At 73.0% G+C, this 227,395-nt stretch carries 198 protein-coding genes, 1 other RNA gene, 4 pseudogenes and 2 riboswitches (2 of these 205 only partly in view); of the genes and pseudogenes, 113 read left to right on the top strand and 90 right to left on the bottom strand.

The annotated features are described in order from the left end of the window. From AB6L24_RS08890 to AB6L24_RS08860, 7 genes are all read left to right on the top strand, one after another. Positions 1-126, top strand: the 3' end of a protein-coding gene (locus tag AB6L24_RS08890; RefSeq protein ID WP_405653940.1) for a rhomboid family intramembrane serine protease. Its footprint begins 606 nt before the window's first position; only the last 126 of its 732 coding nucleotides appear in the window; the start codon falls outside the window, past its left edge; its stop codon occupies positions 124-126. After that, positions 123-404, top strand: coding sequence for an Lrp/AsnC family transcriptional regulator (locus AB6L24_RS08885; RefSeq protein ID WP_030679502.1), 282 nt, complete (start codon positions 123-125; stop codon positions 402-404). Before AB6L24_RS08890 ends, AB6L24_RS08885 begins: the two co-directional genes overlap by 4 nt. 109 nt (positions 405-513) lie before the next feature. Next, positions 514-882: a hypothetical protein gene (locus tag AB6L24_RS08880; protein ID WP_030360890.1), complete on the top strand. Its 369-nt coding sequence runs from the start codon at positions 514-516 to the stop codon at positions 880-882. A 121-nt stretch (positions 883-1,003) separates the two neighbouring features. Continuing rightward, complete coding sequence (locus tag AB6L24_RS08875) at positions 1,004-2,365, top strand: ATP-binding protein (RefSeq protein WP_405657101.1); 1,362 nt, start codon at positions 1,004-1,006, stop codon at positions 2,363-2,365. A 28-nt stretch (positions 2,366-2,393) separates the two neighbouring features. Continuing rightward, positions 2,394-3,056: a response regulator transcription factor gene (locus AB6L24_RS08870; protein ID WP_087883754.1), complete on the top strand. Its 663-nt coding sequence runs from the start codon at positions 2,394-2,396 to the stop codon at positions 3,054-3,056. Positions 3,057-3,147: 91 nt separating this feature from the next. After that, positions 3,148-4,563, top strand: coding sequence for an SLC13 family permease (locus AB6L24_RS08865; RefSeq protein WP_087883755.1), 1,416 nt, complete (start codon positions 3,148-3,150; stop codon positions 4,561-4,563). 45 nt (positions 4,564-4,608) lie between these two features. Beyond that, positions 4,609-5,832 (top strand): glycerate kinase, encoded by a 1,224-nt coding sequence (locus AB6L24_RS08860; protein ID WP_405653937.1) that lies wholly within the window; start codon positions 4,609-4,611, stop codon positions 5,830-5,832. On the opposite strand, the gene AB6L24_RS08855 is transcribed toward AB6L24_RS08860, so the two are convergent. The 6 genes from AB6L24_RS08855 to AB6L24_RS08830 all read right to left on the bottom strand — a co-directional run bounded on the left by AB6L24_RS08855 (position 5,760) and on the right by AB6L24_RS08830 (position 13,126). Continuing rightward, positions 5,760-7,154 (bottom strand): aminotransferase class V-fold PLP-dependent enzyme, encoded by a 1,395-nt coding sequence (locus tag AB6L24_RS08855; RefSeq protein ID WP_405653935.1) that lies wholly within the window; start codon positions 7,152-7,154, stop codon positions 5,760-5,762. The genes AB6L24_RS08860 and AB6L24_RS08855 overlap by 73 nt on opposite strands. Positions 7,155-7,342: 188 nt before the next feature. Continuing rightward, a riboswitch (SAM riboswitch) is annotated at positions 7,343-7,460 on the bottom strand. Between the two features lie 210 nt (positions 7,461-7,670). Further along, on the bottom strand, positions 7,671-8,735 hold the full coding sequence (gene trpD, locus AB6L24_RS08850; protein WP_405653933.1) for an anthranilate phosphoribosyltransferase: 1,065 nt from the start codon (positions 8,733-8,735) through the stop codon (positions 7,671-7,673). A gap of 153 nt (positions 8,736-8,888) precedes the next feature. Next, positions 8,889-10,541: a cytochrome bc complex cytochrome b subunit gene (locus AB6L24_RS08845; RefSeq protein WP_405653931.1), complete on the bottom strand. Its 1,653-nt coding sequence runs from the start codon at positions 10,539-10,541 to the stop codon at positions 8,889-8,891. Further along, a complete protein-coding gene (locus tag AB6L24_RS08840; RefSeq protein WP_380852001.1) occupies positions 10,538-11,596 on the bottom strand; it encodes a Rieske 2Fe-2S domain-containing protein in 1,059 nt (352 codons plus the stop codon). Before AB6L24_RS08840 ends, AB6L24_RS08845 begins: the two co-directional genes overlap by 4 nt. Then, positions 11,593-12,402 carry a c-type cytochrome gene (locus AB6L24_RS08835; protein WP_030360899.1) on the bottom strand — a complete coding sequence of 270 codons (810 nt, stop codon included), beginning with the start codon at positions 12,400-12,402 and terminating at the stop codon, positions 11,593-11,595. The genes AB6L24_RS08840 and AB6L24_RS08835 overlap by 4 nt, the downstream gene beginning before the upstream one ends. Positions 12,403-12,505: 103 nt before the next feature. Continuing rightward, the gene (locus AB6L24_RS08830) at positions 12,506-13,126 is read right to left on the bottom strand and encodes a heme-copper oxidase subunit III (RefSeq protein ID WP_030360900.1); all 621 of its coding nucleotides are present in this window, start codon (positions 13,124-13,126) and stop codon (positions 12,506-12,508) included. A gap of 165 nt (positions 13,127-13,291) precedes the next feature. On the opposite strand from AB6L24_RS08830, the gene AB6L24_RS08825 reads away from it, so the two are divergent. Further along, complete coding sequence (locus AB6L24_RS08825; RefSeq protein WP_030360901.1) at positions 13,292-13,693, top strand: hypothetical protein; 402 nt, start codon at positions 13,292-13,294, stop codon at positions 13,691-13,693. Between the two features lie 25 nt (positions 13,694-13,718). Here AB6L24_RS08825 and AB6L24_RS08820 read toward each other — a convergent pair whose 3' ends face one another. From AB6L24_RS08820 to coxB, 4 genes are all read right to left on the bottom strand, one after another. After that, positions 13,719-14,966 carry an Ig-like domain-containing protein gene (locus tag AB6L24_RS08820; protein WP_405653928.1) on the bottom strand — a complete coding sequence of 416 codons (1,248 nt, stop codon included), beginning with the start codon at positions 14,964-14,966 and terminating at the stop codon, positions 13,719-13,721. Between the two features lie 146 nt (positions 14,967-15,112). Further along, complete coding sequence (locus AB6L24_RS08815) at positions 15,113-15,511, bottom strand: cytochrome c oxidase subunit 4 (protein WP_405653926.1); 399 nt, start codon at positions 15,509-15,511, stop codon at positions 15,113-15,115. Continuing rightward, positions 15,508-17,244: a cytochrome c oxidase subunit I gene (gene ctaD / locus AB6L24_RS08810; protein ID WP_087883761.1), complete on the bottom strand. Its 1,737-nt coding sequence runs from the start codon at positions 17,242-17,244 to the stop codon at positions 15,508-15,510. The genes AB6L24_RS08815 and ctaD overlap by 4 nt, the downstream gene beginning before the upstream one ends. Beyond that, entirely contained in the window at positions 17,241-18,203 is a 963-nt protein-coding gene (gene coxB, locus AB6L24_RS08805; protein WP_030360905.1) for a cytochrome c oxidase subunit II, read from the bottom strand. The genes ctaD and coxB overlap by 4 nt, the downstream gene beginning before the upstream one ends. A gap of 334 nt (positions 18,204-18,537) precedes the next feature. Between coxB and AB6L24_RS08800 the strand changes: the two genes are divergently transcribed. Then, positions 18,538-19,917 carry a cysteine desulfurase/sulfurtransferase TusA family protein gene (locus AB6L24_RS08800; protein WP_405653923.1) on the top strand — a complete coding sequence of 460 codons (1,380 nt, stop codon included), beginning with the start codon at positions 18,538-18,540 and terminating at the stop codon, positions 19,915-19,917. An 83-nt stretch (positions 19,918-20,000) separates the two neighbouring features. Here the strand turns inward: AB6L24_RS08800 and AB6L24_RS08795 are convergent, their stop codons facing one another. After that, positions 20,001-20,975 carry a carbohydrate kinase family protein gene (locus AB6L24_RS08795; protein ID WP_380852011.1) on the bottom strand — a complete coding sequence of 325 codons (975 nt, stop codon included), beginning with the start codon at positions 20,973-20,975 and terminating at the stop codon, positions 20,001-20,003. 133 nt (positions 20,976-21,108) lie between these two features. On the opposite strand from AB6L24_RS08795, the gene AB6L24_RS08790 reads away from it, so the two are divergent. Then, positions 21,109-21,336, top strand: coding sequence for a hypothetical protein (locus tag AB6L24_RS08790; protein WP_405653921.1), 228 nt, complete (start codon positions 21,109-21,111; stop codon positions 21,334-21,336). 175 nt (positions 21,337-21,511) lie between these two features. Beyond that, positions 21,512-23,152, top strand: a complete 1,641-nt coding sequence (locus AB6L24_RS08785) for a hypothetical protein (RefSeq protein WP_405653919.1) — start codon at positions 21,512-21,514, stop codon at positions 23,150-23,152. A gap of 119 nt (positions 23,153-23,271) precedes the next feature. Here the strand turns inward: AB6L24_RS08785 and AB6L24_RS08780 are convergent, their stop codons facing one another. Continuing rightward, positions 23,272-23,628, bottom strand: a complete 357-nt coding sequence (locus tag AB6L24_RS08780; RefSeq protein WP_030360910.1) for an iron-sulfur cluster assembly accessory protein — start codon at positions 23,626-23,628, stop codon at positions 23,272-23,274. 253 nt (positions 23,629-23,881) lie between these two features. Here AB6L24_RS08780 and nadA point away from each other — a divergent pair, with 253 nt between their 5' ends. Next, complete coding sequence (gene nadA, locus AB6L24_RS08775) at positions 23,882-25,078, top strand: quinolinate synthase NadA (protein ID WP_087883764.1); 1,197 nt, start codon at positions 23,882-23,884, stop codon at positions 25,076-25,078. Positions 25,079-25,104: 26 nt separating this feature from the next. Here nadA and AB6L24_RS08770 read toward each other — a convergent pair whose 3' ends face one another. The 4 genes from AB6L24_RS08770 to AB6L24_RS08755 all read right to left on the bottom strand — a co-directional run bounded on the left by AB6L24_RS08770 (position 25,105) and on the right by AB6L24_RS08755 (position 28,292). Next, positions 25,105-25,785 (bottom strand): response regulator transcription factor, encoded by a 681-nt coding sequence (locus tag AB6L24_RS08770; RefSeq protein WP_289951812.1) that lies wholly within the window; start codon positions 25,783-25,785, stop codon positions 25,105-25,107. After that, positions 25,782-27,038, bottom strand: coding sequence for a sensor histidine kinase (locus AB6L24_RS08765; protein WP_405653916.1), 1,257 nt, complete (start codon positions 27,036-27,038; stop codon positions 25,782-25,784). Before AB6L24_RS08765 ends, AB6L24_RS08770 begins: the two co-directional genes overlap by 4 nt. Positions 27,039-27,174: 136 nt before the next feature. Further along, complete coding sequence (locus AB6L24_RS08760) at positions 27,175-27,453, bottom strand: PspA-associated protein PspAA (protein ID WP_030360914.1); 279 nt, start codon at positions 27,451-27,453, stop codon at positions 27,175-27,177. A 44-nt stretch (positions 27,454-27,497) separates the two neighbouring features. Next, on the bottom strand, positions 27,498-28,292 hold the full coding sequence (locus tag AB6L24_RS08755) for a PspA/IM30 family protein (protein WP_405653914.1): 795 nt from the start codon (positions 28,290-28,292) through the stop codon (positions 27,498-27,500). Positions 28,293-28,539: 247 nt separating this feature from the next. Between AB6L24_RS08755 and AB6L24_RS08750 the strand changes: the two genes are divergently transcribed. The 3 genes from AB6L24_RS08750 (at position 28,540) to AB6L24_RS08740 (ending at position 31,142) form a co-directional block, all read left to right on the top strand. Continuing rightward, positions 28,540-29,169, top strand: coding sequence for a DUF3043 domain-containing protein (locus AB6L24_RS08750; RefSeq protein WP_405657100.1), 630 nt, complete (start codon positions 28,540-28,542; stop codon positions 29,167-29,169). 80 nt (positions 29,170-29,249) lie between these two features. Further along, positions 29,250-29,921, top strand: coding sequence for a class I SAM-dependent methyltransferase (locus tag AB6L24_RS08745; RefSeq protein WP_405653912.1), 672 nt, complete (start codon positions 29,250-29,252; stop codon positions 29,919-29,921). Positions 29,922-30,062: 141 nt separating this feature from the next. Continuing rightward, entirely contained in the window at positions 30,063-31,142 is a 1,080-nt protein-coding gene (locus AB6L24_RS08740) for a S1C family serine protease (RefSeq protein WP_405653910.1), read from the top strand. Positions 31,143-31,217: 75 nt separating this feature from the next. Here AB6L24_RS08740 and AB6L24_RS08735 read toward each other — a convergent pair whose 3' ends face one another. Continuing rightward, on the bottom strand, positions 31,218-31,448 hold the full coding sequence (locus AB6L24_RS08735; protein ID WP_030360919.1) for a hypothetical protein: 231 nt from the start codon (positions 31,446-31,448) through the stop codon (positions 31,218-31,220). A gap of 113 nt (positions 31,449-31,561) precedes the next feature. Here AB6L24_RS08735 and AB6L24_RS08730 point away from each other — a divergent pair, with 113 nt between their 5' ends. Further along, on the top strand, positions 31,562-32,761 hold the full coding sequence (locus AB6L24_RS08730; protein ID WP_405653907.1) for a bifunctional adenosylcobinamide kinase/adenosylcobinamide-phosphate guanylyltransferase: 1,200 nt from the start codon (positions 31,562-31,564) through the stop codon (positions 32,759-32,761). 37 nt (positions 32,762-32,798) lie between these two features. On the opposite strand, the gene AB6L24_RS08725 is transcribed toward AB6L24_RS08730, so the two are convergent. Then, positions 32,799-34,001 (bottom strand): class I SAM-dependent methyltransferase, encoded by a 1,203-nt coding sequence (locus AB6L24_RS08725; protein ID WP_405653905.1) that lies wholly within the window; start codon positions 33,999-34,001, stop codon positions 32,799-32,801. 285 nt (positions 34,002-34,286) lie between these two features. Between AB6L24_RS08725 and cobT the strand changes: the two genes are divergently transcribed. The 3 genes from cobT (at position 34,287) to AB6L24_RS08710 (ending at position 38,072) form a co-directional block, all read left to right on the top strand. After that, entirely contained in the window at positions 34,287-35,456 is a 1,170-nt protein-coding gene (gene cobT / locus AB6L24_RS08720) for a nicotinate-nucleotide--dimethylbenzimidazole phosphoribosyltransferase (protein ID WP_405653903.1), read from the top strand. A gap of 124 nt (positions 35,457-35,580) precedes the next feature. After that, on the top strand, positions 35,581-37,377 hold the full coding sequence (locus AB6L24_RS08715) for a phosphatidylglycerol lysyltransferase domain-containing protein (RefSeq protein ID WP_405653901.1): 1,797 nt from the start codon (positions 35,581-35,583) through the stop codon (positions 37,375-37,377). Further along, complete coding sequence (locus AB6L24_RS08710) at positions 37,374-38,072, top strand: hypothetical protein (protein WP_405653898.1); 699 nt, start codon at positions 37,374-37,376, stop codon at positions 38,070-38,072. Before AB6L24_RS08715 ends, AB6L24_RS08710 begins: the two co-directional genes overlap by 4 nt. Here AB6L24_RS08710 and AB6L24_RS08705 read toward each other — a convergent pair. Beyond that, positions 38,024-38,776 (bottom strand): hypothetical protein, encoded by a 753-nt coding sequence (locus tag AB6L24_RS08705; protein ID WP_405653896.1) that lies wholly within the window; start codon positions 38,774-38,776, stop codon positions 38,024-38,026. The two genes, AB6L24_RS08710 and AB6L24_RS08705, sit on opposite strands and share 49 nt — an antisense overlap. A gap of 116 nt (positions 38,777-38,892) precedes the next feature. On the opposite strand from AB6L24_RS08705, the gene AB6L24_RS08700 reads away from it, so the two are divergent. From AB6L24_RS08700 to AB6L24_RS08670, 7 genes are all read left to right on the top strand, one after another. Then, positions 38,893-39,687: an adenosylcobinamide-GDP ribazoletransferase gene (locus AB6L24_RS08700; protein WP_405653894.1), complete on the top strand. Its 795-nt coding sequence runs from the start codon at positions 38,893-38,895 to the stop codon at positions 39,685-39,687. 102 nt (positions 39,688-39,789) lie between these two features. Further along, entirely contained in the window at positions 39,790-41,346 is a 1,557-nt protein-coding gene (locus AB6L24_RS08695; protein WP_405653892.1) for a leucyl aminopeptidase, read from the top strand. 339 nt (positions 41,347-41,685) lie between these two features. Continuing rightward, positions 41,686-43,074, top strand: a complete 1,389-nt coding sequence (lpdA, locus tag AB6L24_RS08690; protein ID WP_405653889.1) for a dihydrolipoyl dehydrogenase — start codon at positions 41,686-41,688, stop codon at positions 43,072-43,074. 101 nt (positions 43,075-43,175) lie between these two features. Next, positions 43,176-44,966 carry a 2-oxoglutarate dehydrogenase, E2 component, dihydrolipoamide succinyltransferase gene (gene sucB / locus AB6L24_RS08685; protein WP_405653887.1) on the top strand — a complete coding sequence of 597 codons (1,791 nt, stop codon included), beginning with the start codon at positions 43,176-43,178 and terminating at the stop codon, positions 44,964-44,966. A gap of 119 nt (positions 44,967-45,085) precedes the next feature. Continuing rightward, a complete protein-coding gene (locus AB6L24_RS08680) occupies positions 45,086-45,709 on the top strand; it encodes a GntR family transcriptional regulator (RefSeq protein WP_087883774.1) in 624 nt (207 codons plus the stop codon). 294 nt (positions 45,710-46,003) lie between these two features. Further along, a complete protein-coding gene (gene aceE, locus AB6L24_RS08675) occupies positions 46,004-48,706 on the top strand; it encodes a pyruvate dehydrogenase (acetyl-transferring), homodimeric type (RefSeq protein WP_405653884.1) in 2,703 nt (900 codons plus the stop codon). 233 nt (positions 48,707-48,939) lie between these two features. Next, positions 48,940-49,941 (top strand): helix-turn-helix transcriptional regulator, encoded by a 1,002-nt coding sequence (locus AB6L24_RS08670; RefSeq protein WP_405653882.1) that lies wholly within the window; start codon positions 48,940-48,942, stop codon positions 49,939-49,941. On the opposite strand, the gene AB6L24_RS08665 is transcribed toward AB6L24_RS08670, so the two are convergent. Then, positions 49,932-50,927, bottom strand: a complete 996-nt coding sequence (locus tag AB6L24_RS08665; RefSeq protein ID WP_405653880.1) for an SDR family oxidoreductase — start codon at positions 50,925-50,927, stop codon at positions 49,932-49,934. The genes AB6L24_RS08670 and AB6L24_RS08665 overlap by 10 nt on opposite strands. A gap of 184 nt (positions 50,928-51,111) precedes the next feature. On the opposite strand from AB6L24_RS08665, the gene AB6L24_RS08660 reads away from it, so the two are divergent. Beyond that, a complete protein-coding gene (locus AB6L24_RS08660; protein WP_087883778.1) occupies positions 51,112-51,633 on the top strand; it encodes a DUF4240 domain-containing protein in 522 nt (173 codons plus the stop codon). A 40-nt stretch (positions 51,634-51,673) separates the two neighbouring features. Here AB6L24_RS08660 and AB6L24_RS08655 read toward each other — a convergent pair whose 3' ends face one another. After that, positions 51,674-52,465: an SDR family NAD(P)-dependent oxidoreductase gene (locus tag AB6L24_RS08655; RefSeq protein WP_405653878.1), complete on the bottom strand. Its 792-nt coding sequence runs from the start codon at positions 52,463-52,465 to the stop codon at positions 51,674-51,676. Between the two features lie 144 nt (positions 52,466-52,609). Here AB6L24_RS08655 and AB6L24_RS08650 point away from each other — a divergent pair, with 144 nt between their 5' ends. Continuing rightward, positions 52,610-53,266: a TetR family transcriptional regulator gene (locus tag AB6L24_RS08650; protein WP_405653876.1), complete on the top strand. Its 657-nt coding sequence runs from the start codon at positions 52,610-52,612 to the stop codon at positions 53,264-53,266. A gap of 84 nt (positions 53,267-53,350) precedes the next feature. On the opposite strand, the gene AB6L24_RS08645 is transcribed toward AB6L24_RS08650, so the two are convergent. Continuing rightward, positions 53,351-54,484, bottom strand: a complete 1,134-nt coding sequence (locus tag AB6L24_RS08645) for a PP2C family protein-serine/threonine phosphatase (protein ID WP_405653874.1) — start codon at positions 54,482-54,484, stop codon at positions 53,351-53,353. A 163-nt stretch (positions 54,485-54,647) separates the two neighbouring features. Beyond that, on the bottom strand, positions 54,648-55,136 hold the full coding sequence (locus AB6L24_RS08640) for a GNAT family N-acetyltransferase (protein ID WP_405653872.1): 489 nt from the start codon (positions 55,134-55,136) through the stop codon (positions 54,648-54,650). 62 nt (positions 55,137-55,198) lie between these two features. Between AB6L24_RS08640 and AB6L24_RS08635 the strand changes: the two genes are divergently transcribed. The 3 genes from AB6L24_RS08635 (at position 55,199) to AB6L24_RS08625 (ending at position 60,263) form a co-directional block, all read left to right on the top strand. Further along, positions 55,199-56,221, top strand: a complete 1,023-nt coding sequence (locus AB6L24_RS08635; protein WP_405653870.1) for a TIGR01777 family oxidoreductase — start codon at positions 55,199-55,201, stop codon at positions 56,219-56,221. Between the two features lie 179 nt (positions 56,222-56,400). Continuing rightward, positions 56,401-57,804 carry an NAD(P)/FAD-dependent oxidoreductase gene (locus AB6L24_RS08630; RefSeq protein WP_405653868.1) on the top strand — a complete coding sequence of 468 codons (1,404 nt, stop codon included), beginning with the start codon at positions 56,401-56,403 and terminating at the stop codon, positions 57,802-57,804. Between the two features lie 224 nt (positions 57,805-58,028). Further along, entirely contained in the window at positions 58,029-60,263 is a 2,235-nt protein-coding gene (locus AB6L24_RS08625; protein ID WP_405653866.1) for a family 20 glycosylhydrolase, read from the top strand. Between the two features lie 195 nt (positions 60,264-60,458). Here the strand turns inward: AB6L24_RS08625 and AB6L24_RS08620 are convergent, their stop codons facing one another. Beyond that, the gene (locus tag AB6L24_RS08620) at positions 60,459-61,901 is read right to left on the bottom strand and encodes a regulator (protein ID WP_087883783.1); all 1,443 of its coding nucleotides are present in this window, start codon (positions 61,899-61,901) and stop codon (positions 60,459-60,461) included. Positions 61,902-62,156: 255 nt separating this feature from the next. Here AB6L24_RS08620 and lipB point away from each other — a divergent pair, with 255 nt between their 5' ends. The 4 genes from lipB to AB6L24_RS08600 all read left to right on the top strand — a co-directional run bounded on the left by lipB (position 62,157) and on the right by AB6L24_RS08600 (position 65,506). Then, a complete protein-coding gene (gene lipB / locus AB6L24_RS08615) occupies positions 62,157-63,029 on the top strand; it encodes a lipoyl(octanoyl) transferase LipB (RefSeq protein WP_405653864.1) in 873 nt (290 codons plus the stop codon). 154 nt (positions 63,030-63,183) lie between these two features. Further along, on the top strand, positions 63,184-64,149 hold the full coding sequence (locus tag AB6L24_RS08610) for a lipoyl synthase (RefSeq protein WP_030360944.1): 966 nt from the start codon (positions 63,184-63,186) through the stop codon (positions 64,147-64,149). 415 nt (positions 64,150-64,564) lie between these two features. Continuing rightward, entirely contained in the window at positions 64,565-64,768 is a 204-nt protein-coding gene (locus AB6L24_RS08605) for a hypothetical protein (RefSeq protein WP_030360945.1), read from the top strand. Positions 64,769-64,798: 30 nt separating this feature from the next. Next, positions 64,799-65,506, top strand: a complete 708-nt coding sequence (locus AB6L24_RS08600) for a DUF4191 domain-containing protein (protein ID WP_030360946.1) — start codon at positions 64,799-64,801, stop codon at positions 65,504-65,506. 99 nt (positions 65,507-65,605) lie between these two features. Here the strand turns inward: AB6L24_RS08600 and AB6L24_RS08595 are convergent, their stop codons facing one another. Then, positions 65,606-66,073 (bottom strand): RDD family protein, encoded by a 468-nt coding sequence (locus AB6L24_RS08595; protein ID WP_087883785.1) that lies wholly within the window; start codon positions 66,071-66,073, stop codon positions 65,606-65,608. A 200-nt stretch (positions 66,074-66,273) separates the two neighbouring features. Between AB6L24_RS08595 and glnA the strand changes: the two genes are divergently transcribed. The 4 genes from glnA to AB6L24_RS08575 all read left to right on the top strand — a co-directional run bounded on the left by glnA (position 66,274) and on the right by AB6L24_RS08575 (position 70,355). Further along, positions 66,274-67,683, top strand: a complete 1,410-nt coding sequence (gene glnA / locus AB6L24_RS08590; RefSeq protein ID WP_030360948.1) for a type I glutamate--ammonia ligase — start codon at positions 66,274-66,276, stop codon at positions 67,681-67,683. Positions 67,684-67,833: 150 nt separating this feature from the next. Continuing rightward, positions 67,834-69,015 (top strand): chromate efflux transporter, encoded by a 1,182-nt coding sequence (gene chrA / locus AB6L24_RS08585; protein ID WP_405653860.1) that lies wholly within the window; start codon positions 67,834-67,836, stop codon positions 69,013-69,015. Between the two features lie 134 nt (positions 69,016-69,149). Beyond that, positions 69,150-70,097: an arsenic resistance protein gene (locus tag AB6L24_RS08580; protein WP_405653858.1), complete on the top strand. Its 948-nt coding sequence runs from the start codon at positions 69,150-69,152 to the stop codon at positions 70,095-70,097. A gap of 90 nt (positions 70,098-70,187) precedes the next feature. Further along, positions 70,188-70,355 (top strand): hypothetical protein, encoded by a 168-nt coding sequence (locus AB6L24_RS08575; protein WP_405653856.1) that lies wholly within the window; start codon positions 70,188-70,190, stop codon positions 70,353-70,355. A gap of 18 nt (positions 70,356-70,373) precedes the next feature. Here AB6L24_RS08575 and AB6L24_RS08570 read toward each other — a convergent pair whose 3' ends face one another. The 8 genes from AB6L24_RS08570 to AB6L24_RS08535 all read right to left on the bottom strand — a co-directional run bounded on the left by AB6L24_RS08570 (position 70,374) and on the right by AB6L24_RS08535 (position 76,811). Then, positions 70,374-70,973, bottom strand: coding sequence for a hypothetical protein (locus AB6L24_RS08570; RefSeq protein WP_405653854.1), 600 nt, complete (start codon positions 70,971-70,973; stop codon positions 70,374-70,376). Positions 70,974-71,194: 221 nt separating this feature from the next. Next, a complete protein-coding gene (locus tag AB6L24_RS08565) occupies positions 71,195-71,485 on the bottom strand; it encodes a DUF6355 family natural product biosynthesis protein (protein ID WP_380859092.1) in 291 nt (96 codons plus the stop codon). 192 nt (positions 71,486-71,677) lie between these two features. Continuing rightward, entirely contained in the window at positions 71,678-72,127 is a 450-nt protein-coding gene (locus tag AB6L24_RS08560) for an MmcQ/YjbR family DNA-binding protein (protein ID WP_405653852.1), read from the bottom strand. A 79-nt stretch (positions 72,128-72,206) separates the two neighbouring features. After that, positions 72,207-73,019 carry an ABC transporter ATP-binding protein gene (locus tag AB6L24_RS08555; protein WP_405657098.1) on the bottom strand — a complete coding sequence of 271 codons (813 nt, stop codon included), beginning with the start codon at positions 73,017-73,019 and terminating at the stop codon, positions 72,207-72,209. Positions 73,020-73,087: 68 nt separating this feature from the next. Next, positions 73,088-74,131: a FecCD family ABC transporter permease gene (locus AB6L24_RS08550; RefSeq protein ID WP_405653850.1), complete on the bottom strand. Its 1,044-nt coding sequence runs from the start codon at positions 74,129-74,131 to the stop codon at positions 73,088-73,090. Beyond that, positions 74,128-75,171, bottom strand: coding sequence for an ABC transporter substrate-binding protein (locus AB6L24_RS08545; RefSeq protein WP_405653848.1), 1,044 nt, complete (start codon positions 75,169-75,171; stop codon positions 74,128-74,130). The genes AB6L24_RS08550 and AB6L24_RS08545 overlap by 4 nt, the downstream gene beginning before the upstream one ends. Positions 75,172-75,228: 57 nt before the next feature. Then, positions 75,229-75,416, bottom strand: a riboswitch (cobalamin riboswitch). A gap of 13 nt (positions 75,417-75,429) precedes the next feature. Then, complete coding sequence (locus tag AB6L24_RS08540; RefSeq protein WP_405653846.1) at positions 75,430-75,903, bottom strand: VOC family protein; 474 nt, start codon at positions 75,901-75,903, stop codon at positions 75,430-75,432. Next, on the bottom strand, positions 75,900-76,811 hold the full coding sequence (locus AB6L24_RS08535; RefSeq protein WP_405653844.1) for a helix-turn-helix domain-containing protein: 912 nt from the start codon (positions 76,809-76,811) through the stop codon (positions 75,900-75,902). The genes AB6L24_RS08540 and AB6L24_RS08535 overlap by 4 nt, the downstream gene beginning before the upstream one ends. Before the next feature lie 175 nt (positions 76,812-76,986). Here AB6L24_RS08535 and AB6L24_RS08530 point away from each other — a divergent pair, with 175 nt between their 5' ends. Beyond that, positions 76,987-78,141, top strand: coding sequence for a haloacid dehalogenase-like hydrolase (locus AB6L24_RS08530; protein WP_405653842.1), 1,155 nt, complete (start codon positions 76,987-76,989; stop codon positions 78,139-78,141). A gap of 93 nt (positions 78,142-78,234) precedes the next feature. Here the strand turns inward: AB6L24_RS08530 and AB6L24_RS08525 are convergent, their stop codons facing one another. Together AB6L24_RS08525 and AB6L24_RS08520 are read right to left on the bottom strand one after the other, a co-directional pair. After that, complete coding sequence (locus tag AB6L24_RS08525) at positions 78,235-79,203, bottom strand: asparaginase (RefSeq protein ID WP_405653840.1); 969 nt, start codon at positions 79,201-79,203, stop codon at positions 78,235-78,237. A 140-nt stretch (positions 79,204-79,343) separates the two neighbouring features. Next, on the bottom strand, positions 79,344-79,703 hold the full coding sequence (locus tag AB6L24_RS08520) for a hypothetical protein (RefSeq protein ID WP_405653837.1): 360 nt from the start codon (positions 79,701-79,703) through the stop codon (positions 79,344-79,346). A gap of 221 nt (positions 79,704-79,924) precedes the next feature. Here AB6L24_RS08520 and AB6L24_RS08515 point away from each other — a divergent pair, with 221 nt between their 5' ends. The 5 genes from AB6L24_RS08515 to AB6L24_RS08495 all read left to right on the top strand — a co-directional run bounded on the left by AB6L24_RS08515 (position 79,925) and on the right by AB6L24_RS08495 (position 84,247). Next, positions 79,925-80,293 carry an arsenate reductase family protein gene (locus AB6L24_RS08515; RefSeq protein ID WP_405653835.1) on the top strand — a complete coding sequence of 123 codons (369 nt, stop codon included), beginning with the start codon at positions 79,925-79,927 and terminating at the stop codon, positions 80,291-80,293. A 150-nt stretch (positions 80,294-80,443) separates the two neighbouring features. Beyond that, complete coding sequence (locus AB6L24_RS08510; protein ID WP_405653833.1) at positions 80,444-80,914, top strand: hypothetical protein; 471 nt, start codon at positions 80,444-80,446, stop codon at positions 80,912-80,914. A gap of 178 nt (positions 80,915-81,092) precedes the next feature. Next, positions 81,093-82,130, top strand: coding sequence for a glutamine synthetase (gene glnII, locus AB6L24_RS08505; RefSeq protein WP_030360983.1), 1,038 nt, complete (start codon positions 81,093-81,095; stop codon positions 82,128-82,130). A 385-nt stretch (positions 82,131-82,515) separates the two neighbouring features. Next, the gene (locus AB6L24_RS08500; protein ID WP_405653831.1) at positions 82,516-83,127 is read left to right on the top strand and encodes a winged helix-turn-helix domain-containing protein; all 612 of its coding nucleotides are present in this window, start codon (positions 82,516-82,518) and stop codon (positions 83,125-83,127) included. A 124-nt stretch (positions 83,128-83,251) separates the two neighbouring features. After that, positions 83,252-84,247 carry an NAD-dependent epimerase/dehydratase family protein gene (locus AB6L24_RS08495; protein WP_405653829.1) on the top strand — a complete coding sequence of 332 codons (996 nt, stop codon included), beginning with the start codon at positions 83,252-83,254 and terminating at the stop codon, positions 84,245-84,247. Positions 84,248-84,836: 589 nt separating this feature from the next. On the opposite strand, the gene AB6L24_RS08490 is transcribed toward AB6L24_RS08495, so the two are convergent. Next, positions 84,837-87,023, bottom strand: a complete 2,187-nt coding sequence (locus AB6L24_RS08490) for an MMPL family transporter (RefSeq protein ID WP_405653827.1) — start codon at positions 87,021-87,023, stop codon at positions 84,837-84,839. A 248-nt stretch (positions 87,024-87,271) separates the two neighbouring features. Here AB6L24_RS08490 and AB6L24_RS08485 point away from each other — a divergent pair, with 248 nt between their 5' ends. The 3 genes from AB6L24_RS08485 (at position 87,272) to AB6L24_RS08475 (ending at position 90,789) form a co-directional block, all read left to right on the top strand. Further along, a complete protein-coding gene (locus AB6L24_RS08485) occupies positions 87,272-88,549 on the top strand; it encodes a sensor histidine kinase (protein WP_405653825.1) in 1,278 nt (425 codons plus the stop codon). After that, complete coding sequence (locus AB6L24_RS08480) at positions 88,534-89,184, top strand: response regulator transcription factor (protein ID WP_030360988.1); 651 nt, start codon at positions 88,534-88,536, stop codon at positions 89,182-89,184. The genes AB6L24_RS08485 and AB6L24_RS08480 overlap by 16 nt, the downstream gene beginning before the upstream one ends. Positions 89,185-89,259: 75 nt before the next feature. Further along, entirely contained in the window at positions 89,260-90,789 is a 1,530-nt protein-coding gene (locus AB6L24_RS08475) for a DUF1996 domain-containing protein (protein WP_405653823.1), read from the top strand. A gap of 85 nt (positions 90,790-90,874) precedes the next feature. Here AB6L24_RS08475 and AB6L24_RS08470 read toward each other — a convergent pair. After that, positions 90,875-91,320: pseudogene (locus AB6L24_RS08470) on the bottom strand (hypothetical protein); the annotation flags it as partial. A gap of 112 nt (positions 91,321-91,432) precedes the next feature. On the opposite strand from AB6L24_RS08470, the gene AB6L24_RS08465 reads away from it, so the two are divergent. From AB6L24_RS08465 to AB6L24_RS08440, 6 genes are all read left to right on the top strand, one after another. After that, positions 91,433-94,570 carry an alpha-N-acetylglucosaminidase gene (locus tag AB6L24_RS08465; RefSeq protein ID WP_405653821.1) on the top strand — a complete coding sequence of 1,046 codons (3,138 nt, stop codon included), beginning with the start codon at positions 91,433-91,435 and terminating at the stop codon, positions 94,568-94,570. A gap of 700 nt (positions 94,571-95,270) precedes the next feature. Beyond that, a complete protein-coding gene (locus AB6L24_RS08460) occupies positions 95,271-95,768 on the top strand; it encodes a tetratricopeptide repeat protein (protein WP_405653818.1) in 498 nt (165 codons plus the stop codon). A 69-nt stretch (positions 95,769-95,837) separates the two neighbouring features. Beyond that, the gene (locus AB6L24_RS08455) at positions 95,838-97,802 is read left to right on the top strand and encodes a hypothetical protein (RefSeq protein WP_405657097.1); all 1,965 of its coding nucleotides are present in this window, start codon (positions 95,838-95,840) and stop codon (positions 97,800-97,802) included. A 425-nt stretch (positions 97,803-98,227) separates the two neighbouring features. Then, positions 98,228-99,142 (top strand): metal-dependent hydrolase, encoded by a 915-nt coding sequence (locus AB6L24_RS08450; RefSeq protein ID WP_405653816.1) that lies wholly within the window; start codon positions 98,228-98,230, stop codon positions 99,140-99,142. A gap of 1 nt (position 99,143) precedes the next feature. After that, a complete protein-coding gene (locus tag AB6L24_RS08445; protein ID WP_405653814.1) occupies positions 99,144-100,235 on the top strand; it encodes a PDR/VanB family oxidoreductase in 1,092 nt (363 codons plus the stop codon). 92 nt (positions 100,236-100,327) lie between these two features. Then, complete coding sequence (locus AB6L24_RS08440) at positions 100,328-101,032, top strand: TetR/AcrR family transcriptional regulator (protein WP_405653811.1); 705 nt, start codon at positions 100,328-100,330, stop codon at positions 101,030-101,032. A 37-nt stretch (positions 101,033-101,069) separates the two neighbouring features. On the opposite strand, the gene AB6L24_RS08435 is transcribed toward AB6L24_RS08440, so the two are convergent. Both AB6L24_RS08435 and AB6L24_RS08430 read right to left on the bottom strand, forming a co-directional pair. Continuing rightward, a complete protein-coding gene (locus AB6L24_RS08435) occupies positions 101,070-101,429 on the bottom strand; it encodes a 5-carboxymethyl-2-hydroxymuconate Delta-isomerase (protein ID WP_405653809.1) in 360 nt (119 codons plus the stop codon). A 106-nt stretch (positions 101,430-101,535) separates the two neighbouring features. Continuing rightward, complete coding sequence (locus tag AB6L24_RS08430) at positions 101,536-103,296, bottom strand: SpoIIE family protein phosphatase (RefSeq protein ID WP_405653807.1); 1,761 nt, start codon at positions 103,294-103,296, stop codon at positions 101,536-101,538. A gap of 297 nt (positions 103,297-103,593) precedes the next feature. Here AB6L24_RS08430 and AB6L24_RS08425 point away from each other — a divergent pair, with 297 nt between their 5' ends. The 3 genes from AB6L24_RS08425 (at position 103,594) to AB6L24_RS08415 (ending at position 107,395) form a co-directional block, all read left to right on the top strand. Further along, positions 103,594-105,312: a glycoside hydrolase family 13 protein gene (locus tag AB6L24_RS08425; protein WP_405653805.1), complete on the top strand. Its 1,719-nt coding sequence runs from the start codon at positions 103,594-103,596 to the stop codon at positions 105,310-105,312. 48 nt (positions 105,313-105,360) lie between these two features. After that, the gene (locus AB6L24_RS08420; protein ID WP_405653803.1) at positions 105,361-106,407 is read left to right on the top strand and encodes a LacI family DNA-binding transcriptional regulator; all 1,047 of its coding nucleotides are present in this window, start codon (positions 105,361-105,363) and stop codon (positions 106,405-106,407) included. Between the two features lie 118 nt (positions 106,408-106,525). Further along, positions 106,526-107,395: a phosphatase PAP2 family protein gene (locus tag AB6L24_RS08415; protein WP_405653800.1), complete on the top strand. Its 870-nt coding sequence runs from the start codon at positions 106,526-106,528 to the stop codon at positions 107,393-107,395. Between the two features lie 13 nt (positions 107,396-107,408). Here the strand turns inward: AB6L24_RS08415 and AB6L24_RS08410 are convergent, their stop codons facing one another. Next, complete coding sequence (locus AB6L24_RS08410; protein WP_405653798.1) at positions 107,409-110,402, bottom strand: bifunctional [glutamine synthetase] adenylyltransferase/[glutamine synthetase]-adenylyl-L-tyrosine phosphorylase; 2,994 nt, start codon at positions 110,400-110,402, stop codon at positions 107,409-107,411. A 119-nt stretch (positions 110,403-110,521) separates the two neighbouring features. Here AB6L24_RS08410 and AB6L24_RS08405 point away from each other — a divergent pair, with 119 nt between their 5' ends. Both AB6L24_RS08405 and AB6L24_RS08400 read left to right on the top strand, forming a co-directional pair. Next, the gene (locus tag AB6L24_RS08405) at positions 110,522-111,034 is read left to right on the top strand and encodes a pyridoxamine 5'-phosphate oxidase family protein (protein ID WP_405653796.1); all 513 of its coding nucleotides are present in this window, start codon (positions 110,522-110,524) and stop codon (positions 111,032-111,034) included. 53 nt (positions 111,035-111,087) lie between these two features. Continuing rightward, on the top strand, positions 111,088-111,522 hold the full coding sequence (locus tag AB6L24_RS08400; protein ID WP_405653794.1) for a VOC family protein: 435 nt from the start codon (positions 111,088-111,090) through the stop codon (positions 111,520-111,522). A gap of 117 nt (positions 111,523-111,639) precedes the next feature. Here AB6L24_RS08400 and AB6L24_RS08395 read toward each other — a convergent pair whose 3' ends face one another. Next, a complete protein-coding gene (locus AB6L24_RS08395; RefSeq protein ID WP_030563849.1) occupies positions 111,640-113,001 on the bottom strand; it encodes a glutamine synthetase family protein in 1,362 nt (453 codons plus the stop codon). 435 nt (positions 113,002-113,436) lie between these two features. On the opposite strand from AB6L24_RS08395, the gene AB6L24_RS08390 reads away from it, so the two are divergent. Then, the gene (locus AB6L24_RS08390; protein WP_380858998.1) at positions 113,437-114,108 is read left to right on the top strand and encodes a DUF3105 domain-containing protein; all 672 of its coding nucleotides are present in this window, start codon (positions 113,437-113,439) and stop codon (positions 114,106-114,108) included. A 7-nt stretch (positions 114,109-114,115) separates the two neighbouring features. Continuing rightward, complete coding sequence (locus AB6L24_RS08385; protein WP_405653792.1) at positions 114,116-114,748, top strand: DUF305 domain-containing protein; 633 nt, start codon at positions 114,116-114,118, stop codon at positions 114,746-114,748. 174 nt (positions 114,749-114,922) lie between these two features. Here the strand turns inward: AB6L24_RS08385 and AB6L24_RS08380 are convergent, their stop codons facing one another. Both AB6L24_RS08380 and AB6L24_RS08375 read right to left on the bottom strand, forming a co-directional pair. After that, entirely contained in the window at positions 114,923-115,345 is a 423-nt protein-coding gene (locus AB6L24_RS08380) for a DUF5990 family protein (RefSeq protein ID WP_405653790.1), read from the bottom strand. Between the two features lie 78 nt (positions 115,346-115,423). Continuing rightward, on the bottom strand, positions 115,424-116,395 hold the full coding sequence (locus AB6L24_RS08375; RefSeq protein WP_405657096.1) for a hydroxyacid dehydrogenase: 972 nt from the start codon (positions 116,393-116,395) through the stop codon (positions 115,424-115,426). 473 nt (positions 116,396-116,868) lie between these two features. Between AB6L24_RS08375 and AB6L24_RS08370 the strand changes: the two genes are divergently transcribed. The 4 genes from AB6L24_RS08370 to AB6L24_RS08355 all read left to right on the top strand — a co-directional run bounded on the left by AB6L24_RS08370 (position 116,869) and on the right by AB6L24_RS08355 (position 121,523). After that, a complete protein-coding gene (locus tag AB6L24_RS08370; RefSeq protein ID WP_030363255.1) occupies positions 116,869-117,723 on the top strand; it encodes a sugar ABC transporter permease in 855 nt (284 codons plus the stop codon). 29 nt (positions 117,724-117,752) lie between these two features. Then, entirely contained in the window at positions 117,753-118,616 is an 864-nt protein-coding gene (locus AB6L24_RS08365) for a carbohydrate ABC transporter permease (RefSeq protein ID WP_405657094.1), read from the top strand. A 34-nt stretch (positions 118,617-118,650) separates the two neighbouring features. After that, positions 118,651-120,327, top strand: a complete 1,677-nt coding sequence (locus AB6L24_RS08360) for an extracellular solute-binding protein (protein WP_405653788.1) — start codon at positions 118,651-118,653, stop codon at positions 120,325-120,327. A gap of 131 nt (positions 120,328-120,458) precedes the next feature. Then, the gene (locus tag AB6L24_RS08355; RefSeq protein ID WP_405653786.1) at positions 120,459-121,523 is read left to right on the top strand and encodes a LacI family DNA-binding transcriptional regulator; all 1,065 of its coding nucleotides are present in this window, start codon (positions 120,459-120,461) and stop codon (positions 121,521-121,523) included. A gap of 338 nt (positions 121,524-121,861) precedes the next feature. Here AB6L24_RS08355 and AB6L24_RS08350 read toward each other — a convergent pair whose 3' ends face one another. From AB6L24_RS08350 to AB6L24_RS08340, 3 genes are read right to left on the bottom strand one after another with little or no spacing between them, the layout of a single operon-like run. Further along, positions 121,862-122,731 carry an alpha/beta fold hydrolase gene (locus tag AB6L24_RS08350; RefSeq protein ID WP_405653784.1) on the bottom strand — a complete coding sequence of 290 codons (870 nt, stop codon included), beginning with the start codon at positions 122,729-122,731 and terminating at the stop codon, positions 121,862-121,864. Next, complete coding sequence (locus tag AB6L24_RS08345) at positions 122,698-123,429, bottom strand: DUF998 domain-containing protein (RefSeq protein ID WP_405653781.1); 732 nt, start codon at positions 123,427-123,429, stop codon at positions 122,698-122,700. Before AB6L24_RS08345 ends, AB6L24_RS08350 begins: the two co-directional genes overlap by 34 nt. A gap of 13 nt (positions 123,430-123,442) precedes the next feature. Further along, complete coding sequence (locus AB6L24_RS08340) at positions 123,443-124,948, bottom strand: APC family permease (protein WP_405653779.1); 1,506 nt, start codon at positions 124,946-124,948, stop codon at positions 123,443-123,445. 70 nt (positions 124,949-125,018) lie between these two features. Between AB6L24_RS08340 and AB6L24_RS08335 the strand changes: the two genes are divergently transcribed. The 3 genes from AB6L24_RS08335 (at position 125,019) to AB6L24_RS08325 (ending at position 129,382) form a co-directional block, all read left to right on the top strand. Then, a complete protein-coding gene (locus AB6L24_RS08335) occupies positions 125,019-125,567 on the top strand; it encodes a hypothetical protein (protein ID WP_405653777.1) in 549 nt (182 codons plus the stop codon). A 135-nt stretch (positions 125,568-125,702) separates the two neighbouring features. Continuing rightward, positions 125,703-127,376: a multicopper oxidase family protein gene (locus tag AB6L24_RS08330; RefSeq protein WP_405653775.1), complete on the top strand. Its 1,674-nt coding sequence runs from the start codon at positions 125,703-125,705 to the stop codon at positions 127,374-127,376. Positions 127,377-127,630: 254 nt separating this feature from the next. Next, the gene (locus AB6L24_RS08325; protein WP_405653773.1) at positions 127,631-129,382 is read left to right on the top strand and encodes an NAD+ synthase; all 1,752 of its coding nucleotides are present in this window, start codon (positions 127,631-127,633) and stop codon (positions 129,380-129,382) included. 198 nt (positions 129,383-129,580) lie between these two features. Here AB6L24_RS08325 and AB6L24_RS08320 read toward each other — a convergent pair whose 3' ends face one another. From AB6L24_RS08320 to AB6L24_RS08305, 4 genes are all read right to left on the bottom strand, one after another. After that, positions 129,581-130,798, bottom strand: coding sequence for an MFS transporter (locus AB6L24_RS08320; protein WP_405653771.1), 1,218 nt, complete (start codon positions 130,796-130,798; stop codon positions 129,581-129,583). A 178-nt stretch (positions 130,799-130,976) separates the two neighbouring features. Beyond that, the gene (locus AB6L24_RS08315) at positions 130,977-131,999 is read right to left on the bottom strand and encodes an endonuclease/exonuclease/phosphatase family protein (RefSeq protein ID WP_405653769.1); all 1,023 of its coding nucleotides are present in this window, start codon (positions 131,997-131,999) and stop codon (positions 130,977-130,979) included. Positions 132,000-132,269: 270 nt separating this feature from the next. Further along, on the bottom strand, positions 132,270-132,938 hold the full coding sequence (locus AB6L24_RS08310; protein WP_405653767.1) for a TetR/AcrR family transcriptional regulator: 669 nt from the start codon (positions 132,936-132,938) through the stop codon (positions 132,270-132,272). A gap of 25 nt (positions 132,939-132,963) precedes the next feature. Beyond that, entirely contained in the window at positions 132,964-134,565 is a 1,602-nt protein-coding gene (locus AB6L24_RS08305; RefSeq protein ID WP_405653765.1) for an MFS transporter, read from the bottom strand. A gap of 320 nt (positions 134,566-134,885) precedes the next feature. Here AB6L24_RS08305 and panB point away from each other — a divergent pair, with 320 nt between their 5' ends. The 3 genes from panB (at position 134,886) to AB6L24_RS08290 (ending at position 137,964) form a co-directional block, all read left to right on the top strand. Next, positions 134,886-135,767 (top strand): 3-methyl-2-oxobutanoate hydroxymethyltransferase, encoded by an 882-nt coding sequence (gene panB, locus AB6L24_RS08300; protein ID WP_405653763.1) that lies wholly within the window; start codon positions 134,886-134,888, stop codon positions 135,765-135,767. 299 nt (positions 135,768-136,066) lie between these two features. Next, complete coding sequence (locus AB6L24_RS08295) at positions 136,067-137,110, top strand: ATP-binding cassette domain-containing protein (protein WP_405653761.1); 1,044 nt, start codon at positions 136,067-136,069, stop codon at positions 137,108-137,110. Then, positions 137,107-137,964, top strand: coding sequence for an ABC transporter permease (locus AB6L24_RS08290; protein ID WP_405653759.1), 858 nt, complete (start codon positions 137,107-137,109; stop codon positions 137,962-137,964). Before AB6L24_RS08295 ends, AB6L24_RS08290 begins: the two co-directional genes overlap by 4 nt. 31 nt (positions 137,965-137,995) lie before the next feature. Here the strand turns inward: AB6L24_RS08290 and AB6L24_RS08285 are convergent, their stop codons facing one another. Beyond that, positions 137,996-141,472 (bottom strand): AfsR/SARP family transcriptional regulator, encoded by a 3,477-nt coding sequence (locus AB6L24_RS08285; protein ID WP_405653757.1) that lies wholly within the window; start codon positions 141,470-141,472, stop codon positions 137,996-137,998. A 533-nt stretch (positions 141,473-142,005) separates the two neighbouring features. Here AB6L24_RS08285 and AB6L24_RS08280 point away from each other — a divergent pair. After that, positions 142,006-142,803, top strand: coding sequence for a site-2 protease family protein (locus tag AB6L24_RS08280; RefSeq protein ID WP_405653755.1), 798 nt, complete (start codon positions 142,006-142,008; stop codon positions 142,801-142,803). Here the strand turns inward: AB6L24_RS08280 and AB6L24_RS08275 are convergent. The 3 genes from AB6L24_RS08275 to AB6L24_RS08265 all read right to left on the bottom strand — a co-directional run bounded on the left by AB6L24_RS08275 (position 142,793) and on the right by AB6L24_RS08265 (position 144,966). Then, entirely contained in the window at positions 142,793-142,993 is a 201-nt protein-coding gene (locus tag AB6L24_RS08275) for a hypothetical protein (protein ID WP_405653753.1), read from the bottom strand. The two genes, AB6L24_RS08280 and AB6L24_RS08275, sit on opposite strands and share 11 nt — an antisense overlap. Before the next feature lie 91 nt (positions 142,994-143,084). Continuing rightward, on the bottom strand, positions 143,085-143,798 hold the full coding sequence (gene npdG / locus AB6L24_RS08270; protein WP_405653751.1) for an NADPH-dependent F420 reductase: 714 nt from the start codon (positions 143,796-143,798) through the stop codon (positions 143,085-143,087). Between the two features lie 64 nt (positions 143,799-143,862). Next, the gene (locus tag AB6L24_RS08265; RefSeq protein WP_405653749.1) at positions 143,863-144,966 is read right to left on the bottom strand and encodes an exo-alpha-sialidase; all 1,104 of its coding nucleotides are present in this window, start codon (positions 144,964-144,966) and stop codon (positions 143,863-143,865) included. 79 nt (positions 144,967-145,045) lie between these two features. Here AB6L24_RS08265 and AB6L24_RS08260 point away from each other — a divergent pair, with 79 nt between their 5' ends. Further along, positions 145,046-145,648: a hypothetical protein gene (locus tag AB6L24_RS08260; RefSeq protein ID WP_405653747.1), complete on the top strand. Its 603-nt coding sequence runs from the start codon at positions 145,046-145,048 to the stop codon at positions 145,646-145,648. Positions 145,649-145,964: 316 nt separating this feature from the next. Beyond that, positions 145,965-147,236: an MFS transporter gene (locus tag AB6L24_RS08255; protein ID WP_405653745.1), complete on the top strand. Its 1,272-nt coding sequence runs from the start codon at positions 145,965-145,967 to the stop codon at positions 147,234-147,236. A gap of 326 nt (positions 147,237-147,562) precedes the next feature. Here the strand turns inward: AB6L24_RS08255 and AB6L24_RS08250 are convergent, their stop codons facing one another. Next, on the bottom strand, positions 147,563-147,790 hold the full coding sequence (locus tag AB6L24_RS08250; RefSeq protein ID WP_405653743.1) for a hypothetical protein: 228 nt from the start codon (positions 147,788-147,790) through the stop codon (positions 147,563-147,565). Positions 147,791-147,848: 58 nt separating this feature from the next. Between AB6L24_RS08250 and map the strand changes: the two genes are divergently transcribed. Beyond that, positions 147,849-148,706: a type I methionyl aminopeptidase gene (gene map / locus AB6L24_RS08245; protein WP_405653741.1), complete on the top strand. Its 858-nt coding sequence runs from the start codon at positions 147,849-147,851 to the stop codon at positions 148,704-148,706. Between the two features lie 265 nt (positions 148,707-148,971). Next, positions 148,972-149,649 carry a heme oxygenase (biliverdin-producing) gene (locus AB6L24_RS08240; RefSeq protein WP_405653739.1) on the top strand — a complete coding sequence of 226 codons (678 nt, stop codon included), beginning with the start codon at positions 148,972-148,974 and terminating at the stop codon, positions 149,647-149,649. Between the two features lie 117 nt (positions 149,650-149,766). Here the strand turns inward: AB6L24_RS08240 and AB6L24_RS08235 are convergent, their stop codons facing one another. The 3 genes from AB6L24_RS08235 to AB6L24_RS08225 form a co-directional block, all read right to left on the bottom strand. Continuing rightward, the gene (locus AB6L24_RS08235) at positions 149,767-150,417 is read right to left on the bottom strand and encodes a PhzF family phenazine biosynthesis protein (protein WP_405657092.1); all 651 of its coding nucleotides are present in this window, start codon (positions 150,415-150,417) and stop codon (positions 149,767-149,769) included. 361 nt (positions 150,418-150,778) lie between these two features. Continuing rightward, positions 150,779-152,329, bottom strand: coding sequence for an HtaA domain-containing protein (locus tag AB6L24_RS08230; RefSeq protein WP_405653737.1), 1,551 nt, complete (start codon positions 152,327-152,329; stop codon positions 150,779-150,781). Between the two features lie 143 nt (positions 152,330-152,472). After that, positions 152,473-154,005: an HtaA domain-containing protein gene (locus tag AB6L24_RS08225; protein WP_405653735.1), complete on the bottom strand. Its 1,533-nt coding sequence runs from the start codon at positions 154,003-154,005 to the stop codon at positions 152,473-152,475. Positions 154,006-154,150: 145 nt separating this feature from the next. Between AB6L24_RS08225 and AB6L24_RS08220 the strand changes: the two genes are divergently transcribed. The 4 genes from AB6L24_RS08220 to AB6L24_RS08205 all read left to right on the top strand — a co-directional run bounded on the left by AB6L24_RS08220 (position 154,151) and on the right by AB6L24_RS08205 (position 158,341). Continuing rightward, a complete protein-coding gene (locus tag AB6L24_RS08220) occupies positions 154,151-155,176 on the top strand; it encodes a hemin ABC transporter substrate-binding protein (protein WP_405653733.1) in 1,026 nt (341 codons plus the stop codon). Continuing rightward, entirely contained in the window at positions 155,173-156,366 is a 1,194-nt protein-coding gene (locus tag AB6L24_RS08215; RefSeq protein ID WP_405653731.1) for a FecCD family ABC transporter permease, read from the top strand. The genes AB6L24_RS08220 and AB6L24_RS08215 overlap by 4 nt, the downstream gene beginning before the upstream one ends. Next, positions 156,363-157,211, top strand: a complete 849-nt coding sequence (locus tag AB6L24_RS08210; RefSeq protein ID WP_405653728.1) for a heme ABC transporter ATP-binding protein — start codon at positions 156,363-156,365, stop codon at positions 157,209-157,211. Before AB6L24_RS08215 ends, AB6L24_RS08210 begins: the two co-directional genes overlap by 4 nt. Positions 157,212-157,366: 155 nt before the next feature. Next, positions 157,367-158,341, top strand: a complete 975-nt coding sequence (locus AB6L24_RS08205; protein ID WP_405653726.1) for a hypothetical protein — start codon at positions 157,367-157,369, stop codon at positions 158,339-158,341. A 70-nt stretch (positions 158,342-158,411) separates the two neighbouring features. On the opposite strand, the gene AB6L24_RS08200 is transcribed toward AB6L24_RS08205, so the two are convergent. Beyond that, positions 158,412-159,191: a bifunctional DNA primase/polymerase gene (locus tag AB6L24_RS08200; protein ID WP_405653723.1), complete on the bottom strand. Its 780-nt coding sequence runs from the start codon at positions 159,189-159,191 to the stop codon at positions 158,412-158,414. 170 nt (positions 159,192-159,361) lie between these two features. Here AB6L24_RS08200 and AB6L24_RS08195 point away from each other — a divergent pair, with 170 nt between their 5' ends. Beyond that, positions 159,362-160,291, top strand: coding sequence for a glycerophosphodiester phosphodiesterase (locus tag AB6L24_RS08195; RefSeq protein ID WP_405653721.1), 930 nt, complete (start codon positions 159,362-159,364; stop codon positions 160,289-160,291). Here AB6L24_RS08195 and AB6L24_RS08190 read toward each other — a convergent pair. After that, positions 160,234-160,866 (bottom strand): TetR/AcrR family transcriptional regulator, encoded by a 633-nt coding sequence (locus AB6L24_RS08190; RefSeq protein WP_405653719.1) that lies wholly within the window; start codon positions 160,864-160,866, stop codon positions 160,234-160,236. The genes AB6L24_RS08195 and AB6L24_RS08190 overlap by 58 nt on opposite strands. A 155-nt stretch (positions 160,867-161,021) precedes the next feature. On the opposite strand from AB6L24_RS08190, the gene AB6L24_RS08185 reads away from it, so the two are divergent. Both AB6L24_RS08185 and ddaH read left to right on the top strand, forming a co-directional pair. Then, complete coding sequence (locus AB6L24_RS08185) at positions 161,022-161,201, top strand: DUF6243 family protein (RefSeq protein ID WP_125264063.1); 180 nt, start codon at positions 161,022-161,024, stop codon at positions 161,199-161,201. 196 nt (positions 161,202-161,397) lie between these two features. Continuing rightward, complete coding sequence (gene ddaH, locus AB6L24_RS08180; RefSeq protein WP_380858885.1) at positions 161,398-162,225, top strand: dimethylargininase; 828 nt, start codon at positions 161,398-161,400, stop codon at positions 162,223-162,225. Between the two features lie 88 nt (positions 162,226-162,313). On the opposite strand, the gene AB6L24_RS08175 is transcribed toward ddaH, so the two are convergent. Further along, a complete protein-coding gene (locus tag AB6L24_RS08175; protein WP_405653716.1) occupies positions 162,314-164,257 on the bottom strand; it encodes a glycoside hydrolase in 1,944 nt (647 codons plus the stop codon). Between the two features lie 587 nt (positions 164,258-164,844). Between AB6L24_RS08175 and AB6L24_RS08170 the strand changes: the two genes are divergently transcribed. The 3 genes from AB6L24_RS08170 to AB6L24_RS08160 are packed head-to-tail and all read left to right on the top strand — an operon-like array spanning position 164,845 to position 168,614. Next, entirely contained in the window at positions 164,845-166,245 is a 1,401-nt protein-coding gene (locus AB6L24_RS08170) for a multidrug effflux MFS transporter (protein ID WP_405653715.1), read from the top strand. Between the two features lie 59 nt (positions 166,246-166,304). Continuing rightward, the gene (locus AB6L24_RS08165) at positions 166,305-167,600 is read left to right on the top strand and encodes a serine hydrolase domain-containing protein (RefSeq protein ID WP_405657091.1); all 1,296 of its coding nucleotides are present in this window, start codon (positions 166,305-166,307) and stop codon (positions 167,598-167,600) included. Positions 167,601-167,609: 9 nt separating this feature from the next. Beyond that, a complete protein-coding gene (locus tag AB6L24_RS08160) occupies positions 167,610-168,614 on the top strand; it encodes a small ribosomal subunit Rsm22 family protein (RefSeq protein ID WP_405653713.1) in 1,005 nt (334 codons plus the stop codon). 31 nt (positions 168,615-168,645) lie between these two features. On the opposite strand, the gene AB6L24_RS08155 is transcribed toward AB6L24_RS08160, so the two are convergent. Next, entirely contained in the window at positions 168,646-170,274 is a 1,629-nt protein-coding gene (locus tag AB6L24_RS08155) for an alkaline phosphatase D family protein (RefSeq protein ID WP_405653711.1), read from the bottom strand. Between the two features lie 133 nt (positions 170,275-170,407). Between AB6L24_RS08155 and AB6L24_RS08150 the strand changes: the two genes are divergently transcribed. From AB6L24_RS08150 to AB6L24_RS08140, 3 genes are all read left to right on the top strand, one after another. Further along, entirely contained in the window at positions 170,408-171,184 is a 777-nt protein-coding gene (locus AB6L24_RS08150) for an SDR family oxidoreductase (protein WP_405653709.1), read from the top strand. 170 nt (positions 171,185-171,354) lie between these two features. Continuing rightward, complete coding sequence (locus AB6L24_RS08145; RefSeq protein WP_380858868.1) at positions 171,355-171,819, top strand: lamin tail domain-containing protein; 465 nt, start codon at positions 171,355-171,357, stop codon at positions 171,817-171,819. A 67-nt stretch (positions 171,820-171,886) separates the two neighbouring features. Beyond that, positions 171,887-172,771 (top strand): PhzF family phenazine biosynthesis protein, encoded by an 885-nt coding sequence (locus tag AB6L24_RS08140; protein WP_405653706.1) that lies wholly within the window; start codon positions 171,887-171,889, stop codon positions 172,769-172,771. Positions 172,772-172,837: 66 nt separating this feature from the next. Here AB6L24_RS08140 and AB6L24_RS08135 read toward each other — a convergent pair whose 3' ends face one another. Further along, positions 172,838-173,161 (bottom strand): nuclear transport factor 2 family protein, encoded by a 324-nt coding sequence (locus AB6L24_RS08135; RefSeq protein ID WP_380858862.1) that lies wholly within the window; start codon positions 173,159-173,161, stop codon positions 172,838-172,840. 76 nt (positions 173,162-173,237) lie between these two features. Between AB6L24_RS08135 and AB6L24_RS08130 the strand changes: the two are divergent. Both AB6L24_RS08130 and AB6L24_RS08125 read left to right on the top strand, forming a co-directional pair. Next, a pseudogene (locus AB6L24_RS08130) lies at positions 173,238-173,588 on the top strand (MazG-like family protein); the annotation flags it as partial. Positions 173,589-173,745: 157 nt separating this feature from the next. Continuing rightward, positions 173,746-174,645: an SAM-dependent methyltransferase gene (locus AB6L24_RS08125; protein WP_405653703.1), complete on the top strand. Its 900-nt coding sequence runs from the start codon at positions 173,746-173,748 to the stop codon at positions 174,643-174,645. Positions 174,646-174,694: 49 nt separating this feature from the next. Here AB6L24_RS08125 and AB6L24_RS08120 read toward each other — a convergent pair whose 3' ends face one another. Further along, entirely contained in the window at positions 174,695-175,618 is a 924-nt protein-coding gene (locus tag AB6L24_RS08120; RefSeq protein WP_405653700.1) for a phosphotransferase family protein, read from the bottom strand. Positions 175,619-175,793: 175 nt separating this feature from the next. Next, positions 175,794-176,261 (bottom strand): hypothetical protein, encoded by a 468-nt coding sequence (locus AB6L24_RS08115; RefSeq protein WP_405653698.1) that lies wholly within the window; start codon positions 176,259-176,261, stop codon positions 175,794-175,796. Between the two features lie 453 nt (positions 176,262-176,714). Between AB6L24_RS08115 and AB6L24_RS08110 the strand changes: the two genes are divergently transcribed. Then, on the top strand, positions 176,715-177,638 hold the full coding sequence (locus AB6L24_RS08110) for a glycosyltransferase family 2 protein (RefSeq protein ID WP_380858850.1): 924 nt from the start codon (positions 176,715-176,717) through the stop codon (positions 177,636-177,638). A gap of 100 nt (positions 177,639-177,738) precedes the next feature. Here the strand turns inward: AB6L24_RS08110 and AB6L24_RS08105 are convergent, their stop codons facing one another. Together AB6L24_RS08105 and AB6L24_RS08100 are read right to left on the bottom strand one after the other, a co-directional pair. Next, a complete protein-coding gene (locus AB6L24_RS08105) occupies positions 177,739-178,488 on the bottom strand; it encodes an SAVMC3_10250 family protein (RefSeq protein WP_405653695.1) in 750 nt (249 codons plus the stop codon). Between the two features lie 354 nt (positions 178,489-178,842). Next, positions 178,843-179,040, bottom strand: a pseudogene (locus tag AB6L24_RS08100) (methyltransferase domain-containing protein); the annotation flags it as partial. A 234-nt stretch (positions 179,041-179,274) separates the two neighbouring features. Here AB6L24_RS08100 and AB6L24_RS08095 point away from each other — a divergent pair. After that, on the top strand, positions 179,275-179,694 hold the full coding sequence (locus AB6L24_RS08095; protein WP_405657089.1) for a molybdopterin-binding protein: 420 nt from the start codon (positions 179,275-179,277) through the stop codon (positions 179,692-179,694). Positions 179,695-179,744: 50 nt separating this feature from the next. Here the strand turns inward: AB6L24_RS08095 and rnpB are convergent. The 3 genes and pseudogenes from rnpB to AB6L24_RS08080 all read right to left on the bottom strand — a co-directional run bounded on the left by rnpB (position 179,745) and on the right by AB6L24_RS08080 (position 182,021). Then, positions 179,745-180,146, bottom strand: an RNA gene (rnpB, locus tag AB6L24_RS08090) — RNase P RNA component class A. A gap of 70 nt (positions 180,147-180,216) precedes the next feature. Beyond that, positions 180,217-181,047: pseudogene (locus AB6L24_RS08085) on the bottom strand (DMT family transporter); the annotation flags it as partial. Positions 181,048-181,112: 65 nt separating this feature from the next. Beyond that, a complete protein-coding gene (locus AB6L24_RS08080) occupies positions 181,113-182,021 on the bottom strand; it encodes an AraC family ligand binding domain-containing protein (RefSeq protein WP_405653693.1) in 909 nt (302 codons plus the stop codon). Between the two features lie 219 nt (positions 182,022-182,240). Between AB6L24_RS08080 and AB6L24_RS08075 the strand changes: the two genes are divergently transcribed. Together AB6L24_RS08075 and AB6L24_RS08070 are read left to right on the top strand one after the other, a co-directional pair. Further along, the gene (locus AB6L24_RS08075; RefSeq protein ID WP_405653690.1) at positions 182,241-183,047 is read left to right on the top strand and encodes a MerR family transcriptional regulator; all 807 of its coding nucleotides are present in this window, start codon (positions 182,241-182,243) and stop codon (positions 183,045-183,047) included. Continuing rightward, positions 183,044-183,706, top strand: coding sequence for a hypothetical protein (locus AB6L24_RS08070; RefSeq protein ID WP_405653688.1), 663 nt, complete (start codon positions 183,044-183,046; stop codon positions 183,704-183,706). Before AB6L24_RS08075 ends, AB6L24_RS08070 begins: the two co-directional genes overlap by 4 nt. On the opposite strand, the gene AB6L24_RS08065 is transcribed toward AB6L24_RS08070, so the two are convergent. Continuing rightward, on the bottom strand, positions 183,657-185,099 hold the full coding sequence (locus AB6L24_RS08065) for an RNB domain-containing ribonuclease (RefSeq protein ID WP_405653686.1): 1,443 nt from the start codon (positions 185,097-185,099) through the stop codon (positions 183,657-183,659). The two genes, AB6L24_RS08070 and AB6L24_RS08065, sit on opposite strands and share 50 nt — an antisense overlap. Before the next feature lie 124 nt (positions 185,100-185,223). Here AB6L24_RS08065 and yaaA point away from each other — a divergent pair, with 124 nt between their 5' ends. Both yaaA and eda read left to right on the top strand, forming a co-directional pair. Then, entirely contained in the window at positions 185,224-186,024 is an 801-nt protein-coding gene (gene yaaA, locus AB6L24_RS08060; protein WP_405653684.1) for a peroxide stress protein YaaA, read from the top strand. A gap of 657 nt (positions 186,025-186,681) precedes the next feature. Next, positions 186,682-187,317, top strand: a complete 636-nt coding sequence (gene eda, locus AB6L24_RS08055) for a bifunctional 4-hydroxy-2-oxoglutarate aldolase/2-dehydro-3-deoxy-phosphogluconate aldolase (RefSeq protein WP_405653682.1) — start codon at positions 186,682-186,684, stop codon at positions 187,315-187,317. Positions 187,318-187,418: 101 nt separating this feature from the next. Here the strand turns inward: eda and AB6L24_RS08050 are convergent, their stop codons facing one another. The 4 genes from AB6L24_RS08050 to AB6L24_RS08035 all read right to left on the bottom strand — a co-directional run bounded on the left by AB6L24_RS08050 (position 187,419) and on the right by AB6L24_RS08035 (position 191,667). Further along, on the bottom strand, positions 187,419-188,861 hold the full coding sequence (locus AB6L24_RS08050) for a bifunctional RNase H/acid phosphatase (RefSeq protein WP_405653679.1): 1,443 nt from the start codon (positions 188,859-188,861) through the stop codon (positions 187,419-187,421). Between the two features lie 12 nt (positions 188,862-188,873). Beyond that, positions 188,874-189,617: a zinc ribbon domain-containing protein gene (locus AB6L24_RS08045; protein ID WP_405657088.1), complete on the bottom strand. Its 744-nt coding sequence runs from the start codon at positions 189,615-189,617 to the stop codon at positions 188,874-188,876. Beyond that, complete coding sequence (locus tag AB6L24_RS08040) at positions 189,614-190,507, bottom strand: Nif3-like dinuclear metal center hexameric protein (protein WP_405653677.1); 894 nt, start codon at positions 190,505-190,507, stop codon at positions 189,614-189,616. Before AB6L24_RS08040 ends, AB6L24_RS08045 begins: the two co-directional genes overlap by 4 nt. 119 nt (positions 190,508-190,626) lie before the next feature. Further along, on the bottom strand, positions 190,627-191,667 hold the full coding sequence (locus AB6L24_RS08035) for an ABC transporter substrate-binding protein (protein WP_405653674.1): 1,041 nt from the start codon (positions 191,665-191,667) through the stop codon (positions 190,627-190,629). A gap of 1,008 nt (positions 191,668-192,675) precedes the next feature. Here AB6L24_RS08035 and AB6L24_RS08030 point away from each other — a divergent pair. Next, a complete protein-coding gene (locus AB6L24_RS08030) occupies positions 192,676-193,755 on the top strand; it encodes a hypothetical protein (RefSeq protein ID WP_405657086.1) in 1,080 nt (359 codons plus the stop codon). A gap of 425 nt (positions 193,756-194,180) precedes the next feature. Here the strand turns inward: AB6L24_RS08030 and AB6L24_RS08025 are convergent, their stop codons facing one another. From AB6L24_RS08025 to AB6L24_RS08015, 3 genes are all read right to left on the bottom strand, one after another. Continuing rightward, a complete protein-coding gene (locus tag AB6L24_RS08025; RefSeq protein WP_405653671.1) occupies positions 194,181-195,122 on the bottom strand; it encodes a 3-oxoacyl-ACP reductase in 942 nt (313 codons plus the stop codon). A 49-nt stretch (positions 195,123-195,171) separates the two neighbouring features. After that, complete coding sequence (locus AB6L24_RS08020) at positions 195,172-196,254, bottom strand: Zn-dependent alcohol dehydrogenase (RefSeq protein WP_405653668.1); 1,083 nt, start codon at positions 196,252-196,254, stop codon at positions 195,172-195,174. Between the two features lie 104 nt (positions 196,255-196,358). Beyond that, positions 196,359-197,231, bottom strand: coding sequence for a MaoC/PaaZ C-terminal domain-containing protein (locus tag AB6L24_RS08015; RefSeq protein WP_405653665.1), 873 nt, complete (start codon positions 197,229-197,231; stop codon positions 196,359-196,361). A 442-nt stretch (positions 197,232-197,673) separates the two neighbouring features. Between AB6L24_RS08015 and AB6L24_RS08010 the strand changes: the two genes are divergently transcribed. After that, positions 197,674-198,966 (top strand): sensor histidine kinase, encoded by a 1,293-nt coding sequence (locus AB6L24_RS08010; RefSeq protein WP_405653662.1) that lies wholly within the window; start codon positions 197,674-197,676, stop codon positions 198,964-198,966. Continuing rightward, a complete protein-coding gene (locus tag AB6L24_RS08005; RefSeq protein ID WP_405653659.1) occupies positions 198,963-199,568 on the top strand; it encodes a response regulator in 606 nt (201 codons plus the stop codon). Before AB6L24_RS08010 ends, AB6L24_RS08005 begins: the two co-directional genes overlap by 4 nt. A gap of 81 nt (positions 199,569-199,649) precedes the next feature. Here the strand turns inward: AB6L24_RS08005 and AB6L24_RS08000 are convergent, their stop codons facing one another. Then, positions 199,650-201,086 carry an MFS transporter gene (locus AB6L24_RS08000; RefSeq protein WP_405653657.1) on the bottom strand — a complete coding sequence of 479 codons (1,437 nt, stop codon included), beginning with the start codon at positions 201,084-201,086 and terminating at the stop codon, positions 199,650-199,652. A gap of 154 nt (positions 201,087-201,240) precedes the next feature. Beyond that, positions 201,241-202,434: a lipid-transfer protein gene (locus AB6L24_RS07995; protein ID WP_405653655.1), complete on the bottom strand. Its 1,194-nt coding sequence runs from the start codon at positions 202,432-202,434 to the stop codon at positions 201,241-201,243. A 220-nt stretch (positions 202,435-202,654) separates the two neighbouring features. Between AB6L24_RS07995 and AB6L24_RS07990 the strand changes: the two genes are divergently transcribed. The 5 genes from AB6L24_RS07990 to AB6L24_RS07970 all read left to right on the top strand — a co-directional run bounded on the left by AB6L24_RS07990 (position 202,655) and on the right by AB6L24_RS07970 (position 208,576). After that, positions 202,655-204,415 carry an MFS transporter gene (locus AB6L24_RS07990; protein WP_405653653.1) on the top strand — a complete coding sequence of 587 codons (1,761 nt, stop codon included), beginning with the start codon at positions 202,655-202,657 and terminating at the stop codon, positions 204,413-204,415. 175 nt (positions 204,416-204,590) lie between these two features. Next, on the top strand, positions 204,591-205,253 hold the full coding sequence (locus AB6L24_RS07985) for a class I SAM-dependent methyltransferase (RefSeq protein ID WP_405653651.1): 663 nt from the start codon (positions 204,591-204,593) through the stop codon (positions 205,251-205,253). A gap of 10 nt (positions 205,254-205,263) precedes the next feature. After that, entirely contained in the window at positions 205,264-206,277 is a 1,014-nt protein-coding gene (locus AB6L24_RS07980) for an N-acetylmuramoyl-L-alanine amidase (protein WP_405653649.1), read from the top strand. Positions 206,278-206,557: 280 nt separating this feature from the next. After that, entirely contained in the window at positions 206,558-207,430 is an 873-nt protein-coding gene (locus AB6L24_RS07975) for a hypothetical protein (RefSeq protein ID WP_405653646.1), read from the top strand. A 126-nt stretch (positions 207,431-207,556) separates the two neighbouring features. Continuing rightward, positions 207,557-208,576: an LLM class F420-dependent oxidoreductase gene (locus AB6L24_RS07970; protein WP_405653643.1), complete on the top strand. Its 1,020-nt coding sequence runs from the start codon at positions 207,557-207,559 to the stop codon at positions 208,574-208,576. A gap of 17 nt (positions 208,577-208,593) precedes the next feature. On the opposite strand, the gene AB6L24_RS07965 is transcribed toward AB6L24_RS07970, so the two are convergent. The 4 genes from AB6L24_RS07965 to AB6L24_RS07950 all read right to left on the bottom strand — a co-directional run bounded on the left by AB6L24_RS07965 (position 208,594) and on the right by AB6L24_RS07950 (position 212,934). After that, positions 208,594-209,376, bottom strand: a complete 783-nt coding sequence (locus AB6L24_RS07965; protein WP_405653641.1) for a hypothetical protein — start codon at positions 209,374-209,376, stop codon at positions 208,594-208,596. After that, complete coding sequence (locus AB6L24_RS07960) at positions 209,363-210,979, bottom strand: substrate-binding domain-containing protein (RefSeq protein WP_405653638.1); 1,617 nt, start codon at positions 210,977-210,979, stop codon at positions 209,363-209,365. The genes AB6L24_RS07965 and AB6L24_RS07960 overlap by 14 nt, the downstream gene beginning before the upstream one ends. Further along, positions 210,976-212,145, bottom strand: a complete 1,170-nt coding sequence (locus AB6L24_RS07955) for a hypothetical protein (protein WP_405653636.1) — start codon at positions 212,143-212,145, stop codon at positions 210,976-210,978. The genes AB6L24_RS07960 and AB6L24_RS07955 overlap by 4 nt, the downstream gene beginning before the upstream one ends. 255 nt (positions 212,146-212,400) lie before the next feature. Beyond that, the gene (locus AB6L24_RS07950; protein WP_405653634.1) at positions 212,401-212,934 is read right to left on the bottom strand and encodes a hypothetical protein; all 534 of its coding nucleotides are present in this window, start codon (positions 212,932-212,934) and stop codon (positions 212,401-212,403) included. A 200-nt stretch (positions 212,935-213,134) separates the two neighbouring features. On the opposite strand from AB6L24_RS07950, the gene AB6L24_RS07945 reads away from it, so the two are divergent. Further along, on the top strand, positions 213,135-213,428 hold the full coding sequence (locus AB6L24_RS07945) for a hypothetical protein (protein WP_405653632.1): 294 nt from the start codon (positions 213,135-213,137) through the stop codon (positions 213,426-213,428). A gap of 34 nt (positions 213,429-213,462) precedes the next feature. Here AB6L24_RS07945 and AB6L24_RS07940 read toward each other — a convergent pair whose 3' ends face one another. From AB6L24_RS07940 to AB6L24_RS07930, 3 genes are read right to left on the bottom strand one after another with little or no spacing between them, the layout of a single operon-like run. After that, on the bottom strand, positions 213,463-214,536 hold the full coding sequence (locus tag AB6L24_RS07940) for a prenyltransferase (protein ID WP_405653630.1): 1,074 nt from the start codon (positions 214,534-214,536) through the stop codon (positions 213,463-213,465). Next, positions 214,533-215,297: a class I SAM-dependent methyltransferase gene (locus AB6L24_RS07935; RefSeq protein WP_405653627.1), complete on the bottom strand. Its 765-nt coding sequence runs from the start codon at positions 215,295-215,297 to the stop codon at positions 214,533-214,535. Before AB6L24_RS07935 ends, AB6L24_RS07940 begins: the two co-directional genes overlap by 4 nt. Next, positions 215,291-216,745 (bottom strand): glycosyltransferase family 4 protein, encoded by a 1,455-nt coding sequence (locus tag AB6L24_RS07930; RefSeq protein WP_405653625.1) that lies wholly within the window; start codon positions 216,743-216,745, stop codon positions 215,291-215,293. Before AB6L24_RS07930 ends, AB6L24_RS07935 begins: the two co-directional genes overlap by 7 nt. A gap of 280 nt (positions 216,746-217,025) precedes the next feature. Here AB6L24_RS07930 and AB6L24_RS07925 point away from each other — a divergent pair, with 280 nt between their 5' ends. Beyond that, positions 217,026-217,661, top strand: a complete 636-nt coding sequence (locus tag AB6L24_RS07925) for a TetR family transcriptional regulator (protein ID WP_405653623.1) — start codon at positions 217,026-217,028, stop codon at positions 217,659-217,661. A gap of 35 nt (positions 217,662-217,696) precedes the next feature. On the opposite strand, the gene AB6L24_RS07920 is transcribed toward AB6L24_RS07925, so the two are convergent. Both AB6L24_RS07920 and AB6L24_RS07915 read right to left on the bottom strand, forming a co-directional pair. After that, positions 217,697-217,930, bottom strand: a complete 234-nt coding sequence (locus AB6L24_RS07920; RefSeq protein ID WP_030358469.1) for a ferredoxin — start codon at positions 217,928-217,930, stop codon at positions 217,697-217,699. After that, positions 217,930-219,408 carry an aldehyde dehydrogenase gene (locus tag AB6L24_RS07915; RefSeq protein ID WP_405653621.1) on the bottom strand — a complete coding sequence of 493 codons (1,479 nt, stop codon included), beginning with the start codon at positions 219,406-219,408 and terminating at the stop codon, positions 217,930-217,932. The genes AB6L24_RS07920 and AB6L24_RS07915 overlap by 1 nt, the downstream gene beginning before the upstream one ends. A gap of 193 nt (positions 219,409-219,601) precedes the next feature. Here AB6L24_RS07915 and AB6L24_RS07910 point away from each other — a divergent pair, with 193 nt between their 5' ends. Then, on the top strand, positions 219,602-220,660 hold the full coding sequence (locus AB6L24_RS07910) for an MBL fold metallo-hydrolase (protein ID WP_405653619.1): 1,059 nt from the start codon (positions 219,602-219,604) through the stop codon (positions 220,658-220,660). Positions 220,661-220,673: 13 nt separating this feature from the next. Here the strand turns inward: AB6L24_RS07910 and AB6L24_RS07905 are convergent, their stop codons facing one another. Then, positions 220,674-221,504, bottom strand: a complete 831-nt coding sequence (locus AB6L24_RS07905; protein WP_405653617.1) for an SDR family oxidoreductase — start codon at positions 221,502-221,504, stop codon at positions 220,674-220,676. Between the two features lie 454 nt (positions 221,505-221,958). On the opposite strand from AB6L24_RS07905, the gene AB6L24_RS07900 reads away from it, so the two are divergent. The 5 genes in view from AB6L24_RS07900 to AB6L24_RS07880 are tightly spaced (at most 2 nt apart) and all read left to right on the top strand, a layout consistent with a single transcriptional unit that may run on beyond the window. After that, positions 221,959-223,194, top strand: coding sequence for a prenyltransferase/squalene oxidase repeat-containing protein (locus AB6L24_RS07900; protein WP_405653615.1), 1,236 nt, complete (start codon positions 221,959-221,961; stop codon positions 223,192-223,194). Then, positions 223,191-223,907 carry an SCO2322 family protein gene (locus AB6L24_RS07895; RefSeq protein WP_405653613.1) on the top strand — a complete coding sequence of 239 codons (717 nt, stop codon included), beginning with the start codon at positions 223,191-223,193 and terminating at the stop codon, positions 223,905-223,907. Before AB6L24_RS07900 ends, AB6L24_RS07895 begins: the two co-directional genes overlap by 4 nt. Then, positions 223,900-225,087 (top strand): energy-coupling factor transporter transmembrane component T, encoded by a 1,188-nt coding sequence (locus AB6L24_RS07890; RefSeq protein ID WP_405653611.1) that lies wholly within the window; start codon positions 223,900-223,902, stop codon positions 225,085-225,087. Before AB6L24_RS07895 ends, AB6L24_RS07890 begins: the two co-directional genes overlap by 8 nt. A gap of 2 nt (positions 225,088-225,089) precedes the next feature. Beyond that, on the top strand, positions 225,090-226,814 hold the full coding sequence (locus AB6L24_RS07885) for an ABC transporter ATP-binding protein (RefSeq protein WP_405657085.1): 1,725 nt from the start codon (positions 225,090-225,092) through the stop codon (positions 226,812-226,814). Continuing rightward, positions 226,807-227,395, top strand: the 5' portion of a protein-coding gene (locus AB6L24_RS07880; RefSeq protein WP_405653609.1) for an ECF transporter S component. The gene runs 305 nt beyond the window's last position; only the first 589 of its 894 coding nucleotides appear in the window; its start codon is at positions 226,807-226,809; its stop codon lies beyond the right edge, outside the window. The genes AB6L24_RS07885 and AB6L24_RS07880 overlap by 8 nt, the downstream gene beginning before the upstream one ends.

Genomic DNA, 227,395 nt, shown 5'->3' with positions numbered 1-227,395 from the left:
GGGGTGGCGTATCTGGCGCACCTGGTGGGCTTTTCGTTGGGGTTTGTCTACGCCTGGGGGCGGCGGCAGGGGCCAAGTAGAGTGAAAGCCTCTGGAACGGCCACCGAGGGAGACAGTCAGCCGTGATCACCGCGATCGTGCTCATCAAGACCAGCGTGGACCGGATCCCCGAGATCGCCGAGTCGATCGCCGCCCTCGACTGCGTCAGCGAGGTCTTCTCCGTCACCGGTACGTACGACCTGATCGCCATGGTCCGGGTGTCCCGCCACGACGACCTCGCGGACGTCATCCCCGGCCGGATCAGCAAGATCCCCGGCGTGGAGGGCACGGACACGCACGTGGCGTTCCGCACGTACTCGCAGCACGACCTGGAAGCGGCGTTCGCGATCGGCCTGGACTCCTAGCCCCGTCCGGACCGGCCGGAGAACAGGTGTGCCCGGCCGCTCCCCGGATGAGGGATTCTTCATCTGCGGCTCATGCTGATGACGCGGTACGCCACGCACCATCGCCGCCATGGTCTTCTCCCATCGCATCGCGGCCCTCGCGGCCGTCGTGGCGATTCCGCTGGGCATCGCCGTGACGAGCTACGCCCTCACCGACAGCCCCACGTCGCCCAAGGTGCCGCCCAAGGTCGAACTGGAAAGCGGCTCTCCGTCCACCGCGCCGACGAAGCCCCAGCCCACCCCCAGCGACCAGGTGGTCTCGCCGCCCCCGGTCGGCGAGAACTCCACGGACGGCAGGGGCAACCAGGACGATCAGGGCGACGATGACGACGACGGCAGCACCGGATCCCACTCCCCCGGAGCGACCGGCAAGCCCGGTTCCTCCGGCGACGACGACGCGGACGACGGGCCCGGCGACGACGGACCCGGGGACGACTGAGCCGACGGCCGACCCGGCGACCGACCCGGCGACCGGCCCCGCGGCGGCCCCCGAGCCGTCCGGCGCCGCGCACCGCCGCATCTCCGCGCGCGTCCGCATCCTGCTCTGGCTGCTCCTGGTGATGGCGGTCGCGCTCGCCGCGGTGGCCGCGACCACCCGCTCGATCCTGCTGCGCGACGTCGACCACCGCGTCGACCGGCTGCTCACCCAGGAGACCGGCGAGTTCACCAACTTCGTGGACCGGGGCGTCGACCCGGACACCGGCGAGCGCTTCACCGACCCGCGCAAGCTGCTCACGGTGTTCCTGGTGCGGCAGTACGCGGACCCCGACGAGGAGCTGATCGGCCTCGTGCGCCGCGAGGGCTCGGACCCGGCGGCGTTCACCCAGCGCCGGGAGCTGTCGGTGAGCCACCCGCTGCACCGTGACCGGGCCGCCCTGCGCGCGATCTTCGAGGCGGACGGGTCCACGGGCACCCTCGACCGCCGCTCCGGCGAGCTGCGCTGGGCGAAGGTCGAGGTGGCCCGGCACGGCGACGAGCCGGAGGCGGCGTTCGTCGTCGCCTTCCACCCGGCCGCCGAACAGGCCAAGGCGGACGACGTGTTCCGCATCCTGCTCGCCATCTCCGGCGTCGCCCTCGTCCTGACGACGGGCATCGCCTGGGCCGTCGCCGGGCGCATCCTCAAACCCGTGCGCCTGGTGCGCACCGCCGCCGCCCAGCTCACCGAGCAGGACCTGACCCGGCGCATCCCCGTGCACGGCAAGGACGACATCGCCACGCTCGCCGACACGTTCAACGGCATGCTGGACCGCCTGGAGCGGGCGTTCGCCGCGCAGCGCGAGTTCGTCGACGACGCCGGGCACGAGCTGCGCACCCCCATCACCATCGTCCGCGGCCACCTGGAGCTGATGGGCGACGACCCGACGGAGCGCGAGGAGACCGTCCGCCTCGTCACCGACGAGCTGGACCGGATGAGCCGCATCGTCGAGGACCTGCTGCTCCTCGCCAAGGCCGAGCGCCCGGACTTCATCCGACCGGAGCCGGTGCAGCTCGCCGAGCTGACCGCCGACGTCTTCGTGAAGGCCCGCGCCCTCGGCGAGCGCCGCTGGGAACTGGCCGAGACCGCCGACCGCGAGGCCCGGCTCGATCCGCAGCGCATCACCCAGGCGATGGTCCAGCTCGCCCAGAACGCCGTGCAGCACACGGTGCCCGGCGGCCTGATCCGCGTCGGCTCGCGCCTGGTGTCCGGGCGGATCGAGCTGTACGTCGCCGACAGCGGCCCCGGCGTCCAGGCGCAGGACGCCGAGGTCATCTTCGAGCGCTTCCGGCGCGGCACGTCCCGGCGCGGGGCCAGGACCAGCGGCGCGGGGCTCGGGCTCTCGATCGTCCGCGCGATCGCCCGCGGCCACCGGGGCGAGGTCGGGCTCCGCCCCACCGAGGGCGGCGGCGCCACATTCGTACTCGTACTGGAGGACCAGACATGAGCCGCGCTGCGGGAACCGGAGGCCGGACGTGAGCCGGGTGCTGATCGTGGAGGACGAGGAGCGCATCGCCTCCTTCGTCGACAAGGGACTGCGGGCCAACGGCTTCACGACGACGATCGTGGGCGACGGCGACGCGGCGTACGACTACGCCCTCACCGGCGGCTTCGACCTGATCCTGCTCGACATCGGGCTGCCGGGCCGGGACGGCTTCACCGTGCTCCGGGAGCTGCGCGAGGCGCGGGTGTCGGCGCCGGTGATCGTGCTGACCGCGCGCGACTCCGTGCGGGACACGGTCGCCGGGCTCGAAGGCGGCGCCGACGACTGGATGACGAAGCCGTTCCGGTTCGAGGAGCTGCTCGCGCGGGTGCGGCTCCGGCTGCGCACGGCGGCGCGGGCGCCCGAGGTGACCGTGTTGCGGAGCGGCGAGGTCACGCTCGACCTGCGCACGCGCAGGGCCCGTTCGGGCGAGCGCACGGTGGACCTGACGGCACGTGAGTTCGTGCTCCTGGAGCTGTTCCTGCGCCACCCCGGGCAGGTGCTCTCACGGGAGCAGATCCTGTCCCACGTGTGGGGCTACGACTTCGACCCGGGGTCGAACATCGTGGACGTGTACGTACGGGCGCTGCGCAAGAAGCTGGGGGCGGAGCGGGTGGAGACGGTGCGGGGCATGGGGTACCGGCTGCCCGGGTGACCTCGGGCGGACCCGGGTGCGGGCCCGCCGGTGAAGTTCCTTTCATCTTCGGCTCATTGGGGACTCACGGCGCACCCGGACGCTGAATGCCGTGACCCTGACCCTGCGGCAAACGATCCTGCTCTGCCTGGCCCTCAGCCTGTGCGCGCTCCTCGTCGTCCCCGGCAACTTCCCCGGCCTGAGCGGTGACGCCCGCCTCACCCTCGCCGTCTTCGCCCTGGCCACCTGCGCCTGGATCGGCACGCCGATCGACGACACGTACATCGCGCTCGGCGCGGGCCTCGCCCTCACCGCCACCGGCGTGATCAGCAGCGACACCCTCTTCGGAACCCTCGGCGACGAGACGGTGTGGCTGCTGATCTGCGCGTTCGTGCTCGCCGCCGCCGTGGCGCGCAGCGGGCTCGCGGGGCGGGCCGCGGCGTTCCTGGTCAGCGGGGCCCGCAGCGTGCGGCAGTTGACGCATCTGACGACCGCCGCGCTCGTCGTCACGGCCTTCGCGGTGCCCGCCACCTCCGGGCGGGCCGCGCTCGCGCTGCCCGTCTTCCTCGCGCTCGCCAAGGTCCTCGCCGACCGCAAGCGGCTCGTGGTGATGCTGGCGCTGCTGTTCCCCACCGTGATCCTGCTGTCCGCCGTCGCGACCCTGATCGGCGCGGGCGCGCACCTGATCACCGTGTCGGTCCTGTGGGAGGCCACCGGCGAACGCGTCGGCTTCACCCAGTGGCTGCTGCTCGGCCTGCCCCTCGCCATAGCGTCCTCGCACCTGGCGGCCGAGGCCGTGCTGTGGACGACGACCCGCCGCGCCGACCGCACCGGCCCCGTCCACATCACCGCCGAGCAGATCCAGGAGCACAGCGAACACCCCGTCACCGGCCCCTGGGAGCCCGCCGAGACGCGCTGCGCCCTGCTCCTCGCCACCGTCGTCGCCCTGTGGTGCAGCGAGCCCCTGCACCAGGTGCCGCCCGCCGTGGTCGCGCTGATCGGCGCGGTCGTCGCGTCCTCGCCCGCGCTCGGCACCGTACGCCTGAAGGACGCCCTGAAGACCGTGCCGTGGGCGCTGCTGCTGTTCATGGCGGCGACGATGGCGATGGGTGTGGCGCTCGCCGACTCGGGGGCGGCGAAGTGGCTGGTGTCGGGGCTTCCCGTCGATCTGCCGCCCGGCCTGTTCCTGGCCGCCGTCATCGTCATCAGCACGGCGGCGCACCTGGTGCTCCAGTCCCGCTCGGCCCGCTCGTCCGTCCTGGTGCCGCTGGTGGTCGCGGCGGCCGTGGGCGCGGGCGTGAACCCGGTCGCGGCGGCGCTCGCGTCCACGGCGGCCGCCGGCTTCTGCCACACGCTGCCCGCGTCCGCGAAGCCGGTGACGCTCTTCGCCGAGATACCCGGCACACCCACCTACACCCCGCGCGACCTGCTGCGCCTGTCCGCCGTCCTGGCGCCCCTGACGGCCGCGCTCGTCCTGCTCTTCGCCCTCGCGGTGTGGCCGCTGCTCGGCGTGCCCGTCGTCCGCTGAGCCCCCTTCGCCTTCCCCCGTCCACGCCACTCAAGGAGTACGTCCATGCCCCTCACCCGTTTCGCCGTCGCGCCCAGCGGCTTCAAGGAGTCCCTGTCCGCCCAGTCCGTGGCGGAGGCCATCGCCGCCGGGGTGCGGCGCGTCGTGCCGGACGCGGAGATCGACCTGATCCCGCTGGTCGACGGCGGCGAGGGCACCGCGCAGGCGCTGGCCGCCGCGACCGGGGGCCGACTGGTGGCGCTGCCCGCGACGGGCCCCGTGGGCGAGCGCATCGGCACCCACTTCGCGCTCCTCGGCTCCGGCACCGCCGTCGTCGAGATGGCCGCGGCGGCCGGCCTCAGCCTGGTCCCGCGGGACCTGCGCGACCCGGGCGCCACCACCACGTACGGCGTGGGCGAGCTGATCCGCGCCGCCCTCGACGCCGGTGCCCGGCGCATCCTGGTGGGCTGCGGCGACTCGGGCACGTCGGACGGGGGCGCGGGGGCGTTGCAGGCCCTCGGCGCCCGGCTCCTGGACGAGGACGGCTGGGAACTGCCGCGCGGCGGCCGTGAGCTGATGCGGCTGCACCACATCGACAGCAGCGGCCTCGACCCGCGCCTCGCGGACACCGAGCTGCTCGTCGCCTGCAACCCGCACAACGTCCTGTGCGGCGAGCGCGGCGTGGCCCGCGTCTTCGGCCCGCAGAAGGGCGCGACCCCCGCCCAGGTCGAGCAGCTCGCGGCGGGCCTCGAACACTGGGCGTACGTCCTGACCCGCGACCTGAAGGTCACGACCGACCTCTACAACGGCGTCGGGACCGGCGCCTCCGGAGGCCTCGGCGCGGGGCTCGCCGCGCTCGGCGCCGAGCTCCTGCCCCGCTTCGACGTGCTCCTGGACCATCTGGACCTGGACGCCCGCCTCGCCCGCGCCGACCTGGTCGTCACCGCGGAGGGCGCCCTCGACCACCAGACTCCGCGCGGCAAGGTCCCGGCCGAGGTGGCCCGGCGCGCCAAGCGGTTCGGGCGGCCCGTCCTGGTGCTCGCGGGCACCATCGGGGACGGGGCGCACGCGGTGCGCGATCTTGGTGTGGACGCCTACAGCGCGATCCTGCCCGCCCCGGTGTCGCTCCCGGAGGCCCTGAGCCGGGGCGGCGAGTTCCTGACGGACGCGACGGAGCGCGCCCTGCGCATGATCGTCCTGGGGTCCCGGCTGCGCCGTCAGGCGGCCGTGGCCTCGGCGGCGGCATCGGTACCGGTGTCCGGCACGCAACGCCCGTCCTCCGTGCGGTAGTTCCAGCGCGCCCCGTCGGCCACCAGTTCGCGGACGGCGCGCACGAAGCGCTCCACGTGCTCGTCGGGGGTGCCCGCGCCGAAGCTCACCCGGATCGCGTTCAGGGACCGCTCGCCCGGCGCGGCCTCGGGGGCGCCGCACTCGCCGGGCTCGTCGGGGGCGCCGCCGAGCAGGGTGCGCACGAGGGGGTGGGCGCAGAAGAGGCCGTCGCGCACCCCGATGCCGTACTCGGCGGACAGGGCGGCCGCGAAGTGCGAGCTGTTCCAGCCGTCGACGACGAAGGAGATGACGCCCACGCGCGGCGCGTCGTCCCCGAACAGGGAGAGCACCCGCACCTGCGGCACCGCGGCGAGCCCCTCGGTGACCGTCGCGATCAGCTGCCGCTCCCGCGCCACCAGCGCGTCGAACCCGGCCTCCTGAAGGGCCTTGCAGGCGGAGGCGATGGAGTAGGCGCCGATGACGTTGGGCGATCCTGCCTCGTGCCGGGCGGCCGTGTCGTGCCACTCGACGTCCACTCCCCCGTCGGCGCGCCGCGCGACCTTCCGCGAGGCGCCGCCGCCGGCGAGGTACGGCTCGGCCGCCTGGAGCCAGTCGGCCCGCCCGGCGAGCACTCCGGAGCCGAAGGGCGCGTACAGCTTGTGCCCGGAGAAGGCGATCCAGTCGACGTCCAGCTCCCGTACGTCCACGGGGTGGTGGGGCGCCAGCTGGGCGGCGTCGAGGACGATGCGGGCGCCGTGCGCGTGCGCGGCGGCGGCCAGCTCGCGCACCGGCCACAGCTCGCCGGTGACGTTCGAGGCGCCGGTGACGCACACCAGGGCGGGCCCGTAGGGGTCGCGGTCGGCGAGGGCGCGCTCCAGGGTGTGGACGGCCTCGTCGTGGGTGCGCGGGGCGTCGAGGTAGGTGACGCGGGCGTCGCGCCAGGGCAGCAGCGAGGCGTGGTGCTCGGTCTCGAAGACGAAGACCTGGCAGTCGGCGGGCAGGGCGGCGGCGAGCAGGTTCAGGGAGTCGGTGGTCGACCGCGTGAACACCACCTGGTCGCCCTCGCGGCAGCCCAGGAACTCGGCGACGGTCTTCCGCGCGTTCTCGAACAGGTCGGTCGACAGCTGCGACAGGTATCCGGCGCCGCGGTGCACGCTCCCGTAGTACGGCGCGTACGCGGCCACGTCGTCCCAGACCCGCTGCAGGGCCGGGGCGCTGGCGGCGTAGTCGAGCGCGGCGTAGGTCACCTCGCCGCCGGTGACGAGGGGGACGGTGACGTCGCGGCCGAGGACGGGCAGCGGGGCACAGACGGAGGGGTCGGCGGCGACAGTGGTGGCAGACATGGCGAACTCCCGTGACAGGTAAGCGAATTCGCTGCGCGACGCGCGTACGGGGGTACGGCGGCGACCGGCTCAGCGATGAAGGAGGAGAGGTGCGAAAAGGTGCGCGGAAGAGGGGCGTCGACGCCCTATCGCATTCGCTTGCTCACGAGACTGCTCCCTTGAGGACCAGGACCCCAGGGTTCAAGAGGGGTCCGCGCTTGCGGCGAACCTTGCTGTCCACCGCCTGGTCTTCACCCGGGGCACCCCGCCACGGACGGAGGGTTGCCGGACAGCGGGCCGGGGCCGTAGTCGCTGTCACTCATGACCTGCCCAGCATCCTGCCACACGATCTTGGACCCGCAACACAGCAGTCCAGAATCCGGACTGCGACGTACACCACACAGCCCCTGGAAGGGGCGCGGGGAACTGCGCGCTCAGCGCGAGAAAAGCCGCAGACGCGTCTGCTCAGTACTCGGCAGACGCGTCTGCGGCTTCGCTGTGGCTGGTCGCGCAGTTCCCCGCGCCCCTTCCAGGAGCTCAGCTGTTGCTCGCCGCCACCCAGCGCGCCAGCGCACCCTTCGCCGCCCCGGAGTCGATGGCCTCGGCCGCCTTGGCCATCCCCGTCCTGATCTGCCCCGCCAGGGCCCCCTCGCCCGGCGACAGGGCGACCAGCGCCGCCGCGGCGTTGAGCAGCACAGCGTCCCGCACGGGCCCCGTCTCCCCGTCCAGAAGCCGCCGCGCGACCTCCGCGTTGTACGAGGCGTCGGCGCCCCGCAGGGCCTCGACCGGGACCAGGTCGATGCCGACGTCCCGGGGGTCGAAGGCCTCCTCGTGGACGCCCCCGTCCCGGACCACCCACACCCGCGAGGTGGCCGTGGTCGTCAGCTCGTCGAGCCCGTCGTCCCCGCGGAAGACGAGCGCCGACGAGCCGCGCTCGGCGAGGACGCCGGCGAGGATCGGCGCCATCCGCGCGTCGGCGACGCCGGTGGCCTGGGCCCGCACCTTGGCCGGGTTGGTGAGCGGGCCGAGGAAGTTGAACGTGGTCCGGATGCCCAGCTCGCGCCGCGCGGGCGCCACGTGCCGCAGCGCGGGGTGGAACTTCACCGCGAAGCAGAAGGTGATCCCGGCCTCCTCGGCTACCTCCCGCACCCGTCTGGGGGTCAGCTCCAGGTTCACGCCGAGCTTCTCCAGGACGTCGGAGGCGCCGCTCGCGGAGGACGCCGCGCGGTTGCCGTGCTTGACGACCTTCGCACCGGTCCCGGCGACGACGATCGCCGACATGGTGGAGATGTTCACGGTCTTGGCGCCGTCGCCGCCGGTGCCGACGATGTCGACGCTCGGCCCGGGCACGTCGATGGTGTGGGCGTGCTCGTACATCGTGCGGACCAGGCCGGAGATCTCCTCGACGGTCTCGCCCTTGGCGCGCAGCGCCACCGCGAAGCCCGCGATCTGCGCGTCCGTGGCCTCGCCGCTCATGATGCGGTCCATGGCCCAGGCCGTGTCGTCCGCGCTCTGGTCGCGCCCGTCGAGCAGCCCGTTCAGTACGTCGGGCCAGGAACGGGCCGCCGCGGTGTCGCCTCCTGCGGGGGTCACAGCGCTCATGGCCGCTCCTGGGTTCGTAGACGAAGACATCCCAAGCTCTTGGGGTGGGTCCACCCTATCCAGCCCACAGGACGGCAAAGAGCCCCGTCCATGCACTGGACGGGGCTCCTGCCGTGGCGACCTTCGGGTCAGCGCCTGGTGGCGCTCAGGTGATCAGTGGTGGCCGTGGCCGCTCGTGATCTCCTTGTACTCCTCCGCGGTGGGCTTCGGGATCTGGCTGTCCTCGCCGTAGTAGCTCTTGGAGAGCTTCGCCCGCAGCTTCTGCGGACCCTTGACCTTGCGCTCCACGCCGTTCTCGTCGACCGTCGGGCCGAGTTCGAGCGGCTGGTACTGCTCGTGCGCGGTCAGGGTGTGCAGCTGCTCCTTGTTGAGCGGCTCGTGCACCTCGATGAACTCACCGTGCGGCAGGCGCTTGATGATGCCGGACTCGCGTCCGTGCAGCACCTTGTCCTTGTCGCGGCGCTGGAGGCCGAGGCAGATCCGCTTGGTGACGATGAACGCGATGACCGGTCCGGCGAAGAAGAAGATCCGGACGAACCAGGTGATCGAGTTGATCGACAGGTGGAAGTGCGTGGCCCACAGGTCGTTTCCACCACCGACGAGCAGGACGAAGTACCAGGTCATCCAGGCCACACCGAAGGCGGTGCGGGTCGGGGCGTTGCGCGGGCGGTCCAGGATGTGGTGCTCGCGCTTGTCCCCGGTGATCCAGGCCTCGATGAACGGGTACACCGCGATGGCCACCAGGACCAGCGGGAAGATGATCAACGGGATGAACACACCCAGGACGAGCGTGTGACCCCAGAGGTTGATCTCCCAGCCCGGCATGACACGGATCAGGCCTTCGGAGAAGCCCATGTACCAGTCGGGCTGGGCGCCGGTGGACACCTGGTCCGGCCGGTACGGGCCGAGAGCCCAGATCGGGTTGATCGTGGCGATCGCCGAGACGGCCGCGATGACACCGAAGACCAGGAAGAAGAAGCCTCCGGCCTTGGCCATGTAGACCGGGAGCAGCGGCATGCCGACGACGTTCTTGTTGGTCTTGCCGGGGCCCGCGAACTGCGTGTGCTTGTGGTAGAAGACCAGGATCAGGTGCGCCACCACGAGCCCGAGCATGATGCCCGGCAACAGCAGGATGTGGACCGAGTAGAACCGCGCCACGAAGTCGCCGCCGGGGAACTCCCCGCCGAACAGGAACATCGAGAGGTACGTTCCGACGATCGGCACCGACAGGACGGCGCCCTGCATGAAGCGGACACCTGTTCCCGACAACAGGTCGTCCGGCAGCGAGTATCCGGTGAAGCCGGTGAACATGCCGAGGACGAACAGCAGGAAGCCGAACAGCCAGTTGACCTCGCGCGGCTTGCGGAAGGCGCCCGTGAAGAAGACGCGCATCATGTGCACGAACATCGCCGCGAGGAAGATCAGCGCCGCCCAGTGGTGGATCTGCCGGATCAGCAGACCACCGCGCACATCGAAGGAGATGTGCATGGTCGAGTTGAACGCCTCGGACATCAGCTGGCCCTGCAGGGGCACGTAGCTGCCGTGGTACTCCACCTCGTTCATCGACGGGTGGAAGAACAGCGTCAGGTACACACCCGTGAGGATGATGATGATGAAGCTGTAGAGGCAGATCTCACCGAGCATGAAGGACCAGTGGTCCGGGAAGATCTTGCGCATGTTGGCCTTGGCCAGGGAGTAGATCCCCAGCCGGCCGTCGGCCCAGTCGGCGACCCGCTCACCCGCGGGCGCCTTCTTGCGTGAGTCGGCGGCAGGGGCCTCTGTCGCCGTGGTGTTCTCGGTGCTCATCCGCGCTCCCAGAAGGCAGGACCGACGGGCTCTTCGAAGTCGCCGTGCGCCTCGAGGTAGCCCTCCTCGTTCACGCCGATCTTCAACTGCGGAAGGGCGTGACCGGCGGGGCCGAAGATGACTCGGGCGCCGTCGGAGAGGTCGAAGGTGGACTGGTGGCACGGGCAGAGAGCGTGGTGCGTCTGCTGCTCGTACAGGGAGATCGGGCAGCCCACGTGGGTGCAGATCTTGGAATACGCGACGACGCCCTCGTGCGACCACTCCAGCTCGCGCTTGTCCTTGATGTTGTCCGGCTGGATCCGGACGATCATCAGGGCCGCCTTGGCGATCTGGGTCTGGAAGTCGTGGTCGTGCTCCTCCAGGCCCTCGGGCTTGGCGAAGGTGAGCGAACCGACCTGGACGTCCGAGGGGCGCAGCGGCTCGTTCGTGTTCATGTTCACGAGCAGCTTGCCCTTGGACCACAGGGTGTGCCGGAGCTTGTCCTCCGGCAGCGGACCGAGGTCACGCAGCAGGACGACACCGGACAGCGGGACCATGGCGAGGGCGCCGAACATGGTGTTGCGGATCAGCTTGCGCCGCCCGAGCTGGGACTCCTTCGCGCCCGCCGCGAAGTCGGCCATGACCTTGGCCTTGACCTCGGGCTCGGCCTCGATGGGGTGCCGGTCGTCGGCGACCTCCACGTCGGACATCAGGGTGCGGGCCCAGTGGACCGCGCCCGCGCCGATGCAGAAGAGGGCCACGCCGAGGGTCATGCCCAGGGAGAAGTTGAGCGCGCTGATGTGGCCGATGGGCCAGATGTAGACGCTCTTGTCGACCGGGAAGGCCACGAACGAGGCGATGAAGGCCACGGTGGCCAGCATCGAGATCGTGAACAGGAGCGCGACCGTGCGCTCGGAGCGCCGGGCGGCCTGCTCGTCGATGTCCTGGACGCGGTGCTCGTGGGGCGGCAGCCCCGGGTCCGCGAACGGGTCGGCCTCGTCGGCCACGGCTACCGCGCCGTGGGCGGATTCCTGCTCGCTGGGCAGGTTCTCTTCTGGATTCTCTTGGCTACTCATGACTTCTTGGCCTTTGCGGTCCGGGCGGCGACCCACACGGCGACCGCGATCAGCGCGCCGAGGCCGAAGATCCAGGCGAACAGGCCTTCACTGACCGGTCCGAGACCGCCCAGCTTGAGGCCGCCGGGGCTCTCGGTCTTCTCACCGTTGACCGCGTCGAGGTACGCGATGATGTCCTTCTTGGCCTTCTCCGGCATCGTCGTGTCGGGGAAGGACGGCATGTTCTGCGGGCCCGTCTGCATGGCCTCGTAGATGTGCTTGGGGCTGACGCCCTCAAGGCTCGGTGCGTACTTGCCGTGCGTCAACGCGCCGCCTTCACCAGTGAAGTTGTGGCACTGGGCGCAGTTGGTACGGAACAGTTCGCCGCCCTTGGCGATGTCGGCGCCCTCGGGGCTGACCTGCTTCTCGGTGGGGATGTTCGGTCCCGCGCCGAGCGAGGCGATGTACGCGGCGAGCTGGTCGATCTGAGCCTGGCTGTAGATGACCTTCTTCTTGGGCGCCTGGGCGCCCTGCTGCTGGAGCGGCATCCGGCCGGTGCCGACCTGGAAGTCGACAGCGGCGGCGCCCACGCCCACCAGGCTCGGGCCGTCGGAACTGCCCTGACCGCCGGTTCCGTGGCAGCTGGAGCAGCCAACGGCATAGAGCTTCTTGCCCTCGTCGATGGCGAGGGACTGAGCGGTTTCGTCGGCCTGCGCCTTGTCCGCCGGCGCGAACGCGGCGTACAGCCCCCCGGTGGCCGCCAGCGCGAGGAGTAGGACGACGACCGCCGCCAGCGGATGGCGTCGTCGTGCGGAGAGCTTTTTCACGGATTACCCCGGTGTCAGGATCTTCTGCGTCGATGCTTCTGGAATGTGTCGGTACGTCGGGTGCGTCAGCGCGGCCGAGGGCCGCCGCGGTCCCCGCTACCGTCTACTTGATCATGTAGATCGTGGCGAAGAGGCCGATCCAGACGACATCGACGAAGTGCCAGTAGTAGGACACGACGATGGCGGCGGTCGCCTGCTCGTGGGTGAACCTCCTGGCCGCGTAGGTGCGGCCCAGGACCAGCAGGAAGGCGATCAGGCCGCCTGTCACATGCAGTCCGTGGAAGCCGGTGGTCAGGTAGAACACCGAGCCGTACGGGTCGGACGAGAGCGAGAGGCCCTCGTGCTTGACCAGCTCCGTGTACTCGAAGACCTGACCGCCGATGAAGATCGCACCCATGATGAAGGTGACGATGAACCACATCCGGAGCTTCTTCACATCACCGCGCTCGGCGGCGAAAACGCCGAGCTGGCAGGTGAGGGAGGAGAGCACCAGGATCGTGGTGTTCGTCGCCGAGAACGGGAAGTTCAGGCTCGACGCCATTTCCTTCCAGTGATCGGGACCCGTAACCGATCGCAGGGTGAAGTACATCGCGAAGAGGGCCGCGAAGAACATCAGCTCGGAACTCAGCCAGATGATGGTTCCGACGCTGGTGAGGTTCGGTCGATTGACCGGCGGGTGCGCGTGCCCGGTATCTACTGTCGTTGCTGTCGCCACGACCGACATTATGTCGGTCGCTTATCCCGCCCTCACCCCGGGGGGTGCCGTTCGGAGTGTCTGTGGGGTGTGTCCTGCCCGGATGGCCCATCGGAGCGGCGTCCGAAGCGCTGTTGACGGGGTGTCGGGAGGAGTAGCATCCGCGCGAGATGCCCTCGACCAAGCGGAGGAACCATGCAGCCGACCGCCACGGTGCTGGTCTACAGCGACAACGCGAACACCCGTGAGCAGGTCCGCCTGGCCACCGGACGCCGGCCGGCCAGCGATGTCCCAGAAGTCCGCTTCATCGAGTGCGCGACGCTGCCCGCGGTCCTCGCCGAGCTCGAACGGGGCGGGATCGACGCCTGCGTCCTTGACGGCGAGGCCGTTCCGGCGGGCGGCATGGGCGTGTGCAGGCAGATCAAGGACGAGATCTTCCAGGCCCCGCCGGTGCTCCTGCTCATCGGGCGCCCGCAGGACGCCTGGCTGGCCACCTGGAGCCGCGCGGAGGCCGCGGTGACCCTTCCGGTCGACCCGGTCGAGTTCGCGGCCTCACTGGCCGCCCTGCTGCGTGACAGGACAGCGCTGAGCGCCTGACGGGGCCCTGCGGGGCCGGCGGGACTCAGACCGACTGAGGGCGCAGTCTCGCCACGTCCGCGGGCTCGGGGCCCTCCTTGGCGCCGCCGAGGAGGGCACTGCCCTCGACCCACTTCTTCCAGCTCACGTTCCAGTCGCCGAATCCGTTCCCGAACGGGTCCATGTCGGCGCCGTAACTGTTGACGACCTTCACGATGTCACCCTGACGGACGGTCTCGTAGAACCACGCGGCGTTGCCGGTGCTCATGCCGGTGCAGCCGTGGCTGGTGTTCGCGTTGCCCTGGGAGCCCACCGACCAGGGGGCGGCGTGCACGTACTCGCCGCTGTCGGTGACCCTGGTCGCGTAGTAGACCATCTTGTCGTAGAAGTCCGACGCGCCGATGCTGGCGCTGGTCATGCGGACCGCGTACTCCTTGCCCAGGACCACCTTGATGCCGTTGCGGGTGGCATAACCGGGCTTGCCGGTGGTGACCGGCATGGAGTTGATCTCCTCGCCGTTGCGGTAGACGGTCATCCAGTGCGAGCCCGCGTCCGTCACGGCCACGATCTTGTCGCCGGTGGTGAACCGCAGCGGCTTGGTCCCCGCGCCCCAGAGTCTGTCGGTGACCTTGATGCCTTCGAGGTTGCTGGTGACGTCGACGGTGGCGTCGGTGGGCCAGTAGTCCTTGGGGCGGTAGTGCAGCGTCTGGCTGTCCACCCAGTGCCAGGCGCCCTCCGTGGCGGGCTGCGAGCGCACCTTCAGGGCGCGTTCGACGATGCCCCTGGCCTCCTTGCCCTTGACCTTGGCGCTGAGCTTGGCGGTGACGGGCTGGCCGACGCCGTACTTGCCCGCCACGGGGCCGAGGGTGACCTTCAGCTGCTTCTTCTTGGCGGCCTTGTCGGTGGCGAAGTTCAGGACCTTGCGGCCCGGTGAGCCCTCGTCGTCCTCGGTGCTCACCCGCACGGTGTAGTCGGCGCCCGCCGCGAGGGGCGCGGTGCTGTGCCACCGGGAGCCGTCGGCGGTCAGCTCGCCCGCCACGTACCTGCCCATGGCGTCGGTGGCCGTCACGTCGGTGATGCGGCCCTCGTCGCCCTCCGCGGTGATCTCCAGCGGCTTGTCGGGGTCGGCCTTCTGGCTGCCCGCGGGGCCGTTGAACGCGATCTGGCTCGCCGCGTCGTACGGCTTGGCCGAGAGCGGATGGCCGTCGCTGCCGCAGGCCGTGGCCCCCGCACCGAGGGCGACCACCAGCATCGTGCAGCTCAGTACCGTGCGGATTCGCGGTGAGTGTCTCATGAGCACACGCTATGAAGATTCGTCAGCACCGGCGCGCCGAGTGACCCGTACGAGTTCCGCCGAAAGACCGAGTGGGCGAACGGCCGAGGGGCCCGGACCCTCCTGAGGGAGGGTCCGGGCCCCTCGGGACCGCTGGTGCGGGAGAACTACTGGTTCTGGTTCTCGCCGCGGTAGTACTCGAAGACCCAGCCCCACAGTCCGATGAGGAGCAGCGGAGCGGAGAAGTACAGCAGCCACCAGCCGAAGACGACGCCCATGAAGGCGAGCGCGCCACCGACGGCCAGGGAGAGCGGCTGCCAGCTGTGCGGGCTGAAGAAGCCCACTTCGCCGGCCTCGTCCGCGACGTCGGCCTCGGTGTTGTCCTGTGCGGAGGCGTCGACACGCCGGGCCGTGAAGGCCAGGTAGTAGCCGATCATGATGCACAGGCCGAAGGCCAGGAAGAGCGCGGTGGTACCGGCGGGCTCCTTCGACCACCAGCCATAGACGATCGCCATGGCCAGTACGAAGACGCTCAGCCAGATGAACATCTTGCCTTGGACCTTCACTTGCCGGCCTCCTTGCCGCCAGCGAGAGCCTTCTCGCCGTGACCGGCGTTCTCGAGCTGGTCGAGAGCGGCGATCTCCGGGTGGTGCAGGTCGAACGCCGGGGATTCGCTACGAATACGCGGCAACGTGAGGAAGTTGTGCCGCGGCGGCGGGCAGGACGTGGCCCACTCCAGCGAGCGGCCGTAGCCCCACGGGTCGTCGACCTCGATCTTCTTGCCGTACTTGGCCGTCTTCCAGATGTTGTAGAAGAACGGCAGGATCGACAGGCCGAGCAGGAACGAGGCGATCGTCGAGATCGTGTTCAGGGCGGTGAAGCCGTCCGCGTCCAGGTAGTCCGCGTACCGGCGCGGCATGCCCTCGGCACCCAGCCAGTGCTGGACGAGGAACGTGCCGTGGAAGCCGATGAACAGCGTCCAGAACGTGATCTTGCCGAGCCGCTCGTCGAGCATCTTGCCGGTGAACTTGGGCCACCAGAAGTGGAATCCGGCGAACATCGCGAACACCACGGTGCCGAAGACGACGTAGTGGAAGTGCGCGACCACGAAGTACGAGTCCGACACGTGGAAGTCCATCGGCGGCGAGGCCAGGATGACACCCGTCAGACCACCGAAGGTGAAGGTGATCAGGAAGCCGATCGCCCAGAGCATCGGGGTCTCGAAGGACAAGGACCCCTTCCACATCGTTCCGATCCAGTTGAAGAACTTCACGCCTGTTGGCACGGCGATCAAGAACGTCATGAAGGAGAAGAACGGTAGGAGTACGCCGCCTGTGACGTACATGTGGTGCGCCCACACCGTCACCGAAAGACCGGCGATGGCGATGGTCGCGCCGATGAGACCCATGTAGCCGAACATCGGCTTGCGCGAGAACACCGGGATGACTTCGGAAATGATTCCGAAGAATGGTAGGGCGATGATGTACACCTCTGGATGGCCGAAGAACCAGAAGAGGTGTTGCCACAGCAAGGCCCCGCCATTGGCGGCGTCGAAGATATGGGCACCGAATTTGCGGTCCGCCTCCAGGGCGAACAGCGCGGCGGCCAGAACCGGGAAGGCGAGCAGCACCAGCACGGCGGTGAGGAGCACGTTCCACACGAAGATCGGCATGCGGAACATCGTCATGCCGGGGGCGCGCATGCAGATGATGGTGGTGATGAAGTTGACCGAGCCGAGGATCGTGCCGAAGCCGGAGAAGGCCAGACCCATGATCCACATGTCGGCGCCGATGCCGGGCGACCGGACCGCGTCCGAGAGCGGCGAGTAAGCGAACCAACCGAAGTCTGCGGCGCCGTTCGGGGTGAGGAAGCCGCCGACGGCGATCAGCGAGCCGAACAGGTACAGCCAGTAGGCGAACATGTTCAGGCGCGGGAACGCGACGTCGGGCGCGCCGATCTGGAGCGGCATGATCCAGTTCGCGAAGCCCGCGAACAGCGGCGTCGCGAACATCAGCAGCATGATCGTGCCGTGCATCGTGAACGCCTGGTTGAACTGCTCGTTCGACATGATCTGCGTACCCGGGCGGGCGAGCTCGGCGCGCATGAAGAGCGCCATGACGCCGCCGATGCAGAAGAACGCGAACGACGTGACCAGATAGAGCGTGCCGATCGTCTTGTGGTCAGTGGTGGTCAGCCACTTGATGACGACGTTTCCCGGCTGCTTGCGCCTGACCGGCAGCTCGTCCTCGTACGAGTCGGCTGCTGCCGCGGCACCCTGGGGTTCGTTGAGGATGCTCACAGGTTGTTCGTCTCCCGGTTCTTCTCGTGGCCCGTCTGCTCGATGCCGGCCGGGATGTAACCGGTCTGGTTCTTCTTCGCGAGGTCCTCGAGGTGCTTCTGGTAGCGCTCGGGAGAGACGACCTTGACGTTGAAGAGCATCCGGGAGTGGTCGACGCCGCAGAGCTCGGCGCACTTGCCCATGAAGGTGCCCTCCTTGTTCGGAGTGACCTCGAAGGCATTGGTGTGACCCGGGATGACGTCCTGCTTCATCAGGAACGGAACCACCCAGAAGGAGTGGATGACGTCACGCGAAGTCAGTACGAAGCGGACCTTCTCGCCCTTGGGGAGCCAGAGGGTCGGGCCGGGGTTGCCGTTCTGCGGGTTCCGCTCGCCGGGCGTACCGACCTGGTAGACGCCGCCGGCGTTGGCCGGGAAGTCCTTGCGGAACCGGTCCGGAATGGCGTCCAGTTCCTTGGCGGTCCTGGCGTTGTCCTTGTTGGAGCCCTTCACGTTCTCGATGTAGTTGAAGCCCCAGCTCCACTGGAAGCCGACCACGTTGATGGTGTGGGCGGGCTTGTCGTCGAGCTTGAGGAGCTTGGACTCATCGCGAGCCGTGAAGTAGAAGAGCACCGAGACGATGATGAGCGGGACCACCGTGTACAGCGCCTCGATGGGCATGTTGTAACGCGTCTGCGGAGGGACCTCCACCTTGGTGCGGCTGCGCCGGTGGAAGATGATGCTCCACACGATCAGGCCCCAGACCAGCACGCCCGTGGCGAGCGCAGCCGCCCACGAGCCCTGCCAGAGGGAGAGGATCCGCGGAGCCTCCTCCGTGACCGGGGTCGGCATACCAAGGCGGGGAAAGTCCTTGTATGTGCAACCGGTGGCGGTTACCAGGACCAGGCCCGCAGTCAATGCCTGCAGCAGCTTCCGCCGCATCGGGCGCCGCGGCGAGCGGTCGGAGCCGTTGGGACTCACGTAGCGCCTTCCCGAGAGTCTCGCCCGCGCTGTTGGCTGCGGCCTTCTCGGTGGTCGGTCGCCGCCCTGCGTCGGGCAGGGGTTTGGATGTTTATGCGGACCAAACCCTACTGGACGCTATTTGGGGTCGCGCGGGGAGGGTGCCTAACGCGCCGCGGGTCACCCTGAAGAGGTGGGATGGCCCGCCGTCGGCCGGTATCTGACGGAGGGTTGGGGCGCCTCTCAGCTCGGGGCTGAGCCTTTGTTCGGCGGCTGCGGGTCCGCTGTGGCCGGTCGCGCAGTTCCCCGCGCCCCTTGAGGCGGGCCCGCTCACCGCAGGCCTTAGCGTGACCGTGTGGCCTACTTCGACGCTGCTTCCGCTGCCCCGCTCCATCCCATCGCCCGCCAGGCGCTGATGGCCTCTCTCGACGAGGGGTGGGCCGATCCGGCGCGGTTGTACCGGGAGGGGCGGCGGGCCCGGATGCTGCTCGACGCGGCGCGGGAGGCCGCCGCCGAGGCCGTGGGGTGCCGGGCGGACGAGCTGGTGTTCACTCCATCGGGGACCCGGGCGCTGCACGACGGCGTCGCGGGGGCCCTCGCCGGACGGCGTCGGGTGGGACGGCATCTGGTGGTGTCCGCCGTCGAACACTCGGCCGTACTCCATTCGGCCGCGGCGCACGAGGCGGCGGGCGGGGCGGTGACCGAGGTCGGCGTGGACCGGGCGGGCGCGGTGACGGCGGCGGCGTACGCGGAGGCGCTGCGCGAGGACACGGCGCTGGCGTGTCTGCAGTCCGCCAACCACGAGGTCGGCACCGAGCAGCCGGTGGCCGAGGTCGCCGAGGTCTGCCGGGCGGCCGGGGTGCCGCTGCTCGTGGACGCCGCGCAGTCGCTGCCGTGGGGCGCGGTGGACGGCGGCTGGTCGCTGCTCGCCGCCAGTGCGCACAAGTGGGGCGGGCCCGCCGGAGTGGGGCTGCTCGTGGTGCGCAAGGGGGTGCGGTTCGCGCCGCGGGGGCCGGTGGACGAGCGGGAGTCGGGGCGCTCCCCCGGCTTCGAGAACATTCCGGCGATCGTGGCGGCCGCGGCGGCGCTGCGGGCGGTGCGCGCCGAGGCCGCCGCGGAGGCGGCGCGGCTGCGGGAGCTGACGGAGCGGATCCGGGCGCGGGTGCCGGCCCTGGTACCGGATGTGGAGGTCGTGGGCGATCCGGTGCGGCGCCTGCCCCACCTCGTCACCTTCTCCTGTCTCTATGTCGACGGGGAGAGCCTGCTGCACGAGCTGGACCGGGCCGGCTTCTCGGTGTCGTCCGGCTCGTCCTGTACGAGCAGCACGCTGACGCCGAGCCATGTGCTCACGGCCATGGGGGTGGTGAGCGAGGGCAATGTGCGGGTGTCGCTGCCGCCGGGCACCGAGGACGCCGAGGTCGAGCGGTTCCTTGAGGTGCTGCCGGGCGCCGTGGCCGGGGTGCGCGAGAAGCTGGGCGCGCCGGTCGGTGTCACCGCGGCGGGCACCCTGGACGAGCTGACCGTCGACGCGCTGGGCGAGCGCTGCCCGCTGCCCGTGATCGAGCTGGCGAAGGCGCTGCCCCGGGTCCGGGTCGGCGGCACGGTCACCGTTCTGTCGGACGACGAGGTCGCGGCCGTGGACATCCCGGCGTGGTGCTGGACGCAGGAGCAGGAGTACGTCGGGGCGCGGGAGCGGGCGGACGGGGTGGCCTACGAGGTGCGGCGGCTGGTGTGAGCCGGGGCTTCGGGCGCGGCCCGATGGGGGTCCGCGGTGCGGCCGGGTGCGGGGCCGGTCGGCGCCCGCACCCGGCGGCACGGTCACGGCAGGTGGACCTTGACCTCGGCGGCGGCCTCGTCGCCGTACTGCTTGGTGAAGCGCTCCATGAACTGGACGCGCTGCAGCTCGTACTCCTGGGTGCCGGTGGTCTCGATCACCAGGGTGGCGAGCATGCAGCCGACCTGGGCGGCGCGCTCGTGCGAGACGCCCCAGGCCAGGCCGGAGAGGAAGCCGGCGCGGAAGGCGTCGCCGACGCCCGTCGGGTCGGCCTTGGCCTTCTCCTCGGGCACGCCGACCTCGATCGGGTCCTCGCCGACGGCCTCGATGCGCACGCCGTTCGCGCCGAGGGTGGTCACGCGGTGGCCGACCTTGGCGAGGATCTCGGCGTCGGTCCAGCCGGTCTTGGACTCGATGAGCCCCTTCTCGTACTCGTTGGAGAAGAGGTAGGTCGCGCCCTCCAGGAGGGTGCTGATGTCGTCGCCGCTCATGCGGGCGATCTGCTGGGAGAAGTCCGCGGCGAACGGGATCTGGCGGGTGCGGCACTCCTCGGTGTGGCGGAGCATCGCCTCCGGGTCGTCGGCGCCGATCAGGACCAGGTCGAGGCCGCCGACGCGGTCGGCGACCGTCTTCAGCTCGATGAGGCGGGCCTCGCTCATCGCGCCGGTGTAGAAGGAGCCGATCTGGTTGTGGTCGGCGTCCGTGGTGCACACGAAGCGGGCGGTGTGCAGGGTCTCGGAGATACGGACCGAGGCGGTGTCCACCCCGTGCCGGTCGAGCCAGGCGCGGTACTCGTCGAAGTCGGCGCCGGCGGCGCCGACGATGACGGGGCCGGTGCCGAGCTGGCCCATGCCGAAGCAGATGTTCGCGGCGACGCCGCCGCGGCGGACGTCTAGGGCATCGACCAGGAAGGAGAGGGAGACCGTGTGCAGCTGGTCGGCGACCAGCTGGTCGGCGAAACGGCCGGGGAAGGTCATGAGGTGGTCGGTGGCGATGGAGCCGGTGACTGCGATTCGCACGGCGAGAAGCTCCTGCGGCGAGGCGAGGGGTTGACGGTTAACGCTATCCGGTCGAACACCCAACATAGAACTGGCCAAAAATACCCAATAGTAGGTCTTTCTTCTTCGCCGTAGCGGTGCATACGGTTCCGTTATGGCCGTCATCCCGAAGCACAGCGTTCCGCAGCACTCCGCCGAAGCCGTGGAGGTGTCGCGCGCCGAGACCCTGGAGACGCTGCGCGGCGACTGCGCCCGTATGGCCCCGCACTGGGTGGTGCCCGCCGTGGCGGCCGCGCCGGTGTCGGCGTCGCTGATCCACGGGGTCACGGTCCCGGCCGCGTCCGCCCGCGTCATCGACCGGATGCCGGAGTACGGCAACTGAGACCGGGGCCGGGGCCCCGACACCGGCCGCGCCGCCCGGCGCGCGCTGAGGGAACCGTGCGCTCCCCCGCCGCGTCCCACCGCTGTCCCCTTCAGAGGGGATGCGTTGTACGCCGAAACCTCATGGGTGGGGTTTCTGCGACCAGGGACGGCTTGGCGTTCTAAGGAGCGATGCGGTGAGCAGCGAGCAGACGCAGGACGGACAACGGCGGCGGTCCCCGCTGATGGTCGCCTCGGTCGCGGCCGCGGTGCTGCTCGCGGGCGGCGGCGGGGCGTATCTGGCGACGGTGTCGTCCGACGGCGACGAGGGCCGCGACGCGGCCACGGGTGACGGTGGCGCGCCGCCGCCGCTCACCCTCGACGCGTACACGGGCGACCGCGACGGCCGGAGCAGCCAGGGCCCCGACGGCAGCACCGAAGGCATCGCGCCGGGCGAGCCCGACCCGAACGGCGCGACGTACAAGGCCGTGGGCGAGCTGCCCGACGGGCCGGACTCGGCGGCCGTGCACCAGGTGCGCGGCGACGTCCCGCGCGACCGGGTGGACCGGCTCGCCAAGGCCCTCGGCGTCTCCGGCTCCCCGGTCACGCGCGACGGCGCCTGGTGGATCGGCCCCTCGAACGACGGCGCGGGCCCCTCGCTGCGGGTGAGCAAGGCGGCGCCCGGCGCCTGGACGTACACCCGGCACGCGACCCCTGGCGGCGACAACTGCCTGAAGGGCAAGCGGTGTCCGGGCACGGGCACCGGCCCGGATTCGAGCACCGGCACCGGGCCCGCCGACCGTCCCGCCGACGACTCCGGCGGCGCCGTCGGCGAGGCCGCCGCGAAGAAGGCGGCTGCCCCCGTCCTGAAGGCCGTCGGCCTGGACGACGCGAAGCTCGACGCGCGCCAGCTCATGGGGGCGGTGCGGGTGGTGAACGCCGACCCGAAGGTGGGCGGCCTGCCGACGTACGGCTGGTCGACGGGCGTCCAGGTCGGCGCCGACGGCCAAGTGGTCGGCGGCAGCGGGCACTTGACCGAGCCGGAGAAGGGGGCGACGTACCCCGTCGTGGGCGCGGACAAGGCGCTCGACCTGCTGAACAAGTCCGGCCGGGGCGACGGGCGCGGGGGCATCGGCGGCTGTGCGCGGCCGGTTCCGCACGGGGACGGCGACGACGCGTCCAAGGACAAGGGGGACAAGGACAAGGGCGCCGACGCACCCAAGGACCAGGGCGCCGACGGCGTGGCGCCTGGCGAGCCCGCCCCCGGCAAGAACGCCCCGTGCCCGCCCTCCCCCAAGCCGCCGACACCGCAGCCGATCACGGTCGAGGACGCCGAGTTCGGGCTCGCGGCGCAGTTCGTGGACGGGCGGACCGCGCTCGTGCCGTCGTGGCTGTTCGCGGTGAAGCCCGCGGGCGCGCCGGAGGCCTACACGGTGACGCACCCCGCGGTGGACCCCAAGTACCTGCGGGCGCCGGGCGATTCCGGCACCGTCGGCCCTCCTGAGGGGCCGACCGTCCGGCCCGGCGACCCGGACACCCGTACCGAGGACGTGAAGGTCGAGGGCTACAGCACGGCGGGCCGGACCCTGACGCTGCACTTCACGGACGGGGTGTGCAGCACGTTCGCGGCCTCGGCGCAGGAGCGCGGCGGGCAGGTCGAGGTGGAGGTCACCTCGACCACGAAGGAGGGCACGGTGTGCGTCGCGATGGCGCGGTCCTACGTCCTGTCGGTGAAGCTGGACGCGCCGCTCGGCGACCGGAAGGTCGTGTCCGAGGACGGCAAGGCGGTGCCCCGCGACGACGGCACGCGCAAGGGCACTCCGGCACCCCAGAAGTAGCGCCCGCGCCGGGCAGGACGAAGTCCGGGCACGACGAAGGCGGCGGCTCCCGTGGAGGGGGCCGCCGCCTTCGTACGCTCTGCCTGGTCACCGCCCGCACGAGGCGGACGCGGACCGGCCTAGCTGAACGAGTCGCCGCAGGCGCAGGAGCCGGTGGCGTTCGGGTTGTCGATCGTGAAGCCCTGCTTCTCGATGGTGTCGACGAAGTCGATGGAGGCACCGCCCAGGTACGGAGCGCTCATGCGGTCGGTGACGACCTTCACGCTGCCGAACTCCTTGACGACGTCGCCGTCCAGCGAGCGCTCGTCGAAGAAGAGCTGGTACCGCAGGCCCGAGCAGCCACCGGGCTGAACGGCCACGCGCAGCGCCAGGTCGTCCCGGCCTTCCTGGTCAAGGAGGGCCTTGACCTTCTCCGCGGCGGCGTCGGACAGGAGGATGCCGTCGCTCACGGTGGTGGTCTCGTCCGATACGGACATCTGCTTCTCTCCCGGGTTGTACGGAGACTGCTTGCCGACGGTTGCAACCGGCGGAGCGGCGTGTTCATTCCCATGCTCGCACACGGGGCCGCACGGGGGATGCGTCACATCGACACTATGGCCATCGTCAAACTGACGTGAAGCAGTTATGATAGATAGCGTCAATTCGACGAAAAGGATCCGTGGTGCCGACCTCCGGCCCACTTCGGTCCCGGCCCCGGCCGCGACCATCACAGAAGAAAGGGTGTGTGTCGTGACCACCGCCCAGACCACCGTGGACCGCTCCGAGCTCGACGTACAGCCGACCCCGCTCGCCCTGCTGCTGCTCGGCCGCGAGGCCGACCCCCGGAGCGAGCGCGGCGTGGAGTGCCCCGGCGATCTGCCCTCGCCCTCGGACCCCGGCCTGGTGGAGCGCGCCCGCGCCGCCAAGGAGCGGCTCGGCGACAAGGTCTTCGTGCTCGGCCACCACTACCAGCGCGACGAGGTCATCCAGTTCGCCGACGTCACCGGCGACTCCTTCAAGCTGGCCAAGGACGCGGCCGCCCGCCCGGAGGCCGAGTACATCGTCTTCTGCGGTGTGCACTTCATGGCCGAGTCCGCGGACATCCTGACCGGCGACGAGCAGAAGGTCGTGCTCCCCGACCTGGCCGCGGGCTGTTCGATGGCCGACATGGCGACGGCCGAGCAGGTCGCCGAGTGCTGGGACGCGCTGACCGAGGCCGGCATCGCCGAGCGGGTCGTGCCCGTCTCGTACATGAACTCCTCGGCCGACATCAAGGCGTTCACGGGCAAGCACGGCGGCACGATCTGTACGTCGTCGAACGCCAAGCGCGCCCTGGAGTGGGCCTTCGAGCAGGGCGAGCAGGTGCTCTTCCTGCCCGACCAGCACCTCGGCCGCAACACCGCCGTGCGCGACATGGGCATGTCCCTGGAGGACTGCGTCGTCTACAACCCTCACAAGCCGAACGGCGGCCTGACCGCCGAGCAGCTGCGGAACGCGAAGATGATCCTGTGGCGCGGGCACTGCTCGGTGCACGGGCGCTTCTCGCTGGAGTCGGTCGAGGACGTGCGGGCCCGCATCCCCGGCGTGAACGTGCTCGTCCACCCGGAGTGCAAGCACGAGGTCGTGGCCGCCGCGGACTACGTGGGCTCGACCGAGCACATCATCAAGACCCTGGAGGCGGCCCCGGCGGGGTCGAAGTGGGCGATAGGCACCGAGCTGAACCTCGTGCGGCGGCTCGCGAACCGCTTCGCCGCCGAGGACAAGGAGATCGTCTTCCTCGACAAGACGGTCTGCTTCTGCTCGACCATGAACCGCATCGACCTGCCGCACCTGGTGTGGACCCTGGAGTCCCTCGCCGACGGCAAGCTCGTCAACCGCATCGAGGTCGACCGCGAGACCGAGCAGTTCGCGAAGCTCGCCCTGGAGCGGATGCTGGCGCTGCCGTAGCCCTCTCCCCGCACACCGGTGAGGGACTACTCGCCCCGCGGCCGGACCAGGCCCGACTCGTAGGCGATGACGACGAGTTGGGCCCGGTCGCGGGCGCCGAGCTTGGCCATCGCGCGGTTCACATGGGTCTTCACCGTGAGCGGGCTGACCTCCAGGCGTTCGGCGATCTCGTCGTTCGAGTGGCCGCCCGCGACCTGCACCAGGACCTCGCGCTCCCGTCCGGTGAGCGCGTCCAGGCGCTCGCTGCGGGCGGGCGCGTCCCCGTCGGAGCCCTCGCCCTGCGCGAGGAACCGGGCGATCAGGCCCTTCGTCGCCGTGGGCGAGAGCAGCGCCTCGCCCGCCGCCGCGATCCGGATGGCGCCGAGCAGTTCGTCCGGCTCCGCGCCCTTGCCCAGGAAGCCCGACGCCCCCGCCCGCAGCGACTGCACGACGTACTCGTCGACCTCGAAGGTGGTCAGCATCACCACACGTACGTGGGACATCGCCGGGTCGTCGCTGATCATCCGGGTCGCGGCCAGGCCGTCGGTGCCGGGCATGCGGATGTCCATCAGAACGACGTCGGCCGACTCGGACTTCGCGAGCCGCACCGCCTGCGCGCCGTCGGACGCCTCGCCGACGACCTCCATGTCGGGCTCGGAGTCGACGAGGACCTTGAACGCGCTGCGCAACAGCGCCTGGTCATCGGCGAGCAGCACCCGGATCGTCACGCGGTAGTCCCTCCCTTGACCGGGGTCTGACCCCGGTCGCCCTGTTTCGCGGTCGTGACGGGCAGGATCGCATGTACCCGGAAACCACCTCCGTAGCGGGGCCCCGCGCTGCACCTCCCGCCGAGGGCACTCACGCGCTCACGCATGCCGAGGAGGCCGTGCCCGCCGCCGCGGTCCGGGTCGTCGGCGGCCTGGGCGTCCTCACCGGCGCCGTCGTCCAGGACGGTGACCTCCAGGTTCGGCCCCACGCGCACGACGCTGACCTCCGCCTTGGCGTGCTCCCCCGCGTGCTTCTGCACATTGGTGAGGGCTTCCTGGATGATCCGGTACGCGGCCAGGTCGACGGCGGCCGGGGGCGACAGGTCGGCGTCGCCGCGGGCCACGTCCACGGGCAGGCCCGCGTTGCGGAAGGTGTCGACGAGGTCGTCGAGGCGGCCGAGGCCCGGCGCCGGTTCGGTGGGGGCCTCCGGGTCGCCGGTCTGGCGCAACAGGCCGACGGTGGCACGCAGTTCGCCGAGCGCGGAGCGGCTGGCGTCGCGGACGTGCGCGAGGGCCTCCTTGGCCTGGTCGGGCCGCTTGTCCATGACGTGGGCTGCGACCCCGGCCTGCACGTTGACCAGGGCGATGTGGTGGGCGACCACATCGTGCAGATCGCGGGCGATGCGCAGCCGCTCCTCCGCGACCCGGCGCCTGGCCTCCTCCTCGCGGGTGCGTTCGGCGCGCTCGGCCCGCTCCCTGATGGCGTCGATGAAGGCGCGGCGGCTGCGGACGGCGTCACCGGCGGCCGCGGCCATGCCGGTCCAGGCGAAGATGCCGAGGTTCTCCTGGGCGTACCAGGGCAGCGGGCCCGCCAGCATGGCGACGCCGGTGAGGCCCGTCATGGTGACCAGGCCGATGCGCCAGGTGGTGGGGCGGTTGGTGGTGGCGGCGACCGTGTACAGGGCGATGACGGCGCACATCACGACGGGGGCGCGCGGGCCGCTGGTCACCAGTTCCACGATGGAGAAGCCGCAGCTGGCCGCGAGCACCGTCCAGGGGGCGCGGCGGCGGAAGACCAGCGTTGCGGCGCCCGCTCCCATGAGGGTGAGGCTCAGATTGCCCGGGGCGTGGACGTTCCAGGTGGAGCCGTGCTCTCCATAGGGCTCGGCGAAGGAGCCGATGACCATGCAGACGAGGGCGACGGCGGCAAGGATCGCGTCGACGGCCAACGGGTGCGTTCTGGCCCAGCCGCGGCACCGCTCAAAGTTGGTCACGTACTAAACGGTACGGCGCCGCTCAGACGGAGGGAACGGAAAGGGGGTTCCCTGGACGGGCGTTGACGCATCCCCTTGACGCGCCCGACCGGGCTCGGCCACGACCGGCCGCGCCCGCCCTCCGGCCACCCCGGGGCTAGCCCGGGATGAGTCCGTCGTCGGAGAGCATGGCGCGGACCTCGTCCAGGGTCGCGTCGGGCGCGGGGAGGATCAGCTCGGACGGCTCCAGGGCATCGTCGGGCAGCGGCTCGCCCAGCTCACGCACCTTGTCCAGGAGCGCGTGCAGCGTCCTGCGGAAGCCGGACTCGTCGCCGCTCTCCATCTCCTCGAGCAGCTCGTCGTCCAGCTTGTTCAACTCGGTGAAGTGGCTGTCGGCCAGCTTCACCTGTCCCTCCCCCATGATCCGTACGATCATGACGCCCTCCTCGGACGTGCGCGGTTCGGCCCTTGCCGGAGCGACTACTGCTTGTCGAAGCGCGGGGTGTCCCGCGGCTGCACCTGCTGGCTCTGGCCCTGACCGCCCTCGATGGCCTGCTGCGACGTGCTGGAGCCGCCGGCCAGCTCGGCCTTCATGCGCTGCAGCTCCAGCTCTACATCCGTACCACCGGAGAGCCGGTCCAGCTCGGACTGGATGTCGTCCTTGGCCAGGCCGGAGGAGTCGTCGAGGGCGCCGGAAGCGAGAAGTTCGTCGATCGCGCCGGCCCGCGCCTGGAGCGTCGCGGTCTTGTCCTCGGCGCGCTGGATCGCCATGCCCACATCGCCCATCTCCTCGGAGATGCCGGAGAAGGCCTCGCCGATCCGGGTCTGGGCCTCGGCGGCGGTGTAGGTCGCCTTGATGGTCTCCTTCTTCGTGCGGAAGGCGTCCACCTTGGCCTGCAGGCGCTGGGCCGCGAGAGTGAGCTTCTCCTCCTCGCCCTGCAGCGTCTGGTGCTGCACCTCCAGGTCGCTGACCTGCTGCTGGAGGGCGGCCCTGCGGGACAGGGCCTCGCGGGCCAGGTCCTCACGGCCGAGCGCGAGGGCCTTGCGGCCCTGGTCCTCCAGGGTGGAGGACTGCTTCTGGAGCTGGTTCAGCTGCAGCTCGAGACGCTTGCGGGAGGTCGCCACGTCGGCGACGCCGCGGCGCACCTTCTGCAGCAGCTCCAACTGCTTCTGGTACGAGTAATCGAGGGTTTCGCGCGGGTCCTCGGCCCGGTCAAGGGCTTTGTTCGCCTTCGCGCGGAAGATCATCCCCATACGCTTCATGACACCGCTCATGGGCTTCGCGCGCCCCCTTCTGACGGACTTCCAGCTCCAGCTACTGCAACAGAACCCACGGTACGGGGTCTGTATCCATTACCGCACTGTTCGCGGGCGGATGCGCTCATCCCCAAGGACGACTGCACCGTCCGGCTCTCCGGCGCAAGGAGTAGGTGCGCCCCTGGGAAACCGCCCCGCAAGGCCCCTTAGCCACATAATCAAGACGTCCGGTGTTGCGGGATCGTTCCCCATGCGACTGCGGTCCATGCCCCGGAACCCCGTACCCTTGGGCTTTGTGTTCCGTAGCCGATCCAAGGACGAGAAGGCCCCGGCAGCCAAGGCCCCGGTGACCGACTCTTCGTCCGAGCCCCGTGACCCGCAGGCCCCCAAGGGCCGCCCCACCCCCAAGCGTGCCCTGGCCCAGTCCCAGCGCCGCAGCGTGATGAACACGCCGACGACGCGCAAGGAGGCAGCCAAGCGCCAGCGCGACGAGCGCCGCGCCGCGATGGCCAAGCAGCGCGAGGCGCTGGCCAGCGGCGACGAGCGGTATCTGCCCGCGCGTGACAAGGGTCCGGTGCGCAAGTACGCACGTGAGTTCGTGGACTCGCGGTTCTGCGTCGCCGAGTTCTTCCTGCCGATGGCCGTGATCATCCTCGTCCTGAGCATGGTCCGCATCCCGCAGCTGCAGAACATCGCGCTGCTCCTGTGGCTCTTCGTGATCGTCCTGATCGTGGTCGACTCCGTCGCCACGGTGATCCGGCTGAAGAAGCGCCTGAACGAGCGCTTCCCGGACGAGAACAAGAAGGGCGCCGTCGCGTACGCCCTGATGCGCAGCCTCCAGATGCGCCGACTGCGGCTGCCGAAGCCGCAGGGCAAGCGCGGAGGCCGGTCCTGAGCGAGGACCGGGGCGCGAGCCCTGGCCCGGGCGAGGCCGTCCGGCACGAACTGGTCGGCCGCCAGCTCGACGAGCGGATAGTGGCGCGCTTCCCGCTGGGCAAGCGGCTGCGTGTGCTCGACGTCGGGATGGGCCGCGGGGCGCAGGCGCTGCGTCTCGCCCGCGGCGGGCACGAGGTGACGGGCGTCGAGCAGGACGCGGACGCGCTGGCCGCCGTGCGCGCGGTGGTGGCCGCGGAACCGGAGGGCATCCGGTCGCGGATGCGGGTCGTCGAGGGCGACGCGCGGGACACCGGCGTGCACTTCCTGCCCGGCAGCTTCGACGTCGTGCTGTGCCACGGCGGCCTGATGCACGTCGACGAGCCGGACGCGCTGCTCGCCGGGCTCGGCCGGGTGCTCGCGCCCGGTGGCCTGCTGTCCCTGGTGGTGCGCAACGCCGACGCCCTGGCCATGCGCCCCGGGCTGCGGGCGGACTGGGCCGGCGCGCTCGCCGCCTTCGGGTCCGACACCTACCGCGACGAGAGCGGCGCGGAGGTCCGGGCGCACCGCCTGGACGCCGTCGGGCAGTCCCTCGCGGGCATCGCGGCACCGCTGGTCGCCTGGTACGGCGTGCGGGTGTTCTCCGAGGCCACCGACATACCGGCCGCCGGTCCCGAGCTGGAGGCCCTGCTGTCCGCCGAGACCCGGGCCGGGCGCACGGACCCCTACCGGCGGGTGGCGACGATGCTGCACCTGTGCGGCGGGCGGGACTGACGCCTCGTAGCGAGGTACGTGCCCCGGGGCGTCGCGGTCCGCGCGGTGCCCCTGACGGCGGCTCCCGCCCCCGGTCGGACGGCCCCCCTGTTCGGACGCTTCCCGCAGGACGGGGCGCGGGGCGGCGCCGAGACTCGGGCTATGAGACTGCCGCGTACCCGCGTCCCGTTGTTCCCGGCCCTTCCCGCCGCCGCCGTCCTGGTCGTCCTCGTCGCCGGGTGTTCCGGCGGTGGTGGCGGGGACGGCGACCGGGCGGACCGGTCGGACCGGGCGACCACGCAGGCGGCGCCCGCCGCCGCGAGCGACCTGCAGGACGACTACCAGAAGGTGATCAAGGACGTGCTGCCGTCGGTCGTGCAGATCGACGCGTCCGACAGCCTCGGCTCCGGGGTGGTCTACGACGACAAGGGGCACATCGTCACCAACGCCCACGTCGTGGGCGAGGAGAAGACGTTCCGGGTGACCACGGCCACCGGTGAGCAGCCGCTCGCGGCGAAGCTGGTGTCGGCGTACCCGGAGCAGGACCTCGCCGTGATCAAGCTGGACAAGGCGCCGAGCGGGCTGAAGGCCGCGAGGTTCGGGGACTCCACGAAGATCGAGGTCGGCACGATCGTGCTGGCGATGGGCTCGCCGCTCGGCCTGTCGTCGAGCGTCACCCAGGGCATCGTCTCGGCGACCGGGCGTACGGTCAGCGAGGGCCGGGACGGCGGCGGGACCGGCGCGACCATCGGCAACATGGTGCAGACGTCGGCCGCGATCAACCCGGGCAACAGCGGCGGCGCCCTCGTCGACCTCGACGGCTCGGTCATCGGCATCCCGACGCTCGCCGCGACCGACCCGGACATGGGCGACGGGGCGGCCCCCGGCATCGGCTTCGCGATCCCCTCGTCCATGGTCAAGACCGTGGCGGACCAGATCGTGAAGAACGGCCGGGTCACCGACTCGGGCCGGGCCGCGCTCGGCATCACCGCCCGCACCGTGCTCGGCGACGACTACCGTCCGGCGGGCGTCGCGATCGTCGAGGTGCAGGACGGCGGCGCCGCGGCGGAGGCGGGCCTGGAGCCCGGTGACATCATCACCGACCTCGGCGGCACCCCCATCACCACGATCACCTCGCTGTCCGAGTCCCTGGCGGCGGTCGAGCCGGGCGCCAAGGAGCGGGTGACGTACGTGCGCGACGGTGCCGAGCGGACGGCCGAGGTCACGCTCGGCGAGATGTAGCAGCCGTACGGCGGACGGGGGCGGCGCACTCGCACCGCCCCCGCCGAAGTGGCAAAAGCCCAGGAACGCCGCGGTTCAGGAACCCTGGGCGCTGCCCGCGTCCTGGGCGTGCAGGCTCATCGGCCCGTAGATCTCCGAGGTGTCCTCGAACAGAGTCACCTGGTCCGCCCCGCCCTCGCTCAGCTCTTTCCAGTGCTCACCGAGCCAGGTCTCCGCGTCTCCCTGGGTGGTGAACTCCTCGGGCTGCACGGCAGGCTGGACCTCCGTCCCGTCCGCCTTCTCGAACCGCCACGTCCATGCCGCCATGTCAGCCTCCCGAGGTCCAGTGGGTGTCCCGGCAGCCGCCAGGAGCGGGAGCCGGAGCCGCTTGAAGCCTAGCCGGGCGCGCGGCGCCGGGGGCGACGCGGGAGGATCTTCCTGTGGAACTGACACTGCTCGGCACCGGAGCCCCCGAAGGGCTGCCGTGTCCCGGCTGCCCCTGCGCCGTGTGCGCGACCGCCCTCGGCGACGCGGCCCGGGCCGCCACGGCGCTGCTCGTCGACGGCGTCCTGCTGCTCGACCTCACGCCCGGCGCCGCCTTCGCGGCCGCCCGCGCGGGGCGCTCCCTCGGCGGGGTGCGCCAGGTGCTGCTCTCGCACCCGCACGAAGGGCCCGCCGTGGAGGTGCCCGCCGGGCTTCCGCAGCCGGGGCGGGTGCCGGACGGCCGTGAGCTCGCGCTGCTCACCGGGCACCGGGTGCGGGCCGTGGCGACGGACGCGCCCGGCACCGGCTACGAGGTGACCGGGCCCGACGGCGACCGGCTCCTTTACCTGCCGCCGGGCGCCGCGCCCGCCGGTTTCCCCGCGGAGCAGGTCGCGTACGAGATGGTCGTCGCGGACATCGTCGGCCGCCCGGACGTCCTGGCCCGGCTGCGCGCGGCCGGGGGCGTCACCCCGACGACGGACGTCGTGGCCGTCCACATCGGGCACGGGGCGCCCGCCGGGGCGGAGCTGACGCGGCGGCTCGCGGCGGCCGGGGCGCGGGCCGTGCCCGACGGCACGACGCTGACCGTCGGCGCCTACGAGGACGTGCCCGACCTGCCGCGCCGCACCCTGATCCTGGGCGGGGCCCGCTCGGGCAAGTCCGTCGAGGCGGAGCGGCGCCTGGAGGCCTTTCCCGACGTGCTGTACGTCGCCACGGGCGGCACCCGGGGCGGGGACGGCGAGTGGGCGGAGCGGGTGCGGGCGCACCGCGAGCGGCGTCCCGGTTCCTGGCGGACCACGGAGACCTGCGATCTCGTACCGCTGCTCACGGAGCCGGGGCCACCCCTCCTCGTCGACTGCCTCTCGCTGTGGCTCACGCACGCGATGGACGAGGTCAGCGCCTGGGACGACGCCGAGTGGGCGAGCGGCGGCGAGCGGTCGCTGCGCAAGCGGGTCACGGAACTCACGGACGCGGTGCGCGCCACGCGCCGGGTCGTCGTCGCGGTCTCCAACGAGGTCGGCTCGGGCATCGTGCCCGCGACGGCATCGGGCCGCCGCTACCGCGACGAACTGGGCCGCCTCAACGCCGCGTTCGCGTCCGAGTGCGAGCATGTGCTGCTGGTGGTGGCGGGGCAGGCGGTGACGCTGCGGGGGTGAGCGGGGGGCAGGGGGCAGGCGCCGGGCGCCCGCATCCTCACCCGTCCGCCTCCCTGCGCGCGATCACCCGGTACGCGTTCCCGCCCCCCGTGCGCGTCAGGACGGGGGCCAGCAGCAGGTCGGCCGCGTAGGCGAGGGCCAGCAGGGGGGTGGCCGCCTGCCAGGCGGTGCGGCGCAGGCGTTGGCGCAGAGGGCTCGGGGGGCGGGGGTGCCAGGGGGCGTCCGCCTCGGGCAGCAGGCGGTTGAGGGCGAGTGCGCAGGCCGTGGTCAGGTCGGACGGGACATGCGGGGTGCGGCGGTCGACGTCGACGACGGTGAAGCCGAGCTCGTCCAGTTCCCGGCAGAGGTTGGCGAGGGGCACGAAGTGCGGGTGGCGCGGCTGGCGGTAGGAGGCCCACCACTTGCCGAGCAGCCGGGCCGAGCGGCACTCGGGGTCCGGGGCCTCGATCAGCAGGTGCCCGCCGGGGCGCAACACCGTGCGGGCCGCGGCGAGTTCCGCGCGGGGGTCGGGGCGGCGTTGCAGGTAGTGGACCATGCTGAGCACGTCGTAGCGTCCGGCGAGGTCCTCCGCCAGGTCGGTGAGGCGGCCGTGGTGGGCCTCCTCGATGCGGCCGCGCCGGACGCCCTGCGCGAGGCCCGGGTCGGTGTCGAGGCCGTCGAAGGCCGTGTACGGCAGCACGTCCCTGGCGGCGCCCGGGAAGCGGGCCCGGCCCGTGCCCACGTCGAGCCAGCTCTCGGGCTCGTCGATGCGGCTCAGCGCGCGGACCCCGGCGAGCCGCCGGGCGCGGCCCGACCCGGCCCGGGCGAGCAGCGCCGGGGCGCCGCCGTCGAGCCCGTGGCACAGGTCCTGGCGCCAGAAGTCCCGGTGGCCGAGGTCGTGGCGGGCCGAACCCAGGCGGTAGAAGTCCAGGCCCTCGGCGGTGAGGCGGGGGTTCTGGAAGGTGTGGGCGCAGTCGTCGCAGCGCTCCAGGGTGAAGCCGCCCGGCTTGCGCTGGATCAGGTCGGCGGTGCGCAGCCGCACGCGCAGGCGGGTCGAGCCGCACCAGGGACAGTCGTCGCGGCGTGGTTCGTGGAAACGGGCGGTGCCTTCGGCGAGGCGGGCGAGGCAGGCGGAGCGGCCTTCGGCGGGCTGCTGGGCGAGGTCCATGACGTACTCCCGGATGCTTCCGGCCCGCGGGACGCTCGCGCGGGGCGGCAGCGCGCCGGAGGGGACGGCCGGCGGTACGACCATGCGATACATGCGGGACATTCGGAATGTAAGGGACACGTTGTGGGGGTTCAACGATGCTGGGGCGCGCTTGCGTCGCATGGCGTAACCGGGGGGGGAGGACGGGGGCCGGGGGACGGCTGACGGGGCGGGAACCGGGCAGGCGCCCCGGGGCCACCCCACAGAGCGCCCCCGGGGACCGGCCCACGGAGCAAGCACCCCAGATTCGCTGACGGAGCGTCACGCGCGCGTCGGCCGTGGTCCGGGCGGCCGGGCCCGTCCGCGCGCGCGTCACGCCCCGCCGGTACTGTTCGCCGAATGAGCTCGCTGATTCTCGACGACTTCACCGACCTGATCGAGCGGCCCGACGGCGGGGTGCGCCGGGACGCCGAAGAGCGCAGGGAGCGCCAGGCCCTGCCGCCCGGTGCGCTGGGCCGCCTGGACGACCTCGCCGAGTGGCTGTCGGCGGCGCAGGGCGCGGTGCCGGTCAAGCCGATCGAGCGGCCCCGCGCGGTGCTGTTCGCGGGCGATCACGGAGTGGCCGAGCTCGGCGTCTCCGCGCGGGCGGCGGGCGGCGCGGCCGACCTCGTCCGCGCCGTCCTCTCCGGCGCGAGCCCCGCGGCCGTGCTCGCGCGGCAGCTCGACGTACCCGTGCGGGTCGTCGACATGGCCCTGGACTGCGACCCCGCGACGCTGCCCGCCGAAGTCGCCGGGCACCGGGTGCGCCGCGGCTCCGGACGCGTCGACATCGAGGACGCCCTCACGCGGGAGGAGGCCGAGCGGGCCGTCGCGGCGGGCATCGCGCTGGCCGACGAGGAGGCCGACTCCGGCACGGACCTGATCGTGCTCGGCGACATCAGCGTCGGCGGCACCACGCCCGCGGCCACGCTGATCGCCGCGCTCTGCGGCACGGACGCCTCCGTCGTCACCGGCCGGGGCGGGGCGCCGATCGACGACCTCGCGTGGATGCGCAAGTGCGCCGCCGTTCGGGACGCGCTGCGGCGGGCCCGACCCGTCCTCGGCGACCAGCTGGAACTGCTCGCGACGGTGGGCGGGGCCGACGTGGCCGCGATGACGGGGTTCCTGTTGCAGTGCGCGGTGCGGCGCACCCCGGTGATCCTCGACGGGGTCGTGTCGGCGGCGGCGGCCCTGGTGGCCCAGCGGGTGGCGTTCCGGGCGCCGGACTGGTGGCTCGCGGCGCACGACAGCGGGGAGCCCGCGCAGGCCAAGGCCCTGGACCGGATGGCACTCGAACCGCTGCTCTCCCACGGCGTGAAGGTCGGCGAGGGCGTGGGCGCCCTGCTCGCCGTGCCGGTGGTCCGGGCCGCGGCGGCGCTGTCGGCGGAACTGCCCGTGGCGGAGGCCGAGTCAGAGGAATCCGACAAGACCGGCGAGGTCGGCGCGTCCGACACCTCCGGCGAGCAGTCCGCCGGGACCGACGCATCCACCGACCCCACCGCCAAGTCCGCGGACACACCCACCGAGTAGCCGCGACAGCACCCGTCGACCAGCCCCGACACCGCCCGACAGCCCCCAGCAGCGCCCCGACAGCCGCAGCAGCCCGTCGTGCTGACCGCATATCACACCACAACGCCCCATAAGATCCCGTTTCATGGGAGATGCACGGGCAGGGGAAGAACGGGCGGGCGAGGAGCGGCTCCGGACGTCCACGGTGGCCTCGCGGCGGGGGGCCGCCGTGGCCGTCTGGTATCTGCGGGCCGTGACGTTCCTGAACTTCCTCAGCGCCGTGTGGGTCTCCCTCGGCCAGGACCTGCGGCGCCACAACACCGAGAACTACTTCACCCCGTACCTGCTCACCGCGGGCTTCGCCTCCGGCGTCTTCACGATGTTCCTGGCGATCACCATGCGGCGCAGGAAGCGGGCCGCCTGGATCCTCAACCTCGTCCTGAGCGGCCTGTTCCTGCTCCTGTTCGCCTTCGCGATGTGCTTCCCGGAGATCAGGCAGTACGCGCAGAACTGGATCTCGCTCGGCCTCACCGCGCTGTTCGTCGCCGCGCTCCTCGTCGGCCGCCGCGAGTTCTACGCCGTCGGCGACCGCTCGAACCCCAGGCTCGCGGCGGCCGTGGCGGTCGGCGGGCTCCTGGTGACCTCCCTGCTCGCCGCGTTCCTGGTGACCGTCACCAACCACGCCCACGACGAGTACCGCTCGACGTTCGTCGACCGCTGGCGCTACGGCACGATGCGCCTGGTGTCGCTGGCCGCCGACGACACCCGGTTCGCCGGGATCACCACGCCGGGCTGGGTCAACGTCACCATCAACGTCCTGAGCACGGTGCTCCTGTGCGCCGTCCTGTACGCCGCGTTCCGCTCCCGCCGGGCCGTCGACCCGCTGTCGGAGGGCGACGAGGAGCGGCTGCGGGCCCTGCTCGACCGGCACGGCGAGCGCGACTCGCTCGGCTACTTCGCGCTGCGCCGCGAGAAGAGCGTGGTGTGGTCGCCGACGGGCAAGGCGGCGGTCGCGTACCGGGTCGTCAGCGGCGTCTCGCTGGCCTCCGGCGACCCCATCGGCGACCCCGAGGCCTGGCCCGGCGCCATCGAGCCCTGGCTCGCCGAGGCCCGCGAGCACGGCTGGACCCCGGCGGTGATGGGCGCGAGCGAGGAGGCGGGCACCATCTACGCCCGGCACGGCCTGGACGCCCTGGAGCTGGGTGACGAGGCGATCGTGGAGATCCAGGAGTTCACCCTGGAGGGCCGGGCCATGCGGACCGTCAGGCAGGCCTACAACCGCGTGAAGCGCGCCGGGTACGAGGTCCGCGTCCGGCGCCACCGCGACATCCCCGCCGACGAGATGGCGTACCTCCTGAAGCGGGCCGACGACTGGCGCGACGGCGCCACCGAGCGGGGCTTCTCCATGGCGCTCGGGCGGCTCGGCGACCCGGCGGACGGCGAGTGCGTGATGCTGGAGTGCTGGTCCGGCCACGCCGGGGACGGTGCGGGCGAGCTGCGGGCGGTGCTCTCCTTCGTGCCGTGGGGGCCGCAAGGACTCTCGCTCGACCTGATGCGGCGGGACCGTGACTCCGAGAACGGCCTGATGGAGTTCATGGTCATCGAGCTGCTCCAGCGCGCGGCGGAGATCCAGATCACGCAGGTCTCACTGAACTTCGCGATGTTCAGGTCGGTCTTCGAGCGTGGCTCACGGCTTGGCGCGGGCCCGGTGCTCCGGCTGTGGCGCTCGCTGCTCAGCTTCTTCTCCCGGTGGTGGCAGATCGAGTCGCTGTACCGCGCCAACGCCAAGTACCGGCCCATCTGGGAACCCCGCTTCCTCCTCTTCGAGAAGAGCGGCGACCTGCTGCGCATCGGCGTCGCCGCCGCCCGCGCGGAAGGTTTCCTGGAGGCGCCGGGACTGCCGAAATGGCTGCACCGCACACATCTGGAGTCCCGACGATGAGCACCCTGTCCCGGCTGGCCCGCGCCGAGTGGGGCCCGCTGTACAGCACGGTCCGGGACAGACTCGTGGCCCGGCGCTGGCGGGCGATCCCCCTGACGCTGGCCGCCGTCTGTCTGACGGCGGCGTTCCAGTACGTCCAGAACCAGTCCTGGGGCTACCAGTTCGTCCAGAACATCGGCTGTGTCCGCGCCGAGGACCCGCTGTGGCTGTCCCTGCTGCGCACCCCGCTCTCCCTCTTCGTGCCCGCCCTCGACCTGCCGGTGTGGGGCGCGCTCGCGCAGATCCTGCTGGTCTTCGGCATCGCGGAGTGCTGCCTCGGCGCGTGGCGCACGCTCCTCATCGGGTACGCGGCGACGCTCGGCGGCACCCTGTACGCGCGCCTCGGCATCGAGCTGGGCCCGGACAACTGGATCGGCCTGCCCGCGTCCGACGCGCAGGTGGTCGACACCGGTCCGTCGGCCGCGGTCGTGGGGCTCGCGGTGTACGTGTGCTGGCGCTACCGGGCGTACGTCACGGGGGCCCTGGTGATCGTCCTGATGGTCGTCGAGGTGCTCATCAAGAACAACCTCGCGGGCAAGGAGCACCTGGCGGCCATCGCCGGGGTCCTGGTGGCGACCGTGGTCGTCGAGGTGGTGGCGCGGGTGCGTCAGCGGGAGCGGGGCTCGGGGTCCGGCTTGCCACCGACGATGTCCTGAAAGCGGCGCCTCGGGCCCGTCCAGCGGCGGTCGTGGCGGAACGCGCGCAGGCCCGCGCGGGCCCGGGCGCGCGGGCGGTTGCGGTAGAACCGCCGCGCCCACGCCGAGCCGGGGCGGGCGAGCCGGACCGCGCCGACCAGCGCGACGAACGGCACCACCATGCCGATCAGGGCCGTGCGCAGCTTGCCCTTGGCCAGCGCGATCACGGCGAAGCCGCAGTTCAGGGTGATGTTCAGGGCGAACGCGACCCGGTCGCCCCGCTCGTCGGCGGACAGCTCGTTCACGCCGAGCGGGCTGAAGCCGGTCAGGATGAGGACGACCAGGGCCGTCGTCAGGACCACGACCTCCACGCTCTTGCGGCCCTGCTCGCTCCAGTACACGTCGTCCAGGTGCAGGATCAGCGCGAACTCGTCGAGGACCAGGCCCGCGCCCACGCCGAAGATGACGGCGGCACACATCGACCCGAAGCTGTGCCGCCCGGCGGCGACCGCCCAGAAGCCGCCCACCAGCATCAGGAAGATGCCCGGGACGACGTGGTGGACGTGCACGTCGCCGGTGCTGATGTTGCGGAACGGTCCCTTCCCGGCGCGGATGAGGCGCGTGATGGTCCTGGTGACGAGGAACGAGCCCACGAAGGCGAGCAGCGCGAGCAGCAGCGGCAGCTTCCCCGGCTCCACGATGTTCCGGTACCACCAGTCGTCCATGGGCCCATCTTCCGGTTCGCCTCCCGCTTCCGCAGGCGGGGCGGGCGGTCGGCGGTGTCCCGGGGCGCTCCGGTCCCGCCCCCGTCGGGCCGGCCCGCCCCGGGTAACCTCGCCGAATGCCCAGACCCACCCCCGCCGACGGCCTCCGGTTCGCCTTCGGGACGCTCACCGTGATCCCCGTCCACGTCCGCAGGTGGGACCGGGACGCCGCCCGCGCGGGCATGCTGTGCGCCCCGCTCGCGGGCCTGGTCGTGGGGCTCGGCGCGGCCGCGGCGGGGTCGGCCCTGCTCGCCCTCGGCGCGAGCCCGCTGCTGGCGGCCGTCGCCGCCGTCGCCGTGCCCGCGGCGGCCACCCGGGGGCTGCACCTGGACGGCCTCGCCGACACCGCCGACGGGCTCGGCAGCGGCAAGGCGGCCGACGACGCGCTGCGGATCATGAAGCAGTCCGACATCGGCCCGTTCGGCGTCATCACGCTCGTCCTGACGCTCCTCGCCCAGGTCGCGGCCCTCGCCGAGCTGTACGACGAGAGCTGGACGCACGGCGCGACCGCCACCGTCGTCGCCGCCACCGCGGCCCGCCTCGCCCTCACCCTGGCCGCCCGCACCGGCGTCCCCGCGGCCCGGCCCGAGGGACTCGGCGCCGCCGTCGCCGGGACCGTGCCCACGCCCGCGGCGGTGGCCGTCCTCGCCGCCGTCACGGCCGCGGCGGGTGCGGCGGGAGTGCCCGGCGGGGCGCCCGTGATCGCGCACGACGCGGCCGCCGTCGTGCTCGGCTGCGCCGCCGCCGGACTGCTCCTGCGGCACTGCGTGCGGCGCTTCGGGGGCGTCACCGGCGACGTCTTCGGAGGACTCGCCGAGACCGCCGCCACCACGGTCCTCCTTGTGCTCGCCCTCGGCCAGCACGCACAGTGAGGCGCACCGCAACACTTACGGGCGTAGGCTCGCGACGGGCTTACCACCCAAAAGCCCGCAAGACTTCATTGAAACCTCCTATGAAAGAGGGACTTCAGCACCGTGACTGCTCTGACTCTCAGCACCGCCGCCGCGTCCGGCCTGCGCGCCGACGCGATCGTCGTCGGTGTCGCGAAGGGCGCCAAGGGGCCGGTCGTGGCCCTTGGCGCCGAGTCCGTGGACAAGGCGTACGACGGCAAGCTCGCGTCCGTCCTGGAGACCCTCGGCGCCTCGGGCGGCGAGGGCGAGGTGACGAAGCTGCCCGCGCCGTCCGGCTTCAAGGCGCCGGTCGTCCTGGCAGTCGGCCTCGGCGCGGTCCCCGAGAAGGACTCGGCGTACGACGCGGACACCCTGCGCCGCGCGGCCGGTGCCGCCGCCCGTGCCCTCGCCGGCACCAAGAAGGCGGGCTTCGCCCTGCCGATCACCGACGCGGCCGACGCGGGCGCCGTCGCGGAGGGCGCGCTGCTCGGCGCGTACTCCTTCGACGCCTACAAGGGCAACGGCAAGGACACCAAGGCCGCCAAGGGCAAGGGCAAGGCCGAGAAGGCCGAGGGCGGCAAGGCGCCGCTCGCCGAGGTCGCCCTGCTCGGCGCCAAGCCGCGCGACAAGGCCCACAAGGCCGCCGTCGAGCGCGCGACCGCCGTCACCGAGGAGCTCAACCGCGCCCGTGACCTGATCAACACCCCGCCGAACGACCTCAACCCGGAGGCCTTCGCCGCGGTCGCCGGCGCCGCCGCCAAGGAGCACGGCGTCAAGGTCCAGGTCCTGGACGAGAAGGCGCTCGCCAAGGGCGGCTTCGGCGGCATCCTCGGCGTCGGCGTGGGCTCGGACGCCCCGCCGCGCCTCGTGAAGCTGTCGTACACCTCGTCGAAGGCCAAGAAGCACCTCGCCTTCGTCGGCAAGGGCATCACGTACGACTCGGGCGGCATCTCGCTGAAGCCCGCCGGGCACAACGAGACCATGAAGTGCGACATGAGCGGCGCCGCCGCCGTGTTCGCCGCCGTGATCTCCGCCGCCCGCCTGGGTCTGGAGGTCAACGTCACCGGCTGGCTCGCGCTCGCCGAGAACATGCCGTCCGGCTCCGCCACCCGCCCCGGCGACGTCCTGCGGATGTACAGCGGCAAGACCGTCGAGGTCCTGAACACCGACGCCGAGGGCCGTCTGGTCCTGGCCGACGCGATCACCAAGGCCTCCGAGGACAAGCCCGACGCCATCGTCGACGTGGCGACCCTGACCGGCGCCATGATGATGGCCCTGGGCGGCCGCACCTTCGGCATCATGGCCAACGACGACGCCTTCCGGACCTCGGTGCACGAGATCGCGGAGGAGGTCGGCGAGCCGTCCTGGCCGATGCCGCTGCCGGAGCACCTGCTCAAGGGCATGGACTCCCCCACCGCGGACATCGCCAACATGGGCGAGCGCATGGGCGGCGGCCTGGTCGCGGGCCTCTTCCTGCGCGAGTTCGTCGGCGAGGGCATCACCTGGGCCCACCTGGACATCGCGGGCCCCGCCTACAACGAGGCCGCCCCCTTCGGCTACACCCCGAAGGGCGGCACCGGCTCCGCGGTCCGCACCCTGGTGCGCCTCGCCGAGCGCACCGCCGCGGGCGACCTCGGCTGATTTCGTACGCTGGGTACGGCCCCGGAAGCCTCGGCTCCGGGGCCGTACCCATGGGTGTACGCGGGCGGCAGCACGGTGCGCGTACGCAAGGACGTACGGATTTCGCTGTGAATGAAATCCGCATGTCCACACGTGGTCCTGACCCTGTCGACGGGCGATCGGCCGTCCCATCGCCCGGCCCGGCGTCCCGCGTGTCGCCGACAAGTGCGAAGATGGGTTCTCGGCAGGACAGGGCCCCCACCACAGGGCCGAAGAAGAGCGGCCGTATACCAGCCGACCGACCGGTCGTCCCCGGTAAGAGGGGTCCGGCGCACGGCGCACATGCATGGAGGACGTGACGTGGCGAACGACGCCAGCACCGTTTTCGACCTAGTGATCCTCGGCGGTGGAAGTGGCGGTTACGCCGCGGCCCTGCGCGCCTCGCAGCTGGGTCTCGACGTCGCACTGATCGAGAAGAACAAGCTCGGCGGCACCTGCCTGCACAACGGCTGCATCCCCACGAAGGCGCTGCTGCACGCCGGCGAGATCGCCGACCAGGCGCGCGAGGCCGACCAGTTCGGCGTCAAGGCCACCTTCGAGGGCATCGACATCAAGGGCGTCCACAAGTACAAGGACGATGTGATCGCCGGCCTGTACAAGGGCCTGCAGGGCCTGGTCGCCTCGCGCAAGGTCACCTACATCGAGGGCGAGGGCCGCCTGTCCTCCCCGACCTCCGTGGACGTGAACGGCCAGCGCGTCCAGGGCCGCCACATCCTCCTCGCGACCGGCTCCGTGCCGAAGTCGCTGCCGGGCCTGACGATCGACGGCAACCGCATCCTCTCCTCCGACCACGCGCTGGTCCTTGACCGCGTGCCGGAGTCGGCGATCGTCCTCGGCGGCGGCGTCATCGGCGTCGAGTTCGCCTCCGCCTGGAAGTCCTTCGGCACCGACGTGACCGTCGTCGAGGGCCTGAAGCACCTCGTGCCCGTCGAGGACGAGAACAGCTCCAAGCTCCTCGAGCGCGCCTTCCGCAAGCGCGGCATCAAGTTCAACCTCGGCACGTTCTTCGACAAGGCCGAGTACACCGAGAACGGCGTCCGCGTCACCCTCGCCGACGGCAAGACCTTCGAGGCCGAGGTGCTGCTCGTCGCCATCGGCCGCGGCCCGGTCTCGCAGGGCCTCGGGTACGAGGAGCAGGGCGTCGCGATGGACCGCGGCTACGTCCTGGTCGACGAGTACATGCAGACGAACGTGCCCACGATCTCGGCCGTCGGCGACCTGGTCCCGACGCTCCAGCTCGCGCACGTCGGCTTCGCCGAGGGCATCCTGGTGGCGGAGCGCCTGGCCGGTCTCAAGACCGTCCCGATCGACTACGACGGCGTGCCCCGGGTGACGTACTGCCACCCCGAGGTCGCCTCCGTGGGCATCACCGAGGCCAAGGCCAAGGAGGTCTACGGCGCGGACAAGGTCGTCGCCCTCAAGTACAACCTCGCGGGCAACGGCAAGAGCAAGATCCTGAAGACCGCGGGCGAGATCAAGCTCGTCCAGGTCAAGGACGGTGCCGTGGTCGGCGTCCACATGGTCGGCGACCGCATGGGTGAGCAGGTCGGCGAGGCCCAGCTGGTCTACAACTGGGAAGCGCTGCCCGCCGAGGTGGCCCAGCTCATCCACGCCCACCCGACGCAGAACGAGGCGCTCGGCGAGGCCCACCTCGCCCTCGCCGGCAAGCCCCTGCACTCCCACGACTGACCCGTCAGTCACACGGGCGCGACGACCACAGACTTCCTTCCCCGGGCTCTCGACTAACCTCGAGCAGGGGAGGCCCCATTGCGTAAGGAGCAACAGAAACCATGTCGGTTTCCGTAACCCTTCCGGCGCTCGGCGAGAGCGTCACCGAAGGCACTGTCACCCGCTGGCTGAAGGCCGAGGGCGAGCGCGTCGAGGCCGACGAGCCGCTGCTCGAGGTGTCGACCGACAAGGTCGACACCGAGATCCCCTCCCCCGCCGCCGGCGTCCTGGCCTCCATCAAGGTCGCTGAGGACGAGACCGTCGAGGTCGGCGCCGAGCTGGCCGTCATCGACGACGGCTCGGGCGCGCCCGCCGAGGCCCCGGCCCCGGCTGCCGAGCCCGCTCCGGCCGCCGAGCCCGCCCCGGCGCCGGCCGCCGAGGCCCCGGCCGCTCCGGCCGCCCCCGCCGAGGCGCCCGCCGCCCCGGCCGGTGGCGCCGCCGAGGGCACCGAGGTCACCCTGCCCGCGCTCGGCGAGTCCGTCACCGAGGGCACCGTCACCCGCTGGCTGAAGGAGGTCGGCGAGGAGGTCTCGGCCGACGAGCCCCTCCTCGAGGTCTCCACGGACAAGGTCGACACCGAGATTCCGTCGCCGGTCGCGGGCGTGCTGCTCGAGATCGTCGTCGGTGAGGACGAGACCGCCGAGGTCGGCGCCAAGCTCGCCGTCATCGGCGCGCCGGGTGCCGCGCCCGCCGCCGCTCCGGCTGCCGCCCCGGCCGCCCCCGCCGCGGCTCCGGCTCCGGCCGCCCCTGCGGCTCCCGCGGCTCCGGCTGCCCCCGCCGCTCCGGCGGCTCCGGCCGCCCCGGCGCAGCCCGCCGCTGCCGCCCCGGCTCCGGTGCAGCCCGCGGCCCCGGCCGCTCCGGCTGCCGCCCCGGCCGCCCCCGCCGCCCCGGCCCCGGTCACCCCGGCCGACGACGGCGCGTACGTCACCCCGCTGGTGCGCAAGCTCGCCTCGGAGAACGGCGTCGACCTGGGCTCGGTCAAGGGCACCGGCGTCGGTGGCCGCATCCGCAAGCAGGACGTGCTCGCCGCCGCCGAGGCCGCGAAGGCCGCGGCTCCGGCCGCTGCCGCCGCCCCCGCCGCCGCGGCTCCGGCGGCCGCGTCGAAGGCCCCGGTCATCGAGGCGTCCCCGCTGCGCGGCCAGACGGTCAAGATGACCCGCATGCGCAAGGTCATCGGCGACAACATGATGAAGGCGCTGCACGGCCAGGCGCAGCTCTCCAGCGTGGTCGAGGTCGACATCACGAAGCTGATGAAGCTCCGTGCCAAGGCCAAGGACTCCTTCGCCGCCCGCGAGGGCGTCAAGCTGTCCCCGATGCCGTTCTTCGTCAAGGCGGCGGCGCAGGCGCTGAAGGCCCACCCGGTCGTCAACGCCCGCATCAACGAGGACGAGGGCACCATCACGTACTTCGACTCGGAGAACATCGGCATCGCCGTGGACTCCGAGAAGGGTCTGATGACGCCGGTCATCAAGGGTGCCGGTGACCTGAACCTGGCCGGCATCGCCAAGGCGACCGCCGACCTGGCCAACAAGGTCCGGGCCAGCAAGATCACGCCGGACGAGCTGTCCGGTGCGACCTTCACCATCTCCAACACCGGCTCGCGCGGCGCCCTGTTCGACACGATCATCGTGCCCCCGAACCAGGTCGGCATCCTGGGCATCGGCGCCACCGTCAAGCGCCCGGTCGTCATCAACCACCCCGACCTCGGCGAGACCATCGCGGTGCGGGACATGACGTACGTGACGCTCTCCTACGACCACCGTCTGGTGGACGGCGCCGACGCCGCCCGCTACCTGACGACGGTCAAGGCGATCCTGGAGGCCGGCGAGTTCGAGGTCGAGCTCGGCCTGTAGTCGCCCGCATACGGCTGTAACACTCGTCTCATCAGCGAGTACGCCCCCGTCCGGAGGTTTCCGGGCGGGGGCGCGGCCGTATTGTCTAGTGGTCGTTGTCCTGTCTCTAGGGAGCCTCCATGACCGCGCCCGTCGTCCATTCGCTGCGCGAACAGATCCGCGAGCACATCGTGGAAGGCATCGTGAGCGGGCGCTGGAAGCCGGGCGAGCGGATCGTGGAGCGGCGGATCGCCGTCGAGCTGGAGGTCAGCCAGACCCCGGTGCGGGAGGCCCTGCGGGAGCTGGAGTCCCTGCGGCTCATCGAGTCCGCGCCCAACAAGGGCGTGCGGGTACGGAACTTGACCGCCGCCGACCTGGAGGAGAGCTACCCCGTCCGGGCCGGTCTCGAGGCCATCGCCGCCGAACTGGCCGCCGAGCGGCTCGCCGACGACTGCTCGGCCCTGGAGCCGCACGTGGCGGCCCTGTACGAGGCCGACCGGGCCTCCGACGGCACCGGGCAGGTGCGGCACACCGTCGGCTTCCACCGGGAGCTGGTGCGGGCCGCGCACAACTCCGTGCTCCTGCACACCTGGGAGGGGCTCGGCATCGAGGTCTTCACCGCGCTGTCCATCCGGTGGCTGGGCACGGTCCAGCAGTCGTACGCGGAGGAGCACGAGGCGCTCGTCTCGGCATTCCGTCGGCGTGATCCCGCGATCGCGGAGCTGGTGAAGGCGCATGTGCTGGGGTGCGCGCCGCGGGCCTGACGCTCATTCTCCGGCGAGGCTGCTCATACGTCGCCCCACCTGCGTAGATCCTTCGTTTTGAAGGCACTCCGTGCCTTCCGGTGCGGCACCCTGTGCCCACTTTTGTCGATCTGAGGAAGTTTTCCCTTCAAGACTTTGATCGATCATCGATCGCGGGCTTACAGTCGACGACGGGCCCTCACCAGGGCCCTCGCCCTGTCCTGCCAAAGACCAAGGGCACCCCCGACCCTTTCCGTTTAGGGACCCCGCCCGACTCGGGCACGGGCACCCCGTCCGACTCAGGAAGGCGGCGTCATGACCGACCCCCGCATCCAGCCGAGCGAGCTCGACCAGCTCCCGGACCGCGACCCGGAGGAGACCGCCGAATGGCAGGCCTCCCTGGACGCCGTGACCAAGGCGGCCGGGCCGCACCGTGCCGCGTACCTGATGCGCCGCACGCTGGAGCGCGCCGAGGGCGCGGGCCTGGCCCTGCCCAAGCTTCTTGAGACGGACTACGTCAACAGCATCCCGACCGCCACCGAGCCCGTCATCGACGGCGACGAGGCGATGGAGTCCCGCATCACCGCGTGGAACCGCTGGAACGCGGCCGCGATGGTCACCCGCGGCTCCAAATACGGCGTCGGCGGCCACATCGCCACCTTCGCCTCCGCGGCCTGGCTGTACGAGACCGGCTTCAACCACTTCTTCCACGGGAAGGAGGGCGACGGCTCCGGCGACCAGCTGTACATCCAGGGCCACGCGTCCCCCGGCATCTACGCCCGCGCCTTCCTCGACGGCCGCCTCGGCGAGCAGCAGCTCGACAACTTCCGCCAGGAGGCGGGCGGCGACGGCCTGCCGTCCTACCCGCACCCGCGGCGCCTGCCCTGGCTGTGGGAGTTCCCGACCGTCTCCATGGGCCTCGGCCCGCTGTCGGCGATCTACCAGGCCCGCTTCAACCGGTACCTGACGAACCGCGGCATCAAGGACGTCTCGTCCTCGCACGTGTGGGCGTTCCTCGGCGACGGCGAGATGGACGAGCCGGAGTCGACGGCGGCCCTCGCACTCGCCGCGCGTGAGGAGCTCGACAACCTCACCTTCGTCATCAACTGCAACCTGCAGCGCCTCGACGGCCCGGTGCGCGCCAACTTCAAGATCGTGCAGGAGCTGGAGGCCCAGTTCCGCGGCGCCGGCTGGAACGTCGTGAAGTCGCTGTGGGGCAACGCCTGGGACGAGCTGTTCGCGCTCGACACCACGGGTGCCCTGGTCCGCCGCCTGCGCGAGGTCCCGGACGCGCAGGTCCAGACGTACCAGACGCGTGACGCCGCCTATATCCGCCAGGACTTCTTCGGCTCGGACCCGGCGCTCGTCGAGATGGCGAAGCTGCTCTCCGACGACAAGATCCTGGAGTGTTTCCACCTCTCCCGCGGTGGCCACGAGCCGCGCAAGGTCTACGCCGCGTACAAGGCCGCGCTGTCCCACAAGGGCGCGCCGACCGTCATCCTGGCGCAGACCGTCAAGGGCTTCACCCTCGGTGAGGGCTTCGCGTCCAAGAACGCGAACCACCAGATGAAGAAGCTGTCGACGGACGAGTTCAAGAACATGCGTGACCTTCTTGAGCTGCCCATCTCCGACAGCCAGTTCGTCGACGGGCAGGTGCCCTACGGCCACCCCGGCGCCGACTCCCCCGAGGTCCGCTACCTCCAGGAGCGCCGCGCGGCCCTCGGCGGCCCGGCCCCGGCCCGTCGCACGCACGCGCTCGCCCCGCTGCCCGCGCCCGCCGACAATGCCTTCGCGGCCTTCGACAAGGGCTCCGGCTCGCAGTCGGTCGCCACCACCATGGCGCTCGTCCGGCTGGTCAAGGACCTGGTCCGCGACAAGGAGACCGGCAAGCGCTGGGTGCCGATCGTCCCGGACGAGGCCCGCACCTTCGGCATGGAGTCGCTGTTCCCCTCGCTCGGCATCTACTCGCCGAAGGGCCAGACGTACGAGCCGGTCGACCGCGACCAGCTCATGTACTACAAGGAAGCCAAGAACGGCCAGATCCTCAACGAGGGCATCACCGAGGCCGGTTCGATGGCGGACTTCATCGCCGCTTCGTCGTCGTACGCGACGCACGGCGAGGCGATGATCCCCTTCTACATCTTCTACTCGATGTTCGGCTGGCAGCGGACCGCCGACCAGATGTGGCAGCTCGGCGACCAGCTCGGCCGCGGCTTCCTCATCGGCGCCACCGCCGGGCGCACGACGCTGACCGGTGAGGGTCTGCAGCACGCCGACGGCCACTCGCCGGTGATCGCCGCGACGAACCCCGCCGCGCTCTCGTACGACCCCGCGTTCGCCTACGAGATCGGCGCCATCGTCAAGGAAGGCCTCCGCCGCATGTACGGCGAGAGCGCCCCCGGCGAGGCCTCCGAGGACAAGGACGTCTTCTACTACCTGACCGTCTACAACGAGCCCATGCCGCAGCCCGCGAAGCCCGCGGGTGTCGACGAGGGCATCGTGAAGGGTCTCTACCGCTTCAACACGGCGGAGACGGCCGGTCTTTCGCCCGCCGCCAACGCCGCGCGGATCCAGCTGCTCGGCTCCGGCACGGCCATCCACTGGGTGCTCAAGGCCCAGCGGATGCTCGCCGAGGAGTGGGGCGTGGCCGCCGACGTGTGGTCCGCGACCTCCTGGACCGAGCTGCGGCGCGACGCCCTGGAGGCGGACGCGGCGCTGCTGCGCGGCGAGGAGCGGGTGCCGTACGTGCGGCAGGCGCTGCAGGGAGCCGAGGGGCCCGTCCTCGCGGTCTCCGACTACATGCGCCAGGTCCCCGACCAGATCGCCCAGTGGGTCGAGCAGGACTACTCCTCGCTCGGCGCCGACGGGTTCGGCCTGTCCGACACGCGTGACGCGGCCCGCCGCCACTTCGGTGTCGACGCGGAGTCGATCGTCGTCGCGGCGTTGGCCCGGCTCGCCGCGCAGGGGGTCGTACCCGCTGCGGCGGTGAAGGAGGCTCGGGCCAAGTACGGGCTGTAGGCCTCCGGCTCGGTACGCAGGGTGGGGTCCCGTCGGGGTGACGGGGCCCCACCCTTTGCGTTGCCGCCGGGCGGCAACCGTTCCCCGCCGCTCCGCGGCGGGTGTCCCCCACCCACCCGCCCGTTGCTCTCGGACCCGAGGCCGCCCCTCCGGGCTGCGCCCTTGCTCCGCCCCGTCCTGCGGACATCCGGCCTGCCCCGGCCCCGGTGCCCGGCACCCGGCATCATGGGGGCATGCGCGCTGCCCGGCTCATCAAGATGGTGCTTCTGCTGCAGGCTCGGGCCTCCATGACCGCCGCCGAGCTCGCGGAGGAGCTCGAGGTCTCGGAACGCACCATCACACGGGACGCCCAGGCCCTGTCCGAGGCGGGCGTGCCGGTGTACGCGGACCGGGGCCGGACCGGCGGCTACCGGCTCATCGGGGGGTACCGGACCCGTCTGACGGGTCTTGCCCGCAGCGAGGCGGAGGCGCTGTTCCTGTCCGGGGTCCCGGGCGCGCTGCGCGAGATGGGCCTGGAGGACGCCGCGTCCGCCGCCCGCCTGAAGGTCTCCGCCGCCCTGCTCCCCTCCTTGCGCGACGCCTCCCAGAGCGCCGCCCAGCGCTTCCACCTGGACGCCCCGGGCTGGTTCAAGGAGACCCCGGCCCCGGCCCTGCTGCCCGCCGTCGCCGACGCCGTCTGGGACGACCGCCGCCTGCTCGCCCGCTACCGCCGCCAGGACTCCGAGGTCGGCCGCGAACTGGAGCCCTACGGCCTCGTCCTGAAGGCCGGCGTCTGGTACCTGTGCGCCCGCGTCCCGGACTCCGGCTCCGGCTCCGGCTCCGGCTCCGGCTCCGGCTCCTACCGGGTCTACCGCATCGATCGCTTCATCTCCGTCGAACCCCAGGGCGAGAACCGCTTCGTGCGCGACGAGGACTTCGACCTCCCCGGCTTCTGGGAGGAGCGCGCCGCCCAGTTCGCCCGCGCCATCCTGCGCGAGAGCGTCGTCCTGCGGCTGTCCCCCGACGGTGCCCGGCAACTTCCCTACGTCACCGACCGCACCGCCGCCCACGAGGCCCTCGCGGACGCCGAACCCGACGAGCGGGGCCGGGTCACCATCACCCTGCCCGTCGAGTCCACCGTGGTCGCCTACTCCCAACTGCTCATGCTGGGCCCGGAGGCCGAGGTCCTCGGGCCGCCGGAGCTGCGGGACCGCCTCGCGGCGACGGCGGCCCGCATGGCCGCGCTCTACCGATAGCCCGTCACGTCCGCCTCCTTGCTCTCCTGGTCCACCTCCGTGATGTACCGCCAGGCGTCGGGGGCCGATCCGTCCACGTCCGTGAAGCCGTACTCCTTGGCGAGGCCGCCGCTGGACAGGGACGCGCCGTTCCACCGCGCCACCTCGGGGTCGGTGGCGAGGGCGACCAGGGCCCGGCCCACGAACGTCGGTGTCTCGGAGATCGCGAAGTGCGGGTTCTGCTTGGTGCCCGCCATCCAGTCGTCCTCGGTGACCTTGAAGTACGTGTCGAGCATCGCCTCCGAGCGCAGCCAGCCCGGCGTCAGGCACAGCGCCGTGCAGTCGTACTCCTTCACCTCCTCCGCGAGCGCGCGGGACATGCGCAGCGGGGCCGCCTTCGCGAGGTCGTAGTAGAACGGCTTGCGGTACCGCTGGTTGTACTCCTCGGTGCCGTCGGTCACCTCGACGACGAGGCCGCCGGGGTTCCTGACGAGGAGCGGCAGCGCGAAGCGGCTGGTGACGATGTGCGTCTCCATGCCGAGCCGGAGGATCCTGAGGCCCTTCTCCAGGTCGTGCTCCCACATCTTCTTGTCCCACTCGACATGGACGTCCCCTCCCCAGATGTCGTTGACGAGGATGTCGAGTCGGCCCTGCTCCCGCTCGATCCGCTCGACGAGGGCGCGCACCTGCTCGGGGTCGAGGTGGTCCGTCGGCACCGCGATCCCCGTGCCGCCCGTGCCCGCCTCGGCGCCCGCCGCGCCGACCAGTTCCGCCGTGCCCTCGATGGTCTCCTGGGTGCGGCCGACCTCGCTCGTGTGCTGCCGCGTCGTCCGCCCCGTCACGTACACGGTCGCCCCCGCGCGGCCCAGCTCCACCGCCATGGCCCGCCCGGCCCCGCGCGTGGCCCCCGCCACCAGCGCGATCTTCCCGGCCAGACCGCCGCCGGAACCCGCCGCCCCGGCTGCCCCCGTCGTCCCGGTCCCCTCGGACCCCGGCTTCGTCGTCACTGCGCTCTCCGCTCCGCTCGCCCGGCCTGCCGACCGCTGTGTGTTCTCCATGGGTGGAGCCTCGCAGCGAATGCCGACACCTCCTGTCGGTCTTTCCACGGGCATGTGCACACATAACGACACAGCCGCATTCCGGCGCACTCCGCGTGCGCCCCCACCCCCCAGGACCGATGCTTGACCCGTGATGGACGAGACGGAGTTCTGGGAGATCGTGGACAGCACCCGCGAGGCCGCCGAGGGCGACCCCGAGGACCAGGCCGAGCTGGTCATCGACAAGCTGCTCGAATACGACCCGGACGCCGTTCTGGACTTCGCGCGGCACTTCGAGGCCCGCTACAACCGCGCCTACCGCTGGGATCTGTGGGGCGCCGCCTGGATCGTCCTCGACGGGGCGAGCGACGACGCCTTCGACTACTTCCGGTGCTGGCTGATCGGGCAGGGGCGGGAGGTCTTCGAGGGCGCCGTGCACGACCCGGACTCGCTGGCCGAGCTCCTGGACGACTTCGACGAGGAGATCGACGGCGACGGCGAGGAGCTGGGCTACGCCGCCGACGAGGCCTACGAGCGGATGACCGGCGTCGTCGCTCCCGACCTCGGCATCGCGCCCGCCCCGCCGGAGCCGGAGGGCACCCCGATCGACTTCGAGGACGACCGCGTGCTCGCGGAGCGCTACCCCAAGCTGTGGGAGCGGTTCGCGGCCCGCTGACGCCGGCCCCGCGCGCCCGTGGGCCGTCCGGGCCGCGCCCTCAGAAGTGCGTGCCCCCGTCCACCCGTATCTCCGTGCCCGTGATGAACGCGCCGTCCTCGGACGCGAGCATCGCGACGACGGACGCCACCGTCTCCGGGCCCGCGAAGCCCTGACCGATCGCCGGGGCCAGCTTCGCGAACAGGCTGAGGTCCGCGTCCTCGGGCAGGCCGGGCCCGTGGCTCTGCCCGCTGGCGCCGCTGCCGTCGGTCATGCCGCTGGAGATCGATCCGGGCTGGACGGCGGTGAAGCGGATGCCCCGCTTCGCGTACTCGCTCGCCAGGGCGTGGGTCATGGACTGGATGCCGCCCTTGCTGGCCGCGTACGCCGCCATGTACGGATGGGCGAACGCCGCCGAGGTGGAGCTGAAGTTGACCACGGCCGCGTCCTCGCCCTCCAGGAGAGCCGGGATCGCCTCGCGGATCATCAGGAACGTGCCGGTCAGGTTGATCCGGAGCACCTGCTCGAAGGAGTCGAGGCTGGTCTCGTGCGTGTGTGAGGAGCGCAGCACGCCCGCCGCGTTGACCAGCACGTCCAGGCCGCCGAGCGCGGCGACCGCGGCGGCCACGCCCGCGCGCACCGACGCCTCGTCCGCGACGTCGACCACCAGCGTCGTCAGCCGGCCCGCGGCGGCGCCCGCCTTCTGCTCCGTGTCCTTCAGGCCCGCCTCGCTGATGTCGGCGGCCACCACGCTGCCGCCCTCCGCGAGCAGGCGGAGCACGGTGGCCTGGCCGATGCCCGAGCCGCCGCCGGTGACGAGGGCGCGGCGGTCCGCGTAACGCGTCAGGTTCATGGGTCTCTCTCCGATCAGCCTCCGACAGCCGGGCCCGTCTGCGGGTCCGGCACGCTTCATCTGATTTCAATGTACGCCCTCGTGGCACGTTTTGCCATAGCGTCATTTCGTGAATTCCTGCCCGGTCCCGCGTAGGCTTCGAACGTGAGCACCCAACCGCCGCAGCCCACGCGAGCACCGCAGCAGGCCCGCCCCTCGCTGACCGAGCGCCGCAAAGCGGCCACGCAGCTCGACATCGCCCGCGCCGCCGCCGAACTCTTCGCCGAGCGGGGCCCGGACGGCACCACCGCCGAGGAGATCGCGCACCGTGCGGGCGTGGCGCTGCGCACCTTCTACCGCTACTTCCGCAACAAGCAGGACGCGGTCGCGCCGCTCCTCGCCGGGGGCGCCGCCCAGTGGCGGGCCCGCCTCGCGGAGCTGGACGCGGGGGTGCCGACGGCGCTCGAACGCTCCATCGCCGAGGCCCTCACCCCCGTGGACACGCGGACCGACGAGGCCCTGGAGTGGACCCGCGGCCTGCTCCGCGCCGCCCAGGACGACCCGGCCCTGCGCGCGGTCTGGTACCGGGTGAACCAGGAGTCCGAGGAGCAGCTGGTCCCGGTGCTCGCCCGGCTCGCGGGCGAGGGCGCCGACGAGCTGGAGGTCCGGCTCGCCGCCGCGGCCGCCACCGACGCCATCCGCATCGCCCTGGAGACCTGGGCCGCCACGGACGACCCGCCGCGCGGCCCCCGCTCGCCCGCGGACCTCGCGGTCCGCTGCCTGCGCGAACTCGCGGGCGGCCTCAGGCTCCTGGAGCGGTGAGGCGACCGGTCCTCTGCCGTAGCCCCCGGCACAGAAGCCTCCGCCGTCCGGCTGCGCCCCGCCACAGCCCTCGCCGCTCCCCCGCTACACCCCCGCCCCTTCCCCTGCCCCCTCCTCCACCACGAACACCAACAGCGCCACGTCGTCCCGCACCCCGCCGGAGAACCGGACCAGATCGTTCCAGATCGCGTCCGTGAAGGCGGCCGGATCGTGTCGCTCCGCCGCGAAGATCGCGGGCAGCCGCTCCTCCAGCGGGTAGAAGGCCCCGGACGCGTCCCTCGCCTCGGTCACGCCGTCCGTGACGGTCAGCAGCCAGTCGCCGGGTTCGAGGCCGACGACGACCGGCTCCGGCGGCGCCACCCCGGCGATGCCGAGGCCGAGGGGCGGTCCCGGCGTGACGTCGAGTTCGGTGACCGCGCCGGCGCGCAGCAGCAGGGGCGGCGGGTGGCCGCAGGAGACGAGGCGCAGTTCGCCGGCCGTGGCGCCGAACTCCAGGAGGACGGCGGTGGCGAAGAGTTCGCCGGGCTCACCGTGTTCGGCGTCCTCGGAGTCGATGATCAGGCGCCGGTCGAGGCGCGCGGCGACCCCCTCCAGGTCGCCCTGGTCGAGGACCGCCTCCCGGAAGGCGCCGAGCAGCGCCGCGACGGTCCCGACGGCCGCGAGCCCGTGCCCCTGCACGTCCCCGACCAGGGCCCGCACCCCGCACGGCCCCCGGCGCACGTCGAAGAGGTCACCGCCGACCAGGGTGCCGCGCTGCGCCGCCCGGTACAGGCCCGCGCAGCGCACCGGACCCACGCGTTCCGGCAGCGGGGGCAGGACCGCGAACTGGGCCGCCTCGGCGACCGTGCGGACCGTGACGAGCTGGGCGTCGCGGCGGCTGCGCACCCAGGAGAAGAGCACGCTGAGCACCGCCACGAAGGCGACGGTCGCGGTGTCGCTCGTCCCGGGGTGCCCCAGGTCGAAGTGCGGCAGGGAGAGCAGCAGCAGGACGGTGCCGCCGAGGAGCGCGGTGGCCGCGGGCCCGTAGGCGAGGGCGGCGAGCGGCGGCACGGCGGCGAGCAGGAAGCTGAGGTCGAGCGTCTTGGGGGTCGCGACCTGGATGACGCAGGTCAGGACCAGGAGCACCGGTGCGGGCCAGCGCGCCCAGGGAGGCGTCGGCGCGCCGCGGTGCCAGCCCGGGTCGCGCGCGCCACGCCGCCTGGCCTCCGCCCTGAACATCGGTGCTCCTTCCCGGCGGGCCCGAGGACGTGCCCACGTCCGCACAGGAGGCGTCCTCGCGCGCGGCACACGTGTCCGCGCTGAGCCGTCCACGCTCAGCAAAGGACAGGTCCACGCTCCTACGCGCGCGTGGCGGGCGCACGCCGGGCCGGTCCGTCAGGTGTCAGAGCGGGCGGCCCATCAGGACGTCGTCCACGTACCGGCCGTCCAGGAGGAACTCGCCGGGCAGCACGCCCTCGGTCACGAACCCCTCGGACTCGTAGAGCGTGCGCGCCGCGGTGTTGTGGCCGAGCACCCGCAGCGTGATGCGGCGCGCGCCCTGGCGGCGCGCCTCCGCCATCACGGCCTGGAGCAGTCCGCGCCCCACGCCCTTGCCGCGCGCCTCGTCGGCGACGACGAATCCGAGGATCTGGCGCACGTGCGCGTTCACGGCGAGCGGGGTGGGGAAGCCGAGCCTTATGTAGCCGACGACGTGCCCGTCGAGCTCGGCGACCAAGTGGTCGCGGGGGCCGAAGCGTTCGGAGAAGAACGGCTCGTAGGGTGGCTGCGGACGCGGCTGCACGGAGTGCACGGTGGACCAGTTCGCACGGTCCATGCGGGCCAGGGCGGCATCGTCGTCGGCCCGCGCGGTGCGTATGTACGTCTGCTGCATGAGCGCCACTGTACGGCGGGCGTACGACGGCACAACCGTCCCTTTCACGGCAGGATGGCCCCATGGATCAGCACGCGTCACCCCCGGAGTCGACGGATCCGGCGCCCCGGACGGACCCGGGGAACCGGACGGACCCAGGGAACCGGACGGACCCAGGGAACCAGGTGGACCCGGCGGAGCCCCCGCACGGGCCGCGCCGCGTCGCGGTGTCCGGCGCCTCGGGCCTCATCGGCTCCGCGCTCACGCGCGCGCTGACCGACGACGGCCACGAGGTGGTGCGGCTGGCGCGCCGGGCCCCGCGCGCGAAGGACGAGGTGCGCTGGGACCCCAAGGAGGGGTACGTGGACGCCGCCGGGCTCGCGGGCTGCGACGCCGTCGTGAACCTGGCGGGCGCGGGGATCGGCGACCGGCGCTGGAACGACGCGTACAAGCGCGAGCTGCGCGACAGCAGGGTGCTCGGCACCAGGACGCTCGCGACCGCCGTCGCGGCCCTCGACGAGCCGCCGCGGGTGTTCCTGAACGGCAGCGCGATCGGCTACTACGGAGACACCGGTCAGCGCGCGGTGGACGAGACGGCCCCTCCGGGAGAGGGGTTCCTGCCGTCGATGTGCGTGGCGTGGGAGCAGGCGGCCGCCGCGGCCCAGGAGGCGGGCGTGCGCACGGTGTTCACGCGCACCGGCCTGGTCGTCGCGCGCGGGGGCGGCGCCTGGGGGCGGATGTTCCCGCTCTTCAGGGCGGGGCTCGGCGGGCGGCTCGGCAGCGGGCGGCAGTACTGGAGCTTCATCGCGCTCTACGACGAGGTGGCGGCGCTGCGGCATCTGCTCGCGCGGGACGACCTGTCGGGGCCGTTCAACCTGACGGCCCCCGAGCCCGTCACCAACCGCGAGGTGACGGCCACGATGGGCCGGGTCCTGCACCGGCCGACCGTGTTCACCGCGCCCGCGCCCGCGCTGCGGGTGGCCCTCGGCGAGATGGCGGGGGACGTCCTCGGCAGCCAGCGCGTCCTGCCCACCCGGCTCACGGAGTCCGGGTTCGCGTTCACCCACCCCGGCATCGAGGACGCCGTCAGGGCCGCCCTGGCCTGACGCCCGTACCGCCCCCGCCCGGCCGTGCGACCGCCGTGCGACCATGCCCGGTCCATGCGCGACTCCCAGGGGCCGTCCGCGCTCCTACCCTCGACCGGAACTCGGGGATTCCACCGCCCTCGTGAGGGCATAAGGCTCCCCAGCAGTCGAGCGAGCCGCGCAACCTCCGGGAGGAGCACGTGCCAGAGCCTGCGCACCATGTGGATGTCGTCATCGTGGGAGCCGGGGTCGCGGGACTGTCGGCCGCCCACCAGCTGACCAGTGCCGGTGTAACGACCGTTGTCCTGGAGGCCGCCCCTTACGTCGGCGGCCGGATGTCCACCGAGAAGGTGGACGGCTTCCGGCTCGACCGGATCGGGCAACTGCTGACCACGTCGTATCCGGAACTGCGTCACACGCCCGGTCTCGACGCACTCGTTCTGCGTCCCTTCGCCCCCGGTCTGCTGGTGCACAGCGCCGGCAGGCACCACCGCATGGCGGAGCCGAGCGGTGGACGGAGCGCGAGGGGCGCACTCACAGCGGCGCGCGCCCTCGCGAGCGCCCCCCGGGTGCCGCGGCCCGTCCGCACGGCCCCGGGCGCCCCGCCCCGGCCCCCGTCCAGGACCGCGCCACGGCCCTCCAGGCCACCGTCCCGCACGGCACCGCTGGGCGGCGCACTCGACCAGGCCCGCCTCGGCGCGGCGTTCGCCCGGATCGCGGCGACGCCCGTGCGACGGCTCCTCGCGCGCCCCGAACTGCCCGCGGGCCAGGCCCTGTCCGCGCGCGGGCTGCCCGCGCGCACCGTCGAGGGGTTCCTGCGCCCGCTGCTCTCGGCGCTGCTGTGCGACCCGGACCTGACGACGTCGAGCCGGTGCGCCGACCTCGCCCTGCACGCCTTCGCGCGTGGCCGCCTGTGCCTGCCCGAGGGCGGCGCCGACGCCCTGCCCGAACTGCTCGCGGGCGCGCTGCCGCCCGGGACCGTACGGACCGGCGTACGCGTCACCTCGGTGTCCGCGAACCGCGTCACCACCGCCGAGCACGGCGAGCTGACCTGCGCCGGCGTCCTGCTCGCCACCGACGCCCGCGCCGCCGCCGAGCTGCTCCCGGGCCTGCGCGTACCGCCGTTCCACCCGGTCACCGTGGTGCACCACGCGGCCCCCGAGCCGCCGCTCGACGGGCCCGCGCTCCTCCTGGACGCCGACCGCGAGGGTCCGGTCGCCCACACGGCCGTCGTCAGCCACGTCGACCCCACGCGCGCGCCCGCGGGCCGGACCCTGGTGTCCTCGACCGTCCTCGGCGCACCCCCGGACGACCTGGAGCGGTCCGTGCGCGACCACCTCGCGACGCTGTACGGCGCCCCGACCGACCGCTGGGAGCTGCTGGCCGTGCACCGCACGCGCGAGGCGGTGCCCGCGATGCCGCCGCCGCACGATCTGCGCCGTCCCGTACGGCTGTTGGCGGGGCTCTACGTGTGCGGCGACCACCGGGACACCAGCACGGTGCAGGGCGCGCTGCACTCCGGACGCAGGGCGGCGCACGCCGCGCTCGCCGACCTCGGCATCCGGCCCGCCTGCACGGAGGAGTCACTACCGGCGGCCGCCTGAGGCCACTCTCCAGGGCCCACTCATCGGACCTGTCCGACCCCGTCGGGCCGGCTCCCCCTGAGCCCCCGCGCCCCCCACGCGGGGGCTTCAACCGTCCCGCGGTCTTGTCACCGACCCCGCACAGCACTACCGTCCCAGCGGATCCGGGCACCGGACCACCGAGCCGCGGGAGGGCTGACGTGCGTCGTACCTTGCCGGTGATCACTCTCATCCTGGGCCTATTCATGGGATCTCTGTCGGCGCCGACCGCCCATGCCGAGGACCGGGACTCGCCTCGCCCGGGCGACCGGACAGGCGCTCCCCGGCCGGACGACGACGTGCCGTCCGTCGTCCCCCGCCCCACCGACTGGGCCGCGCTCCCCGGGCGCACCGAACTCACCCGCCGCACCCGCGTCCTGATCGACCCGCGGCAGGCGTCGGCCACCGCGCTGCCGTCCGGCCGCGCCGAGTTCCCGGGCCCCGCACGCCAGTCCGTCCGCGCCCTCGCGGGTCAGCTGCGTACGGAGATCGAGCAGATCACCGGCATCGCCCCGCGCGTCGTCGCGGGCGGGCGGCCGGACCGGGACGACGTCGTCCTCACCCTCGCCGCCGACCGGGGCGCCCCCGCCGAGGCGCGGGCCGAGGGCCACCGCTTCGACAGCGCCGGCCCCGTCCGCGTCACCGCCGCCTCCACGCACGGCCTGTACTACGGCACCCGCACCCTCCTCCAACTCCTGCGCGCCACCGCGCCCGACCACCGCGCCGTCCCGCGCGCCCGCTCGGTCGACCGGCCCGCGCAGGCGGTCCGCATGGTGCATCTGGACGCGGGGCGCAAGTACTGGCGGATCCCGTACCTGAAGAACCTGATCCGCAGGATGGGCGACCAGAAGCTGAACACCCTGTTCCTGCACCTGTCGGAGTCCGAGGGCTTCCGCCTGTACAGCCCGAGGTTCCCCGGGCTCGCCGACCCCGACCACAGCTACAGCCGCGCCGACATCGAGGACCTCAAGGCCTTCGCCGCGCGTCATCACGTGCAGCTGATGCCGGGGCTCGAACTGCCCGGCCACGCCACGGTGATCAGCGAGGCGTTCGGCATCGGCTTCGGCTCGGGCCCCGGCGCGTGCACGGGCGGCCATACGCACTCCCATCTCACGCCGGACTGGATCATCGACATGACCAGCGAGAAGGCGGTCGCCAAGAGCAAGGAGATCGTCGACGAGTTCGCGGGCTGGTTCGACGCGCCGCTGTTCTCGATCGGCGCGGAGGAGGTCCCGGGGCAGCTCGCCGAGTGCCCGCGCGTGCAGGAGCACCTGGCGGCCGCGCCCGACGTCTCGACCCTCGGTGACCTGCTCAACCGGTACATCAACACCCTGGACGACGTGGTCACTTCGCACGGCAAGCGCACGGCGGTCTACAACGGCTCCGAGCACCTGGCCGCGCCGCAGCAGCGCGTGCGCGCCCCGGTCGTCTTCCTCACCTGGGAGGGCACCGGCGCGGAGCCCGCCATTCCGGGCCATGACGAGATCGCCATCGGCCCCTTCTACAACACGCCGAACAACTACCACCACAAGTACCCCGACGAGCCCTGGATGTACGACACCTGGGCTCCGGGCACCGACCCCGACATGCTCGGCTCCGGCGTCGCGAACTGGGCGGACTACAACTTCTGGGCCGACGACGAGTACTTCGAGCGGCACATGGCGGGTGCCCGCGCGATCCTCGCCGACCGCGCCTGGAACGGCTCCCCGACGCCGGACACGCTCGCCGACTTCCGGGCCCGTACCGCCCGCGTCGGCGATCCTTCCCCAAGCTCTCAACTCCGTTCGAGCAGGGGAGACCCCATCGGCACCACGCCCGCGTGGACCCGGCCCCGGGTGCGGAACCGGCCGAGCCATCACTGGACCTTCGACGACGCCGCGTACCCGAAGGGCTGGACGTACGCGGGCAGCCCCGGCAACACGCTCTTCGCCGAGGACGTCGCGGGCGACCTGCCCGGCACCTCGTACATCGTCGACAACCCCACGCCCGTGCCCGGTGTGCGCGGGCAGGCCTGGCGGTTCGACTCGGACCGGGACGGGGTGGGCTTCGGCGGGGTGGACGTGGCGGAGCCCTGGACCGTGTCGGTGCGGGTCCGTGCTTCCTCCCGCACCGGCGAACAGGTGCTGCTGAGCTCCAAGGCCGGGGCCTTGAAGCTCATGCAGCACGGCACGGGACGTGTGGGCTTCACCCGGTACGGAAAGGCCGACTTCAGCTTTCCGTACGTCCTGCCGCTCGACCGGTGGGTCCGGCTGACGTGGGTCGCCTCGCCCGGTCGCACGGTCCTGTACGCGGACGGGGAGCGGGTCGGGGCCGTCCCCGCGTCGGTTCCGCTGCCGATGCGGTCCATCGGCACGGAACGATCCGCTCTGCGCGGGGACCTGGACGACCTCGCCACGTGGGACGTGGCGTTGGGGACGTCGGCTGTCGCCCGCTTGCGGTGAGTCCGGCACCGCCGGAGGGGTTCGTTGTGGTTGTTCGCCGTCGCGGCGGGATTCAACTGCCGTCCGGCAGAGGGCGGCACTGGCGTGGCCGACAGGCAGGCGGACGGATCTGGCCTGGCAGGCCGGCAGGGGGCGGACCTGGCCTGGCAGGCCGGCAGGGGGCGGACCTGGCGTGGCCGCCCCCCCTCGACCCCACTAGCCCAGTGCCGCGACCCGGTCGCGATAGCCCCGCACGGGTGCCGCGTCCCGGTACGGCTCCAGGCGGCGCTCGAAGTCGCGTACGTACTCCACCGCCCGCACCGACCTCATCTCGCCCGCCGCCTGGGCCGCCTCCGCGCCCAGTTGGCAGGCCTGTTCCAGCTCGCCGAGGCCGAGGCGCGCGGAGGCGAGGACGACGCGGCAGAAGAGCCTGCTGCGGGCGTAGCCGGGTGCGCGCAGTTGCAGGGAGCGCTCGGCGTGCTGGGCGGCCGCGCGGTACTGCTGGAGGTCGCGGTTGCAGTGCGCGAACTCGTCGGCGAGCTGGGCCTCGTCGAAGAACCGCGCCCAGTACGGGACCTCGTCGCCGGGCCTGGCCGTCTCCAGGGCACGCTCGGCGCGCACCATGGACGCCGAGCAGGCCCGCACCTCGCCGAGCACCCCGTGCCCGCGCGCCTCGACGGCGTGCAGCAGGGCCTGCACGACGGGCGGCGCCGAGGAGCCGACGCCCTGCTGGGCGACGCGGGCGAGCTGCACGGCCTCGCGGCCGTGGCCCAGATAGACGGCCTGACGGCTCATGGTGACCAGGACGTAGCTGCCGTACGCGCGGTCGCCCGCGGCCTGCGACAGGCGCAGCGCCTGCACGAAGTACCGCTGGGCGAGGCCGTGCGCCGCGATGTCGTACGACGTCCAGCCCGCGAGCCGGGTCAGGTCGGCGGCGGCCGCGAACAGGCGGCGCCCGGCCTGCTCGCCGTAGGTGCCGCGGAGCATGGGCTCGGCCTCGTGCTCCAGGTAGCGCACCAGGGCCTGGCGGGCGTGCCCGCCGCCGTAGGCGTGGTCGAGGGCGCGGAACAGCTCGCCGACCGAGCGCAGGGCGGCGATGTCGCCGCCGGTGACCCGGTGGCCGGGCCCGCGGTCGGTGTCGCGGCGCTGCCGGGGCACGATGGGGCGGCCCTGCGGGGGGACGCGGGGTGTCTGCGGGGGTTCGCCGCGGGCGACGCGTTCGTCGGCGCGGCCGATCAGCCAGTCCCGGCTCGGCACCACGAGCCCGGCCGGGGTGAAGGCGATCTTGCGCAGTTCGGCGTGGCTGCCGGAGTCCTTGCGCCACAGGCCGCCGACGATGTCGACGGCTTCCTCGGGCGAGGAGGCGAACTCCAGGCCCGCGTAGACGGGCGCGCACGCGTCGAGCCCGAGGTCCTGCGCGGACAGGCGCCGTCCGAGGCGCCGGGTGAAGACCTCCGCGATCAGTGCGGGGGTCGTGCCGCGGGGCTGCTGGCCTCTGAGCCAGCGTGTCACCGATGTCTTGTCGTACCTGAGATCGAGACCGTGCTCGAGCCCTAGCTGATCGACGCGGCGCGCCAGGCCCGCATTGGAGAACCCGGCTTCCGCGATGAGCGCGGCTAGCTGGCGGTTGGGGGTGCGCTGCGGGGGTCGTTCCGTCATCAGCTGTGCGGTCTCCTGCCTTCCGGGCCTGCCTTGAGCAGCCCTTATGGCCTCATGAACGGCGCGAATGTAGCGGCGCTGACGGGTCTCATCGCGACCTTCAAGCTCCATTCATCCGATCGTGTGAGGATTGACCGGAGGGCTGACGGGATTCCGCCGGACGTACAGTGGCAGGAGCGCGATCCGTGCACGGTGAAGGTTTCCGTGCGGGCGCGGGTCCGGTGCACGCGGATGGTTCTTAGGGAGGCACGTGCCGTGGGCGAGATTCGATTCATCCGGCTGGGTTTCGGTCCGGAGTCCGTCGAGTACCAGGAGGCCTGGGACGAGCAGCGACGGGTGCACGCGGCCCGCTTCGCGGACGAGGCCCCGGACACCTGCCTGCTCCTGGAGCACCCGCCGGTGTACACGGCGGGGCGCAGGACCGAGGACAGCGAGCGCCCGCTGGACGGCACCCCGGTCGTGGACGTGGACCGCGGCGGCAAGATCACCTGGCACGGTCCGGGCCAGCTCGTGGGCTACCCGATCCAGAAGCTGCCGCGTCCGGTGGACGTCGTAGCACACGTACGCCGCCTGGAAGACGCACTTATCCGAACGTGTGCCGAGTTCGGTCTCGAAACCACGCGCGTCGAGGGGCGCAGCGGCGTATGGGTCCTCGGCGATCCGGTGGAGTCGCGCCCGGCCCTCGGCGGGCTCAGCCTCGACTTCGACCCGCGCCTCACGGACGACGAGTTCGATCCCCGCCTGAACGGCCCGGAGTACGCGCCCTCCAACGCCGGCCAGCGCCGCGAGGACCGCAAGGTCGCCGCGATCGGCATCCGCGTCGCCAAGGGCGTGACCATGCACGGCTTCGCCCTGAACGTGAACCCGGACAACACCTGGTTCGACCGGATCGTGCCGTGCGGCATCCGCGACGCGGGTGTGACGTCCATCGCGCACGAGGTGGGCCGCGACATCACGATCGCCGACGTGCTGCCGGTGGCCGAGCGGCACCTGCGGGACGTACTGGAGAACGCGGACCTGAAGCCGCGGGTGGTCGAGAAGCCCGCCACGGAGGCGGCGCCGCCCGCCGCCGAGGTGCCGGGGCCCGCACAGGAGGCCGCCGGAACCCCCGAGACCGCGCTCGCCTAGCCGCCCGGCCCGGGCCCGGCCGACCCCTCTGCGCACCCGAGCGGGAATGCACCCCTCGGGCCGGAGGTTGGCCAGAAGTAAGTCCAATGACATCGCGGGCGTACCCTGGGGTGCGCCGACGAATCGAAGTTACGCCAGCTATCAGGGAGCCGATGTGTCCGCAGTCGCACCCGACGGACGCAAGATGCTGCGCCTGGAGGTCCGGAACGCCCAGACCCCCATCGAGCGCAAGCCCGAGTGGATCAAGACCCGGGCGAAAATGGGCCCCGAGTACACGAAGATGCAGGCGCTCGTGAAGAGCGAGGGCCTGCACACGGTGTGCCAGGAGGCGGGCTGTCCGAACATCTACGAGTGCTGGGAAGACCGCGAGGCCACGTTCCTCATCGGCGGCGACCAGTGCACGCGGCGCTGTGACTTCTGCCAGATCGACACCGGCAAGCCGCAGGCACTCGACCGCGACGAGCCCCGCCGCGTCGGCGAGTCCGTCGTCACGATGGACCTGAACTACGCCACCATCACCGGCGTCGCCCGCGACGACCTGGAGGACGGCGGCGCCTGGCTGTACGCGGAGACCGTGCGCCAGATCCACGCCATGACCGCCGAGCGCGAGGGCGGCCACACCAAGGTCGAGCTGCTGATCCCCGACTTCAACGCGGAGCCGGACCAGCTGGCCGAGGTCTTCTCCTCCCGCCCCGAGGTGCTCGCGCACAACGTGGAGACGGTGCCCCGCATCTTCAAGCGGATCCGCCCGGGCTTCCGCTTCGAGCGCTCCCTGAAGGTCATCACCGAGGCCCGCGAGGCCGGTCTGGTGACGAAGTCGAACCTGATCCTCGGCATGGGCGAGGAGCGCGCGGAGGTCAGCGAGGCGCTGCGCCAGCTGCACGACGCGGGCTGCGAGCTGATCACGATCACGCAGTACCTGCGCCCTTCGGTGCGCCACCACCCCGTGGAGCGCTGGGTCAAGCCGCACGAGTTCGTGGAGCTCAAGGACGAGGCCGAGCAGATCGGCTTCTCCGGCGTCATGTCCGGCCCGCTGGTCCGCTCCTCGTACCGCGCGGGGCGGCTGTACCAGATGGCGATCGAGCGGCGCGGCGCGTACGTGGCCTCGCAGGCGGTCTGAGCCGGGCGCAACCGGAATCGCGGCGCGGGCGGTGCCGAGCGGTGCCGCACCGCCCGGCGCGGCGGCCAGGCGCCGAGCGTGTGAATCTGCGCACAAGCGACTACCGCCCAGTAGCGGCCGATATGACGCGGCCCGTACGTTCTCCGCAGGTGAAGGGGAACGTATGGGCCGCGTCAGCGTTTTGGGGCCCCGCGTCAAGGCTTCATCGGTGTTTGACCGGTCGGTCACGCCCTGGTAACACCAATCAGTGACCCTGGAATTACCGCACGTACAGCCTTACCCAGAGCACGGCGAGCTTTACCCAGAGCATCCAGAGCACATCGAGCTCTCCCCGGAGCCCGGAGAGCTTCCCCCAGCGCCAGGTACCCCCTCGTAGCGCTCCCCCGTCCACTGTCGCTTCCCGGAGGGCATCACCATGCAGGCCGCGCCCGTTCGCGCCACCGCCATCCCGTCCGTCACCGACGCGCTGCGCGCCGTCGAGTCGCTGCTCATGAGCGGCGGCCAGCGCACCGCGCGCCGCAACGCCTGGACGTCCGTCCTCGAGGACCGGCGCCGCGCGAAGGACCGGGTCGAGGCGCAGCGCGTACTGGAAGAGGCAGGAACAACCCGCACGTCGTAGTCGGCTCCAGGGCCACGTAGACTTCGAGGCATGGCGAGGAAGGAAACCACCGCGGCGGCTTCGGCCGCGGAACCCGGGCGACTCAAGCAGATCGCCCTGACCTACAAGATGACCCGGCGGGCCGACTCCAAGATCGGTCTCATCATCGCGGCTGTGGGAATCGTCACCTTCGGTGTCTTCCTCGCGATCGGCCTCTGGATCGACCACCCCATCTACTTGGGCATTCTCGGCTTCATCCTCGCCTTCCTGGCGATGGCGATCGTCTTCGGACGCCGGGCCGAGCGCGCCGCCTTCGGGCAGATGGAGGGCCAGCCAGGAGCGGCGGCCGCGGTGCTCGACAAGATCGGCCGCGGCTGGACGACGACCCCCGCGATCGCGATGAACCGCAGCCAGGACGTGGTGCACCGCACCGTCGGCAAGGCCGGCATCGTCCTGGTCGCCGAGGGCAACCCGAACCGGCTGAAGGCGCTCCTTGCCGCCGAGAAGAAGAAGATGGCCCGCATCGTCTCGGACGTCCCGGTGCACGACGTGATCGTCGGCAACGGCGAGGGCCAGGTCGAGCTCAAGAAGCTCCGCACCACGCTTCTGAAGCTCCCCCGCGTCCTCCAGGGCCCGCAGGTCACGGCGACCAACGACCGCCTGAAGGCGATGGGCGACCTGATGAGCAACATGCCGTTGCCGAAGGGGCCCATGCCGAAGGGCGCGCGGATCCCGCGCGGTGGCCCGAAGATGCGCTGACGCCGGCGCTGTTCCTGACTGACTACGTCGATGGGGCGCCCAGAACCGAGTGGTTCTGGGCGCCCCATCGACGTATGCGAAACGTGCGTGCCCTGACTCCTAGATCCTGACCTGCACCGCGCGGGCGAGGCGGTCGTGCAGGCCGCGGCCGTCGCGGTCCCAGATGAGGGCCGGGATGCCGATGCACAGCAGCGCGCTGCGGATCAGGACGCGGACCGGGCCGAGGCGGCCGCCGTCCTCGCTGATGACGCGCAGGCCGAGCAGGCGCTTGCCGGGCGTGCTGCCGATCGTGCCGACGGTCAGCAGGCTCATCACGAAGAGGAGCCCGAGCGCCCAGTTGCCCATCGCCTGCGGATTGCCGCGCGCGAGCAGGCCGTACGCGATGACCATGCACAGCGCCCAGTCGATGGCGATGGCGCCGATGCGACGGCCGGGCCGGGCGATCGAGCCGGGGCCCTCCTCGGGCAGGCCGAGCTGCTCCCCGCGGTATCCGAAGTCGACGCCCGCGTCCTCGGCCGCCGCGCGGGGGCCGGAGAGCCACGATCCGATTACTTGCCTGTTGTCCACCCGTCCACGGTACTGCGCACCGCTTCGCGCGCGGGGTGCGGGTCGCGTTCGCACCCGGGCCGGTTAACTTCGGCGAAACAAATGGGTCACGCTTGAGAAATCCCCCGTCCCTATGGTCGGGTCCCAGCGTGTGCCACCGCACTGGCCGCACCAACGAGCTGCAACCCCGCTCCTTCCCGGGCGGGAACAGGAGGAGCTGGATGTTCCAGAACGCCGACGAAGCCAAGAAGTTCCTCGCGGACGAGGACGTGAAGTTCGTAGACGTCCGGTTCTGCGACCTGCCGGGCGTCATGCAGCACTTCACGGTCCCGGCCGAGGCGTTCGACCCGGACGAGCAGCTGATGTTCGACGGCTCCTCCATCCGCGGCTTCCAGGCCATCCACGAGTCCGACATGGCGCTCGTGGCCGACCTGTCGACGGCCCGCGTGGACCCCTTCCGCCGTGACAAGACCCTCAACGTCAACTTCTTCATCCACGACCCGGTGACCGGCGAGCAGTACAGCCGCGACCCGCGCAACGTGGCGAAGAAGGCCGAGGCGTACCTGGCCTCCACCGGCATCGCCGACACCGCGTACTTCGGCCCCGAGGCCGAGTTCTACGTCTTCGACTCGGTCCGCTTCGAGACCACGGCGAACCGCTCGGTGTACGAGATCGACTCCGAGGCCGGCGCCTGGAACACCGGCGCCCTTGAGGACAACCGCGGCTACAAGGTCCGCTACAAGGGCGGCTACTTCCCGGCCCCGCCGGTCGACCACTTCGCCGACCTGCGCGCCGAGATCTCCCTGGAGCTCGCCAACTCCGGCCTCAAGGTGGAGCGCCAGCACCACGAGGTGGGCACCGCCGGCCAGGCCGAGATCAACTACAAGTTCAACACGCTGCTCGCCGCGGCCGACGACCTGATGCTCTTCAAGTACATCGTGAAGAACGTCGCCTGGCGCAACAACAAGACCGCGACCTTCATGCCGAAGCCGATCTTCGGCGACAACGGCTCGGGCATGCACGTCCACCAGTCCCTGTGGACCGGCGGCGAGCCCCTCTTCTACGACGAGCAGGGCTACGCGGGCCTCTCGGACACCGCCCGCTACTACATCGGCGGCATCCTCAAGCACGCCCCGTCGCTGCTCGCCTTCACGAACCCCACCGTCAACTCCTACCACCGCCTGGTCCCCGGCTTCGAGGCCCCGGTCAACCTGGTCTACTCGCAGCGCAACCGCTCCGCCGCGATGCGCATCCCGATCACGGGCTCCAACCCGAAGGCCAAGCGCGTGGAGTTCCGCGCGCCGGACCCGTCCTCGAACCCCTACCTCGCCTTCTCCGCCCTGCTCCTCGCGGGCCTCGACGGCGTCAAGAACAAGATCGAGCCCGCCGAGCCGATCGACAAGGACCTCTACGAGCTCGCCCCCGAGGAGCACGCGGGCGTCCCCCAGGTCCCGACCTCCCTCCCCGCGGTCCTCGACGCCCTCGAGGCGGACAACGAGTACCTCCAGGCGGGCGGCGTCTTCACGTCCGACCTCATCGAGACGTGGATCGACTACAAGCGCACGAACGAGATCGCCCCGATCCAGCTGCGGCCGCACCCGCACGAGTTCGAGCTGTACTTCGACATCTAAGCCGTGCCGTTCGCTCCCCGTGTGAGCGCACAGCTCCCGAAGGCCGTCGCCGATCCGGTGGCGGCCTTCGGCCGTGCCCGGGGGGCCTTCCGTTCACGCCCGGGAGGTAGGGTCGCGCCGCCCGGAGGGCCCGGGGCGGGAAGAGGTGTGGTGAGCGGCGCCAGTGGTGTGAGCGGTGGGGGCGACGGGCGGCGGGTGGGGCTTGGGACGATCCTCCGGGAGTGGGGGCGTATCGGGTGTGTCGGGTTCGGGGGGCCGCCCACCCACATCGCCCTGCTCCGGAAGCTGTGTGTGGAGCGGCGGGGCTGGGTGTCGGCGGCCGAGTTCGAGGACGGGGTCGCGGCGACCAATCTGCTGCCGGGGCCCGCGTCCACGCAGTTGGCCATCCTGTCGGCCTGGCGGCTGCGCGGGACGGCCGGGGCGGTGGTCGGGGGCCTGGCCTTCATCGTGCCGGGGCTCGTCCTGATCCTCGCCCTGGCGGCCCTGTTCCTCGCCGGGAGTCCGCCGCTGTGGGTGCGGGGCGCCGCCGCCGGGGCGGGTGCGGCCGTCGCCGCCGTCGCTGTGCAGGCGGCCACCGCGCTGATTCCGGCGAGTCGGCAGCGGGCCGGTGACCGGCGGGCGGCCCGGGTCCGCTGGGCCTGCTACGTGCTCGCGGGCGGCGCGGCGGCCGCGGTGGTGGGCCCGTGGATGGTGCTGGTGCTGGTCGCGGCCGGTCTGCTGGAGGTCGGGGTGCGCACCCGTGGCGCTTCGGGGCGGCGTGCCGCCTGGCCGCTGCCTCTCGCGGTCGCGCTCCCGGCCGGTGGGACGGCCGCCCTCGCGTGGGTGGCGTTCAAGGTCGGTGCGCTGTCCTACGGCGGCGGCTTCGTCATCATTCCGATGATGCAGGCCGACGCCGTCCACACCCACCAGTGGATGACCGACGGCCAGTTCCTCAACGCCGTCGCGCTCGGGCAGGTCACCCCCGGCCCCGTCGTGCAGACCGTCGCCGTCGTCGGCTACGCGGCGGCCGGGATCCCGGGCGGGCTCCTCGCCGCCGCCGTGGCCTTCGCCCCGTCGTTCCTGTTCGTCGTCGTCGGCGGTCCCCGGTTCGACCGGATCCGGGCCCACGCCGGTGTGCAGGCGTTCTTCACCGGCGCGGGGCCCGCGGTCATCGGCGCGATCATGGGCTCGGCGATCCCCCTCGCGCTCGCCCTCCAGCACCTGTGGCAGTACGGGGTGCTGGCAGGAGCCGCCGTCTGGCTCCTGGTGGCCCGGCGCGGCGTGGTCGCCGCGCTGCTGATGGCGGGTGCTCTGGGCGTGGCGGCGGCTCTGGGCGGGTGGCCGGCGGGCTGAGGCCACCGGGCCCGGGCCCCCGCGGCCTGCGAGGATGGGACCCTCCGGCCGACCGGCGGACCCGGGGCGGACAAGAGCGACCGAGAGGGACGTACGCACGGATGCCGCAGGACGCGCGGGGCCCGGTGGACCGGATGGAAGACCACCAGGTGGCCGTCTACCTGAGCGCGATGGCCGTGGGCGCCGCGCTCGGTCTGGCCGTGCCGGACGCCGGGCCCGGCCTGGAACACGCCATCAACCCGGTCCTCGCGGCCCTGCTGTTCGTGACCTTCCTCCAGGTCCCGGCCCGTGAACTGCTGCGCTCCCTCAAGGACGCCCGGTTCCTGGCCGCCGCCCTGGTGGTGAACTTCGCCGTCGTACCGCTCGTGGTCGCCGCGATGTTCGCCTTCCTGCCCGCCGACCAGGCCGTGCGCGTCGGCGTGCTGCTCGTCCTGCTGTGTCCGTGCGTCGACTACGTGATCGTCTTCTCCGGGCTCGCGGGCGGCGCGAGCCGCCGCCTGCTGGCCGCGACGCCGCTGCTGCTCATCGGCCAGATGCTCCTGCTGCCGCTCTTCCTGTACGTGTTCATGGGGCCGGAGCTGGGCGACGTCGTCGAGGCGGGCCCGTTCCTCCAGGCGTTCCTCGTCCTGATCGTCGTGCCGCTCGCCCTGGCCTGGGCCCTGCAGGCGTGGGCCGGGCGGCGGCCGGCCGGGCAGCGGGTGTCCGACGCCGCGACCGCCACGATGGTCCCGCTCATGGCCGCGACGCTCCTGACCGTCGTCGCCTCCCAGGTCCCCAAGCTCGGCGGGAACCTCACCGACGTGGCGGCCGTGGTCCCCTGCTACGTCCTGTTCCTGCTCGTGATGGCCTTCGCGGGCAAGGCCGTCGCCCGCCTCTTCCGCCTCGACACCCCGGGCTCCCGCGCGCTCGTCTTCACCGGCGCCACCCGCAACTCCCTGGTCGTGCTGCCCCTGGCCCTGGCGCTGCCCGAGCCCTACGCCATCGCCGCCGTGATCGTGGTCACGCAGACCCTCGTCGAGGTCGTCGGCATGGTCGTCTACGTCCGGGCCGTCCCCCGGCTGCTGCCCGAGGGGGCGCGCTGAGGATCCCGGCGGGCTTGTCGGTCGTCCCGTCGTCCCCTCGTCCCCTCATCCCAGGACGGCGCCACCGAACCCACCGGTTAAAGTGCGGGCATGTACGGGGGAGCAAGAACAGCAACGACACGGACCTTGCCGTGCACGTGGTGCAACAAGCCGGTGCCGCAGCCGCGCAGGTGGCGCAGGCGGCTCTACTGCAGCGAGGCGCACCGCCGCAAGAACCGCGTCGTGGAGGCCGTCGGCAACTTCCTGGACAGCCTCTAGGACGGGCCCCGACGTCGGCTAGGAAGCATCCTCGTCGCAGCCGACGATGTCGTCCTCGCAGTCGAACACCTCGTCCGTGGCGATGGTGTTGAGGCGCCAGACGATCTCGGCGAGCGCCTCGGACCGCCGCTTGTCGGGGGCGACGCGGGCCGTGAACGGGGCGGCGCCCGCCGGGATGTTGAACTGGTCCGCCTGCCGGTCGCCGCAGGAGACGACCCACTCCTGCTCGTCGTCGCCGCGGCCGAGCGTGAGCGTGATCTCGTCGGTGTTCGGGGCCACGCAGGTGATGTCGAGGCGGTAGGGCCGCTCGCCCGGCGTCGGGAACGTCTTCCTGAGCCCGTCGGAGAAGGACGTGACGTCGCTGTCGACCAGTTCGGCAGGCGTGTCGTCGTAGCCGAGAGCCCGGTCGGCCCGCCGCAACGCGTCCTCCGCGTCACCCTTTCCCCACTCGACGAGCTGCCCCTCGTCGGCGGGCGGCGAGCTGGACGCGGACGGCTCGGCGGACCGGTCGGACGAGCCACCGGACCGCTCGGCCGGGCCGCCGCAGGCCGCGGCCAGGAGGACGACGGTCGCGCCCAGGGCGGCGGTGCGCGCTGTCGTACGTATGCGAGAGATCATCAACTGGCTTTCCGGCAGTGCCTGGAGCGGCTCGGGTACGTCGACTCGGGTACAGCGACTCGGGTGGGTCACGCAGGCACAGACTGTAACTTATTGGTACAGACCAGTAGAAGCCGCCCCGGAGGGAAACGGCGGCGGCCCGGGTGCGCGCTGGTGCGCGCGCCCGGGCCGCTGGTGGCGCTGCCCGCCGGCAGCGTCACCTTCTCACCGAAGTCCGGCCGTCAGCAGGTGCGGTTGACGTAGTGCGCCCCCTGGATCTTGCTCGCCGAGCCGAGCCACGTCTTGCCGGGGCCGACGCAGCGCTCGTAGTCGGGCGCCATGGAGACCCTGACGTGGATGACGACACGGGAGCCGTCCGACGTGCAGTGGTTGTAGAAGGCGTCGGAGGAGGTCTCGTAGAAGCCGCACGGGTCGGCGGCCGCGGGGGTCGCGGTGACGGTCACCGCGCCCAGGGACGTGAACGCGAGAGCGGTGGCGGCGAGGGCGCTGGTCACCAGGCGACGGACAGACACGGGGAACTCCTTGGTGAGGGGGGTCGGTTCGGCCCGGAACCGTGCGCGGTCCGGGGCGGCTTTCGGCCCGAGGATCGCAGCCCCGCGGCGCCCCGGTTGATCGAATGGCGCCCCGTTCACCTGGAAGAACGTTCCCCCCCTCCGCCGATCGGATGGATCTCCTCCGTTTGACCCCCGCGGGACCCGTCACCTCTACCCCGTCGGACCCGGCACCGGGGGTGGGCCGCCGACCCGCGCCGCGAGCCGCTTCGGAGCCTGAACGCGGTAGCTCTCGGTGAGGAGTTCCGCCACCTCGGCCCAGTCGGTGTCCTCGTCCAGGCGCATGCCCACGACGTTGCGGCCCCAGGATTGGCGGAAGAACGGGGCGCCCGCGTTGGTCAGCGCCTCGAACTCCTCGCCGCCCGAGCGGAACGTGAGGGTCGTCGTGAGCCCTTCGGTCGCGACGGCCCGCGCCGACGGGGAGTGCGAGCGGGTCCAGTCGGTCAGGTAGACGTGCGCGAAGGTCGCGGTGCGGATGCGCCAGCGGGTGCCGATCCAGGCCGGTTCCTCGTGCGCCTCGGGGAGGTTCAGGCACACGGCGCGCAGGTGGGTGAGGACGTCGAGGGGGACCTCGTCGTCGTCCGGGATCCTCTGGCTCGTCATGGGCCCTCCCCCTGGCTGCGGGTCTCCGGTGGGTTCGCGACGGGTTCTCCGGTGAGTTCGCCGCGGGTTTCCGGCGAGTCTAAGGACCCGGCTGCCGCGGTGGCGTGCGCAGGAAGCGGACCGACACGTGGTCCAGCGCGTCCGCCGGTGGCGTCACGCGCGCCCGCACCCCGTACACCTCCGCGATCAGCTCCTCCGTGACGACCTCGGCGGGCGTGCCGTGCGCGTACGCCCTGCCCTCCCTCAGGACCAGGATCTCGTCGCAGAACATGGCGGCCAGGTTGAGGTCGTGCAGGGCGATCACCGTCGTCACGGGGAGCGAGGCGATCAGGTTCAGGAGGTCCAACTGGTGCTGGATGTCCAGGTGGTTGGTCGGCTCGTCGAGGAGCAGTTCGCGCGGGGCCTGGGCCAGGGCGCGGGCGATGTGGGCGCGTTGGCGTTCGCCACCGGAGAGGGTGTGCCAGGACTGGTCGGCCCGGTCGGTGAGGGAGGTGCGGTCCAGGGCGTCCCGGACGGCCCGCTCGTCGGCGGGGGTGGTGCCCGACCACGGCCTGCGGTGCGGGATGCGGCCGAGGGCCACCACCTCCCGCACGGTCAGCTCCACCTGCGTGGTCGCGTGCTGGTCGACCACCGCGAGCCTGCGCGCCGTCTGTCTGCGGCCGAGCCGGGGCAGCGGCGTGCCGTCCAGCGTGACCACCCCCGCCGCGGGCGCGAGGACACCCGCGAGGAGGCGCAGCAGCGTGGACTTGCCGGAGCCGTTCGGGCCGATGAGGCCGAGGGTGGTGCCCGGCCGGGGGGCGAGGGTGATGCCGTCGACGATGAGGCGGCCTCCGGCCTCGTGCGCGACCCGGGCCGCCGCGAGTCCGGCGGGTGCCGGATTCTCGTACGTCATCGGCTTCTCGTACGCCGTCGACTTCTCGTGCGCCGTCGGATCCTCGCGCGTCACGGGCTTCTCGTACGTCATCGGCTCCTCCGCGTCCGGTACAGCACCGCCACGAACGCCGGTACGCCGATCAGTGACGTGACCACCCCCACCGGGACCTCCTGCGGGTCGAGGACCGTGCGGGCGAGGGTGTCCACCCAGATCAGGAACACCGCGCCCGCGAGCGCCGTCACCGGGAGCAGCCGCGGATGGCCCGCGCCCACCACCGCCCGGGCCGCGTGCGGCAGCGCCAGGCCCACGAACCCGATCGCCCCGGCGCTGCTGACCAGGGCCGCCGTCAGGAGCGCCGTGGTGCACAGGAGGAGCACGCGCACCCGGCCCACGTGGACGCCGAGGGTGGCCGCCGCGTCCTGGCCGAAGGCGAACGCGTCCAGCGTGCGGGCGTGCAGCAGGCACACGGTGAGCGCGACGACGAGCACCGCGCCGCACGTCCAGACGTCCGTCCAGGCCGCGCCGCTCAGCGAGCCGAGCAGCCAGAACAGCACGCCGCGGGTGGTCTCCGCGTCGGCGGCGGTGAGGACGACGAAGGAGGTGAGCGCGGAGAAGAGCTGCATCGCGGCGACCCCGGAGAGGACCACCCGGTCCGTGGTGTCGCCGAGGGTGTGGCTGAGCAGCAGGACGAGCGCGAACGACACGACGGCGCCGATGAACGCGCCCGCCGACACCGTGAGCGCTCCCCCGCCGACGCCGAGGACCACGACGGCGACGGCGCCCGTGGACGCCCCGGAGGAGACACCGAGCACGAACGGGTCGGCGAGCGGGTTGCGCAGGAGCGACTGGAGCACCGCCCCGCACACGGCGAGGCCCGCGCCGCACACCGCCGCGAGGACCGTGCGCGGCATCCGCAGGTTCCACACGATGCCGTCGCGGATCGGCGTCAGCTCCGCCTCGCCCCAGCCGAGGTGGGCCGCCACGGCCGACCACACGTCGGGCACGGAGATGTCGGCGGGGCCGATGGTGACGGCCACGGCGACGGAGAGGAACAGGACCGCGAGTCCGGCCAGGGCGAGGAGTCCGCCGCGCAGCGCGACGCGCAGCCGGCCGCCCGCGGCGCCCCTCACTTCGCCAGGCCGAACTCGCGCAGCGCCGCCGCGACTTGTTCGATGCCGTCGACGGTGCGGATGCTCGGGTTCAGGGCCTGGCCGCTGAGCAGGACGTAGCGCTTCTTCTTCACGGCCGTGAGGTTCTTCGTGGCCGGGTTGGACTCCAGGAACTTGATCTTCTGGCGGGCGGACTCGGCGGACTGGGACCTGCGGGTGAGGTCGCCGATGACGAGGACGTCGGGGTCGCGGTCGGCGATGGTCTCCCAGTTGATCTGGGGCCACTCCTCGCGGGTGTCGGCGAAGGCGTTCTGCACGCCGAGTTCGCGGGTGATGACGCCGGGGGCGCCGCAGCAGCCCGCGATGTAGGGGGCCTCGGAGTTGGCGAACCAGTACATGAGGGTGGTGTCGGAGGCGTCGACGGACCCGGCGGCCCTCGCGGCCCGGGACTTGAGGTCCGCGATCAGCTTCTCGCCGCGCTTCTGCACGTCGAAGACGCGGGCGAGGTCGCGGATCTCGCCGTACACGGTGTCCATGGTGAGGGTCTTGGTGCGGGTGCCGTCGTCGTCACCGGCGTTGTCCTTGCCGGCGCAGTCGGTCGGCGAGACGTAGACGGGGACGCCGAGTTCGGTGAACTTGGCGCGGTCGGCGACGCCGCCCTTGCCGACGGTGTAGAGGAACGAGGCGCTGACGAAGTCGGGTTCCTCGTCGAGGACCTTCTCCAGCGACGGGTAGCGGTCGGCGAGCCGCGGGACCTTGGCGTTCTCCTTCTCCAGGCCCTTCAGGACGGGGTCCGTCCAGGTGCCGGTGCCCACCATGCGGTCGGCCAGGCCGAGGGAGAGCAGGATCTCGGTGGAGCCCTGGTCGAGGGAGACGGCCCGCTTCGGCGGAGCCTGCACCTTGGTCTTCTCGCCGCACGTGGTGAGGGTGACGGGGTAGCCGGGGCGCGCCTTGTCCGACGTCTTCGTCGGTGCGCCGCCGCACGCGGTCAGCAGGAGGAGGCCCGCACCCAGCAGGGCGGTGAGGGGTGTGCGGCGAGCGCGCCGCGTGGTCGAAGGCACACGTCTTCCCGAGTCTCAGGGCTCATGCGCGGAGCCTGGTCTGCGAACTCCGCCGCCCGTGCGGACGGCGGTGCCAGCAGGTCTTCGGACTCGGGTTCGTCCGGGCGGGGCCGCCTTCCCGGGGGTCCGTGGACTCCCAGTGGCCGCTGGCCCCGCCCGTCCCCCTCACCGCTGCGCGTCAGTTCCGGATTCCCACCGGATTCCCCGACCCAGGTGCGGGTACGACTGGCGTCCGCAAGCTATCACTCCGGTACGACATCAGCCCTGGTCGGGGCGGGGCTCACCGCGGTAGGTGCCGAAGGACCACTTGTTGCCCTCGGGGTCGGCGATCGCGAACTCCCGGCTGCCGTACGGCTGGTCCTCGATCTCGCGGATCACCTTCACGCCCGCGGTGGTGAGGCGGAGGTAGAGGTCGTCGACGTGGTCGGTGACGACGTACGCGCCGAACGTGCCCGGCTGCAGGCACCACTCGGCGGACTTCGGGTCATGGCTGCCGAGCATGACGCCGCCGCCCTCGGGCCAGTCGAGCTGGGCGTGGGCGACGCGGCCGCCGTCCTCGTACACGGCGGTGCGCAGGAAGCCGACGGTGCCGACGAGGAAGTCGATGAGGGCGGGGGCGTCCTGGGCCTGGAAGGTGGCCCAGACGTCGGCCGGGCGACGGTTCGCGGTGGCTTGACCGGTCTGGCCGGTTTGCGTGCTCTGCGCGTTCTGCGGGTTCTCGTTGCTGTTCATGCGTCCCAGTCTTCGCCGCCCCCGTGCCCCCCGGCTTGGATATTCCGGCACTCCTCGGCCGTCCAGGCGCTGGGGCTCAGGCCCGTGTACTGCTGGAAGTCCCGGACGAGGTGGGAGTGGTCGTAGTACCCGCGGTCGGCGGCGATCCGGGCGAGGTCGGGGCGCGCGCCCGCGGCGACCACGCGGACGACGGCGGCCTTCGCGTGCTGGAAGCGGATGAGGCGGGCGGCCTGCTTCGGGGTGACGCCGGTCTCGGCGCGGAACAGCGCCGACAGGCGGCGTTCGCTGAGGGCGACGTGCGCGGACAGGCCGCGCAGGGTGCCCGCGCCGCGGTGCCGGGCGAGCCAGGCCCAGGCCTCGCCGACCTCGGGCCGCACCGTCCCGGCGTGCTCCGCGTCGGCCGCGCGGCGGGCCAAGTAGGCGTTGAGGAAGGCGAACCGGTCGCTCCAGGTGTCCTGCTCGCAGAGGCGTTCGCGGACGTCGGCGGCGACCCGGCCGAGGACGTCGGTGCCGTCGGTGACGAGCTGTCCGGCCAGCTCGGCGGCGGGCAGGCCGAGGAGCGCGCGGGCCGCGAGCGGGTGCACGGCGAGCTGGATGCCGGCTTCGTGCTCGGGCTGGACGACGTAGGCGGGGCTCTGGTGGAGGCCGCCGACGACGATGTCCGTGCGGACGGCGTCGGGTCCGGTCGCCTGGCTCGGGGTGCGGCCCGTGGTGACGGGGCCGTCGAGGGAGAAGATCAGCGTGAGGTACGGGGACGGCAGGCCGCGGTGCAGGGCGGGGCGCTGCCCCTGGCTGCGGTAGCCGACGGCGGACACGACCGCACCGCCGGGCGGGGGCGCGGCCCGGACGAACTCGCGGGAGGCGGTGTCGCCGTCCCTCACCTCGGTGTCCGTAGCCGTGGGGCCCATGAAGCCATTGTGCGCGGGCGCGGGCGGGCCTGTCGTCCGGTGCGGCTACCCGCGTCCGTCCGTCCCATGCCCGGCACGCACGGTGACCTCGATCATGGGAATCGGGCACCTGGTCCTCGTAGCATGGCGCGCCGCTCCGGACGGGTCGGCGCAGCGCTCTCAGGGAACGGGAACCATGGCAATTCGAGCAAGGGGCAGGCTGGCGGTCGTCGGAGCGGCGGGGGCGCTGGCGGCGGCGGTGTTCGCGGGCGGCGCGCTGTGGCCGAGCGCGGCGGACGCGAAGGCGGCGGACGGCGAGGCGCCCACCCCGGCCGCCCGTGCCGCCGCGGCCGACCTCAAGCACTGGCCGAAGCCGGTGGCGGCGAAGCTCGGCAAGGTCATCGCGAAGAACGAGGGCAAGGGCGCGTACGCCGTCTTCGACGCGGACAACACGACGTACCGCCACGACCTGGAGGAGTCGCTCCTTCCGTTCCTGGAGATGAAGGGCGTCCTCAGCCGCGCGTCGATGGCCCCGTCCCTGAAGGTCATCCCGTTCAAGGACACGGCCACGCACAAGGAGAGCCTGTACAGCTACTACAACCGGCTCTGCGAGGTCGACGACCAGGTCTGCTACCCGTGGGCGGCGCAGATCTTCTCCGGCTTCACGCTGAAGAAGCTCAAGGGGTACGTGGACGACCTCCTCGCGTACGACAAGCCGATCCCGGCGACGTACTACGACGAGCACGGCAAGGTCACGAAGACCGAGGTGGAGCGGCCGGAGTTCTTCCCCGGCATGCGGGAGCTGTACAAGTCGCTGCGCGCGCACGGCATCGAGGTGTACGTGGTGAGCGCGGCCAGCGAGGACCTGGTGCGGATGGTGCTCGCCGACCCGAAGTACGGGTACGGCGTGAGGCCGCAGAACGTCATCGGTGTCGGCCTGCAGCTCCAGGACCCGAGGACGGGGCGGGTGACCAGCTCCCGCAAGGAGATCGCCGAGGGCCGGTTCGGCCCGAAGGACCGGGCGCGGCTCGCCAAGTACGAGCTGACGCCGAACCTGTGGGCGCCGCTGACCTGGTACCAGGGCAAGCCCGCCGCCATCTCCACGTACATCGACGAGTGGAAGAAGCCGGTCCTCGTCGCCGGGGACACCCCCGTGAGCGACGGCCCGATGCTGTTCCACTCGGCGGACGTGCGCAACGGCGGTGTGCGCGTGTGGGTGAACCGCAAGGACAGCTACATGAAGCAGCTGGACGGGATGAAGCGGAAGAACGCGGCACGGCAGCGGGAGTTGGGGCAGCCCGTGACGGCGGACAAGCGGTGGCTGACGGTGACGCCGGAGCAGATCGGCTGAGCGGAACGGCCCGCTGTGCACAACGGGAGCCCCTGGGTCAGCCGACCCAGGGGCTCCCCCCGTGCGACCGGGGCCGCCGCCAACAGCCCCGGGCTATCCGGCCCGCAGCCGCTCGAACGCCGCGGCCGTCGCCGCCCGGTCCGCGCCGTCGGCCAGCAGTGCGTGCAGGAGCAGGCGGGCCTTGGGCGCGTCGAGCTGGCCCGCGGAGATCAGGCCGCGGGCCAGCAGGTCGGACTCCGAGCCGGGGCCGCGGTAGGTCTCGGTGAGCAGCGGGCCCGCACCCGTGCGCGAGGCGAGGACGACGGGCATCCGCGCCGCCGCGGCGGCCAGCGGCTCGACCAGCCACTGCGGCGCGTGGCCCGCGCCGAACGCGGCGACGACCAGGCCGTCGAAGCGGTCGTCCACGGCCTCCAGAAGCTCGCCGCCGTCGCCGAGGGACAGCGTGAGCAGGGCGACACGGGCGGGGGCGCGGAGCCGCAACGGCCGCTCCACCGTGGGCTGTACGGGGCGCAGCAGAATGTGCGGGACGCCCTCCACGACACGGCCGAGCGGGCCCGCGCCCGGTGAGGCGAAGGTGGCCACGGACGTGGTGTGCGTCTTGCGCACGTGCCGGGCGGCGTGGATCTCGTCGGCGAGGACCGTGAGCACGCCGAGGCCGCGGCAGTCCGGGTCGGCGGCGATCGCGAGCGCCGCGGCGAGGTTCGCCGGGCCGTCCGCGCCCGGCAGGTCGGGGCGGCGCATCGCGCCCGTGACGACGACGGGCTCGCGGGGCGCGCAGACCACGTCGAGCAGGAAGGCCGTCTCCTCCAGGGTGTCGGTGCCCTGCACGACGACCGCGCCGTGCCCCGCCGCGGTGGCCTCGTCCACCCGCCCGGCCAGCTCGGCGAGGTCCGCCAGCGCCAGGGAGGATCCGGGGAGTCGGCGGACGTCGTGCAGCTCGATGTCCACCCCGGCGGGGACCGGGGCGGCGGCCAGGGTCTGGGCGCCGGTGAGACGGGTGTGGTCCCCGCCCTGCGCGGAGATGGTGCCGCCGAGGGTGAACACGCTGACGGTCTTGGGCACGGGGGCTCGCTTCCGTGGGCGGGGAGATGGGCAAGAGAGGGGACGGGGTGGGGCGGGTGGGCCCCCTGGGGCCTCTCCCCGCTTCCACCCCGTCGCGAAACGGGCGGACCGCGCCGGGTGCGGCGCGGCCCCGGTCCGCGTCAGCGGCTGTAGCGCATCAGGGCCCGCACCATGTGGCAGGTGGTGTCCGACGGCGGGTGGATGCCCACCGTCTCCGCCATGGTGCGTATCCGGACGTTGCTCGCCTGGTTCGGCATCAGGACGCCCGCGTCCAGCAGGGCGATGGCCAGGCGCATGGCCTTGAGGCGGCGGTTGTGCGTGATGTACCAGTCGCGGGGGCGGCCGGGGGGCAGGGGGCGCTTCTCCAGCGGGACGTACGGCACGTCGCAGAGGGTGGGGTGGTCCGGGCGCGGGGCGCGCGACCTGCGCGCGGGACGCGGGGCGGCGGCGTTACGAGTGCGGGTGACACCGGGCTTCGACGGCAGTGCGGCAGCGGGCACAGGCATCCTCCTGTCGCGTTCAGGAGCCCTCGCGGCCCCTTCGAACATTGCTACCAGTTTACTGCCCACCACTGACAATCAGCAGTCCACGCGGATCGCCAAACCCGCAGGTGGACAGGGAACTTGCCGCTCCGTCACGGCAGTTCCGCGAGGTGCGCGTGGGACTCGCCGAATTCGAACACCGACGGGGTGTGCGGGCGCGCGGCGCTAGCGTGTGGGCCATGGAGATCTGGATCAACCCCGCCTGTTCGAAGTGCCGCAGCGCGCTGTCCCTGCTCGACGAGGAGGGCGTCACGTACACCGTCCGACGCTACCTGGAGGACGTGCCGAGCCCCGACGAGATCCGCGCCGTCCTCGACCGCCTCGGCCTGGAGCCCTGGGACATCACCCGCACCCAGGAGGCCGCCGCGAAGGAGCTCGACCTCAAGGACCGCGCGCGCTGGCCGCGCGACGCGTCCGGGCGCGACGCCTGGATCGAGGCGCTCGCCGCCCACCCGAAGCTGATCCAGCGGCCGATCATCACGGCGGAGGACGGGACGGCGGTGGTGGGGCGGTCGGAGGAGGCGGTGCGGGACGCGATGTCGCGGTAGCCGGTCCTCGGTCGTCGGCCGGTATGCGATCGGCCCGTCCCCGATCGACCGGCAACCGATCGGCCGTAGCAGGCAAAACGTTACATACCGGCCCATAGGGTTGAGCGCTCCATCTGCGGCACGCAGGACGTCCGGAGGAAGGAGCGCATCGTGCGGAGTTGGCTGTCCGGGGGCGTGTACGGCACCGTCCTCGCGAGCGCGCTGCTCGCCGCCCTGCAGTCCGAGGGCACCCCCTACACGCCGTACTACGACGCCGCCTGGGTCATGGTCACCGCCGGCACCGCCGCCCTCGCGCACGGCTACGCCCACCACATGGCCACGCATCGGCCCGGCAGCGGGCTGCACCGGTGGCGGCAGCTCGCCTGGGCGCTGGCCGACGAGTGGCCGGTCGTGATCGCCTGCTGGCCCACGGTCGCGCTCCTCGTCACCGCCGGGGCGATGGGGTGGGCCGAGGCGGACGTCACGTGTGCGGGGCTGATGCTGAACGCCGCGCTGCTGTTCGGGTGGGGGACGTTCGCCGCGCTGCGGGTGGGGTATCGGCGGGGGGCGGCTGTGCTGGTCGGGGGTGCGGATGCGGCGATCGGGGTGGGGATCGCTGTGGCGAACGCGGTGATCAAGTAGGCCTGGGCCCAGCCGGGGGCGCCCCCGCGAGGTGACCCCCGTCACCCCCACCCCAGGTAACACGGGGTTCACAAACGGGCAACGGACGGGAAATCGCGGGTTGGCAGTCTGCGCAGCATCACCACGGCCCGCAGCACCCGCACGTCTGCGCCGTACCAAGCGTCAAAGGATGAAGCCCGTGACCTTCAAGGCTGAGTACATCTGGATCGACGGCACCGAGCCGACGGCCAAGCTTCGCTCGAAGACGAAGATACTGGCGGACTCCCAGCGCACCGCGACCGTCGCGGACCTGCCGATCTGGGGCTTCGACGGCTCGTCCACGAACCAGGCGGAGGGCCACGCGTCGGACCGCGTGCTCAGGCCGGTCGCCAGCTACCCGGACCCGATCCGCGGCGGCGACGACATCCTCGTCCTGTGCGAGGTCCTGGACATCGACATGACGCCGCACGCGTCGAACACGCGTGCCGCGCTGGCCGAGGTCGCAGGCCGGTACGCCGCGCAGGAGTCGATCTTCGGCATCGAGCAGGAGTACACGTTCTTCAAGGGCGCCCGCCCGCTCGGCTTCCCCGAGGGCGGCTTCCCGGCGGCGCAGGGCGGCTACTACTGCGGCGTCGGCGCGGACGAGATCTTCGGCCGTGACGTCGTCGAGGCGCACCTGGACAACTGCCTGAAGGCGGGCCTCGGCATCTCCGGCATCAACGCCGAAGTGATGCCGGGCCAGTGGGAGTTCCAGGTCGGCCCGCTGTCCCCCCTGGAGGTCTCCGACCAGCTGTGGGTGGCCCGCTGGCTGCTGTACCGCACCGCCGAGGACTTCGGCGTCTCCGCGACGCTCGACCCGAAGCCGGTGAAGGGCGACTGGAACGGCGCGGGCGCGCACACGAACTTCTCCACGAAGGCCATGCGCGAGCGCTACGACGCGATCATCACGGCGTGCGAGTCGCTCGGCGAGGGCTCCAAGCCGATGGACCACGTCAAGAACTACGGCGCGGGCATCGACGACCGCCTCACCGGCCTGCACGAGACCGCCCCGTGGAACGAGTACAGCTACGGCGTCTCCGACCGCGGCGCGTCCGTCCGCATCCCGTGGCAGGTCGAGAAGGACGGCAAGGGCTACATCGAGGACCGCCGTCCGAACGCCAACGTCGACCCGTACGTCGTGACGCGGCTGCTCGTCGACACCTGCTGCGCGGCGCTGGAGAAGGCCGGTCAGGTCTGACCGGTCCGAACCGTTCCGTACGGTCTGCCGGATTTCGTTCGGGGCGCCCGCCCGCGAGGTGGGCGCCCCGAACGCGTCCCCCAACTTCCGCCGCACAGCGGGTCGTTTCGGGCCACGCGCCGCCAAGGGGTCGTATCAACGTGCGAGAGGGATCCGCCGAACCCGTCCTCATCTGCTTCAATGGGGCCATGGGCAGCTTCCAGAACACCGCGACGGGTCACTGTGACCTCGAGCCTTTCTGGCCTTCCCGGCAGCATCACGACTTCGACCGGGTGTGTTGCCGCGCGCTGAGCGCGCGGGCCCTCTGAAGCCGTATTCCCGGCCTCCGGCCTGACGCGCACGACGTACGTCCTCGACGACTCCTCCGCGCGAAAGAGCTGACCTCATGGCGAACTCCCGTACCTTCTCCGCCGCCCCCGCCGCTTCGACGGCCCCGGTGGCACCCCGCCCCACCCCCTCCTCCGCCCGCGGGCGGCTGCGAGCCGTCGCCCCCGACGAGGTCGCCCAGGTGTCCGGCCTCGCCGACATCTCGGGCTTCCTGCCGCCGGGCGCGACGCTGCTCCCCGCGCCCCAGCACACGCTGCCCGCCCGGCCGGGTCAGCCGCCGATGATCGGCTACCTGGTCCTCCTGCCCGCCGGTCAGGAGCCCGTCCCCACCGGCCCGGTCGCCGCCGAGCCCGAGCCGTCGCTCGACCTGGCCGGCCGCGGGCCCGTGCGCATCGACACCGCGCGGCGCTCCGCGCACGTCGAGGGGCGGGCCCTCGACCTCACGTACCTGGAGTTCGAGCTGCTCGCCCATCTCGTCGCCCATCCGCACCGGGTGCACACCCGCGACCAGTTGGTGACGACGGTGTGGGGGTACGGACACGTGGGCGACGGGCGGACCGTCGACGTCCACATCGCCCGGCTGCGGCGCAAGCTCGGGGTCGAGCACCGGGCGACGATCCAGACGGTGCGGCGGGTCGGCTACAAGTACGCGCCGCCGACCGCCGGGTGACGGCCGCCGGGCACCGCCGGGTGACGGCCGTCCGGGCCTGGCTGGATTCCTCCTGCGGCTGAACGATTCTTCCGCTGGCGGAATCCGGTTCCCCGGAGCGGCCCCTGCCGTCAGAGTCACGCCCATGAGACTTCTGATGCTGGGCGGTACGGAGTTCGTGGGGCGGGCCGTCACCGAGGACGCGCTCGCGCGCGGCTGGGACGTGACGGTGTTCCACCGGGGGCGGCACGCGGCGCCGGACGGGGCGCGGGCCGTCCACGGCGACCGGACGACGGCCGCGGGGCTCGCCGCGCTCGCCGCCGACGGCGGCACCTGGGACGCCGTCGTCGACACCTGGTCCGGGGCGCCGTGGGTCGTCCGGGACGCGGCGCGGCTGCTCGCCGGGCGGGCCGGGCGCTACGCGTACGTCTCCAGCGGCTCCGTCTACCGCTACCCCGGCGAGGCCGGGTCCGACGAGTCGTTCCCCGTCGTGGACGGCGACCCCGACGCCGACGCCGTCGCCTACGCGGAGGACAAGCGCGGGGGTGAGCTGGCCGCGGAGGGGGCTTTCGGGGCGGAGCGGACGCTGCACGTGCGGGCCGGGCTGATCCTCGGGCCCTACGAGAACATCGGGCGGCTGCCGTGGTGGCTGAACCGGGTCGCCCGGGGCGGGCCCGTGCTCGCACCCGGGCCCCGGGACGCCTCCGTCCAGTACGTGGACGTACGTGATCTCGCCGCGTGGACGCTGGACGCCCTGGCCGCGGGGCTCTCCGGGCCCTACAACATCGTCTGCCCCCAAGGGCACGTCACCATGGGCGACTTGCTCGACGCGTGCGTGCGCGTGGCGGGGGCGCCCGGGACGGAACTCGTCTGGACCGCCCCCGAGGCCGTCCTCGCCGCCGGCATCGAGCCCTGGCAGGAACTCCCCGTGTGGCTGCCTCCCGGCGAGCTGTACGACACCATGCACGACACCAGCACCACGAAGGCCCTGCGGGCCGGCCTGCGCTGCCGAAGCGCCCTCGACACGGTCTCCGACACGTGGGGCTGGCTCCGGGGCCTCGGCGGGGTGGCGCCACAGCGGGCCGACCGGCCGGTGGTGGGCCTCGCACCGACGAAGGAGGCGGCTGCGCTGGGCCTGTGAGGGGGCCTTGGCCGGCCGGGGCACGGTGGTCCGGCCTGACGCCCGGCCGTGGCGCCCTTCGCCGACCGGTGGGCCGTGGGGCTTGGCGGGCCGATGCCCCGGCTGGGTGACCCCGGACGTCGACGGCGCCGTGGGCCGGGGCTGTGCCCACCCTTCCCCAAGCTCTCGGCTTCGCTCGAGCAGGGGAGACCTCTATCGCCCTGCGGGACGACTGCCCACAGCGGTGGGGGCAGGAGCTCGATCGCCCCCACGGCCGCGAGCCCACAGAGGGTGGGAGCAGAACGCACCCGGCAGCGGCAGCGGCAGCGGCAGCGGCAGCGGCAGCGGCAGCGGCAGCGGCAGCGGCAGCGGCAGCGGGAAACTACCCGCAGCCGCCGACGGCGGGCGACCCCCGCGGGAGACGTTCACCGTCCGGTCGGCTGGAAACGGGTGGGCGGGGTGGGAGACCCGCCGCGGAGCGGCGGAGAGACGTTCACCCAGCGGCCGACGGTGAGCCCACCGGCCCCGCGCGCCCCGCCCAGGGCCCCGCACACGGGAGAGCCCCACCCACCCCGGCAGGGGCGAGTGGGGCGAGCCCGGTTCGGGGGGCTCAGACACGCTCCCAGGTGGGCGCCGGAGCCGACGGTGCCGGGGTCGGGGCCTCGTGGGAGACGTGGGGGAGCCAGCGGAGGTAGCGCGGGGTGTGCCAGTTGCGCTCGCCGAGGAGGGTCATGAGGGAGGGCAGGAGGACCATGCGGACCACCGTCGCGTCGAGGAGGACGGCGACGCCGAGCCCGACCCCCATCTGCTGCATGTCCTGCATGGACAGCGTGCCGAAGACGGCGAACACGGCCACCATGATCACCGCCGCGCCGGTCACCGCACCGGCGGTCCGCGTGATGCCCTCACGGATCGCGTCCCGGTTGCCGAGCCCCCGGTCCCGCGCCTCCCGGATCCGGGAGACCACGAACACGTGGTAGTCCATGGACAGGCCGAACAGGACCACGAGGACGAACAGCGGCATCCAGTTCTCGATGGCGCCGACCTTCTCCGAGCCGATCAGCGAGGCCCCCCAGCCGTGCTGGAAGACGGCGGTCATGACGCCGTAAGCGGCGCCCACGGACAGCAGGTTGAGGGCGATGGAGGTCACGGCGATCACCACGGACCGGAAGCTGAACAGCATCAGCAGGAACGTGACGGCCGCGATGAACAGGAACACCGGCACGATGCCCTTGGAGAGCTGGTCGCTGAAGTCCTCGGACTCGGCCAGGTCCCCGCCGACGTACGCCTCGACTCCCCCGCCATTCCCGTCACGTACCTCACGCACCTCGTCACGCAGATCGGCGAGGGCCTTCTTCGCCTCGGGACCGGTGCCGGTGCCGGGCAGCGGCACGGCGATCTCGGCGACGTCCTGGCGGGCGTGGACGGTGACCTCGGCGCCCTTGCCCGCCCGCTGCTCCAGCGTACGGAGGGTGTCGCGCGCCGGGGCGGAGGCGATGTCGTCGGCCTTGACCACGATCCGGGCGGGTGCGGGACCGCCGGGGAACTCCTCGGTGATCGCCTTGAAGGAGACGGAGAGCGGCGCGTCGGAGCCGAACTGCTTCTCCAGGCCGAGCTGTTCGGTCTTCATGCCGACGGCGGGCGCCGCGAGGGCGAGCAGCAGCACGGTCGCGGCGACCGCGAAGAACTTGGGCTTGGCGAGCACCGGCTTGAGGAGCGAGCCGGCGACGGAGCCGCTGGCGTGGGCGCCCTTCTTGGAGCGGCGGTTGAGGAAGGGGATGCGTCCCGCGTCGATGCGGTCGCCGAGCCAGGCGAGCAGCGCGGGCAGCACCGTGACGGAGCCGAGCATGGCGACGCAGACGACCAGGATGGTGGCGACGGCGAAGCCCTTGAAGAGGAGGAGGCCGGACAGGAACATGCCCGCCATGGCGACCATGACCGTCAGTCCTGACACCAGGACGGCCCGCCCGCTGGTGGCCGCGGCGATGCGCAGCGCCGTCTCGGCGTCGCGCCCGGCGGCCCGCTCGTCCCGCTCGCGGCGCAGGTAGAACAGGCAGTAGTCGACGCCGACGGCGAGGCCCATCAGGAACATCACGGAGTACGTGGTCTCGAAGATGTGCAGGGAGTGGCTGGCCAGGGAGAGCAGGCCGAAGGCGGCGACGCAGGCGGTGAGCGCGAGCCCGACGGGCAGCAGCGCGGCCACGACGGCGCCGAAGGCGACGAGGAGGATGCCGAGGGCCAGCGGTACGGCGGTGAACTCGGCCTTCTTCAGGTCGTCGGAGAGCAGGTCGTTGAGGTGCTTCTCGGAGCTGGCGTCACCGAACTGGTGGATGCTGATGCCACGCCCCGCACCGGCGTCCTTCGCCTTGGCGACGGCGTCGAGCACCGGCTGCACCTGGTCGGCGGCGTCGTCCGACTTGCCCTTCATCTGAAAGCGCAGGAGCGCTTCCTTGCCGTCCTCGGAGGGCAGCGGGGGCTGGACCTTCTCGACCTTGCCGGTGTCGCGGAGCGCCCGGGAGAGGTCGGCCGCGGCGCCCTTCCAGCCGTCGGCGGACTTGGCGCCGACCATGACCAGCTCGCCCGCGGGCTCGTCGATCCCGGCGTCGTCGAGGATCTTCGTGGCCCGGGCCGAGTCGCCGACGCCCATCTCGTCGTCGGTGGCCGTGACGGTGCCGGTGGCACCGCCGATCACGGTGGCGAGGACCACGAAAAGCAGCCAGCCGAGGATCGCCGTCTTCCGATGGTGTGCGCTCCACACCCCGAGTCGTGCCGCGAGGTTACGCCCCTTGGCGCTCATGTCCTTCGCCCCCAGTTGAGTAAGCGTGAGATAAGCCGAACTGACGTGATCCACGCTAGAAATCGGCGGCCCGCCGCCCCAGCCGCCGAGCCCCCCTGTCGGTGAAGCACAGGCCCCGGCGCGGGGGTGGTGCTGGCACCACCCCAAGTCGGGTGCCCGGACCCATGACCGGGACGGCCGTGACCAGGGAGACTGTTCGCGTGCCGGACGCAGCGACCGCGGACGGGCCGTTTGAGGAGAGGGACATCATGAAGACGTCGAGGGTGCGTGAGGCACTGGTGTCGGGGGCGCGCGGCCTGTATCTGGCGATCAGCGCGCTGGCCGGTTCGATCACGCTCTTCGTCCTCGCGGTCGTGTCGATCGCGTTGATCGTGGTCGGGATCGGCCTCTTCACGACCCCCGTGGTGCTCGCGGCCGTGGCCAGGTTCGCCAATCTGCGCCGGGTGCACGCCGCCGAGTGGGCGGGCGTGCGCATCCCGGTCCCCTACCGGCAGCCGCCCGCGAACGAGCCGCCCGGCACCGTCGGCCAGGTCGCGCGCTGCCTGCGGATGCTGAAGGACCCGGCGACCTGGCGTGACCTGCAGTGGCTCCTGGTCGACATGACGGCGGGCTTCACCGTCGTGATCTTCGCACCGGCCCTGCTGCTCTACCCGGTGTACGGCTGGGTGCTCGCCCTCGGCGTCTGGCGGCCGATCCACGAGGCGGGCGGCGGCGAGTGGTACGGCTTCATCCACGTCACCTCGCAGATGACGGCGAACGGCGCCGCTGTCCTCGGCACGGCCCTCGGCGCGCTCGCCCTCTTCGTCAACCCGGCCATCGTGCGCGGCCACTTCCTGCTCGCCCGCACCCTGCTCGCGCCCACCACCTCGATGCGCGAGCGCGAGCTGGCGCTGCGCGTGGACCGCCTGGAGGAGACCCGGCACGACGCGGTGGACACCTCCGCCGCCGAGCTGCGCCGCATCGAGCGCGATCTGCACGACGGCGCGCAGGCCCGCCTGGTCGCCATGGGCATGGACCTCGGCACCATCGAGGCGCTGGTGGAGAAGGACCCGGCGAAGGCCAAGGAGATGCTGGCCAAGGCCCGGCAGAACTCCGGCGAGGCGCTGACCGAGCTGCGCGACCTGGTCCGCGGCATCCACCCGCCGGTGCTCGCCGAGCGCGGCCTCGGCGACGCGGTGAAGGCGCTCGCGCTGCGGCTGCCGCTGGACACGGAGGTCGACGTGGAGCTGCCGGGCCGCCTGGACGAGCCGGTGGAGGCGGCGGCGTACTTCGCGGTGAGCGAGACCCTGACGAACGCGGTGAAGTACGCGCAGGCGGAGCGCGTCTGGGTGGACGTGCACCACGCCGCAGGCACGCTGCGGATCGCGGTCACCGACAACGGCAAGGGCGGGGCGCGGATCGGCGCCGGGTCGGGGCTGAGCGGGATCGAACGGCGACTCGGTACATTCGACGGCGTACTGGCCGTCAGCAGCCCCGTTGGCGGTCCGACCATGGTGACCATGGAGATCCCTTGCGAGTTGTCCTAGCCGAAGATCTCTTCCTGCTGCGCGACGGTCTCGTGCGGATGCTGGAGGCATTCGACTTCGAGATCGCGGCGGCCGTCGAGACCGGGCCGGAGCTGACGAAGGCCCTCGCGGAACTACAGCCGGACGTCGCCGTGGTCGACGTCCGGCTGCCGCCTTCGCACACGGACGAGGGCCTGCAGTGCGCACTCGCGGCCCGCCGGGCCCGGCCGGGTCTGCCGGTGCTCGTCCTGTCGCAGCACGTGGAGCAGTTGTACGCGCGCGAGCTCCTCGCCGACGGCAACGGCGGGGTCGGCTATCTCCTCAAGGACCGGGTCTTCGACGCGGAGCAGTTCGTGGACGCGGTGCGCCGGGTCGCGGCGGGCGGCACCGCGATGGACCCGACGGTCATCCAGCAGCTCCTCTCGCGGCGCGCCACCGACCAGCCGCTCGGGGCGCTCACCCCGCGCGAGCGCGAGGTGCTCGAACTGATGGCGCAGGGCCGGTCCAACGCGGCGATCGCGGGGCAGCTCGTGGTGACGGAGCGGGCCATCGCCAAACACACCTCAAATATTTTCGCGAAGCTCGATCTGCCGGTGTCGGACGACGACAACCGCCGTGTCCTCGCGGTTCTCGCCTATCTCGATCAAGGGCGTTGATACGTACGGGAGTTCGCGCCGAGAATTTCCCGGCGGGCTTTGAACACGGCGGACCGCTGATGCGTACGTAGCCCCATGGGACGCACCTCACGACGCACGTCACGAAAACGATCAAAACTGGCCGGGCGGGCGATCGCCGCGTCGGCGGCGCTCATCCTGGGCGGCGGCGGACTTGTCGCGGTGAATGTCTACGCGAACGCCGAGGACGGCGGGGGTCCGCCGCCCGAGAGCCAGGTACAGAACCAGGCCCAGGGCGGGGATCAGCAGGCGACCACCATCAGCTGCCCCGATGTCGGCAATCAGCTCCCGGAGGTTCCCGAGGGCGCGCGCGCCGAGGTCGACCGCGAACTCGCCACGCTCGACAGCCAGATCACCGACGCCTACGCGCGGTTCGCCGAGGCCGAGGACAAGAATTCCGTACTCGGCCCGCTGGAGGAGCAGCGGCGCCCGACCATCGAGAACATCCGGTCCGCGATCGACCGGGGCGGCCAGGCGCCCGAGAACCTCGGCGGCATGGCGCCGTGCACCCTGCGCGCCGACGACGACGGCCGCGGCCAGCAGGGCGGCCAACAGGGCGGTGACCAGGGCCAGGGCGGTCAGGACCAGGGCGGCGGCAACGGCGAGCAGGGGCAGGACGGCGGCCAGGACCAGGGTCAGGGAGACGGGCAGGGCGACGGGCAGGGCGGGGACCAGGGGCAGGGTCAGGGCCAGGCCGGCAACGGCCCCGAGGCCGGTGACTTCGTCGACATCAAGTCGGTCCGCCCCAACGTCCAGAAGCCGCGCACACAACGCGGCGCGTCACGCGGCACCTTCACCACGAATTGCGGAACGAACAAGAACGGAAAGTTCAATCCGGACAATGTCATCGTCGCGCCCGGTGTGAGCAATGGCGCCCACCATATGCACGATTACGTCGGAAATCAGGAGACGGACGCCTTCTCCGGGGACGACGACCTCGCGAACGGTGACACCAGTTGCCGCAATCGGGGCGACAAGTCCACGTATTACTGGCCGGTCCTTCGGCTGCAGAACGGAAACGACGAGAACGACGCCGACGCGGACGGCGGCGGCCGGGACAAGAACGTCGGCGAGATCCAGACGCCGGACCAGGTCACGCTGAAATTCGTCGGAAGTCCGGTCGGCAAGGTGACCGCGATGCCGCGTTTCCTGCGCATCATCACCGGTGACGCCAAAGCGTTCACCAACGGTGACGCCAATGCCAACGCGTCCTGGAGCTGCACCGGATTCGAGAACCGGCAGCTGAAGGACAAGTACCCGATCTGCCCCCGGGGCAGCAAGGTCGTGCGGACCTTCAACTTCCAGAGCTGCTGGGACGGCCAGAACACCGACAGCGCCAACCACCGCACCCACGTCGCCTTCGCCGACCAGCGCAGCGGCCGCTGCCCGCAGGGCTTCCGCGCCATCCCGCAGCTGGTGCAGCGCGTCGTGTACGACGTGCCGCCGGGCCCCGGCTTCGCCGTCGACTCCTTCCCCGAACAGCTCCACAAGCCCATCACCGACCACGGTGACTTCATCAACGTGTTCGACGAACGGCTGATGCAGCGCGTCGCCAAGTGCATCAACGGCAACCGCCGCTGTGCCTAGCCCCACCCCATGAACTGCTGCGCGGTCGGCTCCGCGCGGTGACGGCGGAAAGCGCCCTACGTGCCCAGGGCGACTTCCCGGAGGCCTCGCTCCCCCCACCACCCTCCCTCACGGCGAGTGGTGCGAGGCCCGTTCCACCGTCCCGCCGAGCCGGCCGCGCAGCTTGCCGACCACGGCCGGGTTCCCGACGGCGACCCACTTCCTGCCGACGAGGTACGTACCGCCGTAGTCCTTGGCCGCGTTCAGCCAGTCGCGCTCGCCGCGGTCGGTGGCGAAGGTCGCGAGGACGAAACGGCCGTCCTCGTTCTGGCACTTGGCCTGGCGCAGCTCGTCGGCGTTCGTCTGGATGTCGGGCGCGCACTCGGCCCTCGCCGCCAGCTGCTCCAGGGTTCCGGTGGCCGTCCTCGGCGTCGCGTCCGCCGCGCCCCCGCCACCGGAGCCGTCGCCGGAGCCCGCGGCGAGCCCCGCCGCGATCACCAGGCCGAGCGTCGTGGCCGAAAGCGCCCCCGCGGCCCACACCATCTTCCTCATCGCTTCCTCCTGTCCCGTCCGGCGATGCGAACTCGCCTTCTCCGTACGCACCGTTGAGCGCTGAAGGCCGCCCGGATACCGTGCGCCGCAGTCATCGACGCAGGGGGTACACATGTACGGACCGTCGCGACGCACCATGCTCGGCACCGCCGGCGCCATCGGCCTGACGGGGCTCGGCGCCCTCGGCACCACCGTCGGCACCCCGGCTCCGGCCCACGCGGCCGAGGAGCCCGCCTCGGGCCCCGCCCTCGATACGGATTCCGCGCGCTCCGTGCTCAATCGGCATCTCCCGCACCACGCGGACCAGTTCGGACTGAGACTCGTCCCGGCCCGGGAAGGCCGGGACCACTTCCGCGTGACCGGCGCCACGGGCCGCATCGAGGTGTCGGGCACCACGCCCGCCGTGCTGCTCACCGGCGTCCACTGGTACCTGAAGTACGTGTGCGGCGCGCACATCGCCTGGAACGGCTCCCAGCTCGACCTGCCGCGCCGCCTGCCCGCACCGGCCCGCCCGCTGACCCGCGCCACCGGACTGCGCCACCGCTTCGCCCTGAACGACACCAACGACGGCTACACCGCCCCGTACGCCGACTGGCCGTACTGGGAGCGCATGATCGACGTCCTCGCGCTGCACGGCTGCAACGAGGTGCTCACCATCGCGGGCACCGAGGCCGTCTACCACCGCGTCCTCAAGGACTTCCAGTACACCGACGCCGAGTCCCGCGCCTGGCTGCCCGCGCCCTCGCACCAGCCGTGGTGGCTGCTGCAGAACCTGTCCGGGTACGGCGGCCCCCTCTCCCCCGCGATCATCGAGCGGCGCGTCGACCTGGGCCGGAGAATCGTCGACCGGCTGCGCGAGCTGGGCATGGCGCCGGTGCTCCCCGGCTACTACGGGCACGTCCCGGACGGCTTCGTGGCCCGCAACGGCGGGGACGCGCGCGTCGTGCCGCAGGGCACCTGGCACGGCTTCAAGCGGCCCGACTGGCTCGACCCGCGCACCGACGCCTTCGCGCGGGTCGCCGCGTCGTTCTACCGCCACCAGCGCGAACTCTTCGGCGCCGCCGACCACTTCAAGATGGACCTGCTGCACGAGGGCGGCACCGCGGGCGACGTACCCGTGCCCGCCGCCGCGCAGGGCGTGGAGAAAGCCCTCAGGACCGCGCACCCCGGCGCGACCTGGGTGATCCTCGGCTGGCAGGAGAACCCGCTGCCCGCGCTCCTCGACGCCGTCGACCGTCAGAAGATGCTCATCGTCGACGGCGTCTCCGACCGCTACGAGAAGGTCAGCGACCGCGAGCGGGACTGGGGCGGCACGCCCTACGCCTTCGGCACGATCCCGAACTTCGGCGGCCGCTCCACCATCGGCGCCCGTACGCACCTGTGGCAGGAGCGGTTCTTCGCCTGGCGCGACAAGCCGGACAGCGCGCTCGTGGGCACCGCGTACATGCCGGAGGCCACCGACCGCGACCCCGCCGCCTTCGAGCTGTTCTCCGAACTGGCCTGGACGGACGACGAGGTGGACCGCGCCGACTGGTTCTCCGCGTACGCCGACTTCCGCTACGGCGGCCGCGACAGCCGCGCCCGCGCCGCCTGGCGTGCCCTGCACGACACCGCGTACCAGCACAGGGCCGTCGAGCGCAGCGACCCGCACGACTCGCTCTTCGCCGCCCGCCCCGACCTGGCCGCGAACCGCGCCGCCGAGTACGCGCCGCGCGCCCTCACCTACGACCCCGGGCGCTTCGACGCCGCCCTCGCCGGACTGCTCGGCGTCGCGCCCGGACTGCGGCGCAGCGCCGCCTACCGGCACGACCTCGTCGATGTCGCACGCCAGGCCCTCGCCCACCGCAGCCGCCAGCTCCTGCCCCAGCTCAGGGCCGCGTACGCACGCAAGGACCAGGACACCTTCCGGGCCCTCGCGAACCTGTGGCTGCGCCTCATGCGGCTCTCCGACGACGTCACGGGGACGCATCCGGCGTTCCTGCTCGGCCCCTGGATCGAGGACGCCCGGCGCCTGGCAACCGACGACACCGAGCGCGCCGAGTTCGAGCGCACCGCGAAGGTCCTCCTCACCGTCTGGGGCGACCGGCCCACCTCCGACCCCGGCAACCTCCACGACTACGGCAACCGCGAGTGGCACGGCCTGACCGGCGACTTCTATCTGCCGCGCTGGCAGAAGTGGCTCGACGAGCTCGCCGACGCGCTCGCCGCCGGGCGGGCGCCCACGCCCGTCGACTGGTACGGGGCCGTGGAGGAGCCGTGGACGCGGGAGCGCAAGGACTTCTCCCTGCGGCCCGTCGGCGACGCCCACCGCACCGCCGCCCGCGTCCACGACGTCCTCGCCCGCGCCCCCTACCAGGGCACCCTCGACGTCACCGCGGAGCCGCCGTCCTTCCCGCCCGGCGGGCACGCCCGCGTCTCCGCCCTCTTCCGCAACGTCAACGGGCTGCGCGCCACCGGCCGCGTCGACTTCGCCCTCACCGGCCTCGACGCCGAGCCCGACGGGCCGACGTCGCTGCCCCGGGTGCCCGCCGGGGGCAGCGGCTCCGTCGCCTGGCGCGCCGACGCCCCCGACACCCCCCTCGACCGGCCGCTGCGACCCCTCCCCTACACCCTCACCGCCCGGTACGGGCCACGGGGCGAGAAGCGGGTGCCCGCCGTCCACACCGGGACCCTCTTCGTCGCCGGGCCCCTCGGGCCCGGCTGGAAGACCTACACCAACAACGGGGCCGTCTTCGGGGAGTTCGACGGGCGGTACGCCATCGACGGGAGCGGCGCCGATCTGTGGCGGGGCACCACCGAGTTCGGCACCCTCTACCGGGCCGGGGCCCTGCGCGACGGCGTGACCGTCACCCTGCGCGTCGACTCCCAGGCCGCCACCGGGCCCTGGGCCCGCGCCGGCATCATCGCCCGCAACTCGCTCGCCACCCCCGGCTCACCCGGCTTCCTCAACCTCGCCGTCACCCCCGCCAACGGCGTCGTCCTCTCCTACGACACCACCGGCGACGGCACCCTCGACACCTACCAGCGCGTCACCGGCGTCCGCGCCCCCGTCCTCCTCCGCCTCTCCCGCGCCGGGGCCACCTTCACCGGCGCCCTCTCCACCGACGCCGGCGCCACCTGGCGCACCGTCGCCTCCGTCCCCGTCACCGGGGCCGCCGCCACCCAGGACGTGGGGTTGTTCATGACGGCCACGCATGGGGGTGCGGGGGGTCGGGGGACGGTGGAATTCAGCGCCTGGCAGCTGACCTGACCCTGCGGGGCCCCCAGTCCCGCCCCTTCTCCGATCCCGGGGCTCCGCCCCTGGACCCCGGGGGTGGGTGTCCCCTTGCCGTGAGACGGCGCGCCCCCGATCGGCGCTCCGCGCCTCGTCCTCAATCGCCGGACGGGCTGAGATTCAGCCGGGGCAGTCTGAAGGGTGCGGGGCGGGCCTGATGGTGCCGACTGCCGGGTCGCACGCATGGTGGGGGCGGGCGGGCGGGAGAAAGCCGGTCCGGCGCTTGAGGAGGAGGCGCGGAGCGCCGATACGGGGGTGACCCCGGCGGAGCTGAGGGTGCCGGGCTGTTGCTCGGCTGAGCCGAGGTCGGGCGGGCGGGCGGGAGAAAGCCCGTCCGGCACTTGAGGACAAGGCGCGAAGCGCCGATACGGGGGCGACCCCGGCAGGGCTGAGGGTGCCGGGCTGTTGCTCGGCTGAGCCGAGGTTGGGCGGGCGGGTGGGAGAGAGCCCGTCCGGCGCTTGAGGAGGAGGCGCGGAGCGCCGATGCGGGGGTGACCCCGGCGGGGCTGAGGGTGCCGGGCTGTTGCTCGGCTGGGCCGAGGTTGGGCGGGTGGGTGGGAGAGAGCCCGTCCGGCGATTGAGGACGAGGCGCGGAGCGCCGATTCGGGGGTGACCCCGGTGCCGGGCAGGGGAAATTCAAGGGCACCCGGGGAGGCCGCCGTGGCAGGGTGTGACCATGGACGCAGACTGGGAGAAGCGCATAGCCGCAGCGTGGGACGACCTCGACACGTACGGGGAGGAGCGCGCCGAGGAGTTCAGGGCACGCATCGACGCACTGGTCGGGGAACTGCCGGAGGCCGACGCCCGGGCCCCCTTCGAACGCGCCTGCGCGTTCGACTCGACCGGCCACTCGGACCAGGCCGTCCCCCTGTACCAAGAGGCCTTGACCCACGGCATCGACGGCTACAACAGACGCCGCACAGTGATCCAACTCGCCAGCTCCCTGCGGAACACCGGCCGCCTCCAGGAGGCCATCACCCTGCTCACCCCGGAACTGGACGCGGAACACGACGAGTTGGACGACGCCGTCCGCGCCACCCTGGCGCTGTGCCTGATCGACGCGGACCGCGGCCGCGAGGCCGTCTCCCTCGCGGTGGGCGCCCTCGCCCCCCATCTCCCGCGCTACCAGCGTTCGATGGCGAACTACGCGCGCCTCCTGGTCGAGCCCGAGTAACCCCGCGCACCCCCGCCGAAGGCCCCCGCGCCCACCAGCGTGAAGTGACCGCCGGACGATTCGCTCGTTCTGCTGAACGTGTCGTCATCGCAGTCCACGAAAGCCGCCTCCCCGAGCGGCCCCGCATCACCCGTCGTCGACGTGGAGCAGGCCGAGGCCGCCCTCGTCGAGCACTACCCGCGCCTGGTCCGCCTCGCCTACCTGGTGCTGCCCCCGGCCCTGGGCCGCAACCGCCGCGTCCTGACCGCGCACGCCCTGGTCCAGCGGGCACTGCCCCGCGGCCGCGCCAGCGCCCCCGCGGTCCCCGACCAGCGCAGGCAGGCGGGCCGCGGCACCGACCCCGGCTACGCCTACGTCCGCTGCCAGGTCCTGCGCGCCGCACTGGACGCCGGGCTCCCGTTGAAGCGGCGGGCCTGGCCCAAGCGCGCCCAACTGCCGCCGCTCCTGCCACAGGTGTGGGGCCTCAGGCTGTTCCCGCGCTCCGGCGGCGCCGACGAACTCGCCCTGGACCAGCGGCTCGCCGCCCTGTCCGGGGCCGCCCGCGCCGCGTACGTCCTGCGCGGGCTCGAACGGCTCACGGACGACGAGACCCGGCGGATCCTCGACGCCGTCGGCGTCGACACCGACCCGGAATCCGAGGAGGCCGACGGCATCGCCGCCGCGCTCGCCGAGGTCGGCGCCGAAGGACCGCCCGGCGGCCGGGGCCCGGCCGCGCTCCTGGAGTCCCCCGAGTTCGACCCGTGCTCCCTGCAGGCCCGGCCCACCGACCTGATGCGCCGCCGCCAGCACCTGAAGGCCGCCGCCGTCGCGGCCGTCGCCGCCCTCGTCTGCGGGGCGCTGCTCGGCATGCCCGGCGACGGCTGGGGCCCGGACGGCGCCGCCGCGCCCCCGTACGCGAAGAACCCCGCCGCCGAGGCCGCCCTCGACCCCGGGCGGCTCACCCGGGCCGCGCCCGCCGCCTGGAAGCAGTCCGCGCGCACCGACTTCTCCGTGTGGCCCGCGCGCGGCGAACTCACCGACGACAAGGCGCTGTTGCGCCGCGCTCTCGCCGTGTGGGCGCGGCCCGGCGAGACCGTGCAGGTGTCGGCGACGCCGGGCACCGCGTCGGGGGCGCCGCCCGGGCCCCCGCAACTGCTGTTCGCGGGGCCCGTCGACGGGGCCCGCGTGGTGCTCCTCTACGACGGGCTGCGCGTCGTGCGGTACGCGGAGCCGCAGGACGGGACCGGCGGCGCCGCGCTCGACTTCGCCCGCGTGGACGGAGCCGAGGCCGGTGACTCCGGGGCCGTCGTCGTGGGGCGCGCCGACGGCAACGTCCGCTATCTGACGGCGCCCTGGGTGCGTACCGCCGTCGTACGCGACCTCCTCAAGCCCGATGCCGCCACCACCTCGCTGCGGCGCTCCGCCGACGGGGTCACCGACCCCTTCGGCAGCCCCGCCCTCGCCCGTGAGTGCCGGTCCTGGAACGCCCTCCAGCTCCGCGACCACACCGGGGCCTCGCGGCTCGCCACCGACCTCGGCGAGCTGACGCCCGCGCGCCTCACCGCGGGGCGGCCCGACGCGCCCCGCGAGGCCGCGCCCCAGGACTGGGCGAAGACCGCCTGCTCCCTCGCCGCGGCCCGGTCGCACGGGGTGCGGGCCGTGAACTCCTGGCAGTACGCCCGGCAGGCGATGCCCGACGGGAGCGGAGGTGCGGCGTGGGTGTGCACCCGGGCCGAGACGTGGCGTGGTGGGGGCGGGCGGGTGCTCGCCCAGTTCCTCGCGCCCGGGGCCGCGGCGGGGGCCGTCGCCGCCAAGGCCGAAGGGGGGCCTGCCTGTGGGGTGCGGGAGCCGCGTGTCCTTGCCGGGGTGCTGTGGAAGTCCCCTGCGGGGGGCTGGTATCTGCTCGCCGCGGGCAGCAAGGACGTGTCCTCCGTGGCCGTGTCCGGCGGTGAGCGCGTCTCCGGCAATGTCCTCGCCGCACCCACCCGTCAGGGCACTCGCCCCACGGTGACGGGCACTCTGCCCGACGGCACGAAACTCCCCACCCTGCGCTGACCCCGATCGCCGCTCCGCGCCTCGTCCTCAATCGCCGGACAGGCTCTCTCCCACCCACCCGCCCGAACTCGCACCGGCCTGGCCAACGGCCCGGCACCTTCAGCCCCGAACGGGTCACCCCCGATCGCGCTGCGCGCTCGTCCTCAAACGCCGGACAGGCTCTCTCCCACCCACCCGCCCCCACCATGCGTTCGACCAGGCAGTCGGCACCGTCAGGCCCGCCTCGGGGCAGTGGTTCTCAGCCCGTCCGGCGATTGAGGACGAGGCGCGGAGCGCCGATTCGGGGGCGCGCCCGTCCCACGGCAACGGGACACCCACCCCCGGGGTCCAGGGGCGAAGCCCCGGGATCGGTGAAGGGGCGGGGTTGGGGAAAAGTCGCCGCACACACCTGTACCACCCCAGCTACCCACCAGTACATTGACGCCATGTCTAATACGAAGGCCCGGCTCCCGCAGCCCGTAGCCTCCGAGCACATAGCGCTCAAGGCACGCAACGTCTCCTTCTCCTGGGACAGCACCCCGCTCCACTGGCTCCCGGGGGACCCCTTCACGACGCACACGATCAACGTGCTGCACCTCCTGCTCCCGGCGGGCGAGCGCTGGTTCGTGCACGTGTACAAGCAGGTGCTGCCCCTCATCAGGGACGAGCGGCTGCGCGAGGACGTCATCGGGTTCATCGGCCAGGAGGCCATGCACTCGCAGGCGCACGACGAGGTCCTGCCGCACCTGCGGGAGCAGGGCCTCGACCCCACCCCGTACACCGCCCAGGTCGACTGGCTCTTCGAGAAGCTGCTCGGCGACCGCACGCTGCCGCCGGGCAGAGCCCGGCAGTGGTGGCTGATGGAGCGCGTCGCGATGATCTCGGCGATCGAGCACTACACCGCGTTCCTCGGCGACTGGGTCCTGAACGCCGAGGAGTTGGACCGGCGCGGGGCCGATCCGACGATGCTGGACCTGCTGCGCTGGCACGGCGCGGAGGAGGTCGAGCACCGGGCGGTCGCCTTCGACCTGTTCATGCACGTCGACGGGAGCTACCGCCGCCGCGCCCGCACCTGGGCCACGGCCTTCACCGCGCTGGTGTTCCTGTGGCAGCGCGGCGCCCGGTTCTTCATGGAGAACGACCCGACGCTCGTCGACGGCAAGGCCTCCTTCCGGGACTTCCACCGCAGCGGCCGCGCCGGCACCCTGCCCACCACGGGCGACATGATCCGCTCCATCCCGCGCTATCTGAGCCACGCCTACCACCCCTCCCAGGAGGGCAGCACCGAGCAGGCCGTCGCCTACCTCGCCTCGTCCCCCGCGGCCACCGCCGCCGAGGCCCGCGCGAACGGGGCCGCCTGACATGCCCCTTCCCCTGACCCGCACCGCCCGCGCCGTGATCCTCGCGACCGGCGCCGCCCTCCTCGCCCGCCGCGCCCTGCGCCGCCGCATCGACGCCTCCCCGCTGTGGCCGCTGCCCGCCCTGGAGGAACCCGTCTCCGGGCAGCCGCGCTCACGGGCGCTGCGGCTGCGCGTCGCCCGGCACGAGCGGGTCGCCGACGGCGTCGCACAACTGCGCCTGGAGGGCGGGCATCTGGACGGGCTGCCCGCCTGGGAGCCCGGCGCGCATCTGGATCTCGTGCTGCCTTCGGGGCTCGTACGGCAGTACTCGCTGTGCGGGGATCCCGAGGACTCGTCCTCGTACACCGTCGCCACCCGGCTCATCGGGGCGGACGAGGGCGGCCGCGGCGGGTCCCGCGAGGTGCACGAGGCGCTGCGCGAGGGCGTGGAGGTGGAGGTGCGCGGGCCGCGCAACCGGTTCCCGCTGGTCGACGACGCCGGGGCGTACGTCTTCGTCGCGGGCGGCATCGGGATCACGCCGGTCCTCGCCATGGTGCGGGCCGTGGACGCGGCGGGCGCCGACTGGCGGCTGCTGTACTGCGGGCGGAGCCGGGCCTCGATGCCCTTCCTGGAGGAGTTGGAGAAGCTGGGCGGGCCCGGCGGGCGGGTGACCGTCGTCGCCGAGGACGAGGCCGGGCGGCCCGATGTGGGGGGCTTCCTCGGGGCGGGCGCGGCGGGTGCCGTGTACGTGTGCGGGCCCGAGGGGCTCATGGACGCCGTCGCCGGGGCGCTGCCCGAGGGGTGCGCCCTGCACCTGGAGCGGTTCGCGCCCGCCACGGCCGCGGGCGGCGAGAGCGCCTTCGAGGTCGAACTGCGGCGCAGCGGCCGCACGGTGACCGTGGGCGCGGACACCACGGTGCTCGCGGCCGTCCGCGCCGAGCTGCCCGACACCCCGTACTCCTGCGAGCAGGGGTTCTGCGGGACCTGCCAACACCGGGTCCTGGAGGGCGAGATCGACCATCGCGACGAGCTGCTCACCGACGGCGAGCGCGGGGACTCGATGCTGATCTGTGTGTCACGGGCGCGCGGCACGCGGCTCGTGCTCGACGCGTAGCGGCGCGGCGGGCGCGGGTGGGACGTGGCGCGGGCGAACAGGCGGAGCGGGGGCGTCCGTTCACGGCCGGATCGCATCGGTAGAGTGTTCGCATGACTACCGGGATGCGCCGCAGGATGGGTGTCGAGGAGCGGCGGCAGCAACTGATCGGGGTCGCGCTCGAGCTGTTCAGCCACCGCTCGCCCGACGACGTCTCCATCGACGAGATAGCGTCGGCGGCGGGCATCTCGCGCCCGCTCGTCTACCACTACTTCCCCGGCAAGCTCAGCCTGTACGAGGCGGCGCTCAAGCGGGCCGCCGACGAGCTGGCCGAGCGGTTCGTCGAGCCGCACGAGGGGCCGCTCGGGGCGCGCCTGCTGCGCGTGACGGGACGTTTCCTCGGCTTCGTCGACGAGCACGGTCCCGGTTTCTCCGCGCTGATGCGCGGCGGTCCCGCGGTGGGCTCGTCGACGACGAACGCGCTCATCGACTCGGTGCGGCAGGCCGCGTACGACCAGATCCTCGCGCACCTCGGCGTCACGGCGCCGCCCGCCCGGCTCGAACTCGTGGTGCGCTCCTGGATCTCGCTCGCCGAGTCGACGGCGCTGATCTGGCTGGACGGCCGCCGCATCCCGCGCGCCGAGCTGGAGCTCCAACTGGTCCACGACTTCGCGGCGTTGGCGGCGGTGAGCGCCGCCTACGACGACGAGATGGCGCTGCTGCTCGGCGGCATCCTCGCGGACGAGCCCGCCGACGGGCCGTTCGCCGACCTGCTCGGACGGCTCGCCGCGCTGGCGCCGCGCGCCGTGCTCCCGTAGGGCGGGCGCCGGTCACGCCCCCGAAGCGGCCGGCGTCTCAGCCGTCCGTCGCCTTGCGGTAGGACGCGTCGAGGTCGCGCACCTCCGCCGACACGTGCACCACGCACCCCGCCACCGGCTCGAGATGGCGGCGTACGAGCGCGACCGCTTCCTCCGTCACCCGCGCCTTGACCTCGGCCGTGCGGCCGGGAAGCAGTCCGATCAGCACGTGCACCACCGCGTGCCCGTCCTCGTCGCCGCCCACCACGGTCGCCTCTGTGCGCACGAAGCGGGTCTTGCAGGCCTCCAGGGTGGCGGCCGCCTCCTCGACGAGCACCGGGTGCAGCGCGAGCGCGAGGCCCCGCCGGTCGAAGGAGTCCGCGAGCGGCTCGGAGTAGTCGACGGTGATCTGCGGCATGGGTGTTCTCTCCGGCGTGCGTACGGATACGGATCTGAGTGATCACCTTGTCTCCGTACGGGCTCCGCGCGCAAGGCCGACCGGGCCGTCCACGTGCGGCCGTCCCCTAGGCGCCGACGGCCGGGGCGGTCAGGCGCAGCGCCAACAGCGCGATGTCGTCGTCCCGTTCGCGGCCGAAGCTCGCCAGGAGCGTGTCGCACAGGGCGGTCACGCCGGGCGGGGCGGCGGCGGCCGCGAGGCGCAGGTGCTCCATGGACACGGCGAGGTCCGTGCCGCGGGTCTCGATGAGCCCGTCGGTGACCATCAGCATGCGGTCGCCGGGGGCCAGCCGGGTCTCCACGGGCGGCGGCCGGTCGAGGCCGAGGCCCAGCAGCGGGCCGTTCACCTTGATGTACGCGGCGGGGCCGGTGTCGCTGACGACGAGCGGCGGGATGTGGCCCGCGTTCGCGACGCGGATGCGGCCCGTGGGCGGGTCGACGAGGGTCAGGCACATGGTGGCGGTGACGTCGGGGTGGTAGCGCTGGAGCATCCGGTCGAGGCGGGCGGTGAGGCGGCCGGGGTCGGGGTCCTCGACGCAGTACGCGCGCAGGGCGTGGCGCAGTTCCACCATCACCGTGGCCGCGTCGAGGGAGTGGCCGACGACGTCGCCGATGCCGGTGAGCACCCCGGCGGGCGTGGGCAGCGCGGCGTAGAAGTCGCCGCCGATCTCCGCCTGCCGGGAGGCGGGTTCGTAGCGGACGACGACCTCGGCGCCGGGCAGGTCGGGCAGCGCGCTCGGCAGGAAGCTGTGCTGGAGTGTGAGGGCGATGTGGCGTTCCTTCTCGTACATCAGGAGCCGTTCCGCGACGCGGGCCGTGGCGTGGGCCAGGCGGCCGAGGTCGGGGGCGGAGTCCTGGGCGTACGCGGCGGTGGCCAGGCACACCGGCGCGCGGTCCTCGCGGGTGCGGGCGAGGGCGAGCAGCGCCCCCTCCCCCGGCGCGGAGAGCCCGGCCGCGTCCGCCGCGGCGCCGTCCCGCCAGTGCGCCGGGTAGCCCTTGCCCGCCCGGTCCGACGTCCCCTCGCCGCGGCTCGACGTGAGCGGCGACGGCCCTCGCGAGGCCCCGACGAATCCGGCGGGCCACATCGGCCCGGGCACGGTCGTGGTGTGGACGCCGTTCCTGCCGGACATCAGGCGCCACATCAGGTGGGCGGCGCTCTCGTGCGCGTCGGCACCGGGCGGCTCCGCGACGCGGCGCGGGGAGCGGCCGCAGTGGATCTCGCCCTCCTCACCGAGGACGAAGGCCGCGGCGGGGGCGTCGGCGAGGCCCGCCGCGCCGGCCGCCGCGGCGTCCACCAGTTCGCGCACCGAGCTCGCGGACTGCACGTCGAGGACGGCCTCGGCGAGGCGGCTGAGGCGGCCCGCCCGGGTCTGGGCGGCGCTGCGGTGGCGGGCGCCGCGGGCGGCGGCGCGGACGACGGCGGCGATCTCCTCCGGCTCGGCGGGCACGGTCAGATAGGCCTCGCCGCCCGCGTCGAGGCCGCGGCAGCGGTCCGCGGAGCCGTGCGCGGCGGCGGAGAAGTGCACGACGGGCAGGGACGCGGTCGTCGGGGACGCCTTCAGGCGGCGGCACAGGTCGTAGCCGCTCATGTCGGGCAGGCCCACGTCGACGAGGGCGACGTCGGGCAGCTCGCCCGCGCGCAGCCGCGCGTCGAGTTCGGTCAGGGCCTCCCCGGCGCTCGCGGCCAGGACGACCCGGTGGCCGGCGCGGCGCAGCACCGCGCCCAGCGCGTACCGGCTCGCGGCCACGTCGTCGACGACCAGGACCGTGGTGACCCCCGGCCCGGTCTCCCCTTTGTCACCCTTGACTGCTTTGTCCCTTACGCCCACGTGGACATCCCCCAGGAGCGGCGGACGGTAACGGGCCCTTGTGGGGCTCGCCCGTCCACGCTAGCGCCCTAACACACCACCGGGGAGTACGTGGCCGCGGTCCGACCTGGAACGGTGGAGATCACCCGACCTGCCGCGGCCGCCCCTGGCTTGACGCTAGGATCCGCCCTCTCCCGGGCGAGGTCCGCCCGGCGTTCGTGACCTTCGCCTCGCGCGGCACGTTCATCCCAGTGCCCGGATCCGTCGGGGCGACACTGAGGGGAACGGCAGGGAATCCCCGTACCGGCAAGGGACTTCATGACCCAGCACATCACCGACGCCACCACCGATGCCACCACCGACCGCGCCGCGGCCCGCGACGCGGGCCGCGGCTGGTGGCACGACGCCGTCATCTACCAGGTCTATCCGCGCAGCTTCGCCGACGCCGACGGCGACGGCATGGGCGACCTGCCGGGCGTGACGGCCCGCCTGCCGCACCTCAGCGACCTCGGCGTGGACGCGGTCTGGCTCTCCCCGTTCTACGCCTCGCCGCAGGCCGACGCGGGCTACGACGTCGCCGACTACCGCGTGGTCGACCCCGTCTTCGGCACCCTCGCCGACGCCGACGCCCTGGTGCGCCGGGCCCACGACCTCGGCCTGCGGGTGATCGTCGACATCGTGCCCAACCACTGCTCGGACCAGCACGAGTGGTTCCGCGCGGCCCTGGCGGACGGCCCGGCGTCACCGCTGCGGGAGCGCTTCCACTTCCGCCCCGGCCGCGGCCCGGGCGGCGAACTGCCGCCCAACGACTGGGAGTCCGTCTTCGGCGGCCCCGCCTGGACCCGCACCACCGACCCCGACGGCACCCCCGGCGACTGGTACCTCCACCTGTTCGCACCCGAGCAGCCCGACTTCGACTGGGAACACCCCGCCGTACGCGACGAGTTCCGCTCCGTCCTGCGCTTCTGGCTCGACCTCGGCGTCGACGGCTTCCGCGTGGACGTCGCCCACGGCCTGATCAAGGCCCCGGGCCTGCCGGACGTCGGCCACGGCGAGCAGGTCAAGCTCCTGGGCGCCGCGCCCGTGCCGTACTTCGACCAGGACGGCGTGCACGAGATCTACCGGGACTGGCGGGCGCTGCTCGACGGCTACGACGGGGAGCGCATCGCCGTCGCCGAGGCGTGGACGCCGACGGTGGAGCGCAGCGCGCTGTATCTGCGCCCCGACGAGCTGCACCAGGCCTTCAACTTCACGTATCTCACGACGGGCTGGGACGCGGCCGCGCTGCGCGCCGTCATCGACCGCTCCCTGGCCGCGATGAACTCCGTGGCCGCGCCCGCGACGTGGGTGCTCTCCAACCACGACGTGGTGCGGCACACCACGCGCTTCGCCGACGGCGACCCGGCAAGGGGCCTGCGCCGGGCGCGCGCCGCCACCCTGTTGATGCTGGCGCTGCCCGGCTCCGCGTACCTCTACCAGGGCGAGGAGCTGGGCCTGCCCGAGGTGACGGACCTGCCCGACGAGGTGCGCCAGGACCCGGCGTTCTTCCGCGGCGCCGGGCAGGGTTCGGGGCAGCGTTCAGGACAGGAAGGCACGCGGGACGGGTGCCGGGTGCCGCTGCCGTGGTCAGGGGCGCGGCCGCCGTTCGGGTTCGGGCCGGTCGCGGGCGGGCCGAGCTGGCTGCCGCAGCCCGCGGGGTGGGCGGACCTCACGGTCGCGGCGCAGCAGGGCGACCCGGCGTCGACCCTGGAGCTGTACCGGGCGGCGCTCGCGCTGCGCCGCGCGCACCCGGCGCTCGGCGCGGGCCGGGACGTGGTGTGGGAGGAGGCGCCCGCGGGCGTGCTCGCGTTCCGCAGGACCGCCGCGGGCCGCACCCTCGTCGTGACCACGAACCTCACCGGCCGCCCCGTCACCCTGCCCGCCCCCGGCACCCCGCTGCTGTGCAGCCTCAACTCGCGCGCCCCGGGAGCCGACTTGGGCGGGCCCGGCGCCAACGCCGTGCTCCCGCCGGACGCGACGGTCTGGTGGGAGCGGTGAGGCCCGCCTTGTGGGCAGCGTGAGGCACGACCGGTACAGTCCAATCCTGTGACCGCGCGACTGGCCGACATCGCAGCACAGGCGGGGGTCAGCGAGGCGACCGTGAGCCGGGTCCTGAACGGCAAGCCGGGCGTCGCTGCGGCCACCCGCCAGTCCGTGCTCGCCGCCCTCGACGTCCTCGGCTACGAACGGCCCGTGCGGCTGCGGCAGCGGAGCGCGGGCCTGGTCGGCCTGATCACGCCGGAGCTGGAGAACCCGATATTCCCCGCCCTCGCCCAGGTCATCGGCCAGGCCCTGACCCGGCAGGGCTACACCCCGGTGCTCGCCACCCAGACCCCGGGCGGCTCCACCGAGGACGAGCTGACCGAGATGCTGGTGGACCGCGGGGTCGCGGGCATCATCTTCGTCTCGGGCCTGCACGCGGACACCACCGCGGACACCGAGCGCTATGAGCAGTTGCGCGCGCAGGGGGTGCCGTTCGTCCTCGTGGACGGCTTCTCGCCGAAGGTGCGGGCGCCCTTCATCTCGCCCGACGACCGCGCGGCGATGCGCCTGGCCGTCACCCACCTGGCCTCGCTCGGGCACACCCGGATCGGGCTCGCCCTCGGGCCGCGGCGCTTCGTCCCCGTACAGCGGAAGATCGAGGGGTTCACGCGGTCGATGCGGGAGACGTTCCGGCTGGGTCCCGAGGACGCCGAGGCCCTCAAGGACATCGAGACGGAGCTGGTCCAGCACTCCCTGTACACGCTCGAAGGCGGACAGGCAGCGGCGGCCGCGCTCCTGGACCGGGGCTGCACGGCCGTGGTGTGCGCCAGCGACATGATGGCGCTCGGCGCGATCCGGGCCGCGCGGGAGCGGGGCCTGGAGGTGCCGGACGACGTCTCCGTGGTCGGCTTCGACGACTCGGTGCTCGTCGCCTTCACCGATCCACCGCTGACGACGGTCCGCAAGCCGGTGCCCGCGATGGGCCAGGCCGCGGTGCGCACGCTCCTGGAGGAGATCGGGGGTACCCCCGCCCCCCACAGCGAATTCGTGTTCATGCCGGAGCTGGTGGTCAGGGGCTCGACGGCCGCGCGCACGGCCCCCGGGGCGTAGGGACCGGTCGTCCTCGCGGTGGCGGGGATCCCCTCGTACTTGGGGCGTAGGGAATGCGGCCGGAACCCGACCGGGGGATGATCTGAGCAGTGGTGGCTATCTGGCAGACTCTGTGCCTATGGGTGAGATGACTGTGACGACACTGGAAGGCCAACAGGGGCCCACCACCTCATCACCCATCGCGGGCGAGGCAGATGACCGCAATGGGCGGAATCTCCTGCGTCGGCTGCGCACGCCCCGGCGTCCGAAGCTGTGGTTCGAGATCCTGTTGATCGCGGTGAGTTACTGGACGTACTCACTGATCCGCAACGCCGTGCCGGAGCAGAAGTCCGCCGCGCTGCGCAACGCCGACTGGATCTGGGACGTCGAGCAGAGCCTCGGCCTCGCCTTCGAGCGCTCGGTCAACCACGCGGTCGACTCGGTGACATGGCTCATCGTCGGCATGAACTACTACTACGCGACGCTGCACTTCATCGTGACGCTCGGCGTCCTGGTGTGGCTCTACCGCTGCCATCCCGGCCGGTACGCGGCCACGCGTCTGGTGCTCTTCGCGACGACCGCCGTCGCCCTCCTCGGTTACTACCTGTATCCGCTCGCGCCGCCCCGTCTCGTGCCCGGCGGCGACTTCATCGACACGGTCGTCGTCCACAACACCTGGGGCTCGATGGCCTCGGGCGACCTGAAGAACATGTCGAACCAGTACGCGGCCATGCCGTCGATGCACATCGGCTGGTCCCTGTGGTGCGGCCTGACGATCTTCGCGTTGGCGTCGGTGCCCTGGGTGAAGGTCCTCGGCCTGCTCTACCCGACGCTCACCCTGGTCGTGATCGTCGCCACCGCCAACCACTTCTGGCTGGACGCGGTCGGCGGCATGATCTGCCTGGCGTTCGGCTACACGGTGGCGCGCCTCTGGTACGGAAAGCTGCCGTACGCCCTGCCGAAGCTGGTGCCGGAGCAACAGCCACGGAAGAAGGCGTACGCCCGCTAGGCGCACGCCCCGGCTACGCCCCGTAGAACCGCTCCTCCATCACCGCCCGTGCCCGCCGGGTGATCCTGCGGTAGTCGTCCAGCATCACGCCGACCTGACCCGCGTCATAGCCCAGGTACCGCCCGACGGCGGCGAGCTCCCTGCCGTCCGACGGGAACGTGTCGCCCGCCCTGCCCCGGACCAGCATCACCGCGTTGCGCACGCGGGTGGCGAGCACCCAGGCCTCGTCGAGGATCGCCGCGTCCTCCGTGGCGATCAGCTCGGCCGCGCACGCGGCGTGCAGGGCCTCGCGGGTGCGGGTGGTGCGCAGGCCCGGCTCGGCCCAGCCGTGCTGGAGCTGGAGCAGCTGCACGGTCCACTCCACGTCGGAGAGGCCGCCGCGGCCGAGCTTGGTGTGCAGGGTGGGGTCGGCGCCGCGGGGCAGCCGCTCGGACTCCATGCGGGCCTTGAGGCGGCGGATCTCGCGGACCGCGTCCTCGCCGAGGCCCTCGGCGGGGTAGCGCAGCGGGTCCACGAGGTCGACGAAGGCGCGGCCGAGGTCGGCGTCGCCCGCGACCGGGTCGGCCCGAAGGAGCGCCTGCGACTCCCAGACCAGGGACCAGCGGCGGTAGTACGCCTCGTACGACTTCAGGGTGCGCACCAGCGGCCCGGACTTGCCCTCCGGGCGCAGGTCCGCGTCGATGACCAGGGGCGGGTCGGCGCTCGGCAGCTGCAGCAGCCGCCGCATCTCGGCGACGACGGCGTTCGCGGCCTTCGCGGCCTCCTGGTCGTCCACGCCCTCGCGGGGCTGGTGCACGAACAGCACGTCCGCGTCCGAGCCGTAGCTCAGCTCACGGCCGCCGAAGCGGCCCATGCCGATGACCGCGAACCGGGTCGGCAGCGTCTCGCCCCAGCCCGCGCGGACCACCGCGCGCAGCGTGCCCGCGATGGTGGCGGCCGTCAGGTCGGACACGGCGGTGCCGACGCGGTCCACGAGCGCGCCCACGTCGGCCTCGGCGGGGCTCTCCTCGGTGCCGTAGGAGGCGATGAGGTCGGCGGCCGAGGTGCGGAACAGCTCGCGCCGCCGCACCCCGCGGGCCGCCGCGACCGCCTGCTCGCCGCCGTCGGCGCGGCCCACGGCGGCCAGGACCTCCTGCTCCAGGGGGGCGCGTTCGCGGGGCTGCAGGCCGCGGGCGTCGCCGAGCAGCGCCACCGCCTCCGGGGCGCGAAGGAGCAGGTCGGGGGCGAAGCGGCCGGCCGACAGGACCCGGGCCAGGTTCTCCGCGGCGGCGCCCTCGTCGCGCAGCAGCCGCAGGTACCAGGGGGTCTTGCCGAGGGCGTCGGACACCTTGCGGAAGCCGAGGAGGCCCGCGTCGGGGTCGGCGGAGTCGGCGAACCAGCCGAGCAGGACGGGCAGCAGAGTGCGCTGGATGGCGGCCTTGCGGGTCACGCCGGACGCGAGGGCCTCCAGGTGGCGCAGGGCCGCGCCGGGGTCGGCGTACCCGAGCGCCACCAGGCGTTCCCTGGCCGCCTCCGTGCTGAGCCGGGACTCGCCGGGGGCGAGCTGGGCGACGGCGTCGAGCAGCGGGCGGTAGAACAGCTTCTCGTGCAGGCGGCGGACCACGGAGGTGTGCCGCTTCCAGGCGCGGGCGAGGTCGGTGAGGGGCTCGGTGCGCATGCCCAGGGAGCGGCCGATGCGGCGCAGGTCGGCGTCGTCGTCGGGCAGCAGATGGGTGCGGCGCAGCCGGTAGAGCTGGATGCGGTGTTCCAGGGAGCGCAGGAAGCGGTAGGCGTCGTCGAGCTGGGTGGCGTCCACGCGGCCCACGTAGCCGCCCGCGGCGAGCGCGGCGAGGGCGTCGAGCGTGGTGGCGCTGCGCAGCGAGGCGTCGGCGCGGCCGTGCACCAACTGGAGCAACTGGACGGCGAATTCGACGTCGCGCAGACCGCCGGGGCCGAGCTTCAGCTCGCGGTCGACCTCGCCCGCGGGGATGTTCTCGACGACGCGGCGGCGCATCTTCTGCACGTCGTCGATGAAGTTCTCGCGCTCGGCGGCCTGCCACACAAGGGGTGCGACGGCGGCCACGTAGTCCGCGCCCAGCTCGGCGTCACCGGCGACGGGCCGCGCCTTGAGCAGCGCCTGGAACTCCCAGGTCTTCGCCCAGCGCTGGTAGTACGCGAGGTGGCTGGACAGGGTCCGCACCAGCGGGCCGTTCCTGCCCTCGGGGCGCAGATTGGCGTCGACCGGCCAGATGGTGCCCTCGACCGTGGTCTCGGAGCAGATCCGCATCAGGTGCGAGGCGAGGCGGGTCGCGGCCCGCAGCGCCTTGTCCTCGTCGGCACTGTCGACGGCCTCACCCACGAAGATCACGTCGACGTCGGAGACGTAGTTCAGCTCGTGGCCGCCGCACTTGCCCATCGCGATCACCGCGAGGCGGCACTGGGCGGCGTCGGCGGGCGCGGCCCTGCGGGCCATGGCGAGCGCGGCGCGCAGGGTGGCCGTGGCGAGGTCGGCCAGCTCGGCGGCGGCCTGGGAGACGTCGGTGGTGCCGCAGACGTCGCGGGCGGCGATGGACAGCAGGCAGCGGCGGTAGGCGACGCGCAGCGACACCGGGTCGTGGGCCTCGGCGAGGCCCCGCTCGAACTCGGCGACGCCCGGGTGCAGGTCGACGGCCTCGTACGTGACCAGGGCCCGCCAGTCCCCGGGGTGCCGGGCCAGGTGGTCGGCCAGGGCCTCGGAGGCGCCCAGGACGCCGAGCAGGCGGTCCCGCAGGGGCTTGGCGCTGATCAGGGTGTCGAGCAGTTCGCGGCGCGCGGTGTGGTCCGGCTGCGCCTCCGTGAGCCGGACCAGGCCGAGCAGCGCCAGGTCCGGGTCGGCGGTGGCGCCGAGGGCGTCGAGGAGCACCGGGTCGGTGCGGACGGCGTCGAGCTCGGGCGCGGCGAGGAGGCGTTCGGCGGCGGACGGGTCGGTGAACCCGTACCGCAGCAGCCGCGTGAACGTACTGCTCCTGCGCCCCTGCGGCACCGTCATCCCCGCGCCCTTCGCTCGCCTGTTCCTGGCCACGAGCCTACCCAGGGCCCGGCCGATGAGTTCTGCCCGCGTGCGGGGTCCCCACTGGGACAGGACCATGGAGAGCAGGAGGCCACGTCATGCCGAGCCGGGAACCCCGTACCGATGTCGACCCCCGCTACAGCAGCGAGGGAGTCGCCCCGACCCCCTGGCCCCGGGCCCGGGACGCCCTGGCGGCGGCCGAGCTGTTCTGGATCTCGACGGTCCGTCCCGACGGGCGCCCGCACGTCACCCCGCTGAGCGCCCTGTGGCACGGGGACGCCCTGTACTTCTCCACCGGCCCCGAGGAGCGCAAGGCCCGCAACGTGGAGGCCAACGCCGAGGTGGTCCTGACGACGGGCACCAACGCCTGGTACGAGGGCCTGGACGTGGTCGTCGAGGGCACGGCGGTCCGCACCACGGACGAGGCGCTGCTGCGGGAGCTCGCGGCTGCCTGGGAGCAGAAGTACGGCGGCTTCTTCCACTACGACGTGGGGGACGGCTGTTTCCTGCACCCGTCGGGACGCGCGTACGTCTTCGTGGTGGCGCCCCGAACAGCGTTCGGGTTCGGCAAGGGCGAGCCGTTCAGCCAGACGCGTTACCGCTTCTCCTGACCCACGCGGTCCTTCGCCCGGACAAGCCGCACGATCGCTGCTGTACTCGTGCCATGGACTACACACTCGAAGTGATCGGCGTGCCCGTCAGCGACATCGACCGCGCCAAGGAGTTCTACGAGAGCAAGTGCGGCTTCCACGTCGACATCGACGCGGAGGTCCTGCCGGGCGTGCGGATCGTGCAGCTCACGCCGCCCGGGTCCGGCTGTTCCATCATGCTCGGCGACGCCATCTGGGAGACCACCCCGGGCCCCACCCCCGAGCCCGGCAGCTACCACGGCCTCCAGCTGTGCGTGGCCGACATCAAGCAGGCCCACACCGAGTTGCTGGCCCGCGGCCTGGACGTCACGGAGCCCGTCCAGTACTCCGAGCAGGACGGCGCGACATTCATGTACTTCACGGACCCGGACGGCAATGGCTGGGCGATCCAGGAGTACAGAGTCCGTGCGGTGACGCCTCTCCGGGACGCGATCGTGCCCTCCCCCTGACGGCTGCGGAGGTGAGCGCCCCTGAAAGGGGCGCGGGGAACTGCGCGAGCAACCAGGTCAAAGCCGCAGACGCGTCTGCTCGGTGCCTCGGCAGACGCGTCTGCGGCTTTTCCCGCGTTACAGCACTGGCAGGTTCTTGCGGAGCTCGAACGCGGTCACCTCGGACCGGTACTCCTCCCACTCCTGCTTCTTGTTCCGCAGGAAGAAGTCGTACACGTGCTCGCCGAGCGTCTCGGCGACCAGCTCCGACCGCTCCATGAGGGCGATCGCCTCGCCGAGGTTCTGCGGCAGCGGCTCGATCCCCATCGCGCGCCGCTCCGCGTCGGAGAGGGCCCAGACGTCGTCGTCGGCGCCCGGCGGCAGCTCGTAGCCCTCCTCGATGCCCTTGAGGCCGGCGGCGAGCAGGACGGCGTACGTCAGGTACGGGTTCGCGCCGGAGTCGATGGAGCGGACCTCGACGCGGGCCGAGCCGGTCTTGCCGGGCTTGTACATGGGCACGCGGATGAGCGCGGAGCGGTTGTTGTGGCCCCAGCAGATGTACGAGGGGGCCTCGCCGCCGGCGCCCGCGGTGCGCTCGGAGCCGCCCCAGATGCGCTTGTAGGAGTTCACCCACTGGTTGGTGACCGCGGAGATCTCGGCGGCGTGCTTCAGCAGGCCCGCGATGAAGGAGCGGCCGACCTTGGAGAGCTGGTACTCGGCGCCGGACTCGTAGAAGGCGTTGCGGTCGCCCTCGAAGAGGGACAGGTGGGTGTGCATGCCGGAGCCGGGGTGCTCGGAGAACGGCTTCGGCATGAAGGTCGCCTGGACGCCCTGCTCCAGGGCCACCTGCTTCATGACCAGGCGGAACGTCATGATGTTGTCGGCCGTGGAGAGCGCGTCGGCGTAGCGCAGGTCGATCTCCTGCTGGCCGGGGGCGCCCTCGTGGTGGCTGAACTCGACCGAGATGCCCATGGATTCGAGCATCGTGATGGCCTGGCGGCGGAAGTCCATGCCCACGTTCTGCGGGGTGTGGTCGAAGTAGCCGGAATTGTCGGCGGGGACCGGCCGGGAGCCGTCCAGGGGCTTGTCCTTGAGCAGGAAGAACTCGATCTCGGGGTGGGTGTAGAAGGTGAACCCGAGGTCGGAGGTCTTGGCGAGGGCCCGCTTCAGTACGTAACGGGGGTCCGCGAAGGACGGGGAGCCGTCCGGCATCAGGATGTCGCAGAACATGCGGGCCGTGCCGGGGGCCTCGGCGCGCCAGGGCAGGACCTGGAAGGTGCCGGGGTCCGGCTTGGCGATCATGTCGGACTCGTAGACCCGGGCGAAGCCCTCGATGGCCGAGCCGTCGAAGCCGATGCCCTCGTCGAAGGCCTGTTCAAGCTCGGCGGGAGCGACCGCGACCGACTTCAGGAAGCCGAGTACGTCCGTGAACCACAGGCGCACGAACCGGATGTCGCGCTCCTCGAGAGTGCGGAGCACGAACTCCTGCTGCTTGTCCATCTCGACTTCCACCCATCCTTGCTGGTCGGAACCGGCTGCTCCCAAGCCATGGGACGTCGCCCCGGCACACGAGCATCCCACCACACGGTTTCGTGCGCGTTGCGGCTGCTCCTTGCCCATAGTGCACGCTCACCCGGGCCCGGGGTATCCGGGGCGGGTACGGGGCCCGGCGGGGCGGCCGGGGCCGGGTGGCGGGGATCCGCGTGGCCGGGATCGGCCGGATGGCGGCGGCCGTCCCCCGTGCCGCCCGTGCAGTATTTGACAGAGCGCCTCCTCCGCCCGCCGACGCGGAGGCTACGATCAACGCACCCGCAACACCCCGGCCGTACCGCGCATCGCCTTTTGGTTCCACCCGTTCCACGCACCGCCTCTGTTCCACGCACCGCCCCTTGTTCAACCCATCCGACTCCGTCGCTTTCCGCAGAAGGACACACCATGGGTTCCGCCAAGAAGACGAGCAGCGCCGAGCGCAAGGCCCGGATAGAGGAGATGCGGCGCGCCGAACGCGCCCGCGAGCGCCGCAACAGCGTGCTCACCATCACCTTGAGCGCGGTCATCGTCGCCGCCCTCGGCGTCGGCGGCTACTTCCTCATCTCGCAGGCCGACGACGACAAGGAATCCGGCAAGGCGGGTGACGCCAAGGCGGTCGCCAAGTTCACCACGACCGCCGACGGCGAGCGGGTGTGGGACGCCAAGAAGCTCGGCCGCACCCACGTCGGCGGCAAGGTGAACTACCCGGTGAACCCGCCGGTCGGCGGCAACCACAACCAGGTGTGGATGAACTGCAACGGCGACGTCTACACCAAGGAGATCCCGAACGAGAACGCCGTGCACTCCCTGGAGCACGGCGCGGTCTGGGTGACGTACAACGACCAGGCGAAGCCCGCCGACTTGAAGAAGCTGGAAGCCAAGGTCAAGAAGACCCCGTACTCCCTGATGAGCCCGGTGAAGAAGCAGAAGGACCCGATCCTGCTGTCCGCCTGGGGGCACCAGCGGGTGGTGAAGGACGCGGCCGACAAGCAGATCGACACCTTCTTCTCCACCTACGTCCAGGGCAAGCAGACCCCCGAGCCCGGTGCGGCCTGCACCAACGGCCTGGGGCAGTGATGACGTGATGAAGCGCAGGGACTGGCTGATCGGCGCCGTCGCCGGGGCGGTGCTCGCGGCCGGCGGGATCACCGCCGCCGTCGCGTCCACCGACGGCTCATCGGGCTCCTCCGGCGTCGCCGGCGCGCCGTCGAGCACGTCCGCCGACGCCGGGTTCGCCCGGGACATGGCCGTCCACCACCAGCAGGCCGTCGAGATGTCCTACGTCATCCGCGACCGCACCGAGAACGCGGAGATCCGCCGTCTCGCCTACGACATCGCGCAGACCCAGGCCAACCAGCGCGGCATGATGCTGGGCTGGCTCGACCTGTGGGAGCTGCCGAAGGTGCCGCCCGGTGAGCCCATGGAGTGGATGGACATGACCGGCGTCCCCTCGGCGGGCGACGGGTCCCTCATGCCGGGGATGGCCACGAACGCGCAGATGAAGCGGCTCGGGGAGCTGGACGGGAAGCAGGCCGAGATCTACTACCTGAAGCTGATGACCGCCCATCACCAGGGGGGCATCCACATGGCTCAGGGGTGTGTCGAGCGGTGCGACGTGCCGGTCGAGCGGCGGCTCGCGCAGGGGATGGTCGAGTCCCAGGAGTCCGAGGTCAAGCTGATGTCCGACCTCCTGAAGGCACGGGGCGCGAAGCCGTAGGGGGTGCCCTCGCGGGGGCGCCCCGGTCCCGCCCCTTCTCCGAAACCGGGGCTCCGCCCCTGGACCCCAGGGGTGGGGGTCCCGGGCGGGTGGGACAGACCCCCGCCGAATCGGCGCTTCGCGCCTCGTCCTCAATCGCCGGACGGGCTGGAGAGTGTGCTGCCCCCGCGAGGCCTACCCCCACACCACCCCCGGCGGCCGCACCCCCGCGCACAACGGCAGCCCCGCCCGATCCGTGAGCCCCACCTCCCCCACGACCGCCCCCGCCGCCACCCCCGCCTCCGGCAGGTCACCGAACCACAGCTTCGCCCGCCGGAACATCGCGAACTCCCCGCCGGGAGGCAGCTCGCCCCAGGTGAGGTAGAAGAAGCGCTCGCCCCGCTTGCCCTGGACGAAGGGCCCCTTGAAGTCACGGCTGCCGTCCGGCGCGGCGACCACGGCCACCTCGAACGCGAAGACCGCCTCGGCCGCGTCCGCGCGGACGAGCTGGTCGGGCTCCGAGCCCCGCTGCACCCCCACGTGCACGTCCCGGAAGTCCCCGCACTCCGCCCCGGGCAGATCACGGCCGACGAGCCGCACGGTCAGCTTCTGGGTCACGGGACGAGTCTTGGGAGGAGTCATGGGGTTCAGTCCACCACGGGGGTCTGACAGTCGCCCGCCCGCGCGGGCGGGGCCTCAGGCGAGCCGACCGAGGTCCTCCCGCCGCAGCCGCCCGAGCAGCGCCTCCCCTCGCGCGTACCGCTCGACCTCCGCCACGGCGTACTCCCCGAGCCGCCGCACCTCACTGCCCTGCGCGCCCGCGATGTGCGGGGTGACCAGGACGTTGGGGAGGGCGAGGAGGGGGTGCCCGGGCGGCAGGGGCTCGGGGTCGGTGACGTCGAGGAAGGCGTCGAGGCGGCCGGCGGCGCAGGCGCGGGTCAGGGCGTCGGTGTCGACGAGGGAGCCGCGCGCGGTGTTGACGACGACGCCGCCGTCGGGGATGAGGGAGAGCATGTGCGCGCTCAGCAGGCCCCGGGTCTCGGGGAGTTGGGGCGCGTGCAGGGTGACGACGCTGCTGGCCCGGCAGAGGTCGGGCAGGTCCACGAGGTCGACGCCGAGGGCGGCGGCCTGGGCGGGGGTGACGTAGGGGTCGGTGAGCAGGACGCGGTGTCCGGCGTCGGAGGCGTTGAGGGCGGCGATGACGCGGCGGCCGATGCGGGACGCCCCGACGACGCCGATGGTGCGGGCGTCGGCGCCGGTCCGCTCGGTGAACGGCGGCCAGCGCTCGGCGTAGCGGGCGGCGGCGGGCAGCGCGCCCTTCGTGGCGAAGGTGATCGCGGCGAGGGTGTAGGCGACGACGGGGCCCGCGTTGGCGTCGGCCGCGGAGGAGACGAGGACGCCGCGGTCCCACAGGGCGTCGGTGACCACGGGTTTGACGGACCCGGCGGCGTGCACGACGGCCCGCAGGCGGGGCGCGTGGGCGAGCACGTCGGCGGTCAGGCGGGGGCAGTCCCAGCCGGTGACGAGGACCTCGGCGCGGCCGAGCACCGCGCGGGCGTCGGCGCCGGTGAGCCCGCCGGTGAGCGCGCCGGGCGGCAACTCGACGCTACGGGCGAGGCGTTGGCGCAGGCCGGGGGCGAGGACGCGGTCCACGACGTCGGCCCCCATGGCGACGGCGGCCACCGGCCTGCGCCGCGCCGCCCCTCCGGCTCCCGTCGCCTCGGCGGCCTCGACCGAATCCGCAGCCTCGACCGACTCCGCGGCCCCGCCCGACTCCACGGCTTCCCGCGGCTGCTCCAGCTGATCGGGCACGCGTCGCCACCTCTCGTAGAAAACGGTTACTGGAAGACGTCAGGAGGCTAGGACCATGCCGCCGCAGCGGTCAAGAGACAGCAGGCAGCAGCAAGGGGCCGCAGTGCGAAGGGGGTTGACCGGGGGCAGTAACCGCTTTAGATTCCCGGCACCTTGTCCCGACAGCTGTGTTCAAGACTGGGGGTTCCGTGTCAGCGGTGACGAAGGACCGGGCCGAAATCGAGGCGGTGACACCGCCGACCGAGCCCACCGAGGGGGCAAATGCCCGCAAAAGCGGGCGTGGTGAGAAGTGGAAACGGTTTCAGCGCACTCGGCTCCTGGTGCTGCTCATGGTGCCGGGCCTCGCGTACTTCCTGGTCTTCCACTACGGCGCGTTCATCGCGAACGCCGTGGCGTTCAAGGAGTACGTCCCCTTCGACGGCCTGTGGGCGAGCCCCTGGGTCGGCACCGAGAACTTCAGCCGGATGTTCGGCGACCCGGACTTCTGGCACGCGACCTGGAACACGCTGTTCATCGCGGTGCTCCAGCTCGTGTTCTTCTTCCCCGCGCCGCTCGCCCTCGCGCTGCTGCTGCACAGCCTGACCTCGGACCTGCTGCGCCGCTTCACCCAGTCCGTGATCTATCTGCCGCACTTCCTGTCGTGGGTCGTCGTGGTGGCGCTGTTCCAGCAAGTGCTCGGCGACACCGGCCTGTTGAACGCGACGCTGAGCGACGCGGGCCTGCACACCGTCGACATCATCGGCAACCCGGACGCGTACAAGCCGCTCGTCGTCCTCGAAGTGATCTGGAAGGACGCGGGCTGGGGCACGATCATCTTCCTCGCCGCGCTGATGCAGGTGAACGAGCAGCTCTACGAGGCCGCGGCGATCGACGGGGCAGGGCCCTGGCGGCGGTTCTGGCACGTCACGCTGCCCAGCATCCGGCCCATCGTGATCCTGCTGCTCATCATGCGGCTCGGCGACATCCTGTCCGTCGGCTTCGAACAGATGCTGCTGCAACGGCAGTCGGTGGGCCCGGAGGCCGGTGAGGTCCTGGACACCTTCGTCTTCTGGCAGGGCATCGTCGGCGGCGACACCGGCTACGCGGCCGCCGCCGGACTCTTCAAGGGCGTCGTCGGCGCGGCGCTCGTCTTCACGGCCAACCGGATCGCACACCGGCTCGGCGAGCAGGGGGTCTACAAGTGAGCAGCCACAACGCCGTCCGGCCCGCCTGGATGGAGCGGCCCCGGCCCCTCACCAAGGCCGCCAAGGGCGTGGCGGTCGCCGTCGTCCTCGCGCTGGTCCTGATCCCCTTCCTCGTGATCGTCTCGACGTCGCTCGCGTCCAACCGGGAGGTCGTCGCGAACGGCGGCTGGGTCCTGTGGCCGAGCGAGCCGACCCTGCGCGCCTACCGCACCGTCCTGAGCGGCGGCATCGTCACCGAGGCCCTCGGCGTGAGCGTCGTCCTGACGGCCGCGGGCACCCTCTTCTCGCTCGCCTGCACCACCTTCCTCGCCTACGCCCTCGCCCGCCCCGGCGTCTTCGGCGGCAAGCCGGTGCTGCTCCTGATCCTGTTCACGTTCCTCTTCCCGCCCGGCATGATCCCGGCGTTCCTACTGGTCAAGGGCATGGGAATGATGGACACATACGCGGCTCTGGTCGCGCCGGTGCTCATCAACGTCTTCAACCTGATCGTCCTGCGCGGCTTCTTCCAGGGCATCCCCGAGGAGCTGTACGAGGCGGCGCGCCTGGACGGCGCGAACGACTGGCAGATCCTGTGGCGGGTCGTGCTCCCGCTGTCGAAGGCGGCGCTCGCGGTGGTCTCGCTGTTCTACGCGGTGAGCTACTGGAACGCCTGGTTCCATGCCTCGATCTACCTGGAGTCCGACCACTGGCCGCTGTCGCAGGTCCTGCGTACGTACGTCATCGGCGGCTCCCAGATCGCCGACACCGGCCTGAGCGAGGCGGGCCAGGTCTCCGCGCCGCAGACGACCCAGATGGCCGTCCTCGTGATCGCGACCGTGCCGATCCTGCTCGTCTACCCCTTCCTGCAGAAGTACTTCACCAAGGGCGTGCTCACCGGCGCCATCAAGAGCTGAGCCGACTCCCCGTACCCGCCGAAAGGTTGACCTCGTGTCCGGTTCCCAGGGTTCCTCGCGCCGCCCCATCGGGCGCCGTGCGCTGCTGCGCTCGATCGCCGTCGGCGGTGCCGCCGTCGCGGCCCCCGCCGTCCTCACCAGCTGTGCCACCGGCTCGAGCGGCGGCGGTGACGTGTCCAACGCCGGGAAGAAGATGGCCCCTTGGCCCACCTTCACCCCGACGCGGGGCCCGGCGCCCGACCTGCCGCCGAGCACCGCGGGCGTGCAGGCGGGCTTCACCTCCTACCCGCGGCGTCTGGTGACGGCGACGGACGGCAGGCCGGGCACCGGCAAGGAGAAGATCCGCGTCCTGTCCATCACGTACGGCACGCCGCCGAAGCCCGCCGGGTCCAACAAGTACTGGCAGGCGATGAACGAGGCCCTCGGCGTCGAGGTCGAGTTCACGGTCGTGCCGGACGCGGACTTCCGCTCGAAGATGGCGACGCTGACGGCGGGCGACAGCGGGGACCTGCCGGACCTCATCAACATCGGCGGCGGGTACGTCCTGCCGCGCGAGGCGCAGTTCGTGAAGGCACGCTGCGCCGACCTGTCGGAGTACCTGTCGGGCGACGCGATCAAGGACTACCCGAACCTCGCGGGCATCCCCACGTACGCCTGGGAGGGCATGGGCCGGATCGGGGGGCGGCTCTACGGGCTTCCGGTCGAGCGGGCCAAGGTGCAGGGCGCGATGTTCGTCAACCGGGAGGCCTTCGACAAGGCGGGCTACCGGCCGGGCATGTCGGCGTCGGACTTCCGGGCGATGGCCAAGGAGGGCTCCGGCGGCGGCAAGCACATGCTCGGCACCTCGACCGTCAGCTACTACAGCTACCTCTACCACGCCATGTGGCACGGGGCGCCCAACGAGTGGCGGATCAAGGACGGCCGGATCACGCCCATGTACGGCACCGAGGAGTTCAAGGCCGCCCTGGAGTTCATGGCGCGGCTGCGGGCCGACGGCGCCTACAACTCCGACGCCACCTCGATCTCCCAGGTCGACCTCAAGACGCAGTTCTACAACGGCACCGTGCGCTCCATGACGGACGGCTGGGGCGCGGTGCTCTCCAACGCGCAGGGCATCAAGGACGCGTACACCCTGGACGCCGCCGTGCCCTACGAAGTGCCCGGCGCGACGCCCGTCTACCAGCAGAACCGCGGCTGCTTCGGCTACACCGTCGTCAAGAAGGCGTCCAAGGAGCGCGTCCGGCTCATGCTGCGCGTCCTCGACTGGCTGGCGTCGCCGTTCGGCTCCAAGGAGTACCAGCTCACGCACTACGGAGTGGAGGGCACCCACTTCCGGTTCGACAAGGCGGGCGACCCGATCCCCACGGAGCGCGGCCTCGTCGAGTCCCGTACGAACCTGCCGTTCCCCTATCTGATGGACGCGCCGCAGCCGCTGTACTTCCCCGGGCAGGCCGAACTCACGAAACGCCTGCACGCCTGGGAGAAGAAGGTCGTGCCGCTGCTCGTGCCCAACGACCGCTGGGGGCTGCAGTCGGCGACCTTCAACCGGGTCGGGGCGTCCCTCCAGCAGATCGTCGAGGACGGCGTCACGGCCGTCGTCTCCGGCCGCAAGAGCCTGTCCTCCTGGGACGACGTCCACCGCAAGTGGCGGTCGCAGGGCGGCGACAAGTGCGCCGAGGAATTCGCGGAGGAGTACGAGGCGGCGCACTGAGGCGGGGGCGGGGGCGCGATGATGGTGCCGGGCGGGCGCCGGTCCGTCCCGGCCGCGCCGTTTCGTACGTCACGCGCGTCCGCCCGCCGTCCAAGGGCGGCCGGGACCAGGCGAGTCGAGGAGAATCACCAGTGGGGGAACGGGTCACCATCCGCGAAGTCGCCGCGCGCGCGGGGGTCTCCGTGGCGACCGTCTCGCGGGTCCTCGCGGGCAACTACCCGACGTCCGCGACCTCGCGGGCGAAGGTGCAGCGGGCCGTGAAGGAACTGGACTACGTCGTCAACGCGCACGCCCGCGCGTTGGCGGGCGCCGGGCGCAAGACCATCGCCGTGCTCACCTACGACGTGCTGAGCCCGTTCTACGCGCACGTCGCGCAGGGCGTCGAGATGGAGGCCGCCCGGCACGGGCGGCTCACCCTCGTCGCCTCCACCGGCAGCGATCCGGCGCGGGAGCTCGCGCTCGTGCAGATGATGCGGGAACAGGCCGCCGAGGCCGTCGTCCTCGTCGGCGGGGTCATCGAGGACGACGAGTACCGGGAGCGGATGGCCCGGTACGCCCAGGCCCTCGCCGCAGCGGGCTCCCGCCTGGTGCTGTGCGGGCGGCCCGCGCCCGCGCCCGACGTGCCCGCGCTCGTCGTCGAGTACGACAACGAGGCGGGCGCGTACGCCGTGACCAGCCATCTGCTCGGCGCCGGGCACCGGCGCATCGCCCTCATCGGCTACCAGCCCGGCAACACCACCGGGGAGGACCGGGTGCACGGGTATCTGCGGGCCCTCGACGACCACGGGGTGCCGCGCTCCGACGCGATCGTGCACGGGGTCGGGTTCGGGCCGCACCACGGGTACGAGGCCATCCGGGATCTGCTGCGGGACGCCGACGGGAAGCCGGAGTTCACCGCCGTGTTCGCCGGGGACGACCGGGTGGCTGCCGCCACGGTGGTCGCCCTCGGGGAGTACGGGCTCTCCGTCCCCGACGACGTCTCCGTCGTCGGCTACAACGACGATCCCGTCGCCTCCGACATCACGCCCGGGCTCACCACCGTCCACATCCCCGCCGAGGAGATGGGGCGCACCGCCGTCCGCCTCGCCCTGGCGGGGGCGCCGCCGCGGTCCGGGCCGGAGCGGCACGTGCTGGGTACGCACATCGTGGTCCGCGCGAGCGTGCGGCGTCTTGCCGTGTCTCAGGGGGGCGCCTGAGGCTCCGCCTCGCCGGCGCCGTCCCAGTCCCGCCGCTCCGCGGCGGACAATCCCCCACCCGCCCACCCGTTCACCCCTCACAGCGGGCTTCTGGCAGCAGGCCATGCCCCCGCCACCGTCGCGGAGACGCCGACCGGGGTTGCCGGTGCATCGACGGTCGAGCGGCGTCGCCGAGGTGCGAGGGACCAGCGACATGCCCCCGCTGTGGGCAGGCGTTCCGCAGGGCGATGGGGGTCCCCCTGCTCGAGCGAAGTCGAGAGCTTGGGGGAGGGTGGGCACAGCCCGGGCCGACGATGCCGTCACGGCTGCGGTGCGCCCGGATGCGGCGGTGAGCGGGGCTAGCCGGTCCCGAGGATTGCCTCCGCCACCTCGTGGGGACGGTCCCGCATCACGAGGTGGCCCGCCGGGGTCAGGGCGCGGTACGTCGCGCCCAGTGTCGTGGCCAAGGCGCGTTGGTGGGTCAGCCAGGGGTCGGAGACGGGCGGGCGGGAGGTGGACGCCGCGAGGACCGAGACCGGGGTCCCGGCGGGCATCCGCGTCCCGCGCCGCAGCACCGCGAGCTCGTGCGCCACGTCGGCGTACGTCGCGTACTCCAGGAGCCCCGCACGCCACACCCGGCTCGAACCGTAGAGCGACCGCAGCCCCCGCGGCGCCGGGCGCCCCGCCAGCCACCGCACGGACGGCCCGACCGCGAGCGGCACCCCGGCCGCCCCGAGCACCGCCCCAGCGACCCGGGCGGCGCCCACCCGCACCGCCCGGCCGGGAACGGCGCGCGCCGACGCCTCCACGCTGGAGTCGACCAGGACCACCCCGGCCGTCCGCCGAGGACGGAGCCGCGCGAACGCCTCGGCGTGGAACCCGGCGAGCGAGTGCCCCACGACGGTCACCGCCGCGCCGCCGAACCCCACCGCGTCCAGGACGAGCCCGATCCGCCCGGCCTCCGCCGCCAGCGTGGGCGCACCCGGCGCGGGCGCGCTGAGCCCGAGGCCGGGCCGGTCGAAGCGGACGACGGTGCGGTGGGGGGCGAGGAGAGCCACCACGGGGTCCCACTCCGCCCAGGCGAGGCCGAGCCCCGCGCTGAGCACGCACACGGGCCCGTCCCCGGTCACGTCCACGTGATGCGGCACCCCGTCGATCCGTACGAAGGACCCCCGGGAGGACGGCGTCGTCCGCCTCACCCCCGCCGCCACGACCGCCGTACCAGCCACGCCACCACCACCAGCCACACCGCGATCGTGAGCAACTGGAGCCGCTGCGCGACCCCGAGCCCCCAGGTTCCCCGACCGGCGTCGAACGCGGCGACGGCCGCCAGCGTCCATACGGTGGCGGCCAGTTCGACACCGAGGAGGAGGGTGAGGAGCCCGCCCGCGCGGACGCCCTCGCGTGCCCCGGCCCTGCGTACGACCAGCGTGAGCAGCACCATCCCCACCAGCGCCCCCGCCACCGCGACACTGCTGCTGACGGCGTGCGCGGAGTGCGCCGCGGGCACGAGCCCGGCCCGCTCCCGGGCCACGCAGGCCGCGTCCGCGGTGGGCGCGCAGCTCAGCGGGAGCCGCGAGTCGGCCGCGGTGGCCGCGCCGAAGAGCGCGACGCCGGCCCACCCGAGGGCGGTCAGGCGGGCGAGGCCGCGCGAGAGCCCGGCGGGCCGGACGCGCCACAGCAGCGCGAGCACCGCCCCGGCGCACACCAGCACGCCCGCCCCGAAGTCCAGGGAGCGGAAGAACGTCCCGTACGGCTGGTCCTCGGCGGCGAGTTCACTGACGTACGACCGCAGCGGCGAGAGCCCGGTCGGCAGGAACACCTCGAAGGCCCAGGTGGTGTAGGCGAGGGCGCCGAGCGCGAGAAGGACCGCGACGGCCGTGCGGGCGCCGCGGCGGACTCCGGCGGCGGGGGGCTCGGGAGACATAGGGGGACAAAGGCTAGTCCGTGGGGTTCGCGCGCTGGTGGTCAGGGTGAATCCACTCCGGTCTGCGGTACTTGAGGAAGGCGGCGGGCGCGACGACGCCGAGCGCGAGGAGCCCGCCGCCGACGATGAGCAGATAGCGCCACAGCGGCGCGTTCCCGAACTGGTCGGGCGGTACGAAGCCGATGCCGAGCGCGCACGCCGAGGCGACGAAGCCGACCCCGGCGACCAGCGTCACGGCGGGCACCACGAAGCCGCGCCGCACGTGCGGCTGGGTGGCGCGCAGCCGCACCACGGCCACGAACATCAGCAGATAGGCGATGAGGTAGATCTGCACGGTGATGACGGAGAACATCCAGTACGCGCTGGAGACGTCGTCGCTGAACGCGTAGAGGACGCCGATGAGGGTGGTCACGACCCCTTGCGCGACCATGATGTTGAGCGGCACGCCGTGCCGGTTGAACTTCTGCAGGAACGGCGGCAGATACCCCTCCTGCCGGGCCAGGGTCACCAGCCCCTTGGCCGGTCCGGCCAGCCACGTCAGCATCCCGCCGAGCGCCGCGAGCACCAGCATGATCCCGACGACCTTGGTCATCCAGCCGACGTGGAAGTGGTCGAAGAACGCCTGGAAGGCCTGCATCAGACCGGCCGTGAGGCTGAGTTCGGAGGCCGGCATGACCCAGCTGATCGCCAGCGCCGGAAGGATGAAGATCAGCAGGACGAGCCCGGTGGCCAGGAAGACCGAGCGCGGGTACTCGGCGCGCGGGTGCCGCAGCGAGGAGACGTGCACGCCGTTCATCTCCATGCCCGCGTACGACAGGAAGTTGTTGACGATGAGGACGAGGCTGGCCAGGCCGGTCCACGGCGGCAGCCAGTGGTCGGCGCTCATCGGCGCCTCGGAGGCGTTGCCCTCCCCCAGGAAGACGATGCCGAGCGCGACGAGGACGACACCCGGCACCAGCGTGCCGACGACCAGGCCGAGCGAGGAGAGCCCGGCGACGGTCTTCGTGCCGCGCGAGGTCACCCACACCCCGGTCCAGTAGATGACGACGATGACGATGGCCACGTAGAGGCCGTCCTCGGCGAGGCTCGGGTGCACGACGTACGCGAACGTCGAGGCCACGTACGCGAGCAGGCTCGGGTAGTACGCGATGGTCATGGCGAACTGGCACCACACGGCGACGAACCCCAGCGGCTTGCCCAGGGCCTCGCTGACCCAGCGGTAGATGCCGCCGGTCCAGCCGGAGGCCAGTTCGGCGCCGACGAGCGCGGTGGGCAGCAGGAAGACCACGGCGGGCAGCAGATAGAGGAAGACCGCGGCGAGGCCGTACAGGGCCATCGACGGGGACGGGCGCAGGCTGGCCACCGACGCGGTGGTCATGAGGGCGAGGGTCAGCCAGGAGATGAACTGCCGCTTGGTCCCGGTGTCGGCGGCCCGGTCCGGGGCGAGCCCGGCCACGTCCTCCGCCGCCGCGGCTCCGGGCGTCGCCCCGCCCTCGCCGGGCTTGTCCGTGGTCGTCATGGGCTCATGATCGGCGGAGGGTGCCGGGGCCGCATGTCACCCCATACCCAGGAGGGGTAGGCTCCGGGCCGTGACCCCGAAGAGCCCGACGACGCGCGCGAGCCACCTCGCCCTGCTCGTCGCGCTGCTCTTCGGCATCGTGGCGATGCATTCGCTGGGTCACCCCCGGGAGCACGGGGCGAGCGCCGAACGGGCTACTGGGGGCGGGCACGCGGGGGTGGCTGCGGGCGGACACGCCGGAGCGGCTGCGGGCGGCGGGCACGCGCGCGGGGAGAGCGGTGGTGTCCACGCGCGCGTGGACAAGGGTGGCGGGCACGCGCGCGGGGCGATGGCCATGGGCCCGGCGGACGTCGGCCCGGCGGGCCTGAACCCGGCAGCCGTGGGTCCGGCCGCGGGCGACCCCACCGGCGGCCACGACTCCGGCATGGACCCCCTCTCCGTCTGCCTGGCCGTCCTCGGCGCCGCCCTCACCCTCGCCCTGCTGCACGCGGCGGTCCGCCACCGGCTCTGGGCCGCACCCGCGCACGTACCCCGCCTCGCCCGCCTCATCGACGCCCTGCGGCCGAACCCTCCGCCGCCCCGCGCCCTCCTCACCCGCCTGGCCGTGCTGCGCGTATAGGCCGCCGCACCGGCTGTTTCGCGCTGCCCGCACGCCCCGGAGACGGAATGGGAACCTCCGGGCGGTGAGCGGTGTACCAGAAGCAGCAGACGCGCCCTTCTGCACGCACCACACCAGACGAGGTGTTCATCAACCATGCGCACACCCCTCTCGCGCACCCCCCAGTCATCGCCCGCGTCCCGCCTCCCGGACGCGTCGCGCCGGACGCTGCTCGGCGCCGCGCTCGCCGCCGTCGGCACGGGACTCGTGACGGCCTGCTCCGGCGACGGCTCCCACTCCGGGCACACGGGCGGCGGCCAGGGCGGCCCGTCCGCGCCCCCGAAGGGCTATGTGACGCCCACCGGCCGTGAGGTCGCCGCCGCGGAGCGCAGGCGCCCCGGCGGCGGCCGGGTCAGGAAGCTGCGGCTCACGGCCGCGCCGGCGACGCTCGACCTGGGCGGCCCCACGGTGCGCACGTGGGCGTACGGCGAGGACCTGCCCGGCAAGGAGGTCCGCGTCACCGCGGGCGACACCCTCGCCCTCACCCTCGCCAACCACCTCCCCGAGCCCACCACGCTGCACTGGCACGGCCTCGCCCTGCGCAACGACATGGACGGCGTCCCCGCCCTCACCCAGCGCGGGATCAGGCCCGGCGCCGACTTCACGTACCGCTTCAAGGTCCCGCACCCGGGGACGTACTGGTTCCATCCGCACGCGGGCACCCAGCAGGACCGGGGTCTCTACGCCCCCCTGATCGTCGACGACCCCAAGGAGCCCCTGGAGTACGACAAGGAGTGGGTCGTCGTCCTGGACGACTGGGTCGACGGGGTGGACGGCTCCACGCCGGACGCCGTCCTGAAGGAGCTGCGGGCCGGGATGGACCACGGCGGGAGCGGCGGCGGGGACGACGACGGAGGGGGCGGGCACGACATGTCCCACATGTCGATGACGCGGGCCCGGTCCGAGGGCACCGCGGGGCCGAGCGACCCGGCCGGGCCCTCCCGGATGATGATGGGCGCCAAGAGCGACATCCTCGGCCCGGACGCGGGCGACGTGGCCTATCCCCACTACGTGCTCAACGGCCGCATCCCCAAGTCCCCCACGACCTTCCGCGCCCGCCCCGGCGACCGCGTCCGCATCCGTCTGATCAACGCGGGCGGCGACACGGCCTTCCGGGTGGCGCTCGGGGGCCACGAGTTGACGGTGACGCACACGGACGGCTTCCCGGTGCGGCACAAGAAGGCCGACGCGCTGCTCATCGGCATGGGCGAGCGGTACGACGTCCTGGTCACCGTCAAGGACGGCGTGTTCCCGCTGACGGCGGTGGCCGAGGGCAAGAAGGCGGCGGCCCGGGCGCTGCTCCGCACCGGCGGGGGCGCGCCGCCGCCCGCGTCGGCGCGCCCCGAGGAGCTGACGGGCCGTGTGCTCCTGGCCGACCGGCTCACGGCCGACGACTCCGTGGCCCTGGACGACCGCGCGCCCGACCGCACGGTCAGGATCCGGCTGACCGGCGGCATGGCGAAGTACGACTGGGCGTTCGACGGGAAGCCCTACTCCCCCGGCGGGCGCCACCCGGTCCGTGCCGGGGAGCGCGTCCGGATCGCGTTCACCAACGGCACCGCGATGTGGCACCCGCTCCATCTGCACGGCCACACGTTCGCCCTGGCGGGCACCCCGGGGCGCCCCCGCAAGGACACGGCGGTCGTCCCGCCGAACGGCACGCTGACGGTGGACTTCGACGCGGACAACCCCGGCCTGTGGATGATCCACTGCCACAACGTCTACCACGCGGAGGCGGGGATGATGACGGTGCTCGGGTACCGCTCCTGAGGGCGCCGGGCCACGGCCCCTGACGCCACTCGGCCACGGCCCCTGACGGCACTCGGCCACCGGTTCCGACCGGAGCCCCGGGGTGCGGGCCCGACCCCCGCACCCCGGGCACGCCCCCGGCAGCCGCCTGGGTGCGCCCCCGTGCCCGCCCGGCGCCGGGGCGCATCCGGCCGCCCTGTCCCACGCCCCACGTGGGCCGCCCCACACCCGTCCACAGGGGGCATCGCGTCGCTTTGACGATTAGACTGGGCGGCGTGCCTCAACTACGCCTCGCCCTGAATCAGATCGACTCGACCGTCGGCGATCTCTCCCAGAACGCCGAGGCGATCGTCCACTGGACCCGGCACTCCGCCGAGCAGGGAGCGCACCTGGTCGCGTTCCCCGAGATGGCGCTGACCGGCTACCCCGTGGAGGACCTCGCCCTGCGCGCCTCCTTCGTCGACGCCTCCCGCCGGGAGCTGCGCGCCCTCGCGGCCCGCCTCCACGACGAGGGCCTCGGCGAACTCCCCGTGGTGGTCGGCTACCTGGACCGCACGGAGGAGGCCAAGCCGCGCTACGGCCAGCCCGCCGGAGCCCCCCGCAACGCGGGCGCGGTGCTGCACCGCGGCGAGGTGGCGCTGACCTTCTCCAAGCACCACCTCCCCAACTACGGCGTCTTCGACGAGTTCCGGTACTTCGTGCCGGGCGAGACGCTGCCCGTCGTCCGCGTGCACGGCGTCGACGTGGCGCTCGCGATCTGCGAGGACCTCTGGCAGGACGGCGGCCGCGTCCCGGCGACGCGCTCGGCGGGGGCGGGGCTGCTCCTCTCGATCAACGCGTCGCCGTACGAGCAGAACAAGGACGACCAGCGCCTTGAGCTGGTGCGCAAGCGCGCGCAGGAGGCGGGCTGCACGACCGCGTACCTCGCGATGACGGGCGGCCAGGACGAGCTGGTCTTCGACGGGGACTCCATCGTCGTGGACAAGGACGGCGAAGTGATCGCGCGGGCGCCGCAGTTCGCGCAGGGGTGCGTGGTCCTCGACCTGGAGCTGCCCGCGGCGGGTCCGGTGCCGGAGGGCGTCGTCGACGACGGCCTGCGCGTCGAGCACGTCACGCTGTCCGCGGAGCCGCTGCCCGCGTACGAGACGGAGTTCGACGGCGGGTACGCGGACCGGCTCGACGACGACGAGGAGATGTACTCGGCGCTCGTCGTGGGGCTGCGGGCGTACGTCACCAAGAACGGCTTCTCCTCCGTCCTGATCGGGCTCTCCGGAGGCATCGACTCCGCGCTCACCGCGGCGATCGCGTGCGACGCGCTCGGGGCGCAGCACGTGTACGGGGTCGCGATGCCGTCGCGGTACTCGTCCGAGCACTCCCTCGGTGACGCCGAGGAGTTGGCGCGGCGCACGGGGCTGAATCTGCGCACCGTGCCCATCGCGCCGATGTTCGACGCCTACATGGAGTCGCTCGGCCTCACCGGGCTCGCCGAGGAGAACCTCCAGTCGCGGCTGCGCGGGACCATGCTCATGGCGCTCTCCAACCAGGAGGGGCACATCGTGCTCGCGCCCGGCAACAAGTCCGAGCTGGCCGTGGGGTATTCGACGCTGTACGGCGACTCGGTCGGGGCGTACGGGCCCATCAAGGACGTCTACAAGACCGCCGTCTTCCGGCTGGCGCGGTGGCGCAACGAAGCCGCCCTCGCGCGCGGGGAGACTCCCCCCGTCCCCGAGAACTCCATCAGCAAGCCGCCCAGCGCGGAGCTGCGACCCGATCAGGTCGACACCGACTCGCTGCCCGACTATCCCGTGCTGGACGGGATCCTCGAGCTGTACGTCGACCGGGATCAGGGGGCCGACGAGATCGTCGCCGCCGGGTTCGACGCGGAGCTCGTCGCGAAGACGCTTCGCATGGTGGACACCGCCGAGTACAAGCGCCGCCAGTACCCACCCGGCACCAAGACCTCCCCCAAGGGCTTCGGCAAGGACCGCCGGCTCCCGATCACCAATGGCTGGCGCGAAACGGCCTGACCGGACCGTAGGCAGTCGTCCCGTGGCGGGTGGGACAGTCCTCCCCCGGATCGGCGCTCCGCGCCTCGTCCTCAAACGCCGGACGGGCTGAAAGTACGCCGCCTCGGCCTGAAACTTCGCCGTCCTCACCTGAAGGTGCCGGGCTTCTGCCCAGGCCGGTGCAAGGTCGGGCGGGCGGGTGGGAGAGAGGCCCGTCGGTCAGGGGTGGGGGGCGTTGGCCGGGGTTGAGGGGACGTGTTCGGCGACCAGGCGGCCCGAGGCCTCCGGCCCGGCAACGCGGTCGACGGCGTACGCCACCGCAGCCACCCCGATCCCGAAGACGGCAAGCCCCGCCCCGGCCACGGCGGGCGACGTGACCCCGAAGCCCGCCGCGAGGGCGAGCCCCCCGATCCAAGCGCCACCGGCATTCGCGAGGTTGAAGGCGGCCTGATTGGCGGAGGACGCGAGAGAGGGCGCGGCGGCGGCCTTCTCCATGACCATCAACTGCAAGGGCGACCCCGTCGTGAACGCGGCCATCCCCAGCAGAGCAACCCCCACAGCCGCACTCCACTCGGCCCGCATGAGGACGGGAAAGAGAAGCAGGACGAGCACGAGGGCCCCGAGCCCGCCGAAGAGCGTGCCGCGCAGGGAGTGGTCGGCGAGCCGCCCGCCGAGCAGGTTCCCCGCGGTCGCGCCGACCCCGAAGAGGGCGAGCAGCAGGGTGACACTGGCCTCGGCGAACCCGGCGGAGTCGGTGAGCATCGGGGTGACGTAGCTGTAGGCGGCGAAGAGGGCGCCGAAGCCCGCGACGGTCGTACCGAGGGCGAGCCAGACGGGCAGCGAGCCGAGGGCGCGCAGCTCCCCGCGGAGCCCGGCGTTCTCGCCGTGTCCGTGGTCGGCGGGCACGAGCATCGCGAGGGCGGCGATGGCGGCGAGCCCGATGGCGCTGACGGCGAGGAACGTGGCGCGCCACCCGAGCTGCTGCCCCATGAGCGTGGCGACGGGCACGCCGACGACGTTGGCGACGGTGAGCCCGAGGAACATCAGGGACACGGACCGCGCCTTGCGCTCGGGCCCGACGAGCCCGGTGGCGACGACGGCGCCGACGCCGAAGAAGGCGCCGTGCGGAAGCCCGCTGAGGAAGCGGGCCGCCATCAGCCAGTGGTAGTCGGGCGCGGCGGCGGACACCGCGTTGCCGACGACGAAGAGGGCCATGAGGCCGATGAGCACGCGCCGCCGGGGCAGCTTCGCGGTGACGGCGGCGAGCAGCGGGGCGCCGATGACGACCCCGAGGGCGTACGCGGAGACGAGGTGCCCGGCGGTGGGGATGGATATGTGCAGGTCGTCCGCGACGTTGGGCAGCAGCCCCATCATCACGAACTCGGTGGTGCCGATGCCGAAGGCGCCCACGGCGAGGGCGAGCAGGGCCAGGGGCATGAGGGACGTACCTTCCAGGGGACGGGGGCGCGGGACGGCGGACGTACGGGATCCGGCTCCGTACCGTCACCCGGTACGGAGCCGAACCTATAAGTTTACCGTCGAAACAAAGGCTCCCGGCCCACGTATTCCACGGGGGCAAGGCCGACCGCCCCGCGGGATGAAGCGCGGGTGACCGTCAGAGGTCGACGCTCGCGGCGACCGGCAGGTGGTCGCTGCCCGTCTCCGGCAGGGTCCAGGAGGACACCGGTTCGACGCCCTTGACCAGGATCTGGTCGATGCGGGCCATCGGGAACGAGGCGGGCCAGCTGAAGCCGAACCCGTCGCCCGCGGCGCCCTGCGTGGAGCGCAGCTGGGAGGTGACGGCGTTCAGGGCGCGGTCGTTCATCGTGCCGTTCAGGTCGCCGAGCAGCACGACCCTGCCGAGCTTCTCGTCGCCGATGGCCTCGCCGAGCGCGTCGGCGCTGTCGTCGCGCTGCCCGGCCGTGAAGCCGGCGTCGAGCTTGACCCGCACCGACGGCAGGTGCGCCACGTACACGGCGACCTGCCCCTTGGGCGTGTCGACGGTGGTGCGCATGGCGCGCGTCCAGCCGAGCTTGATGTCGACGGGCTTGGTGCCGGTCAGCGGGTACTTGCTCCACACGCCGACGGTGCCCTGCACCGAGTGGTACTTGTACGTCCCGGCGAGCGCCCTCTCGTACGTGGGCACGGCGGAGGCGGTGAGTTCCTCCAGGGCGACGATGTCCGCGCCGGACGCGGCGACGTCGCGGGCGGTGCCGGACGGGTCGGGGTTGTCGGCGTTCACGTTGTGCGTGGCGACGGTGAGGTCGCCGCCGCTGCCGGACTTGTCGGTGATGAGCCCGCCGAAGGCGCTGAACCAGACGGCCACCGGAAGCACCAGCGCGATCAGGGCCGTCGCGGACTTGCGGGCGACGGCGACGACGAGCAGGACCGGGACGAACACACCGAGCCAGGGCAGGAAGGTCTCGGTGAGGCTGCCGAGGTTGCCGACGCCGTTGGGGATCTGGGCGTGCAGCAGCATCACGAGACCGACGAGGACCGCGATCCCCGCCGTGATCAGCCCGCGCCGCCAGATGCCGGGGTCGCCCCGCCATCCGTCGGCCAGGCGTCGCAGTCGCGAACCCTGGCGGTCGTGCTGCGAGCCGCCGCTGTCCGTCTCCGCCTTGTACGCCTGCGCCATACTCTCGTCGCCTCACTGACTGCCGTGCACACCGTCTCCCCGCCCCTGCACCCTAGGCGATGATCGCGTGTCTGCTCCGCCGTCCGGTGACGGCCGTACGGGCACGAGGACGACCGGGCGGGCTCGCGAGGTTCCGGATGTGTGGGCGAGGCACGGCCTCTGTGACGAAACGCGCACATCGTCCATGGGGCGTTGCGTACGCGGGCGGTGGCGGGCAAGAGGCGAACGGCAGCGGCGAGGGTGGCGAACGACACGCGCGCGGCCGTGGGTTCACTCCGGGGGCCGCAGTCCTTCGAGGACGAGGTCGACGATGCGCACCGGCAGGTCCTCGTCCAGCGGGTCGTCGGGGCGCAGCACGCTGCGGACCAGCATGGGGCCGACGAACAGCTCGTTGGCGAGCACGATGTCGACGTCGGCGCGGAGTTCGCCGGTCTCGACACCGCGGCGCAGCACCTCGTAGGAGACGCGGCGCTGCGGGTCGATGACCGTCTTGTGGTACGCCTCCCAGAGTTTCGGCAGGCTCTTCATCTGCGCGAAGACGTTGTGCAGGATCGCGGACGAGCGCATGTTGAGGCCGCGGCGGCGGATGTGTTCGACGAGGACGACGAGGTCGTCGCGCATGGAGGTGCCGGGGAGTTCGGCGGGAGGTTCCTCCAGGGTGCGCAGGACGTCGACGAACATCTCCTCCTTGCCGCTCCAGCGGCGGTAGATGGTGGCCTTGCCCACGCCCGCGGTGCGGGCGACGCGCTCGATGGACAGCTCCGCGAGGGGCACGCCGTCCTCGATGAGCTTGATGACGCCCTCGATGATGGCGCGCTCCACCGCCTCGCTCCGGGGACGGCCCCTGACGCCCGCGCCCTTGGCGACGACGCCCTCACCCTTGCCGGTGCGCCCCTGCTCCACGATGTTCGACTCCTCTGCGGTCTGCGTCCCCCGCATTCTCCCTGGTCCGCGTCGCGGTCCCTCAGTGGTCGGCGCCCACCCGGTCAGGGGCCGGAGCGTCCGACGAGGTCACCGCCTCCTTCGGCGGCTTCCCCGGCAGGTACAGGGACACGACGAGCACGCCCACCAGGGCGACCCCGGCGCCGCACAGCGCGGTGATGTGCATGGCGTGCAGGAACGAGTCGTTGGCCGCGGCGACCAGCGCCTCCCCCCGCCCCCCGAGCCGCCCGGCCACCCCGAGCGTCGCCTCGATGGACTCCCCCGCGGAGTGCCGCGCCCCGGGCGGCAGCACCTTCAGCTCGTCCTCGACGCCCCCGCGGTAGGCCGCGGAGAGCACGGACCCGAGGACGGCGATGCCGAGCGCCCCGCCGACCTGCCGGAAGGTGTTGCTGAGGGCGGACGCGGAGCCCGCCTTCTCACGGGGCAGCGCCTGCATGATGACGACGCTGGTGGGCGTCATGATGTGCGCCATGCCCGCGCCCATGCAGAAGAAGATGACCTCCATGACCCAGATGGGCGTGTCGGCGTCGAGGAGGGTGAAGGCGACGAGCGTGAGGGTGATCACCGTGAGACCGCCCGCACACACGGCCCGCACCCCGAAGCGGTCGACGACGAGCCGGGCGCGCGGCGCGAAGATCAGCTGGGCGACGGCGAGCGGCAGCATGAGCAGCCCGGTCTCCAGCGGCGAGTACCCGCGCACGCTCTGGGTGTAGAAGACGGCGAAGAAGGTGACGCCCATCAGCGCGAAGAAGACCAGCGCGATGGCGGTGATGGCCGCGGAGAAGACGCGGTTCTTGAAGTACGAGATGTCGATGGACGGGTGGTCGCTGCGCTTCTCGTACCAGACGAAGCCGACGAGCACGGCCAGGCCCGCGAGGATCGTGGCGAGGGCCGCCGGGTCGGTGAAGTCGGCGAGCTGGCCGCCCTTGATGATGCCGTAGACGAGCAGCACCAGGCCGATGACGGAGAGCACGACGCCGACGAGGTCGATGCGGCCGGGCTTCGGGTCCTTGGAGTCGGGGACGAGCACGATCATCAGGCCGATGGCGACGATCACGATCGGCACGTTGATGAGGAAGACCGAGCCCCACCAGAAGTGGTCGAGCAGGACACCGCCGGTGATGGGCCCGATCGCGACGGCGAGGCCGACGCCCGCGGCCCAGATGCCGATGGCCTTGGGCTGCTCCTCGCGCTCGAAGACGTGCATGAGGACGGCGAGGGTCGCGGGCATCACGAAGGCGGCGCCGAGCCCCATCAGGCCGCGGAAGCCGATGAGTTCGGCGGGCGACCCGGACTGGGCGGCGAGCGCGGAGCCGATGCCGAAGACGGCGAGCCCGGCGAGCAGCACCTTCTTGCGGCCGAGGCGGTCGCCGAGCAGGCCCGCGGTGAAGAGCAGTCCGGCGAAGACGAGCGTGTAGGAGTTGATGGCCCACTCGAGCTCGCCCTGGGTGGCGCCGAGGCCGGTGGGCTCGGGGGTCGAGATGGTCTTGATGGCGACGTTCAGGATCGAGTTGTCCAGGACGACGATGAGCAGGCTCAGCATGAGGACGCCGAGGATCGCCCAGCGACGGCGGTGCACCGCCTCCGGTATCCGGGGCGCGTCGGGGACGGCAGGTGTGGTCATGGCGTCCACCCTAGACGCATTTCGATACGAGACCGTCTCGTATTGAAAAGGATGGGGAAGCCTTTACGCGCTCTTTCCGGTCCGCCGTCCGACCCGCCACCCGCCCGTCATCCGGCCCGCCACCCGGTCCACAATCTGGAATCTATCCGTCCACCCCCCGGAACCAGTGCCTCCGCACCCCCGCACCCCAACGCGTCCACAGCCGGGGCGGAATTGGCCGAAAGAACACCCCCTAGCCTCCGGGCGGCACGCGATGCCACCATGGACGTGATCCGGGGACGCCGTCAGGGCGCCTCGAGACGACAGAAGGAGCCGTTGCGATGACGCAGCTTTCGGCTGCCCAGAGCCCCGCCCCCAAGGAGCGGGCCCCCGACAGCAGCAAGGCGCTGTACGGCGGCAAGGGCACGCGCCGCATCACCGTCCGCGACATCACCGCCGCCAAGGAGCGCGGCGAGAAGTGGCCCATGCTCACCGCGTACGACGCGATGACCGCGTCCGTCTTCGACGAGGCCGGGATCCCGGTCATGCTCGTCGGCGACTCGGCGGGCAACTGCCACCTGGGGTACGAGACGACCGTGCCCGTGACCCTCGACGAGATGGCCGTCCTGTCCGCGGCCGTCGTGCGCGGCACGAGCCGCGCCCTGATCGTCGCCGACCTGCCCTTCGGCTCGTACCAGGAGGGCCCCGTCCAGGCGCTCAGGTCCGCGACGCGCCTGGTCAAGGAGGCCGGTGTGGGCGCGGTGAAGCTGGAGGGCGGTGAGCGCTCGCTGGCCCAGACCGAGCTGCTCGTGCAGTCCGGCATCCCCGTGATGTCCCATCTGGGCCTGACCCCGCAGTCCGTGAACACCATGGGCTACCGCGTCCAGGGCCGCGGCGAGGAGGCGGCCCAGCAACTGCTGCGGGACGCCAAGTCGGCCGAGGCCGCGGGCGCCTTCGCGGTGGTGCTCGAACTCGTACCGGCCGAGCTGGCGGCCGAGGTCACCCGGTCGCTGCACATCCCGACCGTGGGCATCGGCGCGGGCTCCGACTGCGACGCCCAGGTCCTGGTGTGGACCGACATGCTGGGCCTGACCGGAGGCAAGATGCCGCGCTTCGTGAAGCAGTACGCGAACCTGCGCGGCGTCATGGGCGACGCCGCGAAGGCGTTCGCCGAGGACGTGGTGGGCGGCGCGTTCCCGGCCGCGGAGCACGCGGTCCACTGACGCCCGGGCCGCGGGCCCCCGGCACGACGTGCCCCGGGGTCCGCGGCCGACGCGAGCCATCGCGGCACCAACGGCAGCCCGCCGGCCGTCCCCCGTCGGCGGGCTGCCCGCCTCATCCCTGCCTGTCCGGGTTGCCACCGTCGATATCGCGCCACCCCGCCCCGCGGACAGCTCACACCGCTTCGCAGGGATTCCTCCGTACTCGTCCATGAGGCGGCCGCCCACCGGCCACCCTCCGCTCCCGCTCCTGTCGGTCGGCTGTCGGTGGATTGTCGGTGGCTCCTGCTCTCATGTACGGCATGACAGAAATCGACAACAAGCCCCAGCGGGGAGCGGACGGCGCAGGCAGCGCCGTTTCGGTACGGGGGCTGGTCAAGCACTACGGCGAGACCAAGGCGCTGGACGGCGTCGACGTGGACGTGCGCGAGGGAACGGTCCTCGGCGTCCTCGGGCCCAACGGCGCCGGCAAGACCACACTCGTACGCTGCCTCTCCACGCTCATCACCCCCGACTCCGGCAGCGCCTTCGTCGCCGGGTACGACGTGCTGCGCCAGCCGCGCCAGCTGCGCCGCGTGATAGGCCTCACCGGTCAGTACGCGTCGGTGGACGAGAAGCTGACCGGCTGGGACAACCTCTACATGATCGGGCGGCTGCTCGACCTGTCCCGCAAGGAGTCCCGCTCGCGCGCCGACGGCCTGCTCGAGCGCTTCTCGCTCACCGAGGCCGCCCGCAGGCCCGCGAAGACGTACTCCGGAGGCATGCGCCGCCGGCTCGACCTCGCGGCGTCGATGATCGGCAGCCCGGCGGTGCTCTTCCTGGACGAGCCGACGACCGGCCTCGACCCGCGCACGCGCAACGAGGTCTGGGAAGAGGTCAAGCGCATGGTCGGCGACGGCGTGACCGTCCTGCTGACCACGCAGTACATGGAAGAGGCCGAGCAGCTCGCCGGCGAGCTGACGGTCATCGACCGCGGCAAGGTCATCGCCAACGGCGGCATCGAGGAGCTGAAGGCGAAGGTCGGCGGCCGCACCCTGCGCATCCGCCCGGCCGACCCGGCGCAGCTGCACCCCACGGCCACCGCCCTGGACGAGGCGGGCCTCACGGGCCTCGCCACGACCACGGTGGACACCGAGACCGGCACGGTCCTGGTGCCGATCCTCAGCGACGAACAGCTCACGGCGGTCGTGGGCGCGCTCACCTCGCGCGGCATCACGCTCTCCGACATCGCCACCGAACTGCCCAGCCTGGACGAGGTGTTCCTGTCCCTCACGGGTCACAAGACCAGTGAGTCGCTGGACTCCACGGCCAAGCAGGCCACCGATCTCGAGGGGGTCGCCGCATGAGCACCACCACCGTCAAGGCGCCCTCCGCGCCGCCCGCGCAGGAGCGGCCGGCGCCCAAGGCCGAGCCGGACACCCGGATCGGCCTGCGCGCCCACGTCCGGCACACCAGCGCCCTGGTCCGCCGCAACCTGCTGTGGATCAAGCAGGACATGGAGTCGATGTTCGACGCCGTCCTGATGCCGATCGTCTTCACCCTGCTGTTCGTGTACGTCTTCGGCGGCTCCGTGGGCCAGGCCCTCGGCGGCGGCCGCGACGAGTACGTGCAGTACGTCATCCCCGGCCTGATGGCCATGATGGGGATGAACATGGCCATGGGTGTGGGCACGGGCTTCAACCAGGACTTCCAGACCGGTGTGATGGACCGCTTCCGGTCGCTGCCGATCGGCCGCTCGTCGGTGATGATCGCCAAGATCGTGGTCGAGCTGCTCCGCATGCTGGTCGCCACGGCGATCCTGCTGGTCGTGGCCCTGATCATCGGCTTCTCGGTGGAGAGCATCCCGGGTCTGATCGCGTCCATCGGCCTCGCCATGGCCTTCGGCGTGGGCCTGATGTGGATCTTCCTCACCATGGGTGTCGTGATGAAGAGCGCCCAGGCGATCCAGGGCATGGGCTTCCTGGTCCTGATGCCGCTGCAGTTCGGCTCGTCGATCTTCGCGCCGACGAACTCCATGCCCGGCTGGCTCCAGGCGTTCACGGACTACAACCCGCTGTCGTCGCTCGCCGACGCCGCCCGCGGCCTGATGAACGGCGGCCTGCCGGTCGCCCACGACGTGTGGGTGACGCTCATCTGGTCGGTGGTCCTGACCGGCGTGATGGCGCCGATCGCGATCCACAAGTTCCGCACCAAGACGTGACGCGACCGTCGCGCACGAGCGCGGCCCGTGGTCACAACCCCGCCGAGGCGACGGCTTCCTCCCAGGAGAGGCCGTCGCCTTCGGCGTACGCGACGGTGTAGGCGGCGTCGCCGAGCACCGCGCGGACCGTCCGCTCGGCGGCGCGGCGGACCTCCCGCTCCATGGCGACGGGGACATGGCCGGGCGGCAGCCGGGCGTCGGCCACGGCGATCAGCCGGGCGGCGGCCGCGGCGCGGCCGGTGTCGTGGGAGGCGAGGGCGCGGGCCACGGTCGCGAGATGGACGGAGAGCAGCTGCGGGGCGACGATCTGCGCCAAGGGCTCGGCGGCTCTCGCCACGGCTTCGAGGGCGTGGCCGAGCCCGCGTTCGTAGTGGCCGTCGAGGGTGTCGAGCCAGGCGTGCGAACCGAGCAGGAAGCCCTCGAAGAGAGCGAAGCCGAAGACGGCGAACTCCTCGCGCAGGAGCACCAGTTGCGCACGCGCCTCGGCCACGCGGCCGGTGCGGCCGAGCAGGCCGACGAGGAAGAGCCGGGCGGCGGGCAGGGCCCCGTTCAGCCGGCTGCCGCTGTCGTCGATCACCTGCCGCAGCAGGGCCTCGCCGCGCTCCTCCTGCCCCGCCTCGATGAGGACCGTGCCGAGCCGGGCGCTGAGCAGCGACACCTGGGCGCGTGCGCCGACGTCCCCCGCGTGGTCCATCGCGGCCTGGAAGTCGTCGGCCGCGAGCAGGTACGCACCGCGCCGCTCATGGGCCTCGCCGCGCGACGACAGGGCCTCGGCCGCGCCGAAGGAGTCACCGATGCGGGTGCAGATCTCCAGGGCCTCGTCGGCGTCGCTCACGGCGTCCCCGGCCCAGTCGGCGCGGTTGGCGAGGATGTTGGCGCGCTGCTGGAGGGCGGCCGCGAGCTCCCAGTCGAGGCCGAGCTCGCGGCAGGAGGCGACGGTCGAGTCGACGACCTGGCGCAGCCGGTCCACGTCCCCGGTCATCAGGACGGCGAAGAACCACAGGTTGCCCGGGCTCCGGCAGGTCTGCGGCAGGCCCGGCCGGTAGGTGTCACGGATCGCGCGGAGCTTCCGTTCGGCCTCCGGGGTGTGCCAGCCCACCGGGTCCATGTCCATGCAGGACAGCTGGATGAGGTGCACACCGCGACGGGCCTCCTGAAGAAGCTCGCCCGACAGCGGGGGCGGGGTGTCCGTGCAGCGCCCGTACAGCGGCGGGGCAGGCGTGACGGCGCCCGCGAACGGGTCTGGCCCGAGGGTCACGACCTCCCGGGACCAGTTGCGCGCCTCCTGCCGCAGATCACGGATGAGCCAGAACCACGACAGGGACAGAACGAGGCACAGCGCCTCCTGTTCGTCGTGCGCGGCGACGGCGTGGCGCAGCGCGGTGCGCAGGTTCTCGTACTCCGCCTCGAAGGCGGCGATCGCCTCGCGCTGCCCGCGGCGGCGCAGCGCCGGGTCGGTGACGCGGGCGAACTCCCGGAAGTGGACGAGGTGGGCCCGGGTCACCCGGGCCCGCTCCCCCGCCTCGTCGAGCCGCTCGGCGGCGTACTCGGAGACGGTCTCCAGGAGCCGGTAGCGCATCACGTCGTCGTGGGCGGCGGGAGCGGCGACGACGAGGGACTTGTCGACGAGGGAGCCGAGGATGCGGGCGACGTCGCGAGGATCGACATGCCCACCCGACTCCCCGCCGGAAGAGAGCTCGGCCCCTCCGCCCCCTCCAGGCCGGGCACCGCAGACGGCTTCGGCGGCGGCGAGATCGCAGCCGCCGGCGAAGACGGAGAGGCGGCGCAGGACGGAGCGCTCGGCGGGGTCGAGGAGGTCCCAGGACCAGTCCACGACGGCGCGCAGGGTCTGCTGGCGCGGCAGGACGGTGCGGGAGCCGCTGGTGAGGAGCCGGAAGCGGTCGTCGAGGCGGTCGGCTATCTGGCGCGGGGTGAGCATCCGCAGCCGGGCGGCGGCCAGTTCGATGGCGAGCGGCAGGCCGTCCAGGCGGTGGCAGATCTCGGCGGCGGCGCGGACGTCGTCGTCGACGCGGAAGCCGGGCCGTGCGGCGGCGCCGCGGTCGGCGAGCAGGCGCAGCGCGAAGGGTTCGGGCAGGGGTTCGACGGGGCGCACCAACTCGCCTGTTATACCGAGGGGTTCGCGGCTGGTGGCGAGGACGGTGAGCCCCGGGCACTCGGCGAGGAGGCGTTCGGCGAGGCGGGCGGCGGCGTCGATGACGTGTTCGCAGTTGTCGAGGACGAGGAGCATGCGGAGCGGTCCGCAGTGCTCGGCGAGGCGCACCATCGGGTCGTCGGCGTGCCGCTCGGCGGCGGCTCGCAGCTCCTCGGCGCCCGCGCCCCGCAGCACGGTCTCGCGGGCGCCGAGGGCGGTGAGGACGGCTTCCGGTACGTCGTCGGGGTCGTCCACGGGGGCGAGTTCGGCGAGCCACACGCCGTCCACCGACATGTCCCGCACCGTCTCGGCGGCTTCCTGGGACAGCCGTGTCTTGCCGGCGCCGCCGGGCCCGGTGAGCGTGACGAGCCGCGCACGTCCCAGGTCGTCGCGGATGGCGTCGATGTCGCCGGTACGTCCGACGAAGGAGGTGAGGCGGGCGCGGAGGTTGCCCGGGGCGGGTCTGGTGCCGGGGTGGCCCTCGGCACCGCGGCCATTTCGGCCGACGGCGCCGTGAGGGGCCGAGCCGTCCGTGCGCGCGCCGACACCGCCGACACCGGCTCCCACCGCCGACATGTCGACCGGCACCGGACCCTCGCCGACCGAACCGGACCCGCCCGCTCCACTGCCACTGGCCACCGGCCGAAGCAACTCCCCGTACAGGGAGCGCAGTTCGGGACCGGGATCGGCGCCGAGACGATCGGCGAGGGCGCGGCGTACGCCGTCGTACGCGGCCAGGGCCTCCGCCGCGCGGCCGACGTCGCGCAGGGCGCGCAGGCGCAGGGCCTGGAGGGGCTCGTCCAGGGGGTGGCCGTCGCACAGGGCGGTGAGTTCGGGCAGGGCGGACTCGGCCTGGCCGAGGGCGAGGGCGGCGGTGAAGCGGGCGCGGAGGGCGTCGAGGCGGCGGGCCGACCAGCGGGTGGCTTCCGCCGTGTGGTCCGGGAGGTCGGCGAAGGCGTCGCCGTGCCACAGGGCGAGGGCGTCGTCGAGGAGGGCGGCGGCCTTGGCGGGGTCGCCGTCGGCGAGGGCGCGGGTGCCTTCGCCGACGAGGCGCTCGAAGCGGTGGGCGTCGACGTCGTCGGCGGTGACGCACAACTGGTAGCCGCCGTCGGCGGAGGCGACCGCGTCGGGGCCGAGGGTGCGGCGCAGGCGGCCGACCAGGGCCTGCAGGGCCGCGGGGGCGTCGGCCGGGGGTGTGGCGCCCCACACCTGGTCGACGAGGACGGCTGCGGGGATGCCGCGGCCGGGGCGCAGGGCGAGTGCGGTGAGGAGCGCACGCAGGCGTGCGCCGCCGACGGGCACCGTCGTGCCGTCGGGGCGCAGGGCCCGGGTCACACCGAGAACGCGATAACGCACCCGCCCATTGTCCCCCGCCCACACACCACCCCGTCCCGACCACCGGGAAGCCCCACCGGCCGGGGGCCGGATGAAGCCCCCCCACATCACAGTCACCGCCGACCGGGGCCGTGCCCCTCCCCTCACATCAAAGTGACCGTCGAACTGGGCTGTGCCCACCCTCCCCCAAGCTCTCGGCTTCGCTCGAGCAGGGGGGACCCCCATCGCCCTCTGGGCGGCCCAGCTGCCCACAGCGAGTACCAGCAAAGCCGCCACCCCCACCGGACCGAAAGCCGCGAACCGAACGGGAGGGGACGTGCCGGTATGTCCGCGCGCAGCTCGGCCCACCACGAGGGGCGTACACAAAACGTAGGGGACGACGCACACGCGAGCACGGACATACCGGCACGGCCCCGCACCCACGCACCGGACAGAGGGCGAAGGGACAGCAACCACCCACCGGAGCGAGGGCGAAGGCAGCACCCCCCTGACGGCGGCCAGGACAGGTAGCCTCCACCAGCAACGGGACCCCGTTCCGCGGACGAAGGAGCAGCATGAGCACCGCCCCCACCCGGAGCGACCGCCGGGTCAGCCCGGTCTTCCTAGGGATCGCCGCGGTCACCGCGGCCTCGGGCTGGGCGACCTGGACCGGTTTCGCGGACAACCCGGGCTTCGCCGTCTTCCTGTTCGTGACGGCGGCCTGGATCGTCTCGCTGTGCCTGCACGAGTACGCACACGCCCGCACAGCCCTGCACAGCGGCGACATCTCCATCGGCGCGAAGGGCTATCTGACCCTCAACCCGCTCAAGTACACGCACGCGCTGCTCAGCATCGTCCTGCCCGTACTGTTCGTGATCATGGGCGGCATCGGCCTCCCCGGCGGCGCGGTGTTCATCGAGCGCGGCCGTATCCGGGGCAGATGGCGGCACAGCCTGATCTCGGCGGCGGGCCCGCTGACGAACGTGCTGTTCGCGGTGGTGTGCACGGCGCCGTTCTGGCTGGACGCGCTGGACGGCGTCCCGGACACGTTCCGGTACGCGCTCGGGTTCCTGGCGCTGCTCCAGGTGACGGCGGCGATCTTGAACTTCCTGCCGATCCCGGGCCTGGACGGCTACGGAGTGATCGAGCCGTGGCTGTCGTACAACATCCGCCGCCAGGTGGAGCCGTTCGCCCCGTTCGGCCTGCTCGCGGTGTTCGGCATCCTGTGGATCCCGGAGGTCAATGACGTGTTCTTCGACGCGGTGGACGCGATCCTGCGCGGCCTCGGCGTCACCGACTGGGACACGTACTGGGGCCAGCGCCTCTACCGCTTCTGGCAGGGCACCCCGGACATCCCCGTGATCAACGGTTAGCGGAAGCGGCGGCCGCGTCGCGCTGCCGCAGGGCCTTGGCCCGGCGGGCGTAGTACCAGGTCATGTTGGACGAGAGCCCGGCGAGCAGCACCCACACGATGCCGAGCAGGCTGCCCTGCGCGAAGGCGACCACGGCGGCGGCGACGGACAGGACGCAGACGACGAGGGCGTACAGAGCGAGGCGGGGCATGGGGTGCGGCTCCTGTTGCGGCGATGCGGCGGACGTACCGCACCAGTGTCCCCCATGCCCCGCGCCCGCGGGAACGCGGTGGCAGGACGTCCTAGACGTCGGTGACGCGCAGCCCGGCGTGCGCCTTGTAGCGCCGGTTGACGGAGATCAGGTTGGCGACGAGGGACTCCACCTGGTGGGCGTTGCGCAGCCGCCCGGCGAAGACGCCGCGCATGCCGGGGATGCGCCCGGCGAGGGCCTGCACGAGATCGGTGTCGGCACGGCTCTCACCGAGGACCATGACATCGGTGTCGATCTCTTCGATGGCTTCGTCCTGAAGAAGCACAGCCGACAAGTGATGGAAAGCAGCGGTGACCCGGGACTCGGGCAGAAGGGCGGCGGCCTGCTCGGCGGCACTGCCCTCCTCGGGCTTCAGGGCGTACGCGCCCTTCTTGTCGAAGCCGAGCGGATTGACGCAGTCGACGACGAGCTTGCCCGCGAGGTCGGCGCGCAGCGCTTCGAGGGTCTTGGCGTGCCCGTCCCACGGCACGGCGACGATCACGATGTCGCTGCGCCGCGCGCACTCGGCGTTGTCCGTGCCCTCGATGCCCTCGACGCTGCGGCCGAGTTCACCGGCCGCGGCGGCGGCACGCTCGGCCGCGCGGGAGCCGATGATCACCTTCTGGCCTGCGCGGGCGAGGCGGTAGGCGAGCCCGCGGCCCTGGTCGCCGGTGCCGCCGAGCACGCCCACGACGAGCCCGGACACGTCGGGCAGGTCCCAGGGATCCTTGACGGGCGCCTTCTGCACACTTTCCGTGGAAGTCATGGTCAGACCTTACGTCCGGGCGGGGCGCCCGCCCCGACCGACCGCGCTCGGTCGAGCCGGTGCGTCAGTCGAGCCAGTGCAGCGGCACACGCCGGAAGGTGATGGTCTCGTACGCGCTGAAGTCCCCGGTCTCGTACAGGAGCCCGACGGTGTCGTCGTCGAGGCGGGCGAGGTCGGAGTACCCGGCGGGCAGCCCGTCGACGGTGTGGGCGGGGTGCCAGGTGGTGCCGCCGTCGTGGCTCTTGCGGATGCTCATCCGGGCGCGGAAGCCGGGATCGGCGGGCCCGGAGTACAGCAGCAGGTCGGGGTCGCGGAGCTGCAGCACGCTGGCCTCGACGACGGGACCGGTGAGGCAGGACTGGGGCCGGAAGGGCTTGACCAGGCTCTGGCCGCCGTCGTGGGAGTGGGCGTCGGCGCGGGTGCCGGGGGCGGGTGAGTCGTTGCGGGTGTTGAAGTAGACGCGGCCGTCGGGGAGTTCGGCGGCGGTGGTCTCGTTGACGTTGATGTAGCCGTTGGTGTTGTCGTCGACGTATCCGATGCGCCAGTTCTGGCCGCGGTCGTCGCTGAGGAGGCAGTGTCCGCCGTTGTACTTGCCCTCGGTGCCGTTGTCGGTGCCGGTGGGCGGCAGGGAGTGGTTGGCGGGGACGACGACGCGGCCGCCGGTCAGCTGGATGGCGTGGCCGGGGGTGGTCGCGTACCAGCGCCAGGAGGCCTTCTTGGTCTGCTTGGTGATCTCGCGGGGGGTGGACCAGGTGAGGCCGTCGTCGTCGCTGTGCCGCACCCAGACGCGACGGCCGTCGGCGGCGCTCACCTGGCCGCGCCGGATGGCGTTCTCGGTGGCCGCGGCGGCGTTCCGGATGTGCACGAGCAGGATGCGCCCGGTGTCGAGGACGACGGGGGCCGGGTTCCCGGCGAGGTCGGTGCCGTGGGCGCCGACGACCTGGAGGGGGCCCCAGGTGCGGCCGCCGTCCACGGACCGCTTCAGGACCACGTCGATGTTCCCGAAGTCCTCCTGGGAGCCGACGCGGCCCTCGCAGAAGGCGAGGACGGTGCCGGTCTGCGTCACGACGACGGCGGGGATCCGGAAACTCGCGTATCCCTCGCGTCCCGCGCGGAAGGGAACGGACGTCTCGACGGTCCGGGTTGAGTGAGCTGTCTCCTCTGGCATCCGTGCCCCTTCCCCAACGTGGGGGAATTCGCGGTGAACTCCCGCTGACGAATCTCTCGTTGAGGCAGTATGCGCCCCCATGGACGCCGTACGCGTCGCGCTGCTGCGCGAAGTTCTCGCCGGGACCGAATGGCCGGGCGCCACCCGCCGCTTCGCGGGCGCGCTGCGCGCCAGTGTCGTGCCGCACGGCGGCGGGCTGCTGCTCGTGGGCACGCGGGAGTACGAGCCGTGGCATCTGGCCGCGCACCTGGTGGACGAGGCCGCCTGGTCGGGAACGCCGGAGCTGACGCCGACGCTGGTGCGGCACCGGCCGCGTCCGGACGCGCCCGCGCAGCTCTCGGTGGGTCTCGGCCGCATCGAGGCGGCGCGGCGCGGGGAGACGCTGCTGGTGGTGGCGCCCACGGCGCCGCCGGCGGGGCTGCTGTCCCGGGTGCACGACGCGCGGCGGGCGGGGGCCACGGTGTTCGCGCTCGGGGAGCGGGACGGTGATCTGGGGGCGATCGCCCATGAGTCGCTGACGGTGCGGGACTCGGCGGGGCTCGATCTGGACACCGTCCAGCACCTGGTGAGTGCGGCGGCGGGCGAGAACAGCCTGCCCGCGCCGCGGGGTCGGCGCAGGGTCCGCGACCGGCTGTCGCGGCTGGCGGACCAGCTGACGGCGGTGCCGCCTGCGCGGTGGTAGCGCGGCTGTCTTCTGTCCCGCCGCTACCGCGGCGGATATCTCCCACCCTCCCCCAAGCTCTCGGCTTCGCTCGAGCAGGGGGGACCCCCATCCCGTTTCCATCCGACCGGATGGTGAACGTCTCCCGTGGGGGTCGCTCGCCGTCGGCGAGTGCGGGTGTGTCCGAGCCCCGGACTGCCCCCCAGGACCGACCCCGGACCGGCCCCAGACCCGCCCAGGACCGACCCCGGACCAGCCCTGGACCGGCCCCGGACCGGCGCCCGCCCCGAACAATTCGATTGCGCCGTGCGCACTCCCCCGCTGAACATGACCCCTTGTGAAACGTTTCGCCGCGATCCTGCCCGACCTGTCCCCCTGGCACTCCACCCGCGACTTCCGGCTCCTCTGGGTGCAGGGTCTGGTCACCTACTTCGGCAGCTTCATGGCGATGATCGCCCTGCCGCTCCAGATCAAGCACCTCACGGACTCGCCGTTCGCGGTCGGCGCGATGGGGGCCGTCGAGCTGATTCCGCTGATCGTGTGCGGACTGTACGGCGGGGCGCTCGCCGACGCGGTGGACCGGCGCAAGGTGATCCTGCTGACCGAGGCGGCGCTCGGTCTGCTGGCCCTGGTCCTGTTCGTGAACGCGCTGCTGCCCGAGCCGATGCTGTGGCCGCTGTACGTCGTCGCGGCCGGTGTCTCGGGCCTCGCCGGGCTCCAGCGGCCCGCACTCGACTCGCTGATGGCGAAGATCGTGCCGCACGACCAGCTCACGGCGGCCGCAGCGCTGAACTCGCTGCGGTGGAACGTCGGCGCGATCGCCGGTCCCGCGCTCGCGGGTGTCGTCGTCGCCTACGCCGGGCACGCGAGCGCGTACGCCGTCACGGTCGTCGGGTTCGCCGCGTCCGTGGCCCTGTGCACGCGGCTCTCGCCCGCGCCCGCCACGCACGGGGCGCAGAAGCCGTCGCTGCGGGGGCTCGCGGAGGGGGCGCGGTACGCGTGGTCGCGGCCCGTGCTGCTCGGTACGTACGCGATCGACGGGGTGGCGATGCTGTTCGCCTTCCCGAACACGATCTTTCCGTTCCTGGCGGACGACCTGGATGCCGAGTGGTCGCTGGGGCTGATGTACGCGGCCGGGGCCGTGGGGTCGCTCCTCCTCAGCCTCACCAGTGGGTGGACGTCGCGGGTGCGGAGGCACGGGGTGCTGGTGGTGTGCGGGGCCGCCGGGTGGGGGCTGGCCATCACCCTGGCGGGGGTGCTGGGCAATGTGTGGCTGGTGCTGGTGTGTCTTGCCCTTGCCGGGGCCGGGGACATGCTGAGCGGTCTTGCCCGCTCCACCATCTGGAACCAGACGATCCCGGACGAGCTGCGCGGGCGGCTCGCCGGGATCGAGGTGCTCTCGTACAGCGTCGGCCCCCAGCTCGGCCAGGTCCGCGCGGGCGCGGCGGCGGGCTGGTCCGGCACGCGTCCCGCCATCTGGTCCGGCGGCCTCGTCTGCGTCGGCGCGGTGGGCGCGCTGGCCGCCGCGATGCCGTCCCTCCTGCGCTACGACGCGTCGACGGACGCCGACGCCCAGCGCCGCAGGGAGGCCGCGGCGGCGGCAGCCTAGGCCGGCCGGGGACGTGGCGCACGCCGCCGTAACGGCACCGTCGGCCGGGGCTGCGCCCACCCTCCCCCAAGCTCTCGACTCCGCTCGAGCAGGGGGGACCCCCATCGCCCTGCGGGACGATTGCCCACAGCGCTAGAGGCAGACCCCGCACCCGCCAACGGTGAGCAACACCCACAGGAGACGCTCACAGTCCGGTCGGGTGGAAACGGGCGGGCGGGTGGGGAAGATCCGCCGCGGAGCGGCGGGACAGGGACAGCCCCCGCCGGACCGCAGACGGGGGTCAGGAGCAACCCCCGCCGAGCCTCGGGCGCGCCGCAGGCGAACGCTCAGTCCTCCTCGCCCCGCGCAGCGGAATCGTGCCACCGCGGATCGGTGTCCCACTCAAGATTCCGCTCCGAGGCAGTCTCCATCGCCCGCGTGGCCTCCTCCCGGGAGGCGTAAGGACCGAAGCGGTCCTTGCCTGGGCAGTCCGGCCCCTCCTCGACCTTCTTGTGCTCAAGGCAGTAGTACCACTCGCCCGGCTTGCCGACGGTCCGCTTCTTGAACAGGGCCATGTCCGGCTCCTCTCTCTCCCGCCATGCTGCCCCACGGGCGCTCGTTAGACTCGCTGGCATGTCTGGCCAGTCACTGCTCGTACCAGGGGAGCTCTCTCCCACCCGCCCCGTGCCCGGGAACATCCGGCGCCCGGAGTACGTCGGCAAGCCCGCGCCGACCCCGTACAGCGGGCCGGAGGTGCAGACCCCGGAGACCGTGGAGCTGATGCGCACCGCGGGTCGCATCGCCGCGCGCGCGATGGCGGAGGCCGCGAAGGCGATCGCGCCCGGCGTGACCACCGACGAGCTGGACCGCATCGCGCACGCGTACATGTGCGACCACGGCGCCTACCCGTCGACGCTCGGCTACCGCGGCTTCCCGAAGTCGCTGTGCAGTTCCGTGAACGAGGTCATCTGCCACGGCATCCCCGACTCGACCGTCCTGAAGGACGGCGACATCGTCAACCTGGACGTGACGGCGTACATCGGCGGCGTGCACGGCGACAACAACGCGACGTACCTCGTCGGCGACGTGGACGAGGAGTCCCGCCTGCTCGTCGAGCGCACCCGGGAGTCCCTGAACCGCGCGATCAAGGCCGTCAAGCCCGGCCGCCAGATCAACATCATCGGCCGGGTCATCGAGTCGTACGCCAAGCGCTTCGGCTACGGCGTCGTGCGCGACTTCACCGGCCACGGCATCAACTCGTCGTTCCACTCCGGCCTGATCGTCCCGCACTACGACAGCCCGCACGCGACGACGGTCATCCAGCCCGGCATGACGTTCACGATCGAGCCGATGCTGACGCTCGGCACGCACGAGTACGACATGTGGGACGACGGCTGGACCGTGGTGACCAAGGACCGCAAGCGGACGGCGCAGTTCGAGCACACGCTGGTGGTGACGGAGACCGGCACGGAGATCCTCACGCTGCCGTGACCCTGCCCCCGACCCGGCACCAGGGCTGAAACCAACAGCCAAAGCCAAAGGCTGACGCCACAACCGGGGCCGCCCCGGGCCGGCCAGGACGAACCTGGTCGGCCCGGGGCGGCCCTTTTCTGATCGTTTACGCATCCCCGACGGGGAACCGGGTACCGTTTTTACCGACAGGATGTCGGGAACCAGTTGACTTAGGTAAGCCTAACCTTGGATGATCGGTCCTGGCCACACTGCTTTCCCGCCCTTCTTCGGCTCCGGAGGTCCCATGGACACGGCGATCACTCAGCCCCCCACGTTCTCGACGCTCATCCGCACCGCGTCCCACGAACAGCACACCGAGGCGGAGTCGTCGACGTTCATGGGCGACCTGCTCGGCGGCCGCCTCGACGTGAGCGCGTACGCGAGGTACACGGAACAGCTGTGGTTCGTGTACCGCGCGCTGGAGGACGGCTCGGCCGGCCTCGCCGACGACCCGGTGGCAGGCCCGTTCATACGGCCCGAGCTGGCCCGGGTCGCCGAGCTGGAGCGGGACCTCGCCCACCTGCGGGGCGCGAACTGGCGCGCGGGTCTCACGGCCCTGCCGGCCACGGCTGCGTACGCGGCCCGGGTCGAGGAGTGCGCGCGCACCTGGCCCGGCGGCTATGTCGCCCACCACTACACGCGCTACCTGGGAGACCTGTCCGGCGGGCAGATCATCCGCGGCAAGGCCGAGAAGACCTGGGGCTTCGACCGCAAGGGCGACGGCGTCCGGTTCTACGTCTTCGAGGGCATCGCCAACCCCGCCGCCTTCAAGCGGAGTTACCGCGAACTGCTCGACGGCCTCGACGTGGTCGTGCCGGACGAGCTGGAGAAGCAGCGCATCGTGGACGAGTGCAAGTGGGCTTTCGCCCTCAATACGGCGGTGTTCCGGGAGCTCGGGGCCGAGTTTCCGCTGTCGGCCTGACCTCGCCCCACGCGTCGGTGCACGTCTGTCGCGCTGCGCGCTCGTCCTCAATCGCCGGACAGGCTCGGTCTTCCCGGCAGGCTCCAGCAATCCGTCCACCGCATGCGGTCATGCCCGTCAGACCAAGCTCGGCTGCCCGGGGAACGCCACCCGGCCGCCCAGCTCGATGAAGTCGTCGGGGCCCGGGGCCGTGAGCAGTTGGGAGCCGCGGCCCTGGGTGATGTTCAGGGCGCGGCCCAGCTCGTGCGTGAGCTGGAGCGCCGCCGCCCCCGTGGCCTCGTCCTCGGTGATGCCGTCGCCCCGCCCCGGGAAACCCCGCGCGCGGACCCGCCCCGCCGCCTCGTCCTCCCACGCCCACGCGTAGATCCACTCCCCCGCCGGGGGCACCGCGAGCGCCTCCACGTCGGCCGCCGTCGCGTACCGCCGCAGCGTCCGCGCCCGCGCCCAGTCCGCCCGCGCCACGATCCAGCTGAACTCCCCGTCCTGATGGGCCTCGACGACCCCGGCGGCGGTGACCAGCTCGGGCACGTCGAGCAGCCAGGCGGCGCCGACGCACGGGTATCCGGCGAACCGCAGCCGCGTCGAGGGCGTGTAGATGTCGACGGCCCCGCGCTCGGGGTCGTCGACGAACACCGTCTCGCTGAAGCCGAGTTTGGCGGCGAGCGCCTGCCGGTCCGCCCGCTCGGGCACCCGTGAGCCGTCCCGTACGACACCCAGCTCGTTGCCGTACCGGCCGTCCGGGGCGCAGAACACCCGCAGGACGTCGATGCCTTGGTGCACGTCGGGCACGCCCGCCGTGTCCCGTGTGTCCGGCCCGCCCCACGCGCTCGTCGCGTCCCTCGCCGCCGACCCGTCCGGCACGCCCCGCGGGTCGCGCGTGCCGTGTTCGTTCGCTGCGTTCACCCGGGCATTGAAGCATCACGCACCCCGGGGGCATCACGTGCCCCGCGCCCGCGCACAGCCCGACGGCGGGCACCCGGCGCGTCAAGCGCCGGGCACCCGCCGTCAGTTCGGCCGGTCACGGCCGTGCGGTCGGTCGGGCCCGAGGGCCCAGCCGTTCAGGCCCGCGGGGCCCACCTGTCCGGGCCGATGCCCCGTCCGTTCAGGCCCCGCGGGCCCACCGCCCCGCTCAGGCGTGGCGGCCCGGCTGGACGACGTGCCGCCGCCGCGCCGCGTACACGACCCCGGCCCCGGCCACGACCACCGCGCCCGCGGCACCGAGCAGCGCGCCCGACGGCGTGCTCGACCCCGTCGCGGCGAGCGAGCCGCCGTCGCCGACGGAGCCGCCGACCGAGCCGCCGCCGCCCACGCTGCCGCCACCGCCGACCGAACCGCCCCCGGCGGCCGCGCCGTCGGAGCCCGATCCGGAGTCACCGGCGCCGCCCGCGGGAGCGGGGATGTTGGCACCGGCGGACAGGGTGAGCGCGACCGTCAGCGGGTCGAACTTCTCGCCCTTCTTGTACGGCGCACCGCCCGCCTCGCTCTCGAACTGCTTGGCGCCCGCAGCCGTGAGCCGCGTGGGCACCTTGCTGAGCTGAACGACGTCGTTCTTCGCCTTGTAGGAGGCGCGGGAGAGGTCGAGGGTCGCGAACTTCACGTCGTTGCTGGTGCGGCCCTGGGCCTTCACGTCCACGGTGAGCGTGCCGGTCTTGCCGCGCGCCTTGATCTTGAAGTCGCTGAACTTCATGTCGATGCCGTGGCCCTGGTACAGGAAGCGCACGCTGCCGCCGAAGGACGCGTCGATCTTCTTGGCCCCGGCGTTCCAGGAGGCCTTGGAGTGCGGGAAGGCGTATCCGGACGAGATCTTCTTCGCGCCGCCGGCCGTCTGCACGCTGCCGCCCGTGGAGATGTAGCGGCGGAAGGACTCCTTCAGGCCCCAGGACAGCTTGCCGCCGACGACCTTGCCCGTGCCGGACGACGGCTTCGAGGTCGGCTTCGTGGGCGTGGGCCTGGGCGTGGGCTTGGAGGTCGGCTTCGTCGGCTTGGACGTGGGCTTCGTCGGGGTCGGCTGCGGTGCGGGGCCGCCGGTCTTCACCGTCAGCGTGGCCGGGTCGAGGACCTGGCCCTCCTGGTACATGCCGTTGAACGCCTTGGCGCCCTTGGCGGTGAGCGCCGTCGGGATGTCCTTGAACGTCATCGCGCCGCCAGCGCCCTGCCCGGGCCTGACCTCGCTGAGGTCGAGGGTCGCGAGGTCGATGTCGTTCTGCTTGGCGCCGTTGAGCGTGACGTCGGCCTGGATCGCCCCCGTCTTGCCCTTGGTGTGCACCTTGACGTCGGCGATCTTGATGTCGAACTTGTGCTGCGTCGAGACGAAGCGCACATCACCCTTGAAGGCGGCCTTCAGGGCGTGGCCGGCCAGCTCGTACGTGCCCTTGCCGCCCGTAAAGGTGAACACCCCGTTGTCCGGCGCCTGCTTGGCACCGCCACCGGTCGTGATCTTGCCGTGCGCCATGCCCGTGACGTACTTGCGGAAGGACTCCTTCAAGCCCCAGTCCAGGGTGCCGTCCGTGATCGTGAACGCCGAGGGCGCCTTCTGCTCGGCGGCCGCGCGGGGCGTGCCGGACGCGGCGTCCGAGGGCGCGTCGGCGGCGACGGCGGGCAGGGCGAGCGCGGCGGTGCCCAGGGCGACGGCCGTCGCGACGGCGGCCGCGCGGGCTATGGGTCGACGGGTGACTGCCATGGTCTGTGTGCTCCTCGGGGAGGGAGAGGGAGAGGGAACGGGGAGTGGGGGGCGGGGGTGGGGAGTTGAGGGGGGACGGGTGGGGATGGGTGGGGATGGGTGGGGACGGGGAAGCGGGTGTGCCGGGGGGCGGTGGGTTCGGCTCAGCCGGTCGGTGTCCCGGGGCCTGCGGAGGCGTCGCCTCCGTCGCCCCCGGTGGGCCCGGCGGACCCGGCCGCCGCCCGTGCCGCCCGGCGGCGACGCTCGAAGCGGAACGCGAACGCCGCCGCGACGAGCAGCGCCGCGACCGCGGCGAGCGTGAGGGGGAGCGCCTTCGACGATCCGTCGGAGTCCTCGGAGTCGGCGGACTCCTTCTGCGCGGACGTCTTCGGCTTCCCGTCGGACGCCGCCTTCTTCGGGGCGGGCTCGGAGCCGAGGTCCGGCAGCGCGGGCAGCTCCGCCTTGTCGTCGACGGCGACGGCCAGCGAGACGGGGTCCATGGCGGTGCCCGGCTTGTACATGGAGCCGAACGCCTTGGCGCCGTCGGCGGTGAGCTTCGCGGGGGCCTCGGTGACGGCGATGAGGCCGTCGCGCGGCTCGAGGTCCTTCAGTTCGGCCGCCGCGAAGGTGACGAGCGGGGCCTTCTTCTTGCGGAACTCCCCGCCGTCGACGTCGGCGTACAGCGTGCCCTCGCCGCCCTTCACGCCGACGGCGACCTCGCTCAGGCGGATGTCGAGCCCGTGCTTGCCGGTGAAGCGGACGGCACCGGCGAAGTCGGCGGCCAGGGTGCGCTTCTTCTCGTCGTACGAGCCCTTGCCCTGCGGGAAGCGGAACAGCGCGCCACCGTCCTCGGCACCGGACGACAGCGTCCACTTGCCCTTGGCGATGGTCCCGGAGACGTACTCGCGGAAGGTGCGGCGCACGCCCCAGTCGACGGCGGCGTCCTCGATGCGCCCGGCGGCCCGGTCCTTCTTCTTGTCGGCGCCGGACTTCTTCTTGTCGGGCTTCTTCGAGGGCTTGTCGCCGGAGCCGCCGGGCTTGTCGGCGCCGCCGGAGCCCGCGACGAGGTCCGTCGACAGGCTCACCGGGTCGAGCCGGGTGCCCGCCGTGTAGTACCCGGCGAACGCCTTCGCGCCCTGCGAGGTGAGGGTGGCGGGCAGGTTGGTGAGGGCGATGGGGCCCGAACCGCCCTTCATGTTGATGCCCGAGACGTTCAGGTTCGCCAGCGGCACCTGGGCGGTCGAGGTGACCTTGCCGGTGCCCTTCTCCTTGCTGACCATGTCGGCGTAGAGCGTGCCGGAGCTGCCCGAGACCTTCACCGTGGGGCGGCTGATGGTCAGGTCGAGGGCGTACGAGCCGCCCTTCTTGTGCCCGGTGAAGTGCACTCCCCCGGAGAATCCGGCGGTGAACGCGCCGGTGTCGGGGTCGTAGGAGCCCTTGGCCGAGTGGAAGCGGAACTGGCTGCCGCCGACCGTGGCCGCGCCGCCCTGGAGGTTCCAACTGCCCTTGGCGATGGGCCCGGTGACATAGCTCTGGAAGGAGGATTTGATGCCCCAGTCGAGCCTGCCGCCCTGTACGGTGCGCGGCTTCGCGTGCGCGGCGGTCATCGGGAGCAGCGCTCCCAGGAGCGCGGCCAGGACGGCTACGGCTCCCACGCGTGCGCCGCGGCGCGTGCGCGGCTGTCTGGGCGACGGCATCGGACCCCTCCAGGTCTGGTCATTAAGGTAAGGCTAACCTAAACTACGATCATCGTGGCGCGGAACCCCACGCCACAGCCACCCGGCCGTTCGGGACACCGCGACGGCCACGGACCCCAACAGCACGACAGGACGGTGGACTTCGGTGCGCAAGCCGCGCTCACTCCGTATCGGCGGCCTCGTCAGCGCGGTGACCGCCGCGCTCGCGCTCACCCTCGCCGGGTGCGGCTCGTCCGGCGACGGCGGCGGCGCGGGGGACGGCGGCGGGACGCGGGCGAAGGCCGCTCCCGCCGATCGCGTCGAACCGCTCGCGGCCAAGGCGGCGCCGAAGCTGCCCGCGACCGTGGAGTCCGCCGACGGCAAGCGCGTCACCGTCAAGGACGCGAGCCGGATCGTGCCGCTGACCGGCAGCCTGAACGAGATCGTCTTCACCCTCGGGCTCGGCAAGAGCGTGGTGGCACGCGACATCACCGCCACCTTCGACCAGGCCGAGAAGCTGCCGGTGGTGACGCGCGCCCACGACGTCTCGGCCGAGAGCGTGCTCTCCCTGAAGCCGACGGTCGTCCTCGCGGACACCACGACGGGCCCCGCCGAGGCCATCGACCAGATCCGCTCGGCCGGCATCCCCCTCGTCGTCCTCGAACCGGCCAAGAGCCTCGCCGACGTGGGCCCGCGCATCGAGGCGGTGGCCCGCGCCCTCGGCGTCGAGAAGGCGGGCGCCGCGCTCAAGTCCCGTACCGAGGAGCGGATCGCGAAGGTGCGCGCCACCGTGCCGAAGCAGTCCGAGAAGCCCCGGGTCGCCTTCCTCTACCTGCGCGGCTCCGCCTCCGTCTATCTGCTCGGCGGTCGTGAGTCCGGCGCGGGCTCGCTCCTGGAGGCGGCGGGCGCGGTCGACGCGGGCAAGGCGTCGGGCCTGAAGAAGGACTTCACGGCCATCACCAGCGAGGCCCTCGCCAAGGCCGCGCCGGACGCGATCCTCGTGATGTCGAAGGGCCTGGACTCCGTGGGCGGCATCGACGGCATGGTGAAGATCCCCGGCGTGGCCGAGACGCCCGCGGGCATGGACCGTCGGGTGGTGTCCATCGAGGACGGCGTCCTGCTGAACTACGGGCCCCGCACCGACCAGGTCCTCAAGTCCCTGGTGGACCAGCTCTACAAGGACACCGAGTGACGCTCGCCGCACGACCGGGCGCGGGCTCGGACACCGGGCCGAAAGCCGCCCCGGACCGCACCGGGACCGGCGCCACAGATCCGGCCCCGGACACGGACCCGGCCACCGACGCGGACACGGCCCCGGCCGCCGAAGCGCCCGCCCCCGACCCGCGCCCCGCCCGCCGCGGCGCCCCCTTCCTCCTCACCATCGCCCTCGCCGCCGCCCTGCTGTTCCTCGCCCTGCTCTCCGCGGGGATCGGCGCGTACGACATCCCCCTCGGCGACGTCCTCGCCTCCGTCCAGCACCGGATGGGCCTCGGCGGGCACGCGCTCGACCGGGTCGGCGAGAGCGTGCTGTGGAACGTGCGGCTTCCGCGGGTGGTGCTCGCGCTGCTCGTGGGCGCGTCCCTGGGGTGCGCGGGCGCGCTGATGCAGGGCGTGTTCGGCAACCCGCTGGCCGAGCCCGGCGTCATCGGGATCTCCTCGGGCGCGGCGGTCGGTGCGGTCGCCTCCATCGCCCTCGGGCTCAGCTTCTTCGGCAACTGGACCGTCACCGTCTGCGCGTTCGTCGCCGGACTCGCGACGGTACTGCTCGTGTATGTCCTGTCGCGGGACGGCGGCCGTACGGAGGTCGTCACCCTCATCCTCACCGGCATCGCCGTGAACGCCTTCGCGGGCGCGCTCATCGGCCTCTTCCTCTTCTTCGCCGACAACGCGCAGGTCACCCAGATCACGTTCTGGCAGCTCGGCTCGCTGGCGCAGGCCACCTGGCCGAAGGTGCTCGCCGTCCTGCCGTGCGCGGCGGCCGGACTCCTCGTCGCGCCGCTGTACGCGCGCAAGCTGGACCTGCTCGCCCTCGGGGAGCGGCCCGCGCGCCATCTGGGCGTGGACGTGGAGCGGCTGCGGATGGTGCTCGTGCTCGTGGTGGCGCTGCTCACGGCCGCGGCCGTCGCGGTGGCGGGGATCATCACGTTCGTGGGACTCCTCGTGCCGCATCTGCTGCGGATGGCGGCGGGGCCCGGGCACCGGTTCCTGGTGCCGGGCAGCGCGCTCGGCGGGGCCGTCGTCCTCGTCGGCGCCGACCTCGCGGCGCGCACGGTCGCCGCGCCCGCCGAGCTGCCGCTCGGCGTGCTCACCGCGCTCTTCGGCAGCCCCTTCTTCTTCTGGCTGCTGCGCAGGACCCGCCGCAAGCAAGGGGGCTGGGCATGATCGGGACGCTGAGCAAGCGGATCTTCGGGGTACGCGACCGGGTCCTGCCCGCACCCGTCGCGCCCGGCGAGGTGCTCGCCGGGACGGCGGACCTGCGGGTGCGGCTCGGCGGCCGCGAGGTGCTTCGGGGCGTGACGGTGGCGGCCCGCGCGGGCGAGGTGCTCGCCCTGGTCGGCCCCAACGGCGCGGGCAAGTCCACCCTGTTGGCCGCGCTCGCCGCCGACCTGCCCGCCGACGCGGGGTCCGTGTCCGTGTGCGGCCGCCCGGCCCCGGACTGGCCCGCGCGCGAACTCGCCCTGCGCCGGGCCGTCCTGCCGCAGTCGGCGACTCTCTCCTTCCCCTTCCCGGTCGAGGACGTCGTCCGGATGGGCCGGGCGCCCTGGGCCGGGACGCGCCTCGCGGACGACGACGACCGGATCGTACGGGCGGCGATGGCGGCCACCGAGGTGGCCGAGTTCGCGGCCCGGCCGTTCTCCGCGCTCAGCGGCGGCGAGCGGGCGCGGGTGGCGCTCGCCCGGGTGCTCGCCCAGCGCGCCCCGCTGCTGCTGCTCGACGAGCCGACGGCCGCGCTCGACCTGCGCCACCAGGAGCTGGTCCTGCGGGTCTGCCGGGAACGGGCCGCCGCGGGCGACGCGGTGGTGGTCGTCCTGCACGACCTGGGCCTCGCCGCGGCCTACGCGGACCGCGCGGTGATCCTGGACGGCGGGGTCGTCGCGGCCGACGGGGCGCCCGCCGAGGTCTTCGAGGACGGGCTGCTCTCGGACGTGTACCGGCAGCCCATCGAGGTGTTCCCGCACCCGCGGACCGGGGCGCCGCTGGTGACGCCGCTGCGCGCCCCCGCGTGAGGCGTGCCGTGCCGGACACCCGGAACCGGCGAATCCGGCCAGTGCGGACACTGCGGGCCCTTGAGGACGTCTGCCGCACTGCCGGAGCCCGGCGTCCGGCGCCTGCCCGGCCCCGATAGGGTTCGGGCCCGGGAAGGGGTAGGTGAAGGTATCCGATGAGCAGGGTTCCAAGGCTCGGCAGGACGGTCTCGTACGCGGCGGCGGTGGCGGTCCTCTCGCTGACGGCGAGCGGATGCGTGACGGTGCACGGCGAGCGCGAGGTCGTCCGCACGGCCACCAAGCCCGAGGCCGCCCGCGCGCTGAAGGACTTCCTCACCGCCTACAACAAGGCGGACAAGGCGTACGACCCGACGCTGAACGCCGCCCGCGTCACCGGCCCGCTCGGCGCCATCAACCAGGCGGGCCTGAAGGCACGGCACGTGCAGAACCCGGACGGCAACTCCCGGTACGTGCCGCTGAAGCTGACGGACGTGACGTACTCCATCCCCAAGAAGGCCGGCTGGCCGCGGTGGTTCGTCGTCGACGCCGAGGCCAACCGCAAGCCGCACGGCTACCGCTGGCTGATCGCCTTCACCCGCGCGGACGCGGACTCCCTGTGGGAGGCGACGTATCTGAACCTGGTGCAGCCCGACCGGATGCCCGAGCTGGAGAAGGACGCCGACGGCCACGTCGAGCCGGTCGCCGTCGCCGGTTCCGGGCTCGCGGTGGCGCCGCGGCGGCTCGGCGGCGAGTACACCGCGTTCCTGAAGTCGGGCGGCGACGCCTTCGAGCCGGGCCCGCACACCACGCAGTGGAAGGCGGCCCGCGACCGCAACAAGCGGCGGCTCGGCCTCGCCGTCCAGTACATCGACGAGCCGCGCGACGGGGGCGCGTTCGCCCCGCTCGGCCTGCGCACGAAGGACGGCGGCGCGCTGGTGTTCTTCGCCACGCACCACTACGAGAAGCAGACCGCGTCCAAGGGCCTCAACGTCACCGTCGACGCGGACGTGAAGGCGCTGATGAAGGGCGAGGCGAAGCAGTCCGTCATGCTGGAGCGCGTCTCGAACCAGGTGGCCCTGGACCCCGACGGCACGGGCAAGGTGAAGATCCTCAGCCGGATGCAGGGTCTGGTCGGGGCGAAGGGCGAATAGGCGCGGGGCGCGGCCCGCGCGTCGGCCCCGCGGGACCGCGCGCCGGTCCTGCGCGTCGCGGTCCTGCGGGTCAGCCCCGCAGCGGCCAGGCCCCCGCGCCCGCCGTGTCCTCGGCGTCCTCGGCGTCCTCCCCAGGCTCCTGCGCGTACCGCGCGCACTCGTCGGTGAGGATCTCCAGAAGCGTCAGCGGGTCGGGCAGCGCGAACTCCGGACCCCGGACCCAGCCGACGGCGAGGTCACCGGGCAGCCGCGCGGGCGGCACCAGGACGTACGAACCGCGGCAGTGCCAGCGCAGGCCGGGGTGCTCGTCCATCGTCTCCGGATGGCAGTCCAGCTCGCACGGCCACCACTCGTCCTCGTCCTCGGGGGTGCCGCGGGTCGCCGTGAAGAACAGCATCCGCCCCTCGTCGCCCGCCCCCTCGGACTCCGCGACGGGGCCGACCTCCACCTCGGCGGCGAGCAGCCGCGCCAGGGCGGCGCGGCCGGCGTCGAGGGGGACGTCGAGGACGTCGTGCACCATGCCGGTCGCGGTGATGAAGTTGGCCTGGGGCTGGTGCCTGGCCCAGCGCTCGATCTGGGCGCGGTCGGTGGTGGACTGCGTCTGCCAGGCGAAGGAGACGGGGTGCCGGGCGGGGGTGGGGCAGCCGATGCGGTCGCAGGAACATCGGTACCCGGCGGGGTGGGCGGCGGGGGCCAGGGGCAGCCCCGCGGCGGCGACGGCGAGCAGCAGGTCCTCGCGGCGGGCGCTCGCGGCGCCCGCGCTGGCCTCGGCGCCGGAACGCGCGCGTCGGCGGAGCCACTGGGAGATCCTGCCCTGCGCGCCGGACGTCCGGCCGAACTCCGCGCCCATCTATCCCCTCACCTCGCCGTCGTGCGGAACAGCATGACCTATCGTCCCACCATCCTGCGCCCCGGGTGGCCGTAGTCCACATCCGGGGTACCTGGGGTGATGCCAGCCGCTGGGTGACATAGCGCGTCATTTCACGCTGTGCGGCGAATCGCGCACCTACGGTGTTCGACATGGTCACTAGGACTGTGCTGACGGGACTCACCGCCCTCGCCCTCGCGGGCCCGGCCGGTGTCCTGACCCCCCTGGAGTGGGGCGGCGGCCCGCTCACCGTCGACGCGCTCCCCCCGATCGTCTACACCGCGCACCGGGGCGGCGCCCTCGAAGTACCGGAGAACAGCATGTCCGGCCTGGTGGCCGCCTTCGAGCGGCGCACGGCGCAGGTCATCGACGTCGACACCCGGATGCTGCGCGACGGCACGCTGGTGGTGATGCACGACGCGACCCTGGACCGCACCACGTACGCGCGGGGCCCGGTGCGCGGGCTGACGCTGCGGGAGTGGCAGCGGGTGCGGCTGCGGCCGCCGGCGGGCGTGCCGGGCCGCTGGCGCGCCGAGCGGCCGCCGACGGTGGCGGAGGTCCTCGACCGCTTCGGCGGCCGCGTGATGCTGATGCTGGAGGCCAAGGACCCGCAGAGCCTGGCCCGGCTCGGCACGATGATCCACACGCGCGGCCTGGCCCGCTCGGTGTTCGTGAACACCAACAAGCCCTGGGTGGCCCGCCGCGCCCACCACCTGGGCCTGCTCGCCCAGCTGTGGCGCTCGCGGACGCAGCTGCGCACCGACCGGCCGCGGGACTGGGCGTCGTTCGTCGACGTCCTCGACGTGGACTACAAGGCGCGGGACGCGGATCTGCTGCGGGCGGTCAACTCCGGCATCCCCCGGGTGTGGGCGCACACCGTGACCACGCCGCGCCAGCGCGACCGGGTCCTTCGGCTCGGCTGCGACGGCGTGATCACGGACGCGCCCGGCCTGCTCTCGCGCACGCCGATCAAGGGCCGGGCGAAGGCGGCGGTGGCGCGGGCGGCGGTCCGGCCGGCCGCCGGTCAGCGGGGCGCGATGCCGTACAGGGCGTACTCGACGAGGGTGTCGGTGTACTCGTAGCCGAGCGGCGCGGTGTGCTGGAGCCAGCGCTGGGCGAGCGGCCCGGTCCAGAGTTCGAGGGCGATGCGCGGATCGACGTGCGGGGCCACCTGGCCCTGCTCCTGGGCGGCGCGCAGCCGGTCGACGTAGAGCTGGAGCTGCGGTTCGAGCAGCTTCTCGACGAATTCCCTGCCGAGCTGCTCGTTGACGACGCCCTCGGCGGCCAGGGCGCGGGCCGGGGCGTCGAACTTGGGGTTGGTCATCTCGTCGACGGTGGCGCGGAGCACGTACTTGAGGTCGGCCTCCAGGTCCCCGCTGTCGGGGATGGCGGTCGCGACCTCGGCGAGCCCCGCCTTCGCGCTCAGCTCGGCGGAGGCCTGCTCGGACAGGTCGAGGAAGGCGTCGAGGAGGACGGCGCTCTTGGAGGGCCACCAGCGGTAGATGGTCTGCTTGCCGACACCGGCGCGGGCGGCGATGGCCTCGATCGTCATCTTGCCGTAGCCGACCTCGCCGACCAGGGAGAGGGCGGCGTCGTAGATGGCGCGGCGCGAGCGCTCGCTGCGGCGGGTGGAGTCAGGGGCGGTTTTCTGAGCCATGACAACGAATGTAGCAGCGCCACGAGACGCCGCGTCTCACCTGAGTCCCGACCTCACGTAAATCACTCGACAAGACGCTACGTCTCGCTTAAGCTCACCTCAAGACGAGACGATACGTCTCGCCACATACGCACTCTCTCCCATGGAGGCACGACATGTCACGAGGCGGATCCGGAATGCTCGGCGTCGGCGGTACGCGCACCAACCTCTCCCGCAAGGCGCTGCGCGGCGGCCGCGGCTCCGGGCGGGTCGGCGGCGGCCTCAGCCCGCAGGAGCAGAAGCGCGAGCTGCTGCGCAAACTCCAGGAAGGCCGGTCGGCGAAGAACGACGCGTGAACCCCGAGCGCCCGCCCTGCGGGCGGCCGGAGCCCCGAGAGCGCCGGTCGAAATACAACTCAGGGCCCCAAAAGCGCCCGGTTCATGAGTAAATACCCGCCCAGATCGCAGCAGACAGGGCTCAGATCGCTGCGCGAAGGCTCCTCAGACCGCACCATGGGCAGCACCAGCCCCTGCGGTCCGTGAGGAGCCTTCGTTGCATCGAGTTGCCCGGCGCGCCACACCCCGGCGCTACCTGATGTGCGCACCCGCACACTTCAAGGTCACGTACTCCATCAATCCCTGGATGGACCCCACCAAACCCGTCGACGTCCCGCTCGCCGTCGCCCAGTGGGAGGACCTGCGCGACCGCTACCGCTCGCTCGGCCACACCGTCGAGGAGCTGACGCCGCACCCGGACCTGCCGGACATGGTCTTCGCGGCGAACGGCGCGACCGTCGTCGACGGCCGCGTCCTGGGCGCGAGCTTCGTCCACCCCGAGCGGCAGCCCGAGGCGGCCGCGCACCTGGAGTGGTTCCGGGCCAACGGCTTCACCGAGGTCCATGAACCGACCCACATCAACGAGGGCGAGGGCGACTTCGCCACCACCTCCAGCTATGTCCTCGCGGGCCGCGGCTTCAGGGCCAGCCCGCTCTCGCACGGCGAGGCCCAGGAGGTCTTCGGCCGCCCGGTGATCGGCCTCGACCTCGTCGACCCGCGCTACTACCACCTGGACACGGCGCTCGCGGTCCTCGACGACGCCACGGACGACGTCATGTACTACCCCGGCGCGTTCTCGCCCGGGAGCCAGGCGGTCCTGCGCCGCCTGTTCCCCGACGCGCTGATCGCCACGGAGGAGGACGCACTCGCCCTCGGCCTGAACGCGGTCTCCGACGGCCTGCACGTGCTGCTCCCGCAGGCCGCCGTCGGTCTCTTCGAGCCGCTGCGCGAGCGGGGCTACGAACCGATCGGGATGGACCTCGGCGAACTGCTCAAGGGCGGCGGCAGCGTGAAGTGCTGCACGCAGGAGCTGCGCGCCGCGTAAGGCACGGCACATGCCGAGCAGGCACGGCACACAAGGAGGTGCGGGTGGTCACGGACCACCCCCACCTCTCGCGTTCCCGGGTCCGTCGTCAGCGCAGGTCCGCCGGGCAGAGGCGGCGCGGCCGGTCGCCGCCGCGCAGCCGGGCGTCGACGCAGCCGCCGGGCAGCCCGTCGCGGGCCGCGGCACCGAAGTTGGCGGTGACCGTCAGCCTGCCGCCGCCGAAGACGGTCCGCTGGACCCGCCTGTCCTTGCTCAGGAACCGGAAGGACGTGAGCCGTTCGGTGCCCGCGGCCCGGTGCAGCGGCGCGAAGTACTTCTGCAGCGCCGCGATCTCCCGCCCGTGCCGGGCCAGCGTCGGCCCGTCGATGACGTGGTTGAGCGGCCGGTCGTAGAGCATCGCGAGCAGCGCGCGGCGGGTCTTCTCGGCGGGCAGCTTCTCGTACGACAGCTCCCAGCGCTCGGCGCTGACCGTCGCCCCGTGCAGGGCTGTCCCGTACAACGGGACGCGGTAGCGCGGGTCGTACATGGCCTTCGAGAGCGAGGCTGGGAGCCGGACCGGCTTGAAGAAGACGCCGGGGGCGGCCTCCGGGTAGTAGCCGCCCCACTTCTCCCGGTCCTTCTGCAGCGCCCACAGCCCGTCGGCGACCGGTGTCGCGCTGCCGTGGTCGAAGGCGACCGCCTCGTTGGCCCACGCCTGGGCGGACTCGGAGCCGAGGACAAGGCCCGAGCCGGCGATGCGGCGCATCCGGGCGAGGCGGTGGGCACGGTCGCCCGCCTTCGTCATCGGGTGCGCGGCCGCGTGGTCGCGGAACAGCTCGCCGGTGGCGTCGACGTCCAGGAAGTAGCTGTCGGCGCCGTTGCGCACCATCGCGCGGGTGCGGTCGGCGAGGAGGTGGCGGGTGGGTTCGGCGCGCTCGAAGGCCGCCGAGCTCAGGTAGCAGCCGCGGCCGCCGAATCCGGTGCGGGGGCGGCCGTCGGCGTCGCGGACGCAGAAGTCCGGGTAGACGCGGCCCGGCCACACCGACGTGGGGCTGTCGGCGGTCCTCGGGTCCTGCCCGTTGGCGAACGTGTCGTACGGCCCGACGAGGTATCCCGCCTTCCGCGCCGCCGCGACCGCCGCCTTCCCCATGGGGTCGGGGCCGGCGTCGTACCCGAGCCACATCCCGTCCACACCGAGGGCCCGCAGGCGCCGGATGCCCGCCGCGGTGCGGGCCTCTCCCCACACGTACGCGTGCGCGGCGCCGAGGAGGCGCTTCGTCGCCGGGTTGCGGCGGATCTTCTCCTTCAGGCTGCCGAGGCGGCCGCGTTCGGAGAGGTACGCGCGGTAGTCGGCGGCCGGGGCGACGGGGGTGCCGTCGGTCAGGGCGAACGTGACCGTGTACGCGCGGGTGCCTTCGCCCTTCTCGAAGGTGTGGGCCGCGGTGGTCCGCAGGTGGCCGTCCGGGCCCTTGTCGAACGTGAGGCTCGTCCCGATATCCGTCGGTATCAGATAACTGACGCCGTGCCGGCCCGCCGAGTAGCCCCACAGGGGCAGGGTCAGGTCGGCGCCCACGTCGACCGTGGTGCCCGTGAGCCTCTGCTCGCCCGAGGTCCAGAAGGGGTCGGACGTGGGGACGTCCAGGCCCTCCCCGCGCGGGAGTTGGAGGCTTCCCCTCGTCCCCGTCACGGGCCAGCGGAGCTTGGTGTCGCGGGTGGCGGTGAGGGTGAGGGCGAGGCGCCCGTGGTCGACGCGGGCCGTGGCCTCCAACCCCCTCTCCGGGTAACTCCACCGCGCCCGGCCCGCGTCGGCGCGGTGCACGGGGCCGGGGGCGCCCAGGTCCGTGGCCGCCGGGGCGCTCAGGCGCTGGGTGCGGCCGTCGTCCCTGCGGGCGCTCGCCGCGAGGGTCGCGGGGTCGATGAGAGCGGTGCCGCCGGCCACGGCGAGGGGCACTCCGTGGGGGTCGGTGGGGGGCGCCTTCGGGGCGGCCGCCGTGGTGAGGGTGGCGGCCGTCGCGGCGGCCAGGGCTATGGCGAGGGTTCGCTTCGCGGGCATGGGGACTGGATAGTGGGTGGGCTTAAGAGAGTCCTAAGAGCCCACGTCCGGACCCTGCGGGGCATTCCCCAATCCCACCCCTTCCCGAAACCGGGGCTCCGCCCCGGACCCCGGGGATGGGACGGGGCCACCCCCGAATCGGCGCTCCGCGCCTCGTCCTCAAACGCCGGACAGGCTGAAACTTCCCCGAGGCGGGCCGAAAGGCGCTGTTGGGCGGGCTGAAGAGACACCGCGGGGCTGACGGTGCCGGGCTGCTGCTCAGCCAAGTACAGGCGGGGGCGGGCGGGTGGGAGAAAGCCCGTCCGGCGAGGACGAGGCGCGAAGCGCCGATACGGGGGCGACCCCGGCCGGGCTGAGGGTGCCGGGCCGTTGGCCAGACCGATGCAAGTCGGGGCGGGCGGGTGGGAGAAAGCCCGTCCGGCGCTTGAGGACGAGGCGCGAAGCGCCGACACGGGGGCGCCCCCGGCCGGGCCGGACTGTCGGGCAAGCCGGTGACCCCACACCCAGGACGCGCCCACGCGAGGAAAGAGCATGGGGCCAAGCCTGAGACGATAGAGGGCACTACCAACTAACCAGGGAGGGGCGCGATGCCGAAGCGCGGGCAGGCGGCGGAGAGACGGACCGAGGGCCGGATACCCGGGGCGGCGGGGCCCACAGGAGCCAAGGACCCCGCCGCCCTGCGCGTGGCGACCGGCGCCCTGGTCACCCTCATCCTCGGCGGCCTCACCGCCATGCCCCCGCTGTCCATGGACATGTACCTCCCGGCCCTGCCGGAGGTCACGGACGCCCTGCACGCCCCCGCGGCCACGATCCAGCTGACCCTCACGGCGTGCCTCATGGGCATGGCCCTGGGCCAGCTGGTCGTGGGCCCGATGAGCGACAAGTGGGGCCGTCGCCGCCCCCTCCTCATCGGCCTCCTCGTCTACATCCTCGCCACCGCGATCTGCGCCCTCGCCCCCACCGCGGAGCTCCTCATCGCCTTCCGCCTCCTCCAGGGCCTCGCGGGCGCCGCGGCGATCGTGATCGCGCGGGCGGTGGTCCGCGACCTGTACGACGGCGTGGAGATGGCCAAGTTCTTCTCGACGCTGATGCTGATCTCCGGCGTCGCCCCCATCGTGGCGCCGCTGATCGGCGGCCAGGTCCTGCGCCTGACCGACTGGCGCGGCATCTTCGTCGTCCTGACGGTCATCGGGATCGCGCTGACCGCCCTGGTGTGGCGCTGCCTGCCGGAGACCCTGGCGCCGGCGGACCGCCACGACGGCGGCACGGTCGAGGCGCTGCGCACGATGCGCGGCCTGCTCGCGGACCGCGTGTTCGCGGGCTACATGATCGCGGGCGGCTTCGCCTTCGCCGCGCTGTTCGCGTACATCTCGGCCTCGCCGTTCGTGATCCAGGAGATCTACGGGGCGTCGCCGCAGACGTTCAGCCTGCTCTTCGGCGTGAACTCGGTCGGCCTGATCATCGTCGGCCAGATCAACGGCAAGCTGCTCGTGGGCCGCGTCAGCCTCGACAAGGCCCTCGGCTTCGGGCTCGCGGTGATCACGCTGGCCGCGACCGCGCTGCTCCTGATGACCAGCGGTGTCTTCGGCGACGACATCGGGCTCGCGCCGATCGCCGTCGGCCTGTTCGTGCTGATGTCGGCGATGGGCCTGGCGATGCCCAACACCAACGCCCTCGCCCTGATGCGCACCCGCCACGCCGCCGGTTCCGCGTCCGCGCTGCTCGGTACGTCGTCCTTCCTCATCGGCGCGATCGCCTCGCCCCTGGTCGGCATCGCGGGCGAGCGGACGGCCGTGCCGATGGCCGTCGTGCAGCTGTCGTGCGCGCTGGCGGCCGTCGTCTGCTTCGTGGGACTGTGCCGCCCGTGGCAGCACAACCAGAACGCGCAGGCGCCGGAGCCGGGGACCGCGTCGGCGGAGGGCGGGACCGCGTCGGCGACGGAGGCCGGGACGGCGGCCGTGCCCCGGCCCCGGAAGTCGGACCGCTGACCGCCTCGCCGGTGCTGCGGCCCGGCTCCCCGGAGCACGCCGGACTCGACGCGGCCGAGCTGCGCCGCCTCGTCCACGACGTGCGGGCGCTGCCCGAGGGACCCCGCCCGTGGTGCGCCGGAGCCGTCGTCCTCGCCGGGCGCGGCCCGGTGATCGCGGTGGCGGAGGCGGCGGGGTGGGCCGTGCGGTACGCCGGGGCGGACGGGAGCGCCACCCCCCGCACCACCGGCGAAAGCCCCGCGCCCCGCACCACCGCCGGCCCGGCCGACAGCACCTCCGTCGCCGCCCCGCCTCACACCCACGGCCCGACCGACGACACCCCAGTCACCACCCCGCCCCACACCACCACCGGCCCCACCGACAACACCCCCCTCAACACCTCACCCCACCCCACCACCCCCACCGACCTCCCCCCGCCCGACCGCGTCCCCATGCGCGTCGACACCCCCTTCGACCTCGCCTCCCTCACCAAGCTCTGCACGACCATCGCCGCCGTGCAGCAGGTGGAGCGCGGTGCCCTCGTCCTCGACGCACCCGTCGCGCGGTACGCCCCCGAGTGCACGGGCGTCGCCGCGCACGGCGTCACGGTGCGGCAGCTGCTCACACACACCTCGGGGCTGCGGCCCGAACTGCCGCTGTACGAGCTGCCCGACGTGCCCGCGCGGCTGCGGGCGCTGCGTGCCGAGGTGCCCTCCGGCGAGGTGGGCGCGTACGTCTACTCGGACCTGAACATGCTGCTCCTCCAGCAGGTCCTGCAGCGGGTGACGGGCCGCCGCCTCGACCGGCTGGTCCGGGACGGGATCACCCGGCCGCTCGGCATGACCGGCACCCGGTTCGGGCCGTGCCCGGGCGCCGCCGCGACCGAGGACCAGCGGCGGCCGTGGGCCAAGACGGACCGGGGCATGCTGCGGGGCGAGGTGCACGACGAGAACGCGTGGGCGCTCGGCGGCGTGGCCGGGCACGCCGGGCTCTTCGGCACCGCCCGCGACCTGGCCGTGCTGTGCCGGACCCTGCTGAACGGCGGCTCGTACGGCGCCGCCCGCATCCTCGGCCCCGACCACGTCCGCATGATGCTGGCCGCGCCCGGCCTCGGCTTCGGCGTGGACCAGGCCTGGTTCATGGGGGAGCTCGCGGGCCGGGGCGCGGCCGGGCACACCGGCTTCACCGGCACGTCCCTCGTCCTCGACCCCGCCACGGACACGTTCCTTGTGCTCCTCGCCAACACCGTCCACCCCCGGCGGCAGCCCCCCGACAACGGCCCCCGGGTCCGCGCGGCGACGGCGCTGGCGCGGGCGGTGGCGGCGGGGCCTGCGCCCGGGGCCGCCCGGCGCCCCACCGCCCCCACGGGCCACTAAACTCACGGGGTGCGCGACCAAGCTTCCCCCGCAGAGACCCTCCGTACCGCCCTCGCGGGCCTCCTGGAGGGCCTGCCGCCCAAGGCGGCCGCCCAGGCCGTCGACCGGCTGATCGCGAACTACCGCGGCACCACCCCCACCGGCGCGCCCGTCCTGCGGGACCGCGCGGACGTCAGCGCCTACGCCGCGTACCGCATGCCCGCGACCTTCGAGGCCGCCCGCTCCGCCCTCGACGCGCTCGCCGCCGCCGTGCCCGCCGACTGGAGCCCCGCCGGGCACACCGACATCGGCGGCGGCACCGGCGCGGCCACCTGGGCGGTCAACGCCACCTGGCCAGGGGAGCGGCCCGTCACCGTCCTGGACTGGGCCGAGCCCGCGCTCGCCCTCGGCCGGGAGATCGCCACCGCCAACCCGGACCTCGCGCCCGTCCGGTGGCAGCGCGCCCGCATCGGCTCCGCCCTCGACGTGCCGTCCGCCGCGCTCGTCACCGTCTCCTACGTCCTCGGCGAGCTCACCGCCGACGACCGTGCCGCCGTCGTCGACGCGGCCGCCCGTGCCGCCACCGACGCCGTCGTCGTCGTCGAACCCGGCACGCCCGACGGGTACGCCCGCGTCCTCGACGCCCGGGCGCGGCTGATCGACGCCGGATTCCGGGTCGCCGCGCCCTGCCCCCACAGCGACGCCTGCCCGATCGTGCCCGGCGAGGACTGGTGCCACTTCTCCGTCCGCGTCGCCCGGTCCTCCCTGCACCGGAAGGTCAAGGGCGGCTCCCTCGCCTACGAGGACGAGAAGTTCTCCTACGTCGCCGCCGTCCGCCCCGCCGCCGTCCCCGCCGAGCCCTCGCCCGGCCGGGTCGTCCGCAAGCCGCAGATCCGCAAGGGGATGGTCCTGCTGGACCTGTGCGACGCGGCGGGGGCGCTGCGGCGGGAGACCGTGACGAAGCGGCACGGGGCGCTGTACCGCGAGGCCCGGGACACGCCCTGGGGCGCCCCCTGGCCCCCGGCCGGGACCTAGCCCGCCCGGGGGCCTCCGTGGACCCTGCGGGTCAGGCGGGCCGCAGCCCCGGCTCGCCCGCCTCCACCACGAACGACGCCGCCGTCACGATCGGCGCGCCCGGCGTGGTGACGGCCGACACGGTCTTGAAGTCGGCCCGCGCCTGCCGCCGGTCGAGGCCGACGGTCACATAGCCCCGGCGCCCGTTGTAGAACTTCAGGTGCGGGTTGGCCTTCATGTACGTCTCCCAGTTGGCGGGCCGCTCCGCCCCGTCCTTGCCGCTGGCGATGGACGTGGCGACGATCTCGGTCCCGACGACGTCGGACGACGGGTCGTCGAAGTCGTCCTTGATGTCGAAGGCGTACCCGACGTGCACGTCTCCGGTGAGCACCATCAGGTTGTCGACCCCGGCGGCCTCGGCCCCCGCGAGCACCCGGGCGCGCGAGGCGGCGTACCCGTCCCAGGCGTCCATGCTGACCTTGGCGACGGGGTTGAGGTCGAACTTGCGCTGGGAGAAGGTGACCTGCTGCGGGACGACGTTCCAGACGGCGCGCGAGCGCCGCCACCCGTCGATGAGCCACCGCTCCTGGCCGGCTCCGGTGATGGTCCGCCTGGGGTCGAGGGACTCGGGCCCGGGCACGTGCGCCCCGTCGCCGTAGGCCTGGTCGGACCGGTACTGGCGGGTGTCGAGGATGTCGAACTGGGCGAGGCGGCCCCAGCCGATGCGGCGGTAGAGCTGCATGTCGGACCCGGTGGGCCGCTGCGGGCGGCGCAGCGGCAGGTTCTCCCAGTACGCGCGGTACGCGGAGGCGCGGCGCAGGAGGAACTCCTCGGGCGGGTTGCCGTTCTCGTCGACGTCGTCGGCGTAGTTGTTCTCGACCTCGTGGTCGTCCCAGGTGACGACGAAGGGGTGGGCGGCGTGGGCGGCCCGCAGGTCGGGGTCGGTCTTGTAGAGCGCGTACCGGCGGCGGTAGTCGTCGAGGGTCTGCGTCTCGCGGTTGAAGACGTCGGGAAGCACGCGGTCGGTGTACTTGCGGGCGCCGCCGACGGAGTTCACGGCGTACTCGTACAGGTAGTCGCCGAGGTGGAAGACGACGTCGACGTCGTCCTCGGCGAGATGTTTGTACGCGGTGAAGTAGCCGTCGTGGTAGGCCTGGCAGGAGACGGCGGCCAGGGTGAGCCCGGCCTTGCTGTAGGCGGGCGGTGCGGTGCGGGTGCGGCCGGTCTCGCTGACCCACTTCCCCGCACGGAAGCGGAAGTAGTACGTCCGGTCGGCGTCGACGTGGTCCACCTCGACGTGCACGGAGTGGTTGAACTCCGGGTGCGCGGTGGCCGTGCCGCGTCTGACGACCCGCCGGAAGCGCGGGTCGCGGGCCAGCTCCCAGTGGACGGTGACGCGCTCGGCGGGCAGGCCGCCGTTCTCCTCGAAGGGTCTGGGTGCGAGGCGGGTCCACAGCAGCACGGAGTGCGGCTGCGGGTCGCCGGACGCCACGCCGAGGGTGAAGGGGTCGTCGGACACGCGGGCGGCGTCCATCTCGGCGGCGCCCGCGACCCCGGCGGTCGGCAGGTTGGTGGCGAAGGCGAGGGCGGCGGCCGCGCCGGTTCCGGTCAGGAACCGACGGCGCCCCAAGTGGCGTGCGGCAGCGCGGAGTTCGGGTGCGTGCTGTCCTGCGGGTGTCATGTGCCCCTCCCCTGACGATGGTTGCAAGATGCATTGGAGTGTCCGGGGGCGACACCCGCCTGTCACGTACACAACAGCCATATGGCGGGCAGATGAGGTCCGAGTGGCGGACCCTCCCGTACGCTGCGGGGCCATGAACGCTGAGCCAACAGCACCGTCGAAGAACGCCGTGGTCACCGGGGCGGGCTCCGGGATCGGTCGCGCCGTCGCCCTCGAACTCCTCGGCGCGGGCTGGTCGGTGGCGCTCGCGGGCCGCCGCGAGGAGACCCTGCGCGAGACCGCGTCCCTGGTCAGTGACCCCGCGGCCCCCCGCACCCTCTGCCTGCGCACGGACGTCACGTCCCCCGACGACGTGACGGCCCTCTTCGACGCCGCGGCCGACCGCTTCGGCCGCCTCGACCTGCTCTTCAACAACGCCGGTACGTTCGGCCCCCGCGGCACCCCCGTCGAGGACCTGGACTACGCCGAGTGGCGCCAGGTCGTCGACACCAACCTCAATGGCGCGTTCCTGTGCGCCCAGGCGGCGTTCCGGCGGATGCGGGAGCAGCGGCCGCAGGGCGGCCGGATCATCAACAACGGCTCCGTCTCGGCGCACGTCCCGCGCCCGCACTCCGTCGCGTACACCGCCACGAAGCACGCGCTCACGGGCCTCACCAAGTCCCTGTCCCTGGACGGCCGCCCGCACCGCATCGCCGTCGGACAGATCGACATCGGCAACGCCGCCACCGACATGACCGACCGCATGCGCTCGGGGATCCTCCAGGCCAACGGGCAGCTCGCGGTCGAGCCGGTGATGGACGCGGCGGACGTGGCCCGCACCGTGCGGCACATGGCGGAGCTGCCGCTGGAGGCGAACGTGCAGTTCGCGACCGTGCTCGCCACGACGATGCCGTACGTCGGACGCGGCTGACGGCGGGACCGGCGGCGGGCCGCGCGGGCTGTGCGTAGGCCCGGGCGGGCCGATTGCAGTACGGCGGGGAGGGCTGAGTTCCAGTCATATGCCCGGAGCGGCCTCCGATGTCGTACAACGACGTACTAAGCTCGCTGCTCTCCACGGGAACTTCACATACGGAGCACAAGTTGCGCATACGTTCGATGGCCACCGCCGTCCTCGCCGCCACCGCTGTCGCGGCCCCGCTGCTCGTCGCCGCGCCGGCCTCCGCCGCGGCCCACCAGGGCGGCCTGCACCTCGGCTTCATCCAGTACGACAGCCCGGGCCGGGACACCGGCTCCAACAGCTCGCGCAACGCGGAGTGGGTGAACATCCACAACAACACCCGCGGCGCCATCCAGCTGAAGGGCTACAAGCTGAAGGACAACACGGGCTTCACGTACACCTTCGGCAGCTACAAGATCGGCGCGGGCAAGACCGTGAAGGTCCGCACCGGCAACGGCACCAACGCCTCGGGCGTGCGCTACTGGGGCCAGGGCTCGTACGTCTGGAACAACACCAGCGACAAGGCCCGGCTGCTCAAGCCGAGCGGCACGCAGATCGACTCCTGCTCCTGGACGACCCGGGACCACGGGACCAAGAACTGCCACTGAGCCACTGTGATCGAAAACCGCCGCGCGAACGGGAATGGACCCGGTCGCGCGGCGGTTGTCGTCCGGCATGAGCCACAGTGAATCCGCCCCGGACCGCCCCGACGTGCTGCGTTACACCGCCTTCGCCACCGACCCCGCGGGCGGAAACCCCGCCGGCGTCGTCCTGGACGCGAGCGGCATGGACGACGCGGCCATGCTCGCCGTCGCGGCCGAACTCGGCTACAGCGAGACGGCGTTCCTCACCCCCGGCCCGGCCGTGCCCGACGACGGCGCCCGCTCCTTCACCGTGCGCTACTTCAGCCCGCAGGCCGAGGTCCCCTTCTGCGGGCACGCCACGGTGGCCTCCGCGGTCGCCGTCGCGGACCGCGACGGGCCCGGCGACCTGGTGTTCGCCACCCGCGCCGGGACCGTGCCGGTGCGCGTCACCGAGTCCGACGGCGTGCTGCGGGCGACCCTGACCAGCGTGGAGCCGCACATCGAGGAGATCGCGGCGGCCGACGTCGACGAGGCGCTCGCCGCGCTCGGCTGGCGCGCGGACGAGCTGGACCCCGACCTGCCGCCCCGCATCGCCTTCGCGGGCGCCCGGCACCTGGTCCTCGCCGCCGCCACCCGCGCCCGCCTCGCCGACCTCGACTACGACTTCGACCGGCTGAAGGCCCTGATGGTCCGGCTCGACCTGACGACCGTCCAGTTGGTGTGGCGGGAGTCGGACACGGTCTTCCACGTCCGCGACCCGTTCCCGGTCGGCGGCGTCGTCGAGGACCCGGCGACGGGCGCGGCGGCGGCCGCCTTCGGCGCGTACGCCCGCGCACTCGGCCTGGTCCCCGCCACCGCCGAACTGACCCTCCACCAGGGCGTGGACATGGGGCGCCCCGGACTGCTCACGGTGACGCTGCGGGACGGGGACGCGCGGGTGCGGGTGGCGGGGGCTGCGGTGCGCATCCCGGAGTGAGGCACGCACAGGGCTCCGGGGCGCGCCCGGCGCGCCCCGGAGCGGCGGTCCTGCGGCGGACCGGTGTCAGGCCTGGCCCGTCTCGAACCGGGACACCTTGTCGCCGTCGACCGTGAACCGCCACTTCGTGCGCATCTCGCCCCAGGTGTCGTTGCGGTAGCTGACCAGGAGCGTGCGCCCGCCGTCCGACTCCGACTCGACGTCCATGTGGCCGTTGGAGGAGAAGATCTCGCGGTCGGTCCAGTCGGCGATGTCCCGGTCGGAGCCGTCGTCGGACATGGTCGCGCCCGGTGTGAGCAGGGCCTCGAAGGCGGCCTTGTCGTTGGCGTTCACGGCGGTCACGAAGGCCCGGACCGTGGGGTCGCCGAGCCGGTTTGTCTGAATGCTCATGCGCCCACGCTCGCACCGGCCCCGCCGCCCCGCCACCCGGGATCGCCCGCCCCCGCGACCGTGGCAGGCTGCCCCCATGTCCGACCCGACGCCCGCGCCGCCCCTGCCCGCACCCGACCTGTGGGAGACCGTCGACCGCCTGCACGGCTGGCTCGACTCCCACCGCAGCCACCCGGCCCGCGAGACCCTGCTCCTGCGGATGCTGAAGCTGTCGGAGGAGGTCGGCGAGGTGGCGCAGGCCGTCGTCGGCGCCACCGGGCAGAACCCGCGCAAGGGCACCACGCACACCTGGGACGACGTCGAGTCGGAGCTGTGCGACGTGGTCATCACGGCGCTCGTGGCGCTGCGCACGCTCACCCCGGAACCGGAGCGCGCGCTCGCGGCCCGGCTGCACGCGGTCGCGGCGCGCTCCACGTCGGCGGCGTCGGCGTCATCGCCTTCGCCTTCGCCGGGGCCCGCTCCCGGCCAAGGTCCCGGCCCCGCCGAAGACGTGCACCCCAAAGACACGCGCCCCGAGGCCGTACGCCCCGAAGCCGCCGAAATCCAGGAGCGCCCCGCCACCTGACGAGTTAGCGTCACCCGCCATGGACTCAAGCACCAGCACGCGCACAGGCACCACCGCCACCAGCACGTACACGGGCACCACCGCCACCACCACCGGCACGGCCCCGCACGCCGACACCACCGGCCCCCACCTCACCGACCCCGACGCCGTCCCGCCCCGCCTCACCCGCGTCACCTTCCACGGCCCCCTGTCGGAGGCGCGCGCCGACCGCATCGTCCGGCGCGCGGCCGAGCCGCTGGTGCGCGCGGGCGGCGGCACCGTCCTCGACCTCGGCAGCGGCTGGGGCGAGACGCTGCTGCGCATCCTGGAGGCGGCACCGGGGTCCACGGGCATCGGCGTCGACCTCAACGAGGAGGACCTGGCGCGGGGCCGCGCGTCCGCGGGCGCGCGCGGGCTCGGTGAGCGGGTCGAGTTCATCGCCGAGTCGGCCACGGACACCGCGCGCGGCCCGGCCGACGTCGTCCTGTGCCTCGGCTCGGCCCACGCCCTGTGCCCGGCCGACGCCCCGCCGCCGTACTCCGCGGACGCCCTGCGCGTCCTGCGCGGCCTGGTCGCGCCGGGCGGACGCGTCGTGCTCGGCGAGGGCTTCTGGCAGCGCACGCCCACGGCCGCCGACCTGGCCGCGCTGTGGCCGGACGCCCGCGCCGACGAGCACCTCGACCTGGGCGGCCTCGCCGAAGCGGCGGTCGCCGCCGGCTTCCGCCCGCTGTGGGTGGAGACGGCGAGCGAGGAGGAGTGGGAGGAGTTCGAGTCCGCGTATCTGGCGGACACCGAGGAGTGGCTGGCCTCGCACCCGGACCACCCGCGGGCCGCGGAGCTGCGCGAGCGCACCGACCGGCACCGCGCCGGCTTCCTGCGCGGCTACCGCCGGCTGCTCGGCTTCGCGTATCTCACGCTGGTGCCGGTCGCCACGGACTGAGCGGCGCGCGCCCGGCGCGCCGGGGCAGTCCCCGCACCGCGCCGCCGGGTCAGTGCCCGAACCACGCCTCGGCCAGCGCGTCGAGCGTCGGTTCGGGCGGCGCGGGCAGCTCGCGCAGGTACCAGGGCAGATTGCTGTACACGTGCAGCAGCGTGTACGCGAGGAGCAGGCGCGGCTCGAAGGTGCGGCCGTACGCGGCCATGAACCGGGCGAGCAGCCCGGGCTCCGCGCGCGTGACGAAGAGGCCGACGCCCACGAAGTCGTAGGCGGGGTCGCCGATCATCGCGGGTTCGAAGTCGAAGAGTCCGGTGAGGCGGTGGCCGTCGCCCGGGTCCACCAGGAGGTGCTGGCGCATGAACTCCGTGTGCAGCAGCGCGGGCCCGGGCGCGGCGGGCAGCGGGACGGCGTCCAGGAAGGCGGGGATCTGCTCGGCCCAGCTCTCCGGGAGCCCGCGTGCGCGCTGCCGGGCGGCGGCGCCCGCGCGCTGCCGCGCGGTGAACTCCCGCCAGTCGCCGGGCCCGAGGACGTCGGTGAGAGGCGCGTGCCCGAGCGCGTGCAGCGCGGCCAGCGTCTCGCCCGCCCGCGTCACGACCCGGTCCCGGTCGGCCGCCGGGATCCGGGGCCAGGCGAGGTGCAGGCCCTCGCCGGGAAGGCGGGACATCAGGACGTAGCTCCAGCCGTTGACGTACGCCCCGAAGTCGTGCAACTCCGGCGTGGGGACGGGCAGTTGTCCTTGTACGTGGGCAAGGACCCGGGCCTCGGCGGCGCCGTCGTCGGCCGCGGCGCCGGGGAAGAGCTTGAGGACGTGCCGCTCCCCCACCGCGTACACGGGCTGCGAGCCCTCGCCGTAGCGCGTGAGGGGCGCGCCCGCGAGGCCGAGGCGGGCGCTCAGGTCCTCGGCGGCGGGCCGCATGACGGCTTCGTCGGGGACGACGGCGTCCCACTCCTCGTCGGTGTCCACGGAGGGCAGCATGATCGGCACGGTAGGGGGCGCGGGCGGGGGCGGCAACGCGTTTTCGCCCGGTGCGGAGCCGGTGCCCGGTGCGCGGCGGCCGGGCCCGTACGCGGAAGGGTGCCGCGGTCCGCCGTCCGGACCGCGACACCCTCGCACCGTACGCACGCACCCGGAACCGGGGCCGGGGACTTGATCAGAACTTGAAGGGACCCGGCGTCTGCGCCGACGTGGCGGTGCAGTTCACCGTGATGCCGAAGACGACGATCTTCAGGGAGCTCGCCTCCAGGCTGTCGCCCGCGGCGACGGTGCCGCTGAGCGGACCGGTGGAGACGGGGCTGCCCGCGGGGATCGCCGGGTTGGAGTTGCCGCTGAACGTGGTGGTGCCGGAGCCGTTCTTGGTGAGCGTGAGCGTGGAGTCGACCGCACCGGCGCCGACGTCGATCGGCGCGGTGATCGCCGACGTCGACACCTCGATGGTGGCCGCGGTGCCGTTCTGCGTCGCCTTGAGCGCCGCCGAGCCCGAGCCGAACGAACCGCATTCGAAGCCGATGGAAGCCTCCTGCGGCTCCACCGCGCCCGCGGCCGGAGCGAGCACCAGGGCGCTCACGGCGAGCGCGCCGGCGCCGATGGCCGAGCCGAGGGCTAATCTGCCATGCCTCATGGGGGGGGCCTGCCTTCAATGGGGGGAGTGTGGGGTGCCCGCCTCGCCGACGGCCGCCGGTGCCCGGCTGCCGCTGCCCGCTTGCCCGAGGAGCGACGCGCCCGCCATTGCTGACGGTCAGTCAGTGATGTGGGTTGAGGTCATTGAGACACAGGGCCCTTGAGAGAACAAGACACATCCTCATGATTTTTGACATGTCACAGCCAAATCTGGCCATGCGGTACGCCGCCACCGGGCCCCGTCGCACGACGCCGCCACCCCCGCCGCGCGACGCCACCGGGGTGAACCCGGCCACATCCCCCGACATGAACGACCCACGTCCCGAATGAAACACACCAGTGAACGGCTACCATCGCGAACGTCAGACGATATGACCGCGCCGCCGCCCCGGCCGCGCGGCCGCCCCCGGGACCCACCCGCGCGCCCCGGCCCGACCCGCCCTGGAGGCCCGCCTTGTCCGAACCGCGCCTGGGTGTGGCCATCGTGACCATGGGCAACCGCCCGAAGGACGTCGACGCCCTCCTCGCGGCCGTGGCCAAGCAGGACGTCGCCCCGACCCGCCTGGTCATCGTGGGCAACGGCACGCCGCTGCCGGACTTCCCCGCCTACCCCGGCGAGGTCACGACGATCGAGCTCGACGAGAACCTGGGCTGCCCCGGCGGCCGCAACGTCGCCCTGCGCCGGCTGCGCGAGTTCGGCGACGTGGACGTGGCCATCGAGCTGGACGACGACGGCCTGCTCGTCGACCCCGACGTCTTCCGTACCGTCCGGCGGCTGTTCGCCGAGGACCCGCGGCTCGGCATCGTCGGCTTCCGCATCGCCGACGAGCACGGCGAGACCCAGCGCCGGCACGTGCCGCGGCTGCGCGCCAAGGACCCCATGCGCGGCGGCCTCGTCACCTCCTTCCTCGGCGGCGCGCACGCCTTCTCCATGGAGATGCTGGCGCAGACCGGCGACTGGCCCGCGGACTTCTTCTTCACGCACGAGGAGACGGACCTGGCCTGGCGCGCGCTCGACGCGGACTGGAAGGTCCTGTACGAACCCTCGCTGCTGCTCCAGCACCCGAAGACGTCCCCCGCACGGCACGCCGTCTACCACCGCATGACGGCCCGCAACCGCGTCTGGCTGGCCCGCCGCCGTCTCCCCCTGCCCCTCATCCCCCTCTACCTGACGGTCTGGACCCTCCTCACGGTGGCCCGCACCCTTCCCCAAGCTCTCAACTCCGTTCGAGCAGGGGAGGCCCCAACTCTCGGCGGCCTGAAGGCCTGGGCGGGCGGCTTCGTCGAAGGCTGCCGCACGTCCGGGGGCGAGCGGAAGCCGATGCGGTGGGCGACGGTGTGGCGGATGACGCGGCTCGGGCGCCCGCCGCTGATCTGAGGGCGCGGCCTTCTGGTACGCGCGCCCCGCACCCCTGTCCCGTACGCGCGCCCCGCACCCCTTTCCCGTACGCGCGCCCCGCATCACCTGCCCCTCGCCCCTACTCGGCGACGTACTCCACGTACAACGGAGTCGCGACGACGTAATGCACACCGATGCCGCGGAGGACCGCGGTGACGCGGGCGTACCCGCGCATCCAGGCGGCCGTCTCCACGGGCAACTGCCGGTCGAGGGCGGCCAGGAGCTGTCGGGTGCCCTCGAGGAGGGTCACCGGGCTGACGGGCTCCTGGGCCTGCTCCTCGCTGGTGGCATCGGGTTGGCTCGTGAGGGAGCCGAGGAGCAGGGAGGCCTGGGTCGTGACGAGTTCGACCCAGTCGCCACCGCTGCAGTCCCAGTGGCCCGGGCTCCTGTGGTGCACCTCCTCCGACAGGACGGGCGGCTCGGCGACGACGGGCTCGCCGCCGCCCGCCAGATGCTCCACGGACCCGTGCAGGAGCAGCCGCACGGCACCCCCGGTCTCGTACCCCTCCACGCCCCGCGGCGGATCCACGAACAGCACCATCCCCGGTGCCGCGCCCCGCAGCGCGCGGAAGTTCAGCGGCGCCTCGAACTGCACCCAGCTCCCGGCCCTGAGTCCCGGCTCCGCGAACCACCCCGCCGTGGCCGACACGTGCCGCACGATCCGCCGCAGCCGCTCCCCGCGCTCCCGCTCGACGTCCGGCACCTCCGGGTCGAGTCCCACCCCGCCGACCGGAGTGGTCACCTGCCACCCGCCCCGGACCAGGCGCCGGGGCCTCTCCGGCATGAACTGCCGCAACTTCCGGTCGGACAGATAGACAAGCTCGCGCACGACGCTCCTCGGGGGTGAGCTGACTCCACGACGACTCCACGCGGCGGTACTTCACGCCGATGAATGCCATTGTGGGCTCGCCGGCCCCCGAAGCGGACCGTACGGTCGAACCGGGAACAAGTGCCCGAGATCCGCATCAATGCCTGACGGGACAGATCGGCTGCCCGGCCGGGTCAGGCGGGGTCGAAGCCGTCGCGCTCGGCCATGATGTCGGTCTCGCCAGGGCCATCAGGCGGTCGTCGCCGTGGGTGTTCTTCACGCCCAGGAGATGGGCGAGGTTCAGGTACGGGACGAGGCGGGCGTCGTCGTCGCGGGCAGGCCGCTGTGGCCGAGTCGCCGTCAGGGGGCCGAGCGCACGAGGACGGGGCCTCGGGTGACGCGTCGCATCTCGCGCAGCCCGGCCTCGACGTCGGACCACTGGTGGACGCTGAAGAAGGTCATCGCCGCGTCGAACCGACCGTCGGCGAAGGGGAGGTCCTCGGCGACGGCGTCGACCGCGGTGGCGAGCTCGGCCGGCCGCCTGGCCCGCATGGCCACGGAGCGCTCGACGGCGGCGGGGTACCCGACCACCCGCCCGACGTGCGGCCGCCCCTTCCGGGCCCCCGTCGGATCTGCCAGTCCGCCGACACGACTCACCTCGCGGATGCGATGCGTGCACACCGGGACTTACCTGGGCGTAATAGCGTCGGGACGCCGGCGGCCCCCACCGTGACCACTCCGCCCGCGCCCTCCCCTCCCCTCCCCCACCTATCTCCCTTTACAACGCAGCGAGTGAGGCAGCCGAAGATGAGCCTGAGCATCCGCAACCAGATCCCCGGCACCGTCGCGTCCGTCACCACCGGCGAGGCCATGGCGACCGTCAAGGTCCGCCTCGCGGGCGGCCAGGACATCACCGCCGCGATCACCACCGAGGCCGTCAAGGGCCTCGGCATCGCCGAGGGCGCCGAGGTGCGGATCCTCGTGAAGTCCACCGAGGTGTCGCTGGCCACCGGCCCGGTCCAGGGCCTGTCCATCCGCAACCGGATCGCGGGCACCGTCACCGAGATCGCCGCGGGCGGCGCCATGGCCTCCGTGAAGGTCGACGTCGAGGGCGGCGCGCTCACCGCGGCCATCACCAACGACGCCGTCACCGACCTGGGCCTCACGGCGGGTTCCTCGGTCGTCGCCCTGATCAAGTCGACGGAGGTCTCGCTGGCCACCGCCTGATTCCCCCCGAGGCCAGGGCCACTCACCGGCCCTGCGGAGGAGGAGTGCGGCAGACGAGTCGGGCTGTACGCCGGGTTCTGTCGCCCGGGCGCCTCGCGGCGGCCGGGGAGACGGCCATCCATCTAGGGCCTGCGTTGCCGCAAGCCTCGTGCGGTCTACCCGCGGACTCGGGCGGGCAGCCCTCGAACGTCCGCGCAGGAACACCGGGGTGTTCCCTTTTGACCTTGCTCCAGGTGGGGTTTACCTAGCCGCCTGAGTCACCTCAGGCGCTGGTGGTCTCTTACACCACCGTTTCACCCTTACCCGGCGCCTGAGCGCCGGGCGGTCTGTTTTCTGTGGCACTGTCCCGCGGGTCACCCCGGGTGGCCGTTAGCCACCACCTTGCCCTGTGGAGCCCGGACGTTCCTCGGGAAGGTCCACAAGGACCTCCACGCGGCCGTCCGCCCGGCTCGTCTGCCGTGTCGACCATGGTACCCGCCGGGGTGTGGGGCGGGTGCCGGTGGCGGCCGTGGCCAGGAGGGATCCGGCGAGGATCAGGGTGAAGGCGGCGGCGAAGGTCGCGGTGAGGGATTCGGAGAGGAAGGCGAAGCCCGCGGCGGCGGCGACCGCGGGGTTGATGTAGGTGAAGACCACCGCCCGGGTCGGGCCCGCCTCGCGGATCAGTTCGAGGAAGACGATGAAGGCGAGGGCCGTGCAGATGACGCCAAGGCCCGCGAGCGCCGCCAGGGTCCTGCCGTCCGGGAGCGTGTCGGGCCAGGTCGCCGCGGCCGCGGGGGCGTAGACCAGGGCGGCCAGGGTCAGGCAGGGCGCGATCAGCTGCAGGGTCGGTACGTCCTTGAGGTGGCGGGCCACGATCAAGGGGGCGATGGCGTAGCCGAGGGCCGTGAGCAGGACCTCCGTCAGGGACCAGGCGTTGCCTCCCGTCAGGTGCGGGACGGTGAGCACCGCGACCCCGGCGAAGCCGAGCGCCAGGCCCGTCACCCGGCGCGGGCCGAGGCGTTCGGTGTCGCCGAAGAAGCGGGCCAGGAGCGCCCCGATGATCGGGACCGCGGCGATCATGAGGCCCGCCGTGGAGCTGGAGAGGTGGCGTTCGGCATCCGTCAGGGTCCACCAGGGGCCGAGGATCTCCACGCAGGCGAAGACCAGCATCGGGCGCCAGTGCGTGCGAAGGACGGCGGGCATGCCGCCCTGGCGTATCGCGAAGGGGAGCAGCAGCGCGGCGCCCAGCGCGCAGCGCGTGAACACCACCATCGACGGTGTCAGATCGCTGTCCACCGCCACTTTGATCATGAGGTACGGGATGCCCCAGAGGACGCCCATGACGGAGAAGAGAAGCCAGCCTCGTGCGGTCATGGGGGGAGTTTCGGACAGGGGGAGGTGTGGTGTCTTGAACGTTGTTGCGGCCCCTCGGGTGCCGGTTACGCGCGGTCGGGTCCGAGCGGGCGCTCCCCCGCCCGCACGCTGTTCCGGTACGCCGCCGGGGTCACCCCGAGCACCCGCCGGAACCACCGCGTCAGATGCGCCTGGTCGGCGAAACCCACCCGGCCCGCCACCGCCGCCGGGCGCAGTCCGCTCTCCAGGAGCGCGCGGGCCCGGCTGACGCGGTGCTGTGCCAGCCAGGCGTACGGCGGCATCCCCATCGTCGTACGGAAGGCGCGGAGCAGCTGGTAGCGGGACAGGCCGAGTTCCGCGGCGAGTTGGGCGAGGGTGGGGGGTGTGAGGACGTCGTCGGCGAGGCGGTCGCGGACGGCCAGGGCGATGGTGGTCGCGCCGGGTACGGGGGCGGCCGGGTCGAGGGCCGGGCGGGCGCTGCCGTAGCGGTCGGCGAGGGTGGTGAACAGGCCGGTCAGGTGGCTCTCGGCGGTGAGTGCGGCGAGCCGGTCCGGCGGGCCCGGCGTCCGGGCGGCCGTGCTGAGGCCGGTGTGGGCGGCCCGCAGCGCCGCCGCGAGCCGGGGGTCGTCCAGGACCGCGTCGGGGAAGTGCGGCGGGGTGCGGGCGCCGTCGGCGAAGAGGTCCGGGGAGGGGTACATCGAGCGGTACGCGTAGCCGTCGCCGGTGCCGGGGCGGCCGGTGTGCGGTTCGCCGGGGGCCAGGATCACGATGGAGCCGGGGCCTATGTCGAGGCGGCCGCCCCGGTAGTCGATGATCTCGGTGCCGCCGACGCAGACGCCCACGGTGAACTCCTCGTGGGCGTGCGGGGCGTAGCGGTGGCGGTCGAAGCGGGCCGTCAGGAGGTCGAGGGACGTGCCGCCGCCCAGCGGGGCCCGGGTCCACAGGGCGCGCTCGCCGGGCGAGGTGCCGTGCGGCGGGTCGGTGCGGTTCTCCATGGGGCCCACCCTCTTCCGTGCCTGGGTGTGCGCCCACGGCAGTGCGGTTCCGCGTGTGCTTCTCGGCTGCAGCATGCCCGCGCTCCGGCGGTGCGGTCAGCCTCGTCTCAGTGGGTGAACGCCTCGGCGGCCGCCTTTCATGCCCCGTTCCGGTGCCCGCTCGCACCCCCGCCCGCGTCCGCTTGACCTTGCCGCAGCGTCAACGTTTCTACTGAGGTCATGCGCATCGGAGAGATCGCCGCCGCCGTCGGGCTGACGACGCGCGCCATCAGGCACTACCACCACCTCGGGCTGCTGCCCGAGCCCGCGCGGCGGCCCAACGGGTACCGGGACTACGGGCTCCGCGAGGCCGTCGTCCTCGCGCGCGTCAAGCGGCTCACCGAGCTGGGGCTCGGTCTCGACGAGGTGCGGGACGTGCTCGCGGACGACGCGGGGCGCGAGCTGACCGAGGTGCTCGCGGAGCTCGACGACGACCTGGCCCGGCAGGAGGCGGACATCAAGGCGCGCCGGGCCCGGCTCGCGGAGCTGCTGCGGCTCGCCGACGAGGGGCTGCTCACCGGGGAGGGGCCGGTCTCCGCGGGGCTCGCGGAGCTGTTCGGGCGGTTCGGTCCTGCCGCCGCCGGCGGGTCGCCCGCCGCCGCCAAGGACCTCGAACACCTGGCCCTCTTCGACGCGACCCTCGACCCGGCCGTACGCGACCGCGTCTACGGCGCCCTGCACCGGCTCGCCGACGACGCCGAACTCGCCGCCCGCGTGCGCGCGTTGTACGCCCGCCTCGACGAACTCGCCGACGCCCCGCCGGACGACCCCCGCGTCGAGCCGCTCGGCAAGGACCTCGCGGCCGTCGTACCGGAGGACTTCCTCGCCGCTCTCACCGAGGGGCAGCAGGACGAGGAGGGCGCGGGGCGGCCCGCGCGCGGCGGCGCCTTCGGCGAGGCCTTCCTCGACGACTTCGCCCCCGCGCAGGCCGCCGCCGTGCGCGCGATGCTGGGGCACCTCGGCGACCGGACGGGGTGGACGCCGTGAAGCGCCTGGTCCGGGTCGTGCGGCGGCTCGCCGTGCACGAACTGCGCGGGTTCCACAGCCTCGCCCTGTGGGTGGCGCGGCGGCGGCACGGGCTCGGGGCGGGGGCGCGCCCGGCCGCGTACACCGGACCGCAGACGGCGATGCTCTTCGGCTTCGCGTTCGTGGCGGTCGTGGAGACCGTCGTCCTGGCGCTGATCGTGCCGTGGCCGCTGGTGCACTCGGCGCTGCTGTTCGTGGACGTCTACACGGTCCTGCAGATCCTCGCGCTGCACGCGGCGTCCGTGACGCGGCCCCATGTGGCGGGCGCGGACGGGTCGTTGCGGGTGCGGTACGGGCAGTTCCTCGATCTGCCGATCGCGGCCGCCGACATCGCGCGGGTACGGGTGGAGCGGCGCTACCCCGAGGGGCGCACCGTGCAGGTCCACGAGGACGGCACCCTCGACGTCGCCGTCGGCAACCAGACCACGGTCACCGTCGAACTCGCCCGCCCCGTCGCCTTCGTACGACCGCTCGGGCTGCCCGCCGAGGCCCGCGTGGTGCGGCTGCACGCCGACGACCCGCGCGCCCTGATCGCCGCGCTCACACGGCCCGCCGCCGGGCCGGACCCCCTCACGCCGGAGCGAACAGCACCTTCGCCCGCCCCGGATCCGCCTGTGTGAGGCGCACCCGCAGCCGCTCCCCGAGCGGCAGCGCGCCCGGTCCCGCCTCGACGCGGGCGACGACCGCGGGCTCCGCCAACTGCACGGTCCCCACACCCGGTTCGCGTTCCTTCACGTCGACCACCACCCCGTCGAACACCTCCCCCACGCGGTCCTTCAGGAGCGCCGCCTCCACGATGTCCACGCAGCCGCGTTCCACGGCGTTGGCGCGCCGCGTGCCCTCGGCCATCTCCCGGGGCAGCTCGGGCAGCGCGGCGAGCACCCAGTCCGGCGGCCCGGCGTCCGCGCACGCGGCGAGGCAGAGCTCGGCGGCGTAGCGGTCGACGAGGCGGCGCAGGGGCGCGGTGCAGTGCGCGTACGGGGCGGCGACCGCGGCGTGCGTCGTCAGCTCCGGGACCTCGCCGCCGCTGAACGCCGTGTACCCGGCGCCGCGCAGCAGCGTCGTGCACTCCTGGAGGAACGCCGCGTGGCGCGGGTCGCGCGCGTCGAGGGAACGGACGAGACGGGCGTACGGGACGTGGTGCGGCCAGTCGACGCCGAGGGCCTTCGCGGTGTGGCGCAGCCGGGTGACGGCGCCGTCGGGGGCGAGCGGCAGGGTGCGCAGCACTCCGGCGCCGGAGGCGATCATGAGGTCGGCGGCGGCCATGCCGGTGAGCAGGGAGATCTGGGCGTTCCAGCCGTCCGCGGGCAGCGGGGCGCGGAAGCCGAGTTCGTACGTCCCGTCCTTCTCGGTGACCTCCTGCTCGGGCACATTCAGGGAGATGCCGCCGCGCTCGACCTCCAGGCGCTCGCGCAGCCGCCCCACCTCGGCGAGCAGCGCGAGCGGCTCCTCGGCGGTGCCCGTGTCGATGGCGCGCTGCACGCCCTCGTAGTCGAGTTTGGCGCGGCTGCGGACCAGGGCGCGGCGCACGTCGGTGCGTTCGGTGCGGCCGTCCGCGTCCAGGTCGAGGGTCCACAGGACGGCCGGGCAGGTCTGGTCGGGAAGCAGGCTGGCGGCGCCCTCACTGAGCGGTGTGGGGTGCAGGGGGACCTTCCCGTCGGGGAAGTAGAGGGTGGTGACGCGGCGGTGCGCCTCCGCGTCCAGCGGTCCCTCGGGGGTGACGTACGCGGCCACGTCCGCGATGGCGTACCGCACCCGGAAGCCGCCGTCCGGCCGCCGCGACAGGTGCATCGCCTGGTCCAGGTCCACGGACGTCGGCGGGTCCACGGTGAAGAAGGGGACGCCCGTCGCGTCCTCGTCCGGGAGGCGGGGGGCCGCCGCGGCGCGCTCGGCCTCCGCGAGCACGTCGGCCGGGAACGTCTCCGGTACGTCGAGCTCGGCGCGCAGGTCGCGCAGCGCGGCCCGCAGCGGAGCCTCGGCTGCGCCGGTCACATGCAGGTGGCGGCGGGGCATGCACCGAGCGTATGGCGGGGGCCGGGGGTCGGCACCCCGTACGCTTTCGCGGGGGCCGCATCCCCCGCACGCACCCGGCCGGCGACGACCCGTACCCGGCCGAAACGAAAACGGAGAAGCGATCGTGCTCGTCCTGTTGCCGCCGTCCGAAGGCAAGGCCTCGTCCGGGCGGGGGGCGCCCCTGAAGCCGGAGTCGCTGTCCCTGCCCGGGCTCGCCGACGCGCGGGCCGCCGTCCTCGACGAACTCGTCGAGCTGTGCGCGGCCGACGAGGACAAGGCGCGTGCGGTGCTCGGGCTCAGTGAGGGGCTGCGCGGGGAGGTCGCCAAGAACACCGAGCTGCGGACCGCCGGGGCGCGGCCCGCCGGGGAGATCTACACCGGTGTCCTCTACGACGCCCTCGGCCTCTCCTCCCTCGACGCCGCCGCCAAGCGGCGTGCCGCGCGCTCCCTCCTCGTCTTCTCCGGCCTGTGGGGGGCCGTCGGTGTCACCGACCGGATCCCCTCCTACCGCTGCTCCATGGGCGTCAAGCTGCCCGGGCTCGGGGCGCTCGGGGCGTACTGGCGCGGGCCCATGGCGGACGTGCTGCCCGGCGCCGCCGGGGACGGGCTCGTCCTCGACCTGCGGTCCGCCGCGTACGCCTCCGCGTGGAAGCCCAAGGGGGAGGTGGCCGGGCGGACCGCCACCGTGCGGGTGCTGCACGCGCAGGTCGTCGACGGGGTGGAGCGGCGGTCCGTCGTCTCCCACTTCAACAAGGCCACGAAGGGGCGGATCGTGCGGGCCCTCCTCACCGCGGGCATCTCCCCCGCCGACCCCGCCGAGCTCGTCACCGCCCTCCGTGACCTCGGCCACGTCGTCGAGGCGGAGCCGCCCGCGCGGGCCGGGCGGGCGTGGGGGTTGGATGTTGTGGTGCGGGAGATTCATTGAGGGTGCGGGCGGGTGCCCTCGCGGGGGCGCCCCAGTCCCGCCCCTTCCCGAAACCGGGGCTTCGCCCCTGGACCCCGGGGGTGGGTGTCCCGTTGCCCTGGGCCGGGGGCGCCCTCGATCAGCGCTCCGCGCCTCGTCCTCAAACGCCGGACGGGCTGAAACCCACTGCCCCGGGGCCAACCTGAAGGTGCCGCCTGCTTGGCCTAACGCATGGCGGGGGCGGGCGGGTGGGAGAGAGCCGGTCCGGCGATTGAGGACGAGCGCGCAGCGCGATCCGGCGGTGCCCCCGGCAGGGCTGAAGGTGCCGGGCCGTTGGGCAGGCCGATGCAAGTTCGGGCGGGTGGGTGGGAGAGAGCCCGTCCGGCGATTGAGGACGAGCGCGCAGCGCGATCCGGGGGCAACCCTTCCAGGGCTGATGGTGCCGGGCTGTTGGGCAGGCCGGTGCGAGTTCGGGCGGGTGGGTGGGTGGGAGAGAGCCCGTCCGGCGATTGAGGACGAGGCGCGGAGCGCCGATTCGGGGGTGCGCCACGAAGGGCCGGGGGTGCCGGGCTGTCGGGCAGTCCGGAGGAGGTTCGGGCCGGGGGTGACCCCGGGGGTGCGTTGCGGGGGGTGCAACGGGCTTTGCGCACGGTGCGTAGGCGGGGGCACGATGACCCCATGAACCCCGCTGCCGCCGCCAAGGCCTCCGTGCTGGACCTAGCCCCGGTCATCCCCGTAGTAGTCATCGACGACCCCACGGACGCGCTCCCCCTGGCCCGAGCCCTGGTCACGGGCGGCCTCCCGGCGATCGAGGTGACCCTGCGGACCCCCGCGGCCCTGGACGCGATCCGCGCGATCGCGGACGGCGTCCCGGACGCGGTGGTCGGCGCCGGGACGATCGTCTCGCCGGAGAACGTCACGGCCGCGGCCGACGCGGGCGCCCGGTTCCTGGTGAGCCCCGGCTGGACGCCGACGCTCCTCGACGCGATGGCGGCATCGGGGCTGCCGTACCTGCCGGGGGTCTCGACGACGTCGGAGGTCGTGGCGCTGCTGGAGCGCGGCGTGACGGAGATGAAGTTCTTCCCGGCGGAGGCGGCGGGCGGGACGCCGTACCTGAAGTCGCTCGGCGGCCCGCTCCCCCAGGCCCGCTTCTGCCCGACGGGCGGCATCTCGGCGACGTCGGCCCCCACCTACCTCGCCCTGCCGAACGTGGGCTGCGTGGGCGGCAGTTGGATGCTCCCGCCGGACGCGGTGGCGGCGAAGGACTGGGCACGGGTGGAGTCCCTGGCCCGCGAGGCGTCGACCCTGCGCTGAGGAGCACCGCGACCGCGCGAGGAGGCGTCGACCCTGCGCTGAGGACCACCGCGACCGCGCGAGGAGGGGGCGGCGGGACCGGACCCGCCGCCCACACCGCCTCAGCGCAGGTGTGCCGTGTCGTTCAGCAGCCGCAGGCTCGCGTTGCCGTCCGCGTAGTACGCCACCGCCGACAGCGAGGCCGCCGAGAGTTCCATGCGGAACAGGGACTCGGGGGGCGCGCCGAGGGCGAGGCGTACGAGGGTCTTGATGGGGGTGACGTGCGTGACGAGCAGGACGGTGCGGCCCGCGTAGGCGGTGAGGAGCCGTTCGCGGGCGGCCTCGACGCGGGTCGTGACCTCGGCGAAGGACTCGCCGCCGGGCGGCGCGACGTCCGGCGAGGCCAGCCACGCGGTCAGCGCGTCGGGCTGCCGCTCGCGCACCTCCGCGAAGGTCAGCCCCTCCCAGTCGCCGAAGTCCGTCTCGCGCAGGCCCTCTTCGAGGTGGACGTCGAGTCCGAGCCGGGCGGCGACGGTACGGGCGGTCTCCTGGCAGCGCAGCAGCGGTGAGGAGACGACGGCCTGGACGGTGCCGCGCGCGGCGAGCGCGGCGGCGACGCGGACGGCCTGCTCCCGGCCGACGTCGGAGAGGGACGGGTTGCTCCCGCCGCTCCCGGAGAAGCGCTTCTGGGGCGTCAGCGGGGTCTCGCCGTGCCGCAGCAGGACGAAGGTGGCGGGCGCGCCCAGGTCCGCGGACGCGGCCCAGCCGACGGGCGGAACCGCCGTTCCGGGTGCGTCCGCCGCGGCGGCGCCCCCGGCCGTCGTACCCCCGAAGGCGGCACCCGAGCCGCCACCGGCCGCCACGGACCGCGCGGCCCGCACGTCGGCCCCCTTGGCGACGTCGGCCCCCTTGGCCACGTCGGCCACCTGAGCCACGTCAGTCACGTCAGCCGTCGCAGCCCCGAGCGCACTCGCCGTGAACCCGGCCTCGGCGCCGCCCGTACCGCGCCCGGCGGACGCCCCGGCCAGCGCGGCCCGCGCCTTCGCCGCGCCCGCGGCCGCGTCCCCGGGCGGCCCCGCGGGCGTACCGGCACCGGACGCGCGCGCGGCGGGCCGGTCGAGCTCGGCCGTCGACGCCGACGGCGACCACTGCTCGCCGCGCTTGCCCGCGTCCATGGCCTCGTTGGCGAGCCGGTCCGCGTGCTTGTTCTTCTCGCGCGGGATCCACTCGTACGTCACCCGGGTCCCGGGCAGGACCCGCGCGGCCTCGGCGGCGAGGGGCTTCATGTCGGGGTGCTTGATCTTCCAGCGGCCCGACATCTGCTCGACGACGAGCTTGGAGTCCATGCGGACGTGCACGCTCGCCGCCGGGTCCAGGGCGTGGGCCGCCTTGAGGCCGGCGACCAGGCCTTTGTACTCGGCGACGTTGTTCGTCGCGACGCCGATGTACTCCGCGGCTTCGGCCAGGGTCTCCCCGGACTCCGCGTCGATGACGACCGCGCCGTAGCCCGCGGGTCCCGGGTTGCCCCGGGAGCCGCCGTCGGCCTCGACGATGAACTCCCGCACCGCGCCCGCCCCTTACAGACCGGACTCGGAGGTGCGCACCAGGATGCGGCTGCAGTTCTCGCAGCGCACGACCTTGTCGGGCGACGCCGCCTTGATGTCGTTCACCTCGGTGATGTCGAGCTCCAGACGGCAGCCCTCGCAGCGCCGCTGGTGGAGCTTGGCCGCGCCGACACCGCCCTGCTTGGCGCGCACCTTGTCGTACAGCGCGATCAGGTCGGCGGGGATCGACCCGGCGACGACCTCGCGCTCCTTGGTGACGTTGCCGGCCTCGCGGTCGAACTCGCCGGTGGCGGCGTCCCGGCGGCCCGTCGCGTCGTCGATCTTGGACTGGACGGAGCCGACGCGCTCGGTCAGCTCGCTCACGCGCTCCTGCGCGGACTCACGGCGCTCCATGACCTCCAGGACGACGTCCTCCAGGTCGCCCTGGCGCTTGGCGAGGGAGGCGATCTCCTTCTGGAGGTTCTCCAGGTCCTTCGGAGAGGTGATCGCACCGGAGTCCAGGCGCTTCTGGTCGCGGGCGGCGCGCTGGCGCACCTGGTCCACGTCCTGCTCGGCCTTGGTCTGCTCGCGGGCGCAGTCGCTCTCCTCCGTCGTCGCGGCGACGAGCAGGTCGCGGAGCTGCGTGAGGTCCTTCGTCAGGGACTCGATCTCGGCGTGCTCGGGCAGCGAGGCGCGCTTGTGCGCGAGCTGCGCGAGGCGTACGTCCAGGTCCTGGAGGTCGAGGAGACGGATCTGGTCGGCGGGCGCGGCGTTCAGTTGGGGGCTCCAAGGGAATCGGGTGTGGAAGGCGCGCGCGTAGCGCTCGCTGCGAGGGTGGTGGTGGACGACGCCGCGTGGGCGGTCCAGGGGTCGGTCACGGTCTTCGACACATGGACGCGCAGGCCCCAGCCGTGCCGGTCGGAGATCTCGTCGAGCTGCGCCGCGGCCAGCTCGCACCACGGCCACTCGGTGGCCCAGTGCGCGGCGTCGAGCAGCGCGAGCGGCGCCTGTGCGCGCGCCTCCGAGACCGGGTGGTGGCGCAGGTCGGCGGTGAGGAACGCGTCCACGCCCGCGGCCCGTACGGCGTCGAAGAGGCTGTCGCCGGAGCCGCCGCTGACGGCGACCCTGCGGACGATCTGCGCGGGGTCGCCCGCGACCCGGACGCCCTGCGCGGTGGCGGGCAGGCACTTCGCCGCGTGCTCGGCGAACTCGGCGAGCGGCAGCGGGTGTTCGAGCTCGCCGACCCGGCCGAGGCCGCGGCGCCCGGCGGCGTCGGACGGGTCCGGCACGAGCGGCCCCACGACGCGCAGGCCGAGGGCGCCCGCGAGAGCGTCGCTCACACCCGGGTCGGCGGAGTCGGCGTTCGTGTGCGCGACGTGCAGGGCCACGTCGTGCTTGATCAGGTCGTGCACGACGCGGCCCTTGAAGGTCGAGGCCGCGACCGTCGTCGTACCCCGCAGATACAGCGGGTGGTGCGTGACCAGCAGGTCCGCGCCCAGGCGCACCGCCTCGTCGACGGTTCCCTGGACGGGGTCGACGGCGAACAGGACCCGTGAGACCTCGGCCTCGGGGTCGCCGCACACGGTGCCGACGGCGTCCCACTGCTCGGCCCGCTCCGCGGGCCACAGGGCGTCGAGGGCGGCGATGACTTCAGACAGACGGGGCACCCGGTAAGGCTACCTGCCCCTCTTGTGCGCCTGAACCGGCGCCGCTCTCGCGGACCTGGCTGATCAGCGTCCGGGTTCCTCAATTGCTGGTTGCGGTGCTCGTCGCCCTCGGCCATGTCCTACTTGACCAAGTGATTCCTCAGGTCGTCCAGGACCTTGTCCGCCGCCGTCACGCCGAGGCCCAGGTACCAGGTCTCGTCGGGGACGTCCTTGGCCCGGCCGTTCTTGACCGCGTCGAGCTTCTTCCACAGCGGGTTCTTCTCGGCGCCGGAGCGGCCGGTCTTCTCGGCGTCGCCGTAGACGCCGGTGAAGATCCAGTCGGCGTCGGCCTCGTCGATCTTCTCCGGGCTGATCTCCACGGCGAGATCGTTGACCTGCTGGTTCTTGGGCCGCGGCAGACCGGCGTCCTGGAGGATGGTGCCGACGAACGACGCCTTGGCGTAGAGCCGGATGCGGTCGGGCATGTAGCGCAGCATCGTGACGGTGGGCTTGTCGGCGCCGAGGTCCTTGTCGAGGGCCTTCGCCTTCTTCTCGTACGCGCCGAGCTGGGCCTTGGCTGCGGCGGTCCTGTCGAGCGCGGCGGCGTTGAGGAGGTAGTTCTCCTTCCAGGTGAAGCCGGGGCGCACGGAGAAGACGGTCGGGGCGATCCTGGCGAGCTGCGGGTAGAGCTTGGCGGCGCGCAGCTCGCTGCCGAGGATCAGGTCGGGCTTGAGGTTCGCGATCGCCTCGAGGTTGAGCGCGTTGATGGTGCCGACGTTCTTCGGGCTGCCCGCGTCCTTCTTCAGGTACGAGGGGATGCCGTCGTCGCCCTCGGTGGGGGCGTAGCCGACGGGCTTCACGCCGAGGGACACGACGTTGTCCAGCTCGCCGACGTCCAGGACCACGACCCGCTTCGGCGCCTGCTTCAGCTCCGTCTTGCCCAGCGCGTGCTCGATGGTGCGCGGGAACTGCCCCGGCTTGGCGCTCGTGCCCATCTTCGCCGTCTTCTCGGCCGCCTTGGCGAAGTCGTCGCCGCCCTGCGCGACGGCCTTGCTGCCGGTGCCGCGGTCGGACTTGCCGGAGTCGTCGCCCGACCCGCAGGCGGAGAGGGCGAGCGCGCCGGCCATGGCGAGGGCGAGGGCCGCGGTGCGGCGGTGCGGGCGGCGGGGGCGTGGGGACATCGGTGCTCCAGGGGCTGTGCGGGGTGGTGCGGTCGGGGGTGACCGGCGCCGGGTCCCGGGGCGGGTCCGGGTTTCGGCGTGGGGAGAACTTAGGTTCGCCTAACCATAAGCGCCGTTTTCCAGCCAGCACAGTCGCCCCCTCCCTCTCAGGCGAATCGTCACTTCGCCACACGTACGCGTGAAGCCGGGGGCCTCGTCTGCCACGCCAGTGCGTGCGAAAACTAGCGTCACGGACGGAGGTGACCCCAGATGACAGCCCCTGTGGCCGAGCCCTCACCCGTGTCCCCGCCCCCGCCGTCCCCCTCGCCGGGGCGCGGGACGGCGGCCGGAATCCGACCGCAGCGCACGGCCGGGGCGGAGGTGGCGCCCACTCCGGCTCCGGGTCCCGCTCCGGCTCCGACCCCGGCTCCCGCCCCTGCCCCCGCTTCGGGCCCGGCGCCCGCCTGGGCCCCGGCCCCGGCCTCGGACCCGGCTTCGGTCACGGGCCTGGCCTCGGTCCAGATCACGGTCCCCATGCCTGCGCCGGTACCGGCCCCGACCTCCGGCCCCGTCCAGCCGAAGCCCGGCTGCGGCACCGAGACAGCGGCGCCGACCCCGGTCCCGGCCCCCGTCCCGCCGGAGCCCGACTCCGGCACCGAGACGTCGCCGTCATCGCGAGGCGAGGGCGCCGGGCGGGCGACGGGCCGTCCGGGCTCGTTCCACCGGGTGGGTGCCCTCGGCTCGTTCGACCAGGTCGGCGGGCCCGCTCCTCCCGGCGAGCCAGGCGCGTCGGCTCCCGCCCGCGAAGGCGGCGTACCGGCGAACTCCCCCGGCGAAGGCGGCGTACCCGCGCACTCCCCCGGCGGGGACGCCGTCCCGGCACCCCCCGGCCGGGCAAGTGCACCAGCCCCTCCCGGGGCCCCCAGCGCACCGACTCCCCCCGGCCAGGCGACCGCACCGGCCGGGCCCCGCACACCCGCCCCGCCCGGCCGGGCCCCCACCCCCGCCCTCAGCCCCCCACCCCCCGCCATCACCGCCGACGGCGCCTACGCGGCGCGGCTCGCGCACCGCGGTGGGTGCTGGTTTCCGGAGCGGTGGACGCTGGACACCGCCGAGCCGTACGCGGTGCCGCTGCCCGCCCATCAGCCCGAGGAACCCGGTACGCGGGTGCTGCCGATGGCCGACGGGCGGGTGCTCGTCCACCGGCGTGCGGCCGGGCGGCACCTCTTCTCGCTGCTGTACCCCACCGGGCCGAGCACCGGCGAAGTGCCGCTCGGCGGCGTCGAGTGCGAAGGCGCCGACCTGACCCTGCTGCCGCCCGCCCCGCGCGGCGCCTACGCCTACGCCCTCGCCGTCGGCGCCCGCTCCACCGCCGTATGGATGGTCGCGGGCGGCTCCTTCGGGCCCGAGCACCTCGCCGAGATCCCCGGCCGCTGCACCGGCGGCGTCTGGCTCGACCGCACCAACCGCATGCTGGCCCTCGACCGCGAGCTGGACGGCCCCACCAAGACCGTGGCCGTCGACCTGGAGCGGGGCGGCGAGGTCACCCCCCTGCTCCAGATCGCCGCCGACAGCGACGACCGGCTGCTCCTCGCCGACGCCGACAGCGGGCTGCTCCTCATCCGCTCCGACGCGCCCGGTGAAACCCGCCTCGGCTGGGGCGTGTTGGGCAGCACCCGGCCCGTACGCTTCCCCGAATGCCTGCGGATGCCCGGGCGGGCCGTGACGCCGTTCGCGATCCAGCCCGGGCAGGTGCTCATGCCGGAGAGCTGCACCGTGGCCCTCCGGGTGGACGACGGGTCCGGCAACTCCTCGCCCCGGCTGTGCGGTTGGCGGCCCTCCGAGCGGCGGGTCCACCAACTCGCCGCCCCGGAAGGGTGGTTGTCCGGCGCCGGACGGTGCACCCGGGACGGCGTCCTGGAGTTGCCCTACGTCACCGGAACCGTGCCCTGCGGGATGGCCCGGGTCGAGATGCCCTCGCCGGCGCCCGGTCCCGGGCCGGGCAATGAGGCGTCCGGGCAGGTCACGGGGGTGGCCGGGGGTGTGCGGGTGGCACGGCCCGTGCCGTTGCAGCAGGCGCCTCTCGGGGGGCGGGGGGCGGGCGGTTAGACTCGCCCGGCTGTACGAACGATCTTTGCTACGGGGTGAGTTTGTTGAAGACCGAGAAGGTGGCTGTCGAGCCGCGGCAGCAGGGTGTGGTGGATCCTCGGGAGGGGGTTTCGCTCTCCGCGGGGGCGGAGGGTGGAGGTGCCGGGCGGCATCGGGGGCCCGTGTCCGAGCACGATGAGGAGGCGGCGCCTCGGGGGAGGCATCGGCGGGAGGGCTGAGGGGCGGGGGCCTTGCCGGGGGCTCCCCAATCCCGCCCCTTCCCGAAACTGGGGCTCCGCCCCAGACCCCGTATCGGCGCTCCGCGCCTCGTCCTCAAGCGCCGGACGGGCTGAAATTCAGCCCCTCCGGCGTTTGAGGAGCGGGGGTCTGGGGGCGGAGCCCCCAGTTTCGGGAAGGGGTGGGACTGGGGCGCACCTGCGAGGCCCCTACGCCCGCCGCAGCCCCAACACCTCCGCCGCCCCGAACGTCTCCCCCTCCGGCCGGGAGGCGAAGTACGGCGAGACCGCCTCGTCCAGCTCAGCGAAGGTGAACACACCGTCGGCGGAGTCGAACTGCGCGGCGACCCGCGGCCGTTCGACGACGGCGACCATCCCGCCGTGGACGACGAGCACCTGCCCGTTGACCCGCCGCGAAGCGGGCGAAGCCAGATACCCGACCAGCGGAGCGACATGCTCCGGCGCCAATGGATCCAGCTCCCCCGCACCGGGCTCGGCGAACCCGGCGAAGACGTCGGAGGTCATCCGGGTCCGCGCCCGCGGACAGATGGCGTTGGCGGTGACGCCGTACTTGGCGAGGGCCAGGGCCGTGGAAGTGGTGAGCCCCACGATCCCGCCCTTGGCGGCCGCGTAGTTGGGCTGCCCGGCGGACCCGGCGAGGAACGCCTCGGACGAGGTGTTGACGATGCGCCCGTACACGGGCCCGCCCGCCTCCTTGGAGCGCTCGCGCCAGTGGGCGGAGGCGAACCGGATGGTGTTGAAGTGGCCCTTGAGGTGGACGCGGATCACCGAGTCCCACTCGTCCTCCGTCATGGAGAAGATCATCCGGTCCCGCAGGATGCCCGCGTTGTTGACCAGGATGTCGAGCTTGCCGTACGTGTCGACGGCCGACTCGATCAGGGCGCGGGCCTGCTGGAGGTCGGCGACGTCCCCGGTGTGGGCCACGGCCTTCCCGCCGGCCTCCCTGATCTCGGCCGCGACCTCCTCGGCGGGCGCGGCCGACGCCTCGCCGGAGCCGTCGCGGCCCGGCTGCCCGAAGTCGTTGACGACGACGCTCGCGCCGAGCCGGGCGAGCTCAAGCGCCTCGGCCCGGCCGAGCCCGCGGCCCGCCCCGGTGACGACGGCGGCGAGACCTTCAAGTGGCAGTGACATACGGGTACGTACTCCTCTCACCTGGCTCCGGCCGCGCACGGCCCTCGGTTCAGATCTCGATGCAGGTGCGGAGCGCGACGCCCGACCGCATCTGCTCCAGCGCCTCGTTGATCTCGGTCAGGCGCACCCGGTGGGTGATCATCCCCTCCAGGTCGACCCGCCCCGCGCGCCACAGGGCGATGGCCCGCTCGTACGAACGGAGCACGTCCCCGCCGCCGTACAGCGAGGGCAGGATCCGCTTCTCGTCGAAGAACAGCTCGAACATGTTGAACTGCACCTGGTCGTCCATGGCGCCCGCGCCGACGACGCAGAGCGTGCCGCCGCGCCGCGTCATCTCGTACGCGGTGCGGGTCGTCGCGGACTTGCCGACGACCTCGAAGACGTAGTCGAAGCCCTCGCCCTCGGTCAGGCGCTGGCGGGCGTCGGACAGTTCGTCGGGGGCGACGGCCTGCGTCGCGCCGAAGCGGAGCGCGGCCTCGCGCCGCGACGCGACCGGGTCGACGGCGACGATCTCCGCGGCGCCCTTGATCCTGGCGCCCTGGATCGCGGAGACGCCGACGCCGCCGCAGCCGATGACGGCGACGGACGAACCGGGCGCCACCTCGGCGGTGTTGATGGCGGCGCCGAGCCCCGTCGTCACGCCGCAGCCGATGAGCGCGGCGATGTCGAAGGGCACGTCGTCGGGTATCGGCACGGCGCAGGACGCGTCGACGACGATCTCCTCGGCGAAGGTGCCGGTGCCCGCGAACCCGAAGAGGTCCGAACTGTCGCCGGAGCGCCGGAAGTTGGGGGTGCCCGCGTTCATGAAGCCGGCCAGGCACAGCTGGGTCTGGCCGCGGCGGCACGCCGGGCACCGCCCGCACGCCGGGAGCCAGCACACCAGGACCCGGTCGCCCGGTTTGACGTTGGTGACGCCGTCGCCGACCTCCAGGATCTCACCGGCGCCCTCGTGGCCGGGGACGAACGGCGCGGGCTGCGGCAGCACGCCGTTCATCGCGGACACGTCGGAGTGGCACAGGCCGGTGGCCCGCACCCGGATCCTGGCCCTGCCCGGGCCGAAGCCCACCGCCTCGACGTCGTCGAGCACATCGAGCTTGTCCTGGCCTGTCTCGTGCAGTACGGCTGCGCGCATGGCTGTGCGGCTCCTCTCATCCCGGCGGTACGTGACCGGCGGTACGTGACGTCAGTTCGGCCCCGTCAGTTCAGCTCCGTACGTCAATGGCCTTGCTCCACCCGTCAGTTCAGCTCCACGACCGTGTCCGTGAGGACCGGCGCGTCCTGGCGTTCCACGGCCGTGACGGCGACCCGCACCCGGTCCTTCGACTCCCACATGCCGACGCGCAGCGTCTCGCCGGGCAGGACGATCCCGGCGAAGCGCGTGCGGTAGGCCCGCACCCGGGCGACGTCGCCGCCGAGGACGGTGTCGACGACGGCCTTGAGCGTCATGCCGTACGTGCACAGGCCGTGCAGGATCGGCCGGTCGAAACCGGCGAGCTTCGCGAACTCCGGGTCGGCGTGCAGCGGGTTCCAGTCGCCGGACAGGCGGTAGAGCAGGGCCTGGTCGGGGCGGACCGGGCGCTCGACGGTGTGGTCGAAGGGGCGGTCCGGCGCCTCGGGGCTCCCGGACGGGCCGCGCTCGCCGCCGAACCCGCCCTCGCCGCGCACGAAGATCTGCGCGTCGCTGGTCCACAGCGGCCCCTCGTCGTCGGCGGCCTCGGAGCGCAGCACGATCACGGCGGCCTTGCCCTTGTCGTGGACGGCGGCGACCTTGGAACTCGTGGTGGCCCGGCCCTTGACGGGGATCGGGCGGTGCAGCTCGACGCTCTGGCCGCCGTGCAGCACGGCGGCGAGGTCCACGTCGATGCCGGGTGCGGCGAGGCCGCCCATCATGCCCATGCCCGCGCCCGCCACGGTGGCGAAGCTGGGCAGGACGTGCAGCCGGGACTCCAGGGTGTAGCGGAGTTCGTCGGCGTCGGTCGCGGGGTCGGCGAGGTCCGGGTTGGCGCCCGCGCCGAGGCCCAGGTGGTAGAGCTGGATGTCCTTGTGGTCCCAGGTGATCTCGGCGCTGCGGGGCTTCGCGGCCAGGGCCTGCGCGGCATCGATGGGCATGGGGTGGCGGCTCCTCGCGGGCTGCGGACGACGGTCCTCGGGTGCGCGTGACGGCCCTGCGGGTGCGGGGTACAGGGCGGGGTTGCCGGTGTGCTCCGGAGGAAGACCTCGGTGCGACCGTCCGCACCGTCGGCCGCACCGAGGTCGTCTGCGGCGGCCAAGGCGTCCCCACCGGTCCACCGGTCGTTCTAGAACGCGTTCTAGGCCGATGGCCCCATGTATAGCCCAGCGCCCCACGGTTGGGAAGAGTCCTGACGTCACGTCAGATTCGGGGCCGCGTCGCGTCGGAGCCGGGGCCCGGGCGCGCTCGGAGGCGCGAACGGTGACATTTGTCCCGGTCGAATCGGTACGGACCTCACTGCCGCCGCGGCGCCCCCGCTCCGTACTGTCGGGGGCACGGGGGCCGCGGGGGACGCGGGCCCGGCCGATCGGGGAGCGAGACATGTCCTGGAAGCGCAACGTGACCTGCCGGCTGCACGGACTGCGGCAGCAGCGGGCCGCCTGGCGGGCGCAGCGGAGTTCCTGGCGGGAGCAGAAGGCCGACTGGCGGGAGCGGAAGCGGGCCGGCGAGGACGACGCCCTCGTGCAGTCGGGGCCGCCCAACGGCTTCGCGCTGCTTCCGTGGCTCCTGATGGGCCTCGGCGCGTTCTCGCACCTGCTCCAGGGCAAGACGCCGAACCCGTGGATCGGCGGCATCGGCCTGTTCGTCTTCAACTCCCTCTACATCGGCGTGGCCTTCCGCGCCTTCGACAAGCGGGCCAGACAGTCGCGCGCCACGCTGGTCGCGCTGCTGGTGATGGGCGCGCTCACCGTGGGCCTCGCGGCCGGGTACGGCGGCAACTGGCTGATGTACTTCCCGCTGTTCGGCCTGTCCGTGGGCGCCGTCGTGCGGGGCCGCCACCTCGGCCCCGTGGCCCTCTCGCTGAGCGCGCTCGCGGGCACCGTCGCCGGGCTCCGGGAGGGCTGGGACGGCATCAACATCGCGTACGGCACGTTCCTGTCCACGATGGTCACGGCCGCGATCCTGTCCCTCTCCGAGGCGGTACGCGACCTGCGCGCCGCCCGTGAGGAGCTGGCGCGGCGGGCCGTGGCCGAGGAGCGGCTGCGCTTCTCCCGCGACCTGCACGACCTGCTCGGCCACACCCTCTCGCTGATCGTCGTGAAGTCGGAGGCCGCGCGCCGCCTCGCCCCGCGCAGCATGGACGCGGCCCTGGCGCAGATCACCGACATCGAGTCCGTCGGCCGCCAGGCCCTCACCGAGATCCGCGAGGCCGTCACCGGCTACCGGGACGCGGCGCTCGCCGCCGAGCTCGACCGGGCCCGCGAGCTGCTCGACGCGGCCGGTGTCGAGGCGGTCGTACGGCAGTCGGGGCCGCCGCTCGGCCCCCGGACGGAGGCGCTGCTGGGCTGGGTGGTGCGGGAGGCGGCCACCAATGTCGTACGGCACGCGCGGGCGGGCCGGTGCGAGATCGAGGTCGCCGCGACCTCCGAACAGACCCGTCTGACGATCACGGACGACGGCCGCGGCGTAGGCTCGACCACGCCCGGCAGCGGGCTGAAGGGCCTGGCCGAGCGGATCACGGCGGCGGGCGGCGCACTGGAGTCGGGGCCCGAGCCGCGCGGCGGCTTCCGGGTCACGGCGGTGCTGCCGGTCGCCGAGGACCGTGACGGCGGCACCCATGTCACCGATGCGGCGCCCGTGCGGGCGGACGCCCACGAGGAGCGCGTTCGATGATCAGAGTCCTGCTCGCCGAGGACCAGGGCATGATGCGCGGCGCACTGGCCCTGCTGCTCGGGATGGAGGAGGACATCGAGGTCGTGGCGCAGGTCGCCGCGGGCGACGACATCGTGCACACCGCGCTCACCGCGCGGCCCGACGTGGCCCTCCTCGACATCGAGCTGCCCGGCCGCAGCGGGCTCGACGCGGCGGCGGACCTGCGCGCGGAGTGCCCCGACTGCCGGGTCCTCATTCTCACGACCTTCGGCAGGCCCGGGTATCTGCGGCGGGCGATGGACGCGGGCGCCGCGGGGTTCCTCGTCAAGGACGGGCCCGTGGAGGAGCTGGCCGAGGCGATTCGCGCCGTGCTGCGCGGGGAGGTCGTGGTCGATCCCGCGCTCGCCGCCGCCGCGCTCGGGGCCGGGCCCAATCCGTTGACGGCTCGGGAGGCCGAGGTGCTGAACGCGTCTGTCGACGGGGCGACGGTCGCCGACATCTCGGCGGCGCTGCGTCTGTCGGAGTCGACGGTTCGGAACTATCTCTCCGCGGCCATCGGGAAGACGGGGACCCGTAATCGGATGGAGGCGGTTCGAGTCGCTCGGCGTGAAGGGTGGCTGTAGGCGTTTCCTCGCCGTGGGGCCGGGTTGCCCCGGGGGCTGCCGCCCCCGGACCCCCGCTGATCGGCGCTCCGCGCCTCGTCCTCAATCGCCGGACGGGCTTGATTGCCTCGGCATCGCCACAAGCACCAGCACCACCGCCGCCGCCAGGAACACCGCTCCCCACAGGAACGCCTGGGCGTAGCCCTCGGCCAGGGCGTGGGTGCCGGGGCGGTCGCCGGTGCGGGACGCGGCGATCGTGGAGAGGACCGCCAGGCCGAGGGAGCCGCCCATGGTGCGGGAGGTGTTGATGAGTCCGGCGACCAGGCCCGCGTCGCCGGGGTCGGCTCCGCTCGTGGCGAGGGAGGCGAGGGGGGTTCCGGCGAGTCCGGCGCCGAGCATCATGAGGATGCCGGGGAGCATGATCGAGCTGACGTAGGCCCCGTCGGCGTCGAGGGCGCGCCACTGCCAGAGGAAGCCGACGGCGGCGACGAGGACGCCGATGACGGTGACGCTGCGGGCGCCCATGACGCGCATCAGGCGGGGGGCGACCTTGGAGCCGACGACGACGCTGACCGAGCTGGGGATGAGGGCGAGCCCGGCCTCGAGCGGGGTGTAGCCGAGGACGTTCTGGGCGTACAGGGTCATGAAGAACCACATGGCGAACATGCCCATGCCGCAGACGAACATCGTGGCGTTGGCGGCCGACACGGAGCGCACGCGGAACAGGCCGAGCGGCATCAGCGGCGCCTTGGCGCGGGCCTCGACGGCGAGGAAGGCCCCGATCAGGGCGAGCCCGGCGGCGAGCGGCACCAGGGTGGCGGCGGCGGTCCAGCCCTCCACCTCGGTCTGCACGATGCCGTACGCGAGGGTGGCGATGCCGCCGGTCACGAGGACGGCACCGGGCAGGTCGAGACGGCGCGCCCCATTGGCCCGGCTCTCGCTGATCCAGCGCACCGCGGCGGCGAGGACGAGGACGCCGACGGGCACGTTGACGAGCAGTGTCCACCGCCAGGACAGTCCGTCGGTGAGGACGCCGCCGACGAGTCCGCCCGCGGCGCCGCCGCCCGCGCCGACCGCGGACCAGGTGGCGATGGCGCGCACCCGGGCGGGCCCCTCCGGCACGGCGGAGGTGAGGATCGTCAGCGTCGAGGGGGCGAGCACGGCGGCGCCGAGCCCCTGCACGGCCCGCGCGAGCAGCAGTTGCCAGCCCTCCTGGGCGAGCCCGCCCGCGAGCGAGGCCAGCGTGAAGAGCCCGAGGCCCACCAGGAACATCCGCTTGCGCCCGAAGAGGTCCCCGGCCCGCCCGCCGAGCAGCATGAACCCGGCGAACGCGATGGAGTACGCGTTCACGACCCACTGCAACCCCGTGGCGCTCAGGCCGAGATCGGCCCGCATCGACGGCAGCGCCACGTTCACGACGGACACGTCGAGGACGACGAGGAACTGTCCGGCGCAGGCGGCTGCCACGACGAGCCAGGTGGGCGGGGTGCGGCGACCCGATATGCGGGAGGTCGGGGTGTCGGCGGGGGTCTGGAGCATGGCCCCCATGCTGACAGGAGGGCGCGTGGCCCGTACATCGGAAATAGGGGGCAGGGGGCCTGGGTCGGTAGTCCTAGGTCCTTGCGCGGCACGGGGGACGCGGGGCGACCGCCGCGGTCGCGGCCACCACCGCGTGAGCAGTCTCACCCCCGGCTTACGGCCGCGGTCGCGTCAGGAGCGTCACCACCGCCGCCCCGCCGAGGCCGACGTTGTGCGCGAGTGCCACCCGCGCCCCGGCGACCTGGCGCGGTCCCGCCTCGCCCCGCAACTGCCAGCTGAGTTCGGTGGCCTGGGCCAGGCCGGTGGCGCCGAGGGGGTGGCCCTTGGAGATGAGGCCGCCGGAGGGGTTCACCACCCAGCGGCCGCCGTACGTCGTCGCGCCGGACTCCACGAGCTTGCCGGACTCGCCCTCCTCGCACAGGCCGAGGGCTTCGTAGGTGAGGAGTTCGTTGACGGAGAAGCAGTCGTGCAGCTCGATGACGTCGAGGTCGTCGGGGCCGAGCCCGGCACTCTCGTAGACCTGGCGGGCGGCCGCGCGGGACATGGGGGTGCCGACGACGTCGAGGCAGCTGCCGGAGGCGAAGGACTCCTCGGTGTCGGTCGTCATGGCCTGGGCCGTGATCTCGACGGCCCGGTCCCCGAGGCCGTGCCGGTCCACGAACGCCTCGGAGGCCACGACCACGGCGGCCGCGCCGTCCGACGTCGGGGAGCACTGGAGCTTGGTGAGGGGCGCGTGCACGGTGCGGGCGGCGAGGATCTCCTCGGGCGTGCAGGGGTCCTGGAACTGGGCGTTGGGGTTGTTCGTGGAGTGCTGGTGGTTCTTCGCCGCGACGGCCGCGAGCTGCGCGGGCGTGGTGCCGTACCGCTCCATGTGCTCGCGCGCCGCGTTGGCGAAGAGCTGGGCCGTGGGCGGCGAGGCCTCGAAGCCGTGCCGGGCCGCCATGATCCCGTAGTGCCGGGCCACCGGGGATGTCGCGAAATCGCCGTCGCTGCCGCCGCCCAGCGAGCCGCGCTTCATCTTCTCGAAGCCGAGCGCGAGCACGCACTCGCTCTGTCCGCCCACCACGAACTGCCGGGCCATCATCAGGGCCGTGGAGCCCGTGGCGCAGTTGTTGTTGACGTTGTAGACGGGCACTCCGGTCAGGCCCAGTCCGTACGCCGCCCGCTGGCCCGCCGTCGATGCCTGGTAGCAGTATCCGGCGACGACCTGCTCCACCTGTCCGTAGGCGATCCGGGCGTCGGCGAGCGCGGCGGTGCCCGCCTCCTTCGCCATGTCCCAGTACTGCCAGTCGCGGGTCTCGGGCTTCTCGAACTTCGTCATGCCGACACCGACGAGGTAGCTCTTCACCGCTGGGGCTCCTTCCGAGAGCGGGCGGCAAGACTAGAACACGTTTCACTTCACTGGAAGGGCGATGGCGCCGGCCGCGTACAGAACCGGTCAATGGCGGGTCAAGACTTCCCTTCGTCCGACGTCCGTCGGAATAGTCGCCCAGGGATACAGGTTCATCCTGCATATACCTGCGGATGTCCCACCCGCCCCCACTCTTCCTGCCGGAGGCCGCACGCCCATGTCCCACGCGACGACCCACCCCCGCGGTGACCGCGCAACGCGCGGCACCGGCGGCGTCGTCCCCGTCCTCGCCTTCGCGGGCATCGTCGTCGCCGTCATGCAGACGCTGCTCGTCCCCGTCATCAAGGACCTGCCGACGCTGCTCGGCACCGAACCCTCCAACGCCACCTGGGTCATGACCTCGACCCTGCTCGCGGGCGCCGTCTCCACGCCGATCATGGGCCGCCTCGGCGACCTCTTCGGCAAGCGCCGGATGCTGCTCACCAGCCTCGCCGTGATGGTCGTCGGCTCCCTGGTCTGCGCGTTCACCGACGACCTGCTCGTGATGATCGTCGGCCGTGCCCTGCAGGGCTTCGCGATGGGCGCGATACCCCTTGGCATCGGCCTGATGCGCGACGAGCTGCCGCGCGAGAAGCTCGGCTCCGCGATGGCCCTGATGAGCTCGTCCATCGGCGTCGGCGGCGGACTCGCCCTGCCCGCGGCCGCCCTCGTCGCCCAGCACACCGACTGGCACGCGCTGTTCTTCGGGGCCGCGGGCCTCGGCGTCCTCGCGATGGTCCTCATCTTCTTCCTGGTGCCGGAGAGCCCGCTGCGGGCCGAGGGCACCTTCGACGTGGCCGGCGCCCTCGGTCTGTCCGCGGGCCTCGTGCTCTTCCTGCTCCCCATCACCAAGGGCAGTGACTGGGGCTGGAGTTCGGGCCTGACCCTCGGGCTCTTCGGGGCCTCGGCCGCCGTCCTGCTCCTGTGGGGCGTGATGGAACTGCGCCTGAAGGCACCGCTGGTGGACCTGCGCACCACCGCACGGCGCGAGGTGCTGCTCACCAACCTCGCCTCGATCATGGTCGGCGTCGCCTTCTACGCCATCTCGCTCGTCCTGCCCCAGCTCCTCCAACTGCCCACGTCCACCGGGTACGGCCTCGGCCAGTCCATGGTCGTCGCGGGTCTGTGCGTCGCGCCGCTCGGCCTGACGATGATGTTCACCGCGCCGGTGTACGCGCGCCTCTCGGCGAAGTACGGCCCGAAGATCACCCTGATCCTCGGCCTGCTGATCATCGCGATCGGCTACGGCGCGGGCCTCGGCCTGATGAGCGCCGCCTGGCAGACCATCGTCATCGCGGTGATCGTCGGCGCGGGCATCGGCCTCGCCTACTCCTCGCTGCCCGCCCTGATCATCGGCGCCGTCGACCCGTCCGAGACCGGCGCGGCCAACGGCCTCAACACCCTGATGCGGTCCATCGGCACGTCGGTGTCGAGCGCCGTGATCGGCATGGTGCTCGCCAACACCGCGACCCACGCGGGACCGGTCGACGTACCCACCATGGAGGGCTTCCGCACCTCCTTCCTCATCGCCACCGGCGCGGTCGCCATCGGCCTCCTGCTCGCCCTGTTCCTGCCGGGCCGCGGGCGCGCGCCCGCCGAGGCCAAGCCGCAACTGCGGGCCAGCAGCGAGGAGGACGCGGGCATCGAGAGGGCCGCGCGGGCACTCGGCGGCTTCCAGGGTCGGGTGCTCGCCGCCTCCGGCGCGCCGGTCGCGCGGGCCAAGGTCACGCTGATCGACCAGCGGGGCAAGCAGGCGGGCGCCGCGCTGACGGACGGCGAGGGGCGCTACGCCCTCGACGTCCCGTCCGACGGGTCCTACGTCCTCGCCGCGACGGCCGCGGGGCACGCGCCGCACGCCTCGTCCGCCGCCCACCCCGGCGGGGAGCGGCCGGTGGAGGTCGACCTGGCCCTGCCGGGCGAGAGCGAAGTCCTGGCCTGAGGCCGAAGTCCCACCCCGGGACCGGCGCCCCCGCCACCACCCGAACCACCGCACCCCCGTCACCCCCATGACGGGGGTGTGGTGCACGATGGGGCGCCCCGCGCGTCCCCGCGCGCGGCCCCGTTCGCAACGCGCACCCCGCGGGCCCCCACGCGCCCGCCCCGAGGAGGAACCCATGGCCGTCGAGCCCGGTCCTGACGTTCTCGACGCCTTCGAGGCCGCGAAGGGCTTCATGCCCGTGAAGGAGGGCCTCGCCCTGTACGCGGCGGCCACCGAGGCCGCGGCACTCGGGCTGCCCCTCCTTGAGGTCGGCACGTACTGCGGCCGCTCCACGATCCTGCTCGCGGACGCGGCCCGCGCCGCCGGCGTGAGCGTGATCACGGTCGACCACCACCGGGGCAGCGAGGAGCAGCAGCCCGGCTGGGACTACCACGACCCGGCGACGGTCGACCCGGAGCTCGGCCGCATGGACACGCTGCCGACGTTCCGCAGGACCCTGCACCGGGCCGGTCTGGAGGACCACGTCATCGCCGTGGTGGGCCGTTCCCCGCAGGTCGCGGCGGTGTGGCGGACACCGGTCGGGCTCGTCTTCGTGGACGGCGGCCACACGGACGAGCACGCGAACGCGGACTACGAGGGGTGGGCGCCGCACGTCGCGGAGGGCGGTCTTCTCGTCATCCACGACGTGTTCCCCGACCCGGTGGACGAGTGGACCGGGCAGGCCCCGTACCGGATCTATCTGCGGGCCCTGGAATCCGGGGCATTCACGGAGATCTCGGCCACGGACTCGCTCCGCGTCCTGCGCCGAACCGGCGCGGGCTCCCTGCGGCGGGACTAGGCTCGCTCCCGTGTCGTACGTAGGTCCGGACAGTCATCCACCGCGCCCGCCCCGCCGCTTCCGCGGTGGCCGCCCGCTCGCGGTCGCCCTCGCCGTGCTCGTGCCCGGCACCCTCGCCGGTTATCTCCTCTGGGACACCGCGAGCGACTCCGACGACGGCAAACCGGCCAGAACGCTGCCGTCCGCGAGCCGCTCCGAGCAGGGCTCGCCCTCGAAGCCGAGCGGGGACGCGACGAAGTCCGCGCGGTCCCCGAAGCCCGACAAGCCGTCGAAGTCCTCGAAGTCCTCGAAGCCCGGCGACGCCCCCGAGCCGTCGGAACGCCCCGCCGGGGGCCGCCCCGCCGCGTCCGGCCCCCTCAAGGGCAAGGTCGTCGTGGTGGACCCCGGGCACAACCCGGGGAACTTCAAGCACACCGCCGAGATCAACCGGCAGGTGAACATCGGGACGAACTCCAAGGAGTGCGACACCACGGGCACGTCCACCAACCGGGGTTACACGGAAGCCCGGTTCACCCTGGACCTCGCCCACCGCCTGCGCGACCTGCTGCACCGGCAGGGCGCCACGGTCCGCTTCACGCACGACGCCGACCGCCCCTTCGGGCCGTGCGTCGACGAGCGCGCCCGGATCGGCAACGAGGCCCGCGCGGACGCCGTGGTGTCCCTGCACGCGGACGGCTCGGCCGTCGGCAACCGCGGCTTCCACGTCATCCTGCCCGCGAAGGTGCGCGGCGGCGCCGCGGACACCACCGCGATCGTCGGGCCCTCGCGCGACCTGGGCGAGCGCATCGCGGGCAAGTTCCTGAACGCCACCAAGAGCGCCCCCTCCAACTACGTCGGCGACGGCACCGGCCTCGACGTCCGCGGTGACCTCGGCGGCCTCAACCTGTCGAAGGTGCCGAAGGTGTTCGTCGAGTGCGGCAACATGCGCGACCCGAAGGACGAGGCCCTGCTGACGAGCGGCGTCTGGCGGCAGAAGGCGGCCCAGGGGCTCTCGGACGGCATCGAGAGCTTCCTTCGCGGGTAGACACAGGCGGGTGCCGGGCGTGATTCCGGTGCCTGAGGGGGGCTGATTCCGGGCTATCGCCCCATGTCGTGATGTGTTCGACGCCGTCTCGTCACGGGACGGCAACCGGCAGATCTTCACTGAGTGACGATCTTTATCCCAAGCAGACACCCCGGCTGACCGGAGGATAGTGTCCTCCCTACGATGAGGGGCCACCCCCGCGCTTCGCGCACCGCGACACGACCGCGACCACAGCGACAGCGACGCCTCTACCGACGAGACGACTGACGAAGGACCTGAAGTGAATTTCCGCTCCCTCACTCGAGGCGACGGCGTGGTGATCGGAGCAGCGGTGTTGCTCTTCATCGCCTCGTTCCTCGACACTTTTGACTCCGACGGCTCCGACAGCGACAAGCTGCCGATCGCCTGGGACAACGGCAACCTGCTGATGAGCGTGTACCTGCTCGGCGTCATCGGCGCCGCGCTCATCGTCGTGGGCCGTGGCATGGGACAGCGCAAGGTCGTCGGCCTGGAGCTGGGGCAGGTCGGTGTCGTCTTCAGCATCGCCGCCGCCTGGAGCTCGCTCGGCGCGATCTTCGACACGGACCAGTCCTTCGGCTTCCTCTTCGAGGGAGGCGGCCCCTTCGGCGGTGGCGCCGAGTCCCCCGACGCCGGCATGGGCCTGATCCTCGGCCTGATCGCCACGCTGGTCCTGGCCGCCGCCGCCGTCGCCACGAACATCGTCCCCGCCCTCAAGGCCCCCCTCGCGGGCGCCGGTGGCCCCAAGCCCCCGCAGCCCTACGGCGGTCAGCCGCAGGGTGGCTACGGCTACCCGGGCGCGCAGGGCGCCCCGCAGCCGGGCCAGCCGTACGGCGGCCAGCCCGCCGCCCCGGCGCAGCCCTACGGCGGCCAGCCGCAGGGTGGCGGCCAGACGCCGCCGCCCGCCCAGGCGCAGCAGGCCGGCGCCCCGGCCGGGGACTTCTCCCCGTTCTGGTTCGCCGTGCCGGTGCCCCGTCCGCTGTACGCCGAGGACGGTTCGCCGACCCCGATCGCGGAACTGGCCCCCGGCACCTGGTACTTGGCCGTGGAGCAGCGCGGCCAGAGCCTGGTGGCCCAGACGCAGGACGGCCGTCGCGGCGTCCTGCAGGACACCACGGGCATCCAGCGCGGCTGAGCCCACACCCGCAGCACCTCAGCGGCCCCTCGCCCCTTCCGGGCGGGGGGCCGCTGGCGTACCCTCCTCCAGTCGACCCACATCTGATGCACCGTCAGCTTCCTTGGTCTGCTCCCTGGAGGATCCATGCGGCTCGGGCTCGCGCTCGGATACTGGGGCCGCGGCCCCGAAGCCCGGCACCTGGCGCTCGCCCAGGAGGCCGAACGGCTCGGGTACGACTCGGTGTGGACGGCGGAGGCCTGGGGGTCGGACGCGTTCACGGCGCTGACATGGATCGCCGCGCACACCTCCCGGATACGGCTCGGTACGGCTGTCGCGCAGATGGCGGCCCGCTCCCCCACCGCCACCGCCATGCACGCCCTCACCCTGGACCACCTGTCCGGGGGCCGGATGCTGCTCGGGCTCGGGCTCTCGGGGCCGCAGGTCGTGGAAGGGTGGTACGGGCGTCCGTTTCCGAAGTCGCCGCTCACCGCGACGCGGGAGTACGTCGACGTCGTACGGCAAGTGCTCGCGCGGGAAGGGCCCGTGGCCCTGGACGGACGGTTCCACCCGCTGCCCTACCCGGGCGACGACGGCACCGGTCTCGGCAAGCCGCTGAAGTCGATCACCCATCCCCTGCGCGGCGACCTGCCCGTACTGCTCGGCGCCGAGGGGCCCAAGAACATCGCGCAGACCGTCCGGATCGCGGACGGCTGGCTGCCGCTGTACTGGTCGCCGACGCGGACCGATGTGTACGAGGCGTCGCTCGGCGGCGACGGCGGTCTGCCGGAGGGGTTCATGGTGGCGCCCCTGGTGCGGGCCACGGTCTGCGACGACGTGGGCGAGGGGCTGCTGCCGGTCAAGGCCATGCTCGGGTTCTACATCGGCGGCATGGGGCACGCGGCCCGCAACTTCCACGCCGACCTGATGGGGCGGATGGGGTACGAGGAGGAGGCGCGGCGGGTGCAGGAGCTGTTCCTCGCGGGGCGGCGCGAGGAGGCCGTGCTGGCCGTACCGGACGCGTTCGCCGACGAGATCTCGCTGGTCGGGCCGCGCGGGCGGATCGCCGAGCGGCTCCAGGTGTGGCGCAAGGGTCCGGTGACGGACCTGCTCGTGCTCGCCACCGACCCGCACACACTGCGCACCCTCGCCGACCTCAACTCGTAGCCAGGCCCGGCCCCGCGTCAGCGGAAGATCGCCACCGCGTCCAGTGTCAGCTCGCCCGCCTCCCGGTTCCAGGTGCGCACCTTGCCCAGGCAGCGGGCCTGGAACTCGCCGCTGAAGTAGTCGTCCTCGTTCAGGAACTCCTGGCGGATGCCGTCGGCGGCGCAGGTGATGCGGACGTGGGCGGGCGGCGCTCCCTCGCCGTAGCGGGCGCGCAGGACGACCTCGTCGCCGCCGACGCGGCGGGCCGTGAAGCGGCCGGTGACGGACACGAACTCCGACATGACGGCGCTCAGCGGCACCCGCTCGTCGTCGCTGTCGCGCAGTGCGTCGGCCAGGGAGCGGTTGGGGACGAGCAGACCGGTGGTGAGGTCGGCGTGGACGACGGCGTCCTCGCGGCGCATCGTGTCCATGAGCAGGCCGATGACGGTGATCGGGGTGTTCTGCTGGACGTAGGTGGTGAAGCGCTCCTTCGTCACGTCCCTGCGGGCCTTGGCGCCCGCCGCCCCTGTGACCTTCGCCCACAGGCCGAAGCCGGACGTCACGTTCGTGCGGTCGGCCACCTCCTGCTCCAGGGCCGCCGAGAACCCGCCCGTCTGATAGAGGTCCATGACGCGCTGTTCGTGCAGGTAGAAGCACATGCCGTGGAAGGTGCGGCGGCGCCGTGACGCGCGCCCCGGCCGCCCCAGCGCCCACCGCGCCACGGCGTACCGCGCGAGGACGCCCACGCACACCGCCGTCGCCAGCCAGACCGTGACCCACGGCCACCACAGTTCCCACCACTTGCCGTCAACGACACCCACGGATCTCCTTGAACGCCTGGGAGAGGGAAGAGGAGTTGGCGTCCACCATGCGCCCGCCGGTGGCGTCGGCGGCCCGCCGCAGCTCGCCCGCGTCGGCCTCGCCGAAGTGGACGGGGAAGGTGGGCACCGCGCGGGCGGCGGCGCCGAGGCGGGCGTGGCGACGGGTGAACTCCCCGTACGTACGGCCCGCGTTGTTCTCGCCGTCGGTCATCAGGACGATGGAGAGCGGCTGCTCGGGATGGTCGGCGACCGAGTCCGATGCCACCTCGTAGCCACGGCCGAGCGCCGACCACACGGCCGTGTCGGCGCCGAACCCGCCCTTGCCGACGAAGGAGTTGAGCGCCCGCAGGTCACCGTCCCCGCGCACGGTCACGGTGCGTTCCTGAAGGACCCGGCCCGCGAACCGCACCACGGTCAGCCGCTCGCCCCGGTAGAAGCGGGCGAACTTCCCCGTCGCCGTCGGATCGGCGCCGCTGAGGTCGGCGAAGGCCGCCCGCAGGTCCGCCATCCGCCGCCCCCGCATGGACGTCGAGAAGTCGAGCAGGAACACGACGTGGTCGGCCGCGCGGCTGCCGGGCGTGCCGTAGTCGTCCATCAGGCGCCGGACGACGGCGATCCTGTCGGGGTACGACAGGGCGTTGCCGATCTCCGCGCGCAGCCGGGCGGGCCGGGGCACGTCCTGGCTGACGGGCCGCCGCCAGGTGCGCTCCATCAGCTTCTTCTGCACGTCGTCCCGGCGCAGCCAGTCGACGACCTTGCGGTACGCCTTGTGCTCGCCCGCGTCGAGCAGCATCAGCGGGAAGTCGGAGAGGACCATGCCGTCCTCGGGGTGCACGATCTCCAGGGGCCGCTTCAGCTTCCCGGCCGCGTTCAGGGTGAGCAGCTCCGACTCGTGCGCGATGAGCGCGTCGGCGGCGCCCTGGCGGCGTACGTAGGTGTCGATCAGGTCGCGGGAGCTGGCGCCGGTGAGGGTCTGGCCGGAGCGGAAGCCGCGCAGCCGGTCGCAGGACACGTCCCGTTCGCGCAGCGCCCCGCCGGTGCCCGCGGCCGCCGTGGCCACGCCCACGAGGGCGGCGCGCCCGGTGTCGCTGCGCCGCGGGTCGGGCATGCCGAAGCGCAGGGACCCCTCGGCGGCGGCGTCGGCGATGTCCGCCCAGGACAGGCGGCCTCCCGGAACGCCCCGGCGCAGCCGGTCGGCGACGGCCGGGGCCAGGCCCACGACCACGGGCGAGCGCATGATGGCCGTGGACTCGGGCCGGGCGGCGGGCGTACCGGAGTCCTGGAGCCGCAGCAGGTACGAGCGGTCGGAGGCGGGCCAGGCGAGGTCGTAGGTGCCGAGCGGTCCGGAGAGATCGGCGGTGGCCTTGTAGTCCAGCTTCAGCTCGACCCCCGTGTCCTCCTCCAGGTCCCCCAACAACGGCTCCACGTCGGCGAGTTCGGGGCTGGCGAGGACGCGCAGGGTATGGTGCGGCTCGTCCTTGGAGCAGCCGGTGAGGGTGGCTGCGGCGAGGAGGAGGCCGAGGGCGAGCAGGGGTTCGGGGCGGCGGGGCCGGGCTCGGCGGCGGCCCGCCCCGCCCGTGAGGCGGCGGCCGGTGCGGGTCATTCGTCGTCGTCCCGTCCGGGGGGCGGGCAGCTGCCCACGTGGTTGATGATCCGCTCCAGGGCGTTCAGGTCGGGGGCGTCCACCTTCGTCTGGTCCGGGTTCGGCGTCGGGACCTGCACCTCGTGGTCGCGCAGATACGCGTTCAGCTGCTCGCTCGTCCCGTCCTCGCCGGAGAACCGGACGCGGAAGCCGAGTTCGATGGCGCGCCGGCGCAGGTCGGCGTCGGTCTCCATCAGCTCGGTGAGGCGGTCGCCCTGCTCGCCGAGGGATATCAGCTCTGGTTCGGTGAGGGCGTGCGGGGAGGGATAGAGCAGGACGCGCCGACGGTCCTGCTCGCCGTGTTTCTTCTGGTGGTCCACCTGATGCTTCAGGAACTGGTGCTCGTAGACGAGGGAGACCGGCGCTATCGACTCGCCCTCGTCGGAGAAGTAGCTGTCGGCCTGCTCGTCGGCGGCCATCCCTTGGAGGTTGATCAACGGCTTGACCTGCGCGGCGACATCGAGGACCGGGTCGTCGGCCGCGCGCCGCTCGGACCCCCGCCTGCGCTCCGTGCCGGGCGCCTGATTGCCGTTCTTCACGAACGCGAGAATGCTCAAGTACGTGCCCGCGGCGTTGGATTCACAGACGCTGGAGGTACGGACGAGCACGCGCCCCCCGTTGCTGCGCCGCGAGTGGTCCTTGAACCCGACGCCGTTCCAGGTCCGCTCCAGCTCGATCAGCTTCAGGAACCCGCGCATGTCGAGGTCGTAGTAGAGCGTGTCCCCGCCGCCCGCCGCCTTCTGCGGGCGCGCCACGCCCGCCGCCACCAGCGTCTTCGCGTAGTCCCTGAACGTACCGAGCACCAGCGGCGTGACGAACGGCCGCGCCGTGCGCACCGAGCGCTGCTGCCGCTGCAGGATCAGCTTCGCCGCGGGCTGACCCGAAGGGAACACCACGTCCATGCCTCGCAGCGACTGCGTGGCGATGCCGCGCGAGCCGAGCCGGTGTATCTCCACCCGGATCCCGTGCCTCAGGAGCAGCCGCTGGACCTCCGGGTCCTTGAAGAAGTCCGACTTCGACGCCATCTTCCCGTCGATCGTCGTGATCCGCTCGAAGGGGCGCAGGGTGTTCCCCGACACCATGAGCGCGAGCAGGCCCGCCACGGCGAGCGGCAGGGCCGCGATCACGTGCCGGGGGTACCGGGTGCGGCGGCGCGTCGGGCGCCGCGTGGTCAGACGTGGCTCTTCGCTGGGTGTTCGGTCGGCTCTGCTGGCGTCGGACACCGGGGGCTCCTGCGTGTGGCGGGGGCAGGATCATCGGGGACCGGGGCGAAGGGGGACCCTCGGAGTGGCTAACTCCGCGTGAACCAGGGGGGAATGACGGGGTGTCATGTTCGGTGGGCGGGGGAAGCGAGCCCTGCCGGGGGCTCCCCGAACGCCGGCTCACCCCTTGGCCAGCTCCCCCGCCGACGGCACCTTGTTCGTGACCTCGGCCCCGGCGTTCTTGCCCGCGTCCTTCACCTTGGTGATGGCGCCGTCGAAGGAGTTCACCACGGACTCCGTGGAGTCGCCCTTGCGGAGCTTGGAGGGGAGGTCCTTGAGGGCGTCGATCCCGGCGGTGAGCGGGGCTACGGCCTTGGCCAGGGTCGGGTCGCCCTTGGCGTTGCGCAGGGCGGCCTTGAGGCGGTTGTAGGTGAACGCCCCGGCGAGGCCCGCCTTGATGAGGGCGAAGCGGCGGCCGTCGGCACCGGAGGCGAAGGTGCCCGCGCGGTAGGGCTTCACGATCCACTGGTACGTGGCCCCGGCGGCGAGCCCCGCGTTGGCGACGAACCGGGTCTTCGCGAGCTTCTGGCGTTCGACCGTGCTGGTGGGGTCCGCGCCGGCGTCCTTGTCGTCGCCGCCGCACGCCGCCGTCGTGCCCGCGAGGAGGGCGCAGAGGAGCAGGGGGACGAGGGCGCGGAGCAGGGAGCGGGGCACGGTGACCTCCGGGCGGGGTGCCTGGCGGGGCGCCGGGCGGGGTGGGAGCGGCCGCCGCCAGCCTCACCCGGTGCGGGCGGGCACGCCACCGGAGCGCGGCCGGCGGGGTGGACGTCCCACGGCCGACGACCACCGTCCTGGCCGGCCGATGCAGCGCGAGCCGCAGGTTTCGGCCACCCGGTCCCCGGTACCCGCCCCTCATGTCCCCCGTCAAAGCCCGCCGTACCAACGAAGCCGCCAAGGCCGTCGCCGTCATCGCGAACGTGCTGGCCTTCATCCTCGTCCTGTGGGTCCTGATGGACCTGCTGGACGCCAACCGCGCCAATGACCTCGTGCAGCTCGTGCACGACGTCGCCCGCTGGCTGGCGGGCTGGTCGCACGACCTGTTCACGTTCGACGAGCGCTGGGCCCGCGTGGTCGCGGGGTACGGCCTCGCCGCGGTCGTCTATCTGCTCGCGGGGCACTTCATCGCGGGGCGGCTGCGGCGGCACTGAGCGCCGCGCAGGACCGGCGCACCGGCGACGGGGATCAGGCGCAGCAGTCCGGGTCCAGGCCGACCGGCAGCGCCGTCCCCGAGAAGACCCCGCACGTCGCCTCGTCGCCGCCGAGCGCGGCGACCGCGAGGAGCAGGGAGCCCGCCGTCCAGGTGGTCAGCTCGACGGGCCAGATCGCGGCGTCCTCGAAGACGTAGCCCGTCCAGTACAGGCCCGACTCGGGGTCGCGCAGGTGCTGGATGGACTTCAGGACCTCCAGGGCCCGGTCGGATTCGCCCAATACCCAGAGGGCCAGAGCGAGTTCGGCGCTCTCGCCGCCGGTCACCCACGGGTTGGGGTGCACGCAGCGCACGCCGAGGCCGGGGACGACGAAGCGGTCCCAGCCGTCCTCTATGCGGGACTTGGCCCGCGGTCCTGTGACGGCGCCGCCGAGGACCGGGTAGTACCAGTCCATGGAGTAGCGGTCCTTGTCGAGGAAGCGCTCGGGGTGGTGGCGGATCGCGTGGCCGAGGGCGCCGGTCGCGAGCTCCCAGTCGGGCTGCGGGTCGTCGCGCAGGTCGGCGAGGGCGAGGGCGCAGCGCAGCGCCTGGTAGACGGATGAGCAGCCGGTGAGCAGGGCGTCCGGCACGGGGGTGCCGTCGGGGTCGCGCTTCCAGCCGATCTGGCCGCCGGGCTGCTGGAGTGCGAGGACGAACTCGACGGCGGCGACGACGACCGGCCACATGCGGTCGAGGAACGCCTCGTCGCCGGTGCTCAGGTAGTGGTGCCAGACGCCGACGGCCACGTACGCGCAGAAGTTGGTCTCGCGGCCGCGGTCGGTGACGTCGTCCGGGTCGCCGTCGGCGTACGCCGCGTACCAGGAGCCGTCCGGGTTCTGGTGCCGGGCCAGCCACTCGTAGGCGCGGGCGGCGGCCGCGTGCTCGCCGGCGGCGTCCAGGGCCATGGCGGCCTCGGTGTGGTCCCACGGGTCGAGGTGGTGGCCACGGAACCAGGGTATGGCGCCGTCCTCGCGCTGGACGGCGAGGATGCCGCGGACCGTCGCCGTCGCCTGATCGGCCGTCAGAACGCCCGGCAGGACCAGGTGTTCGGTGCGCTCGGGAATCGTCACGCCCCGGCCTTCGTGTCGGCGGCCGGGTCGGTGGCGGTGGCGGCGGGCAGGTGCGGCTTGGTCGCGTACGCCACGAAGCTCTTGCCGATGAGCGGGTTGAGCGCCTGCTCGGCGACCTTCGTCGCCAGCGGCTTCTTCATGATGTCCCAGACCAGGAGCTTGTGGTACGCCCGCACCGGCAGCGCCTTGTCGTTGTCGACGCCGAACGCGCACTTGAGCCACCAGTAGGGCGAGTGCAGGCCGTGCGCGTGGTGCGTGCCGTACGGCTTGAGGCCCGACTCCCGCATCTTCGCGAGGAGTTCGTCGGCCTTGTAGATGCGGATGTGGCCGCCCTCGACCTCGTGGTAGGCGTCGCTGAGCGCCCAGCAGATCTTCTCGGGGCCGTAGCGCGGCACGGTCACGGCTATCCGGCCGCCGGGCTTGAGGACCCGGACCATCTCGGCGAGCACGCCCTTGTCGTCGGGGATGTGCTCCATCACCTCGGAGATGATCACGACGTCGAAGGACTCGTCGGGGAAGGGCAGGTTCAGGGCGTCGCCCTCCATGGCGGTGGCGCTCGCGCCCGCCGGGGCCTCGCCCGCCTCCTTCATCGCCGCGAACCACTTGGCGACCTCGCGGATCTCCTCCGCGTTCTGGTCCAGGGCGACCACCCGGGCGCCGCGCCGGTAACACTCGAAGGCGTGACGGCCCGCCCCGCAGCCCAGGTCAAGCACGCGGTCCCCCGCGGCGAGCGGGAAGCGGGTGAAGTCGACGGTCAGCACGTGGCCCTGCTTTCGGGTTGAGGTCCTGCAACTTCGCCGCGGGCCGCGGCCCCGGCCGTCGGCAGCGCGTGGCCGCGGGCCACCGCGCGGGCGGCACCCCGGCCCGCGGAGCGTTCGATCGCCGCGCGGTACAGCTCCGCGGTGCCCTGGGCGGCGCGGGCCCAGGTGAACCTGTCGAGGACCCGGGCCCGGCCCGCGGCGCCGAGCCGCGCCCGCAGCTCCGGGTCGTCAAGGAGCCGGGTGAGGCCCGTGGCGAGCGCGCCCGCGTCGCCCGGGGGCACCGCGAGGCAGGTGTCGCCGTCGCGGCCCGCGACCTCGGGGATCGCGCCGCCCGTCGTGGCGAGCAGCGGCGTGCCCGTGGCCATGGCCTCGGCGGCGGGCAGCGAGAAGCCCTCGTACAGGGAGGGCACGCAGGCGATCTGGGCCGAGCGGACCAGGTCGACGAGCTCCTCGTCGGTGATGCCCTTGACGAACTCGACGGCGCTTTCGAGGCCGTACTTCTCGATGGCCTGCGCCACCGGGCCGTCCTCGGCGCGCTTGCCGACGACGACGAGGTGCGCGGCGGGGTTCTCGGTGCGGACCTTGGCGAGGGCCTCGACGAGGTGGATCAGGCCCTTCAGCGGTACGTCCGCGCTGGACGTCGTCACGATCCGGCCCGGCACCTCGGGCACCGCCGGGTCGGGCGAGAAGAGGTTCGTGTCGGCGCCGATGTGGACGACGTCGATGCGGTCGGGGCGGACGCCGAGGTGGTCGACGATCTCCTGGCGAGAGGTGCCGGACACCGTGAGGATCGACGGCAGGCGGCGGGCGACGCGCTTCTGCATCCGCGTGAACGCGTACCAGCGGCGGACCGAGGCGCGGCGCTTCCAGTCGGGCGCGGCGTCGAGCTCCAGGCGGCGGTCGACGGTGATGGGGTGGTGGACGGTCGTCACCAGGGGGGCGCCCAGGTCGCCGAGGAGGCCGTAGCCGAGCGTCTGGTTGTCGTGCACGACGTCGAACTCGCCGCGCCGGGCGCGCAGGTGGCGGCGGGCGCGCAGGCTGAAGGTGACCGGTTCGGGGAAGCCGCCGGTCCACATCGTCGCCACTTCGAGGGCGTCGATCCAGTCGCGGTACTCGTCGCGCCTCGGGGTGCGGAAGGGGTCCGGGGAGCGGTAGAGGTCCAGGCTCGGCAGCTCGGTGAGGCCGAGGCCGCGCAGGTCCTCGCCCTCGTCGAGCACGGGGTAGGGCTGCGCGCCGATGACCTCGACGCGGTGGCCGAGGCGGACCAGCTCGCGGGAGAGGTGGCGTACGTAGACGCCCTGGCCGCCGCAGAACGGGTTCCCCTTGTACGTGAGGAGCGCGATGCGCAGCGGGCGGTCGCCGTCGGCGGCCGCGCCCGGCGGCACGTCCGGTGTCGTGCCCGGCACCGGCCCCGGCAGGGGACCCGCCTCCATGGCCTCAGCGGTCACTCTGGCCCCCTTCTGCCTTCAGTTGTCCGCGAGATTACGCCGGGACGGTAATGTAGAACAAGTTTCAGACTTGTTCCCGTCATGATCGTCCTTGATCGCCGGACCCGCTCGAATCTACCGGCAGGTAGCCGGACCGGAAGGTCCGGATCAGGTGATTCGCGCCACGGCGGCCGCCCTGCCATGCTGTGCGGTCCCGATGGACGGGAACAGGACGCGAACGGCACGGGGACTGGGCGGAAGCGATGGACACCGCTGACGGGACTGACGGGGCGACGGGACTATGACGGCTGACGCGAAGACGGCTGGAGCGGGCGCGGCACATCCGGCGTCCCCGCCCCTCACCGAGCGCCAGGAGGCGCGCCGCCGCCGCATCCTGCACGCGAGCGCCCAGCTGGCGAGCCGGGGCGGCTTCGACGCGGTCCAGATGCGGGAGGTGGCGGAGTCGTCGAGCGTCGCCCTCGGCACGCTCTACCGCTACTTCCCCTCGAAGGTGCACCTGCTCGTCGCCACGATGCAGGACCAGTTGCAGCACATGCACACCACCCTGCGCAAACACCCCCCGGCCGGGGAGACCCCGGCGGAGCGGGTCGCGGAGACCCTGATGCGGGCCTTCCGCGCCCTCCAGCGCGAGCCGCACCTCGCGGACGCCATGGTGCGCGCCCTCACCTTCGCCGACCGGTCGGTGAGCCCCGAGGTCGACACCGTCTCGCGGCTCACCACGGCGATCGTCCTGGACGCCATGGGCCTGGACGGACAGCCGACCGCGGCGCAGCTCTCCGCGGTGCGGGTCATCGAGCACACCTGGCACTCCGCCCTGATCACCTGGCTCTCGGGGCGCGCCTCGATCGCCCAGGTCAAGATCGACATCGAGATGGTGTGCCGTCTGATCGACCTGACGGTGCCCGACCCGGCCTGACGGCCCCCGCCCCCCGGGGGCCCGCCGGACACTCCCTAGTCCTCCGGCGGGAACACGACCTCCCCGCTGCCGAGCAGGGTCAGGGTGATGGCCTCGACGGGGCAGCTCTCGGCTGCCTCCAGGATCTTCTCGGCGGCGTCCGTCTCGGGGCGCGTGGGGTGCGACTGGCGGGCGGTGTCGAGGGTGAAGCCGTCCGGGGCGGTGCCCACGCACATGCCGGAGCCGATGCACACCGACCGGTCGACCTCGACGTGCCAGCGGTCGCCCATCAGGCACCGCCCCCGTCGGTGGCGGGCTCGTACCCCGGCGGCAGGTGGATCATCTTGTGCTCGAAGTACTCGCCGTAGCCCTCGGGCCCGAACTCCCGCCCGAGGCCGGAGTTCTTGTAGCCGCCGAAGGGGCCGAGCATGTCGAGGCTGAAGGTGTTCACGGAGTACGTGCCGGTGCGCACCCGGCGCGCCACGTCGATGCCGCGCTCGATGTCGGCGGTCCAGACGCTGCCGCTCAGGCCGTAGTCGGAGTCGTCGGCGATGCGCACGGCCTCGTCCTCGTCGCCGTACGGGAGCAGGCAGATGACGGGGCCGAAGATCTCCTCGCGGGCTATGCGCATGGAGTTGTCGACGCCGCCGAAGAGCGTCGGCTCCACGTACCAGCCCCGGTCGAGCCCGGCGGGGCGGCCGCCCCCGGCGAGGATCTTGGCGCCCTCCTCCTGCCCGATCCGGATGTAGTCGAGGGAGCGGCGCTGCTGGCGCTCGGCGACCAGCGGGCCGAGCTCGGTCTCGGGGTCCATCGGGTCGCCGACCTTCAGGGCGGACGCGGCGGCGGCGAAGGCGTCGGCGAACTCGTCGTAGCGGGAGCGCGGCAGCAGGATGCGGGTCTGGGCCACGCACGCCTGGCCGTTGATCATCCAGGCGAAGGGCACGATGCCGGCGACGGCGCCCGCGAGGTCGGCGTCGGGCAGGATCACGGCGGCCGACTTGCCGCCGAGTTCCAGGGTGACGCGGGTGAGGTTGTGCGCGCAGACCTCCATGACGCGTTTGCCCGCGGCGACGGAGCCGGTGAAGGACACCTTGTCGACGCCCGGGTGCGCGACCAGGTACTCGCTCACTTCCCGGTCGGCCGAGAGGATCGAGAGCACGCCCTCGGGCAGGCCCGCCTCCGCGGCGATCTCGGCGAGGACGTACGCGTCCAGGGGCGCCTCCGGCGAGGTCTTCAGGATCACCGGGCACCCGGCGAGCAGCGCGGGCGCGAGCTTGGCGGCGGCGGTGAACTGCGGGACGTTCCAGGGGACCACGGCCGCGACGACCCCGACGGGCTCGCGCCGCACCAGGATCCTCCCCAGCGCCCCGTCCCGCGCCTGTTCGTACGTGAAGCCGCGCGCGGTGGTGATCGCCGCGTCCCACACCATCATCGACGACAGCGCCTGCACCATCACCGAGGCGGTGTACGGGGTGCCGTTCTCGGAGCTGATGACCCGCGCGATCTCGTCGTGCCGCGCCCCGACCCCGTCCTTGATCCGCTCGACGACCGCGATCCGCTCCGCCGTCGTCATCCGCGGCCAGGGCCCCTCGTCGAAGGCCTTCCGGGCCACCGCGACGGCCCGGTCCACATCCGCGGGCGCGGCGTGCGGCACCCGCGCGAACACCTCCCCCGTGTGCGGCGAGACCACCTCGATGACGTCCTTGCCGAGCGGGTCGACCAACTCCCCGCCGATGAACAGCTGTCCGTGTTCCACGAGCTCGGTCATGACTGACTGCCTCCTGCGGCTGCTTGCCAATGCTGCGGCTGCTGCTACGCCTCGGACGCCTTGTCGCACACTTTCTGACGCCGTTTCAGAACTGATACCAGTTCTAGTTATAGTGGGCAATGGCCGCGCACCCGCGCCGAGTCGGGCTCGGCGGAGGCGGCGGGGCGAGGCACCCGGCGGCGAGGGGGAACGGATGGCGCAGGCGAGCGAGGCGCACGTGTTCGCGCACGGCGGGGGTGTGTGGAGCATTCGGGTGCCCATCCCCGACAACCCCCTCGGGCACACCCTCGTACACCTCATGGACACCGATCGGGGGCCCGTCCTGATCGACACCGGGTGGGACGACCCGGAGTCGTGGGACACCCTCGTCACGGGGATCGCCGCGTGCGGGGCCGACGTCGGGGACGTGCACGGGGTGCTGATCACGCACCATCACCCCGATCACCACGGGCTGTCCGCGAAGGTGCGGGAGGCGTCGGGGGCGTGGATCGCGATGCACGACGCCGACGCGGACGTCGTGCGGCGCACCCGCGAGCACGCGCCCGCCCGCTGGTACGGATACATGGCGGACAAGCTCGCCGCCGCCGGCGCCCCCGCCGAGCACGTGGCCCCGCTCCTCGCCGCCCGGGACGCGGGCCGCACGCCGCGGCTCCCCGGCCTCGCCCCCGCCCTGCCCGACCGGTCCATCACGCCCGGCGACCTCGTCCCCCTCGCGGGCCGCGCGCTGCGGGCGATCTGGACCCCGGGGCACACCCCCGGCCACGTCTGCCTGCACCTGGAGGAGGCCCACCCGGCCGGGCTGCGCGGGCACGGCCGCCTCTTCTCCGGCGACCACCTGCTGCCCGGCATCACCCCGCACATCGGCCTGTACGAGGACCCCGACGACGCCACCGTCACCGATCCTCTCGGCGACTACCTGGACTCCCTGGAGCGGGTCGGGCGGCTCGGCGTCGCCGAGGTGCTGCCCGCCCACCAGCACGCCTTCACCGAAGCCCGGCCGCGCGTACGGGAGTTGACCGACCATCACGAGCAGCGCCTCACGCACCTGCGCACCCTGCTCACCGAGCCCCGCACCCCCTGGCAGCTCGCCGAGCGCATGGAGTGGAACAGGCCCTGGGCCGACATCCCCTACGGCTCCCGGAACATCGCGGTGTCGGAGGCCGAGGCGCACCTGCGGCGCCTGGTGAAGCTGGGGCGGGCGGAGGCCGTGGCGGGGAGCGATCCGGTGACGTACGTGGCGGGCGGGGCGTAGCGGCACGCAGCCGTCACCAGCCCTCGTCCCCCCGCAGCACCGCGTCCGCGCCCCCGTCGATGAACACCACCTGGCCGGTGACGTGGGTGTTCTCCGGCGCGATCAGGTGGTCGACGAGCGGGGCGACCTGCTCGGGGTCGGCGTAGCCGTGCAGGGGCATCGGGACGCCCGCGTCGGCGACGGCGCGGAGTTCGGGGTTCTCCAGCATGGCGCGGCTGAGCGGGGTGCGGATGATGCCGGGGGCGATGACGTTGAGGGGGATCCCGGCGCCCGCCCAGGCGTCGGTGACCGAGGCCCGGCGCACCCAGCGGACCAGGGCGCGCTTCGCGGAGGCGTACACGAGCCGCCCCTCGCCGCGGTCGACGGCGGCGCGCGCGGCGGCCACGGCGGCTTCCTCGTCGTCCGCGAGGACGGCGGCGACGATCGCCGGGTCGGTCTCGTGCACGGCGGCGACGGACGACACGGCGAGCGCGCGCGGGTCGCGCCCCGCGGCGAGCAGCGGCCGCAGGTCCGCGAGCGTCGCGATGGCGCCGAAGCCGTTGACCCGCACGGTCATGGGGTCGTACGCGGCGACCCCCGCGCACGCCACCACCGCGTCGAGCCGCCCGCCGCCCAGCTCGGCGGCGGCGTCGGCGAGCAGCGCCCGCCCTTCGGCGCTCCCCAGGTCGGCCTGGATGTCGACGCCGTCGGTGTCCTTGACGTCGGCGCCGAGGACCCGGTGGCCCCGCCCGGCCAGGCGGCGCGCGACGGCCCGGCCGATGCCGGACGCGGCGCCGGTCACGAGACAGACACGGACGCCGTCGCGCCCGCCGGGACCGAAGGGCCGCGCTGTCACAGTGCTCACCATCCGTGCTCCCCCTCAACTCCCGTACCCCGAGGCCCAGGCCAACGTAACGCCGCCCCGGCTGCCCCTGCCAGACCGCGCCCGGGGGCACGCCCCTGGCCGGGGCGCGCGCCGGAGCGGGGGCGGCGGGTGGCCGTGCCGGGCCCCGGGCGGCGGGCTACGGGCCGGTAGAGTGGGCGGGTCGTCTCATGCGCGTACGAGGGGAAGCCGGTGGAAGTCCGGCGCTGACCCTTCCCCAAGCTCTCGGCTTCGCTCGAGCAGGGGAGGCCCCAATCCGTGAAGCCGCGAGCAGTCCGTCGCGGCAAGCCGGAACGCCTCGTCCGCCGCATGACCGGCTCGCGTCATCGGATCGTGCCGATGGCCGGCACCGTCGAGGCATACGGAGCCGGAGCCGCCCGGTGCCCCTCCGTGCCGTGCTGCCCGGCCCCCCGCAGGGAGAGGCACCCGCCGCATCATGAACGTTCGCCGCAGCGCAGCTGCTCTGGCCGTGGCCGTCGTCGCCCTCGGCACCGCCGCCGCCCCGGCCGCCTTCGCCGACGACGCCTCGCCGTCCCCCAAGGGGCCGCTGCCGTCCGGTCTGTACGGCAAGAAGGACCCGCAGTTCGACGGCGTGTTCCGGCAGTCGTACGCCCTGCTCGCGCAGAAGACCGTGGGCGTCACCCCGGCCGCGAAGGCCGTGGACTGGCTCACCGGTCAGCAGTGCGCGAGCGGCGGCTTCGCGGCGTACCGCGCGGACGCGAGCGAGCCCTGCAACTCCAAGACGCAGGTCGACTCGAACTCCACCGCCGCCGCGATCCAGGCGCTGCACGCCGTCGGCAACGAGTCGAACACGGTCAAGAAGAGCCTCGACTGGCTGAAGTCCGTGCAGAACCAGGACGGCGGCTGGGGCTACAACCCGGGCCTGCCCAGCGACGCCAACTCCACCGGCATCGTGATCGGCGCGCTCGCCGCCGTCGGCGACAAGCCCGCGACCGTGAAGTCCCAGAAGGGCAAGTCGCCGCTCGACGCGCTCACGAAGCTCGCCATGGACTGCGGCAAGGACGGCGGCGCCTTCGGTCTCGCCGACGCCAAGTCCGGCAAGCTCGCCCCGAACGCCGACGCCACCGCGGCCGGTGTGCTCGGCGGCCTCGGCCAGGGCCTGGTGCCCGTGAAGGGCAAGAAGGCCGACGCCGCGCCGAAGTGCGCGCAGCCCGACACCGCGGGGCAGGCCGCCGCCAACGGCACCGGCTACCTCCTGAAGACCCTCGCCAAGACCGGCCACCTCACCTCCGCCATGCCCGGCTCCGAGGACCAGCCGGACGTCGGCAACACCGCCGACGCCGTGGTCGCGCTCGCCGCGGCGGGCCAGCGGGAGCAGGCCGAGAAGTCCGGCGAGTGGCTGTCGGAGAACTCCGCCGCCTGGGCCAAGGAGAGCGGCCCCGCCGCCTACGCCCAGCTGGTCTTCGCGGCCCTCGCCGCCGACATGGACGTCCGCGACTTCGGCGGCGCCGACCTCGTCAAGCAGCTCAACGCGCAGGGCCCGACGCCGAAGGCGATCAGCGAGGTCACCGTGGGCGCCAAGGAGAAGGACGAGAAGAAGGACGACGACGGCTCCGGCGTCAGCGTCTGGTGGATCGTCGGCGTCGGCCTGGTCGCGGGCGCGGGCATCGGCTTCCTGCTCAGCGGCCGCAAGAAGAAGAACCAGCTGTGATCCGGCGCCACCCGGGGCGCGGCCGCCTCACGGTGGCCGCCCTGCTCACCGCCCTGCTCACCCTGCCCGCCGCGCTCCTCGCCGGGGGCCCCGCCCACGCGGCCGACTACCGCTACTGGTCTTTCTGGCAGCGCGGCGAGGGCAGCAGCGACGGCGCGTGGGTGTACGCGACGCAGGGCCCCTCCATCGCCCGGCCCGACGACGGCGACGTCGAGGGCTTCCGGTTCGCCGTGTCCGCGAACTCCGGCAGCGCCGCGAAGCCGCGCGGCGCCGCGGACTTCGACACGATCTGCGCGGACACCCCGGCGAAGGACGGCCAGAAGCGCGTCGCGCTCGTCGTGGACTTCGGCACGCCGGACGACGCCCCCGGCGGCGAGCAGCCGCCGAAGCGGCGTACGGCGTGCGCGCGGGTCGACTCCGACGGGACCACCGCCGACGCCCTCGCCGCCGTCGCCAAGCCGCTGCGCTACAACAGCTCCGCGCTGCTGTGCGCGATCTCCGGCTACCCGGAGCAGGGCTGCGGCGAACAGGTCTCCGGCAAGGAGTCCGGCGGCAAGAGCGACAAGGGAGACAAGGCAGACAAGACCGCGTCGGCCCAGGACGCCGGGGACGGCGACGACGGCGGCCCCTCCGTGGGTCTGCTCGCCGGGGTCGCGGCGATCGTCGCGCTCGGTGCCGCCGCCGTCTGGCAGGCCCGCCGCCGCCGTGGCTGACGCGTCCGCCGACCGGCTCGTCCCGCGGCGGCGCCTCGCGCCCCAGGCGCACCGCTCCAACGCGCTGCACCCGGGCGCCTGGTGGCTGTGGGCGCTCGGCCTCGCCACGGCCGCGTCCCGCACCACCAACCCGCTCCTGATCGGGCTGCTCATCGGCGTCGCCGGGTACGTCGTCGCGGCCCGGCGCACGTCCGCGCCGTGGGCCCGCTCCTACGGCGCGTTCGTGAAGATCGCCCTCGTCGTCATCGGCATCCGGCTTGTCTTCGCGATCGTCCTGGGCTCGCCGATCCCCGGCACCCACCTCATCGTGACGCTGCCCGAGGTGCCGCTGCCGGACTGGGCGCAGGGCGTGCGCATCGGCGGCCGGGTCACCGCGGAGGGCGTCCTGTTCGCGCTGTACGACGGGGTGCGCCTGGCGGGCCTGCTGATCTGCGTGGGCGCCGCCAACGCCCTCGCCAGCCCGGCCCGCCTCCTCAAGTCCCTGCCCGGGGCGCTCTACGAGGTCGGGGTGGCCGTCGTCGTCGCGATGACGTTCGCGCCGAACCTGATCGGCGACGTCCAGCGGCTGCGCGCCGCCCGGCGCCTGCGCGGCCGCCCGGACAAGGGCGTACGGGGGCTGCTCCAGGTCGGCCTGCCCGTCCTGGAGGGCGCCCTGGAGCGTTCCGTCGCCCTGGCCGCGGCGATGGACGCGCGGGGCTTCGGCCGCACCGCCGCCGTGCCCGCGCGGGTGCGCAGGACGACGGCGGTCCTCACGCTCGGCGGCCTCATGGGGGTCTGCGCGGGTACGTACGGGCTGCTCACCGCGGACGGCACGACGTACGGCCTGCCGGTGCTCGCCGTCGGGCTCGGCGCCGCGCTCGGCGGGCTCTGGCTCGGCGGGCGGCGTTCGGTGCGCACGCGCTACCGGCCGGACCGGTGGGGGGTGCGGGCCTGGCTGGTCGCCGGTTCCGGTGCCGCGGTCGCCGCCCTCATGATCGCCGCGAACTCGTCCGCCGCGGCCGCCGCCCTGCACCCCGGGGTGGTCCCGCTGGTCGCCCCCACCCTGCCGCTGCTGCCCGCCGCGGCCGTCCTGATCGGCCTGCTCCCGGCGTTCGTGGCCCCGGTGCCGCCGCCCGCCGAGGCACCCGTGTCCCCCCACGCCCGCCGCGCCCGCCGCAACGCCGAGGAGAAGACCTCATGACCATGATCCGGTTCGAGGACGTCTCCGTACGGTACGAGGGCGCCGCCGGGCCCACCGTCCAGGGCGTCGACCTGGACGTGCCCGAGGGCGAACTGGTGCTGCTCGTCGGCCCCTCCGGTGTCGGCAAGTCGACTCTGCTCGGCACGGTCAGCGGCCTCGTCCCGCACTTCACCGGCGGCACCCTGCGCGGCCGCGTGACCGTCGCGGGCCGCGACACCCGCACCCACAAGCCCCGCGAGCTGGCCGACGTGGTCGGCACGGTGGGCCAGGACCCGCTCGCCCACTTCGTCACCGACACCGTCGAGGACGAGCTGGCGTACGGCATGGAGTCCCTCGGCATCGCCCCCGACGTGATGCGCCGCCGCGTCGAGGAGACCCTGGACCTGCTCGGCCTCGCCGAGCTGCGCGACCGCCCCATCGCCACCCTCTCCGGCGGCCAGCAGCAGCGCGTCGCGATCGGCTCCGTCCTCACCCCGCACCCCCGCGTCCTGGTCCTCGACGAACCGACGTCGGCCCTCGACCCCGCCGCCGCCGAGGAGGTGCTCGCCGTCCTCCAACGCCTCGTCCACGACCTCGGCACCACCGTCCTGATGGCCGAGCACCGCCTGGAACGCGTCGTGCAGTACGCCGACCAGGTCCTCCTCCTCGCCGCCCCCGGCGAACCCCCGCTCCTCGGCGACCCGGCCGAGGTGATGGCCGTCTCACCGGTGTACCCGCCGGTCGTGGGCCTGGGCCGCCTCGCGGGCGCGACGCCGCTGCCGCTGACGGTGCGGGACGCGCGGCGGCGGAGCGGGGGATTGCGGGAGCGGTTGGCGCGGGTGGCGCCGGACGACGCGAAGGCCGGGGCCGGGAAGCCGAGTGCCGCGAAGGCGGGGGTCGCGGGGGCGAGTGCCGCGATGCCGGAGTCCGCTCAGGCGGGCGCCGGGAAGCCGGGGGCGGTCGCGCCCGCCGACGCCCCCGCCGCCCGGGTCGGCGGGCTCGGCGTGCTCCGGGGCCGGGTCGAGGCCCTGCGCCGGGTCGACCTCACCGTCTCCCCCGGCGAGACCGTCGCCCTGATGGGCCGCAACGGCGCGGGCAAGTCCACCCTCCTGTCCACCCTGGTCGGCCTGCTGCCGCCGACCTCCGGGACCGTGCGGGTCGGCGGCGCCGCTCCGCACCGGATGCCGCCGCGCGAACTGATCCGGCACGTCGGCCTCGTACCGCAGGAGCCGCGCGACCTCCTGTACGCGGACACGGTCACGGCCGAGTGCGCCGCCGCCGACCGCGACGCGGACGCGGCGCCGGGCACCTGCCGGGCCCTGGTGGCCGAGCTCGTCCCCGGCATCGCGGACGAGACGCACCCCCGCGACCTGTCCGAGGGCCAGCGCCTGGCGCTCGCCCTCGGACTCGTCCTGACCGCGCGCCCGCCCCTGCTCCTGCTCGACGAGCCGACCCGCGGCCTGGACTACGCGGCCAAGGCCCGCCTGGTCACGATCCTGCGCGACCTCGCGGACCGCGGCCACGCGATCGTCCTCGCCACGCACGACGTGGAACTGGCCGCCGAGCTGGCCCACCGGGTGGTGATCCTCGCCGACGGCGAGGTGGTGGCCGACGGCCCGACGGCGAATGTCGTGGTGTCGTCGCCGTCGTTCGCACCCCAGGTCACGAAGGTGCTCGCGCCGCAGCCGTGGCTGACGGTGACGCAGGTGCGGGAGGTCCTGGAGGCTCTGGAGGCGACCGATGAGTAGCGCCCCGAAGGGGCGCGGGGAACTGCGCGCCCAGCGACGAACGACCCGCAGCGGGCAGCCGGTCCGACAGGCCGGGCAAGTGCGCCCCGTCCGCCTGGGTCGCCGGTCCGTCGCCGCACTGGCCCTGGTGAGCGGCGTCGGCGTCGTCGCCTTCGGATGGCCCCTGCTCGCCGGGTCGGACTCGGGCCTCAGCGCACACGCGAAGGACGCCCCGTGGCTGTTCGCGGCGCTCCTTCCCCTTCTCCTCGGCGTGGTCGTGGCGACGATCGCCGACGTCGGCCTGGACGCGAAGGCCATCGCGATGCTCGGGGTGCTCGCCGCGGCGGGGGCGGCCCTGCGTCCCCTCGGCGCGGGCACGGCCGGGATCGAGCCGATGTTCTTCCTGATGGTGCTGAGCGGGCGGGTCCTCGGGCCGGGCTTCGGCTTCGTGCTCGGGGCGGTGTCGATGTTCGCGTCGGCGCTGCTCACGGGGGGCGTGGGGCCGTGGATGCCGTTCCAGATGCTGGCGATGGGGTGGGTGTGCATGGGGGCGGGGCTGCTGCCGGGCCCCCACACCCTGCGCGGACGGGGCGAGCTGTACG

Origin of the sequence: Streptomyces sp. RK9, assembly GCF_045070545.1 — a bacterium.
Lineage (GTDB): Bacteria > Actinomycetota > Actinomycetes > Streptomycetales > Streptomycetaceae > Streptomyces > Streptomyces alboflavus.
The sequence above is the reverse complement of the archived record's forward strand: the minus strand, read 5'-3'. Positions and strand labels throughout refer to the sequence as shown.

Excerpts from the sequence above, each read along its gene's own strand:
- AB6L24_RS08740 (WP_405653910.1), top strand. The coding sequence starts at position 30,063 with ATGAGACTGCCGCGTACCCGCGTCCCGTTGTTCCCGGCCCTTCCCGCC.
- AB6L24_RS08460 (WP_405653818.1), top strand. The coding sequence starts at position 95,271 with ATGGACGCAGACTGGGAGAAGCGCATAGCCGCAGCGTGGGACGACCTC.
- AB6L24_RS08580 (WP_405653858.1), top strand. The coding sequence starts at position 69,150 with ATGGAAGACCACCAGGTGGCCGTCTACCTGAGCGCGATGGCCGTGGGC.
- AB6L24_RS08755 (WP_405653914.1), bottom strand. The coding sequence starts at position 28,292 with ATGAGCGGTGTCATGAAGCGTATGGGGATGATCTTCCGCGCGAAGGCG.
- AB6L24_RS08345 (WP_405653781.1), bottom strand. The coding sequence starts at position 123,429 with ATGTCTCCCGAGCCCCCCGCCGCCGGAGTCCGCCGCGGCGCCCGCACG.
- AB6L24_RS08340 (WP_405653779.1), bottom strand. The coding sequence starts at position 124,948 with ATGACGACCACGGACAAGCCCGGCGAGGGCGGGGCGACGCCCGGAGCC.
- AB6L24_RS08115 (WP_405653698.1), bottom strand. The coding sequence starts at position 176,261 with ATGAGGCATGGCAGATTAGCCCTCGGCTCGGCCATCGGCGCCGGCGCG.
- AB6L24_RS08200 (WP_405653723.1), bottom strand. The coding sequence starts at position 159,191 with ATGGGCGCGGAGTTCGGCCGGACGTCCGGCGCGCAGGGCAGGATCTCC.
- AB6L24_RS08190 (WP_405653719.1), bottom strand. The coding sequence starts at position 160,866 with ATGGCTCAGAAAACCGCCCCTGACTCCACCCGCCGCAGCGAGCGCTCG.
- AB6L24_RS08710 (WP_405653898.1), top strand. The coding sequence starts at position 37,374 with ATGAGCACCCTGTCCCGGCTGGCCCGCGCCGAGTGGGGCCCGCTGTAC.
- panB (WP_405653763.1), top strand. The coding sequence starts at position 134,886 with ATGACGCAGCTTTCGGCTGCCCAGAGCCCCGCCCCCAAGGAGCGGGCC.
- AB6L24_RS08290 (WP_405653759.1), top strand. The coding sequence starts at position 137,107 with ATGAGCACCACCACCGTCAAGGCGCCCTCCGCGCCGCCCGCGCAGGAG.
- AB6L24_RS08570 (WP_405653854.1), bottom strand. The coding sequence starts at position 70,973 with ATGATCTCTCGCATACGTACGACAGCGCGCACCGCCGCCCTGGGCGCG.
- AB6L24_RS08260 (WP_405653747.1), top strand. The coding sequence starts at position 145,046 with ATGGACGCCGTACGCGTCGCGCTGCTGCGCGAAGTTCTCGCCGGGACC.
- AB6L24_RS08305 (WP_405653765.1), bottom strand. The coding sequence starts at position 134,565 with ATGACCACACCTGCCGTCCCCGACGCGCCCCGGATACCGGAGGCGGTG.
- AB6L24_RS08330 (WP_405653775.1), top strand. The coding sequence starts at position 125,703 with ATGCGCACACCCCTCTCGCGCACCCCCCAGTCATCGCCCGCGTCCCGC.
- AB6L24_RS07900 (WP_405653615.1), top strand. The coding sequence starts at position 221,959 with ATGAACGTTCGCCGCAGCGCAGCTGCTCTGGCCGTGGCCGTCGTCGCC.
- AB6L24_RS08370 (WP_030363255.1), top strand. The coding sequence starts at position 116,869 with ATGGTGCCGGGCCTCGCGTACTTCCTGGTCTTCCACTACGGCGCGTTC.
- trpD (WP_405653933.1), bottom strand. The coding sequence starts at position 8,735 with ATGAGCGCTGTGACCCCCGCAGGAGGCGACACCGCGGCGGCCCGTTCC.
- map (WP_405653741.1), top strand. The coding sequence starts at position 147,849 with ATGTCTGGCCAGTCACTGCTCGTACCAGGGGAGCTCTCTCCCACCCGC.
- glnA (WP_030360948.1), top strand. The coding sequence starts at position 66,274 with ATGTTCCAGAACGCCGACGAAGCCAAGAAGTTCCTCGCGGACGAGGAC.
- AB6L24_RS08790 (WP_405653921.1), top strand. The coding sequence starts at position 21,109 with ATGGCCGTCATCCCGAAGCACAGCGTTCCGCAGCACTCCGCCGAAGCC.
- AB6L24_RS08390 (WP_380858998.1), top strand. The coding sequence starts at position 113,437 with ATGGGTTCCGCCAAGAAGACGAGCAGCGCCGAGCGCAAGGCCCGGATA.
- AB6L24_RS08700 (WP_405653894.1), top strand. The coding sequence starts at position 38,893 with ATGCCCAGACCCACCCCCGCCGACGGCCTCCGGTTCGCCTTCGGGACG.
- AB6L24_RS08015 (WP_405653665.1), bottom strand. The coding sequence starts at position 197,231 with ATGCCCATCGATGCCGCGCAGGCCCTGGCCGCGAAGCCCCGCAGCGCC.
- AB6L24_RS08385 (WP_405653792.1), top strand. The coding sequence starts at position 114,116 with ATGAAGCGCAGGGACTGGCTGATCGGCGCCGTCGCCGGGGCGGTGCTC.
- AB6L24_RS08405 (WP_405653796.1), top strand. The coding sequence starts at position 110,522 with ATGCCGAGCCGGGAACCCCGTACCGATGTCGACCCCCGCTACAGCAGC.
- AB6L24_RS08400 (WP_405653794.1), top strand. The coding sequence starts at position 111,088 with ATGGACTACACACTCGAAGTGATCGGCGTGCCCGTCAGCGACATCGAC.
- AB6L24_RS08005 (WP_405653659.1), top strand. The coding sequence starts at position 198,963 with ATGATCAGAGTCCTGCTCGCCGAGGACCAGGGCATGATGCGCGGCGCA.
- AB6L24_RS08540 (WP_405653846.1), bottom strand. The coding sequence starts at position 75,903 with ATGAACAGCAACGAGAACCCGCAGAACGCGCAGAGCACGCAAACCGGC.
- AB6L24_RS08065 (WP_405653686.1), bottom strand. The coding sequence starts at position 185,099 with ATGCCCCGCCGCCACCTGCATGTGACCGGCGCAGCCGAGGCTCCGCTG.
- AB6L24_RS08575 (WP_405653856.1), top strand. The coding sequence starts at position 70,188 with ATGTACGGGGGAGCAAGAACAGCAACGACACGGACCTTGCCGTGCACG.
- AB6L24_RS08495 (WP_405653829.1), top strand. The coding sequence starts at position 83,252 with ATGAGACTTCTGATGCTGGGCGGTACGGAGTTCGTGGGGCGGGCCGTC.
- AB6L24_RS08155 (WP_405653711.1), bottom strand. The coding sequence starts at position 170,274 with ATGACACCCGCAGGACAGCACGCACCCGAACTCCGCGCTGCCGCACGC.
- AB6L24_RS08515 (WP_405653835.1), top strand. The coding sequence starts at position 79,925 with ATGGAGATCTGGATCAACCCCGCCTGTTCGAAGTGCCGCAGCGCGCTG.
- AB6L24_RS08095 (WP_405657089.1), top strand. The coding sequence starts at position 179,275 with ATGAGCCTGAGCATCCGCAACCAGATCCCCGGCACCGTCGCGTCCGTC.
- AB6L24_RS08225 (WP_405653735.1), bottom strand. The coding sequence starts at position 154,005 with ATGCCGTCGCCCAGACAGCCGCGCACGCGCCGCGGCGCACGCGTGGGA.
- AB6L24_RS08670 (WP_405653882.1), top strand. The coding sequence starts at position 48,940 with ATGCGCGCTGCCCGGCTCATCAAGATGGTGCTTCTGCTGCAGGCTCGG.
- AB6L24_RS08605 (WP_030360945.1), top strand. The coding sequence starts at position 64,565 with ATGCAGGCCGCGCCCGTTCGCGCCACCGCCATCCCGTCCGTCACCGAC.
- AB6L24_RS08140 (WP_405653706.1), top strand. The coding sequence starts at position 171,887 with ATGAGCCACAGTGAATCCGCCCCGGACCGCCCCGACGTGCTGCGTTAC.
- AB6L24_RS08475 (WP_405653823.1), top strand. The coding sequence starts at position 89,260 with ATGGGACGCACCTCACGACGCACGTCACGAAAACGATCAAAACTGGCC.
- AB6L24_RS08295 (WP_405653761.1), top strand. The coding sequence starts at position 136,067 with ATGACAGAAATCGACAACAAGCCCCAGCGGGGAGCGGACGGCGCAGGC.
- AB6L24_RS08485 (WP_405653825.1), top strand. The coding sequence starts at position 87,272 with ATGAAGACGTCGAGGGTGCGTGAGGCACTGGTGTCGGGGGCGCGCGGC.
- AB6L24_RS07920 (WP_030358469.1), bottom strand. The coding sequence starts at position 217,930 with ATGGGCGACCGCTGGCACGTCGAGGTCGACCGGTCGGTGTGCATCGGC.
- AB6L24_RS08490 (WP_405653827.1), bottom strand. The coding sequence starts at position 87,023 with ATGAGCGCCAAGGGGCGTAACCTCGCGGCACGACTCGGGGTGTGGAGC.
- AB6L24_RS08760 (WP_030360914.1), bottom strand. The coding sequence starts at position 27,453 with ATGATCGTACGGATCATGGGGGAGGGACAGGTGAAGCTGGCCGACAGC.
- AB6L24_RS08375 (WP_405657096.1), bottom strand. The coding sequence starts at position 116,395 with ATGGGGGCCGACGTCGTGGACCGCGTCCTCGCCCCCGGCCTGCGCCAA.
- AB6L24_RS08830 (WP_030360900.1), bottom strand. The coding sequence starts at position 13,126 with ATGTCGGTCGTGGCGACAGCAACGACAGTAGATACCGGGCACGCGCAC.
- AB6L24_RS07910 (WP_405653619.1), top strand. The coding sequence starts at position 219,602 with ATGGCGCAGGCGAGCGAGGCGCACGTGTTCGCGCACGGCGGGGGTGTG.
- AB6L24_RS08880 (WP_030360890.1), top strand. The coding sequence starts at position 514 with ATGGTCTTCTCCCATCGCATCGCGGCCCTCGCGGCCGTCGTGGCGATT.
- AB6L24_RS08000 (WP_405653657.1), bottom strand. The coding sequence starts at position 201,086 with ATGCTCCAGACCCCCGCCGACACCCCGACCTCCCGCATATCGGGTCGC.
- AB6L24_RS08275 (WP_405653753.1), bottom strand. The coding sequence starts at position 142,993 with ATGCCCCGCCTCGCTCTGTACGCCCTCGTCGTCTGCGTCCTGTCCGTC.
- AB6L24_RS08365 (WP_405657094.1), top strand. The coding sequence starts at position 117,753 with ATGGAGCGGCCCCGGCCCCTCACCAAGGCCGCCAAGGGCGTGGCGGTC.
- sucB (WP_405653887.1), top strand. The coding sequence starts at position 43,176 with ATGTCGGTTTCCGTAACCCTTCCGGCGCTCGGCGAGAGCGTCACCGAA.
- AB6L24_RS08680 (WP_087883774.1), top strand. The coding sequence starts at position 45,086 with ATGACCGCGCCCGTCGTCCATTCGCTGCGCGAACAGATCCGCGAGCAC.
- AB6L24_RS08320 (WP_405653771.1), bottom strand. The coding sequence starts at position 130,798 with ATGCCCCTGGCCCTGCTCGCCCTCGCCGTGGGCGCCTTCGGCATCGGC.
- AB6L24_RS08415 (WP_405653800.1), top strand. The coding sequence starts at position 106,526 with ATGGGTGAGATGACTGTGACGACACTGGAAGGCCAACAGGGGCCCACC.
- AB6L24_RS08825 (WP_030360901.1), top strand. The coding sequence starts at position 13,292 with ATGCAGCCGACCGCCACGGTGCTGGTCTACAGCGACAACGCGAACACC.
- AB6L24_RS08080 (WP_405653693.1), bottom strand. The coding sequence starts at position 182,021 with ATGGAGAACCGCACCGACCCGCCGCACGGCACCTCGCCCGGCGAGCGC.
- AB6L24_RS08120 (WP_405653700.1), bottom strand. The coding sequence starts at position 175,618 with ATGCTGCCCTCCGTGGACACCGACGAGGAGTGGGACGCCGTCGTCCCC.
- AB6L24_RS08620 (WP_087883783.1), bottom strand. The coding sequence starts at position 61,901 with ATGACGGAACGACCCCCGCAGCGCACCCCCAACCGCCAGCTAGCCGCG.
- AB6L24_RS08735 (WP_030360919.1), bottom strand. The coding sequence starts at position 31,448 with ATGGCGGCATGGACGTGGCGGTTCGAGAAGGCGGACGGGACGGAGGTC.
- AB6L24_RS08535 (WP_405653844.1), bottom strand. The coding sequence starts at position 76,811 with ATGGGCCCCACGGCTACGGACACCGAGGTGAGGGACGGCGACACCGCC.
- AB6L24_RS08660 (WP_087883778.1), top strand. The coding sequence starts at position 51,112 with ATGGACGAGACGGAGTTCTGGGAGATCGTGGACAGCACCCGCGAGGCC.
- AB6L24_RS08705 (WP_405653896.1), bottom strand. The coding sequence starts at position 38,776 with ATGGACGACTGGTGGTACCGGAACATCGTGGAGCCGGGGAAGCTGCCG.
- AB6L24_RS08125 (WP_405653703.1), top strand. The coding sequence starts at position 173,746 with ATGGACTCAAGCACCAGCACGCGCACAGGCACCACCGCCACCAGCACG.
- AB6L24_RS08010 (WP_405653662.1), top strand. The coding sequence starts at position 197,674 with ATGTCCTGGAAGCGCAACGTGACCTGCCGGCTGCACGGACTGCGGCAG.
- eda (WP_405653682.1), top strand. The coding sequence starts at position 186,682 with ATGAACCCCGCTGCCGCCGCCAAGGCCTCCGTGCTGGACCTAGCCCCG.
- AB6L24_RS08265 (WP_405653749.1), bottom strand. The coding sequence starts at position 144,966 with ATGCCAGAGGAGACAGCTCACTCAACCCGGACCGTCGAGACGTCCGTT.
- AB6L24_RS08635 (WP_405653870.1), top strand. The coding sequence starts at position 55,199 with ATGGATCAGCACGCGTCACCCCCGGAGTCGACGGATCCGGCGCCCCGG.
- AB6L24_RS08250 (WP_405653743.1), bottom strand. The coding sequence starts at position 147,790 with ATGGCCCTGTTCAAGAAGCGGACCGTCGGCAAGCCGGGCGAGTGGTAC.
- AB6L24_RS08555 (WP_405657098.1), bottom strand. The coding sequence starts at position 73,019 with ATGACGTACGAGAATCCGGCACCCGCCGGACTCGCGGCGGCCCGGGTC.
- AB6L24_RS08035 (WP_405653674.1), bottom strand. The coding sequence starts at position 191,667 with ATGTCCCCACGCCCCCGCCGCCCGCACCGCCGCACCGCGGCCCTCGCC.
- AB6L24_RS08875 (WP_405657101.1), top strand. The coding sequence starts at position 1,004 with ATGGCGGTCGCGCTCGCCGCGGTGGCCGCGACCACCCGCTCGATCCTG.
- AB6L24_RS08845 (WP_405653931.1), bottom strand. The coding sequence starts at position 10,541 with ATGAGCACCGAGAACACCACGGCGACAGAGGCCCCTGCCGCCGACTCA.
- AB6L24_RS08185 (WP_125264063.1), top strand. The coding sequence starts at position 161,022 with ATGTCACGAGGCGGATCCGGAATGCTCGGCGTCGGCGGTACGCGCACC.
- AB6L24_RS08450 (WP_405653816.1), top strand. The coding sequence starts at position 98,228 with ATGTCTAATACGAAGGCCCGGCTCCCGCAGCCCGTAGCCTCCGAGCAC.
- AB6L24_RS08625 (WP_405653866.1), top strand. The coding sequence starts at position 58,029 with ATGGGATCTCTGTCGGCGCCGACCGCCCATGCCGAGGACCGGGACTCG.
- AB6L24_RS08425 (WP_405653805.1), top strand. The coding sequence starts at position 103,594 with ATGACCCAGCACATCACCGACGCCACCACCGATGCCACCACCGACCGC.
- AB6L24_RS08025 (WP_405653671.1), bottom strand. The coding sequence starts at position 195,122 with ATGTCACTGCCACTTGAAGGTCTCGCCGCCGTCGTCACCGGGGCGGGC.
- AB6L24_RS08530 (WP_405653842.1), top strand. The coding sequence starts at position 76,987 with ATGGCAATTCGAGCAAGGGGCAGGCTGGCGGTCGTCGGAGCGGCGGGG.
- AB6L24_RS08860 (WP_405653937.1), top strand. The coding sequence starts at position 4,609 with ATGCCCCTCACCCGTTTCGCCGTCGCGCCCAGCGGCTTCAAGGAGTCC.
- AB6L24_RS08560 (WP_405653852.1), bottom strand. The coding sequence starts at position 72,127 with ATGACGAGCCAGAGGATCCCGGACGACGACGAGGTCCCCCTCGACGTC.
- AB6L24_RS08135 (WP_380858862.1), bottom strand. The coding sequence starts at position 173,161 with ATGAGCATTCAGACAAACCGGCTCGGCGACCCCACGGTCCGGGCCTTC.
- AB6L24_RS08210 (WP_405653728.1), top strand. The coding sequence starts at position 156,363 with ATGATCGGGACGCTGAGCAAGCGGATCTTCGGGGTACGCGACCGGGTC.
- AB6L24_RS08645 (WP_405653874.1), bottom strand. The coding sequence starts at position 54,484 with ATGTTCAGGGCGGAGGCCAGGCGGCGTGGCGCGCGCGACCCGGGCTGG.
- AB6L24_RS08725 (WP_405653905.1), bottom strand. The coding sequence starts at position 34,001 with ATGTATCGCATGGTCGTACCGCCGGCCGTCCCCTCCGGCGCGCTGCCG.
- AB6L24_RS08500 (WP_405653831.1), top strand. The coding sequence starts at position 82,516 with ATGGCGAACTCCCGTACCTTCTCCGCCGCCCCCGCCGCTTCGACGGCC.
- AB6L24_RS07945 (WP_405653632.1), top strand. The coding sequence starts at position 213,135 with ATGTCCCCCGTCAAAGCCCGCCGTACCAACGAAGCCGCCAAGGCCGTC.
- AB6L24_RS07915 (WP_405653621.1), bottom strand. The coding sequence starts at position 219,408 with ATGACCGAGCTCGTGGAACACGGACAGCTGTTCATCGGCGGGGAGTTG.
- AB6L24_RS08445 (WP_405653814.1), top strand. The coding sequence starts at position 99,144 with ATGCCCCTTCCCCTGACCCGCACCGCCCGCGCCGTGATCCTCGCGACC.
- npdG (WP_405653751.1), bottom strand. The coding sequence starts at position 143,798 with ATGACTTCCACGGAAAGTGTGCAGAAGGCGCCCGTCAAGGATCCCTGG.
- AB6L24_RS08205 (WP_405653726.1), top strand. The coding sequence starts at position 157,367 with ATGAGCAGGGTTCCAAGGCTCGGCAGGACGGTCTCGTACGCGGCGGCG.
- AB6L24_RS08715 (WP_405653901.1), top strand. The coding sequence starts at position 35,581 with ATGGGAGATGCACGGGCAGGGGAAGAACGGGCGGGCGAGGAGCGGCTC.
- AB6L24_RS07985 (WP_405653651.1), top strand. The coding sequence starts at position 204,591 with ATGGCCGTCGAGCCCGGTCCTGACGTTCTCGACGCCTTCGAGGCCGCG.
- AB6L24_RS08780 (WP_030360910.1), bottom strand. The coding sequence starts at position 23,628 with ATGTCCGTATCGGACGAGACCACCACCGTGAGCGACGGCATCCTCCTG.
- AB6L24_RS08075 (WP_405653690.1), top strand. The coding sequence starts at position 182,241 with ATGCGCATCGGAGAGATCGCCGCCGCCGTCGGGCTGACGACGCGCGCC.
- AB6L24_RS08315 (WP_405653769.1), bottom strand. The coding sequence starts at position 131,999 with ATGGCGCAGGCGTACAAGGCGGAGACGGACAGCGGCGGCTCGCAGCAC.
- AB6L24_RS08655 (WP_405653878.1), bottom strand. The coding sequence starts at position 52,465 with ATGAACCTGACGCGTTACGCGGACCGCCGCGCCCTCGTCACCGGCGGC.
- AB6L24_RS08395 (WP_030563849.1), bottom strand. The coding sequence starts at position 113,001 with ATGGACAAGCAGCAGGAGTTCGTGCTCCGCACTCTCGAGGAGCGCGAC.
- AB6L24_RS08855 (WP_405653935.1), bottom strand. The coding sequence starts at position 7,154 with ATGTCTGCCACCACTGTCGCCGCCGACCCCTCCGTCTGTGCCCCGCTG.
- AB6L24_RS08600 (WP_030360946.1), top strand. The coding sequence starts at position 64,799 with ATGGCGAGGAAGGAAACCACCGCGGCGGCTTCGGCCGCGGAACCCGGG.
- AB6L24_RS07990 (WP_405653653.1), top strand. The coding sequence starts at position 202,655 with ATGTCCCACGCGACGACCCACCCCCGCGGTGACCGCGCAACGCGCGGC.
- AB6L24_RS08195 (WP_405653721.1), top strand. The coding sequence starts at position 159,362 with ATGGTCACTAGGACTGTGCTGACGGGACTCACCGCCCTCGCCCTCGCG.
- AB6L24_RS08840 (WP_380852001.1), bottom strand. The coding sequence starts at position 11,596 with ATGAGTAGCCAAGAGAATCCAGAAGAGAACCTGCCCAGCGAGCAGGAA.
- AB6L24_RS07925 (WP_405653623.1), top strand. The coding sequence starts at position 217,026 with ATGACGGCTGACGCGAAGACGGCTGGAGCGGGCGCGGCACATCCGGCG.
- AB6L24_RS08465 (WP_405653821.1), top strand. The coding sequence starts at position 91,433 with ATGTACGGACCGTCGCGACGCACCATGCTCGGCACCGCCGGCGCCATC.
- AB6L24_RS08820 (WP_405653928.1), bottom strand. The coding sequence starts at position 14,966 with ATGAGACACTCACCGCGAATCCGCACGGTACTGAGCTGCACGATGCTG.
- AB6L24_RS08020 (WP_405653668.1), bottom strand. The coding sequence starts at position 196,254 with ATGCGCGCAGCCGTACTGCACGAGACAGGCCAGGACAAGCTCGATGTG.
- AB6L24_RS08440 (WP_405653811.1), top strand. The coding sequence starts at position 100,328 with ATGACTACCGGGATGCGCCGCAGGATGGGTGTCGAGGAGCGGCGGCAG.
- AB6L24_RS07960 (WP_405653638.1), bottom strand. The coding sequence starts at position 210,979 with ATGACCCGCACCGGCCGCCGCCTCACGGGCGGGGCGGGCCGCCGCCGA.
- AB6L24_RS08750 (WP_405657100.1), top strand. The coding sequence starts at position 28,540 with ATGCCCCGGAACCCCGTACCCTTGGGCTTTGTGTTCCGTAGCCGATCC.
- AB6L24_RS08410 (WP_405653798.1), bottom strand. The coding sequence starts at position 110,402 with ATGACGGTGCCGCAGGGGCGCAGGAGCAGTACGTTCACGCGGCTGCTG.
- AB6L24_RS08230 (WP_405653737.1), bottom strand. The coding sequence starts at position 152,329 with ATGGCAGTCACCCGTCGACCCATAGCCCGCGCGGCCGCCGTCGCGACG.
- AB6L24_RS08640 (WP_405653872.1), bottom strand. The coding sequence starts at position 55,136 with ATGCAGCAGACGTACATACGCACCGCGCGGGCCGACGACGATGCCGCC.
- AB6L24_RS08240 (WP_405653739.1), top strand. The coding sequence starts at position 148,972 with ATGGACACGGCGATCACTCAGCCCCCCACGTTCTCGACGCTCATCCGC.
- cobT (WP_405653903.1), top strand. The coding sequence starts at position 34,287 with ATGAGCTCGCTGATTCTCGACGACTTCACCGACCTGATCGAGCGGCCC.
- AB6L24_RS08170 (WP_405653715.1), top strand. The coding sequence starts at position 164,845 with ATGCCGAAGCGCGGGCAGGCGGCGGAGAGACGGACCGAGGGCCGGATA.
- AB6L24_RS07970 (WP_405653643.1), top strand. The coding sequence starts at position 207,557 with ATGCGGCTCGGGCTCGCGCTCGGATACTGGGGCCGCGGCCCCGAAGCC.
- AB6L24_RS08280 (WP_405653755.1), top strand. The coding sequence starts at position 142,006 with ATGAGCACCGCCCCCACCCGGAGCGACCGCCGGGTCAGCCCGGTCTTC.
- aceE (WP_405653884.1), top strand. The coding sequence starts at position 46,004 with ATGACCGACCCCCGCATCCAGCCGAGCGAGCTCGACCAGCTCCCGGAC.
- AB6L24_RS08435 (WP_405653809.1), bottom strand. The coding sequence starts at position 101,429 with ATGCCGCAGATCACCGTCGACTACTCCGAGCCGCTCGCGGACTCCTTC.
- AB6L24_RS08150 (WP_405653709.1), top strand. The coding sequence starts at position 170,408 with ATGAACGCTGAGCCAACAGCACCGTCGAAGAACGCCGTGGTCACCGGG.
- AB6L24_RS08310 (WP_405653767.1), bottom strand. The coding sequence starts at position 132,938 with ATGCGGGGGACGCAGACCGCAGAGGAGTCGAACATCGTGGAGCAGGGG.
- AB6L24_RS08175 (WP_405653716.1), bottom strand. The coding sequence starts at position 164,257 with ATGCCCGCGAAGCGAACCCTCGCCATAGCCCTGGCCGCCGCGACGGCC.
- AB6L24_RS07885 (WP_405657085.1), top strand. The coding sequence starts at position 225,090 with ATGATCCGGTTCGAGGACGTCTCCGTACGGTACGAGGGCGCCGCCGGG.